Source organism: Trichodesmium erythraeum IMS101, assembly GCF_000014265.1.
GTDB lineage: Bacteria > Cyanobacteriota > Cyanobacteriia > Cyanobacteriales > Microcoleaceae > Trichodesmium > Trichodesmium erythraeum.
In genome coordinates, this window is sequence record NC_008312.1 from 6,906,862 (window position 1) to 7,137,547 (window position 230,686).

At 34.6% G+C, this 230,686-nt stretch carries 168 protein-coding genes, 1 tRNA gene and 16 pseudogenes (1 of these 185 cut by a window edge); 71 read left to right on the forward strand and 114 right to left on the reverse strand.

Going from position 1 to position 230,686, the window contains the following annotated elements; all coding sequences use genetic code 11:
- A protein-coding gene (nagA, locus tag TERY_RS21615; RefSeq protein WP_011613784.1) for an N-acetylglucosamine-6-phosphate deacetylase crosses the window boundary here: on the reverse strand, positions 1-1,020 show its 5' portion. It extends 171 nt beyond the left edge of the window; 1,020 of the gene's 1,191 nt are visible here — the first part of the coding sequence; it begins with the start codon at positions 1,018-1,020; its stop codon lies off the left edge, out of view.
- A 729-nt stretch (positions 1,021-1,749) separates the two neighbouring features.
- Between nagA and TERY_RS21620 the strand changes: the two genes are divergently transcribed.
- The 5 genes from TERY_RS21620 to TERY_RS21640 all read left to right on the forward strand — a co-directional run bounded on the left by TERY_RS21620 (position 1,750) and on the right by TERY_RS21640 (position 8,006).
- On the forward strand, positions 1,750-2,787 hold the full coding sequence (locus tag TERY_RS21620; RefSeq protein ID WP_011610086.1) for an IS630 family transposase: 1,038 nt from the start codon (positions 1,750-1,752) through the stop codon (positions 2,785-2,787).
- Between the two features lie 182 nt (positions 2,788-2,969).
- Complete coding sequence (gene purE / locus TERY_RS21625; protein WP_011613785.1) at positions 2,970-3,479, forward strand: 5-(carboxyamino)imidazole ribonucleotide mutase; 510 nt, start codon at positions 2,970-2,972, stop codon at positions 3,477-3,479.
- A gap of 192 nt (positions 3,480-3,671) precedes the next feature.
- Positions 3,672-5,138 carry an ammonium transporter gene (locus TERY_RS21630; RefSeq protein WP_011613786.1) on the forward strand — a complete coding sequence of 489 codons (1,467 nt, stop codon included), beginning with the start codon at positions 3,672-3,674 and terminating at the stop codon, positions 5,136-5,138.
- Positions 5,139-5,789: 651 nt separating this feature from the next.
- The gene (locus TERY_RS21635) at positions 5,790-6,587 is read left to right on the forward strand and encodes a GDSL-type esterase/lipase family protein (RefSeq protein ID WP_011613787.1); all 798 of its coding nucleotides are present in this window, start codon (positions 5,790-5,792) and stop codon (positions 6,585-6,587) included.
- Positions 6,588-6,800: 213 nt separating this feature from the next.
- A complete protein-coding gene (locus tag TERY_RS21640) occupies positions 6,801-8,006 on the forward strand; it encodes a 4-hydroxy-3-methylbut-2-enyl diphosphate reductase (RefSeq protein WP_011613788.1) in 1,206 nt (401 codons plus the stop codon).
- A gap of 643 nt (positions 8,007-8,649) precedes the next feature.
- Here the strand turns inward: TERY_RS21640 and TERY_RS21645 are convergent.
- Positions 8,650-8,880 (reverse strand): hypothetical protein, encoded by a 231-nt coding sequence (locus TERY_RS21645; RefSeq protein WP_044136994.1) that lies wholly within the window; start codon positions 8,878-8,880, stop codon positions 8,650-8,652.
- 474 nt (positions 8,881-9,354) lie between these two features.
- Positions 9,355-10,164, reverse strand: coding sequence for an ABC transporter ATP-binding protein (locus TERY_RS21650; protein ID WP_370496059.1), 810 nt, complete (start codon positions 10,162-10,164; stop codon positions 9,355-9,357).
- Between the two features lie 1,018 nt (positions 10,165-11,182).
- Between TERY_RS21650 and glyS the strand changes: the two genes are divergently transcribed.
- The 3 genes and pseudogenes from glyS to TERY_RS28885 all read left to right on the forward strand — a co-directional run.
- Entirely contained in the window at positions 11,183-13,342 is a 2,160-nt protein-coding gene (glyS, locus tag TERY_RS21655) for a glycine--tRNA ligase subunit beta (protein ID WP_011613790.1), read from the forward strand.
- 838 nt (positions 13,343-14,180) lie between these two features.
- Positions 14,181-15,569, forward strand: coding sequence for a UDP-N-acetylmuramoyl-L-alanine--D-glutamate ligase (murD, locus tag TERY_RS21660; protein ID WP_011613791.1), 1,389 nt, complete (start codon positions 14,181-14,183; stop codon positions 15,567-15,569).
- A 228-nt stretch (positions 15,570-15,797) separates the two neighbouring features.
- Positions 15,798-16,007 (forward strand): annotated as a pseudogene (locus tag TERY_RS28885) (DNA cytosine methyltransferase); the annotation flags it as partial.
- An 840-nt stretch (positions 16,008-16,847) separates the two neighbouring features.
- Here TERY_RS28885 and TERY_RS21665 read toward each other — a convergent pair.
- The 3 genes from TERY_RS21665 to TERY_RS21675 all read right to left on the reverse strand — a co-directional run bounded on the left by TERY_RS21665 (position 16,848) and on the right by TERY_RS21675 (position 19,691).
- Positions 16,848-17,588: a HEAT repeat domain-containing protein gene (locus tag TERY_RS21665; protein WP_011613792.1), complete on the reverse strand. Its 741-nt coding sequence runs from the start codon at positions 17,586-17,588 to the stop codon at positions 16,848-16,850.
- A 1,183-nt stretch (positions 17,589-18,771) separates the two neighbouring features.
- Positions 18,772-18,891: a photosystem II protein Y gene (locus TERY_RS21670; RefSeq protein WP_011613793.1), complete on the reverse strand. Its 120-nt coding sequence runs from the start codon at positions 18,889-18,891 to the stop codon at positions 18,772-18,774.
- Between the two features lie 275 nt (positions 18,892-19,166).
- Complete coding sequence (locus TERY_RS21675) at positions 19,167-19,691, reverse strand: gamma carbonic anhydrase family protein (protein WP_011613794.1); 525 nt, start codon at positions 19,689-19,691, stop codon at positions 19,167-19,169.
- A 243-nt stretch (positions 19,692-19,934) separates the two neighbouring features.
- Here TERY_RS21675 and TERY_RS21680 point away from each other — a divergent pair, with 243 nt between their 5' ends.
- The 6 genes from TERY_RS21680 to TERY_RS21705 all read left to right on the forward strand — a co-directional run bounded on the left by TERY_RS21680 (position 19,935) and on the right by TERY_RS21705 (position 25,614).
- Positions 19,935-20,456, forward strand: coding sequence for a TIGR02652 family protein (locus TERY_RS21680; protein ID WP_011613795.1), 522 nt, complete (start codon positions 19,935-19,937; stop codon positions 20,454-20,456).
- Between the two features lie 64 nt (positions 20,457-20,520).
- Positions 20,521-20,958 carry a VOC family protein gene (locus TERY_RS21685; RefSeq protein WP_011613796.1) on the forward strand — a complete coding sequence of 146 codons (438 nt, stop codon included), beginning with the start codon at positions 20,521-20,523 and terminating at the stop codon, positions 20,956-20,958.
- Positions 20,959-21,164: 206 nt separating this feature from the next.
- Entirely contained in the window at positions 21,165-21,482 is a 318-nt protein-coding gene (locus TERY_RS21690) for a hypothetical protein (protein ID WP_011613797.1), read from the forward strand.
- Positions 21,483-21,607: 125 nt separating this feature from the next.
- The gene (map, locus tag TERY_RS21695; protein ID WP_011613798.1) at positions 21,608-22,453 is read left to right on the forward strand and encodes a type I methionyl aminopeptidase; all 846 of its coding nucleotides are present in this window, start codon (positions 21,608-21,610) and stop codon (positions 22,451-22,453) included.
- Between the two features lie 558 nt (positions 22,454-23,011).
- On the forward strand, positions 23,012-23,713 hold the full coding sequence (locus TERY_RS21700; protein ID WP_011613799.1) for a response regulator: 702 nt from the start codon (positions 23,012-23,014) through the stop codon (positions 23,711-23,713).
- An 827-nt stretch (positions 23,714-24,540) separates the two neighbouring features.
- Positions 24,541-25,614, forward strand: coding sequence for a DUF3474 domain-containing protein (locus TERY_RS21705; RefSeq protein ID WP_011613800.1), 1,074 nt, complete (start codon positions 24,541-24,543; stop codon positions 25,612-25,614).
- Positions 25,615-25,985: 371 nt separating this feature from the next.
- Here the strand turns inward: TERY_RS21705 and trpA are convergent, their stop codons facing one another.
- The 3 genes from trpA to ndhL all read right to left on the reverse strand — a co-directional run bounded on the left by trpA (position 25,986) and on the right by ndhL (position 27,967).
- Complete coding sequence (trpA, locus tag TERY_RS21710) at positions 25,986-26,783, reverse strand: tryptophan synthase subunit alpha (protein WP_011613801.1); 798 nt, start codon at positions 26,781-26,783, stop codon at positions 25,986-25,988.
- 624 nt (positions 26,784-27,407) lie between these two features.
- Positions 27,408-27,731 (reverse strand): DUF3007 family protein, encoded by a 324-nt coding sequence (locus tag TERY_RS21715; RefSeq protein ID WP_011613802.1) that lies wholly within the window; start codon positions 27,729-27,731, stop codon positions 27,408-27,410.
- Complete coding sequence (gene ndhL / locus TERY_RS28900) at positions 27,731-27,967, reverse strand: NAD(P)H-quinone oxidoreductase subunit L (protein ID WP_011613803.1); 237 nt, start codon at positions 27,965-27,967, stop codon at positions 27,731-27,733. The genes TERY_RS21715 and ndhL overlap by 1 nt, the downstream gene beginning before the upstream one ends.
- 213 nt (positions 27,968-28,180) lie before the next feature.
- On the opposite strand from ndhL, the gene TERY_RS21720 reads away from it, so the two are divergent.
- Positions 28,181-28,264: transfer RNA gene (locus TERY_RS21720), tRNA-Leu, on the forward strand.
- Between the two features lie 175 nt (positions 28,265-28,439).
- Here the strand turns inward: TERY_RS21720 and TERY_RS21725 are convergent.
- Positions 28,440-29,615: a U32 family peptidase gene (locus TERY_RS21725; RefSeq protein ID WP_011613804.1), complete on the reverse strand. Its 1,176-nt coding sequence runs from the start codon at positions 29,613-29,615 to the stop codon at positions 28,440-28,442.
- 171 nt (positions 29,616-29,786) lie between these two features.
- Between TERY_RS21725 and TERY_RS25830 the strand changes: the two genes are divergently transcribed.
- Positions 29,787-33,455, forward strand: a complete 3,669-nt coding sequence (locus tag TERY_RS25830; RefSeq protein WP_011613805.1) for a Calx-beta domain-containing protein — start codon at positions 29,787-29,789, stop codon at positions 33,453-33,455.
- A 254-nt stretch (positions 33,456-33,709) separates the two neighbouring features.
- Positions 33,710-37,387 (forward strand): Calx-beta domain-containing protein, encoded by a 3,678-nt coding sequence (locus TERY_RS25835; RefSeq protein ID WP_011613806.1) that lies wholly within the window; start codon positions 33,710-33,712, stop codon positions 37,385-37,387.
- A 295-nt stretch (positions 37,388-37,682) separates the two neighbouring features.
- Here TERY_RS25835 and TERY_RS33810 read toward each other — a convergent pair whose 3' ends face one another.
- Complete coding sequence (locus TERY_RS33810) at positions 37,683-37,841, reverse strand: hypothetical protein (protein ID WP_155994567.1); 159 nt, start codon at positions 37,839-37,841, stop codon at positions 37,683-37,685.
- Positions 37,842-38,084: 243 nt separating this feature from the next.
- On the reverse strand, positions 38,085-39,287 hold the full coding sequence (locus TERY_RS21740) for a U32 family peptidase (protein ID WP_011613807.1): 1,203 nt from the start codon (positions 39,285-39,287) through the stop codon (positions 38,085-38,087).
- A gap of 131 nt (positions 39,288-39,418) precedes the next feature.
- Here TERY_RS21740 and TERY_RS21745 point away from each other — a divergent pair, with 131 nt between their 5' ends.
- Both TERY_RS21745 and TERY_RS21750 read left to right on the forward strand, forming a co-directional pair.
- Entirely contained in the window at positions 39,419-40,201 is a 783-nt protein-coding gene (locus TERY_RS21745; RefSeq protein ID WP_011613808.1) for a Uma2 family endonuclease, read from the forward strand.
- A gap of 393 nt (positions 40,202-40,594) precedes the next feature.
- Positions 40,595-40,837, forward strand: a complete 243-nt coding sequence (locus TERY_RS21750) for a hypothetical protein (protein WP_011613809.1) — start codon at positions 40,595-40,597, stop codon at positions 40,835-40,837.
- Positions 40,838-41,582: 745 nt separating this feature from the next.
- Here the strand turns inward: TERY_RS21750 and TERY_RS21755 are convergent.
- Positions 41,583-42,068, reverse strand: a complete 486-nt coding sequence (locus TERY_RS21755) for a YbgC/FadM family acyl-CoA thioesterase (RefSeq protein ID WP_011613810.1) — start codon at positions 42,066-42,068, stop codon at positions 41,583-41,585.
- Positions 42,069-42,173: 105 nt separating this feature from the next.
- Between TERY_RS21755 and TERY_RS21760 the strand changes: the two genes are divergently transcribed.
- On the forward strand, positions 42,174-43,016 hold the full coding sequence (locus tag TERY_RS21760; protein ID WP_011613811.1) for a universal stress protein: 843 nt from the start codon (positions 42,174-42,176) through the stop codon (positions 43,014-43,016).
- Between the two features lie 566 nt (positions 43,017-43,582).
- Here TERY_RS21760 and psbM read toward each other — a convergent pair.
- The 5 genes from psbM to TERY_RS21780 form a co-directional block, all read right to left on the reverse strand.
- Positions 43,583-43,690 carry a photosystem II reaction center protein PsbM gene (gene psbM, locus TERY_RS28905; RefSeq protein WP_071820714.1) on the reverse strand — a complete coding sequence of 36 codons (108 nt, stop codon included), beginning with the start codon at positions 43,688-43,690 and terminating at the stop codon, positions 43,583-43,585.
- 44 nt (positions 43,691-43,734) lie between these two features.
- Positions 43,735-44,040, reverse strand: coding sequence for a 2Fe-2S iron-sulfur cluster-binding protein (locus TERY_RS21765; RefSeq protein WP_044137926.1), 306 nt, complete (start codon positions 44,038-44,040; stop codon positions 43,735-43,737).
- Between the two features lie 877 nt (positions 44,041-44,917).
- Positions 44,918-47,836, reverse strand: a complete 2,919-nt coding sequence (locus tag TERY_RS25840; protein WP_011613813.1) for a TolC family protein — start codon at positions 47,834-47,836, stop codon at positions 44,918-44,920.
- Positions 47,837-48,533: 697 nt separating this feature from the next.
- Positions 48,534-49,097 (reverse strand): hypothetical protein, encoded by a 564-nt coding sequence (locus tag TERY_RS21775; RefSeq protein WP_011613814.1) that lies wholly within the window; start codon positions 49,095-49,097, stop codon positions 48,534-48,536.
- Positions 49,098-49,401: 304 nt separating this feature from the next.
- Entirely contained in the window at positions 49,402-50,772 is a 1,371-nt protein-coding gene (locus TERY_RS21780; RefSeq protein ID WP_011613815.1) for a TIGR03279 family radical SAM protein, read from the reverse strand.
- A gap of 199 nt (positions 50,773-50,971) precedes the next feature.
- Here TERY_RS21780 and TERY_RS37595 point away from each other — a divergent pair.
- Positions 50,972-51,202, forward strand: a pseudogene (locus tag TERY_RS37595) (ISAzo13 family transposase); the annotation flags it as partial.
- A gap of 434 nt (positions 51,203-51,636) precedes the next feature.
- Here the strand turns inward: TERY_RS37595 and fusA are convergent.
- Positions 51,637-53,730 carry an elongation factor G gene (gene fusA, locus TERY_RS21785; protein WP_011613816.1) on the reverse strand — a complete coding sequence of 698 codons (2,094 nt, stop codon included), beginning with the start codon at positions 53,728-53,730 and terminating at the stop codon, positions 51,637-51,639.
- A gap of 395 nt (positions 53,731-54,125) precedes the next feature.
- Between fusA and TERY_RS21790 the strand changes: the two genes are divergently transcribed.
- The 4 genes from TERY_RS21790 to TERY_RS21800 all read left to right on the forward strand — a co-directional run bounded on the left by TERY_RS21790 (position 54,126) and on the right by TERY_RS21800 (position 56,571).
- Positions 54,126-54,317, forward strand: a complete 192-nt coding sequence (locus TERY_RS21790; protein WP_044136995.1) for a hypothetical protein — start codon at positions 54,126-54,128, stop codon at positions 54,315-54,317.
- Between the two features lie 252 nt (positions 54,318-54,569).
- A complete protein-coding gene (locus TERY_RS37600) occupies positions 54,570-54,698 on the forward strand; it encodes a hypothetical protein (protein ID WP_370496070.1) in 129 nt (42 codons plus the stop codon).
- 713 nt (positions 54,699-55,411) lie between these two features.
- Positions 55,412-55,573 carry a hypothetical protein gene (locus tag TERY_RS33820; protein WP_011613817.1) on the forward strand — a complete coding sequence of 54 codons (162 nt, stop codon included), beginning with the start codon at positions 55,412-55,414 and terminating at the stop codon, positions 55,571-55,573.
- A 35-nt stretch (positions 55,574-55,608) separates the two neighbouring features.
- Positions 55,609-56,571: a glutathione S-transferase C-terminal domain-containing protein gene (locus TERY_RS21800; RefSeq protein WP_011613818.1), complete on the forward strand. Its 963-nt coding sequence runs from the start codon at positions 55,609-55,611 to the stop codon at positions 56,569-56,571.
- A gap of 616 nt (positions 56,572-57,187) precedes the next feature.
- On the opposite strand, the gene TERY_RS21805 is transcribed toward TERY_RS21800, so the two are convergent.
- The 4 genes from TERY_RS21805 to TERY_RS21820 all read right to left on the reverse strand — a co-directional run bounded on the left by TERY_RS21805 (position 57,188) and on the right by TERY_RS21820 (position 60,747).
- A complete protein-coding gene (locus tag TERY_RS21805) occupies positions 57,188-57,496 on the reverse strand; it encodes a hypothetical protein (RefSeq protein ID WP_196797137.1) in 309 nt (102 codons plus the stop codon).
- Positions 57,465-57,719: an Npun_F0296 family exosortase-dependent surface protein gene (locus TERY_RS21810; protein WP_011613820.1), complete on the reverse strand. Its 255-nt coding sequence runs from the start codon at positions 57,717-57,719 to the stop codon at positions 57,465-57,467. The genes TERY_RS21805 and TERY_RS21810 overlap by 32 nt, the downstream gene beginning before the upstream one ends.
- A gap of 428 nt (positions 57,720-58,147) precedes the next feature.
- A complete protein-coding gene (locus TERY_RS21815) occupies positions 58,148-59,008 on the reverse strand; it encodes a transporter substrate-binding domain-containing protein (RefSeq protein ID WP_011613821.1) in 861 nt (286 codons plus the stop codon).
- A 17-nt stretch (positions 59,009-59,025) separates the two neighbouring features.
- Positions 59,026-60,747 carry an iron uptake porin gene (locus TERY_RS21820; RefSeq protein WP_052845855.1) on the reverse strand — a complete coding sequence of 574 codons (1,722 nt, stop codon included), beginning with the start codon at positions 60,745-60,747 and terminating at the stop codon, positions 59,026-59,028.
- Between the two features lie 959 nt (positions 60,748-61,706).
- On the opposite strand from TERY_RS21820, the gene TERY_RS21825 reads away from it, so the two are divergent.
- Positions 61,707-63,167, forward strand: coding sequence for a DUF2252 family protein (locus TERY_RS21825; protein ID WP_011613823.1), 1,461 nt, complete (start codon positions 61,707-61,709; stop codon positions 63,165-63,167).
- Positions 63,168-65,007: 1,840 nt separating this feature from the next.
- Here the strand turns inward: TERY_RS21825 and TERY_RS37605 are convergent.
- The 12 genes from TERY_RS37605 to TERY_RS21850 all read right to left on the reverse strand — a co-directional run bounded on the left by TERY_RS37605 (position 65,008) and on the right by TERY_RS21850 (position 74,715).
- Positions 65,008-65,133, reverse strand: coding sequence for a hypothetical protein (locus tag TERY_RS37605; RefSeq protein WP_370496074.1), 126 nt, complete (start codon positions 65,131-65,133; stop codon positions 65,008-65,010).
- Between the two features lie 394 nt (positions 65,134-65,527).
- A complete protein-coding gene (gene ctpC, locus TERY_RS21830) occupies positions 65,528-66,820 on the reverse strand; it encodes a carboxyl-terminal processing protease CtpC (RefSeq protein ID WP_011613824.1) in 1,293 nt (430 codons plus the stop codon).
- Positions 66,821-67,810: 990 nt separating this feature from the next.
- Entirely contained in the window at positions 67,811-68,023 is a 213-nt protein-coding gene (locus TERY_RS31360) for a hypothetical protein (RefSeq protein WP_063823354.1), read from the reverse strand.
- Between the two features lie 146 nt (positions 68,024-68,169).
- Positions 68,170-68,418 carry a hypothetical protein gene (locus TERY_RS37610; protein WP_370497304.1) on the reverse strand — a complete coding sequence of 83 codons (249 nt, stop codon included), beginning with the start codon at positions 68,416-68,418 and terminating at the stop codon, positions 68,170-68,172.
- A 211-nt stretch (positions 68,419-68,629) separates the two neighbouring features.
- Positions 68,630-68,905, reverse strand: a complete 276-nt coding sequence (locus tag TERY_RS37615; protein ID WP_011613825.1) for a reverse transcriptase domain-containing protein — start codon at positions 68,903-68,905, stop codon at positions 68,630-68,632.
- A gap of 326 nt (positions 68,906-69,231) precedes the next feature.
- Positions 69,232-69,447, reverse strand: a complete 216-nt coding sequence (locus TERY_RS37620; protein ID WP_370496077.1) for a hypothetical protein — start codon at positions 69,445-69,447, stop codon at positions 69,232-69,234.
- Positions 69,448-70,651: 1,204 nt separating this feature from the next.
- Entirely contained in the window at positions 70,652-71,872 is a 1,221-nt protein-coding gene (ispG, locus tag TERY_RS21840; protein ID WP_011613826.1) for a (E)-4-hydroxy-3-methylbut-2-enyl-diphosphate synthase, read from the reverse strand.
- 976 nt (positions 71,873-72,848) lie between these two features.
- Positions 72,849-73,064, reverse strand: a complete 216-nt coding sequence (locus TERY_RS37625; RefSeq protein WP_370496079.1) for an alpha/beta fold hydrolase — start codon at positions 73,062-73,064, stop codon at positions 72,849-72,851.
- Positions 73,065-73,081: 17 nt separating this feature from the next.
- Positions 73,082-73,381, reverse strand: coding sequence for a hypothetical protein (locus TERY_RS37630; RefSeq protein WP_370496081.1), 300 nt, complete (start codon positions 73,379-73,381; stop codon positions 73,082-73,084).
- A gap of 29 nt (positions 73,382-73,410) precedes the next feature.
- The gene (locus TERY_RS37635) at positions 73,411-73,506 is read right to left on the reverse strand and encodes an alpha/beta fold hydrolase (RefSeq protein ID WP_370496083.1); all 96 of its coding nucleotides are present in this window, start codon (positions 73,504-73,506) and stop codon (positions 73,411-73,413) included.
- Between the two features lie 15 nt (positions 73,507-73,521).
- A complete protein-coding gene (locus TERY_RS37640) occupies positions 73,522-73,740 on the reverse strand; it encodes an alpha/beta fold hydrolase (protein WP_370496085.1) in 219 nt (72 codons plus the stop codon).
- A 189-nt stretch (positions 73,741-73,929) separates the two neighbouring features.
- Entirely contained in the window at positions 73,930-74,715 is a 786-nt protein-coding gene (locus TERY_RS21850; RefSeq protein ID WP_011613827.1) for a hypothetical protein, read from the reverse strand.
- An 821-nt stretch (positions 74,716-75,536) separates the two neighbouring features.
- On the opposite strand from TERY_RS21850, the gene TERY_RS21860 reads away from it, so the two are divergent.
- The 3 genes from TERY_RS21860 to TERY_RS21870 are packed head-to-tail and all read left to right on the forward strand — an operon-like array spanning position 75,537 to position 77,783.
- Positions 75,537-76,550, forward strand: a complete 1,014-nt coding sequence (locus TERY_RS21860; protein ID WP_011613828.1) for a DNA cytosine methyltransferase — start codon at positions 75,537-75,539, stop codon at positions 76,548-76,550.
- Positions 76,551-76,559: 9 nt separating this feature from the next.
- Positions 76,560-77,576 (forward strand): BsuBI/PstI family type II restriction endonuclease, encoded by a 1,017-nt coding sequence (locus TERY_RS21865; RefSeq protein WP_011613829.1) that lies wholly within the window; start codon positions 76,560-76,562, stop codon positions 77,574-77,576.
- A 9-nt stretch (positions 77,577-77,585) separates the two neighbouring features.
- Complete coding sequence (locus TERY_RS21870; RefSeq protein WP_044136999.1) at positions 77,586-77,783, forward strand: hypothetical protein; 198 nt, start codon at positions 77,586-77,588, stop codon at positions 77,781-77,783.
- Positions 77,784-79,093: 1,310 nt separating this feature from the next.
- Here the strand turns inward: TERY_RS21870 and TERY_RS33825 are convergent.
- Together TERY_RS33825 and uvrA are read right to left on the reverse strand one after the other, a co-directional pair.
- Positions 79,094-79,378: a hypothetical protein gene (locus TERY_RS33825; RefSeq protein ID WP_155994569.1), complete on the reverse strand. Its 285-nt coding sequence runs from the start codon at positions 79,376-79,378 to the stop codon at positions 79,094-79,096.
- 172 nt (positions 79,379-79,550) lie between these two features.
- Entirely contained in the window at positions 79,551-82,565 is a 3,015-nt protein-coding gene (gene uvrA / locus TERY_RS21875) for an excinuclease ABC subunit UvrA (RefSeq protein WP_011613831.1), read from the reverse strand.
- 1,133 nt (positions 82,566-83,698) lie between these two features.
- Here uvrA and TERY_RS21880 point away from each other — a divergent pair.
- Positions 83,699-84,187, forward strand: coding sequence for a Uma2 family endonuclease (locus TERY_RS21880; protein ID WP_011613832.1), 489 nt, complete (start codon positions 83,699-83,701; stop codon positions 84,185-84,187).
- A 95-nt stretch (positions 84,188-84,282) separates the two neighbouring features.
- Here the strand turns inward: TERY_RS21880 and TERY_RS33830 are convergent, their stop codons facing one another.
- From TERY_RS33830 to TERY_RS21925, 8 genes are all read right to left on the reverse strand, one after another.
- The gene (locus tag TERY_RS33830) at positions 84,283-84,504 is read right to left on the reverse strand and encodes a hypothetical protein (protein ID WP_011613833.1); all 222 of its coding nucleotides are present in this window, start codon (positions 84,502-84,504) and stop codon (positions 84,283-84,285) included.
- A 411-nt stretch (positions 84,505-84,915) separates the two neighbouring features.
- A complete protein-coding gene (locus tag TERY_RS21890; protein WP_011613834.1) occupies positions 84,916-85,812 on the reverse strand; it encodes a rhodanese-like domain-containing protein in 897 nt (298 codons plus the stop codon).
- 1,829 nt (positions 85,813-87,641) lie between these two features.
- Complete coding sequence (locus tag TERY_RS21900; protein ID WP_011613835.1) at positions 87,642-88,406, reverse strand: Fe-Mn family superoxide dismutase; 765 nt, start codon at positions 88,404-88,406, stop codon at positions 87,642-87,644.
- A gap of 95 nt (positions 88,407-88,501) precedes the next feature.
- On the reverse strand, positions 88,502-89,149 hold the full coding sequence (locus TERY_RS21905) for a TerB family tellurite resistance protein (protein ID WP_011613836.1): 648 nt from the start codon (positions 89,147-89,149) through the stop codon (positions 88,502-88,504).
- Between the two features lie 996 nt (positions 89,150-90,145).
- The gene (locus TERY_RS21910) at positions 90,146-91,327 is read right to left on the reverse strand and encodes an aldo/keto reductase (RefSeq protein ID WP_044137001.1); all 1,182 of its coding nucleotides are present in this window, start codon (positions 91,325-91,327) and stop codon (positions 90,146-90,148) included.
- 45 nt (positions 91,328-91,372) lie between these two features.
- A complete protein-coding gene (locus TERY_RS21915; RefSeq protein ID WP_196797138.1) occupies positions 91,373-91,819 on the reverse strand; it encodes an AP2 domain-containing protein in 447 nt (148 codons plus the stop codon).
- Positions 91,820-93,727: 1,908 nt separating this feature from the next.
- A complete protein-coding gene (gene aroF / locus TERY_RS21920) occupies positions 93,728-94,576 on the reverse strand; it encodes a 3-deoxy-7-phosphoheptulonate synthase (RefSeq protein WP_011613839.1) in 849 nt (282 codons plus the stop codon).
- A gap of 822 nt (positions 94,577-95,398) precedes the next feature.
- Positions 95,399-96,895, reverse strand: a complete 1,497-nt coding sequence (locus tag TERY_RS21925; protein WP_011613840.1) for a DASH family cryptochrome — start codon at positions 96,893-96,895, stop codon at positions 95,399-95,401.
- A gap of 1,257 nt (positions 96,896-98,152) precedes the next feature.
- Here TERY_RS21925 and TERY_RS21930 point away from each other — a divergent pair.
- The 4 genes and pseudogenes from TERY_RS21930 to TERY_RS21945 all read left to right on the forward strand — a co-directional run bounded on the left by TERY_RS21930 (position 98,153) and on the right by TERY_RS21945 (position 101,435).
- A complete protein-coding gene (locus TERY_RS21930; protein ID WP_011613841.1) occupies positions 98,153-98,488 on the forward strand; it encodes a 2Fe-2S iron-sulfur cluster-binding protein in 336 nt (111 codons plus the stop codon).
- A 228-nt stretch (positions 98,489-98,716) separates the two neighbouring features.
- The gene (locus tag TERY_RS21935; protein WP_011613842.1) at positions 98,717-98,914 is read left to right on the forward strand and encodes a hypothetical protein; all 198 of its coding nucleotides are present in this window, start codon (positions 98,717-98,719) and stop codon (positions 98,912-98,914) included.
- 768 nt (positions 98,915-99,682) lie between these two features.
- A pseudogene (locus tag TERY_RS31370) lies at positions 99,683-100,409 on the forward strand (IS1 family transposase).
- 267 nt (positions 100,410-100,676) lie between these two features.
- On the forward strand, positions 100,677-101,435 hold the full coding sequence (locus TERY_RS21945; protein WP_011613843.1) for an SDR family oxidoreductase: 759 nt from the start codon (positions 100,677-100,679) through the stop codon (positions 101,433-101,435).
- A gap of 1,072 nt (positions 101,436-102,507) precedes the next feature.
- Here the strand turns inward: TERY_RS21945 and TERY_RS25850 are convergent.
- A complete protein-coding gene (locus TERY_RS25850; protein WP_011613845.1) occupies positions 102,508-102,867 on the reverse strand; it encodes a hypothetical protein in 360 nt (119 codons plus the stop codon).
- 316 nt (positions 102,868-103,183) lie between these two features.
- On the reverse strand, positions 103,184-103,417 hold the full coding sequence (locus tag TERY_RS33840; protein ID WP_011613846.1) for a hypothetical protein: 234 nt from the start codon (positions 103,415-103,417) through the stop codon (positions 103,184-103,186).
- 158 nt (positions 103,418-103,575) lie between these two features.
- Between TERY_RS33840 and TERY_RS21960 the strand changes: the two are divergent.
- A pseudogene (locus tag TERY_RS21960) lies at positions 103,576-104,845 on the forward strand (IS701 family transposase).
- 492 nt (positions 104,846-105,337) lie between these two features.
- On the opposite strand, the gene TERY_RS21965 reads toward TERY_RS21960, so the two are convergent.
- Positions 105,338-106,201 (reverse strand): SUMF1/EgtB/PvdO family nonheme iron enzyme, encoded by an 864-nt coding sequence (locus tag TERY_RS21965; RefSeq protein ID WP_011613848.1) that lies wholly within the window; start codon positions 106,199-106,201, stop codon positions 105,338-105,340.
- A 222-nt stretch (positions 106,202-106,423) separates the two neighbouring features.
- On the opposite strand from TERY_RS21965, the pseudogene TERY_RS31380 reads away from it, so the two are divergent.
- Positions 106,424-107,445, forward strand: a pseudogene (locus TERY_RS31380) (transposase).
- A 328-nt stretch (positions 107,446-107,773) separates the two neighbouring features.
- On the opposite strand, the gene TERY_RS37645 reads toward TERY_RS31380, so the two are convergent.
- The 8 genes and pseudogenes from TERY_RS37645 to TERY_RS37665 all read right to left on the reverse strand — a co-directional run bounded on the left by TERY_RS37645 (position 107,774) and on the right by TERY_RS37665 (position 112,478).
- Positions 107,774-108,034 (reverse strand): hypothetical protein, encoded by a 261-nt coding sequence (locus TERY_RS37645; RefSeq protein ID WP_196797162.1) that lies wholly within the window; start codon positions 108,032-108,034, stop codon positions 107,774-107,776.
- 53 nt (positions 108,035-108,087) lie between these two features.
- Entirely contained in the window at positions 108,088-108,330 is a 243-nt protein-coding gene (locus TERY_RS37650) for a transposase family protein (protein WP_052845808.1), read from the reverse strand.
- Positions 108,317-108,565, reverse strand: a complete 249-nt coding sequence (locus tag TERY_RS37655; protein ID WP_011610837.1) for a transposase family protein — start codon at positions 108,563-108,565, stop codon at positions 108,317-108,319. The genes TERY_RS37650 and TERY_RS37655 overlap by 14 nt, the downstream gene beginning before the upstream one ends.
- A 302-nt stretch (positions 108,566-108,867) precedes the next feature.
- Positions 108,868-109,920 (reverse strand): annotated as a pseudogene (locus TERY_RS21985) (IS701 family transposase); the annotation flags it as partial.
- 174 nt (positions 109,921-110,094) lie between these two features.
- Positions 110,095-110,496 (reverse strand): annotated as a pseudogene (locus tag TERY_RS33855) (transposase family protein); the annotation flags it as partial.
- Between the two features lie 27 nt (positions 110,497-110,523).
- The gene (locus TERY_RS33860; protein WP_155994574.1) at positions 110,524-110,991 is read right to left on the reverse strand and encodes a helix-turn-helix domain-containing protein; all 468 of its coding nucleotides are present in this window, start codon (positions 110,989-110,991) and stop codon (positions 110,524-110,526) included.
- A gap of 68 nt (positions 110,992-111,059) precedes the next feature.
- Positions 111,060-111,273, reverse strand: a pseudogene (locus TERY_RS37660) (IS701 family transposase); the annotation flags it as partial.
- Between the two features lie 342 nt (positions 111,274-111,615).
- A pseudogene (locus TERY_RS37665) lies at positions 111,616-112,478 on the reverse strand (IS630 family transposase).
- Positions 112,479-112,801: 323 nt separating this feature from the next.
- On the opposite strand from TERY_RS37665, the gene TERY_RS22010 reads away from it, so the two are divergent.
- Both TERY_RS22010 and TERY_RS22015 read left to right on the forward strand, forming a co-directional pair.
- The gene (locus TERY_RS22010) at positions 112,802-113,173 is read left to right on the forward strand and encodes a transposase family protein (protein ID WP_011612568.1); all 372 of its coding nucleotides are present in this window, start codon (positions 112,802-112,804) and stop codon (positions 113,171-113,173) included.
- A gap of 124 nt (positions 113,174-113,297) precedes the next feature.
- Positions 113,298-113,699: pseudogene (locus tag TERY_RS22015) on the forward strand (transposase family protein); the annotation flags it as partial.
- Positions 113,700-114,340: 641 nt separating this feature from the next.
- On the opposite strand, the pseudogene TERY_RS25860 reads toward TERY_RS22015, so the two are convergent.
- The 3 genes and pseudogenes from TERY_RS25860 to TERY_RS22030 all read right to left on the reverse strand — a co-directional run bounded on the left by TERY_RS25860 (position 114,341) and on the right by TERY_RS22030 (position 116,120).
- Positions 114,341-115,219: pseudogene (locus TERY_RS25860) on the reverse strand (IS5 family transposase).
- A 117-nt stretch (positions 115,220-115,336) separates the two neighbouring features.
- Positions 115,337-115,813: a transposase gene (locus TERY_RS22025; protein WP_011613856.1), complete on the reverse strand. Its 477-nt coding sequence runs from the start codon at positions 115,811-115,813 to the stop codon at positions 115,337-115,339.
- The gene (locus TERY_RS22030; protein WP_011613857.1) at positions 115,800-116,120 is read right to left on the reverse strand and encodes a transposase; all 321 of its coding nucleotides are present in this window, start codon (positions 116,118-116,120) and stop codon (positions 115,800-115,802) included. Before TERY_RS22030 ends, TERY_RS22025 begins: the two co-directional genes overlap by 14 nt.
- Positions 116,121-116,199: 79 nt before the next feature.
- Here TERY_RS22030 and TERY_RS31405 point away from each other — a divergent pair.
- A pseudogene (locus tag TERY_RS31405) lies at positions 116,200-117,289 on the forward strand (IS630 family transposase).
- 172 nt (positions 117,290-117,461) lie between these two features.
- Here the strand turns inward: TERY_RS31405 and TERY_RS22045 are convergent.
- The 4 genes from TERY_RS22045 to TERY_RS22065 all read right to left on the reverse strand — a co-directional run bounded on the left by TERY_RS22045 (position 117,462) and on the right by TERY_RS22065 (position 124,897).
- Positions 117,462-118,469, reverse strand: coding sequence for a family 10 glycosylhydrolase (locus TERY_RS22045; protein WP_011613859.1), 1,008 nt, complete (start codon positions 118,467-118,469; stop codon positions 117,462-117,464).
- A 354-nt stretch (positions 118,470-118,823) separates the two neighbouring features.
- Positions 118,824-120,128 carry a homoserine dehydrogenase gene (locus TERY_RS22050; protein ID WP_011613860.1) on the reverse strand — a complete coding sequence of 435 codons (1,305 nt, stop codon included), beginning with the start codon at positions 120,126-120,128 and terminating at the stop codon, positions 118,824-118,826.
- A gap of 1,536 nt (positions 120,129-121,664) precedes the next feature.
- On the reverse strand, positions 121,665-122,876 hold the full coding sequence (locus tag TERY_RS22060; RefSeq protein WP_011613862.1) for a GNAT family N-acetyltransferase: 1,212 nt from the start codon (positions 122,874-122,876) through the stop codon (positions 121,665-121,667).
- 683 nt (positions 122,877-123,559) lie between these two features.
- Entirely contained in the window at positions 123,560-124,897 is a 1,338-nt protein-coding gene (locus TERY_RS22065; protein ID WP_044137936.1) for a cytosine deaminase, read from the reverse strand.
- A gap of 118 nt (positions 124,898-125,015) precedes the next feature.
- On the opposite strand from TERY_RS22065, the gene TERY_RS22070 reads away from it, so the two are divergent.
- From TERY_RS22070 to TERY_RS37670, 3 genes are all read left to right on the forward strand, one after another.
- Positions 125,016-125,774 (forward strand): DUF561 domain-containing protein, encoded by a 759-nt coding sequence (locus TERY_RS22070; RefSeq protein ID WP_011613864.1) that lies wholly within the window; start codon positions 125,016-125,018, stop codon positions 125,772-125,774.
- A 477-nt stretch (positions 125,775-126,251) separates the two neighbouring features.
- A complete protein-coding gene (locus tag TERY_RS25865) occupies positions 126,252-129,239 on the forward strand; it encodes a Ser-Thr-rich GPI-anchored membrane family protein (protein ID WP_011613865.1) in 2,988 nt (995 codons plus the stop codon).
- Positions 129,229-129,330, forward strand: a complete 102-nt coding sequence (locus TERY_RS37670) for a hypothetical protein (protein WP_370496097.1) — start codon at positions 129,229-129,231, stop codon at positions 129,328-129,330. Before TERY_RS25865 ends, TERY_RS37670 begins: the two co-directional genes overlap by 11 nt.
- Positions 129,331-129,754: 424 nt before the next feature.
- Here TERY_RS37670 and TERY_RS22080 read toward each other — a convergent pair whose 3' ends face one another.
- The gene (locus tag TERY_RS22080; protein ID WP_052845856.1) at positions 129,755-129,964 is read right to left on the reverse strand and encodes a hypothetical protein; all 210 of its coding nucleotides are present in this window, start codon (positions 129,962-129,964) and stop codon (positions 129,755-129,757) included.
- A 213-nt stretch (positions 129,965-130,177) separates the two neighbouring features.
- Complete coding sequence (locus TERY_RS22085; protein ID WP_044137940.1) at positions 130,178-130,999, reverse strand: YaaW family protein; 822 nt, start codon at positions 130,997-130,999, stop codon at positions 130,178-130,180.
- 132 nt (positions 131,000-131,131) lie between these two features.
- Here TERY_RS22085 and TERY_RS22090 point away from each other — a divergent pair, with 132 nt between their 5' ends.
- Positions 131,132-132,211: an FAD-dependent oxidoreductase gene (locus TERY_RS22090; protein ID WP_011613867.1), complete on the forward strand. Its 1,080-nt coding sequence runs from the start codon at positions 131,132-131,134 to the stop codon at positions 132,209-132,211.
- Positions 132,212-133,000: 789 nt separating this feature from the next.
- Here TERY_RS22090 and TERY_RS22095 read toward each other — a convergent pair.
- Together TERY_RS22095 and TERY_RS22100 are read right to left on the reverse strand one after the other, a co-directional pair.
- Entirely contained in the window at positions 133,001-133,435 is a 435-nt protein-coding gene (locus TERY_RS22095; protein ID WP_011613868.1) for a class I SAM-dependent methyltransferase, read from the reverse strand.
- A gap of 654 nt (positions 133,436-134,089) precedes the next feature.
- Positions 134,090-134,893 carry an MOSC domain-containing protein gene (locus TERY_RS22100; RefSeq protein WP_011613869.1) on the reverse strand — a complete coding sequence of 268 codons (804 nt, stop codon included), beginning with the start codon at positions 134,891-134,893 and terminating at the stop codon, positions 134,090-134,092.
- Positions 134,894-135,238: 345 nt separating this feature from the next.
- Here TERY_RS22100 and TERY_RS22105 point away from each other — a divergent pair, with 345 nt between their 5' ends.
- From TERY_RS22105 to TERY_RS37675, 3 genes are all read left to right on the forward strand, one after another.
- Positions 135,239-136,681 (forward strand): O-antigen ligase family protein, encoded by a 1,443-nt coding sequence (locus tag TERY_RS22105; protein ID WP_011613870.1) that lies wholly within the window; start codon positions 135,239-135,241, stop codon positions 136,679-136,681.
- A 320-nt stretch (positions 136,682-137,001) separates the two neighbouring features.
- Positions 137,002-137,442: a transposase gene (locus TERY_RS25870; protein WP_011613871.1), complete on the forward strand. Its 441-nt coding sequence runs from the start codon at positions 137,002-137,004 to the stop codon at positions 137,440-137,442.
- A 17-nt stretch (positions 137,443-137,459) separates the two neighbouring features.
- Entirely contained in the window at positions 137,460-137,549 is a 90-nt protein-coding gene (locus TERY_RS37675; protein WP_370497306.1) for a hypothetical protein, read from the forward strand.
- A gap of 326 nt (positions 137,550-137,875) precedes the next feature.
- Here the strand turns inward: TERY_RS37675 and gatC are convergent, their stop codons facing one another.
- The 3 genes from gatC to TERY_RS22130 form a co-directional block, all read right to left on the reverse strand.
- Positions 137,876-138,166 (reverse strand): Asp-tRNA(Asn)/Glu-tRNA(Gln) amidotransferase subunit GatC, encoded by a 291-nt coding sequence (gatC, locus tag TERY_RS22115; RefSeq protein WP_044137942.1) that lies wholly within the window; start codon positions 138,164-138,166, stop codon positions 137,876-137,878.
- A gap of 45 nt (positions 138,167-138,211) precedes the next feature.
- The gene (locus tag TERY_RS22120) at positions 138,212-138,733 is read right to left on the reverse strand and encodes a photosystem I assembly protein Ycf3 (protein ID WP_044137005.1); all 522 of its coding nucleotides are present in this window, start codon (positions 138,731-138,733) and stop codon (positions 138,212-138,214) included.
- Between the two features lie 2,307 nt (positions 138,734-141,040).
- The gene (locus TERY_RS22130; RefSeq protein ID WP_011613875.1) at positions 141,041-141,391 is read right to left on the reverse strand and encodes an SH3 domain-containing protein; all 351 of its coding nucleotides are present in this window, start codon (positions 141,389-141,391) and stop codon (positions 141,041-141,043) included.
- Between the two features lie 678 nt (positions 141,392-142,069).
- Here TERY_RS22130 and TERY_RS22135 point away from each other — a divergent pair.
- On the forward strand, positions 142,070-142,885 hold the full coding sequence (locus TERY_RS22135; protein ID WP_044137007.1) for an SDR family oxidoreductase: 816 nt from the start codon (positions 142,070-142,072) through the stop codon (positions 142,883-142,885).
- A gap of 727 nt (positions 142,886-143,612) precedes the next feature.
- Here TERY_RS22135 and TERY_RS22140 read toward each other — a convergent pair.
- The 3 genes from TERY_RS22140 to TERY_RS22150 form a co-directional block, all read right to left on the reverse strand.
- Positions 143,613-144,386: a Rossmann-like domain-containing protein gene (locus TERY_RS22140; RefSeq protein WP_011613877.1), complete on the reverse strand. Its 774-nt coding sequence runs from the start codon at positions 144,384-144,386 to the stop codon at positions 143,613-143,615.
- A gap of 749 nt (positions 144,387-145,135) precedes the next feature.
- A complete protein-coding gene (locus tag TERY_RS22145; RefSeq protein WP_011613878.1) occupies positions 145,136-147,370 on the reverse strand; it encodes a CHASE2 domain-containing protein in 2,235 nt (744 codons plus the stop codon).
- 115 nt (positions 147,371-147,485) lie between these two features.
- Complete coding sequence (locus TERY_RS22150) at positions 147,486-148,235, reverse strand: DUF928 domain-containing protein (protein ID WP_011613879.1); 750 nt, start codon at positions 148,233-148,235, stop codon at positions 147,486-147,488.
- Positions 148,236-149,433: 1,198 nt separating this feature from the next.
- Between TERY_RS22150 and TERY_RS22155 the strand changes: the two genes are divergently transcribed.
- The gene (locus TERY_RS22155; RefSeq protein WP_011613880.1) at positions 149,434-149,931 is read left to right on the forward strand and encodes a 2TM domain-containing protein; all 498 of its coding nucleotides are present in this window, start codon (positions 149,434-149,436) and stop codon (positions 149,929-149,931) included.
- A gap of 1,131 nt (positions 149,932-151,062) precedes the next feature.
- Here the strand turns inward: TERY_RS22155 and TERY_RS22160 are convergent.
- From TERY_RS22160 to TERY_RS22175, 4 genes are all read right to left on the reverse strand, one after another.
- Positions 151,063-151,986: a glycosyltransferase gene (locus tag TERY_RS22160; RefSeq protein WP_011613881.1), complete on the reverse strand. Its 924-nt coding sequence runs from the start codon at positions 151,984-151,986 to the stop codon at positions 151,063-151,065.
- 17 nt (positions 151,987-152,003) lie between these two features.
- Positions 152,004-153,092, reverse strand: coding sequence for a phospho-N-acetylmuramoyl-pentapeptide-transferase (gene mraY, locus TERY_RS22165; RefSeq protein ID WP_011613882.1), 1,089 nt, complete (start codon positions 153,090-153,092; stop codon positions 152,004-152,006).
- A 99-nt stretch (positions 153,093-153,191) separates the two neighbouring features.
- Positions 153,192-154,232 carry a DUF3134 family protein gene (locus tag TERY_RS37680; RefSeq protein WP_011613883.1) on the reverse strand — a complete coding sequence of 347 codons (1,041 nt, stop codon included), beginning with the start codon at positions 154,230-154,232 and terminating at the stop codon, positions 153,192-153,194.
- Positions 154,233-154,672: 440 nt separating this feature from the next.
- Positions 154,673-154,810: a hypothetical protein gene (locus TERY_RS22175; protein WP_155994578.1), complete on the reverse strand. Its 138-nt coding sequence runs from the start codon at positions 154,808-154,810 to the stop codon at positions 154,673-154,675.
- A gap of 908 nt (positions 154,811-155,718) precedes the next feature.
- On the opposite strand from TERY_RS22175, the gene TERY_RS22180 reads away from it, so the two are divergent.
- On the forward strand, positions 155,719-156,303 hold the full coding sequence (locus tag TERY_RS22180) for a PAP/fibrillin family protein (protein ID WP_011613884.1): 585 nt from the start codon (positions 155,719-155,721) through the stop codon (positions 156,301-156,303).
- A gap of 459 nt (positions 156,304-156,762) precedes the next feature.
- On the opposite strand, the gene TERY_RS22185 is transcribed toward TERY_RS22180, so the two are convergent.
- Both TERY_RS22185 and TERY_RS22190 read right to left on the reverse strand, forming a co-directional pair.
- The gene (locus TERY_RS22185; protein WP_011613885.1) at positions 156,763-157,320 is read right to left on the reverse strand and encodes a hypothetical protein; all 558 of its coding nucleotides are present in this window, start codon (positions 157,318-157,320) and stop codon (positions 156,763-156,765) included.
- 389 nt (positions 157,321-157,709) lie between these two features.
- A complete protein-coding gene (locus TERY_RS22190) occupies positions 157,710-158,804 on the reverse strand; it encodes a ParM/StbA family protein (protein ID WP_011613886.1) in 1,095 nt (364 codons plus the stop codon).
- Between the two features lie 1,252 nt (positions 158,805-160,056).
- Here TERY_RS22190 and ftsH2 point away from each other — a divergent pair.
- Positions 160,057-161,943, forward strand: a complete 1,887-nt coding sequence (ftsH2, locus tag TERY_RS22195) for an ATP-dependent zinc metalloprotease FtsH2 (protein ID WP_011613887.1) — start codon at positions 160,057-160,059, stop codon at positions 161,941-161,943.
- Positions 161,944-162,239: 296 nt separating this feature from the next.
- Here ftsH2 and TERY_RS22200 read toward each other — a convergent pair whose 3' ends face one another.
- From TERY_RS22200 to TERY_RS22215, 4 genes are all read right to left on the reverse strand, one after another.
- Positions 162,240-162,614, reverse strand: coding sequence for a hypothetical protein (locus TERY_RS22200; RefSeq protein WP_011613888.1), 375 nt, complete (start codon positions 162,612-162,614; stop codon positions 162,240-162,242).
- Positions 162,602-162,856 (reverse strand): hypothetical protein, encoded by a 255-nt coding sequence (locus tag TERY_RS22205; RefSeq protein WP_011613889.1) that lies wholly within the window; start codon positions 162,854-162,856, stop codon positions 162,602-162,604. The genes TERY_RS22200 and TERY_RS22205 overlap by 13 nt, the downstream gene beginning before the upstream one ends.
- An 11-nt stretch (positions 162,857-162,867) precedes the next feature.
- Positions 162,868-163,449 carry a TaqI-like C-terminal specificity domain-containing protein gene (locus tag TERY_RS31415; RefSeq protein ID WP_081432503.1) on the reverse strand — a complete coding sequence of 194 codons (582 nt, stop codon included), beginning with the start codon at positions 163,447-163,449 and terminating at the stop codon, positions 162,868-162,870.
- A gap of 75 nt (positions 163,450-163,524) precedes the next feature.
- Positions 163,525-164,775: an Eco57I restriction-modification methylase domain-containing protein gene (locus TERY_RS22215; RefSeq protein WP_011613891.1), complete on the reverse strand. Its 1,251-nt coding sequence runs from the start codon at positions 164,773-164,775 to the stop codon at positions 163,525-163,527.
- A gap of 365 nt (positions 164,776-165,140) precedes the next feature.
- Between TERY_RS22215 and TERY_RS22220 the strand changes: the two genes are divergently transcribed.
- Positions 165,141-166,451: an aminopeptidase P N-terminal domain-containing protein gene (locus TERY_RS22220; RefSeq protein ID WP_011613892.1), complete on the forward strand. Its 1,311-nt coding sequence runs from the start codon at positions 165,141-165,143 to the stop codon at positions 166,449-166,451.
- Position 166,452: 1 nt separating this feature from the next.
- On the opposite strand, the gene TERY_RS33895 is transcribed toward TERY_RS22220, so the two are convergent.
- Together TERY_RS33895 and TERY_RS22225 are read right to left on the reverse strand one after the other, a co-directional pair.
- On the reverse strand, positions 166,453-166,599 hold the full coding sequence (locus tag TERY_RS33895) for a hypothetical protein (RefSeq protein ID WP_155994579.1): 147 nt from the start codon (positions 166,597-166,599) through the stop codon (positions 166,453-166,455).
- A 1,094-nt stretch (positions 166,600-167,693) separates the two neighbouring features.
- A pseudogene (locus TERY_RS22225) lies at positions 167,694-169,850 on the reverse strand (Tex family protein).
- 734 nt (positions 169,851-170,584) lie between these two features.
- Here TERY_RS22225 and TERY_RS35485 point away from each other — a divergent pair.
- The 6 genes from TERY_RS35485 to TERY_RS22255 all read left to right on the forward strand — a co-directional run bounded on the left by TERY_RS35485 (position 170,585) and on the right by TERY_RS22255 (position 177,389).
- A complete protein-coding gene (locus tag TERY_RS35485; protein ID WP_370496107.1) occupies positions 170,585-170,740 on the forward strand; it encodes a hypothetical protein in 156 nt (51 codons plus the stop codon).
- A 1,159-nt stretch (positions 170,741-171,899) separates the two neighbouring features.
- On the forward strand, positions 171,900-172,769 hold the full coding sequence (locus TERY_RS22235; protein WP_011613893.1) for a 4Fe-4S domain-containing protein: 870 nt from the start codon (positions 171,900-171,902) through the stop codon (positions 172,767-172,769).
- Positions 172,770-173,129: 360 nt separating this feature from the next.
- Entirely contained in the window at positions 173,130-173,318 is a 189-nt protein-coding gene (rpsU, locus tag TERY_RS22240; protein ID WP_011613894.1) for a 30S ribosomal protein S21, read from the forward strand.
- Between the two features lie 586 nt (positions 173,319-173,904).
- Entirely contained in the window at positions 173,905-174,585 is a 681-nt protein-coding gene (gene deoC / locus TERY_RS22245; RefSeq protein WP_011613895.1) for a deoxyribose-phosphate aldolase, read from the forward strand.
- 562 nt (positions 174,586-175,147) lie between these two features.
- Complete coding sequence (gene recO, locus TERY_RS22250; RefSeq protein ID WP_011613896.1) at positions 175,148-176,014, forward strand: DNA repair protein RecO; 867 nt, start codon at positions 175,148-175,150, stop codon at positions 176,012-176,014.
- Positions 176,001-177,389 carry an MFS transporter gene (locus TERY_RS22255; RefSeq protein WP_011613897.1) on the forward strand — a complete coding sequence of 463 codons (1,389 nt, stop codon included), beginning with the start codon at positions 176,001-176,003 and terminating at the stop codon, positions 177,387-177,389. The genes recO and TERY_RS22255 overlap by 14 nt, the downstream gene beginning before the upstream one ends.
- 296 nt (positions 177,390-177,685) lie before the next feature.
- On the opposite strand, the gene TERY_RS37685 is transcribed toward TERY_RS22255, so the two are convergent.
- From TERY_RS37685 to TERY_RS37695, 10 genes and pseudogenes are all read right to left on the reverse strand, one after another.
- Entirely contained in the window at positions 177,686-177,808 is a 123-nt protein-coding gene (locus tag TERY_RS37685) for a hypothetical protein (protein WP_011613898.1), read from the reverse strand.
- Positions 177,809-177,975: 167 nt separating this feature from the next.
- Positions 177,976-178,092, reverse strand: a complete 117-nt coding sequence (locus tag TERY_RS37690) for a hypothetical protein (protein ID WP_370496110.1) — start codon at positions 178,090-178,092, stop codon at positions 177,976-177,978.
- 360 nt (positions 178,093-178,452) lie between these two features.
- The gene (hemB, locus tag TERY_RS22265) at positions 178,453-179,454 is read right to left on the reverse strand and encodes a porphobilinogen synthase (protein ID WP_011613899.1); all 1,002 of its coding nucleotides are present in this window, start codon (positions 179,452-179,454) and stop codon (positions 178,453-178,455) included.
- 325 nt (positions 179,455-179,779) lie between these two features.
- Positions 179,780-180,511, reverse strand: coding sequence for a hypothetical protein (locus tag TERY_RS22270; protein ID WP_011613900.1), 732 nt, complete (start codon positions 180,509-180,511; stop codon positions 179,780-179,782).
- Between the two features lie 217 nt (positions 180,512-180,728).
- The gene (locus TERY_RS22275; RefSeq protein WP_011613901.1) at positions 180,729-181,028 is read right to left on the reverse strand and encodes an L-histidine N(alpha)-methyltransferase; all 300 of its coding nucleotides are present in this window, start codon (positions 181,026-181,028) and stop codon (positions 180,729-180,731) included.
- Positions 181,029-181,510: 482 nt separating this feature from the next.
- Positions 181,511-182,326, reverse strand: a complete 816-nt coding sequence (locus tag TERY_RS22280) for a metallophosphoesterase family protein (protein ID WP_011613902.1) — start codon at positions 182,324-182,326, stop codon at positions 181,511-181,513.
- Positions 182,323-183,096, reverse strand: coding sequence for a GTP-binding protein (locus TERY_RS22285; RefSeq protein WP_011613903.1), 774 nt, complete (start codon positions 183,094-183,096; stop codon positions 182,323-182,325). Before TERY_RS22285 ends, TERY_RS22280 begins: the two co-directional genes overlap by 4 nt.
- A gap of 14 nt (positions 183,097-183,110) precedes the next feature.
- Positions 183,111-184,304, reverse strand: a complete 1,194-nt coding sequence (locus TERY_RS22290) for an FAD/NAD(P)-binding protein (protein ID WP_011613904.1) — start codon at positions 184,302-184,304, stop codon at positions 183,111-183,113.
- Positions 184,305-184,612: 308 nt separating this feature from the next.
- A pseudogene (locus TERY_RS31425) lies at positions 184,613-184,849 on the reverse strand (zinc ribbon domain-containing protein); the annotation flags it as partial.
- Positions 184,850-184,861: 12 nt separating this feature from the next.
- The gene (locus TERY_RS37695; protein WP_155994580.1) at positions 184,862-185,155 is read right to left on the reverse strand and encodes a transposase; all 294 of its coding nucleotides are present in this window, start codon (positions 185,153-185,155) and stop codon (positions 184,862-184,864) included.
- Between the two features lie 1,339 nt (positions 185,156-186,494).
- Here TERY_RS37695 and TERY_RS22300 point away from each other — a divergent pair.
- The gene (locus TERY_RS22300; RefSeq protein ID WP_011613905.1) at positions 186,495-187,643 is read left to right on the forward strand and encodes a glycosyltransferase; all 1,149 of its coding nucleotides are present in this window, start codon (positions 186,495-186,497) and stop codon (positions 187,641-187,643) included.
- A gap of 884 nt (positions 187,644-188,527) precedes the next feature.
- Here the strand turns inward: TERY_RS22300 and folE are convergent.
- The 6 genes from folE to hemC form a co-directional block, all read right to left on the reverse strand.
- Positions 188,528-189,166 (reverse strand): GTP cyclohydrolase I FolE, encoded by a 639-nt coding sequence (gene folE, locus TERY_RS22305; protein WP_011613906.1) that lies wholly within the window; start codon positions 189,164-189,166, stop codon positions 188,528-188,530.
- 119 nt (positions 189,167-189,285) lie between these two features.
- On the reverse strand, positions 189,286-190,269 hold the full coding sequence (locus TERY_RS22310) for a GTP-binding protein (RefSeq protein ID WP_011613907.1): 984 nt from the start codon (positions 190,267-190,269) through the stop codon (positions 189,286-189,288).
- Positions 190,270-191,031: 762 nt separating this feature from the next.
- The gene (locus TERY_RS22315) at positions 191,032-191,367 is read right to left on the reverse strand and encodes a c-type cytochrome (RefSeq protein WP_011613908.1); all 336 of its coding nucleotides are present in this window, start codon (positions 191,365-191,367) and stop codon (positions 191,032-191,034) included.
- A gap of 184 nt (positions 191,368-191,551) precedes the next feature.
- Positions 191,552-192,052, reverse strand: a complete 501-nt coding sequence (locus TERY_RS22320) for a DUF3122 domain-containing protein (RefSeq protein ID WP_011613909.1) — start codon at positions 192,050-192,052, stop codon at positions 191,552-191,554.
- Between the two features lie 503 nt (positions 192,053-192,555).
- The gene (locus TERY_RS22325) at positions 192,556-193,335 is read right to left on the reverse strand and encodes an MBL fold metallo-hydrolase (protein ID WP_011613910.1); all 780 of its coding nucleotides are present in this window, start codon (positions 193,333-193,335) and stop codon (positions 192,556-192,558) included.
- Positions 193,336-193,947: 612 nt separating this feature from the next.
- Positions 193,948-194,910: a hydroxymethylbilane synthase gene (gene hemC / locus TERY_RS22330; RefSeq protein ID WP_011613911.1), complete on the reverse strand. Its 963-nt coding sequence runs from the start codon at positions 194,908-194,910 to the stop codon at positions 193,948-193,950.
- Between the two features lie 290 nt (positions 194,911-195,200).
- Here hemC and TERY_RS37700 point away from each other — a divergent pair, with 290 nt between their 5' ends.
- From TERY_RS37700 to TERY_RS22350, 4 genes are all read left to right on the forward strand, one after another.
- Positions 195,201-195,389 carry a hypothetical protein gene (locus TERY_RS37700; RefSeq protein ID WP_370496117.1) on the forward strand — a complete coding sequence of 63 codons (189 nt, stop codon included), beginning with the start codon at positions 195,201-195,203 and terminating at the stop codon, positions 195,387-195,389.
- A gap of 887 nt (positions 195,390-196,276) precedes the next feature.
- Complete coding sequence (locus tag TERY_RS22340; RefSeq protein WP_011613912.1) at positions 196,277-197,047, forward strand: hypothetical protein; 771 nt, start codon at positions 196,277-196,279, stop codon at positions 197,045-197,047.
- A gap of 138 nt (positions 197,048-197,185) precedes the next feature.
- Entirely contained in the window at positions 197,186-200,263 is a 3,078-nt protein-coding gene (locus TERY_RS22345) for a TIM-barrel domain-containing protein (RefSeq protein ID WP_011613913.1), read from the forward strand.
- Positions 200,264-200,882: 619 nt separating this feature from the next.
- Positions 200,883-205,415: an eIF2A-related protein gene (locus tag TERY_RS22350; protein WP_011613914.1), complete on the forward strand. Its 4,533-nt coding sequence runs from the start codon at positions 200,883-200,885 to the stop codon at positions 205,413-205,415.
- Between the two features lie 220 nt (positions 205,416-205,635).
- Here the strand turns inward: TERY_RS22350 and TERY_RS22355 are convergent, their stop codons facing one another.
- On the reverse strand, positions 205,636-206,994 hold the full coding sequence (locus TERY_RS22355; RefSeq protein ID WP_011613915.1) for a tetratricopeptide repeat protein: 1,359 nt from the start codon (positions 206,992-206,994) through the stop codon (positions 205,636-205,638).
- Positions 206,995-207,876: 882 nt separating this feature from the next.
- On the opposite strand from TERY_RS22355, the gene rimM reads away from it, so the two are divergent.
- Positions 207,877-208,503, forward strand: a complete 627-nt coding sequence (gene rimM / locus TERY_RS22360; protein WP_011613916.1) for a ribosome maturation factor RimM — start codon at positions 207,877-207,879, stop codon at positions 208,501-208,503.
- A 421-nt stretch (positions 208,504-208,924) separates the two neighbouring features.
- On the opposite strand, the gene TERY_RS22365 is transcribed toward rimM, so the two are convergent.
- Both TERY_RS22365 and TERY_RS33905 read right to left on the reverse strand, forming a co-directional pair.
- Positions 208,925-209,380, reverse strand: coding sequence for a nitrate reductase associated protein (locus TERY_RS22365; protein WP_011613917.1), 456 nt, complete (start codon positions 209,378-209,380; stop codon positions 208,925-208,927).
- Positions 209,381-210,112: 732 nt separating this feature from the next.
- Positions 210,113-210,928, reverse strand: a complete 816-nt coding sequence (locus TERY_RS33905) for a hypothetical protein (protein WP_011613918.1) — start codon at positions 210,926-210,928, stop codon at positions 210,113-210,115.
- Positions 210,929-211,327: 399 nt separating this feature from the next.
- Between TERY_RS33905 and TERY_RS22370 the strand changes: the two genes are divergently transcribed.
- The gene (locus tag TERY_RS22370; protein WP_011613919.1) at positions 211,328-212,260 is read left to right on the forward strand and encodes an NAD-dependent epimerase/dehydratase family protein; all 933 of its coding nucleotides are present in this window, start codon (positions 211,328-211,330) and stop codon (positions 212,258-212,260) included.
- Between the two features lie 62 nt (positions 212,261-212,322).
- On the opposite strand, the gene TERY_RS22375 is transcribed toward TERY_RS22370, so the two are convergent.
- Positions 212,323-212,568 carry a hypothetical protein gene (locus TERY_RS22375; RefSeq protein ID WP_196797141.1) on the reverse strand — a complete coding sequence of 82 codons (246 nt, stop codon included), beginning with the start codon at positions 212,566-212,568 and terminating at the stop codon, positions 212,323-212,325.
- Positions 212,569-212,807: 239 nt separating this feature from the next.
- Positions 212,808-212,876: a hypothetical protein gene (locus TERY_RS37705; protein ID WP_370497310.1), complete on the reverse strand. Its 69-nt coding sequence runs from the start codon at positions 212,874-212,876 to the stop codon at positions 212,808-212,810.
- Here TERY_RS37705 and TERY_RS33910 point away from each other — a divergent pair.
- Positions 212,845-213,057 (forward strand): hypothetical protein, encoded by a 213-nt coding sequence (locus TERY_RS33910; RefSeq protein WP_155994581.1) that lies wholly within the window; start codon positions 212,845-212,847, stop codon positions 213,055-213,057. The two genes, TERY_RS37705 and TERY_RS33910, sit on opposite strands and share 32 nt — an antisense overlap.
- Here TERY_RS33910 and TERY_RS37710 read toward each other — a convergent pair.
- Entirely contained in the window at positions 213,010-213,105 is a 96-nt protein-coding gene (locus tag TERY_RS37710) for a hypothetical protein (protein ID WP_370497312.1), read from the reverse strand. The two genes, TERY_RS33910 and TERY_RS37710, sit on opposite strands and share 48 nt — an antisense overlap.
- Between TERY_RS37710 and TERY_RS33915 the strand changes: the two genes are divergently transcribed.
- Complete coding sequence (locus tag TERY_RS33915; protein WP_155994581.1) at positions 213,074-213,286, forward strand: hypothetical protein; 213 nt, start codon at positions 213,074-213,076, stop codon at positions 213,284-213,286. The two genes, TERY_RS37710 and TERY_RS33915, sit on opposite strands and share 32 nt — an antisense overlap.
- Before the next feature lie 192 nt (positions 213,287-213,478).
- Here the strand turns inward: TERY_RS33915 and TERY_RS25880 are convergent, their stop codons facing one another.
- The 6 genes from TERY_RS25880 to TERY_RS22405 all read right to left on the reverse strand — a co-directional run bounded on the left by TERY_RS25880 (position 213,479) and on the right by TERY_RS22405 (position 224,106).
- Positions 213,479-213,946 (reverse strand): LD-carboxypeptidase, encoded by a 468-nt coding sequence (locus tag TERY_RS25880; RefSeq protein WP_011613921.1) that lies wholly within the window; start codon positions 213,944-213,946, stop codon positions 213,479-213,481.
- Between the two features lie 2,218 nt (positions 213,947-216,164).
- Positions 216,165-216,830, reverse strand: a complete 666-nt coding sequence (purN, locus tag TERY_RS22385) for a phosphoribosylglycinamide formyltransferase (protein ID WP_044137011.1) — start codon at positions 216,828-216,830, stop codon at positions 216,165-216,167.
- 455 nt (positions 216,831-217,285) lie between these two features.
- Positions 217,286-217,906, reverse strand: coding sequence for a GNAT family N-acetyltransferase (locus tag TERY_RS22390; protein ID WP_011613923.1), 621 nt, complete (start codon positions 217,904-217,906; stop codon positions 217,286-217,288).
- Between the two features lie 986 nt (positions 217,907-218,892).
- Positions 218,893-221,703 (reverse strand): preprotein translocase subunit SecA, encoded by a 2,811-nt coding sequence (gene secA, locus TERY_RS22395; protein ID WP_011613924.1) that lies wholly within the window; start codon positions 221,701-221,703, stop codon positions 218,893-218,895.
- Positions 221,704-222,610: 907 nt separating this feature from the next.
- On the reverse strand, positions 222,611-223,063 hold the full coding sequence (locus tag TERY_RS22400) for a diheme cytochrome c (RefSeq protein WP_370496124.1): 453 nt from the start codon (positions 223,061-223,063) through the stop codon (positions 222,611-222,613).
- Positions 223,064-223,200: 137 nt separating this feature from the next.
- A complete protein-coding gene (locus TERY_RS22405; RefSeq protein WP_011613926.1) occupies positions 223,201-224,106 on the reverse strand; it encodes an MBL fold metallo-hydrolase in 906 nt (301 codons plus the stop codon).
- A 1,195-nt stretch (positions 224,107-225,301) separates the two neighbouring features.
- On the opposite strand from TERY_RS22405, the gene rsfS reads away from it, so the two are divergent.
- The 4 genes and pseudogenes from rsfS to TERY_RS22425 all read left to right on the forward strand — a co-directional run.
- Positions 225,302-225,721, forward strand: coding sequence for a ribosome silencing factor (rsfS, locus tag TERY_RS22410; protein WP_011613927.1), 420 nt, complete (start codon positions 225,302-225,304; stop codon positions 225,719-225,721).
- A 65-nt stretch (positions 225,722-225,786) separates the two neighbouring features.
- Positions 225,787-226,287, forward strand: coding sequence for a CGLD27 family protein (locus tag TERY_RS22415; RefSeq protein WP_011613928.1), 501 nt, complete (start codon positions 225,787-225,789; stop codon positions 226,285-226,287).
- Positions 226,288-226,781: 494 nt separating this feature from the next.
- On the forward strand, positions 226,782-227,732 hold the full coding sequence (locus TERY_RS22420) for an asparaginase (RefSeq protein ID WP_011613929.1): 951 nt from the start codon (positions 226,782-226,784) through the stop codon (positions 227,730-227,732).
- A gap of 1,223 nt (positions 227,733-228,955) precedes the next feature.
- Positions 228,956-229,284: pseudogene (locus tag TERY_RS22425) on the forward strand (DUF4277 domain-containing protein); the annotation flags it as partial.
- Positions 229,285-229,311: 27 nt separating this feature from the next.
- Here TERY_RS22425 and TERY_RS31430 read toward each other — a convergent pair.
- Positions 229,312-229,992, reverse strand: a pseudogene (locus TERY_RS31430) (IS1 family transposase).
- 349 nt (positions 229,993-230,341) lie between these two features.
- Here TERY_RS31430 and TERY_RS33920 point away from each other — a divergent pair.
- Positions 230,342-230,488, forward strand: a complete 147-nt coding sequence (locus TERY_RS33920; protein WP_155994582.1) for a hypothetical protein — start codon at positions 230,342-230,344, stop codon at positions 230,486-230,488.
- Positions 230,489-230,686 lie beyond the last annotated feature (198 nt).

A 230,686-nucleotide genomic window follows, 5' to 3' on the forward strand; every position in this document is an offset into this window, starting at 1 on the left:
AGTTTCAATATCACAAACCCCCCACTTTACCAAATTATTAACTCCAACCAATAAAGGTAAAGTTGTTCCCGCTAATATTCCATCTTGTAATCTAACCGTACCATTTTTAACTTCTATTTCTCTAGCATCCCAAGGGTAAATTCCATCAGGTAATCCCAAAGGCGCCAAAGCATCACTAACCAAAAATATTCCTTGCTGATATTGACTTGCTTTTAACAAAATTTCTATCATTGTTGAACAGACATGCTGACCATCAGCAATTAAACCACACATAACCTCAGAATTTGTAATTGCTGCTCCTAATAATCCTGGTTTTCGATGATGTAAACTGCCCATAGCATTGAAGGCATGAGTTACCATTGAAGCTCCTAATTTAAAAGCTGTTTCTGCTTGATTTGCTGTCGCCTGAGAATGCCCTAAACTAACTATAATTCCTAGATTTTTTAGGTAAGGAATTATTGTTTCTGTACTGTCTAATTCCGGTGCTAAAGTGATAATTTTAACTGTCTGACTATAATCGCCGATTACCTGCTTGACATTTTCGATGCTTAATGGTAGCAAATATTTCTGAGGGTGAGCGCCCCGCTTTTCTGGATGCAAAAAAGGCCCTTCCAAATGTACGCCCCAAATTTTAGCTGTTTTTGGTTCTTGGGGTTGTGAGGCCAAATAGTCGAAGATTTGGAGCGATCGCTGAATATTATCTATAGAAGTTGTGACAATAGTAGGCAAAAAAGCATCTATTCCCTGGTGCCATAAATATTGACAAATTTCATGTATTTTAGTTATTGAAGTTTCATCTACTTCCGGAAAAGGTAAACCCAAAGCACCATTAATTTGTAAATCAAACCCTCCGAGAGAAACCCAGTCTTGTTCCACATCAATAGTAGTAGATGTGCTAGGCAAAGCCTCTCCATTTTGAGGGATAATTTTCTCAATATTGCCAGTAGAATTGATGAAAATTTGCTGTAGGTTTTGATAACCAGGGACCTTAGCATTAATAATTTTAGTAGTTAAGTTCACGGGTTTAAATTCCAAGTTATATTTTATCAACTATAAAAAATTATGTTAAAATAAAAGAGAATTTTAGATTTTTTTTGGGAAATCAATATCCCAACATGGAAATACATAAACTTAAAGTCAAAACTTTAATTACTATATATTTTTTAAATTTTACATTCCCTAAAATATCTATACTGTAACATCTCAATCCTTCATTTTTTTCCATAAAACAAAAGGCAAAAAAAATATTTAAAAATACAAAAAAAAGTGCTTATTAACTAGATTTCATAAAATTAAATTCATAACTATTAACCTTAAATTTCTTAAGTATGAATTGATAAAAATACAAAATTATTAATTCAAAAAAATAGGTAGACTTTCTTTTCAGGTGTTTACATAAAAAACTGATATCTATTAACATATTTAACATGAAAAATAAAATATTGAATTGACTATATAAAAAATATAAAAATAAAAATAAACATTATAGATGAATGATATAATTTTATACTTAAAATAAAAGAGATAAAATAAATAACCAGAAACTTGGGAATAAAAATAATTTTGCAGTAAAAAAACAAAATTAAAATACAAATAATTATTCAAGTTTTCTCACAATTTCAGGTTTGAAAATAAAAAACTCAGCACTTTTTATACGTGTAGAAAGTTTAAAGCTTTAGCTATAGCAATCCCATATTGGTCGCAACAGATATAATAGTAAGAATAACAGATCTAAGAAAAAGACAAAAAATGAATATTATAGATAAACTAAATGATTTTATTAATCAAACAAAAGAGTCTAAAGAAATTAAAAGGGCCTTGGCCGTAAAAATGACCTTGTCAGGAAAATCCTACCATGAAGTCAAAGAATTATTAAATGTTTCTCACAGTTTTATTAGTGAATGGAAAAACCAAGCATTATTTCATGGTGTAGAAAGTTTAAGGCTTCAGTATCAAGGGAGACAAGGTTACTTAAAAACGGTCGAAAAAGAGAAAACAATTGAGTGGTTGAGAGCACAAGATTATCTTAGGTTATCAGATTTAAAAAACTACTTACAGGAGCAATATGATGTGGTTTTTGAGTCTAATCAAAGTTACTATAACTTGTTTAAAGAAGCGGGCATAAGTTGGAAAAAAACTCAAAAAAAGAATCCTGCTAAAAATGATGAATTAGTAGAAGTTAAAAGAAAAGAAATAGAGGAATTTTTAGCTAAATGGCAACCAGAAATAGAAACTGGAAAGCTTACAGTGTTTATGATTGATGAATGTCATCTTCTATGGGGAGACATATTAGGTTATGCTTGGGGAAAAACAGATGAAAGAATAGAAATTGCAATTAAAAATGAAAAAGAAAGACAGACTTATTATGGAGCTTTAGACTATAAAACCAAGGAATTTCTTGTGCAAGAATATGAGAGTGGAAATACTAAAAATACTATTGAATTTATTAAATATTTGCAGAAGCAAAGACCGGGCAACAAATTGGCAATATTTTGGGATGGGGCAACTTACCATAACTCTCAAGAATTTCGAGAATATTTAATGACAATTAATCAATACTTATCAGAAGAAGAATTGTTGATAAATTGTACAAGATTTGCTCCCAATGCTCCGGAGCAAAATCCTGTTGAAGATATTTGGTTACAAACCAAAAATTTCAGTATTACTTTTTATCATCTTTGCAGTTCTTTTAAAGTAGTTAAGTGGCTATTTAAGTTTTTTGCGGATGGTCAAATATTCAATTTCCCAAAACTTTTTCAGTATGAAATTTTGCCGCAACCTACTTAGGATTGCTATATCAAGGATGAACATGCCACATTAATGCTATAAACATAGATAATCTTAGCTGTGAAATTAACCAATACTTGTTTTCTAATAGCTATGGTGGAAGCAAGGCACCAATGGGTTATTTGTCCAACTTTTCACTCTATTTTAATTAAGCCTAATCTTATTAAGTCTTTAACTAATATATGAATGCCATAGTCGGAATTATAATGGGCAGTGACTCAGACTTGCCCACAATGAAAGAAGCGATCGCTATTTGCGAAGAATTTAACATACCCTCAGAAGTCGCCATCCTATCAGCTCACCGCACACCCCAAAGAATGTTTGAATATGCCCAAACTGCCCATAAAAGAGGATTAAAAGTCATCATTGCCGGAGCAGGAGGGGCAGCACATCTACCAGGAATGGTCGCATCTTTAACGCCACTCCCTGTAATAGGTGTACCAGTACAAACTCGAACCTTACAAGGAGTAGACTCATTATATTCTATAGTGCAAATGCCAGGGGGAATACCAGTCGCCACAGTAGCCATCGGCAATGCCAAAAATGCTGGCTTATTGGCCATTCAAATCTTAGCATCCCACCAACCAGAATTATTAGAACAAGTGCAAAAGTACCGTCACACCTTAGCTGAGTCAGTAATAGATAAGCAAAATAAACTAGATCAAATTGGATATCAAGAATATTTAATATAAACTTAACCATTACACCAACTTATGATGGTAAAAAACTCACAAATACTTGTTATTGTAACTGGCAGTAACTGTTGTAGAAGCACCGCAAATACTACTGATAAATAAAAAAAGTAGCATTTGATACAGAAAGTTAAGACAATTAACAGTGCGATATTTTTTTTTGTAATCTAGCTAATTAACTCAGTCTAAAAAATGACATCTAAATTAAAGTTTAGGATCAACAAAACAAAAAACAGACGGTTATTATCAGCAAAATATAGCCGTTTCTTAGAACCGACAAAACTGATAAATTATCTAAGTCGGACAAAGTGGTTTTCCCCCACCAAATTAGCTTGCATACCTCTATTATGCCTAATTATCGCTCTGTGGGCAGGAGCAGCAAATGCGCAAGACCAAGAATTAACCCCAGAATATATAAAAGGGGTTTTAGATGCCATTTGGATTTTAGTAGCTTCAGTCTTTGTAATTTTTATGAATGCTGGTTTCGGAATGCTAGAATCAGGATTCTGTCGCCAGAAAAATACAGTTAATATATTAGCAAAAAACCTAATTGTATTTGCCATAGCCACATTAGTCTATTGGTCTATAGGATTTTCCATAATGTTTGCTGGAGACCATCCCTTTATTGGTGCAGGTGGTTTTTTTCTAACTGGAGAATCTAGCACCTATGGACTAAATCCATTTCCAGCAGGTTTGCCAGTACCTGTATTTTTCCTCTTCCAAGCCGCTTTTGCTGCCACTGCCGCAACTATTGTCTCTGGAGCAGTAGCAGAAAGAGTAGAATTTTTAGCCTTTTTACTTTTTAGCATATTAATCACAGGTATTTCATATCCTATTACTGGACACTGGATTTGGGGCAGTGGTGGTTGGCTAGGAGCAATGGGCTTCAAAGACTTTGCAGGTTCAACAGCAGTTCACTCAGTAGGTGGCTGGGCAGCATTAGTAGGAGCGTATATACTTAGACCTCGGAGGGGTAAATATGATGAAAAAAACCAACCCCAAGCTATTCCTGGCCACAACATGGGTTTTGCTACCTTAGGCTGTTTAATTCTTTGGATCGGCTGGTTTGGCTTTAACCCTGGTTCTCAACTTGCAGCAGATGAAAACGTGGTTTATATTGCTGTAACCACAAATTTAGCAGCAGCAGCAGGGGGAGCTACCGCAGCCATTACATCTTGGTCTAAAGATAAGAAGCCAGACCTTTCAATGATTATTAACGGAGTTTTGGCTGGCTTAGTCGGAATTACTGCAGGTTGTGATGGGGTATCTTACTTAGAAGCAGTAATTATTGGTAGTATAGCTGGTATGATAGTAGTCTTCTCAGTTTCCTTTTTTGACAAGTTGACAATTGATGATCCAGTAGGAGCAATATCAGTTCACTTGATCTGCGGTATTTGGGGTACTTTAGCCGTTGGTATTTTTGTCGAAGATACTAGTATCATAACCCAATTTATAGGTATTATCTCCGTTGGATTATTTACAGTTATACTCTCCAGCATTTTCTGGCTAGCTTTAAGAGCTACTGTCGGTATTCGTGTTCATCCAGAGCAAGAGTATAAAGGGTTAGATATTTCTGAACATGGAATGGAAGCTTATCATGGCTTTGTGAAAGAACCTGATTCCCTTGCAACTGGTGTTTCTCATGATCATATTCAGTAAAATAGTCAAAGCCTAGGTTTTTTAGATAGATATAGAAGCCATTTGGTATCTTTTTAAGCTAAATACCCTTACTAAAGTAACTAGCAGCTCAAGTAAATAATAGTATTTGTAATGGCTAACTGAGAATTACTTATGTTAACAATCATTAAACCCAAAAACTGTAAGGCTGATAATTAGAAAAAGATCTATCAAATGGATTCTATATACCTGGGAAAAACTTTAACAGAGTAAGGTAAGACAAAAAAACTCCCATCTCTATGAAGTGAAATCTTGCACACTACTCAAGCATAAAGTACTTGTCGCCGATTTTTGAGGTTAGTTAAACATTACTGATTTGATAATATTTATTCATATAAGTTGAGATATGCTAATCCGGCTTACTTATCAAATTTTATAGATTGTGGTAAAATTATACTATAGGCTTCAAAGCTTCAAGCTCAAACTACGGTTCTTGTGGCTATCAGAAAGACAATGACTGCAACAGCCATCACTTTAACTGGTGATGCCACAGAGATTCAAAGTTGATGACTTGTGCATTAGCTTTGTATCAGTTAAATGTTGCACTAATTGAATTCAGCTAAGGTGTTTACTTTCTCTAGAGATTTTCCAGCATGGGTTTGGTTTTCTTTGGCTGCTAATGGGCTACTGTCAATGACAGTAGCTATACTAATTGTAACTGATTACAACTTGCCAGAAGACCCTCAAGTAAGTGCTATAATCACATCAACTACTACTAATAGTATTAAATCGAACAAACCCAGCCCATTATTTGGGGAAGCTCGAACAAAACTTCTAGCTATTGGGAGAAACCATAAATGGACTTATAAACAATGGGTGGAACAGTTGCAGCGAGAAGCGATCGCCGCAGCTAATAACCGTCCCGAACGTCTAACTATTTTAGTAGGAGATTCTTTGAGCCTTTGGTTTCCCTCAAAACTTCTTCCCTGGGATAGAAATTGGTTAAATCAAGGAATTTCTGGAGAAACAACAGCTGGTCTATTGAAAAGATTATACTTATTTGATAGTACCAGGCCAGAAACAATTTTTGTGATGATTGGGATTAATGATTTGTTAAATGGGGTGGATAATCAGAAAATTCTGGCCAATCAAAGAAAAATTATCAGTCAACTACGAACTGTTCATCCCGGAAGTCAAATAGTTGTCCAATCTATTTTGCCCCATAGTGGGGAGTTAGCTACTTGGGAAGGTCGCGATCGCCTCCTGCAACTATCCAATAGTCGTATCAGAAAAATTAATCGTAGTCTGAAAGCTTTAGCTGATGATGAAGGAGCATTCTATTTAAACCTTTACCCACTATTTACAAATGCTCAAGGTCTTCTGCGATCTGAACTAAGTACCGATGGCCTGCACCTGAATGATAAAGGTTATCAAGTCTGGAGTACAGCCATCAAAATGTATATCAAAATTAGACTGGAACAACCATGGTAAATAGTTGTAAGTATTATTTGTCAGTTTTTAGTGCTCCCTTATGCTCATTATAGAGCCTCATTGAATTGAGGATTTGTCAATCAAATTAATGAGATTTTCTTATTTATTTTGTCCAAAATTTTCAAATTCTACTCCACAAACTTTATGATCGTACTTAGTTAAAAAGTACTGTAAGATTAGAGAAATTTAAGTCAACTCTAATAAGAAAAAATAATGGATACAAAAGCCTTTACCAGAGCACTAAAAAAATCTGAAAATTATAACCGTCAAGGATTTGGTCATGCTCAAGAAGTAGCCACTCTAATGCAGTCTGCTTACAAAAGTAACCTAATCCAACAAATTCGAGAAAATAATTATACCCTACAAAGAGGGGAAGTTACCATTAAACTCGCAAAAACTTTTGGCTTTTGTTGGGGTGTAGAAAGGTCTGTAGCAATGGCTTATGAAACCCGTCAACATTTCCCTAACCAACAAATTTGGATTAGTTACGAATTAATTCATAATCCTTCTGTGAATCAGGATATGAAGGACATGGAAATTAAGTTTATTCCTGTAATTGATGGTCAAAAAGATTTCTCTGTAGCCGGGAATAACGATGTAGTAATTTTACCTGCTTTTGGTGCAAGTGTTCAGGAAATGCAAATCCTAAAGGATAAAAATTGCCAAATAGTTGATACTACTTGCCCTTGGGTTTCTAAAGTGTGGAATAGTATAGAAAAACATAAAAAGAAAAAATTTACCTCTATTATTCATGGTAAATATAGTCACGCAGAAACTATTGCTACTAGCTCTTTTGCTGATAAATATTTGATAGTTCTAAATATGACACAGGCCCAATATGTCTGTAATTATATTCTCAATGGTGGCAACCGTGATGAATTTTTAGCTAAGTTTAAGCAGGCTTATTCTGAAGGTTTTGACCCTGATTTGGATTTAGAACAAGTTGGTATTGCGAATCAAACAACTATGTTGAAAACTGAAACAGAAGAAATAGGAAAGTTGTTTGAACGAACAATGATGAAAAAGTATAGACCAGATCAATTAAACGCACATTATCAAAACTTTAATACTATTTGTGATGCTACTCAAGAGCGACAAGATGCAATAGCAGGCTTATTTAATGAAAAGTTAGATTTAATGGTAGTCATAGGAGGTTTTAATTCTTCTAATACGACTCATTTACAAGAAATGGCTATAGAAAATGGCATTCCTTCCTATCATATTGATGGTGCTCAAAGGATTTTATCTAGGAATAAAATTGAACATAAACCTTTAGGAAGAGAAGTGAAAATATCGGAGGGTTGGTTGCCTGAAGGTCCGGTAGTTGTAGGTCTCACTTCTGGTGCTTCAACGCCGGATCAAGCTGTTGAAGATACTATTAATAAAATTGTGGCAATGAAATTGGTTGTTATGAATTAAAAGCGTTTCCGAATTGAGCTATGAATTTCTCAACAAATGAGGATTTATTAACTTCCATATTTCTAGCATAGAAGCATTTTAGTGCCATACTTAAGGCAAATATTTGTGGTTTATAATTTGATCCTCATTCCTAAATTTGCCTTTGATGAATAAGGGATGAAACTAGAGCAAACAGGGAAATGCCAAAATTTAAAGTAGTACATTATTCACTTGTTTAGGTATAAAAGTCTACCTAATAGTTGAGGTTAGTGACAGGCATGAATTGTTGCGACAGTCGTAGCGATAGCCACTTCTCTCCCTACAGCTAATAGACCTCTCTTAAAATGCCCATTTAGGAACTGCGGAGTCAGGGTTTAAAAACATTTTATGTTGATATCTAATGATTAGATAGGTCAACAACAACTGCAAGAGTAAGAACTTCGTCATTATTAAGCAGAATTTGACATCCTCCTCGGCTATTAGGCACAGGAAAACAACCGAGTCACAGCCAGGAAGTTTCAGAAGCTACAGCTACTTTGGCTGTATTCTTACCCTTGGCGACCCGTCCATTTTTCATATTGTAAAAGCCTCAAAATAACATACTTTTTAAAAAAAATCAAATAAAAAGTTGCCCACTTATGGGGGAGGCTTTAAATCCAAATTTTCAGTAATTATAACGATGATAATTTTCTGCTACTTCTAAAAGACCATCTATAAGCCACCAGTTAATACCACCAGATACAACCCCTCCTAATATTAGAACCCATGAAGTTTCAGCCTTTGCAAATAATTTAGCAACTAGCTTTGTTATTGCGAATGAAGTCACGAGAATAAATAACTTGGCCTCTATGGGTAACTCCTGTAAATCTAGAACATTTGATACTCTAATTCTCATTCCTCATGTAGCGACAACTATCACATTGGCAAGGTAACAGTGATTCTTTCAAATAAGGATGCCATATGATTTCTCAAGTATCGGTACAGCTCCGTCGTGAACACCGGGAAAGTTATAGAAATTTCAAATCTAAATATTTTACAAAAACAGGACTTACTAAAAGGTAATATGTATATACTTATATAGTATATATAACTGGAGAGTACTACTACTTATATAGTATACATAACTGGAGAGTACAAAGTTCTCCTAAAAAACTACTCGGTTTAAAGGCTGAGAGGATTATAGAAATTTGCTTACAGAATTTATAATTATTTTGTTTTGAGGAAGTTTCTAAGCTTGAGATAGCTGTAAGCAAAAGCTCGTAATAGTTATTCCCAGAACTTCCCACTATCTAGTATATAACTATAGTTCAAAAACTATGTAACTTATGGTCTCTGCGTAAGTCCTCAAAAAAATCATGGGAAATTATGATCATAAGAGTTTATTTTCTTGTATGACTCCATCTTCAAGATAAGCCACTCTATCAGCATAACTAACTATCCTAGAATCATGAGTTACCATTAGCACAGTACAACCACCTTCTTTGGCTAGCCGGCGTAGTAACTCTATAACTTTATGGCCACTATGAGAATCTAAAGCTGCTGTTGGTTCATCGGCCATAATAATTCTAGGGTTTCCAGATAGGGCACGAGCGATAGCTACCCTTTGTTTTTGGCCACCGGATAAATCCCGTGGATGTAGTTGAGCTTGAGGAGCCAAACCTACCTGTTCCAAAAGCACTTGAGCTTCATGTTTTGCTGCCTTACCTTTGATACCCTTCATATTCAGAGCTACTTCTATATTTTCTGCTGCTGTTAATGCTGGAAATAAGTTAAATCCCTGAAAGATAAAGCCGATGTTTTGGAGTCTAAACTTGGCCAATTGATGCCTAGACATTTTGGTAATTTCTTGTCCCAAGAGACACACTCTGCCAGATGTTGGTGTTAATAATCCTGCTAAGATTGATAGTAAAGTAGTTTTACCAGAACCAGATGGCCCCATCAATAATTGCACATCACCCTTTTGTACTGTCAAGTCAATATTCTTGAGTACCTGGTAGGACTGCTGTCCTGTTTGGTAGGTCATTGTTACCACACAAGAGGAAATTGCAGCTATTCTTAAGCCAACAATATCTCTAGGGTTACAAAGATATAGGTTTTTAGTTTTAGTGGCAGCAGCCATGTACATATTGAAAGTAGTCATAGGTGCGACTTTTGGTAAGGTAGAGTGTTTGGGGAACATGAGGAATATACCTCTAATAGATAGTTCGCGCGCGTAGGATATTTCTATTATTTTTCTTTGAGTTGCCTATAGCCTTTAGTTTAATCTTCCTAAATTGAATCTCTCTGTTAAAAATGAATTTAATATGAGGGGTTAATTTAAGTTGAATGGCCTTTAATATCAAGAGAAACTGAGGCAATTTATTTATATTGTATTTTAGCTTACTAAGTTTTAAGGTAATTAAGAACACTTAAAACTTAGATTAAAATTACTAGAATTTGTCTAAGAATCTACTCAGAAATGATTTAGGATAAATTCTAAGTTGTGTTTGACTTACTTAACACATTTTTTTTGAGTTATTTATGTTTGATTTTTAGAATTTTACTGGTTTCACCTCCATCAACATAATAGACATTAAGAAAAGATAAATTTTTCCTGTTTTGGAGTTACAACCAAGTACTTTTATTAATTTTGAAATTAAAATATTTATATTTTTTAACCGTTAATTAATAGAATGAACTTGGCAAATTTAAAATTTTAGTTATTAACACTATTAATAAGTCTACTCTATTATTTAAATTATTTCAATTAGTTGAGTCATAATACTTAGGCTAAGTCTAGTCCCTAGAAAAATCGTTTGTAGGTATTGTCCTCGTAAATTAATAAAGAGTTTCTTGATTGGGTATAAAAACAACTAATTATTAGTGTATCTATATAACTAAGATAGCATAGTACAATGTTCTGGTTAACAATAAATTATCGTATAAAAAATAGCAGATATTAATCTCTGATAGTGCTTAAATTGTATATACATTTTTGGGAAAAATAAAGAATGTATGGTGATCCTATTTCAGTGATAATATTTCGGTGGTAGTTAGGTAGGGAAGTTGTCGGAGATACGGCAAATAAAAAATTATAACTTAAAAGGTTTCCCGTTTAAATTAACTATTATAAAAATTTTTATAACTTTTTTTTGTCAATTTACTTTCTGCTAAACTGTTGTAATTAGTCGATAATATCCAGATATCTCAATATTTTTATGATAGTAACGTTTTTATTAGAAATTGGTACAGAAGAATTACCGGCAAATTTTGTCTATGAAGCCATACAACAGTGGCAAGAACTTATCCCGATGACCCTCAAAGAAGCATTCCTGACAAATGATTCAGTTAATGTGTACGCTACACCTAGGCGTTTAGCAGTGGTAATTGACGCTTTGCCAACTAAACAACCAGACCGAGAAGAAGAAATTAAAGGACCTCCGGCTAAGGCGGCTTTTAAAGATGGTAAACCTACTAAAGCGGCAGAAGGATTTAGTAAAAAACAAGGAGTACAACTTAATGATCTACAAATATGTACTACAGAAAAAGGTGATTTTGTTTTCGTAAATAAAAAAATTCAGGGTAAACCAACAGCAGCAATTCTGACAGAATTAATACCAAAATGGATCGATAAACTAGAAGGTAAAAGATTTATGCGTTGGGCAGATGGAGAACTTAAATTTCCCCGCCCTATTAGATGGTTAGTAGCATTGTTAGATGATGAAATCTTGCCGATAAATTTAGATAATGGTTCGCAGAAAATTACAAGCGATCGCTTCTCTTATGGTCATAGAGTTTTGCATCCTAAATTAATAGAAATTTCTCAAGCAAAAAATTATGTGGAAGTATTGAAAAAAGCCTACATTGAAGTAGACTATAAACAAAGAAAAAGCAAAATTGAACAACAAATAAAAACTGCAGCTGAAGAAATTAAAGGAAAAGCAGAAATTTCGGAAGAATTATTAGCAGAAGTCACAAATTTAGTAGAATGGCCAACAGTAGTAATTGGAAAGTTTGATGAAGAATTTTTAATTTTACCTGGGGAAGTAACAACAACAGTAATGGAGACACATCAACGTTACTTTCCTGTTTTCAAATCTACAAAAACTTTTAAAGACATGGAGTTGTTGCCATATTTTATTACCATTTCTAATGGCGACCCAGAAAAATCAGAAATTATTGCTATAGGGAACGAAAGAGTAATTAAAGCGAGATTAGCAGACGGACAATTTTTCTATAAAACAGATTTAGCTAAACCATTAGAAAGCTATTTGCCTGAATTAGAAACAGTTACATTCCAAGCCAAATTAGGCTCAATGAGAGAAAAAGTTAAACGTATTGTTAGTATAGCTAAGTTAATTGCTGGACAGTTACAAATAACTCAAGAAGAATCCAAAAATATAGAAAGAGCAGCTCTTCTTTGCAAAGCTGACTTAGTAACTCAAATGGTTTATGAATTTCCTGAATTACAAGGAGTAATGGGAGAAAAATATGCTCGCGCTGCTGGAGAAACTGAAGCAGTGGCAACTGCAATTTTTGAACATTATTTACCTAGAGGTGCCGGGGATATTTTACCCAAAACTATTAGTGGTCAAGTTATAAGTTTGGCAGATAGACTTGATACTTTGGTAAGTATTTTTGGATTAGGAATGTTACCTACAGGTTCCGCGGATCCTTTTGCTTTACGTCGGGCTGCAAATGGGGTGGTTAATATTAGTTGGTCAGCTAATTTGCCATTAAATTTACATCAGTTATTAGAAGAAATTGCTACAAATTTTTTCAAAACTTATTCCCAAACAAACTCAGATTTATTAGCACAGTTATCTAACTTTTTATTGCAGCGAATTAAAACTATTTTACTGGAGGAAAAAAATATTGATTATGATTTAGTAAATGCGGTTTTAGGCGATAACGATGCTGAATATAAAGAAAGAGGATTAAAAGATTTATTAGATGTGCGTAATCGGGCAATTTTCTTACAAAATATTCGGCAAAATGGTATGCTTGGTAAAATATATGAAACTATTAACCGTTCAACTCGCTTAGCTGCTCAAGGTGAGTTGGATAAAATACAACTTAAGCCTTTAAAAGTTATAGATTCAAAACTGTTTAAAAGTGAATCAGAATTAGCTTTTTATAATGCTTTGGTTGAGTTAGTTCCTCAAACAGAAATATCTCAAAAAACCAGAAATTATCAACAATTAGTCGATGCCTTATTGAAAATAGCTCCTACAGTTAGTAATTTCTTTGATGGGCCTGACAGTGTATTGGTAATAGACCCTGACCCGAAAATTAAAAAAAATCGCTTGAATTTATTAGGTTTACTCCGCAACAATGCTAGAGTGTTGGCAGACTTTGGCCAAATAGTGAAAAATTAAGGTAGAAGCTATAGCTGAAGTCAGAGGTTAAATTCTTGCTGTAAATGTATTTTAAGAATTTGAAAATATCCGCGCTAATAATGGCGAGTCTTATAATATTGAAATTTGTTCCTAAGAAGCTTTCCTAGTAATTTGTCTAGTTGATTTTGAAAGAGCTTCCCCAGTTTCCAGAATAAATTGTTATTTTTAATAATAGATATCTAGAGTTAGTACATCTATTGTCCAATAGAATAAGGTTTGTTGCAGGTCAACACAGAAGTACAGGAAGTAAAGAAGTAGGTCAGCGCAGATAAATGGCTTGGTCACTAAGTCCAGTATAGTAAGAATAGTCCCCTAATTCTTTGGTCTAGGTATGCGCCCACTTATCCGATCCATACAGGAGCTTGAGCCACCGAACTTCTGGTACTTCTCGTACTGGGCAAAATTTGGCTAAAGTATAATTTGTATGAATGCTTTAAGAATTAATCAGCAAGCCCTATCTCGGAAAGAACCGAATTGAAAGGTTGGCCTGAGTAAATTCTGGAAGTATTAACTCAGTAAGGTGCTCTAAATAGCTAATATAGTAGTTAAAGTATAGGGTAGAACATTCCTAAATGTTGAAACTCACCTAAAAGGTTGCTTCTAGTTTAATAGGGTTAAGATAAGACGAAAATTTATAAGGTATCGAAGCATTAGAGTAACTCTTAAAATAGACAGAACTGCAAAAAAAAATACTTAAGTGAACCGTATTGACTTCGTGCTTTCTGACTTCTGAGTCCTGTTATAAATACTGCTCCGGCTATCCTTAAAAATTCAAAATAATAAGGCCTGGAAATTTGTTCTTCTTAGAAAATTCACTATGTCAAAAGCTCATATTATTGGTTTCGGAAAATCAGGTGTAGCTGCTGCGCGACTACTGAAAAAAAATGGTTGGGAAGTTGAATTGAGCGATCGCAATACTTCCGACTCCTTGCAGCAAAAAGAAAAGCAGTTAACTCAAGAGGGTATTACTGTTAAGTTAAATTATTCATTTGAACCAGAAACCTCTCTAGATTTAGTCATTGTTAGTCCTGGTGTTCCCTGGGACCTACCTGCATTGCAACGGTCTAGAGAAACTGGAATTGAAACAATAGGGGAAATGGAGTTAGCGTGGCGATATCTCAAGTCTTCCTCCTGGGTGGGTATTACCGGTACTAATGGCAAAACTACTACTACTGCTTTAACTGCTGCGATTTTTCAGACGGCCGGATTGTATGCCCCTGCTTGTGGTAATATAGGATATGCTGCTTGTGAATTGGCCTTACAGGACACTCTACCGGATTGGGTAATTGCAGAAATAAGTAGTTATCAAATTGAGTCTTCCAATACTCTAAGTCCACAAATTGCTGTATGGACTACTTTTACTGCGGACCATCTTAGTCGCCACTACAATTTGGAAAATTATTTTAATATTAAAGCTGATTTATTAAATCGCTCTCAAATACAAATTCTCAATGGTGATGACTACTACCTTCATGAAAATGCAGCACATCTTTATCATAATTCTTACTGGACAAGTATTCAGGGAAAAGCTAATTTAGTGGCAGATGTGACTAGAGGAATTTATCTTGAAGATGGATGGGTAGTAGCTTTGCAGGAAAAAATAATTCCTGTGGAGTTGTTGCAAATGTTGGGAAGTCATAATCAGCAGAATTTATTGATGGCAGTGGCAGTGGCGAAGTTTGCAGGGATAGAAAATGAGGCGATCGCCGAGGCGGTGAAAAATTTTCCTGGTGTCCCCCACCGTCTAGAATATATTTGCAGATGGAATGGAGTAGATTTTATTAATGATAGTAAAGCTACAAATTATGATGCTGCAGCAATGGGTTTAAAAGCTTTAGTAGCACCTATATTATTGATTGCTGGTGGTGAAGCTAAAGAGGGTAATGATAATGATTGGTTGCGACAAATTAAGGAAAAAGTTGTTTTTGTTTTGTTAATTGGTAGTGCTGCTGAGTTTTTAGCTAAGAGATTACAAAAGATTAATTTTCTGAATTATGAAATAGTAGAAAATATGGAACGTGCAGTAATTAGAGGTGCAGCATTGTCAAAAAAATATGATGCTAAGACTGTGTTATTATCTCCCGCTTGTGCTAGTTTTGACCAGTATCAAAATTTTGAAGAAAGAGGAGAAGTTTTTCGCCAGTTATCTTTAGGATTAAACCATAAGAAAAAAAATGACATAAGGTTTGGTTCAAGCAGAATTTAAACAAATAGTAAGTATTGAGGAAAAATCTATAGCATCTGCAACCCATAAAAAATTTTTTTCCAATGTTATCATTTTTGTGGGGATATTAAACAATTTGACAACCACGAATGGTTAAAATAAATTGGTTTACAAGAAATAAATTTGGTAGTAGGATGTTCTCCGTGTTAGGGTTTTTCAGTAGCAGGAAAAAAAAATCTATATGACCTAAGAAATAATTTATTTGGAGAGTTTTTGAGAGTAGTTTCTGAAGTTTGTCTTTGGTATGTTGTTATGGAAAATGTGCCAGGAATTATTACTATGAGAAAAGGTGCTGTGAAAAATGATATTTATCAAGAATTTTTCGATATTGGTTATTCTGATTTATCTGTAGAAATTTTAGAATCTGCTGCCTATGGAGTAACACAAATTCGTCCTATAAATTTTTTTATTGCCAATTAATTTGGTAAGGTTAATTCTTACCCAAAACCTCAACTATTACCTCACCAATATAAACCAATAGAATCAGCAATTTCTGAACTTCTAGAATTAACTCCTATTCCAAAAATTAATCATCAGTGGAGTCGACATTCACAGGAATATATGGAAAGACTTGCTTAAGTAACTCCTGGTGGTTATTTATATAAAACTTATGCTGATGGTTTACTTAGCTTCACCCGAAGCGGAATTAATGGAAACAGTGTAACTTTCGATAGTCCGAATTTCTTCTTTCAACTACCCAACTTCATCTGAAGTAGAATTAATGAAAACCTTAATATCCATCAGAAAAGGAAGCTCCAACAAAGAATGCTACTCAGCTTCGTCTGAAGCGGAATTAATGGAAATACTGGAAAAGTCAAATATATTATTAGTGGTGATATAGCAAATCCAACAACTAGAGCGAACTAATGGTATAATCCTATAACAGAAGTGTCTCGGAGATTAACGACAGAATAAATTTTTCAAGGTTTGGAGGCAAACTGAAGCCACAGTTAGGTTGGTGGTTAGTTATGTCAATGGGATTTTCGTTCATAGCTGCAAGAGTAACACAACAACACAAAAATCTAGTTTAGCGATCGCTCCCATCGTTGGTATTACTTGATCACTTTCCCCACACTTTCTTGATGTATTAACCCAAATCTGATGTTTTCATGATATTTTTCTAACAAGTAGAGATCATATTTTTAGCATTAGAGTTCTTCAAAAAATATACTCGTCAAATCAATTTTTATTCATAAATTATCAATTACTTCTCACTATTACAGCGATACCTCCAAACCTTCTAACCTTCTGATGTTTTTTTTATAATCCTTCTATTTCTGAATCTTCAATAACTTGCAAACCTCTAGGGTCTCCCACTCTTAACAAAGATGATTTAGCATCTTCGCGTACACCCATATCCTCATCTTCCTCTAATGCTTCTATCAAAGCATCAATTGCACCAGCATAAACAATATTAGAAGGTAATTCGCGACATAACTGACCAATAGCCCATGCACAATTACTCCGCACTACAATCATTGAGTCTCGTCGTAAACCTTCAATTAACGGTGGTATTGCTCCTACTACCACCTCATAACTTACTTTAGCCATTTGCCCTAAAGAACTAGCAGCCCATAAACGTACTGCCGGAATATCTGTTCTCAAGGCATCGACCAAAGGTTCCAGGGATCGTTGATCGCGACAATTCCCCAAGGCCCAGACAATACCTTTACGAACATAGCCATTAAAGTCCAAATTTAATTGTGCAATTAGGGGTTCCACAGCATCTGGACTAGGGTTTCGGCCCAAAGCATAAGCAGCACTTACCCGTATTAATGGACAATCATCCTTTAATAACTGAATTAACGGGGAAATAGCTCGTTGATCCTGAAGTTCACAGAAAACCCGAGTAGCCATCATCCGTTGGGAAGATTCTGAGGATGTCAGCAATGGTAAAACTTCCTCTGGATCTGGCTTCAGGACTTCTTCTTCTCCAATATAGTCCAGAGGACTTTCTGCTATTGACTCAATATTTGTTAAGTTAAGGTCTTTATTATGCATAAAAGTAATTTTAGCAAAAAATTCGGTTTAAAGCCTTATCCATAAGTGATAAACTTTTTAGTTTTTTTTATACATATGTTATGATATTATTGACTGCTCTTTGGTGAGTAGTTCAAGACAAAAAACAGACAATGAAGATAAGTATAGCCTACTCCTCCAACCCTCTTGTGGAAGTTTTTTGAAAGTGAGTGAACAGTCTATAGAGCCTAGAGCCAGGAACTTTCACCCGTAAAACTTTAAATCGTCCTTGAGCTTCACCTCGGTAAGTATTTCTCTCTATTTTCCTGCCTCACAGCTGGGGAGAATGTTAAAGCAGTTCTTATTAGTAGTAAGTGGGGACATTCTTCCTACTCTCTCTTTTAGTCCGTGCTGCGAATTGAATATCTGTGAGTCCTCTATCTGACCTCTCGAATTCTGGCTGCTGAGTTCATCTATACCCCGTTAGTTCCACCACATTAATTACCAAATATGCTGTATGACTTTTTGAGTCTTAAGTTTCTGTCGCCAATTCTTGAACTTAGGTGGAATTCTTGAAATACAAATATATCCAACTACTAGATCCTAACTAATTCCCATCTCTGTTGAATTCACAGTTCTGAGTTCTTAGTTCTCAGTTTTATCCTTACTCAGAAGGTTTACTCAACAAACTCTACAGCGCATTTAAGATAAATAAACCACAATAATACAATCTACTATTGACATTATCTTCGGTAAAGTGAAGCGATCGCTTCACTAATAATTAGACTTTGAGCTGCTGAAGTTCGGGCGTTGCCAAAATTTTGTGGTGCACCGTGTACTAAAAATCTAGTAATTAATGTTTGGGGTAACTCTTGAGTTGCTCAAATGGGTATGACAAGTCTGTATTAACTTTGGACATATTGTTTATGATCATTAGTGATAGCTGTATCTACAACAATACCCAAATAAGTATTTAACGTTCTATGGAAACTAGTATACTGGTAACAAAATGCCTACTGTTTTTCCTGGTTAAGATAACAGTCGGCACCGAGACAGAATATATATAGTAATTTCTATTTGAGTTGGGTAAAAAAACTAGCTACTTTTAGGAAAAAGGCAAGAGGTAATAGATAAGAAAGTTTCCCAGACCTTTTTACTTTTAGTAAATAACCAACTCTTATTTTACATCTCAGAGTGAAAATGTCATATTATGCTTACTTTAGAACTATTTATTCAAGAACTTTTGAAATTGTTGCATAGCCACAACACCAATATTAAATACAGCCCAACCAGCAGCAGCAAGTATAGGTAATAGAACAATTAACAAGCGAAAGTCAAAATCCATTTATTTTTCTCCTCAAGACTTAAAAGTATCTTTCTTTATTGTTTAATCTATCGCAATTTGAATTTTATGTTAAGCTTTCTCATCAAAAAATTTTCATATTCTTAACTGGTGAGTAAGAGTATTCCCTAGAAAAGGAAGACCCAAGAAGAAAAAAAGAAAAAGGTTAATTATTAATACAGCAGATGTCATCAAGGATAAAACACAACCATAGTATTACAAAATTTTCACCTTACCCTAATGTATTTCCTTCAATTAACTTTTTAATTTTGACAATACTAACTAAACCCAATATCAGTTCCTTTACCAGAATGAACCAAAGCTAACTTTTCATAATGTTCAGCGTGTTTCAGTAAATTAGTAACCTCTTGCTCCGAAAGATCTCTCACCTTTTTTGCAGGTACCCCGACTACTAAACATGAAGGAGGTACATCCTTAGTTACAATAGACCCAGCTCCAATTATACTACCTGCTCCGACTCGTAAACCATTCAAAATTACAGCTCCAATACCAATTAAACAACCTTTTTCTATATGGGCCGAGTGAATCACAGCTCGATGTCCAACTGTCACATAATCTTCTAAAACAGTTACTAACCCGGGGTCTCCATGCAAAACTGCCCCATCTTGAACATTAGCATGGTTTCCAATAATAATCTTTTCCACATCCCCCCGGACTACAGTTCCGTACCAAATACTGGCTCCTTTACCTACTTCTACTTTTCCTATAACTGTAGCGTTATCTGCAACAAAAGCGGCTTTCGATAAATCTGGAGAAGGCCAAAAAAAGGGCTGGTTTGACATTACTTTATTAATATTTATCAATATTATTATAATTGTAATTTAATCATCATTAATTACCTACTTTATAATTTAAATCATTATAGGTATCCATTACATCAACTATGACATAGCTGATGTCAGGTAGGGTGATTCTTAGATTAATCACCTAAAGAAGTTAAATTCCCAGCACAGACTAAATTTAAGAGGCGCGAAAATATCTACCATGGCCCTAGTGGCTACTATAACTGATAATTAATAACTGAAATGACCCAATTTTCTATTGACCCCCTTCTCAATTATCCAATATTTGGCCCTGAAATCCAGTGCCCCCACTGTTGCCAGACCATTCCAGCCCTCACCTTAACAGATACTTATTTATGTCCTCGTCATGGAGCATTTGAGGCTGACTCAAATACTGGTAAATTAGTTCATCTTCACTCTGGCCGTAGCTGGCGTCTCTGGAATGACCAGTGGTATCGGCAACATGCCCATGCTGATGGGATTAGATTTGAAATACATGAGGCTTTAGACCAATTATATACTCAAGGATATCGGGCTACTCGTGTAATTATTGCTCAAAGATATCGAAACTTAGTTAATGCTTATTTGGAACGGAGTACCTCCTGGCGTCATGATTCCGACTCTTGTCAACCAAAACTTTATGGTTTACCTGTAGAATTTAGTCCAGACCCACAAGATGAAGCTTGTTGGGAAGTAATTAATTTTAAATTGGAGAAAGAACAAGGGGAATTAGCTAGGTATCCTTATTTTCGGTTGTTTGAATAACTTTACTTTGAGTAGCTTTAAGGTGGAGAATTAATCTGGAAATCAAGTTAAAATATTAAAATCAATGCACCATGCCTCAATTAAGACTGCTGATATTCATAAAGCGATCGCTTTCTATGAAAAATTAGGTTTTACAGTCTGTGAACGCTTTACCACAGGCTACACTTTAGCATGTTGGATGGAAGGATTAAATAGTATAATTGAACTAATTCAAGTTCCTGAACCATTAACTGTATTTGATGCTTTTGGGGATGAACATTATGTTGGATATTATCATTTATCATTTGATTTAACTGAAAATATTCCAGATTTACCTAGTTGGTTAAATGCATTAAAAGAAAAGTTTGATTCAGCAATAATAGAACAACCAAAAATGTTTCAACCATTAAAAATTCTCTTAGAACCTACTCAACAAATGATTGGAAATAATGTTTATGAGGTAACTTTTATTGCGGATAGTGATGGTTTACCTCTAGAATTTCTTAGGAAATTAAATTCCTAGGTATTTATCTATCAAAATAAAACTTGTATTCAAGTACAAAAAAGTGATTTAATATGAACAAGTTTAATTCTTCTAAATTATAGATTCAACTTAATTATCATTAGGGTTTATTTATGAAAAAGATTAAACTTTATCTATTTAATTAGACTTTAAAACTTGATAATTACTATATATTTTTGAGCTTTAAAACAAGATTTAATATAGAGATGATTAAACAAAAAATTCGTCAATGGCACAAAGTATTTGCTCCCATAGTTTTCCTACCATTATTTGTAACTGTAATTACAGGAGTAGCTTACAGACTAGGTAGAAATTGGTTTGGATTATCCAAAGACCAAGCACATATTTTAATGGTAATTCACGAAGCTGGATATCTTGGTGAAAAAATTAAACCTTTTTATGTACTATTAATTGGTATCGGCTTAATTTGGATGTTAGTAACAGGTATTATGATTAGCGGTTTATTTAGTAAAAAGAAACCAAAAAAGAAGACAAGTTTAGAAGTTAATTTAACAGATTCATAACTAATAAAAGTAAATAAAATTAACTTAAAATTATACTGTTGTATGATCTAATATAGATACCAATAATCAAGATTAACTATCTCAAAGATCCTGACTTATAATAAGTTAATAACTAGTGTCAAAAAATGAAAATTTTTAGAAATAAACTTACAAATGCTTTCATACCTAAGCCACGCCCTGTTAACAAAAAACAACAACGTCGTGGTATAGAAATTAAATCTGAAAAAGAAATAGAAATCATGCGACAATCATGTAAAATTGTCGCAACGGTACTCAAAGAAATTTCTCAAATTGTTAAACCAGGAATGACTACTGCAGACCTAGATGCTTATGCTGAAAAACGTATTCTGGAAATGGGAGCAATACCAAGTTTTAAAGGTTATCTAGGTTTTCCTAGTTCTATTTGTGCCAGTATAAATAATGAAGTTGTACATGGTATTCCTAACAAAAAAAAGGTTATTCGGACTGGTGATGTTTTAAAGGTAGATACAGGTGCTTATTATCAAGAATTTCATGGGGACTCTTGTATTACTATTGCTGTAGTTGAAGTTGCTCCAGAAGCAGCTAAATTAATTCGCGTTGCAGAGGAAGCAATGTATAAAGGTATTGAACAAGTAAAGGCAGGTGCTTATCTACTAGACATTGCAGGGGCTATTCAAGACCATGTGGAAACAAATGGTTTTTGTGTGGTTGAGGAGTTTACTGGTCATGGTGTGGGCAGAAACTTGCATGAAGAACCTGCAGTATTTAATTTTCGGACCTTAAATTTACCTAATGTTAGGCTCAGAGCAGGTATGACTTTAGCTATTGAACCTATTGTTAATGCTGGTTCAAGGTTTACAAAGATTTTATCTGATAGATGGACTGCTGTTACTCTTGATAATTCTCTTTCTGCTCAGTTTGAGCATACAGTATTAGTGACAAATACTGGTTATGAAATTTTAACTGCTCGCTCTACTCCGGATAGGTAATACAAAAACAGAAAACAGAAAACAGAAAACAGAAAACAGAAAACAGAAAACAGAAAACAGAAAACAGAAAACAGAAAACAGAAAACAGAAACCAGAAAACAGAAACCAGAAAACAAAAGCTCAGTTTTTATTATAATAGATGTCAGTATGATTTAGATATCTTTGCAGAAAGTATTAAGCTAGCTACAAGTTTTATACTACTTAGATGTTAGTAATTTTAAGTCTAAATGAACTATACCTCTTTCAGTTTAAGTATAAAAAGATAAGAGTCTATTAATGTTTATTTTATAAATCAGCTTGAATACATCTGGTTTCTTAGCAACAGAAGAATACAAAACAAGTCAATATTCTGGAATATCTTAAGCTAAACCTGGTTTTGCTTTGAAATATACAACTCATAAAAAAAAACTTTAGTCAAGTGTAGTAAACAATATATTTTGTTCATTCCATTAATGATAAAAATTAGCTAAATTAGAACTAAAAATAATGAGTAAGGATAATCTATATTGATCATATTATTTTACTTAAGATAAAAATGAACTAGAGGAAAAATTAAAAATGTCACAAGTGTCAGGAAAAATATTATTAGTAGATGATGAACCAGGGTTACGCGAAGCCGTACAAGCTTATTTAGAAGATAGTCATTTTAATGTAGATGTTGCTAGTAATGCTAATGAAGGATGGGATATACTGGAGAAAAATTTACCTGATTTAGTAATTACAGATGTTATGATGCCTCAAGTAGATGGTTATCAATTTCTGCAAAAATTACGAGAAGAACCAAGATTTAAAGCTTTACCTGTAGTGTTTTTGACTGCCAAGGGGATGACTACAGACCGCATTCAGGGTTATCAGGCGGGTTGTGATGCTTATCTTTCTAAACCTTTTGACCCAGAGGAGTTAGTAGCTATTGTCAATAATTTGTTAGAGCGTCGAGCATCAGCACAAACAGCTAATGGAGACGAAAAAACTTCGGATATTGCTGCTCTAGCAGGTCAAATTGCAGAAATAAAGGCAATGTTGATGGGAAAAAATGCAATCGCTAAAACTACTTCAGTGATCAAAATAGATTTGACTCCAAGAGAACAGAGTGTTTTAGATCTGGTGGCTAGAGGGCTAATGAATAAGGAAATTGCTAGGGATCTAAGTACCAGTGTTCGGAATGTGGAAAAGTATGTGAGTAGACTATTTACTAAAACTGGGACGAATAGTCGAACGGAGTTAGTTCGCTATGCTTTAGAGCATGGGTTGACTAATTGATATAGCACTACAGGTAAGTCAAAAGTTAAAACTAACTGCATAACTAAAATTCTTGACCTATTCTAATTATGACAGGCTTTCTGGAAGTTTGATGGGTGAGGGTAGGAGGGTTGGTCGCTATGATCGGAGCGAAGAAATAGAGGCAGAAATAAATAAGGAATTCCAGAGGATGCGTCGAAAGTGTTTTCTTTGAATACTTCTGCTTGACATAGCTCAAAATTGAGGATTTTGCTCCGTTTGTTCTACAAACTTATACCTTTTTTGCACGAAAAAAAGCTCAAGCATTTATCTGTAAATTTTTTTAGTCTTGGAAGATTAGCTGATTTTATTATCGCAACAATGAGGCTAATTATGGACATATTGTAGTAGGAATTTAAGTACCACCATTAACAGTAACTGAATGGTACGTTTTTTCTCCAAAGCTTAGGTTATCCATCTTGGTAAGAACGCCAAAATACAGTTGATAAAAGGTTCTTAGTCTATTTCAAGAAAGTTTTTGTGCTTAACTGCTCCCTAATATGATAGTGTATATACTGTTTCGTCTTCTACTAGTTACTTGTTAGTCTTGTAAAAATAGTGTCGCTATTTGTTGTAACTCTCTTTGTCTTAAAAGGGACATATCAAAAACCGTGATTGGTTTACTACTGACGGCTATTTTTCTGAGGCTAATAAAATTTGCTTTAATTTAGTCAAAATGGCATAAATTTCTATCCATTTTCTCTCTATTAATTCAGCAGAGCTAGAAGTAATTTATGGAAACTTAATCTGCTCCATACCACTTGTGAAAGATGAAATATCGGTCATACTAGATAAACTGAAAAAATTTAGTGCAATCAAATACTGTTCTTGATCAAACAAATGATACAAAGTCCATAGAGTTGCCCTTTACTCTTCAAGAGGTGAAAGCAGCTATTCCTGCCCACTGTTTTAAATCTTCCCTCTGGAGGTCTCTTAGCTACTTCTTTCTGGATATTGGCATTATCGCAGGTCTATATGGTATTGCTTACAGTTTAGATTCATGGTTCTTTTTTCCCTTCTTCTGGTTAATGCAAGGAACTATGTTTTGGGCTTTATTTGTAGTCGGGCATGACTGCGGTCATGGTTCTTTCTCAAAATACAAATGGGTTAATAATTTAGTTGGACACTTGTGTCATACTCCTATTCTCGTGCCATTCCATGGTTGGCGTATTAGTCATAGGACTCATCATGCTAATACAGGAAATATTGAAACTGATGAAAGTTGGTACCCAGTTTCTGAGAGCAAGTACAATATGATGCTCTGGTATGAAAAGCTATTTCGCTTCTATTTATTGTTATTAGCTTATCCTCTCTACTTATTTAAGCGATCGCCTAACCGCGAAGGTTCCCACTTTGTCCCCAACAGTCCTTTATTCCGTCCCCATGAAAAATCGGATGTTTTAACTAGTTCAGCACTGTGGATGTTAATGGTAGGTTTTCTCGGTTGTCTAACTTATCAATTTGGTTGGGTCTTTCTAGTAAAATATTATCTAGTTCCTTATATTATATTTGTTATCTGGCTAGATTTAGTAACTTTCCTACATCATACTGACTCAGATATTCCTTGGTATCGTGGAAAGGACTGGTATTTTCTCAAGGGCGCGTTATCAAGTATTGACCGCGACTATGGTTTCATTAACTCTATTCATCATGACATTGGTACTCATGTTGCTCATCACATATTCCTAAATATGCCTCATTATCATTTGAAGACAGCAACGGAGGCAATTAAACCTATCCTGGGTGAATATTATCACAAGTCAAGCGAACCAATATGGAAGAGTTTTATTAATTCTTACATGAATTGTCATTTTGTCTCAGATACAGGTTCTCAAATATATTATCGATCAGCTTGGAAAAAGCCTTCAGAGGAATTGAGCTGAAGATATCTTTGATATTCAACTCTGATAATTCTGATTTACTGATTAAGTCTTAAAGTATTGATACATAAGACTTTTGACTTTTTTCAAGTTAAAAAAAGTGTCTTTTTTTCAGTCTTTAAGGTTTAAAAAGTTAGTATTTTGGTCTCACTATGGTTGAGGGTGACAACGGATAAATATATCTAGCTCCCCTCTCCCAGGTATTACAGGAATGGTTAGGGATAAGTAAATTCTCTGTTCTTTTCTATGAACTTTGGATATAATTTCCCTATCCATTTCCTGGTCTATTCTTTCTCTTGAGGGTGCTTTAGAAGCAAAAGATTTATTAGTTTTTGTCTAAGCTGTTTCTATTCTTTCCCTTCAGTTTTTGGCTATCAGTTAATAGCTGCTTTCAAATTTTGACAAAACTCGCCGATCGCTTTTAAACCTTCATCGGGACTTCCCTCTGCTAACCGCTTTACTACTGCACTACCAACAATGACTGCATCGCTTCCCCACTTTTTGACCTGTAAGGCTTGTTCCGGTTGAGAAATACCAAAGCCGACGCCTATGGGTTTATCTGTAACTTCCCGCATTTGTGCTAGCAAGTCTTCTACTCTGGTCTGCATTTGAGCACGCATTCCTGTTACTCCGGTTACACTTACTAAATATATAAATCCTTGGGACTGATGAGCGATCGCCTTTATTCTCTCTTTTGGACTTGTGGGTGCTACTAATAAGGTTAGCTCTATGCCAATATCTTTTGCTGGTTCTAATAAAATATCGGCTTCTTCTAATGGCAGGTCTGGTACTACTAAACCTCTAGCTCCTACATCATAAATTTTTTTTAGGAAGTTCTCGACTCCTCTGTACAAAATTGGGTTGTAATAAGTAAATAGGATAATTGGCGATCGCAATTTCGGACTAACGGTCTGGACTACCTCTAATACTGACTCTAAAGTAGTCCCTCGGTTTAAGGAACGGGTGGCAGCGGCTTGAATTACTGGACCATCAGCTAAAGGGTCAGAATAAGGGACTCCCAACTCAATCATGTTGGCCCCACTTCTATCCAATACCTCTAGAGCTTTGGCTGTCGTTTCTAAGTCTGGGTCCCCTGCGGTAATGAAGGGAATTAGAGCACACTGACTACTATTATTGCGTAGAGATTCAAAACAATCGGAGACTGAAATCATTTTTTAATTTTCAATATTAGATAGTAAATAATTCAGAATTAGGATAGGGGAGTATTTAGGTTTGTAATATACAAAGGTTGTTTTGGTGGAATTGAACAAGGTCTGAATTTAGAGGGTCTGAAGTCAGAGTTTGTTTTTATTAGGAGGATGAGTGAGCAATATTTGGGAAAGTTTATTATTTTTGCTCTGCATTCTCATGGTTTTATATTACTGCTATTTTATGGCAGAAATAACTGAAGGTTTTTTATGTGTTCAGTTTTTTTTTGCCTCAGTAATAAATTTTTTTATAGCTTAGAATTATTTAGTTTTTTTCTCTTTTTGAGAGTACTTTTTTGGGCGGGAAGCTGGGCTATTTTTTTCCGAAAAATATGGATATAGTCATACTTAAGATAGCTAAATAGTATTTTTTTCTGGTTTTGGATATGTACGGCGCTTAAATTTAGCTTTCAGAATTTGACTTTCAAAACTTTCAAAATAATGACTGATGTTTTGAAAAAAATTAATTAAAAAGTCGCCCTTGAAGGGCGAGACTTTCAACCCAATTTTTTGGTAATTTTTCTCAGATTAAATACTGAAGTTGATTTTTATTCAGTGACTATCTAAGACTATTATTATTTTGATAGGTTATTTCTGTTTGTGAGTCTTTGTGGCCTTTTCCTGCTCAACTTCAGCTTGCAACTGGGCTAATTCTTCTGGTGTCATTTCTTCGAGACGTTTTTGCATTACCGCCTCTTCATAGTCTTTTAACTGTTGATTATAAGTCATGTCACTATTGCTGACCCGAAATAAATAGCTCAGTAGCCAACCTACTAAACCGATGACTAAAAATGCTTGTGTCCAAACACCAGCGTCCATACTATCTATGCCTACTACTTGTAGTATTAAGTAGGTCAGACCACCAACAACAAAAATACCGATACTTATTCCAATAGCATCAATTCGTCGCATTAACTTTCAATTTGTTGTTTTCTAGGGCGAAAATTTAAAAATGGGGACAAAACTAACATTCCTGGGAAGAATAGGAACATCAGGAAGTACATGAATACTCTTTCTATGGAACTAACTACATACCAACGGGTCTTTAGGTAGGCATAAACTATGGCTGGCATTACTAGAAAGTAGGCTCCGGCTAGGGCTGCATATATGATCAGGATGATTAGGTTTGTGTCTAGGTCTAAGTTCATAAATAAGATGAGGACATTACAATAGTTAATAATAATTAATTATATTAATTGTGTTAATTGTATTCTGTTTAATATATTATTATAACGAGATTGTTTTTCTGGCTAATCTCAAGATTATTTCAATTTTTTGGGAAATATACTTGCCAAAATTTTGATGTTGTGATTAAATAAAATAATGATTGCTGACAACCTCGGGCAATCCTCCCAGTATTTGGGGGTGTGGCGGAATGGTAGACGCTACGGACTTAAAATCCGTTGACCTTAACAGTCGTGTGGGTTCAAGTCCCACCACCCCCATTTGAATTTAGGCCTTTCTTTTCTTTTTTTGAGTTTTGCTTTTAGGGCTGGGCCTCGGATTTGGTTTTATTGAAAATACTCTATTTTATCACAAAAGTTTGACAAGTGTGATAAAAATATTTTATGGCTTTCCTATTTAAAGGTGGTTTTGGTTATGGCTTTTTGTTGTTAGGTTTTATTCTGGGTTTTTACCTAACAATAATGAGCCTGGCATGGCTTTTCTGATCCAGTCTGTAATTAAAATTTGTTCGCGATCGCAGGACTGGACTATTTGACCATTTAGGTTGCGCAATACTATTTCTGCAGGAATTTCAATTTCTTCCCCGGTAGGTATTATTATTTTCTCTATTTGACTGGCGGCAAAAGGTCGCAAGCTTTGAAAGACAATATAATTTCCGCTTTCTCCGGCTACAACTTCGGCTAAACCAAGATTTTGTCGATATTTAACTAGTTTGTGCTTAGACTTCATTCGGGAAAACATTGAGTTAGTGCGGTTGCCTTTAAAAAAGGTTGACTGGGTTGGTTTCCCCCAGTTTTTCCGCAAAGAAACGGGGTCGGTTAAAATATGAGTACAAATTTTGTCAATGTCTACTGCTATATCTCCATTTTGCCCTAAATGTCGCAGGTCTAAACAGACTGTATGCAAACCACTTTTTTCTAAATTTTCAAGTTTGTCTAAAATAAATTGATCTTTATCCAAAAACATAAATGTGCCGTGGGCTGTTTCTAAGGTGGAAAAATTTCGGTTATTGCTATCCTCCGATGAGACTGTGGTTTCCAGGGGAATTTTTTTTTCTGAGTCTGGGTCTAACAAATGTGGAGACAGTAGGGAACGTGGGGAATAAAATAACAATATTTGCCCGACTCCCAGAATTTCACAAGCAACCGGGAGTTTTTGACAATATTCAATTAATTTTTTTTCTGGGAGCTCGATAGATAGTATTAAACGTGCCAAAGACTGAGAAAAAATTTCACACCAACCCCTCAGTGCTTCTAAGTTGTGGTTTCCTGTTTCGACAATGAACTGTAGTGCTATGTTTGGATGATGAGTTTTTAACCACCAAGCTGCTCCTGGGTCGCAAACCCGCACTGTTGGAAATTTGCTCAGTTCCCACAGACTCAGTTGTTGACAAATATTTTTCATGGTTTGTTCTGGCATCAAAATATCCCACACTAATACCGGGTGTAAACCATATTTTGTTGCGGTTGATGCTAGTGAATGTGTTTGTTGTTGTGAAAGTTGCCCTTGTCTGGCTAGGAGAGTGGGTTGCAGTAAAACTTCTTTTAAGTTGGCGGCCTTGACACACCTTTCTAGGTCGTTGATGGATGAGACAAAAGTATTAAATTGCATTTTGTTTCCCAAAAGAAAAATTTGAGCTTAAGTTTATTTATTCTAAAACCAAAAACCAAAAATCAAAAACCAAAAGTTTAAAACTTCAAACTTAAAACCAAAAACTTGACGCCTTTTCAAATTTCAAGTCAGCTATTATAATATTTAGTCAAACTATACTCTAAATTTCCCATGGACGAATTTTCTCCAGATGACCATTCTTTATTTCCCGAGGAACCAGATGAGACATCCCTAAATGTCCACTATCTCCCTGGGGCTGACTCGAACCCTGAGGTTACAGACCCGATGATACAAGGTGCCTGGGGTGAGGTTCGTGACGAATTGGCTGATTTTATCTTGGCCCCGGAGTTCGATGACTATATTAAAACGGCTTTTGGTGAAACTGTGGACCCGGAGCTGGCAAAGGAGCAGATAAAGGATGTTTTGACTGGGGAAAATTTGCCGGAGGTTATTATGTTGCCGGCGGCGGATATGGAGCCGGCGGTGGGTGCCTATGATCCTTTGACTGGTTCAATTTATTTGGCTGATTCTTTATTGCCTGATACTGATGGGGTTTTGGTGGATGTGCTGTTGGAGGAGTTGGGGCATTTTTTGGACTCTCAGTTGTCTGAGTCGGACTCCCCTGGAGATGAGGGTGAGTTATTGGCTGCTTTGGTGAGGGGTGAGGAGTTGACTCAGTTTCAGGTGATGATGCTTCGGGGTCAGGATGATCGGGTAGATATTTGGGTCGGGGGTGTTGAGGTTGAGGTTGAGGCTAGTGAAAAGGTTGATTTTGAGAAGGCTCGTAATTTTAGGGCGGGAGACCGACCAAGGTCAGTAGCAGCAGGAGATTTTAATGGAGATGGCATTCCTGATCTGGCTGTGGCGAACTACAGTTCAGACAACGTATCAGTGTTATTAGGAAAAGGTGACGGTAGTTTTGGTTCAGCTACTAATTTTCCGGTGGGAGACGGACCTGTGTCAGTAGCAGTAGAAGATTTCAATGGAGATGGCATTCCTGATCTGGCTGTGGCGAACTGGTGGGATGACAACGTATCAGTGTTATCAGGAAAAGGTGACGGTAGTTTTGGTTCAGCTACTAATTTTCCGGTGGGAGACCATCCTCTCTCAGTAGCGGCAGAAGATTTAAATGGAGATGGCATTCCTGATCTGGCTGTGGCGAACTGGTGGGATGACAACGTATCAGTGTTATCAGGAAAAGGTGACGGTAGTTTTGGTTCAGCTACTAATTTTCCGGTGGGAGACTCACCTAGATCAGTAGCAGTAGGAGATTTTAATGGAGATGGCATTCCTGATTTGGCTGTGGCGAACTTTTCGTCAGCCAACGTATCAGTGTTATCAGGAAAAGGTGACGGTAGTTTTGGTTCAGCTACTAATTTTCCGGTGGGAAACGGACCTTTCTCAGTAGCAGTAGGAGATTTTAATGGAGATGGCATTCCTGATCTGGCTACGGCGAACTTTTCGTCAGACAACGTATCAGTGTTATCAGGAAAAGGTGACGGTAGTTTTGGTTCAGCTACTAATTTTCCGGTGGGAGAATCACCTAGATCAGTAGCAGTAGGAGATTTTAATGGAGATGGCATTCCTGATCTGGCTACGGCGAACGGTGGCGATGACAACGTATCAGTGTTATCAGGAAAAGGTGACGGTAGTTTTGGTTCAGCTACTAATTTTCCGGTGGGAGACTCACCTAGATCAGTAGCAGTAGAAGATTTAAATGGAGACGGCATTCCTGATCTGGCTACGGCGAACTTCTTTTCAGACAACGTATCCATCCTCATCAACAAAACCCCCATAACCATCATCCCCAACATCACCATCTCCGACACCAAGGTCACCGAAGGCAACACAAATAAAACCGCCAAATTCACCGTCACCCTAGACAACCCCACAACCACCACAGTCAAAGTCAACTACACCACAGCCAACCAAACCGCCAAAGTCAACCAAGACTACAAACTCACCAAAGGCACCCTCACCTTCCGACCAGGAGAAACCAACAAAAACATCACAGTTCCCATCTTGGGAGATAACCGAGACGAACCCGAGGAAAAATTCCGAGTCGCTCTGAGCCGCCCCCAAAATGCCAACATCAAAGATGGGAGAGCTACAGGCACCATCGTTGATAACGACCCAGTTCCCCAAATATCCATCGGCGATGCCAAAATTACGGAAGGAAACAGAGGTCAGAAAAACATGGAATTTGAAGTCAAATTAAACAACCCCAGCGGGAAAACAGTCAAAGTAAATTATGGAACCCAAGAGGGCAGCGCCAAGTCAGGAAAAGATTTTCGAAATCAAAGGGGAGTCCTGACATTCCAACCAGGGCAGACGAAAAAAATAGTGAACATTCCCATTTTGGGAGATACCCTGGATGAAAATAACGAACAGTTTCAAGTCAAACTCAGCCGTGCCCAAAATGGAAAATTTTCAGACAACACAGCAGTCGGCAGAATTATTGATAACGACGAAACATTACCCCAGAAAACCCCCCAAATATCCATCGGGGATGGGGAAATAGTAGAAGGAGACCGGGGTCAGAAAAAAATGACATTTCAAGTCAAACTGAGCAACCCCAGCAACAAAACAGTCACAGTAAATTATACGACAGTAGATGGGAGCGCTAAGTCAGGAAAAGATTTTCAACGGAAAAGCGGCGTAGTGACATTCAGACCAGGGGAGACGAAAAAGACAGTTAACATTTCAGTGTTTGGAGACGTCTTCTTAGAAAATCTTGAGTTGTTTCAGGTCAAACTCACCAGTGCCCAAAACGGAGAATTTTCAGGTCAGAGAGATCAGTTTGCCACGGGTATTATTCAGGATAATGACAAACCACCGCAAATATCCATCAGTGACAGCAAAGTGACAGAAGGAAATAGGGGTAAGAAAAACATGGAATTTGAAGTCAAGTTGAACAACCCCAGCGACCGAACAGTGAGAGTAAATTATGAGACCGTTGAAGGCAGCGCTAAGTCAGGAAAAGATTTTCAAAACCAAAAGGGAGTGGTGACATTCAAGCCCGGGCAGACGAAAAAGACAGTGAATGTTCCCACTTTAGGAGATACTTTTGTTGAAAAGACAGAGCAGTTTCAGGTTAAACTCAGCGGTGCCCAAAATGCGGAACTATCAGACAGCAAAGGAGTAGGCAGAATTCAGGATAATGACATAGTGCCTAAAATATCCATCCGTGATGCCAGAACTACGGAAGGAGACCGAGGTCAGAAAAACATGAAGTTTGAAGTCAAGTTAGATAATAGTAGTAGTCAAACAGTGAAAGTTAATTATGAGACGGTTGAGGGCAGCGCTAAGTCAGGAGAAGATTTTCAAAAGAAAAAGGGAGTCCTGACATTCAAGCCCGGGGAGAGGAAAAAGACAGTGAATGTTCCTATTTTGGGAGATACTGATGATGAAGCGAATGAGAAATTTGAGGTCAGACTCAGCGGCGCGAAAAACGGTAAGTTATCGGATGGGAAAGCAGTCGGCATTATTCGGGATAACGACAGAGAAGCTATTGACTTAGGAGTTCTTTCGGAAAAGGCAATTTTTAAGGCTGATAATATTGGGTTTACCACTGGAGTCAACCGAAATATAGAAGACTATTTTCGTTTTGAGGTGAAAAAAGAAGGTTTAGTTAATATTTTTATGGATGTTTTTGTGCAAGATATAGGAATGGAATTATATGATCAAGATGATAGTTTACTTTTCCAGTCAAATGTAGAGGGTCTTGGTTTTGAGGCTATTGAGAATGTCTTGGAACCAGGTGTTTATTATTTGAGAGTTTTTCCAGTGGGACCCAGTAGAACTAAATATAATTTGAGTATTAATATTATTGAGAGTTGATAAGGTGTCTATAAATAATAAGTTGGAATTTCTCAATTTTTAACTGATGAAAATATCAGCTTTCTGAGGTTTGAGCTGATGTCTAAATAAACATAATTTCCTAATAATTTCCTAATATTATGTTAGATAGTATCATTCGTGTAAAACCAGGCATTGCAACCAAAAATCAAAAATCAAAAATCAAAAATTTAACGCCTTTTCAAATTTCAAGTCAGCTATTATAATATTTAGTCAAACTATACTCTAAATTTCCCATGGACGAATTTTCTCCAGATGACCATTCTTTATTTCCCGAGGAACCAGATGAGACATCCCTAAATGTCCACTATCTCCCTGGGGCTGACTCGAACCCTGAGGTTACAGACCCGATGATACAAGGTGCCTGGGGTGAGGTTCGTGACGAATTAGCTGATTTTATCTTGGCTCCCGAGTTCGATGACTATATTAAAACGGCTTTTGGTGAAACTGTGGACCCGGAGCTGGCAAAGGAGCAGATAAAGGATGTTTTGACTGGGGAAAATTTGCCGGAGGTTATTATGTTGCCGGCGGCGGATATGGAGCCGGCGGTGGGTGCCTATGATCCTTTGACTGGTTCAATTTATTTGGCTGATTCTTTATTGCCTGATACTGATGGGGTTTTGGTGGATGTGCTGTTGGAGGAGTTGGGGCATTTTTTGGACTCTCAGTTGTCTGAGTCGGACTCCCCTGGAGATGAGGGTGAGTTATTGGCTGCTTTGGTGAGGGGTGAGGAGTTGACTCAGTTTCAGGTGATGATGCTTCGGGGTCAGGATGATCGGGTAGATATTTGGGTCGGGGGTGTTGAGGTTGAGGTTGAGGCTAGTGAAAAGGTTGATTTTGAGAAGGCTCGTAATTTTAAGGTGGGAGTTCTACCTGTGTCAGTAGCAGTAGGAGATTTTGATGGAGATGGCATTCCTGATCTGGCTGTGGCGAACTTTTCTTCAGAAAACGTATCAGTTTTATTAGGAAAAGGTGACGGTAGTTTTGGTTCAGCCACTAATTTTCCGGTGGGAGACGGAGCTAATAGAATGGTAGCAGGAGACTTTAATGGAGATGGCATTCCTGATCTGGCTGTGCCGAGCTCTAGGGACGACAACGTATCAGTGTTATCAGGAAAAGGTGACGGTAGTTTTGGTTCACCGACTAATTTTCCGGTGGGAGACTGGCCTTTTTTCTTGGCAGCGGAAGATTTCAATGGAGATGGCATTCCTGATCTGGCTGTGGCGAACCTTAGTTCAGACAACGTATCAGTGTTATTAGGAAAAGGTGACGGTAGTTTTGGTTCAGCTACTAATTTTCCGGTGGGAGACGAACCAATATCAGTAGCAGTAGAAGATTTTAATGGAGATGGCATTCCTGATCTGGCTGTGGCGAACGGTGGCGATAACAACGTATCAGTGTTATCAGGAAAAGGTGACGGTAGTTTTGGTTCAGCTACTAATTTTCCGGTGGGAGACCGACCATTCTCAGTAGCAGCAGAAGATTTAAATGGAGATGGCATTCCTGATCTGGCTGTGGCGAACGGTGGCGATGACAACGTATCAGTGTTATCAGGAAAAGGTGACGGTAGTTTTGGTTCAGCTACTAATTTTCCGGTGGGAGACCGACCTGCGTCAGTAGCAGTAGGAGATTTTAATGGAGATGGCATTCCTGATCTGGCTGTGGCGAACAATGGTTCAGACAACGTATCAGTGTTATCAGGAAAAGATGACGGTAGTTTTGGTTCAGCTACTAATTTTCCGGTGGGAGACGGACCTATATCAGTAGCAGCAGAAGATTTAAATGGAGACGGCATTCCTGATCTGGCTACGGCGAACGAATTTTCAGACAACGTATCCATCCTCATCAACAAAACCCCCATAACCATCATCCCCAACATCACCATCTCCGACACCAAGCTCACCGAAGGCAACACAAATAAAACCGCCAAATTCACGGTCACCCTAGACAACCCCACAACCACCACAGTCAAAGTCAACTACACCACAGCCAACCAAACCGCCAAAGTCAACCAAGACTACAAACTCACCAAAGGCACCCTCACCTTCCGACCAGGAGAAACCAACAAAAACATCACAGTTCCCATCTTGGGAGATAACCGAGACGAACCCCAGGAAAAATTCCGAGTCGCTCTGAGCCGCCCCCAAAATGCCAACATCAAAGATGGGAGAGCTACAGGCACCATCGTTGATAACGACCCAGTTCCCCAAATATCCATCGGCGATGCCAAAATTACGGAAGGAAACCGAGGTCAGAAAAACATGGAATTTGAAGTCAAATTAAACAACCCCAGCGGGAAAACAGTGAGAGTAAATTATGGAACCCAAGAGGGCAGCGCCAAGTCAGGAAAAGATTTTCGAAATCAAAGGGGAGTCCTGACATTCCAACCAGGGCAGACGAAAAAAATAGTGAACATTCCCATTTTGGGAGATACCCTGGATGAAAATAACGAACAGTTTCAAGTCAAACTCAGCCGTGCCCAAAATGGAAATTTTTCAGACAACACAGCAGTCGGCAGAATTATTGATAACGACGAAACATTACCCCAGAAAACCCCCCAAATATCCATCGGGGATGGGGAAATAGTAGAAGGAGACCGGGGTCAGAAAAAAATGACATTTCAAGTCAAACTGAGCAACCCCAGCAACAAAACAGTCACAGTAAATTATACCACAGTAGATGGGAGCGCTAAGTCAGGAAAAGATTTTCAACAGAAAAGCGGCGTAGTGACATTCAGACCAGGGGAGACGAAAAAGACAGTTAACGTTTCAGTATTGGGAGACGCTTTATCGGAAAATCTTGAGTTGTTTCAGGTCAAACTCACCAGTGCCCAAAATGGGAAATTTTCAGCTCAGACAGATCAATATGCCACAGGTATTATTCAGGATAATGACCAACCGCAAATATCCATCAGTGATGCCAAAATTACAGAAGGCAACAGGGATAAGAAAAACATGAAATTTGAAGTCAAATTGAATAGCGCCAGCAACCAAACAGTGAAAGTAAATTATGAGACTATTGACGGCAGCGCCAAGTCAGGAAAAGACTATGAAAAGAAAAGCGGAGTCGTGATATTCAAACCAGGGCAGACGAGAAAAACCATCAACATTTCCACTTTGGGAGACACATTATCAGAAAATCTTGAGTTGTTTCAGGTCAAACTCAGCGGTGCCCAAAATGGAGAATTTTCAGCTCAGACAGATCAATATGCCACGGCTATTATTCAGGATAATGACAAGCTCCCGGAAATATCCATCAGTGATGCTAAAATTACGGAAGGAAATACAGAAAAGAAAGAGATGGAGTTTGAAGTCAAGTTAGATAAGAGTAGCACTCAAACAGTGAAAGTTAATTATGAGACCGTTGAGGGCAGCGCTAAGTCAGGAAAAGACTTTCAAAAGAAAAGGGGAGTGGTGATATTCAAACCAGGGGAGACGAAAAAGACGGTGAATGTTCCTATTTTGGGAGATACCGATAATGAAGCGAATGAGAAATTTGAGGTCATACTCAGCAGCCCTAAAAATGCTAACTTATCGGATGGGAAAGGAGTCGGGACTATTCAGGATAACGACAGAGAAGCTATTGACTTAGGAGTTCTTTCCGAAAAGCCAATTTTGAAGTCTGATAAAATTGGGTTTACCACTGGAGGAGCCAACCGAGATACAGAAGACTATTTTCGTTTTGAGGTGGAAAAAGAAGGTTTAGTAAATATTTTTATGGATAGTTTTGTGCAAAATATAGGAATGGAATTATATGATCAAGATGATAGTTTACTTTTCCGGTCAAATGTAGATGGTCTTGGTTTAGAAGCTATTAATAAGACTTTGGACCCTGGTATTTATTATTTGAGAGTTTTTCCAGTGGGCTCGAATAGGACTACATATAATTTAAGTATTAATATTGTTGAGAGATGATAAAATGTCTATAAATAATCAGTTTGAACTTCTCAATTTTTAACTGATGAAAGTATCAGCTTTCTGAGATTTTATCTGAGGTCTAAATAAAGATAATTTCCTAATAATTTCCTAATATTATGTTAGATAGTATCATTCGTGTAAAACCAGGCTGGGAGCTGCGGCCTGCTAACTAAAACTTGCCGCCTTAATCTCATCCTGGTGGGAGCTAGGGGTGGGTTCCCAACTTCTTAAAAAGGCTTTTTCAGCTAGTGGGGGCAAATAATAGCTTGATATTTAATTTGCTCCCTATTTATTATGTTAATTCATCATTATTAGATATAATACTTATCCAACGAAATTGTTTAGTATTATCTGCTATAGGTTTACTATCACTGTCCGGGTAAATAATAGTTAATTTTTTGTCAGATTTTAGCTGAGATTTTAGTTGATAAATTATCTTAACTCCCATCATACCTTGTACTTTAAATCATAGCATTTTTTAGGTTAGCGATCGCTAATTATTCAAACAATATAAATCTAGTTTAATACCCATTTCCCGTAATTTTTTTCAGCCAAAATTCAGAAATATTTTTGCCATTACTATAAAGCTATTTTTTTCTGTTTTAAACCTTAGTAAATCCGAGAGTAAAAAGCCACTTAATTCATTTTTATCTAGGTCATAAACATAATATTATTCACATCTAAAACCCAAAACCTAACACCTAACACCTGCCACCCTGACCACATTTAATTTTTCAACATTATTTAAAACCCCAGGCGCCACAGCCTTAGGAATACAAACCACATTCCCCGCTCGCATTTTCTCCAAGCGATCGCCAACCACAGAAACAAGCTGACTCAACCGCCAGCGCATAACCTCCCCATGCACCGGAATAATCTCAATTTCATCTCCCAGCGCCACAGACTCAACCAACTGTAAAACAATACTTTCTGACGTCGTCTCCATTACAATTCCTAAATACTCATGAGTACCCCTACTACTTTCCAACTGCTTATATACAGAATCACTCCCTGCAGGACTTTCCAACGAAGCAGAATCATAGTCACGGTGAGGAATAGACTCTAACTCAGCCACAATTTGACTCAACATTTCTGGAGTTAACCTCCCCTCCCCATAAGCATCGATCGCTTGCCGATAAGCCCGACAAGTCACCGCCACATAAAACGACGACTTCATCCGCCCCTCTATTTTCAGAGAACAAATTTGATGCTCAAAAAACCCTCCTACCTGGTGAATACCCCATAAATCTTTAGAAGACATAAAAGTCACCGGGCGATCATCAGTTTTTTCCCCCAACTGATAGGGAAAACGACAAGACTGAATACAACCACCACGGTTAGAGTCTCTACCAGCAGTAAAATTAGAGATTGTACAATTACCCGAAAAAGCCATACACATAGCACCATGCACAAACATTTCCACATCAACGCCAGTCTGCGCTCTAATTGCCCCACCCTCTACCACACTAACTTCTCGCCCCACTATCAGACGCTTCACACCAAACTGTTTCCACATTTGACCAGCATAAGAATTCAGACAAGATGCTTGAGTCGAGAGATGAATATCGATATCAGAACTACGTTTCACCACTCGCAAAACCCCCAAGTCAGAAACAATAACCCCATCAATACCAATATATTCTAGAAACCGACAATATTCTGCCAAACCCTCAAAATCATCATCATGGAGAAAAGCATTCAGAGTCAGGTAGACCTTAGCATCATTTTCGTGAGCAAAATTTACCCCATATTCCAAGTCATAGTCAGAAAAATTATCCGCTCGCGTCCGCAGACCGTATTTTTGCCCCCCCACATAAACAGCATCAGCACCATAAGTAACCGCAACCTTTAGACGTTCAAGATTTTTAGCAGGAGCTAACAATTCTGGTTTCCACATATTATTTATATATATTCATAGTCATGAACTTATATATTTTAGCTCCCTCCCTAAATCATGCTTTAAAGAATCAGAATTAACGCTATAATTCAAAAATACAGGTTTTGCAGAAATTTGCAGCAAGAAAAACCATGGTGAAACAACTCAAAACCGAAACCCATCAAGAAATTGTTTATCCCGATAGTGATGGCCAACCAATAGCAGATAATACAGTTCAATTTCGCTGGATAGCGGTCCTCTACCATAATTTAGCTTGGCTATTTGCCGAAAATCCTCAAGTCTTTGTAGCTGGAGATTTACTTTGGTATCCTGTAGTTGGGGATAATAAGTTGCGTCAAGCCCCAGATGTTATGGTAGCGTTTGGAGTACCTAAAGGAGATCGAGGTTCTTATCAGCAATGGAAAGAAAATAATATTGCTCCCCAAGTAGTGTTTGAAATTCTTTCTCCAGGAAATACTTTGAAGGAGATGAGTAAGAAACGCCTATTCTATGATAATTATGGAGTGGAAGAGTATTATTTGTATGACCCACAAAAAAATGATTTGACAGGATGGTTGCGTTCTGAGTCCTTACTGGATGTAATTGATGAAATGAATGGTTGGGTCTCTCCAAGATTAGGAATTCGCTTTGAGGTCTTGCCCGAAACTTTACAATTATATCATCCAGATGGTCAATTATTTGCAGATTATCTGGAGGTTCAAAAACGGTTAAATGAAGTTCAAGAACAATTGGACAATGTCCAAGAACAATTGGACGACGTCCAAGGACAATTGAATGAGGAACGTCAGGCTAAAGAACTTGCTAAGTCAGAGCTCCAACAGGAACGTCAGGCTAAAGAACTTGCTGAAGAACGTGCCAAACGTTTAGAAAAATTACTTCGAGAAGCAGGAATAGATACTGATAGTGGGACTTAAAAAAAATAGGGGGCTCAAACAGACTTAAATATAGACGGGGGAAGGCTTCTATCTCAAAAAGGTATAAATCCTGAATAAGCGAGGGTTCTAGCCATTTTTAGGGCATAGACATAATTTCCTTTTCTAGAACGACCTTTCCCCATCTTTTTCACCAGAAAATGTTTACAGCAACTTTAATTTTAGTAGACCACAGTAGGGACGTTCCATGGAAAGTCTTTACAAAGTTTTGTTTTGGTTGTGACCATATTTATCAGTCTGAAAAGCGCTGTAAGTACCAATAGCTGAATGTTTATAATTCAAATATAGAGGTTTTGCAGAAATTTTCAGGGAAAAAAACAATGGTGAAACAACTCGAAACCGAAACCCATCAAGAAATTGTTTATCTGGATAGTAATGGCCAACAAACCTCCAGATGGTCAATTATTTAGAGATTATCTGGAGGTTCAAAAACGGTTAAATGAAGTTCAGGAACAATTGGATGATGTCCAAGAACAATTGAATGAAGAACGTCAGGCTAAAGAAGTTACTCACTCAGAACTCCAACAGGAACGCCTCCCTAAGGAAGTTGCTAAAGAACTTGCTAAACGTTTAGAAAATTTACTTCAAGAAACAGGAATAGATTTTGATATTAAATAATGGGAGTTCAAAAATAGAGGTGGGGTGAGCAAATAAGTGGGGGTTAAGCATCAAGACTGTAGCTTCTCACTTTATTCATTCCATCCAGCATTAGGTACCTTTTGCTCCCTGTCTTCCTTTTGTAAATATAATTTGTAAATATAATAAGTATTTAACTGGATTTTATATTACTAGTTATTAAAAAAAAAATTGATGTTTTCAAAAGTGAATTATGGCAATCATACTAGATTTGATATAGTACTAATATTATCATGTATTTATTCTAGTTTTGCAGTATTTAATTTGAGGTTAAATTCTGTTTCTATATGTCTACGACCTAATGTCGAAAAAAACTATCTTAATTCCATATTTTTACTTCAATTTTCTCTAATAGATATTCTTTTTCTATTAGTTGAGACCAGATAAATTAAAAAATAGCTATGAAATAGTCCACTTCTTGAAATAGGCGATCGCAATTCCTCAAATATAATTCTGGAAAAAATTCTTTTAACTAACTGAAATTATTCAATAATTTCAGCAGTATTGTTTGTAATATTATTATCAAAAATTACTATTTACCAGGAAATATTTTTGGTGATAAAAATTGCGATCGCAGCTTTTTCAAGAGTAATAGTAGACATTTTCTCTATTCTCGGCAGGCATTGCCACAGTAAAGCTCAAAATAAAACCTAAAAATTAATATGTATATGACTCAAGTAAAATTTCAAAATACTTGAATTTGATTAATAACTCAAGGAACCCTAAATTATTTTGAAAGCCTTGTAAAAATTGCTTCTATTGATGGAGGTAAACGACGCATAATTTTACCTTTTTCCCGGTCAACAGTTACTAAAGTCACTTTGGCAGTCGTATATAATTCTTGATTATCCAAAGATTGAATTTTGTAATCCCATTCTAACCTAACCCCTTGAGTATTTCTCATGCAGGTCTTGACCACAACTACCATACCCAGCTTTATAGGTTGATGATATTTTATCGAAAGATCGACTACTGGCAAATCACAACCGAGGTTAACTAACTCAGCAAATTCAATACCAATAGAACGTAAACTTTCGACTCTCGCCTCCTCCATCCAAGAAAGATAAACTCCATGCCAAACAATACCACCATAGTCAGTATGGTGTGGATAAACCCGAACTACATATTCAAACCAGACTTCCGGCTTTTCAGTAGGTTGATTTTCAATTGCACTTGTAGGTAATTGAGGTTGAAATTGTTCTGATGAGGCCACTTTACAAAAATTTCTAAAACTCTACATTTCTCAAATTTACCATTGCAATTAGGAATATATGCTAGTTTAAATGACTATTATTATTTGGTTCACTTAACTTAAGATATGATTAATAAAATTTTGTTAGCAGTAGGTGGTCGGGGATTATGTGAAGAGATGCTCAATATGTTGATGGATATCCCCTCTTTCCAAAAAGCATCTGTAACTGTCCTACACGTTATACAGCCTCAAGTTACTTCAGAAGGTATGTCAAGAAAATTAGAAGAAGGCGGTAAAATTTTAGCTGAAGCTGTTAAATCATTAAAAGTAGCTCCCGAAAAAATTAATTCTCGACTCAAACAAGGAGACCCAAAAGATATTGTTTGTCAAATAGCTGACGAAGAAAAATCTGACCTAATTATTATGGGTTCCCGGGGTTTAGGCAAGCTCCGAGCCATTCTAGAAAATTCAGTTAGTCAATATGTTTTCCAGTTAACTACTCATCCCATGTTATTGGTAAAAGACGATGTCTATATCCAAAAAATTAAAAATGTGATGGTTGTCTTAGACCCATCAGAAGAAGGAAAAAATTCTCTCAAGTTGGGTATGGACTTAGTCAGTCAAGTTTCTGGAGGAAAATTAATTTTGAGCTATGTCAAGAAAGACATGAGTGGTAAGTCTAGTCAAGACTACACATCAGATGCAGAAAAAGAGCCTATAATAGCCGAAGCTATAGCAGAAGCAAAAAAAAGGGGTATTAAATATAGTTGTGTTACTGCAAGTGGTAAACCTGGGCCAGAAATTTGTAAAATCTCTCAGGAATTGAATGTAGGTCTATTAATCTTGGGTTCACCAGATCGTCGTCCATCCGTAGCCAAGAACCTTGTAGACCTCGATAAACTATTAGGAAACTCTTTATCAGACTATGTAAGAGTTTATAGTAGTTCTCCTGTACTTTTAATCCGCTAAAGAGCGCCACAGAAAACTCAAAATTTAGCCCCCTTTAACCCTCCTCTATTTTTGCTACCATAAACCTACTAACTATCTTTATCCTCTAGCGCCAAACCACCAAAACTACTATAACTTAACAGATGAATGAGTGCTAATGGTTAGTTATATAAGTCTTCAAAAGTAGGAGCATAATATAAAATACTCCCACACTAAGCTAATGCTATGGTGTGGGCTCTCCTTTAAGAGTCCCAGTACTCCGTCAGACTTCAACGACCTTAAAGACGAAATGCTTTACCGCCCTGTTTTTTATACTGATCCTTGGGTCTACATTACCCTCTATTAACATACCGCAGTACTCACAATTTGGGAGTTATTTTGGATAATTATATAGGGACTTTTTCGCCACAATTTGACCATCAAAAAAACCCAGAATAATATTGTAAATTAATGGGACATTAAGTCCCATTAACTAACCATTGATTCATCTCACGCCATAATCTTTAACAAGAGCGTAAAGCTTCTCGACGATAAAGCTAAAAACTTTACTCCTACTTGATTTTTTTCTGTGATCAACTCCTAGCTTTTTAGCTTTGTTGACTATTATTGGTTTGAATGTACAAAATGATCAAGAAAACCGCTGGCACAAATATAAACAAAATGGTTGCCACAAAACCCAAATCATTAACTTCCATAATTACCCACCGAAGAATTTAAATACCATAAATCCAGAATACCATTATTTACGTTTTGGTTTTGTTTTGACAACCACAGGACCGTTCACTAGGACCTGACAAGCTAATCTCCAGTTTTCAGGCCTCTTTTTTAACTTTTTTTCTTCCACCTCAGTACGGGGTGAAAGATTTTCCAGACCTTCAATAATTTCTACAACACAAGTGCCACACTGTCCATAGCCACCACAATTCATCAATTTGGCCGTAAAGGTGTAAATGTCAACGCGATTTTCTAGAGCTTTGAGCCTTAAATTGGCTCCATCAGCAGCAATTACTTCCTGATTTTCGTTTTCAAACTTAATGTTGGCCATCATGAATTATTAATTTATTGTTATAAAAAAATATTAACTAATATTAAGAACTTTAACTTAATTTTTAAGTTTAAAGTCTCCCACCCGCATCAGGCAACTTTTTATTAGTTTTTCCTTATCTGTGAGCAATTAATTCTGAGATAAACTAACCAGTTCCTAGGCCGACCCATAGAGGCCAAAACTTATCCAGATTCTGAATATTTAAATCATCCAAATCTTATAATATCCTTGTATCAAAATACTTTTGAGATTCATGACCTCAGGTCATAACCAAAACCCTATAAAGTTGCTTTCGGCATTCTACGCAAATATGTTGCGGAGCATTTTATGGTCACTGGTCACTCACCCTGTGGTCTAATGAAATAAAAAGCGCCTTCAATTTATTTATCTGAAACTATTTTTGTTTGATTTGGACTATTGACCCAAACAAAAAAAACCGTATATTTAAAGTAAAAAGATTACACTATAAGTTTTAGAGCTTATTTTTAACCTATTTTTCTTAAAGTCCCCCAACCTCTCCATCTCCCCTCTCCCCAGATATCTTTTCAGAGAAAAGTTAGTAATAACTCTTAAAGGAGTTAAAAAGCCTTGACTTATAAATGGGTGACTTTTGACTTTCTTAGTTCAGGCCTACATTTTACACCTTAACCTGTCATCTTAAAAGTAGTAGAAAAATCCCTAAAACTCTTACCTATTTATATTCAGTAAATTAGGTTCACTAGACAAAGCGATCGCCAAACCATCACCAATAAATTAAACATTGATACTAAATTTATCTAGATAAACCTTGGCCTATTATCTGATCCAGAACTTCACAAACAATCCTAAATTCTAACCCCTGACTTTCCATACTACTTTTGAAAGTGCAGAACATAGCTTAAGGATTATTTGACAAACTCCCATCAGGAAGATTACTCACAGCTCGTTGCAGTTCCGACAAAGAACGATTATAGTCAATTATCGCCCTTAACAAATTATCCTCAGCCCTAGTCAAATCCGTCTCCTGTTGAATAACTTCTAACTGAGTTCCCACACCTGCTTGAAATCGTAATCTCGCCAAACGTAAAGCTTCCTTCGCCTGCTCCACACCCAACTCAGCAGTATCAATATTCTCAAAGCTAGCTTCCAAACCAAAGAAAGCTTCCTCAACTTCCCGACGAATCTGATTTCTAACCTGCTCAAACCTAGTCTCTGCAATCTCCCCATTCAGTATACTTTGTCTAGCAGAAGCCCTTGCTGCACCACCATCAAAGAAATTCCATCTAAACCTCAATCCTATTGTACTACCATCAGCCCAACCCCTAGCTGCTCGCCAACTTTGGTTCTCAGTAGTTAATGCTAAAACATTGTAGGTAGCAAAAAAATTCAAGCTTGGTCTAACTGATGAAAGAGCTAGTTTCCGCTGCTCATCACTTAAATCTCTTTGCACTAACTGCTGTTCTAACTCAGCTCGGTTCCGAAAAGCTGCCACAATTGTTTCATCTAAAGATAAAGGCCAAGACCCCACTGGCTCAATTGGATCGGCAGCCGTCAAATTTATCAACTCATTGGCACTTAGTCTTTCTGCCAAACGACGTTGGGTAGTACGTTGATCTCGAAGAGCATTTGTCAGACTTTGTTGTTCATTAGATAATGTTACCTGAGCTTGCAATACATCAAATCTAGTTCCTACTCCTGCTCTTTCTAAAGCTTCCGCATCTTCCAAACTTTTGCGAGAATTTCTAACAGCAGCTTCTCCAATTTTAACCCGTCCATCTGCTTGTTGTAAATTATAATAATCGTCCGATACATTCAGACGTAATTCTTCTGAAAACCTCTCTAATTCTAACTCCCGTAGACGTATTTGTTCCCTAGCAACTCCAATTCTTGAAGAACGAGCTTTACCAAGACCAAGGTCATAATCAAATCGAAATGTATTGTTAAAAGTTGTAGTCGGGAAATTTTGAATATCAGTATCTATGAGCTCGTCTCTTCCTGTTACCTTATTGACTCGTTTTTGAGCCTGTGCTTGCAAGTCACCAAAAGCACTTTCTGTACGTTCTATAACTGATTCAAAAGTCAGACTAGGCCACAAAGCAGCTTGAGCTTCTCGCAGAGCAGCTTTACTCCTGTCAACTTCTAGTTGAACAATTTGGATATCTGGGTTATTGCGTCGCGCTAAATCAATAGCTTCCTCTAAAGTAATTGGTATTGTTTCTTTTATCTGTACTTGATCAGGAGTAACGGGAAAGTATAGTGGATTGGAATTTGGTTCTATTTGAGGAGGAGGATTTGTTTGTAAGGTTCCATTGGGTACTGGTGGAGGAAAACTTTCATTATTTTGTTGAGCAATAATCAAGCTACTATTATTTGATAAATGTTTTTGATTCTCAACCCTAGCTAAATTAGGAACAGTATTCATAGTTGAAGTTTGATTGAGACCAGTCTTTATCTGAACAGAATTTTGCTGTTTTGAAGTATTTCCAAAAGTAGGTGGACGCTGAATAATTGAGACTAGACTATTATTGGTTCTTCCTACTAATCTAATTGGATTATTTTTATTTTTTTGCGGATTATTTAATACAGATGCCTGGGTTTCAACCTCTGATAAATCATTTATTGTTGCCATTGTAGGAGCACGATTTATACTAGTCATCACTTGGTAAGAATTTCCTAGAATTGGATTTCTTTCGGATATTTTTTCACTATTATTAGTCTCATTTTTTTGATTCTTAATTTCTGGTGTTGATGCCTTTAAGTCTGTCTGATTTTTTCCATTTTCAACTTGATATTTTTCTAAATCCAAGTTAAATATTTCTGCATGATTTAATAAATTAGTTGATTCTTGAAAGCTAATTTCTTCAGAAAAATTTATTTGATTTGCTACCTCTAAATTTCCAGATTTTGACTCCAGCAATTCTAAAAATATAGAATTTGATTTACCCAGATTCTCCACATTATTTTCTGAATCTATGCTTAATCTTTCTGGATTATTTGAAAAAGTAATTGATTCTTGAAAGCTAATTTCTTCAGAAAAATTTATTTGATTTGCTACCTCTAATTTTCCAGATTTTGACTCCAGCAATTCTAATAAACTGGAATTAGACTTACCCAAAATCTCCACATTCTTTTCTGAATCTATCCTAATTTTTTGATTCTTGTTAGCTGCAAGATTATGATTAATATTTTGTTTAAATTGTAATGCTGAAGGAGAGATATTTTCTTCAGAATTTTCTGATTTTGACTCCAACAATTCTAAAATACTAGAATTAGATTTCCCCAGACTCTCCACATTCTTTTCTGAATCTATCCTAATTTTTTGATTCTTGTTAGCTGCAAAATTATGATTAATATTTTGTTTAAATTGTAATGCTGAAGGAGAGATATTTTCTTCTTTTATAGGGAATTTTAATTTTGCCAATAAACTATCTTTATTTTTGTATAGATTTTCGAGTTCTTTTAATGCAGAAATTCTCTCTTTATTAGGTTTTAACTTAGGTAGTTGTTTATTTATATTGACTTCTGAGTATCTGTTTGATGGTACCTTTATACCTGAATAATTTGACTTTAACTTTTTTAGTAAACTACCTTCAGGTTTCAATTGAGTAACTTTTTCCAAAGAGCTAACATCTGACTCTTCTCCTTGAGTTTCTTTAACCTCAACAGATTTTCCTTTGACCTCTTCTGGGTCCAACATCGAATTTTCAGGAGCATTACTTTGCAGATGAATAGGTAATGGGGCTGAAAAACTCTCCCCTCCATCTGAAAGAACTACTCCAATAACTCCTACTACCAAAATATTACGAAAAACACTCATGGATTTTTTATTAGTTTCCAAGTCCAACTGATATTTTAAACTAATGGGTTAACAGTTTTGCCAATATTTTTTCAGTTATTAGTTATCAGTTAGTCTCCCCCAGCAGGAACTACCTTAACATTACCCCTGGTCAAAACCAGAGGCTTGAAATACTGAAGTTTATTTTTTTTCATCCCCTTAAAAAAAGAGGCTATTGACCTGATTTTTTTGGTCAAATTTTAATAGTTTAACTCTCAAGTTCTCTCCAAGACCTTACTTGAACAACCACAGCAGTTAATACTAGTTCTTCTACTCCGGCTACTGGCCAAATATTTGTCTGGAGTTATACTGATAAATATTCAAGGCTTATATCGTCTCAAAACAAATTATCCTTGAGTTTTCAGCGTCAGAGCAAACCCATCTTATTTGCTAATTCCTATATATAGTGTTTTTAAGATTCAAGAAACACCATAAGTAGAAAGTTAATTGTGAACAAGTACAATAAACCATGAGTTATGAGAATTACCCATGGTTTATTGACAATATTTATTTACTCTAGTTTCAGCATTATTAAAAGTAACAAAAACAATTCAGTTGATGGAACTTACTGAAAATATAGTCTTATTTTATTTTATCAGAATATTATGAATATTACTGATTGAAATATGAGTTTTCTGTCAGTCCAAGTCTAATGTGTCGCCAAGGTCCCAAAAAGCTGTTATCTTTTTTTGAGAAAAATAGGACTTAATCCAATTACAGAAATCAGTGCTAATATATTAGAAGATTCAGGAATAGAATTTTGTTCTGTATTCTCAGCGGCAATGCCAGCAGTAATTCCAGAAACAAAAATTCTTTGATAGCCAGTACTTCCCCAGTCTTTAAATACAATTGTAGAAAGCTCTTCATCGTTAAAAGTTACTGGTAAATTAATTAATTGTTTATCAAGGCGATCTTCAGTCCCAATTAACCCGTAGGGATCACTAAATACTTTAACTGTTGTCGTGTTATTAACATTATTTGTCCAATAGTATTGATTATAATCTCGAATATCAGAGTTGCCATATAAGGTTTTTTTATAATAAGCATCATCTGAACCATGAAATTCAATAGAAGCTAAACCTGCTGTTTTCCCCCAATAAGTATTAATTAAAGTATGAACTTCTGTGACTCCGAATAGCCCCACATCAACTGTTAACATCCTCAGATTAGGGCCACCAGCATGATGGCTGTGCCAAATATTATTAGTGGTATTAGGAATATTAAATGGAACATTACCTAACACTAAATTACCACTAGGAAAATCAGAATTAATATTCTGTAGACTGCTATTAAACCCATCAGAAAAATCAATTGTTTAATATAATTGTACTGCGGTTGCTTTCAAAGATGATGCCAAAGTATTGCCAAGTACTAAACAACAACTAATAAAAAAAGTTGTAAAATTTATTTTTGTTTTTAAAGTACTCATCATTACTCCCTAAAGATAAAATATTTTTAATTTTAACTTAAAAACTACAACCCAAATATTTCGCACAAATACTGAGAGTTATCTCCTGATGGGAATTTTTTGGTCAAGTTTTAATAGTTTAATTAGCAATTTCTTTCTGGAACCCTGCGCGATCGCCCACAGCAGTTAATACTAGTTCTTCTACTCCGGCTACTGGCCAAATATTTGTCTCAAGTTGTACTGATAAGTCTTCAAGGGTCATATCATCTAAAAAAAGATTATCTCCCTGTTTCAGCATTACTGAAGGTAACAAAATTCCTTCTCCTAAGTCTCGCCCCTGCAAACCTTCTAACAAATCTTGACCTGTTAATAGCCCAGTTACAGTAATATCTTGTCCCCAATAACTGCTAGATAATGGTATCATATTTACTTCTAAACCTTCAATTTGATTTAATTGATTAGCGATCGCTACAAATGCTTTCTCTACTGCATTCCCTACCACCCAAGTTAATTTTCTTTGGGTGCTTAAGCAAATGTTTAATTCTAAAAACTCTTTGACATAAGCCTCAAATTGTGATATAAAATGACGAATTGAACCAACACCATTGCCAATTTGAGGATAATCTTCATATTCTGAAGCAGGGGGCAACTCTCGACGGCCAATTAAAAACCATTCGTCAGCTAACCAGATACAATTAGTTCCAGATGTGTATCTAACCTTAGCCTGAATTTCCTGTACTTGGTCAATAACCTCCTCTGCCTTTGCAGTAGTGACAGGTATTAACTCATCTTCCACAGGGCGAAAGCGAGTCAACCCCACCGGAACAACCGCAACAGATGCAACTGCCGGAATTTCTCCAGAATGAAACTTTGCCAAATCTAATAATGTACGTTCCAGAGAAATACCATCATTAATTCCTGGGCAAACTACAACTTGAGCATGTATTTGTAGTCGTCGTTCTTGAAACCACCGAATTTGTTCGAGTATTTTACCAGCCCGGGAATTTTTTAAAAGACGCGATCGCAACTCTGGTTCTGTAGCATGAACAGAAACATACAAAGGAGAAAGCCGCATTTGTTCAATTCTTTTCCATTCCCTTTGTGTGATATTAGTCAGAGTTAAGTAGGAACCATAGAGGAAACTGAGACGATAGTCATCATCTTTGAAATATAGAGTATCTCGTTTACCTGGTGGTTGTTGGTCAATGAAGCAAAACGGACAACGGTTGTTACATTGAATGAGACCATCAAATAGAGCAGTAGAAAACTCTAACCCCAAGTCTTGGTCGTAGTCTTTTTCTATTTCAATGTAGTGAGTTTTACCTTTAGCGTCGATGACTTCTATTTCTAAATATTCATCAGCACAAATGTATTGATAGTCAATGAGGTCTCGTGGTTGTTGTCCGTTAATAGCAGCGATCGCATCACCAGACTCAAAACCAATTTCAGCAGCAATAGACTCAGGTATTACCTTAGTTATTAGAGCAGGTTTGATAGAAGTTTGACTCATGTAATATATTTAATAGTAGATAAATTTTAAACTTTTTATTATATCATTTATCAAGTATACCTTAACCTAATTAAGTAAAGGAATAGCTATTCTAAATAGGTTGTATAACCTTATCCTAAAAGTTAGTTATATTAAGATTAGAACGAGCCATGACACCAGTGAATTAACTTTTGATTCTATTTAGTATTGGTGGGAAAACTATGGGTTAATTAATTATAGAAGAGCGAAATGCATATTAATTCTGTGTGATGGTGGTGGTAGTAATAGTTCCCGTGAATAGTATTTCAAGCAAGACTTACCAAATTTGGTTAATGAACTAGAAATTGAGATTCCCATCGCTCATGATCCCACTTATCCTTCCAAATATAATTCCATTGAAAACCCTTTATTTTCAGATGTCAGCCCTCTGCGCCAAGGTGTAAAATTTTAATCCTTAGAGAAAAAAAATAATACTGGTCTAAAAGTATTTACCATTTTCTTAGATCGAGCTTATCAAATAAGAAGCAAAGTGAAAGAGGAGTTCAAACAAACTATGAAAATTATTTTTAATAGTTATTTACCCTAATGGAATTATACTGCTCAACCACAAGCGTTATCAATTATCAATATTATTTAACCCTTGTTCCATAGCATTTTTTCTAGTAAGCATCCCTAGGCTATCCCCACCTTAAAAATTTTCAAAATTATTTTTTTTCAAAATTATTTAGTAATGTAGCCCCAGTTAAAAATACAAAAATACAGGACTTGAATAGTTAAATTCTCCGCCCTGTATACGTTAAAATGGACTAAGCATTCAGCCAGTTCTCAAACAGCTTTTCCTACAAAAATGGGTGATAGCCGACACTAACCGCTGAGTGCTTTTACCTATTTAGATTTAGCTTCCTGACGCTCTTTAGCTTCCTTAATTACCACTTCCGCCACATTAGCAGGACAAGGCGCATAATGGGAAAACTCCATAGAGAACTGACCCCTACCAGAAGTCATAGTCCGCAAGTCGCCAATATAACCAAACATCTCACTCAATGGCACATCTGCTTTGATGCGACTACCAGTTGCAGCCGAGTCTTGAGATTTGATCATTCCCCGACGGCGGTTAAGATCCCCGATCACATCACCAACATGATCATCAGGAGTAAACACATCAACCTTCATTATTGGTTCAAGTAGTTGAGGAGCAGCTTTAGAAAAAGACTGACGATAAGCAGCCTTCGCAGCAATTTCAAAAGCGATCGCCGAGGAGTCAACCGGGTGAAAAGCACCATCCATTAACGTGAACTTCATATCCACACAAGGATAACCAGCTAACATACCCTTTTCAAAGCTAGTCTCAAAACCTTTTTGCACTGCAGGCCAAAATTCTCTGGGTACATTTCCACCAGTCACCTTTGACTGGAAATCAAAACCAGTACCAACTTCACCAGGTTCTATCATATAGTCAATCTTAGCAAATTGACCAGAACCACCAGACTGCTTCTTATGAGTGTAGCTATCTTCAAGGCGCTTAGTAATAGACTCCCGATAAGCCACCTGTGGCTTACCAACTTCTACATCTACCCCATAAGTCCGCTTCAGAATATCAACCTTAATATCCAAATGTAATTCACCCATACCTTTAATAATGGTTTCATTACTTTCAGCATCCGTCTCAACTCTAAAAGATGGGTCCTCCTGAACCATTTTACTCAATGCCATACCCAGTTTTTCCACAGAACCTTTATCTTTTGCCGCCACAGCAATAGAAATTACTGGATCAGGGAACACCATCGGTTCCAAAGTAGCAGGTTCTTTAGGGTCGCAAAGAGTATGGCCAGTTTGCACATTCTTCATCCCCACAATAGCAACAATGTCCCCCGCTTGAGCCGATTCAATTTCTTCACGGGAGTCAGCGTGCATTTCCACCAAACGTCCAATTCTCTCAGTCTTGCCGGTAAAAGTATTTAATACTGTGTCACCTTTAGACAAAGTACCAGAGTATATACGAGTAAAGGTCAAAGCACCGTATTTATCGTCCATAATCTTGAAAGCTAAAGCACGCAAAGGTTTCTCTGGGTCAACGTAGGCAAATTTACCAGTCTCGTTACCTTCAAGATCAATCTCTGGTTGTGGTTTAATTTCAGTGGGGTTAGGCAAGAAATCTACAACTGCATCAAGTACCAACTGCACGCCCTTATTTTTGAAAGATGAGCCACAATAGGTGGGGAAGAAAACCAGATCCTTAGTTCCCTTACGGATACAACGTTTGAGGGTATCAAGATCTGGTTCTTCTCCTTCAAGATATTTTTCCATTACCTCGTCATCTTGCTCAATAGCAGTTTCAACCAACATTTCCCGATATTTTTCTACATCATCAGTCATGTTCTCTGGAACATCTTTAATCTCGTATTTGGTTGGGTCTCCAGAGTCATCCCAAACCCATGCCTTGCGGGTAAGTAGATCCACAACTCCCACAAAATCATTTTCAATACCAATGGGTAATACCATTACTAATGGCTCGGCCGCGAGTACATCTTTCACCTGCTTTACAACTTTGTAGAAATCAGCTCCTGTGCGGTCCAGCTTATTTACATAAATAATCCGAGCAACTTTAGAATCATTAGCATAACGCCAGTTAGTTTCAGATTGGGGTTCTACACCACCAGAGCCACAGAATACACCTACACCACCATCGAGAACCTTGAGAGAACGATATACCTCGATAGTAAAGTCAACGTGGCCAGGGGTATCAATAATATTTAATTGATGGTCTTTCCAGAAACAGCTTGTAGCAGCGGACTGAATTGTAATGCCCCGCTCTTGCTCCTGTTCCATAAAGTCTGTTGTTGCGGCACCTTCATGGACCTCACCGATTTTATGGATTTTTCCGGTTAGTTTCAGAATTCTTTCTGTTGTAGTGGTTTTGCCCGCGTCAACGTGGGCAAAGATGCCAAAATTGCGATAATTAGTGAGGTCTTTTGCCATATTTAACTCTCTTGTTGGATATTACAAACTGTACTCTCTTAGTATTATACATAGAGTATTTATTTGACCAAAAAATAAGGTCTTACCCCTTGGATAAGGGATCAAAAAATATTCGATTCAGTATTTCAAGCCTCTAGTTTCAGGGGGAGGTACTGATAACTAATAACTGAAATGGCCTTGGTAGCTAGGACAGAAATCACTAAATAGGTTTCGGCTAGCAGGTTGGCCCCTAACTGAGGCTGAATTTCCAATATTTGGTTTCAAATCCTGCTTTTATTTCCTTAGCTATATTGCTGATTTTAAAGTATCTTGACTAAAAATCAGCGTTGGGTGGGCAAAGATTTGTCTATTATAGCTAGAATTATTGGCCACTAAAACTTTTGTAGGTAGGTATTATGGGAGAAGGTAGTAGTCGCCATGGTGTCCAGAAAGTTAAGGTAAAGTTATCCTCTGTTTTGCCCATTGAACAGCTTTTGAAAATCTATAAAAATAACTATCCGGAACGTTGGCCAAAATTTTGGGACAGCTTGAGTTATTCTATTAGTAAAGACTCGAATAAACCCCATTATGTTAAGCTTAAATATTAACTTTAATTATATAAAGAAATCCACAATAGAGAAAGCGTCCTAAGCTTTTGTTCGGTATATATTACCAACTTCTATAGCAAACCCTAAGGCAATTTTAATTTCTTATCTCTTTAGTCATGGGTTCCTAAACCAGCCATTGTTCTGGAGTGTCTCCTGCTCTGGTGACTTTTGAGGATCAATTACACGGTAGTGCGAATAATATGCGATCGCTAGTTTGCCCATCATAACTATAGGGTATCAAACTAGAAACTGTTGATATTGATCCATTCTACCTTCTCTACAGAGCAAAAAGTTGAATTTAATTCTTGTAGCATCAGCGATCGCGGTCAGCCGTTTGCTAGAAAACAAGAACGAGCGCCCAAGCACATCATAAAAAAATGATTTTCATAAATCAAGCAATGAAGGCAAAAGGGAAGAAGTGGACTTGATTTATTCTTGCTTCTATATTTTTTGGTGGCAATAGATCACTACCATTGCTTCACACTTCCAGTATTTCCTCAATAGAAATTACCCAAGCACTGTTATATAAATTAGTAATCAATAAACTCAACATAGTACCAAATAAAATTTATCTAGTGACTTCTAAATTATAACTTAGTCTTTTTGGAGATTCTCAAACCTTCAAATTTAGTCAAAGCAAAAATTTAAATTCCAAGTCTCAAGTGCCAAATTCTGAGTTCTAAATTCTAAATCCGTGCCTTCTTGCCTTCATACCTTCTGCTTAGAAATTATCGATCCTCAGAATTATTAATAGGTTTGATAAGCTACCAAAAGTAACAGATGATGGCTGAATGCTTACGTTCAAACCATTATTATATTTATGAAAACTGCAAATTTTCTGACTTGGTTAATCTGTATTAGATCAATAACTAGCATTAATATTGGTGCAATGATATATGCTTATCGTGGACAAGAAAGTATTTCTGTCCTATTTACAAAATCAAGATCATCACAAGCAGAAGCAAAAGTAAAATTTTAAATTTTAAACAAGATGTGAAGCTTTTTGCCAAGGAAATTATCCACAAGCTATAAATAAGTTTACTGAAGTCATAAAAAATAATTATAATATTGCTGAAGCTTATCATAACCCAGATTTGGCTTTTGCTAATCTACGTCAAGATCATGAAAGTGTAGCAAATTTATTACAAGCAGGAGAATTATATCTCCAAGAGGGAAATCAAAAAGCGATCGCTATTGTCAAAAAAAATCTAGAGTTACTAAAAGCCAGAAAAGACTCTAGGAAAATTGTAATTTAATTGCTATGATCTGAATCAGATTTTAGGAGGCAACTATGGGTTTAGGTATTTTAATTGATGGTAAGTGGATTTCTGAAAGGGAACAAGAAGATGCTCAAGGTAGATTTATTCGTCCTCAGACCACTTTTCGTCATCAAATTACAGCAGATGGGTCTAGTGGCTTTAAGGCAGAAGCAGGACGTTATCATCTATATATTTCTTGGGCTTGCCCTTGGGCACATCGAACTGCTATTATGCGAAAACTTAAGGGATTAGAAGATGCTATTGGTTTGTCAGTTGTAGGTGCTGTTATTGATCAAAATAGTTGGGAATTTACAGATGAACCAGGCTCTATTGGAGATACTCTTAACCATCATAGCTATCTTTGGCAGCTTTATCTTCAGGCAGATTCTACTTATAGTGGTAGGGTTACTGTACCAGTACTTTGGGATAAAACTGAAGGTAAAATTGTTAATAATGAATCCCGTGAAATTATTCGGATGTTTGATACTCAATTTAGTGGTATCGCTAAAAATGATGTAAATTTATGTCCTGACGATTTATATAATCAGATAGAAGAAACTATTGATAAGATTTACCAACCTATTAATAATGGTGTTTATCGAGCTGGTTTTGCTGGTTCTCAGTTAGCTTATGATGAGGGAGTCAAAGACTTATTTGCAGCTTTAGATCATTGGGAAAATGTCTTGTCAAAACAACGTTATTTATGTGGTGATCGCCTAACTGAAGCTGATATTTGTATGTTTACTACTTTGGTTCGTTTCGACCCAGTTTATTATGTTCATTTCAAATGTAATTTACGCCATATTTGGGAATATCCCAATTTGGGGAATTATCTGAAAGATATTTATCAATATCCAGGGGTAAAAGAAACTTGTAATTTTGACCATATTAAACGGCATTATTACATGAGTCATCCTAAAGTTAATCCTACTAAAATTGTACCAACTGGTCCAGAGATTGATTTAGATTCTCCTCATAACCGCGCATCAATTTAAGGTATAGCAATAAACCTAAGACAAAAGTAAAAAATAATCTCTGGCTCGTTTTGAGAAGTTAGAAATTTTCTCACCTTTTATTCTCTTATTATTAGACGGAAGAAGGAAAAAGACAAACTTTAAGCTCTTTTCCTTTTCCCTATTTCCTTCACTATTTATCTTCATTTTTTCCAAATATTTTCAATCTAATCACTGAATATACTCCCTAAATATATTTTTCATAATGCTGTCCAACTAAAATAAAAAAAAGAATAACTCATAATAATTATAAAATAAGTTGCCCAAAGATACTATATATAGTACATAATAAATAAGAGGAATCTTTACGCTCTTTTTTTGTGTTATCAAACTCTATTTTGCCTTACAAATGCTTGACTCTTTATTAAAAAGGCTTTGATTATTAGAATTAAATAAGTTCGATTTTAACTCAAGGTTTTTTCAATTAGAATGTCAGATAATCAGATAATAATTAATACTTAAAAATATTTTAGCCTTTTTTTTGCTTAATTCTCAACAACCCTAGTGGTTAGAGGATGAAAATAGGAACCAAAATCAAAGTTACCCAACACCCCAATATACCAGCCTTTAGTAGTTTACCTGGGTAAGTCCTGATGATTTATTTGGCTTTCCTCAAACGATAAGCAACAGCACCAAATATCAATAAACCTATTGCAGAAGTTGCTTCGGGAACTGAGGTATTAGGCTCAGAAACAAGTCTGTAAGCATGATTCTCTGTTTCCAAAGCAGGATTAGAAGAAGATAGAATTATTCGGTCAAAAGACTCATTTTCCTCAGCAAAGAAATTAACGTATCGACTTTCACCATAACCAGCAAAATCTGTAGCTTTCCAATATGCAAGTAGCTGATTTCCTTTGTAGAAAGCCATCCTATTATCATAGTCTGCTAGACCCCCAGTACATACCAAAATAATCTAGTTGTTCCTGAGAGCTAATTGTAACTGGATTATTTCCTAAAGCATTACCAAAGGGGGCAACTGTTAGATACTTTGTCAAATCATCATCAGGTTGAGCATAATGACCAGGTACACTAACTAAAACAACTGTTGGGCCAACACCAGAAGCAGAATAAATAACAGGACCATCTGTCGATGCACCTGATTCAAAATCTATAGTTGTTACTCCTGGCAAACTGGAGAATTGACCTTACCCTACAATAGTTGTACCCCCAATAGTAAAGGTAACTGCATTTAACTGTTGGACAATAGTAGTTAAAGCTACTGCCCCCGCAAAACCCATCACTATTTGTTTGATTTAATTCATAATTATTCTGTCAAAATACAAAGTTTACATTAGCAATTCTCATTTTGAAGAAAAAAGGTCTAAAGTTCTCTAATTTAACAACATAACTAAAAGGAAATTTTACTTTTCCCTGTCATTTTTTTGAGTAGAGAACTTACATTGCATTAGTTTTTTTTAACAATAGATTTTCTTGAGTTGACAAATTTTATTACTTAATGACTTGAACTAGCCCATTGATAACTCTTAGACTTCTAAATTTTGAGCTAGCTCAAGCCTCCCCCACTAGCTTAGGGACTTTCATACAAGGTATCTACTCCCTATTTCTGAGTACAAGCATCATAAATTCTTTGACTATTCTCGCTTAAATTACCCAACCATTTTTTTCTAATTCTTTGGGCTTTTTTATTATGAGCAAGAAAGTCATTAATATACCTTTGCCAACTAGAATTATCTTCCCCTCCTGGAAGTATGAAGCCATAACCAGCACAAAAAGGACGGCCATTTTCTTGATTAATAGTAATAAAAGTATAATCATTTTCTATATCCAAGTTCATCATCTCCGCTGAACCTAACAAAAGAGTTCCATCACTAGCAAAACCACTAACTTCACCATCCATCACAGCTTGAACACCTTCTTCTCTACTTAAATATTTATTATCAATTTTTTCTAATGGATAAGCACTCTTTAGATCGCTTTCATTAGTAGTATTCCTAACTACACCAACTGTGGCATTACCCACTTTCACATCTTCTTCTTGTCTACCTTTTTTAGCTAAAATTTGTGTTGCTGTGATAAAAAAAGGTGAAGAAAAATTAATACCATGCTTGGCTTCACGCTCAGCACTAATAGAATTAGGACCGCATTCTAAATCTACCCTACCACTTGTTACCAAATCCCAACGACTTTGGGTCGTTGATGTAACTAATCTTACCCTGATAGGATCGAGCTGGTTGGCACTAAGGCGGTCCGCTAAAGCATAGGCAATATCTATACAATATCCCGTCCATTTTCCATCATTTCTGAAGCCAAACCAAGGGGAATCTCCCCTAACTCCTACTACTATTAACTCTCTTCTAATGATTGTTTCTTGTGTTTGTGCATGACTAATTTTTTGAGGAAAAATAGCCGCCAAGAATGCTAGGGATGAAGCAATAATAATTTTTAGTTTCTTGTTCATAATTGTTAGTTTGAAGATTAAAATCTCAAAGTGCTTCGAGTCACAAATACCCAAATAGGGTCATTTCGATCATCATGTTCCGGCTGGGTCTCAACAAAAAAACCAGACGTTATATCTATATTATTTGAAATGCGATAATTGTAGAAAAGTTGAAATTGTATAGAAGTATCTGGGTCATCCTCACCATTGTCAATATCAGTCAATTTTGGCTGTTGACCAACTGAAAGACCTAAACTTCCATTTTCAAACACTAAGTCATTTATCGCTACCGTCACTGCCCAATGCCAAATATCTGCTTCATCTCCTTCGCGATCGCCTGCTTCAGCTTCAGCATTGCTATAGCCAACCCAACCAGAAATCGTAAATGGTGCCCAGCGATAGCTACTTTGAAACCCAAAATGGTCGGCTGAAGTTGGCACTTTGCCAAAAGGTTTTTGAGCATTTCTACTACCTGTAAAACCTGCTACATTAACTAAATCTGCCGTATAATATGCTCTTACATAAGCAAAAGAAAAATCCAAATCTAAATTTGGTGAAACTGTTAACTGAGCATAAGCACTATTTGTACCGTTAAAAATTCCACCTCCTTCTCTTGGATCGTTAACTTTTCCCGTACCACCCCCAGGAGCACCCCCCAGATAAGCAACATCTAACCTCAAATTATCGTTAATTTGATAACTATAACCCAAACCAGCACCCCCTACTTGAATATAGATAGTGGGACTATAAGCAGGGAACAAGGCCAGACTTCCTGTATTACCACTAATTAGTTTAGGATTAAGTGCAGGAGCAATCAAATCGAAGTCAAGTCCAGCAGCTCCTATATAAATACTCATTTCCTTGTTGAGGGGAAAAATATAGTATATTTCTGTTAATCGCGTTATATCATTAGGTGGAGAGCCATTGTTTAAATTGGTCATGGCAGTATCTGTATTTACTCCAGGTAGGTCTCCTGCTCTTAACCTAGTTCTGAGGAAGTCTCTACCTGTAAAACTAGTATCAAAGTTCAACGTTAAGTTATGACCAAAGCCTATTTGGCTATCATCGGCGCTTGCTGTAGCATCCTCTTCACCATCATTACCAAAAGCATCATATAGAGCCAGCACTACTTCCCCTTTTAGCAAAGTTGTGGTAGAAAACTGATTAGCTTCCAGAATGTCTGTTCGAGTTTCCAAGCCATTGAGGCGAGATTTAATATCGGCGATTTCAATAGCAAAATCTTCCTGTAATCTTTGGCTTTTGGCTAAGTCTTCTTGAGTAATATAAGTTTCATCGAATTCTTCAATCAGATTTTGAATAACTTGTAAACATTCGTTAAGATTTACTGCAAATTCGTAACGACTGATAGCTCTATTACCACTAAATGTAGCATTTGGAGAGGTTAATAAACAATCATAACGTTCTGCTAATCCTTGGAGAGCACTATAAGCCCAATCTACAGGTAAAATATCACTAAGTTGATTGACAGAGTTAACTTTTTCTAAAGGGGCAGATATTTCTGTATGTTGGTCGAGTTGATTATATTGTTCTATTTGTCCTAAAATACCCTCATTTGTCTCTTTAACTATGGTTGTGCTTTCTTCCTTCCAGTTGGCAAGCGGTTGAGATTTTGGCGGAGGTTGGTTGAGAGGGTTGTACTCCTGCATTTTTTCTAAAATATGGGCAGCTTGCTCAATGTCCTGACTTGATACTTGTTTTTCGGCTTTACTGCTGTGGGCAATAGATAAAACCCATCCCATTCCTAGAACTAGGGGAAAAATTACAATGTTGCAAAACTTCAGTCTCATATTTTAAGTTTGATAATTTTATTGGCACTACAATTAAGTATTATGATTTTAAAACACAAATGACACTACTAAATACTTTTCTTCTCATGTTTACATCTCATATTTGAAATTTGACTATATAAAAAGCGACTTCCTTTGACAAATAGGAAGTATTGTATTAATTTTTTGAGGAAAACAATAGTAGGAAACTACCTATTTTAAAACTCTAGTGAGTTTTTCTCTGACTTTATGGAGTTTCCCTTATTTGATTACGGCAAGGTCGGGACTATTTCAAAGAGCTAGTATATATTTTTCTTTCGGTTCTCTTTTTTACCTCAATTTATCTTTGAACTTGATGATTATCACCCTATTGCTTCTCCATTTAAATATGAAGCTGTTGATAAATCTATCTTGACTGAAGCTGCTACACAAGTAGATAAAAATACTACAGTTAAGTTAAGAGCTTTAAAAGTAATGATTAACTATTATCGTACATTATATTTTTCCTAGCTTTTTAAATCATTAAAAGTGGAGAGATATACAAATTTCAAATTATCTTTGAACTTGATGATTATCACCCTATTGCTTCTCCATTTAAATATGAAGCTGTTGATAAATCTATCTTGACTGAAGCTGCTACACAAGTAGATAAAAATACTACAGTTAAGTTAAGAGCTTTAAAAGTAATGATTAACTATTATCGTACATTATATTTTTCCTAGCTTTTTAAATTATTAAAAGTGGAGAGATATACAAATTTCAAATTTAATTATTTTGGGAAAAAATAATACGCTTTAAAAACAGTTATTACTTATGAGACTCAAGAATATCTAGAAATTTTTCAAATTTGTTATATTCCTGACTGTAGCCATTGAGTGCAATAAAACCTGAATTAGTCAATCAATATAATGTGAGACAATTTTGAAGTAATAATGATGAATCAGTTGCATAAAATTTCCCGAAGTAAGTTTATAGTAATAATTTTAGTTCTGATTATAAACTGTTTTTTACTATCTAATAATACTTTAGCTCAACCTATTAACAATAGTCAGCGAATTCAAAAAGTTTGGGAGTCTATAGAATTAGATACAAACTTAATTTTATCAGGTGCTGAACCCCAGAAACGACAAGAGTTAAAAACTGAAAAATATGCCCGAATGTCTGAATCAGTATTTGATTTTTTTAGAGCAACAAACTCTTTATTTTGGCAAGACTTTATCAATGATAGTAGACTTGGTAAATTTGGTAATACTAAAACAAAAACTTGGATTTTAGGTGATTGTCACATTGGTAATTTTGGCGCTTATAATAACGACAAAGAAGAAATTATTTTTGACCTGAATGACTTTGATGAATCAATAGTTGCTGATTATCAATATGATTTGTGGCGTTTAGCAACCAGTATTATTTTAGTCGCTGAGGATAATTCTCTTAAGAATAAATCTGACCAGAAAGAAATAATTGATAATTTTAGTGACAGCTATCTACATAGTCTAAAAGATTATGTAGGCAATGATCATGAAACTGAGATATATTTTACTCAAAAAAATACTTATGGAGAGGTGGAAAATACCATAAAAAAAGCAGCCAAAGACACAAGAGAAAAAATGCTAAATAAATGGAGTAAAGTTGTAGAAAATAAAAGATTATTTGATATTGATAATAATGAAGATTTAGGAATAGCTAATGATGCCGAAAAAGCTATAAAATCACAAATAATATCTTATAGTGATACCCTTTCTAGCAATGTAAGATATAGCCAAAAATATTTTACAGTTAAAGATGTTGCTCAAAGATTAAATGCTGGATTAGGGTCATTAGGAACACCACGTTATTATCTGTTAATAGAAGGAAAAACTGATGATTTAGATGATGACCATATTCTTGATATTAAACGTCAGTATAAACCTACTGCTTATGGATTATTTAGCTTATATGACCGCTTAAATTATGACAGTATTTTTGTCAATACTGCCCAACGTCATGCTATAGCTTATAAAGCTTTAATTAAACATACTGATGACTTTTTAGGATGGATGAAACTTGTGGATAAGAATCTAACTGACGGAGATTTTTCTGGTTATTATTCTGTCCGAGAAATATCTCCCAATAAAGAGTCTCTTAAAACTTACAAATTAGAAGATAAAAATAGCTTCATAGAAGTTGCCAAACAATTGGGAGAAATTTTGGCTACTGATCATGCTAGAGCAGATCAAGATTTTGATGAAAAATTAATTCCTAATTCTTTAGAAAAACAGGTGAAAAAAATTACCGATGGTAGGGGTAAAGAATTTAGAGAATTAGTCAGTGACGTAGCCCTTCACTATGCAGAGCAAGTAAATATTGATTATTCTAGTTTTGTAAATAGGTATAATAGGTATAAGGAAAACTGAAGTTTAAATAAACTTTGAAAAAAAAGGAAAAATACTCAAGGTAGCTGTTTTAAGTAAACTGAAGCAGCTATTTTTTTTTAATTAAATTTACTGCTCTAGTTGGCAAACTCAGCTAGTGGTGGCACATTACAATTGTAATTATTTTGATTTAAAGTATAATAGTAGTACCTTGCTCTCTGGAAGTAATATTATCATTCAAGATATTAAAAATACTGGATAATTATAACTTATATTCTACACTTCAAAATCTAGTAGAAAAATATTGCAAGAAAGCGATCGCGATAAATTAAATATTAACACTGAAAGTCAAGAAAAATTGGCACTACTAGGGTACATTAGAAAAAACAGTAGGCAAGTGGCTAATAAAAATCCCTCAAAGCAAAAATTTCATGGAAAAATTGAGTCTTGGAAGAAAAAACCTATCTATTAAAAATTTTCAAGTGCGAGAAAAACTCCGTAGGTACCCCCTTAATAAGAAGATAATAATCCTGAGAATATAGGGGAAAAAACTTAAGTAAATGTAATCGTTTATTAGTTAACAGAACTTACCCACGCGAAACTATATATAGTGGATAAAAAAATCGTCTATCTTCACTATAACTTCATGGGATACAGTACTCCGAGTGACAAAGCGATCGCTTCACTATCTTTATTCAAAAACACTTTAGTTATTCCCCATTAAAAATTACTTCATTTTAATTGAAGGATGTTTCAATTCTGAGGCTAAACTCATCTTGATAAATACTTTTTCCTATTTTTACAGCAAATCTTTTTAATTAGTTAAAGTTAGTAGCAAAATTTCTACCACAAAACTCAGAAAGTATCTATTAGCTAAATTTTTAATTACTGTTAATGATCATGGAACTAATGCTAGTTCCCTTGAGCAAAAAATTTTCAGCTTTCCTATCTTGGCCCTCATATACTTTATGTTAACCAACTTTAAACTCACATATTCGTAAACCTTGCAGTTTGCGCGCGACTTTCTCGTTTGAAATTACCCACTCCTCTTACTACCCTCCCTCCGAGGGAATGGGGGTAGCTTACCCTTTCTCTTACCTAGGGAGGTTGCATAAAAGCGTCCGTACAAAGTATAGCAGTCGAAGTATAGGACTATAGGTAAGAAAGAAGTAAAAGTAATCTCTGACTGAATTTTCAGATTTCGCAATATCCTAATCTTTGTTTCGACTGCTATAAAGAAATTTTCATAAGCAATGCAAGCAACGACTCTCTAGTGAGAGACTCACAACATTCTAACTGTTGAAAAGATGTGTTTAAAATTTTCTTTTATTGACAACTACTTCAATTCAAGAAGATCAACTCAAATTCAAATTCCAGACTATATTGTGCCATTATCAATTGATATAGAGCATTAAGAATTATATTCTCTTCAGAAGAAAAGTGGTTTTTCCAATCTCCGACTATTCCGTTCTGAAAAAACTATGATTATTTACATAAATCTATTATTTTCTTGGTTATATCAGTTCTATTCAGTGCTTCACCCAGCCAACGTCAGCGTTATCCAGCTCCCCTGGCACACCCTTAGTAACTGAACTCCATTAGCTAAATTTAACCCTGCATTCAAGTCTAGCTCACGACCTTTAATTACAGTGTTCGCAATTTTAAAACTTTATGTAAGATTTAGCACCTGGAAATACTTTACCAGTAGATAACGTAGCCAATTATTTTACACCTAAATTAACACTAACTACATCCACTGACTTCTCAGTATTTTGAGTTATAGTTTCTACTTTAAAGCTGACAAACTATTTATTAGCTTTTCTGCTAATAGTTACAGAATTGGGATTAATATTATCAGGTAAGATTTCATAAGCTTTCACTTTCACCCATCCAATTTGAGGTAATTTTTATGACCCACTCCCATCTCCTCCTGAGAAGGACTGGGGGTAGGCATGGAACCATCAAGGGTGAAACTATCATCTCTACCTTTTTTCTGAAATTTAGGCACTTCCGACACTTTAGTGAATCTTCGTTTCCAAGCAACTGAAACAATACCTCAAACGATATTACAAAGATGTTCAGTGAAACCTCGTAGTACCAAAAGTTTTTTCGGTTTAACCATTGCTACTAAAAGTTTATGCAGGTCAATTGTAATCAGAAATTTGATTTTGCTCTCAGGTATACCCTAGTTATGATTCAATATCGGGTTAAATATAATCCCCATCCCCAGCTTCCTTACATGACCTGCTACACCCGCGTACGCGGGCTAAGTTTCGTTTTTCGCTGGTTATTTGGGTGCAGTTCAGTTTTCAATTCAAGCAGCACAAATAAAGATAATTACATCTGATTATAGATTATACCAGATTATAGCCAACAGCTTATGTACCCTAATGCCAGTATGGCTACCACTGAGCTGTCTGATTTTGGAATTCAGCAATTTCTTTATTTAAGATGTCTAATGCTTTTGCGTATTGAGGATCTGCTTCTATAGTACCTATTTTGTCACGATTTTTTTGCAAAGTTTCTTTTTGTTTTTCACTCAGGGGTATTTTTACATCTGGTTGAATTCCCAATTTGTTAATATCGCGACCATTAGGGGTAAAGTATTTAGCGATCGTCACCGCTATCCCTGCACCCTTACCAACACTACGCACTGACTGCACTAACCCTTTACCAAAAGTCTTTGTCCCGACTAATGTCGCTCGCTTGTTATCTTGCAGTGCACCAGAAAGAATCTCACTGGCACTTGCAGACCCCCCATCTACCATAACCACCAAAGGCTTATCTGTCAAAGACCTATTATTAGCCTTTTGGCGATCAGTGACACCATTGCGGTCTACCGTGGAAACAATATCTCCCCGCTTTAGCCACATCCTAGCAATTTCTATGCTAGCATATAGCAATCCACCAGGATTAGAACGTAAATCCAGAATATAACCTGATACCTTCTGAGTTTCCAAATTACCTATTGCCTCTCGCATCTCACCAGCAGCATTCGCACTAAATTGGCTTAAGCGAATATAACCAACTTTGCCTAAAGAATTGTAACTCTCTTTCTGAGAATACTTAACAGGATGAATTTCAATTTTTGCCCGAACAATAGGAAACTCTATTTCCAGATTTTCTCGTTTAATAGTTAAAATTACTTGACTACCAATTGGACCGCGAATCAGACTTACCGCCTCATTAATATTCATTCCCTTAGTGCTTTGACCGTCAATTTTGCTAATAATATCCTTAGCTTGAATACCTGCATCAAAAGCTGGAGTATCTTCTATTGGTGAAATAACTACCAATTTTTTTGAATCTGGGTCTTGGGTTAGCTGAATACCTACACCTGTTAGTTCCCCAGAAGTATCTATTTGCATATTTTTAAACTCTTCGGGATCCATAAAGCGGGTGTAAGGATCGTCTAACTTTTTTAGCATTTCCTTAATCGCATCATAAGCTTGTTCTTCACTGGTATATGTTTTATCAAGATACTCGTTGCGAGTTGCTTTCCAGTCTACTTGATTGAAAGTACCATCTACATAAGTTTTATCAATAATTTGCCAAACTTCGTCGATTAATTCTTTCGGAGCATTATTACTTAATGATGCTTGAGAGGAAAGATGAATACCAGCGCCAATTACAGTGACGCCTGTTAACATTAATGCTGTTACACCAAGGATAAGTCCACGTTTTGCTATAACCATTTTGTTTGTTGAATGTTGAATGAATTTAAACAATAATTACTACATCTAGGCTAAACCTAATTTAGCATATGTAACTATTGCCTAGAAGCACTTCTCTTTGCTAGGTTTATAGTCAAACTTCTTGACTAATAATTTATACTTTTAAAAAATATATTGAGTTTTAGTTAACTCCAGAGTAACATTGAATATCTAAACAGGTATTAAATCTACTTAATTGCTGCTAATTCATATTACACAAGCATCACAAATTATGGAGTGAGGCTCAAGAGTAATTTCAGCTAACTTTTATTCCTCTATCCGATTTTTACCTAAGTCCTAAGATTTATTTTTTTTACTATCCTGATTACCTAAATTTAGTTGTTCTCAACTTTTTTTAAGACCTCTAAAACTACTATTTATTTGCAAAATTTATAGAATATTCCTCACTATGAATATTAATTACAAGCTTTTATCGTACTCAATCACACTAATAAATTGTCATTTTATATATATCCAAACCAACTAATTTAGATTCCGGATAAGTGATATAATGAAATTTTGAGTTTACAGGAGTTTTCAGCTAAATAAGCTACATAAAAAAAACGATAAGTCACTGTGGTAAATTGTATGCAACCTCAAGCTATTTGTGTTTTTTTTATCACTAATAACCATAATTTATTATATTCCATATTTTATAGGATAAAAATACTACAAGAGTTATTTTATGTTTAGAAGCTATATAACATCCTATTTTATTAAAAATAAAAGCATCATATTATAACAGAATAATCTATTTTTACCTATATATTTTCATAATTATTAAATATTATCAGGCCAGACTTTGAATGGTTACTCTGAGATACTAAATTTTAACCTGTGTAATTTCGGTTAGATAATTACTGGCCATTAGTACTTCCAAATATGTTACGTTTTAGTAGGTTTAGTGGTAAACAGCAAAGATAATTAGTAAGTTTGGTGGTTTTAGGTTTGGTTAAACATTCGCCAGATAAGTTACCCTAACCGACTCCTCTTCAAAACCGTTCGTGAGACTTTAACCTCAAACAGCTCCTCTCTTAGACCTCCTTTGTCATAGGTACATCCTTTCTCTTCTAGTACTAAAATATCGTTTACCCATATATATCCCTCAGGTAAATCCTGTAATTTTGCTTTTTGATATGTTTTACTATCTAAGGCTGTCTTAGTATCGTAGCAATGTCGGTCCAACAGTTATTTGTCTTTGTATGTATTGTCAACACCTTTAGATTTAGGTGTTATATGCTCTATTTCCATCAAGTCTGTTGGTTTGAATATAGCTACACATAATGCGCATCTGTTCTTTTATCGTTTTAATCTTACCGTTACCTATTTCCTTATGCCTTGATATTTCCGATTCTATTGCTCCAATAAGTCCATTCGCCGTCATCAGGGGATTTGTTATCCTTTACCTTAACATACCTTGCAATAGTTACATCTGAGTGTAGGCTTAGTATATATCCTTTGTCATTTAATACCCAAACTCGGGTGTTAGAGATAGAGGGTAAGTACTTTTCTGTCACCCATTTGGCTAACTTATTTGGATGCCTTCTATTTGTCCATCGACCTAATCTTTTCCAAAGAATATTATCTAATTTATGGAATACTTCTTTGCTGACTTGGGCACAGAAGTAGTTATCATATTATTACCGAATTTAGTTTGACTATTAGAGCTTTTACTAGAACAGTTTTATGTGTATTACATATTTCTGCCAATTTCCGATAATGAATTTTTATACTCTAATTAGATGGTTTTATCAGTATCTTAAATCCTTGTTTGATTTACTTAACTTTCTATTACCTCATAATGAATACTAGGAAGTAAAATCCGAATCCGGGTTTATTTCCTTCATATTCCTCCAAAGTATGGGTAATTCTAGTTTTTTCTGGTTTTAGTTCTAATTCTATCTGGGTTAACCATTCCTGCATTACGGCTTTTGCTTGTAAAACTACTTTGAGGTCTTTGTTTAGGATAACAAAGTCATCAGCATAGCGAATGAAGGATAGTGCTTTTTTATTCTCTAGCTTTCTTCCTGAAAAGGATTCGGCAAACTTATTTAAGCATTCTTCCATCCCGTGTAGGGCGATGTTTGCACTTTAGAAAAATTACATCTCCCTGTGGTTTACCTTCCACAGTGTTTGAGAACTTTGTACTATCGAATACCTCAGATTTTAACCATTATTTGATTAATTTCCTGTAGGGTTTTTGACCTATTTTTCTCAACAGTGCATCATCGTTAATTTGGTCAAAAAATTTAGATATATCAGCATCAAGCACATATTTAGTTTTTTATTAATGCTTAGGTATATTGCTGAAGTAGCATCATGTGTTGATCTCCAGAAAAGACTATAGCTATTAGGTTCAAAAATTACCTCCGACTAGCTGTGACCTAACTAATTTAACCAGTGTTTGAAGTACCAGACCATACATTGTTGGGATGCCTAATGGGCGTTTTTCTTCTCATCCTGGTTTTGCTGTCGGTGACTCTGCGGGTAGGGCTTGCTTTCAGAAAATCCGTTTTTAGGATATCTACCAAGTTAAATCTTTCCATGGGTGGCAAATTCTTGATTCCATTAATTCCAGCAGTTTTCTTACATTGGTTGTCTTGGGTCACACCTCTAACAGTTAGCAACCTTGTGTACTAACTTTTGCTCAGAAGTTTTTGGTAATTACCCACTCTGGGAATATTGCCACAGCTGGATCCTCTGTAAATTAACTTTTACAACTTAAAAACATATTTTTCTACCCTCTTCAAGTTAATGTCTCTCCATTTAATATTTGGGTTAACACTAGCTTGACTGGATATATCATAAGTATCAAATACTACACTTAGAAAGAGTTTTGTGTTATTCAATTTTATTTTAAATTTTTAGCTTTATTCATTCCTAATAGTTACCATTAATTACTTCTAACAGTGGGTACCTTAGCATTACTGCTTTTTACCCAATTCTATTCCTTCTAAAACCTACAACCATTGTGTAGTTTTACCAAGAGTGCACCTTTGTTCTCCACCAATATTCTTAGCTATCAAGATAGGGGTTTTCTCATTCTCTTATTCCTTTTTTATGACTGACGAATATGGGGTAAAATCCCCTGGAGGTTTCGTATTTGTTGTTGATAATCTCTATCACATAAGATTATCCATTGCCCCTCTGATTTTCGTCCTACATCCCATAGCTACCTTTGAGATGGTTGTGCAGAATAAGTGTTTAATTACCTTCCTGTTCGTCCACTTGTCAGTCTCTCCTAGAAGTCTCACTCATTTAGTAGTTAGAGCTTTGACCCCATTTAGACCAGCTTCGGGGATTGATATTTAGCTTCTACCCCGTGGCCTACCCTGTCAACCTAACAACAAGGTGATAGGAATTCCACCCATAAGGTAATAAGAGTTATTTTCAACTCGAGGTTGTCCTCATGTATTGACTTCGAACGGTCATTTATATCTTAATTAAAGGCTTAGTGGCCAACGATTCTCACATACTATAGAGCAAAGGTAGAAAATGATTGAAGTAAAAAGTTATCCAAATTTAACGAGCCAAAATCAATGAATTTGGTAGTTAAGATGTTCAGGACTTACCCAAAAGGCGCTACATGAGAGTGAGAGCGAATCCTAGAAATACCTAGAAATAGCATTTTCCAGGTTAATTTGTGGTGAGTCTCGCCCATGTTGCTCAATTTGTAAAATTTTCACCCCTTAACCTGACACCTCAGAGCTGAAACATTCATCAACAATTAATTTTATTTTGGCAAGAGCATCAGATAATTAGTTTAGGAGTGTAGTAAAAATACACTCCTAGCACAAACAGATTGATTAGAAACTACGGTTCAACCCAACGCCCATCAGCTTTAATTAAATTAATCAATTCTTCAACTCCTTGAGATTCGTGGACTTTCTTAATTTCTTCCCGCCCACGATATAACGAGATATAGCCAGATTGCTTGCCTACATAACCATAATCTGCATCAGCCATTTCTCCTGGACCATTAACAATACAACCCATGACAGCAATATCCAATCCTGTTAGATGTTTTGTTGCTTCCCGCACTTCATGAAGAACATTTTCCAGATTAAATAAGGTTCGGCCACAGGAGGGACAAGCTACATATTCTACCATTGTTTTTCGCAGACCCAAGGCTTGCAAAATACTGTAACAAACTGGAATCTCTTTTTCGGGTGCTTCAGTTAAAGATACGCGAATTGTATCCCCTATTCCTTCTGCTAACAGTGTGCCAATACCAGCAGTAGACTTAACTCGACCATAATCTCCATCCCCCGCTTCTGTCACACCCAAATGTAGGGGGTAGGGCATACCTAGTTCATCCATCCGCTTCACCATTAATCGATAAGCAGCTAGCATTACCGGCACCCGTGAAGCTTTCAGAGAAATTACCAAATTGTAGTATTTTAAAGATTCACAAATTTTGATAAATTCTAAGGCAGACTCTACCATACCTTCTGGGGTGTCCCCATAAGTAAACAGCATCCTTTCAGAAAGGGAGCCATGATTAACTCCAATGCGCATAGCTTTGTTTTGGTCTCTGAGAGAGACTACTAAGGGCTTTAGAGTTTGGCGAATTTTATCACCTATTTCTTCAAATTCTGCCTGAGTATATTCGTTTCTCTCAGCTTGTGGCTTTTCAAATACATATAAACCAGGATTAATTCGCACTTTATCAACCTGTTTGGCCACTTCTAAAGCAATTTTCATGCCGTTATGATGAACGTCGGCAACCAGTGGGACAGGTTTGTAGGTTTCTGCTAATTTTTGCTTGATTTCTCCTAGAGATTTAGCATGGGCTATACTAGGGACAGTGACACGAACAATTTCGCAACCTATTTCATGTAAACGCCGAATAGCAGCTACGGATCTCTCAATGTCAAGAGTATCTTCGTTGATCATTGACTGAACTACAACTGGATGGCCACCACCGATGGTTATATCACCCACTTTGACAGAACGAGTTTTTCGCCGATGGATAGTAGTGTCAAATACAGCTTGGTTTATTGGGGTTTTGCTTGGGTTTGCTAGGGTTTGCATAATATAATATCTTTGTTTTTCTCTAGCGAACGGTTTAGTAGTTTATTATTTTCCTATATTTCAGGTTGACATATAACTGCTGAATTTGATCTTTATAATTTGGATAACTGTAGCGATCGCTTACATATTATCTACATAGTTGTTAAAAATGTAATTGATGTCATGCTATAATTATAAGCTATTTGATTTGAGTTTTGGGTTTTCTATTTCTACTTTCTAAGCTTCTGATCTCCATATTTCCTTAGGTTTAAGTTGAAATTTCTCCCTATCGTAGATGAGGAATACCATGACGATTATAACCCATTAGCTGATCGTAAAAACATTTGTAGCCCTACGCGCAAGTCATGCAATAGTCGGTTACGTCATTTAGATTGCCTTAAAATACCAAGTCTGTCATACCAATTTAAAAATGTAAAAAAAATAATGTTACAAATAGTTTCTAACTTTAACTATTAATTCATCACATTCATTGCATTGAGGTCAAAAATAATTTCTTCTTTGTCGTTATTAGACACGCCAAAATTATCAAAGAAAAAATAAGTTTAAATACAAGTTTTTTTAGTATAACTAAATTTATAAATATTGTCAAAATCTAGACTTTTTTGCTCTTCAAAATAGAAATAGTGATTAAAGCATTAGAGCATATTTTTAGACTTTAAAACATTAATTATCAAAGAAAAAATAAGTTTAAATTCAATTTTTTTTAGTATAACTAAATTTATAAATATTGTAAAAATTCAGACTTTGTTGCTCTTCAAAATAGAAATAGTAATTAAAATATTAGAGCATATTTTTCAGCTTTAAAACATTTTCAATTATGGGGATTAGAACCTAATAATATTTTGTATCTATCTAAATCTAATTCTATAAATGCCTAATTTCATTTGAAGTAAGCTGACTATTGTTAATAGATAGATATCAAATATTTTTAGATAGCAAAAACAACAGTTTATTGCCAGCAATAAAATTATTACTATTAACTAACTTCGGAATTTTTTTTATCATTATTACTCAAAAATTCTCCCATATATTGATTTACTAATTCAGGTTGTTCTTGTTGTACCCAATGGCTACAGTTAGGAAGATAACGAATTTGCCAACTTTCCACATATTTTTCCGTACCATAAGTTAATTCTATCCCTAAAGCCGTATCATTTTTACCCCAAATAATTAAAGTTTCAATTTGTAGCACTCCCCACTCTTGCTGATTTAAAAAGCAAAAAAAATATTACGATAATAATTAATCATTGAAGTTAAAGCACCTCGTTTAGCTGCAGCACCTTTATCTGCTTCTAAATCTGCCTCAGTAAAGGCAGATTTAGAAGCAGCCATCTTTTTAAATGTAAAAGCAATAGCGTGATAATCATTAAATCTCCAGATAAATTCAGGTAAAAAAGGCAACTGGAAGAAAAATATATACCAACTTCTTAAAAGTTGTTTTGGAGTACCTAATCCTTCCATAAATTTTGCCGGATGAGGAATATTCATTACGATTAATTTTTCTACCATTTATGGATGTGCATAAGCAAAATACCAAGCTATTGCTCCCCCCCCCCATCATGTCCTACTAAAATACAGTTTTTATAACCTAATTCTTTGATTACTTCTTCTATATCTTTGATCAACTTTGCCATAACATAACCAGACTTTTATTGAGGTTTATCGCTTTCATTATAGCCCCTCAAATCTAGAGCAACTACTTTATCATCTTGAGCAAATTCAGGTATTCGGTATCTCCAAGAATACCAAAATTCAGGGAATCCATATAACATTAACATTAATGGGCCTGAGCCTTGAGAAACATAATGGAGATTAATACCATTTACTTGAATAAAATTGCTTGGAAAAAGATTCCCTTTGATTGACATGAATATTTTCCAACAATTACTGTAATTTTAAATGCCTATGCTCACAGGAATAATCAATAAAAAATGGGAATATATTTTTTGATTTGTTGAACACCTTTATATCTAGAGTAATTTATTAATCATTTTATTGTCTGTAATATAGGACTTTTTATCATTTTTTACCAATCAAATAATTATTACTTTATTTAATTATTTAATCCTTTTATTTCTATCAATATAAGGAGGTAAAAACTTAGTTGGTTTCTGGTCATGAATTGTGTATTCCCAAGGAACATTAATATTTTGAGTCGTAGTCTTATTATTGTAAGAAGTTCGGCGTTGAGGTTGGGCAAATAAAATAATCATCCCAATTAAAATAATCCCACCACCTAAAAGTAAAACAGCTAAGATTATTCCCGCAATAAACCATAGTAAACCTTTTTCTAAATAACTTGGAGAACTATTTGAAGATCTTCTATTATAACTATCTATACCTTGCTGTAGACTTAAGCCAGAAATTAAACGTTCTTGCTGTTGGACTTGAACCAATAGTCGGTCATTTTCGAGCCTGAGTTGATCTTGTTGCAGTCTGAGTTGTTGTATTTCTCCCCACTGTTGTTCTAATTGAGTTTTTAACTGTCGTGTATCAAGTAATTGTTGTTGTATTTGAGTTTTCAGTTGATCGTAAGCTGAACGTTGTTGTTCAGATTGATTTCTAATTTCTTGTTCCAATCTATAATCCTTAAAATTAGGAGTAGAAGGAATTGAAATAGGTGGTGGTGGTAGTGGTAATGGTTGAGGTAAAGTACTTACTAGAGGAGAAGGAGAAACTTTTGGAGGAGAAGAAAATGTTACTGACGGTAAAGGGGATGGTATTTGCAAGTTCATCTGCTCATCAGGGGATGACTTGCCAAACACCATCCAACCCATAAGCAAAAGGACAATTAAAACCCCTGTGAGAACACATCCTATTATAAACGCTACAGTCTGATTCATTATTTAATTTCACTGTATGATCAAATCAGCACTATTTACTATTTAACAAAAGACAGTATATGATATCATCTTTATCCAGAAACAAGAAAGCTACAAATTAAAGGGTCAATCATACTAGGAAATATCAGAGCTATAGTAATCTTCGGTTTTCATCCTCCCAACTACATCTATATCTTGATTTATAGAACCTTTTACCCCATTTATGGACATATATATGGGCAGATAAACTCCTATAGCTTGTATCAAGTATGAGGTAGTCCAGAAAAAGTAATCCTTGAGCTCCACCCACTATTTTGGCTTGACACATTGGGCAGATTTCTTGTTGACTTTCTAACATAGTTATTATAATTTCAGCTCCTATTGACTTAATTTAGAATTAGTAAAGTAAACACTCAACAGTTAGCTATTAATTTCATTACCTTGAGTTGAAAATTAAAGCTGGTCGTTCTTGTTGAAAATTCTAAAATAAAAATTTAGCATTAGTTAAGCAAATGGTTGCTTCATTCGTGGTTAAGCTCAGAACTAACGATGAGTTAGTCCAATGCTTATTTAGTAAGTATATAACGGTTTCCCTGAAATTTTACAAATATTAAAAATAGGGAATAGGGAATAGCAGAAATATTTTTTATAATTAATGTTAACCTTTAAACAAAGATAAAACAGTTATTCAAATCATAATTTTTCCTTTTATTTATTAGTGAAGGCAAACATAAGTATTTAGTCATTAGCTATGAGCTATTAATTCATTATCATACTGAAGGGGGATTAGTCTCTAGGAATAATTAAAAGTTATTAATAAAAAGGTTATCAGCTAATCTTATATGAACTACATATATAAAATAAATCATTTCCTTAAACCATCTATTAATCAGGCTAATTTAGTTATCGATATATTTGCTGGGTGTGGTGGTTTATCTCTAGGTTTTGAAGCACAAGGTTTTACAACTCATGGTTTTGAAATGAATGCTGATTGTTGTGCAACTTATAATAAAAATTTAAAAGGTAATTGCACTCAAATTGCTCTGACTTCAGAAACAAAATTACCTCCTGGAAAGGTAATAATTGGTGGTCCTCCTTGTCAACCTTTTAGTGTTGGTGGAAAGCAAAAAGGTTTACAAGATTCCCGAGATGGTTTTCCTATTTTTATTAATGCCGTGGCAAAATTAAAGCCCGAAATTTGGTTATTTGAAAATGTACGAGGGTTGCTTTATCGGAATAAATGGTATTTGGATGAAATTACTCAAGCACTTCAATCTTTGGGTTATATTATTGAGGTTAAATTGTTAAATACTGTTGATTTTGGTGTACCTCAAAATCGTCAAAGAGTCATAGTTATTGGGCATAAAGGTGAGTTTACATTTCCTCAAGTTTTAGATAAAAAAGTAACTGTTGGAGAAGCATTAGAAGAAATGGCATTTCACGCCCCTCCAGAGTCAAAATTTCTAACTCCAAGTATGGATAAATATATAGAAAAATATGAAAAAGCTTCTAGTTGTAAACAACCTCGTGACTTATATTTAGATAAACCTGCTAGAACTTTAACTTGTCGAAATATTTCAGCTCCTACTGGCGATATGCACCGAATAAAATTGCCGGATGGGAGAAGAAGACGTTTATTCTTAAGAGAAGCTGCAAGATTACAAAGTTTTCCTGACTGGTTTGAATTTGTAGGAAAAGAAGCTAGTTGTTTTAAGCAGATTGGAAATGCAGTTCCTCCTTTATTTGCTTTTCATTTGGCGGGCAGTATTAGGAGTTATTTAGAGTCTGGGAAAAAATTATCACCAGAGGAAATTTCACAAAAAATTATTCCTGTACAATTATCTTTACCTTTTTAATAATTTAAAATGTCTGAAATTCCCCAGTATTTTATTAGGTCAGATAAATCTCAACAACTCCAAAAGTTAATCAATGAAGCTTTGTACATTATTTCTAAATTTGGTATACCTATTGAGGGAATGACTCAAAGACAATTGGAAAGAATGGCCATGGCTTTTTTGGCTGTGGCTAACGTTAAGAAAATTAATGAATGGGGAAAAATTAATAATTTTCATGCTTTAAGAACTAGAGAAATTATTAGGTACTGGAATAATTATTTTGATGAACAAATATCTGAAAGTTCTTATGACGATATTCGCCGAAAAGATTTAAAATTAATCGTTCTTGCCGGAATTATTATTCCTAGTTCTGCTAATCCAAATTCTGCTAGAAATGATGGTACAAGGTCTTTTGCTTTAAATCCTAATTTTGCAAATCTAATTAAAAATTTTGGTTCAGATAATTGGGAAGAAGAAGCAAAGGTTTTTTTGTCTAATCAAGTAACTCTAAAACAACAGCTTTCTAGTCAACGAAAAATAAGTTTAATTCCTGTAAAATTTCCTTCTGGTAAAATATTTAATTTTAGCCCTGGGAAACATAATGAATTACAGAAAGCAATTATTGAAAAATTTTTACCTAGATATGGTTATGGTGCAGAAATTTTATATGTCGGGGATACAGCTAAAAAGTTTTTACATTTAGAAAAAACTAGACTTAGAGAACTAAATTTTTTTGAATTATCTGATGGTGAATTACCGGACATAGTAGCTTATTCAGAAAATAAAAATTGGCTTTATTTGGTAGAAGCTGTTCATAGTTCAGGCGTAATTTCTAATGTACGTTTGTTAGAATTTAAAAAGTTGACAGAAAAATGTAAGGCGGACATAATTTTTGTCACTGCTTTTTTAGACCATCATACTTTTCGCAAGTTTGCTGTTGATATTGCTTGGGAAACGGAAGTTTGGATAGCTGATGTACCAGACCATATAATTCATTTTAATGGTGAAAAATTTTTAGGTCCTTATCCTCAAATAACTAATACTTGAAAAAAAATAATGACTGAAATTAACTGGCAATTATTTTGGATATTAATGATTTTGCATCTCTTTATTGGTACTGCTGCTGCTTTTGTGGCAAAACGCAGAGGTAATAATTTTAATTCTTGGTTAGGTTTTGGTTTATTAGGAGGTACTATTGCTTTAATAGCTGCATTTTTGCTACCTGCTAAAAGTCTAGATTCAAAAGGAGATTAATTAACTCAGAACTACAGAAATTTATCTAGTTGCTCAGATAACTATATATTTAGTTGAATAAAAAGTCATGTATTAGGGCGAGTATTTACCTACAGTTATTACTATATCAAAATTTTTCTACAGATGCAACTGAAAATCCTTTGACTTGCGATTTTTTTTGCTTAAGAAAATGAAAATGTTTGCGGTACATGGAAGTCAAATTTTCCATATTTTTGCTACCTGCTAAAAGTCTAGATTAAAAAGGAAATTAATTAGCTCAGAATTACAGCAATTTATCTAGTTGCTCAGATAACTATATATTTAATATTTAGTCAGAAAAATTAGTTGAATAAAAAGTCATATATAAGGTCGAGTAACCCCCACAGTTATTACTATATCAAAATTTGTCTGTAGATGCAACCGAAAATCCTTTAACCCGTGATTTTTTTTTGCTTAAGAAAATGAAAATGTTTTTGGTGTATGGAAGTAAAATTACTTCTAGATAGAACAAATATTCTCAAAAAGTATCTGGCAAATTTTCGGCTATTTATATAGATGGTAAAAATGGCAAAAAGTTGAGGGTAGGTAAGAGGCGATCGCTCCACTTCAGAAAATATTTACTATAACCAAAATTCTCAAAAAGTATCTGGCAAATTTTTGACTATAGAAAATATTACTAGAACCAAAATTATCGAAAAGTATCTGGGAAATTTTCGACTATTTATATAGATGGTAAAAATGGCAAAAAGTTGAGGGTAGGTAAGAGGCGATCGCTCCACTTCAGAAAATATTTACTATAACCAAAATTCTCAAAAAGTATCTGGCAAATTTTTGACTATAGAAAATATTACTAGAACCAAAATTATCGAAAAGTATCTGGGAAATTTTCGACTATTTATATAGATGGTAAAAATGGCAAAAAGTTGAGGGTAGGTAAGAGGCGATCGCTCCACTTCAGAAAATATTTACTATAACCAAAATTCTCAAAAAGTATCTGGCAAATTTTTGACTATAGAAAATATTACTAGAACCAAAATTATCGAAAAGTATCTGGGAAATTTTCGACTATTTATATAGATGGTAAAAATGGCAAAAAGTTGAGGGTAGGTAAGAGGCGATCGCTCCACTTCAGAAAATATTTACTATAACCAAAATTCTCAAAAAGTATCTGGCAAATTTTTGACTATAGAAAATATTACTAGAACCAAAATTATCGAAAAGTATCTGGGAAATTTTCGACTATTTATATAGATGGTAAAAATGGCAAAAAGTTGAGGGTAGGTAAGAGGCGATCGCTCCACTTCAGAAAATATTTACTATAACCAAAATTCTCAAAAAGTATCTGGCAAATTTTTGACTATAGAAAATATTACTAGAACCAAAATTATCGAAAAGTATCTGGGAAATTTTCGACTATTTATATAGATGGTAAAAATGGCAAAAAGTTGAGGGTAAGTAAGAGGCGATCGCTCCACTTCAGAAAATATTACTAGAACCAAAATTATCGAAAAGTATCTGGGAAATTTTCGACTATTTATATAGATGGTAAAAATGGCAAAAAGTTGAGGGTAAGTAAGAGGCGATCGCTCCACTTCAGAAAATATTACTAGAACCAAAATTATCGAAAAGTATCTGGGAAATTTTCGACTATTTATATAGATGGTAAAAATGACAAAAAGTTGAGGGTAAGTAAGAGGCGATCGCTCCACTTCAGAAAATATTTACTATAACCAAAATTCTCAAAAAGTATCTGGCAAATTTTCGACTATGTATAAAATAGAGACTTTATTAAATATCAATTTTTTCAGCTTCAGGTGGATACTTTTCCAATACCTCCCGCAAATATTTTCCAGTATAAGACTCAAAATTATCTGCCACCTCTTCAGGGGTTCCACAAACAATAATTTCTCCTCCTTTATCTCCTCCTTCCGGGCCTAGATCTAGTACCCAGTCGGCACAACGAATCACATCTAAATTATGCTCAATTACTACAATTGAATTTCCTTTATCTACCAATCTTTGCAAAACATTTAATAACTGATGAACATCATAAAATGATAAACCAGTTGTTGGTTCATCTATCAAATAAATAGTTTTTCCCGTTGCTCTCTTAGACAATTCAGAAGCTAATTTTACTCTTTGTGCTTCTCCTCCAGAAAGAGTCGGTGCAGGCTGACCTAATTTGATATAACCTAATCCCACATCCACTAAAGTTTGTAATCTACTTGCTGCCCTGGGAATATTTTTAAATATTTCCAAACCTTCCTCTACAGTCATATCTAAAACATCAGCAATTGACTTATCTTTATATCTCACCTGCAAAGTTTCTCTACTATATCTTGCACCCTTACAAACCTCACATTGTACATAAACATCTGGCAAAAAATTCATTTCAATTACATTTACACCTTGTCCGCTACAAGCTTCACATCTGCCACCTTTAACATTAAAAGAAAATTGCCCTGGCTTATAACCTCTAGCTTTTGCTTCTATAGTTTCTGCAAATATTCCTCGAATTACATCAAATACTCCTGTATAAGTTGCAGGATTTGAACGGGGAGTTCTGCCGATAGGTGATTGGTCAATTACTATTACTTTATCTATTGCTTTTAATCCTTTAATTTTTTCTAAATGTTTAGGAAAAGGAACATTACGACTGAGATAATGTTGCAAAGCTGGATAAATTAATTCGTTCATTAAGGTCGATTTTCCTGAACCAGAAACCCCAGTAATACAGACAAGTTTTCCCAAAGGAATCTCTATATCTATATTTTTGAGATTGTTTCGATGACAATTATTCAAAAGTAAAGATTTTCCATTTCCTCCTCTTCTTTCAGATGGAGTAGTAATATTTTTTTTGCCAGATAAATAAGCACCAGTTAATGACTCTTCCGTTTCTAATAATGTCTGAAAATTTCCCTGAGAAATTATCCGCCCGCCATGAACTCCCGCACCCGGACCAATATCAATAATATGGTCGGCTGCTTTAATAGTTTCCTCATCATGTTCCACAACTATTAATGTATTTTTTAAATCGCGAAGTTTGCTTAAAGTTTGCAACAGACGATTATTATCTCTTTGATGCAAACCAATACTTGGTTCGTCTAAAACATAGAGAACTCCTGTTAAGCCAGAACCAATTTGTGTTGCTAATCTAATTCTTTGAGCTTCTCCTCCAGAAAGTGTCATTGTTGCTCGGTCTAATGTTAAATAATCTAAGCCAACATCTAGAAGAAAATTTAGTCTGGCTCGAATTTCTTTCAATACTAATTCTGCTATTTTTGCCTGGCGATCACTCAGTTGTAAGCTATTAATTTTTTCCAAACATTCTCGAATTGAAACTTCTGTAAAATCAGTAATTCTATATTGCCCTATTTCTACGGAAAGTGCTTCTGGTTTTAATCTTTTTCCTTGGCAGGTTTCACAGGTTTGATTAATTAAATATTGCTCTAATTTTTGTTTCATTAAATCTGAACCTGTTTCTTTATATTGCTTTTCTAAAGTAGGGATAACTCCAGGATAGTAACGATAATCTCCTTCTCCATTTTTCATTTCTATCCAAATAGGTTCGTCGCTACCTTCAAGCACTAACTTCTGCTCTTTTTTACTTAATTTATTCCAGGGAGTTTCTATATCAAAATCATAAGCTTCAGCTAAACTATAAAGCAGAGAAAAATAATAAGGATTTTCTTTGTTCGACCAGGGAGCGATCGCTGAATATAAAGGTGCATTAGGGTCTGGTACTATCAACTCCGGGGAAAATTGCTTTAGACTACCCAAGCCGTGACAAGTCGGACAAGCGCCATAAGGAGAATTGAAAGAAAACAGCCGGGGCGACAACTCCTCCATCACGGCTCCATGCTCCGGACAAGCAAAATTTTCCGAAAAGACTATTTGAGTCTCAAACTTTTCCATTTCTACTTCTAGTTCCTGACTAGAATTAGCTGAATTATTCCCAGATCTAGAATTAGCTGAAGTTGCTATTTTTTCCGGATTTAGGTTATACTTATTTTTTGTAGGTACTGCCCCTGTGTATGCTGATGTATTATTTAATACTTTAATCAAAGCAATTCCAGTAGATTGACGTAGACAAGTATTTAAAGAATCTGCTAAACGTTCTTCTATACCTGGTTTTTTGATTAGCCTGTCAATAACAATTTCTATAGTATGTGTATGATTTTTATCTAATTTGATGTTTTCAGCAATTTCTACAACCTCTCCATCAACTCTCAAACGAACAAATCCTTGAGCAGCTAAACTGGACAAAAGTTTCTTATGAGTCCCTTTTTTGCCTCGAACCACTGGGGCTAAAATATAAAATTTAGTGCGGTCTGGCAAAGCCATGACTCGGTCGCACATTTCATCAATAGTTTGGGGGGCAATATTATGGTGGCAGATAGGGCAATGGGGTTCTCCGGCTCTACCAAATAGTAGTCTTAGATAGTCGTAAATTTCGGTGACGGTTCCAACTGTGGAGCGAGGGTTATGGGATGTGGATTTTTGGTCGATGGAAATGGCAGGGCTTAATCCTTCGATGAAGTCCACATCTGGTTTGTCGAGCTGTCCGAGAAATTGTCGGGCATAGGCACTGAGGGATTCGACGTAGCGACGTTGCCCTTCGGCAAAAATTGTGTCGAAGGCGAGGGATGATTTGCCGGAACCGGATACTCCTGTGAAGACTATGAGGCGATCGCGTGGTAGGTCTAGGTTGATGTTTTTGAGGTTATGTTGTCTGGCTCCTCGGATGCGGATGGTATTTTCATTGCTGGGGTAAGAATGATGTCCGTTTTGGATATTGGTCATTTTTGTTATTAGTTATTAGTTATTAGTTATTAATTATCAGTTATTAGTTATTCAACCAAGTTGTCTGGTTCAGAGATAATCGAATATTTAGAAGTTTTTCCCCAGAAACAATAGCTTAAATATTTTCATTTTTTTAAGCACTAACAAATATATGTCTGCTTTTTTTCAAGGTTTTCCATCCATCCTCAGTGGAAAATTACCTCTTTTTTTCATTCTCTGGAGCTCCGGAAAAAATGCCGCGACTTTGGAAAATCTGATTCCATCCTCATGATTTTTGTGATATTATACATGTATTGTGGGTTAAGCTTGCCTATATACATGACTTTTTATTCAACCCATTTATGGCCGCAAATCACAGACCATGGAATATTGGGAAAATTTTTACAGGAGAAAAGAGCAGATATATTTTCACTTTCTGAAGCACCCATAAATATATGTTTGTTTTTTTTCAAAGTCTTTCCATCCATCCTCAGTGGAAAATTACTCTGCTTTTTCATTCTCTGGAGCTCCAGAAAAAATGCCGCGACTTTGGAAAATCTGATTCCATCCTCATGATTTTTGTGATATTATACATGTATTGTGGGTTAAGCTTGCCTATATACATGACTTTTTATTCAACCCATTTATGGCCGCAAATCACAGACCATGGAATATTGGGAAAATTTTTACAGGAGAAAAGAGCAGATATATTTTCACTTTCTGAAGCACCCATAAATATATGTTTGTTTTTTCCCAAAGTCTTTCCATCCATCCTTAGTGGAAAATTACTCTGCTTTTTCATTCTCTGGAGCCCCAGAAAAAATGCCGCGACTTTGAAAAATCTGATTCCATCCTCATGATTTTTGTGATATTATAAATGTATTGTGGGGGTAGTTCGCCTATATACATGACTTTTTATTCAACCCATTTATTTTGGCAAATCACAGACCATGGAATATTGAGGAAATTTTCCCAGAAGCAATAGTAGGAATATTCTCATCCTGTGAAGCTCCAAAAAAATCCTGAACAAATCTTTCCATCTATCCCTGAATGTGGAAAACCACAAATATTAGGAACTTTGTGCTATGTCAGTCAGGCAGCTAAGACGACTATTTAAGCTCAAAGAATATAACAAAATGCCTTAAGTAGGTATTTTGAAAGAGGACGAGAGAGTAGAACTAATTCGAGGAGAAATTCTGAAAAGGTCCCCAGTAGGTCGTCAACATGCAGCGTGGGTGAACCGCTTAAATAAACTATTTCAAAAATTAGGCGATCGCGCTTTAGTGAGCATTCAAAACCCAGTTGAATTAGATAACTATTCCGAACCAGAACCAGATGTAGTTTTATTAGAACCAAAAGCAGATTTTTATGCATCAGGACATCCCCAGTCTCAGGATGTATTTCTCATAGTTGAAGTAGCAGATAGTAGGATTAAATTCGACGGTGAAATTAAAGTTGTTCTCTATGGAGAAAATAATGTAGTTGAGGTTTGGTTGGTAGATATTAATGAGCAATGTCTGGAGGTGTATCGACAACCTATTGGTAGTATTTATCAAGAAGTACAAAAGTTAAAGCGAGGGGAATTTTTATCTGTTCAAAGGTTTTCAGATATTAATATTCAAGTCGATGAAATACTGGGGTAAGATACATGATTTGATGTTGATAAATATGGTGGAAATATTGAAAAAGATCATAATTTTTAGGGATGAATTTTTGTCTGACTGAGAAAATAAAAAAGTTATCTGTTATGGCTAACAAAATGTTTACGCAGAGAATCATGGATAAAGCGAAAACGACCTCCAACTTGTTGAATTAATTTTCTTTGAGTAGCATATTTCAAAAATCTGGCATAGTTCCAAGGAATTAAACCATTTTGGCAGAGAATAAGTCTTAAGCTAAAGTATTCAATACATGGTGTGCCGCCAGTAATAAACCTACTATTATTCCTAGGGCATATCATCAATTACAGAGATTGACATGCAGGGGTATTATATGCTGTAGGTAGATAGGGATCCCTATGCTAATAAAATTACTGAGGCTACCAAATAAACCCCTCCCAGGAAGTTAACCGAACTTTTATCGTATCTTGTTGCGATCCCTCGATACTGTTTGAGTTTGGCAAAGAAAGAAATTTTCGCTCAGATGACGTGCTTTGTACAAGCCTTTGATCATAATTACGCTGTTCTTTTTGGTTTTTTTTCGGAGGAATCACTACTTCTATGCCTCTTTGGGTTAAGGCCCAATTGCCCGCTCTTGAGCATCATAAGCTTTATCCCCTAATAGCGCTTCTGCTTCCACCATCGGTAATAAAACATCTGCCCCCTCCAAGTCAGAGGCTTGAGCTATTGTCATCTACTTTTTCAGCAATCTGTTAGTATGGCAGGCCTTCTTCAATTGGGAGGGCAGGATCACGGGACCATTCATTCCAGGATCCAAAATATATTTTCACGTCCTTCACACCTGCCTCTTTAAGAGCAAGATAGGTGTTGGAGGCCCGCGCACCCTTGAAGCAATAAAGTGCAACCGGCGTTTCTGGTGTGATGCCTACTGTGGCGCATTCTGCAAGGACTTCTTCCTTGTTCTTGAGCATTAACCCTGTTGGGGTTGGCTTCATCATCCGATACCACTCGATCCACTTAGCTTCTGGAATACGGCCTTTGCGTGGGCAGAAATCCTTACCATAGGGTGAAGAGCTTTCTCCAATCCATTCGTCGATGTCACGAACGTCAAGCTTGACTACGCTCTTATCTTTGACTGCAGCCAGCATATCAGCAGTGTCCATCATCAGGCTTGCGCCAGCCTCTGAGGATGGAAATATCTTCGGTTCCGGAGTGACAGCTTGCGATGACGTTGGCATTCCAGCTAAAGTCCAAGCTTCATAGCCGCCGTGTAGCACCTTGATTTGTGGATAGCCGAGATATTGCAGTAGAAAATAGCCACGGCAAGACTGGCCGAAACCAGTGTTCATGGATTGTTCATAGATGATTGCAGTTTCTTTGCCCGACAGGCCAGCTGCACCGAATTCAGTTTCAAACTTACCCTTCAATTCTGCTATGCCTTCAGGGGTAGAAGTCGCCAGATAGGTGAAAATATTATGCAAATTTACCGCATCCGGAATATGACTTTCTTCATAGGCTTCGGATCTCCGGGTATCGATAATGACACAGGGGACTGTCTTTATAAGATCAGCAAGTTCTGCAGGGTTAATTAAAATACTATTACTCATTGTGGTTTTCGTGGTCTTGTAGGTTACTTTTTTGTTCAACATTTTCCTCTTGTTACAGAGGTCTGGTTAATTCAATGTAATCCATCAGATAAAAAGTATTACATTAGCGCAATAAAATTCAGTAGACCTCATATACCAATAAATCTTTTGGTTAGGACTGGGTGAGTAATTTTAGGTTGCAAGGGAATAGGGAATAGGTAATAAGCATTGGAACATATAGAAAAATGTCCTAACGCATTTTCGTAAAACTATATCACTAAACCAAATCTTGACAATACACTATTACTTGTTTAGCATACAACTTTAAATGCTGCAATTAAAGAATAGTATAAAGTATACAAAGTTTGTTGATAAAATATTGTTCCAGGAAAATCTAGCTTAATTAGAACTGCAATGTTTCCATTCCCAATTATCCTCATCTTTGTTATAAGTATAGTAATAATTATCGTAAGATTTTAAAGGTTGTTTGGGGTCTGTACCTAAGTATTTATAGACGTAATCTGAAATGTCTATTGTTGACTCATTTATTTACCTATAAATATCAGGATTCATTCGTATTGCTATGTTCTCTATCCAGGTTGTGTTAAACTAAGCCAGGTAAGTTACCCTGCCCGACTCGTCTTCAGAACCGGACGTGAGACTTTCACCTCATCCGGCTCCCCTCCTGAGCGTCCCTTGTCATGGGTACATCCTGCACTAGGGTTAACATATCGTTGATCCATTGGTAATTATCAGGTAGGTCCTGTGCCTTAAATTTTGGATATGCTTTAACGTCCAGTGCCGTTTTGCTGTCGTGACAATGTCGATGTAATAACTAATTATCCTAACAACTTTAGCATTGTCTTTTACCGTACCAATACTTTGATGGATACTTTGATGACCCACTCCAACTAAGCCTTTTTGGTCGTAGGTATTTCCGTTTGGTTCCATAAGTTTTAAATTAATTGATATACTCCCATCAAATCCAAATTTATGATGGGTAATTCTGATCATAAATGATTCTATATTTACCCAAATAATTTAAGTTGACAATATTTTTATCGTCTACTCAACTGATTTTTTCTATCATTAAATCTTACTGTTTATCCCCTTTAATAAAAAGCTCGTAACATTTTCATTTTCTGAAGCTCAAAAAAATCAAAAAAGGGATGGGGTGGCATACGCACAAAATTTATGATATAGTAAAGGCTATAAGGGTAAGCTCGATCGTATGTATGACTTTTTATTCAACTAGTTTTAGAAAACCTCAAGTTAGAGGCCGTCACTAAACATATTTAATTTCATTCTCTGAAGCTCCAGAAAAAACAACAGCTTATGCACTCATTTTTTTTTAGATCATCAAGTCTTACTATTTTATCCCCCTTAATAAAAAGCTCGTAACATTTTCATTTTCTGTAGCTCAAAAAAAATAAAAAAGGGATGGGGTGGCATACTCACAAAATTTATGATATAGTAAAAGCTATAATTCTAAGCTCGCCCGTATGTATGACTTTTTATTCAACTAGTCTGAGAAAATCTCAAATTAGAGGCCGTCACTAAACATATTTAATTTCATTCTCTGAAGCTCCAGAAAAAACAACAGCTTATGCACTCATTTTTTTTAGATCATCAAGTCTTACTATTTTATCCCCTTTTATAAAAAGCCAGTAACATTTTCATTTTCTGGAGCTCAAAAAATTAAAAAAGGGATGGGGTGACATACTCACAAAATTTATGATATAGTAAAGGATATAAGGGTAAGTTCGCCCATATACATGACTTTTTATTCAACTTAAATAGCCAGAAAGCTGAAACCAAAAAGAAACTTGGGGTTTGTTGCAGTTATCCTAGTAATTTTTTTTGCAAGTCCCTTAAAAGTTAACAATTAAAAGTTAACGAAGAGCCAACTCATACCTACGATTAACCTCCGGCCAATTAACAATATTCCACCAAGCATTCAAATAATCACGGCGACGATTTTGATACCTCAAATAATAAGCATGTTCCCAAACATCATTACCCATAATGGGATAGTTCCCAGTCAAAAAAGGGCTATCTTGGTTAAGAGTGCTAATAACCTTCAACTTTCCATCATTACCCAAAACCAACCATACCCAACCACTACCAAAACGAGCAGCACCAGCAGCATTAAACCTTTCCTTAAAACCATCAAAATTACCAAAACTCTCATCAATAGCAACAGCTATTTTTCCTTCAGGTTTACCCCCACCATTAGGAGCCATAATTTCCCAAAACATTTTATGATTAACATAACCACCACCATTATTTCTGACAGCAGTACGAATATCCTGAGGCAAACTATTCAAACCAAGCAATAGCTCCTCAGCAGTAAACTCCTTAAGTTTAGGGTATTGAGCGATCGCCCCATTTAACTTTTTAATATAACCAGCATAATGTTTACCATAGTGAAACCCCATAGTTTCCTTATCAATATAAGGTTCCAATGCATCATATCCATAAGGTAAAGGTGTTAGTTGAAATACCCCTAAATTTTCTGAAAACTTAGTATCATTCGGTAAAGTAGATTCTATTACAGATCCAGAAGAATTATCTAGTGATATCTTACAACTACTTACAGTCATAAACCCTAAAGTTGTACTTAGTAAAAGCAAGAAATGACGACGATTAATATTCATTATTAATTACCCAAAAACAACAATTTACCTTAATTAATTCCGGATAAATTTTTAGAGAATTTAGATATAAAAAATGTTATAATACTATCAACCACTTACAACATCCATGGTGGAGCCAACTCCAATTCCATTTCTATTTGATCGTGATTACCAGTTTCATCAATATTAAGAATTACCAACTCATCATTTGGAGTGCGAATTTTAAGATTTAAAGACTTTAAATCTGTAGTAGCATTAATATATCCTTCATATTTAGAACCTATAGGTAATTTTAATAAAATTTCCTCAATTTTTTCAATTAATCTACTAGAATTATAGCAATACTTGGTAGCATTTGCAAATTTTTGCTCAACCTTTTCTCGACTAATTTTTAAACTCTTAGCCAAACCAAAAACAAAACTATCCTCTTCCTCAGTTAACTTATTATCTGCCATAGCAACTTCAACAGCCAAATCAAAAGCAGTTTCTATTTCTTTTTCATTTTGAAGTACCTGTTTAGCTGCATAAAATAATGCTTCATTTTTCTCTTGAGCAATAATTCTTAAAACCTTTTCTCTAGCTACATTTACTTCTCTAGCAGTAAATCCTTTTCTAACTAAGAAACCCTCAATAATTTCTACCTCATTCATATCAATATCACCATCAACCGCCATAACCATTAAACCAATAGCAAAAATTGCTTCATTAGGGGTTAGTTCTTCAGAAGATTTTACTTTACTATTGAAAATATGTTCATAAGACATAGATTTTTTTTAAAGCTCTGAAATGTGAATAAAAAGATAAATCAAAACGAATAAAGAACAAAAAATTAACCATATAAATTATCTACATTTTTTGGAAAATCAAACATTATAAACAAATTTTTATATAAAACTAAATTATTTTGAATAATAAACTTATTATTAAATAATTAAATAATTAAATATTATCAGGTTGCACTTTTTAAGTTTAAATTAATCTGAAAAAAATCCTAATTTTCACTACTAACTCATCACTACCATTACTTAATAATACCAAAGCTAAAAAAAGAATCTTGCAAATAGTTTCAAACTATATATGTAAAACAATTTATTGAAATTACTAAGTATCTCAAAGTTTTAAGCCTATAAAATCTCAATAAAATCTCAATGTATTACTTCCGTCCTTGGGGTGTTAATGTGATTCAGGAGATAAGATAAAAAAGTATAACTTGTACCTTGTGCAAAAAAAGAATAGTTAACTTGAGTAAAGCTTCAACTCTTAAATAATTAAAACTTACTGAATAACTTTTTTGATAATTATTAACATTTCAGTATTAATTATTATTATGTTTGCTTTTCCCTTGCTCCCCTACTCCCTTATCGAAGAATCTACCCATCGCTCTTATTCTTAAGCATAAAATAACCAAAATCTTAATCTTACCTAGAACATTTTCTAGAGTATGCACATTAATTTACCAAGTGTTATATCAAATCTCACTAATTAGCCATCATCAAAATACTCTTCTCACATATATTATTCTCAATTCCCAGTTCCTAATTCCTAATTCCCCAAAATTTTCCCATAGTGAGTATCTAAATAGAGTTAAAATTATACCAGCTTGATATTATCTATCAGTATTTTTATTGACAAGGGAAAAAAATTAAAGTATTTACATTTATTAACTCATATATTACTTAATCAATTTGAGAATTTTCCCTTATTTGTAAATAAGCTAGAAGTAGTCAACTAATCTAATAAAAAAAATGCTATTATATAGATTAAGTGCTAGACAAAAGTTCTACTGGAGTCCCTACCAGTAATTGATGAGCATCTTGAAGAATATCTGGAATTTTATCAGCATGAGGACTATTCACAAGAAATTTACTCAAGTTATATTTTTCTACTTGTTCAGCATTTGCACCAGGAAACCAATGACTACCATTGCCCAATAAGTTATAGCGTACTTTAGCATATTCCCACATATCGTAGGCGATCGCTAAATTTCTTAACCATAAAATCACAGGAATATTAATATTTCCTGGAGTATTTTCTGGAGTAGGCAAACCAATATGCCAAGTTTGGTACCAATTTTCTCCTAGTTTAGCGATCGCTTCTTTTTCTAGACTATTTAATATTGGTTGTAATATCTCATCTGGTTTCTCTAAAAATTCCAATGTTTTTAAGTGCTCATCAAAATCTGTTGGTTTTGAAGCTCCCAAACTCAATGTATGAACTTGGGGATGACTCAAACAAAATAGATTATTAAACACCATTGGGCTTAATGGATAGCACAAATCTATTAATTTTTGTGGCGGTTGATACAATTTACCACCCTTATCAGAAGGACTAATAATAAATACTCCCAGATCAAACTTATTAGCAACCTCTATTGCGGACCAATTCTCCTGATTAATGTAGTACCAGTGTAGGTTAACATAGTCAAATTGATTGGTTTCTATAGTTTTAATTATTACATCAGTTGGCCCATGAGTAGAGAAACCAACAAACCTGACTTTTCCCTGCTCTTGTAATTTTCTAACTATATCTAAACAACCTCCTGGTCTAATAGAATAGTCAAGACGTTCTAACGTGTTAATCCCATGTATGGCCAGCAAGTCAACATATTCTAGTTGTAAAAAATGGAGAGACTGATCAAACTTGGATTTGAATTCTTGGGAGTCAACGCTTGGGCTAATTTTTGTTTGGATAATCAATTTTTCCCGTGGTAGTTGAGGTAAAATTTCTCCCAGTTGCATTTCAGATGTGCCATAATTACGGGCCGTTTCTATGTGGTTAATCCCACATTCTAGAGAGCGACGGATTGTATTTTCTAAGTTTTGTTGATTATTAAGTGGGATTTCATTTTTAGGAACATCTTGCCATTTATATTTATACCTCATTCCGCCACAGGAAAACACTGGTATTGATAATTCTGTGCGCCCAAAGCGTCGATATTGCATCATCTGAATACTCTCTATTAATTTCTATTAATTTCGGTGAGAAGGTTATTCTTTTACCTCTATATTATTTATTGTAAAATTTGTTCTAGCTAGAGAACCATAATATTTTCTTGCTGCTTCATCGTAAGCAATAGCTGCATCTTTTTCTACCTCAAAACGACCTAAACGTATTTGCTTTTTGTAAACTTTAATTTCTGCTATCCATTTACGTTTATCCTTACACCAATACACTCCTCGGTATTTAGATGAATGTTTAACGCTAGGTCTTCTGTGCATTCGCGCACTTCCTTTAACTAAGCGTAAATTTTCTCGCTGATTATCTAGTTTATTGTGATTAATATGATAAACAGATACACCCATAGGAGCATCCATAATCACTCTGTGCATATATATAGTAGTTCTCTTTTCCTCTTTTTTTATTGTTCTAGCAGCAAACCCATCTATTAAGTACCATTTATGCTTTGATAATTCTTCATAGTCTTGTTCATCCACTATTACTATCTGCCCTCTAGTAATCAAAATTTCTTTAGACATTTTTGCAGCTTTCTTGTTTTATTAATCTATAGAAAATCCTTAATTTATTTAAACATTTGAGGTCAGTACAAAGTTTTTGAGAATATAATTATGTAACTTTTTCTCTTTCAGCGCTATCGCCAGTTTAATTATTCTTAGCTGCACCCCAACTGTAATTTATCAATTAAGTTTTCAAAAAATCATTGACTTTATGGTTTTTTTACTCAGAAGTCTTAGTAATTTTATTCATGTTTTTACTTAACGACTCAAGAGCATTTAACCATTCGTGTATATAGTGGTTTTACTTTTTTTTTGTGTTAATCACCTCCTCATGGTTATATCTACCGATAAGTCTCTTAAAATAATTATTATAACCTCTCTTTAATTTTTTGACTACTAATTATCCAACAAATAGGTATATGTTAAATTTTATTCCTATGTAAAAAGATGTAAACTTTCTTTCCAGTCTACTGTCAGATATTTAGCTGAGAGTAACTTGACAAAATTTAATACAGTTAAACTTTTTTGTGCTTACTAGTAGTAAGCCAGAAGATTAACAGACTTATCAAGCTTGACTTTAAAATAGTTAAAAAATACTCTCATTCCTAATGATAAACAAAAAAACAAGTTTTTCTAGATTGATTTTTCATCAACAAAAGCTCATACTTGTTTATCGTCCATGAGATTATTCAAATATTCTTAATCATTAAGATAGCACATACTAACAGAGTTAAGCCAAGTTAAATCTCTAATTTTATAGCTAGTTAAGCTATAGATACCCCTTTTTTTCAAAAATATTGACCCTAAAATTGATACAAAAGTTGTTCAAAAAAACCAAAATCTACTTGATTTTGTATTTTGAATTTTCAATATCAAGTATAATAATACCACTGATCAAAAACTTTTATACCCAGGTTTTTAAACTGGGAAGAAGTTGATATTAGGAAAAGTCAATATTTATAAAATCAAAACTCTAATATCTAATAATGATAAAAAGGTTATCCTGCCGATGTTACTTAAAATAATTGAAGTATCATCTAAGAATAACCAGACTTTTTTCTAGTTAAGACTTAGGCAGTACCACTAAATATAGTATATTTTTAGTAATTATTTCAGATATTTTCACTACAATTAACCCCTTTATATAGGTCCTACTAGTATCAGTATAAATAAGTAAGAGGAATGTTTTTAACAATTCATTCTTAATCCTAAATCCTACTCCTTACCACTAAATTTTTAATTCTTAAGTGAAGGCCACCAATACTGACAAAAAAAATTGCTTAACCAGCCTGGCCACAATAGCTACTGTTATCAGTAGAATCATTGCGAATCACTTGAAAATCCTCAATAGTTTGAAATACATTTTTTGTGAAAGTAAAATTATCGAGAAGTTTCTCCACAAAGAATTAATATCAAAATTTCACCATGAGTTTAACCACCTCTAACTTGTACTATAAACCCCTGGATCAACCAATAATTATCATTCTTATTTGCAGAGCGATCGCCTGCGCCTAATTCATAAACTTATGAGTTATCGAAACAATAGGAGGATCAATAAATTTAAAGTAGCATTTCCTGATCAAACCACATAAATGATCAATACTAGGATCATCGACTCTATTCAACTTTTCCAGAGCTATCGGTTAACCGAATTTTAGTAACTCTTCTATCAGGGAGTTTTCATAAATAGAGTCTAGTTCATAGAGATAAGCAAAAACTTAGTTAACAAACACATCACTGCAAATCAGAATCTAAAATTATGTTATGTTTTGAGATGCTCAAAGCTTTAGCCTGTTTCGGTAAATTATAACTCCACCGAAACAGGATAAGTATTTGTAGCCAAGATTTTAGTATTTGATATAATGGAGAACACCAATAAAGTTAAATTTAAGCCACAGCTAACTCCTCAAGTTCACAAATATATCGCCCTACTGCAGTAGCAATAGGGCGTAAACTTTGAACTAACTTCACCATATCTTCCAACGACAATGCTTGCTGGGCATCCGAAACCGACTTCTCCGGTATAGGATGACACTCTATCATCAAACCATCCGCTCCGCAGGCAACCGCAGCTTTTGCCAAGGATGCCACCAACTCCCTTCTACCAGCAGCATGAGAAGGATCGACAATAACTGGCAAATGAGTCAACTGTTTCAATGCAGCTACCGCACCCAAATCTAAAACATTACGAGTATAACTATCAAAACTACGAATACCTCTTTCACATAAGACCACATTAGGGTTGCCATAACTGAGAATATATTCAGCTGCCATTAAAAATTCCTCAATAGTTGCAGCTAGCCCCCGTTTCAAAATCACAGATTTGCCAGCTTTCCCAACTGCTTTGAGTAACTCAAAGTTTTGCATATTGCGACTACCTATTTGCAGCATATCTGCATAAGCAACTACTGACTCTATTTGCGGAATAGACATAACTTCTGTTACTACTGGGATATTGTAGCGTTGGCGAACGGATGCCAAAATTTTTAATCCTTCTATTCCCAACCCCTGAAATGAGTAGGGAGAAGTGCGGGGTTTGTAGACACCTCCCCGGAACATTTGCACAGGTGCCATTATTAACTTATTTGCTACTGCTGTCATTTGTTCCATACTTTCAACAGTGCACGGACCTCCAATAATTAAAAAATTTGTACCTCCTACCGTTGTCTGTTCAGAAATATTGACAACTGTTTGATCTTCCGAGTGAGACTTGGATACAAGTTTAGTTTTAGACATGAGATTTTCTCCTTGATAAATTAAGTAGGGTAAAAAATAAAAAACCCGGAACCATTATCAGTTCCGGGTGAAAAGTAAAAGTCAGCATAACAAGTTACCCGGAACTATATCGGGGCCAAAAATAAAAACTGTAATACCATTTGTTAACTTGAGTCATGGCTGTTCGTGTCTTTTTTTGATACGTCGAGTTTGTGAACAAAAAACCGCAGTGTTTATGCTGCGGTTCACTCAGAGATTTATAGAAAAAAACTATATTCACTCCAAGTGAACCTATTTATACCAAAAATAAAGGTAGAAATTATGGATAAACATCGGCTTTTTATTAGTGTAAAGAAATGTACTAGTTATGGAATCTTTTATGCTTAGAGCAAGAATACTTCTTTTTATTTATTAATAAACAATCATAGCAGACACTTTAGATAGTGTCAAGCCCCTATAGGATTTTTTTTTCGGGGCTAGATGTAAAGCCACCTTTAGACATAGGGGTGAAAAAGAATGCAAAGCTTCTCTAAAAGGTTTACTCGGAAAAGCTTATGTAATTTCTGTATTAGTGGTAAACAAAGAAAGAATTTTTGCACCTTAAATGAATGGATGACAGGGATATATAGTAATCCTATTTTGGTTATAATATTGTGTAGTAATTAGGATTCATAATTAAAAATATTTTCAGTTCAAGTCAACTATTTTAATATGATTATAGCCAATTTATGGATTGCTATAACATTATTAATATCATTAAACATGAACTAACTACCAAAAAATTGAGGTGATTTTGCTGTTAATTATAATTATGAATTATCCTAATTTACAATTTATTCCTGTTCAAAATCTGCCTCTTTTATTTATTTTACCTAGTGTCATTTGTAACGCTCTATTATATTTTTTTTCATTCTCCTTAACTGACTGCCATAAATCAATAATTGGTTCTGGATAATCTACCCCTATTTTGACACCAAATCTATCTTGTTCAACAGGTAATAATTTCCAAGGTTCATGTACTTTAGCAGGAGGAACTTTTCCTAATTCTGGTAACCAATGTTTAACATATTTTCCTTCTGGGTCGTAATCTTTTGCTTGTTTAGGAATATTAAAATAGCGAAAACCTCGCCCATCATTTCCTACTCCAGCAGTGTAATTCCAATTTCCCCAATTACTACAAACATCATAATCTATTAGTAAAGACTCAAACCATTCAGCTCCCATTTGCCAATTAATTCCTAAATTTTTAGTAAGAAAACTAGCAACATTTTGTCGACCACGATTTGACATAAAACCTGTAGCTAAAAGTTCACGCATATTAGCATCTACTAGAGGAAATCCTGTTTGACCTGCTTGCCACTTTCTAAATTTTTCCCAATCCTCTTGCCAAGGAATAGCTATACCTTGTAAACCAGATTTATGAAATATTTTATTCCCATGTTTTTGACAAATAAATCGGAAGTAATCTCGCCATATTAACTCAAATATTAACCAATAAGTTGATTGATTCTTGACTCTTTGATATTCATATTCTTTAACTTCTTCATAAATATAACGAGGTGACAAACATCCTAAAGCTAACCAAGGGGAAAATTTAGAAGAATAATTGGCACCTAGCATTCCATTTCTGGTTTCCTTATAAACTTTTAAATAGTCTTGCTGCCAAAAGTAGTTTTTTACTCTTTCCTTAGCGGCAGTTTCTCCACCTTTAAATTCTAAAACTCCCTGTGAATTTAGTGGCGGTTTTTCTAGATTTAAATCAGATAATGTAGGTAATTCTCCCACATCAATTTTTGGTAAGGATGATAATTTTTTAGGGATTGAGAATGTAGGGTTTACACTAGAATTTTTCTCTACATCTTTACGAAAAGTAGTAAATAATTCTGGTAATTGTTTTATTTCAAAAGGTAAATCATCTGGATGGTAAAGTGTATGACCCCAAAATGATTTTAACCTAACTCCAATTTGTTTTAGTGCTTGATGAACTAATCTTTCTACTTTAACTTCGAGCTCAGTAACTTCTTGATGAAAAAATACTGATTTAGCAGATAATTGTTGAGCTAGTCTAGGAATTACTATTTCTGGTTTATCTTGAAAAATAACTAAATTACTACCTAATTTTTGTAGGTTGTTACGCAAATCAGCAATACTTTCTAGTAAAAACTTTGCTCTAAATACACCTGTTTTAGGAAAACCAAAATCTGTTTGACTAAATTGCCTTGGATCTAAACAATAAATCGGTATAATTTGAGCATTAACTTTGAGTGCTTTATATAGTGGTTCATGGTCATGGATGCGTAGGTCATTACGATACCATAATATAATTACGTTTTGACTCATATTAATTTTTGAGGGAATAAGGAATGGAAAATAGGAAAAACTAGGATAATTGAATAATGTTGCTGATATCCTTTATCTTTAGTATTTTGGATGATACCAAAAGTAGCTTTTAAGACAATATGGTTCAGATCAGGATTTTTTTTCCATTTCTACAGTTTTGAAAATTTCATAATTTTACCTTTATATTATAACAGTTTTGGTATTATAGTAATTATTAGATATTGATACTATATTTAGTTTATATTACCTGATTAAGTAATTAATATCTGCTCAATAACTTTTTTTGATAATTACTAGCTAGTAGGGCGTTAATTATTCTTCATACAGTAGGGAGGTTGTATGCAATTACCTACCTATTCTCCTACTATTAGGAAATGTAGAATTTTTTTTGATAAATTATAGTATCTCAACCATAAGGGCTTAAGGAAAATTTAAATATTTTATGTGATTATCTATAATTGAACTAAAAGAGATATTTACCATAAAAATGATATTTTAGCTATTTATTATCACTTTTGAATCTATATTTATATCCTCCTATAAACTGTTTAACTATTTGTGGTCAATACTTATTAAATTTTGCTATTTTGCTTTTTTTATATTTACAATAAAAAAAGCAAAAAAAATATGATTTATAGCCTATATTCTTAATAGATATTAATAGTTTATGTAGTATTTTTTTGGAGATATGATTTTGCTAATTATTTTTAATAAATACTTTTTGTTCTTAGGCATAATTCAGGTAATAACATATAGTTATGAACTCAATTTTGACAAAAAAAATTAGGAGTAAATTAATCTGTTTGATTAATATTGGCTGAATTTGATTAAATCTTTGACATTTTAACAAAATGCAATATTTAATTTTGGAGTTGCGATCGCTTCCAATATAAGTCGTTTTTTCTGCTTAGTATTGTGTCTAAAATACCTAAATAAATTTGTGGAAAAAGTGTTGACAATTACCGGTAATTTATAACTCAAAAAAATAGAACAACTTATAGGTATATATAGGAGTTATAAATATTGTAAAATATACGGAATTTACGAATTTTATATTTCCTATTATCTCTTCCATATAACCTTAAATTTTGTATTTGAATAAAATGATAATTTCTATGGAAATTTATAGATTGTAAATTTTTGTTTCATTTAGGAAAATCAGGGTTGCTCTAAATCTCTAAAAGAGTTAGCTTATATAATACTTTATCAACCATAAAACTCGGAATTAAAATTAGGATTGAATATACCAATTACAATATGTCTAATACTAGTACCGTTGAAATTCACACTGTTGAAATTAACCACCAAGGAAAAACTTACACTATAAAGGTGTCAGAGAATAAGACAATTTTAAAGGCTGCTGAGGAGGCGAAACTAGATTTGCCTAACTCATGCAATGCAGGGGTTTGTACTACCTGTGCAGCTCAGATTCTGGGAGAGGGTACTGTAGATCAAAATGATGTTATGGGAGTTAGTCCAGAACTTCAAGGGGAAGGTTATGTGTTATTGTGTATGGCATATCCTCGGTCTAATTTAACGATAGAAACTGAAAAGGAAGATGAGGTTTATAAGCGTCAATTTGGTTCTCCATAAATTATTGAACAAGTAAATCACGAAAAGGACTTTTAAGACATATTTACGAGTGAAAAAAAGTGGGGAAAGTTAACAAATAATTAGTATTGATACTTGATTCTTCTCTACTTAGTATCTTTGTTATTCTAAAATTTGTCTTTTTTTGATTAACTAGTTTAAGTATAATATATATTTTATAGCTGCAAGCTTAATGCAACTAAGTATGAACTAACTAATTGTATAATTACCATGACTACTCATTTTATTAATGCTGAAATTGATTTGCAAGAATCACCAGGTAAACTCAATCAAGAAATTGAAAAGGAGTTGGAAAAATTTGGTATTCCTCTACGTTGGGCAGTGACAAAGGTAGATACAGAAAAACAAAAAGCTAATGTAGAAGCTGTAGTGCTTGAAAAAATAAATCTCAAAACTAATTCCCAATAATTAGTTATGCAGAATTAATTACAAATACTTTCAAGCCAAAAGGCATATATTCTCTGTGATTTGATCATAATATTAGGTAATTAATTTGGTCTTTGCACTTAAGTAGTTATACAAAATTAATTACATATACTCAAGGTACTGAAAAGCCTATAAGTGTAAAAATCACAGGGAATAAATAATGGTAATTAATTGGGCTTAAAGACTTAGAACAGATAATAATTTTATAGGTTATTGTAGTGGACTGATGCTATTAATCAAAAAATTTTCGACTTGGCACTTTGAGTCGGGGTCTCACCCTAAGCCCCTAAACTGGAGTAGGAGGGGGAGTAGATCGGAATTTTCTATAGAACGTCCCTACTGTCAGAAGAATAATTAATTGGTTACTGACTCTTTATTATTAATATACTTCGGACGTTGCACTGACGTGACAAGGGGAGATTTTTTAGTTAGGGAAGCCCTAAGGGCAGTTTTCAGTTGAGGTGATGTCCTCGCCTTGTATCAACTTTGATTTATACATCTATATATTATAATGAATGTATATATAATTTTGGTGGTCCTGTATATGTAGTGATAAGCCAATATAAATGATTAGTTATTGACATCAATCTTGAAAACATTAAGTTTTTTATGCTTAATAATTCAAAATTTTTATCTAGGCGATCGCTACATAATAATCAGTCATTAAACTATCAAGAATTAAACTCAACTATCATGAAAAAAGTATGCTATTATCTATGACAGTAATAAGAAAAAATCTATATAATTCAGATGTCCATTCATAAATTAATCTGTCCTAGTTGTGGCAGTAATCATATTGTCAAAAATGGGACTATTCACAACAAAAAACAAAAATATCAATGTCAAAATTGTCAGAGACAATTTGTCGAAAATAGTCAAAGAGATTATATTAGTAATGAAACCAAAGAACTTATTGATAAATTAAAATAGAGAAAAAATTAGTTTAGCTGGTATAACCCGTGTAACAGGCGTGTCAGAAAAATGGCTCCAGAATTACGTCAATAATAAGTATGCTGAGGTTTCACGCTCTATTAAATGTACTAAAAAAAAACAGGTAAACTCACCATTCAATGTGATGAAATGTGGTCATTTGTAGGCAATAAAAATAATAAACAATGGCTGTGGTTAGCGATTGATATAGAAACTAAAGAAATTGTGGGTTTTTACTTAGGGGAAAGAGGAGAAAAAGGGGCAGCATAGATTATGGAATTCTAACCCACGGTGTCTTAAGGCCGTGTGCAGTTTGTTATACAGATTTTTGGTCAGCTTACGAGCTTGTCTTTCCTGAAGAGAGACATAAATCAGTGGGGAATATTCAGGTTTAACAGCTTATATAGAAAGATTGAATAATACTTTGCGTCAAAGAATTTCTCGGTTGGTCAGAAAGACTTTATCCTTTTCTAAAAAGCTTCGGTCCCATCTAGGAGCTATTTGGTATTTCATTAATCATTATAATGAAGCGATCGCTTCACTGTAATTTTATCACTACATATACAGGACTACCCATTAATCATTATAATGAAGCGATCGCTTCACTGTAATTTTATCACTACATATACAGGACTACCTATAATTTTTAATAGCTACAATAGAAAGTCAGGACAAACCCCACGGATAACCCCCGGTTTTTATCCCGAACCTCTGCTCCGGAAGAGTGCGGGACTAGAGTTCGGGGGAGTTCAAAATAAATCAAGATTATTAAATAGTTGTGTAGGGAGTAAGGAGTAGGAAGAAAAAGGAAAAAATGATAAATTTAAGTGAAAAAGTTATTTTAATTACAGGTGCATCTAGTGGTATTAGTGCCGCAACAGTGCAAACTTTAGCTAGTGCTGGAGCTAAAGTTATTTTACATTACTATCATAAACAACTTGTAGCAGAAACTATAGGTGATAAAATTGGTAAAGATAAATGTTATTTATTAAAAGCAAATTTAGCTGAGAAAAATGCTGCTGTGAAATTATGGCAGGAGGCGATCGCCTGGAGAAATCATATTGATATTTTGGTGAATAATGCTGGTATTTTTGTTGGTGCTAGTGTAGAGGATGAAATGGATATTTGGGCTAATGCTTGGCAAGAAACTTTGCAAGTAAATTTAATTGCAGTTGCGGATCTATGTCGAGAAGCAATTCGTCATTTTCAGACTCGTAATGGCGGTACTATTATTAATATTGCTAGTCGTGCTGCTTTTCGGGGAGATGACCCTCAACATATTCACTATGCTGCTAGCAAAGGTGGTGTTATTTCTATGACTCGTACTATTGCTCGTGGTTTTGCTAAGGATAATATTTTGGCTTATGCGGTGGCACCAGGGTTTGTTCGTACTGAGAGAGTAGAAAGTTATCTGCAAGAAGTAGGCGAAGAGTTTGCTACCCGGGATATTCCCTTGGGTAAGTTGGCAACACCAGAAGATGTTGCTAATGTAGTAGCTTTTTTGGCATCTGGTTTAGCACCTCATACGACAGGAGCAACTATTGATATTAATGGTGCTTCTTATGTACGCTAATTTTTGTGGTTATTAGTTATTAGTATCTAGCAGCGCTTAACCTGAGAATTAAAATACTGAAGTTTATTTTTTTCTCAAACCTTTAAAGGGGAGTTTTAATACCTTGTTTTTTGGTCAGAACTGATAACAGTTTTCATTATTCAAAAATACAGAGATTGTGCTTTAAAGGCATTTATGCTGATGGTAGAGGGCATAATTTTTGTAGCTATAAGGTGAAAATTGCTATATATGGTGTCCCTATCTCGGAGCTATCAAAAAGTAGGTATTTCTGTATATGTAGTCATAAAATTCTGTTCAGTTGATATGGCTGCGGCTAAAAATAGAAGGTGCTGAAGTTAAAACTATTGCTTATTGAGAATGTGAAGTTAATGTATTGCTTCATACTAGTTATGTTGGTTTGAAACTGCTTTGTTAAAATATTGTACTGAAAGCCAAAGTGAAGAGTTATTGTGGCAACTGAACCAGGTATTATTCATCAAGTGCAGAGCAGAGCTGGGAACAAAAATTTTATTCGGGCACCAGCTATGAATAATTAATTGTACTTGTAACGAATTTTCGCAGATGAGGTTGAATACTTTGGAAAAGCTCTATCTGGCGGCGATAAGCAAGACTCCAGAAATTGTGGTTTCTCAAGAAATACGGGTGGTAGCATTGAAACCTATTCAAAAAATGTTAGAGCTGTCATTTAGCTAAGAAGTCTACCCCTAACTCCTCCGAAGGGGAAGCAGAGGTAGAGATGTTGGATGCAAGGTCTGTACAATATAAAAATAATTAACAACAATAAATAACACACTTTTGGCTTTTTATGATCAAAAAAGCTATTTGCTATATGCTAATTATCACGGGGTGACAAGCCAGTTGAAAGCTATATATAAAGGGATTTGCCTTCAGGAGCTGAGGAATAATTCAATAAAAAAAAATCCTTATTGGACTGGGAAGGGGGTGTAGTGCGAGCGCTCTGCGCTCGCACTACACCCCCTAACTGGGTTGAATAATAATTCAAGTTGTGCAGTAGAATAATATCATGAAAAAACTTAACTTTATTAATTAATTTTTAATCAAAAATTACAGTCTAATTAACCACTTTATTCATCGCTTTTATTCCCCTGCGATAATATAGTAATTTATGAGGATTAAGGCTCATTAAATTTTCTACTAATTTCCACATTAAATCATCATTTATTGCCCAATAAATACTAGATAACCCTAAGCAAAAACTACTGTTTCTTCTTTCTTTTCTACCTCTTTCATTAGTTCTTGATATATATTCTTGAACTCCTTTATTTTTAATTTCTTGTCCTTTAAATGAACTAATTGTGTATGAAATAGCTATTAATAAAATTAGATTATTAAGTCTAGTTTCGTTGGCTTTTGCTGATTCTAGATTATAACCACCAGTTTTATAATCCTTAAACATGGCTTCTATGCCCATTCTCTGGCTATATATTTTTTTAACTTTTCCACATTACTATGATAAATTGGAGAGAGTATACCATTTCTCTGAAACAGAATTGTGACGATATTTCTGTCTTTTATATACAAGTAAATTATATGTTCCTACCTTCAAAATTTTGGTAATTTTTTGATTCAATAATAGTTGGGATTCACCGATATTTACTTTTAACTCTGAGAGTTGACAATATTTTCTCCCTCGTTTTATCATAGTTGATTTTTTTTGTCTCAAGACAAAATATACGTCTTTTTTTTATATTCTTTCAACCAATGGCACAGGAAAATACTGTGGAATTCTAGGGTGCTGTGAGAATTATTTTGTGTGCTTTCAATAATTTTAATACAGGGCGAATTACTGATTTTTGTTCGGTTAAATTACTAGCTCCTTTATGAGATAAAATCTTCCAATATATAGGTAAAGCTCTCTTTTTCCAAGCTACAGTTATCATTAAAATATTAATATTTTGCCACTGAGTGCGGTCTAAAATCAACACTAACTCTGAGGTAAAGTTGAAGAGATTTTTTACCATTATTTTGACTAAAGGGAACCAAAATATAGGTAAACTTAATTCCTTTAGGGTTAAAAATCTTTCGCATAACGGGACTTTAGTGAAAAAATAGTAAAAAAAAGGGTATAATGTATACCTGATATGTATTTTACGTTAATTACTGGCCTGGGAAAAGTTTGATGAAAGAAACAACTTCAGTGGCCATGCCCTCTTGTTTCCATCGATGGTGCGATCGCTTTAACAATGTCTTTAAAACAAAAGCCCAAAAAACAGGGTTTAGGGAATATATAGGAGGATTACTCTTGAGAAAGCGATCGAAAAAACTTGTCTCAAATTGCCAACAACACTGTAGGTCACACGTACCACAAATTACGGCATTTTCTAGTTCGAGCAAATTGGTCTGTAGATGCTGTGAATGAGCGTCGTCTTCAAGTAATGTGGGAACGTCGCCAAACAAAACCTTCTCGATCCTATTGCTTTAATTATAGACGATTCAGGCCACAGAAAAAGTGGTAATTTTACTGCAGGAGTAGGGCGGCAATATATAGGAGAAATAGGAAAAACAGATAATGGTGTAGTCGTGGTGACAACTCATCTTTATGATGGAGTTAAAAGTCTACCTTTAGACATAGCTTTGTATCAGAAAGCTGATTCTTTTCCAAAAGGAAAAAAAGACCCAGAATTTGTCAAGAAACCAGACGAGTGCAATGTCTCTAGTAGATCAATGTTTGTCCAGAGGACACCAACCAGAAATTGTGTTAATTGAAATTTGGCTATGGTAACAATACATCATTCTTAAATCAACTAGAGAAAAGAAGTTTAACTTATATAGGAGGATTAGCTAAAAATCGAAAAGTCATCATTAAAAAACAAGATGACATTAAAGAGGAAATTAGATTAGACAAGCTGGCAGAAAGTATACCTCAGAAAGCTTTCAACTTAGTTCAACTAAGTACAAAAAATGCTAGAGAAGTTTGGGTAGCTACATTAGAAGTAGAAATATCTAGGATGTCAGGTCAAAAAACTATAGCTATCGTTATGAATGCTAAAAGTTTTTCTGAGGCCACTGATATTAACTATTATATCACTAATAGAGAAGACAAATATGTAACTCCTGAGTGGATATATTCTACTTATTCTCAAAGAAATTGGGTGGAAGTTTTCTACAGGGAAGCCAAAGGATGGTTAGGATTAAGAGAATATCAAGTCAGAGATAAAATCAGCCTTAAAAGGCATTTTATTTTAGTATTTTGTGCTTATACATTTATTATCTGGCATCAGTTAACAGGAGGTATAAGAAGGCGTTGGGCTAACAAACCATTAAATACGTTTACTGATACTTTAGAAGCATTTCGTACCGCAATATCTTATCGTTTTGTTGAGTGGTTAGATGAAAACATCGACGTATTTACCGCTCATAAAGAGAGTTTAGGGTTTGTTTGGGCTTGAAATTTGCTAAAGTCCCGATAAGTTTTCGCTTACTTTCTGATTTAATTGGTAGCTGAAAATAATTGGTTAGCTTTGATATTTGTACAGTTTTATGTACTGAAATTAAGTATAATAATATTTGTAATGTTACTACTTGAGATGGACTCAACTTTTGCTTAATATGGTCTTGATAAAAGCCTAATATATTCACTTTTTCTTCTTTTTTTTTTGTAATTATTAACCCTTTTTTATCATATTTTTAACAGTTTTTTTTAATGTTTTAATGAATAAATAATCAACCATGGGTAGGGGGTGTAGTGCGAGCGCTCTGCGCTCGCACTACACCCCTTCCCAGTCCAATAAGCGTTTTCTTTTTGTTGAAATATTCTTCAGTTCCCGAACACAAATTCCTTTCTATATATAGCTTTCAACTAGCTTGTCACCCCGTGAGATGCTAATTATATCATGTTTGGATAATTAGTGTTCAAAAACTTTCCCCCGTCAGTGTCAGTTCTATCCTTTCCCATACTTTTCCATCCCGGCGTTCCATACTACACGAAATCCAATAAAGTGTTTGTAGAAGCTGCGCTTATAGTCGTTGATGCGAGACGCAGAACGACAATGATGAGGATAGAAGTTCCAAGATCCTCCTCGCAGTGGAGAAAAGTTGTCATTTCCAGTTTCCCGAGCACTTCCATCTGTAGGAGCTCCTTCATAGTTGTTATGCAAAACATCTTGACACCACTCCCACACATTGCCGTGCATATCATATAAACCAAAGGTATTGGGAGGATAAATTCCTACATTTGTTGTTTCTTCAGGATGTTTTCCTTTCGGTGCGTTACTATAAGTGTAGTTACTGTTGTAGTTAACTAACTCAGAGGTTATAGTTTCGCCAAAGTAAAAAGGTGTTGTTGTTCCTGCACGGCAAGCATATTCCCACTGACTTTCGCTGGGTAGTCTGTAGTTCTTCCCGGTTTTCTCGGATAGCTTTTGACAAAATTCTGTTGCGTGGTACCAGTTTACTTTTTCTACAGGGCGGTTTGCACCTTTGAACTTAGAAGGGTTATTTCCCATAATTGCCTGGTATTGGTTTTGAGTAATGGGATATTTGCTCATATAAAAGGGTTGAAGAGTTACTTGATGTTGGGGGCCTTCACTACGGTTTCTTTTGGCTTCATCTTCTGGGGATCCCATGATAAAGCTTCCACCAGGAGTATAAACTATTTCCAATTTAATGTCGTTACCTAAGTTTTCTATTTTTTGTCTGGCGTTTCCCTGGCTACGATGAATAATACCGCCAGAGTTGTTGACGCTTATAATTTCAAAAGTGAATAGGTCTCCTTTTTCTGATTCTGATATTGATGGTTGAGTCATTTCAATTACAAGAATTAATTATTTCTATATGATCAGGACTTACGCAAGTACGCTATATATAGCGTACTGTCGATATGAAATTCTCCATACTATAATTAGTTTTTTTTCAGATAGATATTACTTTTAATGTATCTTTAAACAAAGTTACAATTAGGTTAAATTAACTTGCTAAAAAGCTTTAATTATTAGATGATAATGACAGGATTATATTATTTCAAAAATATGAATTTTAATTTTGTTGACTACTGTCAATATTTACTTAAATCTCACACAAATTTTACTATAACGCTCCTTGGCAAATCCAGAGTAAAAATATTAGCCATGATATAATAAATCGCTATTTAAGAGCAGAGTCTTTAAATTCAGAAGATTTATGGCGAAATGTTCAAGAAGAATTTGTTTGGTGATACCGAAGCTTATTTAATTTTTGATGACACAGTAATTAATAAAAAGTATGGATATAATATTGAACTTACACGACGACAATATAGTGGTAATGAACATCAAGTTGGTCGTGGATCTTGGAATAGTTAATTGTGTATATTTTAATCCCCAAAATGAACAATTATGGATTATAGATTATAGAATTTATGACCCAGATACTGACAAGAAAACAAAAATAGAAGAGTGTTGAAGAAATGATACTTAATGCCATAAATAATAAGAAAATACCATTTAAAACAGTATTAATGGATTTGGGTATGCAACACAAAGATTAATGGGACTAATAGATAACTTAGGAAAAATTTACTACTGTCCTTTAAAAAGTAATCGCGCGCGTTGATGATACACGAGGTGCAGAAAAATACAAAAAAGTTCAAGATTTAAATTGGAATGAAGCTGAAAAAAAGTCAGGAAAAATAATTAAAATTAAAGGGTTTCTACTCTGCCAAAAGGTGAAAATATTTTGGATTAGGTGTATCTGCCAACTTCAGCAGAATATATTGTCACTAATGACTTGACTCAATCATCACTCTTATGATGTAGAGTTTGAATCTCAAACTCGATGGAAAATCGAAGAATTTAATAGAGAAATTAAGCAATTAACAGGTTGAGGATTTTGTCAGTGTCGTCTGCGAATAATTCAGAAAAATCATATTGTTTGTGCAATGTTAGTGTGGAACTTCTTCAAAATATTTGCTACTAAAATAGGCAAAAGTATTTATCAAGTTAAGCATGAATTATTATCAAAATATCTAAGGGATCAATTGAAAAATCCTTCAATTAAAATGAAAGTTATTTGACTTGAAAAACTCAAGGTTTTTTGAGTCAAAATAGTTAGGCGATTGCTAACGCAAAGCTCCGCTAACGCACATGACTATAGTGAAGTTCGTCGAAGTTGTCATGCGCTATATATAGTGTCTTTGCGTAAGTCCTGATGATAATTGATTTGATTGTTGATTTTTTGAGATGTCTATTAGTTTTCTGCTGAAGTTTGTCTTGGTCAGAGGTTTATCGGGAGGGGAGCACTAAATAAATAAAGCGCAATAGTTAATAGAGTTGTTGGGAAATAACTTAGGAGAGAAAAAACTCAAACGAAAACTTGACATATTTCCCTAGTAATTTGACTACTTATGCTGTCATCAGATATAAGTTCCACTCACCAGTTGCTGTTAGCATTAATTTGTCATCAAAATCATACTTGTGATTACGAGAAATCTGACTGACAGCTCCATAACGCTTGACGCCCGCCAAGGCGTTTTCACAGACTACCCTTGATTGACTCAATTTCCGAAAATCTGGTTTTTGTTGCTCACTTAACTCTCCCCCTTTTGGTTTTTTATGGGGGATTCGGATATTTTCATACTGATGCGTGGAGACCTTGGAAACCACTGTCTACTTCTATCGGAATCTCTAGAGGTATATTTCCTATCAATTTTTCCTGGTCATGGAACTTCGACTTCATGCAGCTTTCCTTCTCGTGCCTGACTCAATACCAGCACTTTCTTGTTTTGATTAACTGCTACTAGATGTTTGCGAGTGTGACGCTTTTTTTTTCCTGAATAATTCAGTTTTGGTTTTTCAGAGTGAGTTGGTCTTTGTACTGGCCGTTCTGTGCCATCCATTATCACTCGTTCTACTCGAGGGAAACGCTCTATGAATCCTTGGACGCTGTTAATTTGACGCAATGCATCGCGCCTTTTTTTCTCCCAAGGCTGCTTCTAACATAGTTTGTAAGCGATGAACCCAATAATGTGCTTGACTACGGTCGATATCAAACAAGATACCAGCTAAGTCAAAAGTCGGGTAACATTTAAAGTAGAAGAGAATGTCAAACAATTTGTCTTGTAGAGTGCGTAAACGAGCCAAAAGACCTCCTCCAACAGAGCGTTGACGAGGTGAGCGAGTGCAATGTTTGCTCATACATTTGCCCAAAGGACTCCAAGAAAGATTCAAATGCTTTACGGTTTAATGGGTGTTAATGCTCTGAGTAATCTGTCTTGTTTTAAGGCTCGTTCAATATTTAGCATTTTTATGGCAAATTTTTTCTGAAATTATTTTACCTTATTTCCCAACAACTCTTATATAGCAATGAGCGCTGGCATCTTTACATACTACCAATGTCAGTCATGTAGTATACATCCTGCTACATGACTGACATTTTTTCTATGCGATCGTGACAACGGAACGGAGGCGCAATCGCACTACCGGGACTTTAGCAAATTTCAAGCCCAAACAAACCCTAAACTCTCTTTATGAGCGGTAAATACGTCGATGTTTTCATCTAACCACTCAACAAAACGATAAGATATTGCGGTACGAAATGCTTCTAAAGTATCAGTAAACGTATTTAATGGTTTGTTAGCCCAACGCCTTCTTATACCTCCTGTTAACTGATGCCAGATAATAAATGTATAAGCACAAAATACTAAAATAAAATGCCTTTTAAGGCTGATTTTATCTCTGACTTGATATTCTCTTAATCCTAACCATCCTTTGGCTTCCCTGTAGAAAACTTCCACCCAATTTCTTTGAGAATAAGTAGAATATATCCACTCAGGAGTTACATATTTGTCTTCTCTATTAGTGATATAATAGTTAATATCAGTGGCCTCAGAAAAACTTTTAGCATTCATAACGATAGCTATAGTTTTTTGACCTGACATCCTAGATATTTCTACTTCTAATGTAGCTACCCAAACTTCTCTAGCATTTTTTGTACTTAGTTGAACTAAGTTGAAAGCTTTCTGAGGTATACTTTCTGCCAGCTTGTCTAATCTAATTTCCTCTTTAATGTCATCTTGTTTTTTAATGATGACTTTTCGATTTTTAGCTAATCCTCCTATATAAGTTAAACTTCTTTTCTCTAGTTGATTTAAGAATGATGTATTGTTACCATAGCCAAATTTCAATTAACACAATTTCTGGTTGGTGTCCTCTGGACAAACATTGATCTACTAGAGACATTGCACTCGTCTGGTTTCTTGACAAATTCTGGGTCTTTTTTTCCTTTTGGAAAAGAATCAGCTTTCTGATACAAAGCTATGTCTAAAGGTAGACTTTTAACTCCATCATAAAGATGAGTTGTCACCACGACTACACCATTATCTGTTTTTCCTATTTCTCCTATATATTGCCGCCCTACTCCTGCAGTAAAATTACCACTTTTTCTGTGGCCTGAATCGTCTATAATTAAAGCAATAGGATCGAGAAGGTTTTGTTTGGCGACGTTCCCACATTACTTGAAGACGACGCTCATTCACAGCATCTACAGACCAATAGACATCTCCAAAAATACTCAAACGCTTATCCTAACTATCTTTAGTGGTGCGATCGCTACTTATGAAGATAGTTAATTTGTACAGTTTTATGGGCATCAGAGATACTTTGTGTTACTAATTCAAATATTTATTGTACTTTAATTTATTCTTTTTATCTCAGCTTTTGATGGTTTATGCTAATATAAAAGATCCAATTCTTAGTCGCACTAAACCACATATTGTTAAGATTACTTTTTGATAATTATTATCTTTTAATCTGAATCTTTCTCTAGCAATTCCAAATATTTTAATTAATCTTATTACATGTTCTACAAATATTCTCTTTCTGGCTTTTTCTTGATTTTCTTCTTTGATTTCTAGCGGCATTTCTTTTTTTCTTGGTTTCTTTTTTGGTGTAGTAGTTCTTTCTACTCCTTCATAAGCTTTATCTCCTTGAAATTTTTGTTTTTTATCAAATTTATCCTGTTGTTTTCTTAATATTTTTACATCACTTACTGGACCTTTTTCTCCTACTATTACATCTACTATTTCTGTTCCTTTTGGTGTCGTTATTATTTGATTTTTAAAAGTATGATTTTTATTTTTTCATATTTTATATTTTTATTGGTCTTTATATTCACTTGGTCTTTCTCTACTTTGTTCTGTACTATCTACAATTAATTCTAATTCTGTTAATATCTCCTTTACCCATTCCAATTCATTTTCTTTTTTTTTTACTTGTTCTAATAAACTTGCTGGCAGTAATTCTCTGAGAATATCTATCCAGTAATGAAAAATATTATTAGCACTTGATTCACTTATACCAAAGTTAATTCCTAATGTTTGAAAAGTCGGTATTTGATGTAAATAAAATAACGTTAAAATTATTTCTTCCTCCTTTGTTAAATTCTTTTTTCTGACTCCACCTGCTTTAATTAATCTTTTTTCTGTTTTAGCGATCGCCTTCTTTTTCTCTGATTCTATTATTTGGGCCTTTGCTATTAATTTTATTAGCTGTTCATAAGTAATGCCAATAATTCTTTTTGTTTCTTTTGGATGGTTATAAATATATTCTAAAGTTGGATTCATTTGGGAGACTTTATAAATAAATGGTTTTGATAATTTTACCTTATTTTTTATTTTGGAGATGTCTAATTTGCTCGAACTAGAAAATGCCGTAATTTGTGGTACGTGTGACCTACAGTGTTGTTGGCAATTTGAGACAAGTTTTTTCGATCGCTTTCTCAAGAGTAATCCTCCTATATATTCCCTAAACCCTGTTTTTTGGGCTTTTGTTTTAAAGACATTGTTAAAGCGATCGCACCATCGATGGAAACAAGAGGGCATGGCCACTGAAGTTGTTTCTTTCATCAAACTTTTCCCAGGCCAGTAATTAACGTAAAATACATATCAGGTATACATTATACCCTTTTTTTTACTATTTTTTCACTAAAGTCCCGCTACCTTAAAGTTTTATGCCATGCCTGAAAAAATAATGTGACATAAGGATGTGAGAAAATCCTTGCCAGGCAATAATTATAGCATGGCAGCTCGGATTAAAATTTGGTATTATAGACTCCCGCGTTGCACTTTGATTTAACTGACAACAAAAGAATCACAGTGTTATGGGAGTGTATTCGCGAAGCCTCTCGAGTGAGAGAATCGCCTCAAAGAGCAACTATATTCTATATTAATAATTGATATCTTTCACCACTACGGAAAAACTTGAGGATTTTCTATAAAAGCTGCATCCACACAGTCTCTAAAATGATCAAATTTCTTCAGTCTTTGTTTGCAGATCGTTTTTTAACACAAACCACCAACGTTCTATCTTATTAAAATCTGGTGAGTATGGTGGTAAATACCAGATTTCACACCTTTGCTTGGCCACTAATTCTTCAATATAAACTGATTTATGAAACGTTGTGTTATCCAATATAATCACTTGCCCTGGTTGTAATTTTGGTATGGGAACAATTTTCCAACCAGTTCTCAAACAAGTCACGATTACAACTTCCTGTAAATGTTAAAGGAGCAAACATTTTTGATTGATTTATAGCTGCAATCCAACTAACTCTCTCAGTTCTTTTTCCGGACTTCATGCCTGGTACTATGAATGCCTTTAAATCCATAACCATAAGGATAATCTTCTCTATTATCTATTCCGGCTTCATCTACATAAACAATATCTTTTTTGTCTATTTGATTCAGTTTTAAGGCCAACTTTTCTCTTTCTATTTCGTCTCTTTCTTGATAACCATATGTTTTTTTTTACGAGTAAACCCAAGTTTTTTTAAACTTCTACTAATAGTAAAACGACTACAATTTCCCCATTTTGCAGCCATTTGTTTTTGAGTTTGCTCACTTAGTGTCCTCAACAAACTTTTCACATTCTTCCCAGTTTTTAATTTTAGATGTCTGAGGGGGAGGTATATTGGCTGATTGAGTTGTTGAACCTGTGGTTAAATATATCTCTCGCCATTGATGAAGAGTAGGCCGACTTATATTTAATAAACCACTCATAAGACTGATAGACATACCATTTAAGGTGGAGGTCAAGAGCTCGCATGTCGCAAATCTTGACTGTAAGGATATACCTAAGCACTCAAACAATAGATTGAAGATAGAAATATCTTAAAGCTATCAACTCACTCATTGTCAATACCATTACACGCATCCTTAAAACTTTAACGTTTAGCGATCGCCTAATTTATGAAAAATGCAGGTCATACTGCAAGTCATACTGCAAGTCATATATTACATTGTAGCTATTTATGTAGTATGTAAAGATGCCAGCGCTCATTGCTATATCTTCTGTTTGAGACTGAAAGTATTAGACATCTCCAAAATAAAAAATAAGGTAAAATTATCAAAACCATTTATTTATAAAGTCTCCCAAATGAATCCAACTTTAGAATATATTTATAACCATCCAAAAGAAACAAAAAGAATTATTGGCATTACTTATGAACAGCTAATAAAATTAATAGCAAAGGCCCAAATAATAGAATCAGAGAAAAAGAAGGCGATCGCTAAAACAGAAAAAAGATTAATTAAAGCAGGTGGAGTCAGAAAAAAGAATTTAACAAAGGAGGAAGAAATAATTTTAACGTTATTTTATTTACATCAAATACCGACTTTTCAAACATTAGGAATTAACTTTGGTATAAGTGAATCAAGTGCTAATAATATTTTTCATTACTGGATAGATATTCTCAGAGAATTACTGCCAGCAAGTTTATTAGAACAAGTAAAAAAAAAAAGAAAATGAATTGGAATGGGTAAAGGAGATATTAACAGAATTAGAATTAATTGTAGATAGTACAGAACAAAGTAGAGAAAGACCAAGTGAATATAAAGACCAATAAAAATATAAAATATGAAAAAATAAAAATCATACTTTTAAAAATCAAATAATAACGACACCAAAAGGAACAGAAATAGTAGATGTAATAGTAGGAGAAAAAGGTCCAGTAAGTGATGTAAAAATATTAAGAAAACAACAGGATAAATTTGATAAAAAACAAAAATTTCAAGGAGATAAAGCTTATGAAGGAGTAGAAAGAACTACTACACCAAAAAAGAAACCAAGAAAAAAAGAAATGCCGCTAGAAATCAAAGAAGAAAATCAAGAAAAAGCCAGAAAGAGAATATTTGTAGAACATGTAATAAGATTAATTAAAATATTTGGAATTGCTAGAGAAAGATTCAGATTAAAAGATAATAATTATCAAAAAGTAATCTTAACAATATGTGGTTTAGTGCGACTAAGAATTGGATCTTTTATATTAGCATAAACCATCAAAAGCTGAGATAAAAAGAATAAATTAAAGTACAATAAATATTTGAATTAGTAACACAAAGTATCTCTGATGCCCATAAAACTGTACAAATTAACTATCTTCATAAGTAGCGATCGCACCACTAAAGATAGTTAGGATAAGCGTTTGAGTATTTTTGGAGATGTCTATTGGTGCGTTTTCTGCTGAAGTTTGTCTTGCTCAGAGGTTTATCGGGAGGGGAGCACTAAATAAATAAAGCGCAATAGTTAATATCTTCTGTTTGAGACTGAAAGTATTGGTGCGTTTTCTGCTGAAGTTTGTCTTGGTCAGAGGTTTATCGGGAGGCGAACGCTAAATAAATAGAGCGCAATAGTTAATATCTTTTGTTGGAGACTGAATGTATTGGTGTATTATATCATGTCCGGATGATTAGGTATAATAAAAATGAACTGACTATCGCCAGTCTATAGAACCCATTTGAGATCTCTAGCCAGAGGCTACAAGTCTCTTAATCATTAGTATGACAAAGCAAAGATTCAGTTTTGTCGTCGCATTCGATAGAGTTCTCTCAAAGTTCTTCACCAGAATCTTACATCTTTCCATGGCTTTGTTGCATGAATGTTGCGCTCGCAACTTCTCCCCAGAAGAGAAGTTAATTAGTGAAGAGCGAATTCTACTTTGTAGCTTTCTGGCTGACAATTCTGTATCATACGATTAAGTATGGCACATTGTACGAACAATTCCACTGCCTGATTGTCGAATTTCCGTCGTCGCAACTTACCTCCAAATATTACTTTCAGTCTAAACATAGTTGTTTTTCACTTTCGACGTCGGTGATATCCACTCTCACGTTTCCACTTTTTGCGTCCTACCTTACGAATCTCTCTGAGGTTCTCGTCCCTAGGATGAGGTGGACTATTACAATTACCATGATGCCAGATGACTGCATTTTTACGGGGTGGTATGGTTGGTTTGGCTCCTCTGTGACTTGCTGCGGAGTAGCACTTGCGTTTGTGATATGCTCCATCACCTGACACTTGACCTATCTCGCTTTCTACGACCTCTAGTAGTTGGCAAAATACTTGGTCGTCACTGACATCGTTGGTACTAACCACTGCAGTTACTATTTCCCCTGTGGCCTCATTCACACCTAGATGCAACAAAGCCCCATGTACGACGTTTACCTACTCCATGAATTCTTGTTTTCCACTCTCCTTCTCCATAAACTTTGACTCCCGTCAATCTACCACCAGGTGAATTGCTTCTGTTGCTGGAATTACTGGTATTTCTATGTTCAATTTACCCAAGCGACGAGAAAAAGTACTGTGGTCTGGGACTGGTAACTCTAGTCCCATTAGAGAAAATATAGATTCTAAAAAGCCCTCAGTTTGACGTCCTGCCAAGCTAAATAAAGTCGAAAGTGTTGCCATCAATTCGATCGCCACATTACTGTAAGTATTTGATGCTCCCTTGCGTCCTGTTTTCTTTTGGTTAAGCCATTGGTCTATTACCTCTTGATATAGCCAAAATGTCAGACTGCCTCGTTGCTAACTGGATGCATCATACTCAGGCCAATTCTTGACCTTGTACTGAGACTTAGACTTGGACTTGGACTTACTCATATCTACTGATTCGTATTATCCTGATGCTATTTATAGCCTAAACGTCACCTTTTGTGCAACAAAGCCTCTTTCCATCCAACTATTTGAACGTTCAATTACCCATCTGGCGATTGCTGGAACAAATCCTGATTTGCCTTGTGCTGCTTTCTCTTGTTTTGAAGGTTTTGTTGAAAGTTCAAACTTAATTTTTCTCATAATTTGTGGATAGATCTTTTCTAATTCCTCTCTCAAGTGGTCTGGGTGATAACCATGATCTAAGAGAATCGTAATCTTCGGAATATTCACTGGCTTGGATTTGAAATAGTCAATGTTCAAGCTCAACATTTCAATCAATCCTGCATCATCAGTGACATTTGCCCGGGTACAATGAGTAAAAAAGGGAAATCCTAATGTATCTACAGCTAGATGCCTTTTAATACCATTGGTCGACTTGTAGAAACAGAAACCCTTTGAGTCTACACTAGCATTACAGGTATTTTTCACGGCTTGGGAATCAATGATGATCAAGGTTGTCCCGGAGCGCTTTTTTTTTCACTTGCTGACGCACTCTTGGATGTAAAGCATCCATAAGTTTCTCAATCACTCCGGCATCTCGCCATTGTTTGTAATACCAATAGACCGTGGAATAGGGAGGCAGCTCCTTGGGCAAATCTCCCCAATTGCAGCCATTCTTAAGTTGATAGAAGATACCATCGAGGATTTCTCGTTTTGTCCAATCAGGGGGACGTGTTTGCTTTTTTGGAGGCAATAGCTCAAGCAACAGAGGTTCAACGATTTCCCATTCTGGGTCAGTAAGACAGCTCGAATATGTCATTGTGATTAGATTAAACTGCTGTCATTAGCTTAACTTTATACCGGTAAAAGATCTCAAATAGGCTCTATAGGAGGGAGTTATGCCGAAGCTAGTCACAATTGAAAAACACTTAAGAGTAGAAGATTTAGAGGAAAGATATCGTAATGCCCAGGAAGTAACTGAGAAAATTCACTTGTCTTACAATTTGGTTATTAGCCACTGGTAGGACTTGCTTAGAGGTCTCTGAAGTAACAGGTTACAGTCGAAATTGGATATACCGATTGGTACGTCGTTATAATACTGAAGGAACAAAAGGATTGGGAGACCAAAGAAAAAGAAATATCGGCCGTGAATCATTACTGGATGATGTAAATCAAACTCAATTGTGGCAGCTACTACAGCAACCAGCTCCAGATGGAAGACTCTGGAATAGTAGAAAACTAGCAGATTGGTTGAGTGACAAGATTGGCCGTCAAGTCTCTCGCCAGAGAGGGTGGGAATATCTACAACACGCTGGACTTTCGGCTCAAGGTACCACGTCCAAGTCATCGTGACAGTTGCCTTTCAGAAACATTTGTTGTGAAAAAAAAACTCTCTCAACAGTTAGCTAAACTTCAAAGTAAATACCCACAAGCAGATATAGAAGTGTGGTGCTCAGATGAGCAAAGATTAGGACTACAACCAAAAGGTCGTCGAGTGTGGACAAAACTTGGAGAACAACCAGTTGCTGATGTGAAGACTCAATACCAATGGCTATGGCTTTATGGTTTTCTCCACCCTGAGTCTGGAGAAACATATTTCTGGATTTTACCTCAAGTCAATACAGAGTTGTTTAATCGTGTTTTAACAGATTTAGCACGAGAATTTGACCTCAATCAAAATAAACGTATACTGCTGGTGTTAGAACAAGCAGGATGGCATACCACTAACAAGCTGGTATTACCTGAAGGTATTGACCTGTTTTTTCTGCCTAGCCATTCACCAGAACTACAACCGGCAGAACGTTTACGGCCTTTAACTAATGAGGCGATAAAACTCCGTTTCGCTCCGCGATCGCTAACCACTCACCAGAAAACTTAGATGAATTAGAACATCTGCTGATCTATCGCTGCCAGAAAATTATGGAGCAGCAGGAATTTGTCCGGGGGTTAACCTATTTTCACTCTTTGCCTCACACTAGAAATACTTAATCATCACTAATCATCCGGACATGATATAACGCTTATCATACGTATTATCATTTTACTATTAGTGTGATAGACTCATGGATCTTATTTAATTCTTATTCCTAAAGTCCTTATAAGGATAGTCAAGATTAGCGATCGCCAGTTCCCAAATATCTGGCTCTTCTGACTTCCCCTGTTAAAAAAACTGTGCTAAACGACGTAACACTAAATATTCCCAACTAAAGATCGAATATCCATAACCTTGTTGTTTGACTGCTGCAACCTGTTTTTGCACTGTATTAAGTGAGAAAGGAACAACATTCCAGGTTGCTGAGATACCAACTCCAACTGGCATATAATAAGAAGCAGTGTAAATACCAGAATTTGATAAACTTGCTACTACTGCTTCTGGTGTTGGGCGATAAATCTGTAATACCACTTCATCTACTATCTTTTGTTTTACCCACCATAACCAATCTTGATTATATCTAGAAACAGCAAAGTGGTAAGGATTAGGGGAAATACTGACTACCAGTTGGGGATTTTTGGCTTTAATGTGATTATAAACCTTCTGGGTTAAGCTGGTTAACGCCTGACGTTGATTAATATTACCAAAAGCCTTGGGAACAGCCCAATGATCGTCTAATTGAATGCCAGCTAACCCTTTGATTTTAAGAATATCATCTATATGGCCTAAAATATATTCTTGAACTTCTCGATGAGTTGGATCTAGCCAGACATTTCCATCTTCTACAATTTCCCCTTCTCCGGTTTTTAGCAACCAATCTGGATGTTTCTTAACAATAGCATTTTTAGGGTAAAGCATTAAACCATATTCAAACCAGGCATAAGGCTTTAATCCTTGACGGCGAGATTCTTGAACTGCCGCTTTAAGAGGGTTAGTCAAAGGAGGACGCAACAGAAAGTAAGTGGAACTATGAGAAGTCGGGTAAAGAGTTCCTTTAAAACCATAAACACTGAAATAAACACGGTCATATCCTGAGATGGAAAGCTGATGTAGGATTTCATCTAAGTATGTGGTGTGATGTAGAAATGCTGTGGCAATATTGGTTAACCAAATTCCTTGCATCTTGTCTTTAACTACAGGAGAACGAGGAGAGGCATGATGAGTTACCACTAATAATAAACAAACTCCTATTAGGATGCTTAACCATCTGAGGAATTTTTTGATGATTCTTTTCATTAGAGTTATTGGGAAACAACTTAGGTTAGGGAAAAATGAAAACTCAAATTAATTTTGGCTAGTGATTTTATTATTTATGCTGGCATCAGGTGAAAGTTCCATAGTCTAGCTTTTGTTTCCATTCATTTGTCATCAAAATCATCCTGATGATTACGGTAAAATGATTAACAGCCGCATCGTGCTTGACGCCAGCGAAGGCATTTTCATATATCACCCACTTATTGACTCAATGTCCGATTCTCCTACTTTTGTTGTTGCTGTTAATTCTCCCCCTTTGGTTTTTTGTAAAGTTGGAGATTAGTTTTCGCAGAAGTCTATTTTGAAGTTAAGTTTTTCTCTCTGATTTTTTTGTTTCTACAAAACCCTTAATATACTGGGAATGCTATTAATAACATCTAATGATTGAATTTCCTCTAATGCTTGCCGGAAGTTGCCTTCTCGTACATCACGGGTAACAACAACTATTTCTGCAAGTTGATTATGTATTCCTGTTTGTACCACAGATTCTAAACTAACACTATATTTACCAAAACAACTACCAAGTTTACCTATTACTCCTGGTTTATCTTGAGTTAAGAAACGAGCATAAAATCTAGTGATCAGTTCTTTTATGGGTACTATTTCACAATATTTTTGATGAGTACAACTTAATAATGGATGGGGAATGGGTTCGGTTTCTGTTTGCAGAATAGCCGCAATATTCATAATATCAGAAACTACTGCACTGGCAGTTGGACCAGCACCGGCACCAGGACCAAAAAACATAACTTGTCCGATGGGTTCTCCTTCAATGAAGATAGCGTTGTCAACATCGTTGATACTGGCAAGGGGATGAGTTTTGGGAATGAGGGTAGGATGTACTCTGAGTTGAAGTTTATCAGAGGTGAAGTTAGTATTTTTAGGAGCTTGCTTGGCGATCGCTAATAATTTAATTACGAAATTTAGTTGAGCAGCGTAGGTAATATCTGCTGCTGTTATTTGACGAATACCTTCGCAGTAAATGTCTTCTAATTTTATGAAACCACTAAAAGCAAGGGAACCAAGAATGGCGATTTTATCTTTGGCATCTAACCCTTCCACATCAGCAGTGGGATTTGCCTCTGCGTAACCCAGCTTTTGAGCATCAGCAAGAACATCTGCAAAGTCTGCTCCCTCTTTTTGCATTTTAGTAAGGATGTAGTTAGTTGTCCCGTTGATGATACCAGTAATAGAATGAATGCGATTTACTGTTAGAGATTCTTTGAGGGGTTGAATAACTGGAATTCCACCTCCTACTGATGCTTCTAACATAACATAGACACTTTTTTTATTAGCTGCATCAAAAATTTCTGGACCGTAACGAGAGATGACAGCTTTGTTGGCAGTGACTATATGTTTACCATGTTCGATAGCTTTGAGAATTAGACTTCTTGCTGGTTCTAACCCACCGATGAGTTCTATTATTATGTCTACATCTGGGTCAGTAGCTATCGCCTCTAAATCTGTTGTTAAAATATTTGGAGATATATTAATATCCCTAGTTTTGGATATATCACGCACTCCAACTCGGTATATTTCCAATTCATTAATTAAAGGATGACGACCTTGTGGGGATAGCAAAATTTTTGCTGTCCCTATACCGACTGTTCCTAATCCCAACAAACCGATTTTGAATACCACAATTATTAACCTTTCCTAAATAATTTTTTTTGAGCAAAGTTCAGCTATTATAGCTGAATACTTTTTAAGTTTAACAGATAAGTATAAAAAAAAATAGTCTATTCAAAAAAAATAGTCTACCCTGGAATAATATTATCTCTATTTAAATAGTTATTATTGAAATAGTCATTGATTTCAGTTATTAGTTATTAATTATTAGTACAGAGGTTAAAAATGCTAAAGTTTATTCTTTTAATATCCTGAAAATAGAAAACTTGATGGCTGATTTGTTTGTCAGTAGTACTAGTAAGGAGTAGAGGATAAATTTGAATATATTTTATTTATCTGGGAATAGAGAATAGGTAATAAAGATTAATTATAAAGTATATAGTAATCTAAGTAAAGGGCTAGTAAATTTCTAAATTCTCAAACTCATTCAAATAGCATTTTTATTTGAGATATGAAAACTGAGTACTATTAAAAAGGCAATAAGTTTGGAGGTAATGAGAAATAATTAAGAAGGATAAAAGTATTAAATAGTAGTTAATAAAAGGATACATAATATTCAATACAGCTCTTTTTTATGAGAAAAAAACCTGAATATAGATTTACATCTTATTTGAAAATACTATAGATTATTTTTGATTTTTACATAAGTGATTTTTGCCTTGGGTGTAGCCCTAACTTCGCCATCTGCCAAAAGTACTGTATGTCTGATGACTTACTCATTAATTTTATCTTTTAATCCTGATTCAATTTTTTTATTCTTGTTTCTCTGGTCTTCCTTATTACTTGCTTAATAAATACTCTCAGCTAAATATTTAAACAGCTATCATAAATTGAGAAAGTTTATCAACTTTTTCCAAGTAACAAAGACTATTTAGGTATTTATGAAAACTTGGGTTTAGTAACTGATAAATGAATTTTTGTTTATTGTATTTATCTGAGTAATTCAGAATTTTAGATACTTTCACAAGCTGTTTCAAATATTGCATTTTTACAATATACAATCTATTTTTAGACAGTGTTTTACTTTTACTAAAAAGAGCAATATATAAAAATAATTCATAATTCAGTGCAAATAAATTTGGTAATATTTCAGATGTGGGAGGCAGTAATATATTTTCAATATTTAAAACCATGAATGATGCTTATAATATTTCTCAAATACAGGGAAAAATTTCTCATATTTTCAAGTTTTTTTTCTAGCTAATCTGGCTATTTTAGGAGTAGCAATATCTTTATCTCTGGAGGATAAAGTTGGGAATTTTTAGGTGGGAAAATAAGCATATTTATTATAAATACAAGAGTTTCTCCATTATTAAAATTGCCAATATTAAAGTTGCGAAAGACTAGAAATAATCCTGATTTATTAACCGATATTGTTGATGAATTATTTAGTCTAATAATATTAGAGAATGAACAGGCGTTTCAGTCAATTTAGTTTATGAAATTTAAGTTGTGTTGTAAACTGACATACCTTAAATATTGTATTATAAAAAATCTGAAAGAAAACATAAGATAATGATTATTCAATATCTCAAGAGGTAAGTTTTCCTAAGAAGCTCCCCCACTCTTTTCCTCAAGATTTCCTACTCCCTGAATAAAAGGTAAATCTTCATTAATTCTCTCCATTTCTAGCTGCTCCATTTCATTGACTTGCCCAATATAAGATAAAAATATTTTGGACAAACGGTTATGATAAAATCTGTGCATACTATGGTTAGGTGTGGCGGGAAAACCACGGCGTTTTTTATGTCGCCCTCCAGCACCAGGGTCAAAACTCTTAATACCATTTTGGATCGCCCATTCTATCGGTGTATAATAACAAGCATCAAAATGTAAACAGTCTATTTCATAATTACTACCCCAGTAACGTCCATAAAGGCGATCGCCCTTGGTAATACAAAATGACATTCCTACTGGAAACCGATCATTTTCTTCACTATAACCAGCAACAAATAATACTCGATGGCGAAAGTTGTGATGTAATTGTTCAAAAAACCGCCTCGTCAGATATTTACTCCCCCACCAACCAAATTTATCGCAGGTACTCTCGTAAAAATTATACATCTTAGAACAGAGGGCTTTCGATATCTCATCTCCTGTGAGAGTCTGCATTTGTAAACCGGCTTTTCCTACCGCTTTTCGTTCTCGCTTAATATTACGACGTTGGTTAGCATTAAATACCTTAAGGTAGTCGTCAAAAGTTTGATAACCTTGGTTTTGCCAAATATAGCTATGATGAAGCCAATTGGTAAAACCATTGCGTTTAATTATGGGGTGCCATTCCGGATCGACATAGAGAAAATGACATCCAGAAATATTATGGCGATCGCAAAAGTAGTCAATTTCACTGACCATCATGGCTGTTATTTCATCCTCATCTTCCCCAGATGCTATCAAAAACCTATATCCCTCAGCTGGAGTAAAGGGAGACATTCCTAATAACTTCGGATAATATTCAATACCTAAGCGATAGGAAATTTCGGCCCATTGATGGTCAAAGACAAATTCACCTTGACTGTGGCCTTTAAGATATAATGGTGCTGCTGCTATGAGTTGTCTGTCCCGCCATACTGTTAAATGTTGGGGTAGCCATCCACTTCTACCACCCACACTACCAGATTTTTCCATATTGTGGAGCCAGTCCCATTCTAGAAAAGGAGTTTTGAGGGGTTGGGCCAGAGCATCCCACTCGGGTTTGGGGACTTCTGCAATTTTACTTATCCAGGCTATAGAATATTGAGGTTTAGGCTGTTGGATCATTTTTCACTCTTATTGGCATATCTGATATCTAAGTTAATCTATTATTTGCTGAGTTGAGGTTTTCAGTCAAAAGTCAAATATTTAAAGTCAAAAGTTAATGAAAGGTTTCTCAGTTGGTTTCTGTTTATTGGTATTGTGGTTCTATGGTTTAGGTAATTTTGAATAGGGAAGAATAATTTGAGGAAATTATTTTACATTTAAAGTTGGTAATTATTTGTGATATTTTTAAGGTAAATTGGTACAACTAAAGTTAATTGATTAACCAAAGCGATCGCTGGAATTTATAAATAAATTGTAGAGCTTGACGGAAGTTCCTAAAGCTATTAACTCAGCACAAAGTTATCGACATAAAAGAGTAGTTTGTTCGCTTTATGTAAAATAGTAAACTGATTTAAAACATAAAAATTAGTATAAAATCTGTACCTTAGTTAAAAATTTATAATATAAAAATTATCTTCAATTATTTTCATTAACCTGGATAAAAAGTCAAATTTTTAGTAAAATATTAAGTATCAATACTTACTAAATTCCTAACTGCTATTGACTACTATAATTTTCTCCTTAGTTTAGTTCTTAGTTTTTACTTTTTGCTTTTTAGTTCTTAGTTTTTACTTTTTACTTTTTAGCCCTTAGTTCTTACTTTTTAATTTTGACTTATTACCTAAAAAATAGTTAATAAATTACTATCCGTAAAACAAGCTATCTAATTCAGAATAATCAGGTAAAGTTGTATCAATAACTAGACCATTTCTTAATACTACTCTATCATGCTGAGACCGTGATAAAAGTTCACTAAAATTCCGACCTTTAAATAGAATTAAATCTGCGGGTAATCCAACTTTAATTATTCCCACATTTGGCAAACCAATTAAATCTCCAGGAGTCTTAGTAACAGCACAAGGCCAATCCCCATAAGGCATATCTAAATGAGCAATTCTCACTGACATATTAAAGACTTCTAAAACATCATGGTCACCAAATCCAAAAAACGGGTCGCGACAATTATCACTGGCAATAGCAACTGAAATTCCCTGTTTTTTTAATTCATGTAATAAAGTCACACCCCGCCATCTAGGAGTATAATTTTCTTGGCGATTTTGGAGATAAAGATTACACATTGGCAGACTAACAATACTAATACCAGCTTCCTTAACTAACTTAATAGTTTCTGTTACTTTTTCAGGGGTTTGTACAGCTAAACTACAACAATGTCCGCAGATAATTTTGCCATAAAATTGATGACTAATTGCTTTCTCAGCAACTTTGTGTAAAACCCGGGAATTAGGGTCTCCATTTTCATCAGTATGTAAGTCTAAATCTAATTGACGTTCTTTGGCTATACTAAATAATCTATCTAATTGGTTATCTAAGTCTGAATTTATAAATGGAACCCCTCCTAATATCCCACCAATATCAGCAATTTGATCGGCTAATTTTTCTCCAGCTTCAGTAAGATAATAATCTCCAGTAACCAAAGAAACAGGTTGTAATATTAATCTACTTTCCCACTTTTTTTGTAATGTTTGAAATACTTCCAAACTAATATTTGCCTGTTGTGCAAAACAGTCAAGATGAGTCCGAATAGCTTTTGTGCCATGAGCATAACTGCATTTCAGGCCAAATTCCATTCGACGGTAAATGTCTTCAGCATTCCAATATTTTTCCCCATCCCTAGCACCTGCATCTAAAGCGCCATTAAAACTACCATCTGGGTTAGGCGATCGCTCCCAAATATGGCCTTTATCTAAATGGGTATGCATATCTACAAAACATGGCCACACCATACCACCTTTGAGGTCAACTCTAGGAATGTCCCCATTGTTCAGAGAAGGCAAGTCGGCTAACGAGTGGACAATTTGTGTTATGACTCCCTCTTTAATTTCTATATCTACTAAAGACAAACCAACTCTTGTTTGATCTGATATCTCTAATTCTCTTTCTATGAGACATGCAGGTACATGAGCATTTTTTAGCCAATAGTTAGAAGTCTCAGGCATGACTGAAAATTGTTGATGGTTCATAAAATATATAGAGAATTTTGACTTTTGACCTTTTAATATTAACTTTTGACGGCCCATAGGGCTATATCTACGTGGCACAATAATGTAGAGAAAATTATCGGTTAAAGGATTAAGTTCAATGATAACTGAATCTAGATTACAATCTGCATTAAAAAATGGCCAAGCTCTCAAAGTGATTAGTGGTTTGACTAATTTTGACAGAGATAGAGTCGCCGCAACGGTTAAAGCGGCAACTTTAGGTGGAGCAACCTTCCTTGATATTGCAGCGGATCCTAATTTAGTAGAGATGGCGCGGAGTTTAACTAACTTGCCTATCTGTGTCTCTGCTATTGAAGCTGCTAAATTTGTGCCAGCAGTAAAAGCAGGTGCTGACTTAATTGAAATTGGTAACTATGAGGCATTCTACGCTCAAGGAATGCGCTTTGAGGCAGAAGAAGTTTTGCGGTTAACTCAAGAAACTCGCGATCTGTTACCTAATATTACTCTTTCTGTAACTGTTCCCCATATTTTAGAGCTAGATCGGCAAGTACAACTGGCTACTGAGTTAGTAAAAGCGGGTGCTGATATTATTCAAACTGAAGGTGCTGTCAGTGCTCAACCTATTCACCCTGGAACATTAGGTTTAATTGAAAAAGCTGCCCCTACTTTGGCAGCAGCTTATGAAATTTCTCGGGCTGTAGATATACCTGTATTGTGTGCTTCTGGTATTTCTAATGTGACTGCACCATTAGCTATTGCTGCTGGTGCTGCTGGCGTTGGTGTGGGTTCTGCTATTAACCGCCTGAATGATGAAGTAGCGATGATAGCGGCAGTTCGTAGTTTGGTGGAAGCTTTGGCAAATGTTAGTCATATAAAAGTGGGTTCAATGTCTATTTAATTAGCTTTACTTGGAGAGTTTTTAAGTTAATGAACCACGTTAAAAAGTGATAACTCAGTAGGGATGTTCTATGGAACTTCCCTACTTAAATGAAAACCCTTCATGGTACAGATTTAGGAACTACTTTTAACTTTTAACTTTATATTATGGTTAGGACGATTATAAATGCTCAAACTGATTCAGGGACTACGTTTGATTTTTTTAACTGTACATATTTTTTTAGTTTGAAATAAAAATAGTTAACTTTTATTTAACTGTCAAGTCTTCTACACTAATAGACATTTCTGATTAGCCATAATACTTCTTCAGCAAACCCTAAGTGTTAATTTATAGAGGGTTTTTATCTCACGCTCGTTGCTTATTGTCAATCATCGACAAAATATAAAAATATTTATTAATAAATAAACATTTCCCTAGATTACAATATACGATTTGAGTAGTTTATTAGCCATAAAAATTTTTTTTAGGGAGACTATTGTGAGTGATATTTTAGGAGACTTTAGCAACTTTGAACAAGACTTGAGCAACCTAATATTAATTGGTGATAAGCAAGAAAATTTCGATGATGGGCAGAGATGGACTAGTGGCATTGAGCCAACTGGGAATAATTCTAAACTAAAAGTCGAAGAATTCAATACAGGTGGCGATGAACCATCACAGCCCCTTCAGGGACAAAAATTCTTTGATTTAGGTGAACTTAACCATTTATCTGCCTCAAATTCTCCACCGGGGAAGAAAGACCCACTAGTAGGTGAGGACAATGAAGCAGTTGTCAAAAAAAGTGACAATTTAATAAATCCAAATCCAATTAACCGTCGAAGCGGTAACAGTAGGAATAGGGCTGATAATATTGGAACTCTCAGCAGCAGTAGTAGTTTCACTGGTTTTGTTGGAACAACAGATACCAACGACTATTATCGCTTTTATCTGAGTGGGGAAAGGGAGTTTAACCTCACTCTCAACGGCTTAAGCGGTGATGCGGACGTACGATTACTCAATAGTAGTGGTGGTACTATTAGTAGTTCTACCAAGGGTGGTAGTAGTTCCGAGAGCATCAGTGAAACTCTCAATTCGGGTACATATTATATTAGGGTTTATCCAATGAGTGGGGTGAATACTAATTACAATCTCAATATAGAAGCAACTTCATCTTCATCTGATGAAGAGGTAAATATTACTTCCCCAAGCAGCAGGACCAGTATTGAACCGGGAGAAAGGTATAATATTCGCTGGACCGACAACTTTAGGGATAATGTCAAACTGGAATTGTACAAAGGAAGTTCCCGGCAACAAACAATTGCTCGTTCCACCTCCAGCGATGGCAGTTACTCTTGGAGGGCGCCCACATCTTTAAGCAGCGGTACTAATTACAGAATCAAGATTCGCAATGTGAACGATAGTAGTGTTTACGACTACAGTAGTTATTTCACTATTGAACCAGATGAACCAGATGGAGTGGTAAATATTACTTCCCCAAGCAGCAGTACCAGTATTGAACCGGGAGAAAGGTATAATATTCGCTGGACCGACAACTTTAGGGATAATGTCAAACTGGAATTGTACAAAGGAAGTTCCCGGCAACAAACAATTGCTCGTTCCACCTCCAGCGATGGCAGTTACTCTTGGAGGGCGCCCACATCTTTAAGCAGCGGTACTAATTACAGAATCAAGATTCGCAATGTGAACGATAGTAGTGTTTACGACTACAGTAGTTATTTCACTATTGAACCAGATGAACCAGATGAAAAGGTAAATATCACTTCCCCAAGCAGCAGTACCAGTATTGAACCGGGAGAAAGGTATAATATTCGCTGGACCGACAACTTTAGGGATAATGTCAAACTGGAATTGTACAAAGGAAGTTCCCGGCAACGAACAATTGCTCGTTCCACCTCCAGCGATGGCAGTTACTCTTGGAGGGCGCCCACATCTTTAAGCAGCGGTACTAATTACAGAATCAAGATTCGCAATGTGAACGATAGTAGTGTTTACGACTATAGTAGTTATTTCACTATTAAACCAGATGAAGAGGTAAATATTACTTCCCCAAGCAGCAGTACCAGTATTGAACCGGGAGAAAGCTATACTATTCGCTGGACCGACAACTTCAGCGATAATGTCAAACTGGACTTGTACAAAGGCAGTTCCTGGCAACAAACAATTGCTAGTTCCACCTCCAGCGATGGCAGTTACTCTTGGAGGGTGCCTACATCTTTAAGCAGCGGTACTAATTACAATATCAAAATTCGCAATGTGAACGATAGTAGTGTTGACGACTACAGTAATAGTTTCACTATCCAAAGCACAACATGGCCTCCAAGCGTTACCAAGGATTTGAAAACCTATACTGGTCGAGAAGAGTACAGTGGCTATGTAGGCAACGATGACTACTACAAATTTTCTGTTGACTCCCCTGGATACCTACAATTTGCACTGCGGGGAATGAGTGCAGATGCTAACTTGCAATTGTTGAATTCTAGCGGTAAAGTCTTAGAAAGTTCCAGCAAATCAGGCAATAGTGATGAATATGCAAATGAAAACCTCGGCATTGGCACTTATTATATGCGGGTATACGGCCATAATGGTGCCGATACCAACTATCGCTTAGTACTGAACCTCGACAAAGCAAAAAATGACAGGAGTAATGCTCGTTGGCTCGGTGAGCTAGCAGGACAGCGTAAAGAATACAAGGACTTTATAGGAACCAGCTCAGGGGATCAGTATGATTACTATAAATTTACTGTACAAGAACCTCGTTTCTTGGAATATGCGCTTCGAGACTTGACAGCTCCTGCTGACATCGATATACTCAATTCCAGTGGCGCTCGAATTACTCCTAAAGAAAATGATAAAGATAATCATCGATATAACCTGCACGAAACTATGGGGTTACAAGCTGGTACGTATTACGCGAGAGTTACGGCACCAACTGACTCTAGTCAGCAAACTAACTATAAATTAGTGCTGAATCTTAAAGGTGAGTATAAGCCCTTACACTCTAACCCAACAGAATCTAACCCCCTGAAGGGATTCCAATCTCCTGTCAGAGGTGAGAGATGGTATGTTTCACAGTCACCTGGTGGCAGTTATAGTCATACTGGCAATTTGCGTTACGCTATAGATATCAGTATTCCAGGCTGGGATGATTTTGGTGAACCAATATATGCCATGCGTTCAGGAACTGTTAAAAAAGTGGTCGATGATCATCCAGATATCGCCGATTCTAAGCGAAATAACTTAGTGGAAATCCAACACGAAAATGGCTATGTTGCTAGGTATTGGCATCTTCAGCAATATTCTAATTCAGATGCAGGGTTACAAGTCGGTCAAAAGGTGGATGCAGGTCAAATGATAGGTCGAGTAGGAAACTCTGGTTTCAGTACTGGTCCTCATTTGCATGTCGATGTTGTAGATTCTAGCTTGATAACAAGGCCATTTGAGATAGAAGGAATTTTTGATTACTAAACTCGAAGATGACACTTTTGTCGGTCGAATTCCATGCTGCAAAGGTGTTGTCGCATTTGTCTCCACACTGCGCCATTGCGAGAACAGGTGATGACGATTCGATAAATTGAGGAAATTATTGCTCGTCCTATATCCCTTGATGAATGGTTGACTTTATAGTTCCCCCAAAGCGATCGCTCTTCCCAAGCCAATCATGTTTAAGGAGCGATCGCCTTTTTCCCTCTTGGAGATTTATAGTTATTTTAATTTAGATTGAGACAAGTTTTTTATTGCTATAACTAAGTTTCAGCAGAAAAATTTTTCCCTTCTTATTTGAAATGACTATAGCATTCATATCATATCCGGATGAACGAGGGTGATTATTCTTTCCCAAACCAAAAGTGATTTCCCCACTAACAAACCATTCAGAGCCAAACCCTCATAACTCATTACTCACTTAATACAACTAAAGTTTTGACTACAAACAAGCGATCGCTATTTTATCTCCCAGAAAGCGATCGCCTAATTTTTATAAATTAACTCCAAAGCTTTAAGTCTGCTTCGTACTCATTTTCCAGCCACAAAAATTGAGCCTCATCATAATTATCTTTCTTAAGGATGAGACCATAGCCTTCAGCAGGCTCAAACCTTCCGTCTGAAGTTCCGAGCCACAAAAACAGATACAGAAGAGAACAAGCAGGATCTATCCATACCTCCCTAAATTGCAAAGTTTGATCAGCGATCACCTTTCTCAAATATAGAAAAGCCCATCACTCTTTATTGTCAATCTTTATGATTGATTTTTCGTAATTATTTCAGATATTTCCACTATAATTAGTCCTTTTGCATAAGTCCTAATTAAAAAAAAAAATTTAATACCATAATTTAATAATCTTACCACAAAACTTTAACTTTTTTTTATAAATCATTTATAAATCACTATTTATACACCACTATCCCTAATTCAACAACCGAATTTGAGCCAAAACAAATACAGCAGGAACCACACGACCATAATTTGTAGCGATCGCTCTCCAACCCAAATCAGCCAAAAACCAAGTCCACAACATCGGACCTAAAATCCCTAAAGCCGTCCGTAGCGCCCCATAACGAGCCGTACTAATAGCCATCCCTCGATTAGCCATTTGCATAGCGACATGACCTTGAAACTGAGTTACTCCTGCTGCTCCCCCCCTAACTAACGCTGCTTTTGCCATTTGATATTTAGCAAAATGAATCGCGAATTGACGAGCTAACTGCTTCAGTAATATTGGCTTCAACACCGAAGTTACAGCACAAGCAATGCCACCTTTAAATAATAAACTTAGTGGATTATTTTGTATTAATTTTGGTAGAGGCTGAGGAAAGTTACACTGAGCCAGAGAACTTTGTATATTTTTCCTTAACACATTCCGTTCCGATCTCGGCAAACGCTTCCAGGTTCTGCCTAAAACATTGAGAAATACCTCTGCTTCTAAATCTGTAGTCGAAAGTTTTTGAGAATAGGGAATCTTTAGATAATCACATACCTTGATTAAAACCTGCCGATAAGTTACCTTCTGGGTCTTTCCCCGTAATACCGTCATACCATCCGCTGCCAGATAACGAAACCTCTGGTCTAATGCATCTAACCAAACATGGCGATCGCGACTTTGTACATCTATTGGTAGAGGAGTCTGGAAATAATCCAAAGGATTGATCCCGCGCCCAAACAAAAGCTCTGTTAACTGCTGTAACTCCTCTTCTGTTGCCAATTCCAGTACTGCTCTTAGTTCATTCAATTTATTATGTCCTCCAGGCCTATAAAGCACTATGATCATAAGATTTTAAATAGGCCAATTACAAAATTAAGCTTATAAGCTTAAATGATTTATTATTATAACATAAAATATCTATTCTAATCTTAAAAATATATGAACAAATCACAAAAATTTGATATTGCTGTTATTGGTGCAGGTATAGCCGGTTTAGTCTGCGCCCAAGAACTACAGCAGGCTGGTTATTCAGTGCTAGTCCTAGAAAAATCTAGGGGAGTCGGGGGTCGCATGGCAACTCGCCGAGTTTTAGGAAGTCGCGCTGATCATGGAGTACGTTACCTCGAGCCTACAAATAAATTTTTGCAACAATTAATTAATAATCTCGAAATTCAAAAAAATAGCCCTGATGCCGAACCTATTCTCCGACTTTGGACAGATAAAATTTATCAGTTAACTCAACCCCAGAAACCACTATTTCCCATTGCCAAAAATTGCTATGTTGCACCCCAGGGAATGAACTCTGTCGGCAAATTTCTCGCCCAAAATTTAGATATTTGGTTTAGTCGGCGAGTACAAACTATACAACCAATAGCAGAAAAAAATTGGTGCCTGAAGTTAGAAATTACTAATGATGCTGCTACAGAAAAACCTACAGAAGTAATCGCAAAAGCCATAGTTTTAGCTATTCCTGCACCTCAAGCTTTAATGATTTTAGAAAAACCTGTTGCTGAAATACAACCCGAATTTATTCAGCGTCTGGGTTTTGTAGAATATGATCCTTGCATTACCGTGATGGCAGGATATTCTCCAGCATTACAAAAAAAATTACCAGAATGGCAAGCGATCGTTCTCCCAAATGATGAATATCTCGACTGGATAGGTCTTGATAGTAGCAAAAGACCTTATCCTACTCAGCCTATATTTGTGATTCAAAGTAGCGCCAAGTTTGCTACGACCCACCTTGACTCCCCAGACTTACAACCATTAGGGAAAGAATTATTAGAATATACAGCACAACAATTATTACCATGGTTAAGTAGCCCAGAATGGTTGCAAGTTCACCGATGGCGTTATGCTTTCTGTCGTCAACCTTTAGATGTTGCTTGTTTGACTACAAAATTACCGTTGCCATTACTGGGTGCTGGTGACTGGTGTGGTGGGAATAATATTGAGAGTGCTTTTGCCTCTGGGTTGGCTGCAGCAAATTCCTTGAGTCAGCTAATTGCGAATAGCTGAATGTTTAACCAATAATTAACTCAGATCGCGCTTTTTCTGTACCAATAGCTACAGCTAACGGTAAATAATATTGCAATGGTTCTGATCAAAATTGAATTGTTAGAATTGCTGGCAAATAATTAAAAATTTCCAGGCTCTCAACTATAGTTAAATTAAAGTTTTTTTTCAAACTCTTCTATAGTGAGTTAACCTTAAAGTATTGGTTAAAAATTTTGAGATATTTCCTATTAGTTATTATTTCAAAGTACCTCCTACTTCAATAGGAGGATTTAAATACTTAATTTGCTTTTTTTATCATCTTTAAAGGGAAAGCTTAAGACCTTATTTTATAGTCAGTACTCGCCAGACAATAAAACCTGCAAATAAAACATAACCTACTACCCCTACCCAGTCTTGCCAACTTCCTGATAATTGAGTTTCCATTGTTTAACTTAATTGTTGATTTTTTCTGAGATTATCATACAGCAGTTTGCAACTTGATTAAGTATAAAACTCTAAGTTTTAGGCAATAGTTAACTAGAATAGGCAATAGTGATGGCTAATAATTAGTATTAGGGAAAAGGTGATACCAAAGTTACAGAATACTTCTGGTACCTTTTACCCTTACTATGTTAGGGATACCAACTGGGGAGTAAGGAGAAATAAAACCTTTAGCTTTGCTATAGGTGAAGTAACTAAATAATAACTAATTAGCCAAAACCATTACTTACTATCTCCTTCCTTTTCACTTAAAAATTATACAATTTATCCCACAATTCCCTAAACTTTGTATCTAAATATTAGGAAATTTTATTCCTTTTTTAAGATAAACTGATTTTGATGAACTCCTTCAACAGTAACCAATCCTGTAGCGATAAATTCATTCACCGCTTTTCTAATTGGAAAATTTTCTTTTTCACGCCAATTATAATCGTCCCCTGCAATCAACCCACCTCGTTTTACCTTATCAAAACATAACTCTAAATCTTGCTTGACAAATTCATAACTATGATTCCCATCAATATAAATCCAGTCTAAATAATTATTTTCCAAATTAGGCAGAACATTACTGGAAAAATCGCGATGAATAATTACGTTTTTCCCCTCTGTTTTTTGTACAACTAATTGATAAATATTGTCTATATCTTCCTGGCTTTTAACTACTTTTCCACCATAAAGTCTATTCGGGTATTCTTCTTGAAATAGCCAAGGATCGATTAAGTGTAATTTTTCTGGTTGGACCATATTTAAAATTTTTGACTAAAAAGACCTTTCCCAACACCAATTTCTGCACAAATAGAGTTTTTCGGCATTTTTTTTAATAAAAAATTTCTCCTCTGGAGACTAGGTTTAACTTTTTTCATTTTGTGACCTCTTGCTTAATTTTTTTTATTATATCAATTAGATAAATATTTGCCACAAATTATTTTCCACAAACCTTATATTTTCTATTCTCTATAGCCAGAGTTTTGTAAATTATTTTACCTAAATCACTATTAATAGTTATGACTTTTTAGATAAAAAAAAGTAATCTAATAACTATCTTTTTTGTCTACCTCATGACCCATAAATAATTAAGATAAAATATTCTATAATACTTATTCTATAGTTGGGAGAGATAGGCAAATATGAAATTGAATATTTAGATATAGATAAAGTTATAAAAATATATTATATAAAACATATTATATAGCCGTATTTACCTGTAAGTAAATATATGAGTTTTAATAATTACAGAAGCTTTCCGTCACGGTAGATCGCAGCAAATAATTTATGGCTATTTACCCCTAAATAGTTTTGGTTTTGACTACATAATTTATCAATCTCAAAACCGCTATCATGATAGGTAACTAAAAAAAATTGAACCATAATAATTGAATAATTGAATGTTTTAATTATTCAATCATTCAAAACCTGTAAAATATTTCCCACTGCTACCACTCCATCACTCTCAACAGTTGCTAATACTCCTGTGTAAGAGTGACCATATTTTTCTTTCAACACCGACAATAATGGAACATCTCGATCGCCTGTTTCTGGGTCAACCTCAATATTCATACACCGCCCAATTTTAGCAGTAACAGTAATTTGAGCATCACCCAAAGATAACTGTTTCCCCACCAAATCAAATTCTGACCAAGCATCTATTCCTGTCACAACTATATTAGGGCGAAACCTCCGCACGTCTAATATTTGACCAGTCTTTTCTCCCAAATCATCCATTGTTGCTTGACTAATAATAGAAATATGTACGGGTTCCCGGTCAGGATAACGACTGGTTTTCCCATTTCCCACTAACTGCAGAGGTGCTTTTTGAGGATGACGCCCTCCTTTATTGGGTTCTAGAGTAGTCAAATAATTTGTAAAAAAACCACTAAGGCGATCGCGCCCTTCAGATAAACTTGTATTTTCCCTGACCAACTCAACCCCTTGCCGTCCCACAGTTAAAAATTCTGTTTCCTCATCAAAATTACAATCTAAAGCCGCTAAACCAGGCCAGTCATTCTGCACAGCAAAATGCTTTTTACTCATCCAAGGTACAACTTTAGGTTGCTTGGGTTTCTCAGAGTCCAGAAACATCAGAGCAAATGCGCGATCGCCTTGAATGCCATGACCTGCAGTTAGGGAAAGATGCTGACAAACTTGAGGAGTTAACCCCTTAACTGGATGAATAAATAACTGTTTGACTGTTGCTATTTTCATGTTATTATATAGTATTGGTTTAATAACTCATAAAAAAGTTTTTATTTTTAGTATTGTTCCAGTAACAAAAAAGATAGATTTTTAACTTACTAGAGCAATACTACCAGCTTTAATTATAACTACTTAACCAGACATTTATATTAGCAAGACTTACGCAGAACTAACATATCTAGTAGAGTCTTTCTGACACTTGCCCTCTAAAGATAGAATATTATCAAAGTTAAAGGTAAGATTTTAAAATTCAAAGCTTCGACGTCCTCAGTAGTTGTCAGAAATTATTTTACATTTTAGTTAATAGTCAGTAGTATAGCCTAAGTTGATGCAATTAGTATAACTTTAAAAAAATTGAACTATCATTCTGACTATTATTTACACAAAGAGTGGAAATTAACTAAGCTAGGAATATTAATTTTCCCTTTATTACCAACTTTTGGTATATTAACTCTAATTTTTGCAATTATTAGCACTTTCATACAAAAATGGCGCAGCATTATTAGCAGTTTCCACAATATAGCTTTAGCTTGTCTAGGCCTTTGGTTAGCGATCGCTTCTTTTTTGGCTTGGAGTCCCCAGGAAGCCTGGCTGGGGTTAGCTAATTTATTACCTTTTTTCCTGGCGTTTGCTGCTTTTAGTACCTTAATTCAAACTCCATCCCAACTACGACAGCTTTCTTGGATAATTGTAATTTCTTCAGTACCTGTTACAATTCTAGGTTTCGGGCAATTATTTTTCGGTTGGTCTGGTCTGCTAAATTTACAGGTTATTTTGGGTTGGATGCTGGCACCGCAAGGTAACCCTCCCGGAAGAATGGCTTCAGTATTTATGTACGCTAATATCTTGGCAATTTATCTGACTGTTGTACTTATTTTAGGGTTGGGGTTGTGGATTGAAAAATGGAAAAATTTATTTGCCAATAGGGAACAGTCCTACCAGCCGCAGTCCTTGATAGAAGACAAGCGATCGCTACAGGAACTTCCCGTCAAGGAAACTTCCCCAACTCCAGACAGGCAGACCCCATCAACAGATTACAATTTACCATCAACAGCAAGTTTTTTCAGAAGTAATGGTCTGATCAATCTTTTTCAGATCAACTCTGGTCAAAAGTTTGTTTTTTTAACAGCTGTTATCATTGCTAATACCCTGGCTTTAATCTTAACGCATTCACGCAATGCTTGGGGATTAATTGTATTTGCTGGCCTGGCTTATGCTATTTATCTGGGTTGGCACTGGTTGGTAGCATTGGTTATGGCGGCGGTGGCAACTGTTTTCGGAGCCGCTTTTGCTCCTACACCTTTGAATAAATGGTTACAAGTAATAGTTCCTGAATATTTTTGGGCGCGACTCACAGATCGGAATTTTGACCGACCTGTAGCCATTTTACGAAGCACTCAATGGCAATTTGCGTGGAATTTGACCAAGAAAAAGCCTTGGAGTGGTTGGGGGTTGCGGAATTTCACCCCTTTATATGAAGCACAGATGCAAACATGGGTTGGTCATCCTCATAATTTGTTCTTGATGCTGACAGCAGAAACTGGAATTCCTGCTACTTTATTTTTCTTTGTTTGGGTAGGTTCGATATTGGGAAAGACAGTATGGTTATTAATTAATTGGTATTCTGTTAATTCTAGAAAAAACCGTTTAATTGTTTTTAGTTATTTGGTAGCTTTTAGTGCCTGCACTATATTTAATATGTTTGATGTGAGTTTGTTTGATTTACGAGTTAATACTATTGGATGGTTACTTTTAGCTGCAATTTCTGGAAGTCAAAAGTTAAAAGTCATGGATTAAGATTTTTAAAGCCTCAAACTTTCTTACCTTCAGCATAGGGATAAATATCTCCTGTCTCTTGTGTTGCCCTCTCCATTCTATTTTTATCAGGACTTACGCAGAAACAACATATATCCTAGAGTTTAATCTATATTAACCTCTACAGATAGGGTATTATCTACGAGGTGTGGTAAGTCCTATCTATATTTGGCGTAAGTCCTCTTACCAAGAAATATTTTCAATCAATTTTCAATACCCAATACAAAAAGCCAAGCCTGGGGATGAATAAGAAATTTCTTAGAGACTGTTTGTAAAAAAAAGCTAAAGATTATTATAAAAAAGTGTTGAAGGTAGGAAAATATAAAAACGATTCTCAATCTCAAATAAATTTTGTAAAAAGTCGTGAAAATCTTTCCCTAGCGGTCAGGCGCGATCGCGAGTGGAACTACTCGAATCTCTGTTACCGAAACCTCTCTCAACGAGGACCCAAACCAAATGCTAATCTCACAGAAGTAGTAAATGGTATATTCTATATAATTTATTCTGGTTGTCATTGGCGTTCTTTGCCTCAGGGACTAACACCTTGGCAAACTGTGTTAACAAAATTTTGTAAATCGCAACGACATAGTGTTTGGCAAGAAATTAATCATACTCTACGGCGAGAGACAAGAGTCCAAGAAGTAGGACACCCAGAACCGACTGCAGCAGTTGTTGATTCTCATAGGGTAAAAATAACAGCAAAAAGGGGGAGGTATATGGCTATGATGGTGGTAAAAAAGTAAAAGGTTGTAAGCGTCATATCTTGGTTGATACTCAAGGAATACTAATAGGAGTAGTGGTAAGTAAGGCAGATATGGGAGAAAGCTTAGGGGCTAGAGCGCAAGTTTAGGAACAGAGTGAAAATATTCCAGAAGGACGAATTATTTTGGATCGAATTCAGTTGAAAACTTAAATTTTGTACACCAAGAAAATAGCCTAAATTATCAGACAAATTGAATTAATTTTCCCAGTAGCTAAATTTTACTATTGCCGGATAATTCGTGTTTTTTATTAAGTTTAAAAGATTCTAATTTTGTAGCAATAGCAAAATAACTTAAGAACATTATTTCATGTGGAATGAGCATAAAAATATTTTTCTCTTTCCCATAATAAATAAACTGATGAATGATATCTGATAACAGGGCAAACACAAATGTGTTGCCCTAATATTTGATTTTATTCTTCACTCATAATCTTAGGAACTTTAAAAAAGTCACCATTTTGTTCTGGAGCACAAGAGAGAATATCTTCTCGGTAAGGAAAAGGTTCCAAACTATCCTTACGAGTAACATTATTAACATCAATTGCCCGAGTAGTAGGAGGTACAATTTCCGTATCTAACTCACTCAACTGTTCAAAATATTCCAGAATGCTACTTAATTGAGTAGTAAACATTTCTTCCTCTTCCGAGTCAAGCTCTAACCTAGCTAAATGTGCAACTTTGCGCACTTGTTCATTATCTATAATCATCACTAATTTTTCCTGTTTTCTTAACTTAAAAATTAACTAAAATTAGAAAAATACCTCTTTATTTGAACGCCCAGTAGTTTTCAACCAATTTTGAGCTTCAATATAATTATTAGGAGCTAAACTAATTGCCTGTTTCCAATATTCTGCAGCTTGATCAAAATAACTATTTGCATCTCTTGAATTACCTGTTTCTTTTGCCTTTTCTCCTCTATAGTGAAAAATCACAGCAATATTATTTAAAGCTTGAGGCATTCTGGGATTATTTTCTAAAGCTTGGTGATAATATTCTAATGCCTGATCGTGTTCCCCATTACTAGCATGAATTAAGCCTATATTATAAAGAATATAACTCCGGTCATTAGGGTCATCTTCTAAGTTTAAAGCTTCATAGTAATTTTCCAAAGCTTCAGCATATTCTCCATCAGCTTGTGCAGACATTCCATCACGATAATAGGCAAAAGCCTCTTTCGCCTGATTATTTGTTGGTAGTAGCTTCAAAATTAAATCTGCCATAACCGTAAATGACTTATCAATGAAGTTATCATTACGTTGAGTTCTGGGCATATTACAAATATATATTTTCAGGTACATAGACTAGAGTAGAACAATTTTGAGCAGTATGTGTAACTTCTCATAAATATCAGCCTAAAATTTATCTAATCTTTAGATCACAAATTATTTTTTACATTCTATTCTATATGAGAATTATTAAAACTTATGCAAAACTTAATATCATTCAAATTATTTATAATCTAGAATATAGGAAATAATAAAATAGAACTTACCCAAAAGATAAGATAATCATAGTTATAAATAACTCCTGTATAATTAATTTTAGGCAGGCATCAAAGGCAAAAAAAATCAAAAAATAATTATTATGGAAATTAGAAAAACTCGAATATTTTCAATTTTACTATGTAGCGATATGCTTTGGAGTGCTACTTAGGAATAAAAATTAAATAAGAGCCAAAAATGAATATAGTAATGATAGGTTGATTGTTATACGATTTTAACTTCTAATTATATTAATTCTATGAATCCCTATCCTAAAAAAGTATAGCTAAAAATGAAAAAAACTCTATAAATCATTATCGGAAAAAAAGTGTCGTCGCTATGCTCGGATAGAAGCCCTCAAACTGTTATAGAGAGGCATAAATTATATTAGCCTACTATTTGGATGTAATTACTATATAATTCGATTGGGAAAAGATGAACTTGATAATTCTTCAGCAATGAGCATTAGGTTCGTTTCCAGTGGAGGAGGACGAAAATAAACGATATTAAGCATAGAAGGATTTAATGAAGCATTTTTAAAATTCATTGCCGAATATACTGCTGGTTCACCAACAAATGAACAACTCAAATAGACAAATCTAACTCGACTCTACAGTAATCATTAAAATATTAATATCTTGCCACTGACTACGGTCTAAAATTAATACTAATTCTGAAGTAAAGCAGAATAAATTTTTGATCATAGTTTTAACTAAAGGAAACCAGAATAAAGGTCTGCTAAACTCATTTAAAATCAAAAATATTTGTATGTTTTTTCCTGAGTTTATAATTTTATTAGCAGGAGAAAATAAATACTTAATTTTTATATTTGTACAGTTTTATATACTGATACTCACATATAATAATATTTGTAATGTTACTATTTAAGATGGACTCAATATTGGCTTTATATGGTTTTGATAAAAGCCTAATATATTCACTTTTATTAATTTTTATTTGTAATTTCCACCATTTTTTATTATGTTTTCAAAAAACTTTTGAAATGAATAAATAATAAATTCAAAATATCGCATCAGCAACTTTTTTCACATTTAAATTAATGAAAAAAAATGAATCAATTTTCTCTATATTATTAACCATTATACTATCTAATAAAAACGGTTTTATCAAAGATTTTTTCATAGAATTTGATTACATATAATATTGTCATTATTTAATAAGTAGTCAGAAAATTATACTATTACAAATCTGGCGACTCATCTTCAACAAGTCAGTCACGATCAGATTAATCCTGGTTGAAAAAATCTTGAATTAAGGACTGAGTTTTTATGGAAAAATGTCAAAGAAGAAATTCAAACTACTAGGGATGAATATTTAATTTTTGACGATACAGTGATGAATAAAAAACATTATATTTAGTGACTAATGACTTGAAGTAATTCTCTACAAATGATGTATAATATGAGTTACAAACTAGATAGAAAATATAATATTTTTACAGGTAAATCAAGCAATTAAAAGACTTGAGGAGTGACAATGTCGTAGAGCTAGAATTCAAAAAAACCATATTGCTTGTGCCATGATAGTTGGGAATTATTTAAAAACTAAAGCTAGGAAAATGGGGAAAACTATTGACCAAATCAAAAATGAATTATTATCAAATTATTTAATAAATGAAATTAAATATCCAGCAATAAAATTCCAAATAATTTAAATTTTATAGTGGATAAATGAAGTATAAAATCAACTGTTTTTAGGGATATTTTATTAAGATAAAAATTGGAAGCGATCGCTACAATATCTAGTCTGATCCCATGTCATAAATTATGGATATTATTTAATTCTTGTTCCTTACTACCTTCGGCCATAGTTGGGTGGCAGCTACTAGTATAAAACTAATAATTTTTACTAATCTATTTACCGTGTAAATATCATTGAGTTTACCACCAAGCTCTTTTATATCCTCTAGGGAGACTATTTCAACTCTCATCTTTTTCTCGGCACACCTTTCCCTAGCTTTTGAAGAAGTATCAGAACCAGACAAGCCCTTAATTGAATCGAATAATTGCCAGCTTGGCAGTAGTGCAAACCATTGTGTTTTTCATATTATATTTTGGTATTTTATTACTATTCTAACTAATACTTATATTCACAATCTCTTAAATATTTTGCCCATACATAACCCTCTATTGGCCGAATAATTCTTGTCCAATTTTCACCCTCACTACCATCAGTAACTCCAAGAGCAACTACTCCACCATTTTCCAGGGTGCCAATTACTTTGCCATTTGGTCTTTCTCGTACATTCAGAGGTGAGTCAGTTGGGTCTGATATTGTACAATAACCAACAGGAGTTTGAGCTATTTGATATTTTGGAATTGGCACAATTTTTGTTTTGGAAGTAACAGCTAGGACAACTGTATTAAACCCTAATAAGCATAGAAAAGCGCAAATAGTATTTATTAGATATTTTTTCGATTTATTCATATTTCGTTTCCTCGTTCAGATTGATTATAAAATATAATTATACCCTCAGTATTTCCATTATTTATTCTGCTCAAATAGCCCTCAGTAGAGAGCGAGCAACAAAAAGAATTATATGATTCTCTAAAAATTACCTTGACTTTACAAAATCAATTTCAGTTTAGCTTTTATTGTCAATTAATTATATACTGGAATCTAGACTAAATTTTAGGGTATTCAAATAATCTGTTCAGAAAGCTTTGAATACTTGGAACTTAGAACCCTTAGCTAATATTAAGCGGGGCAGATATTTTCGTAATTAATTGATGATTTTTCTTTTTTGGCGAGTTTGGGTATTGTAAGTTTATTCAAACTATTTAAAACGTTTTTCAAAGGCACAATTATCCTATAGGAAAAGCTGTAGATAATTGATTTAAAATTCCTGAAAATGCTGCAAAATAAATATTTGCCAATAAAGTCATGCTTCTATCACTTTAGTCTTCCATGTGCAAGTTTATAACAACCAATAATAAAGTCTAAATCCCAGTTATATAAGCAGTTACACAACATTAATTATACATCTATAAAAGCTGAATTCTTTACATTATAAAGATATCAGATAATTTGAATAGGTAAATAATTTTGTAATGGTATTTAGTCAACAATGGAATGCCAGAGTTAATCATATCAAAACTGATATTTATGAATAACAACATAACAGAAAAAACAACTCCAGAGTCAAATCAAATTACAAACATTTTAGTTTTAGGTGCAACAGGGGGAGTAGGTCAAATCGTAGTTGCCAAATTAATCACCCAAAATTATCAAGTTATTGCCATAGTTAGAAATATGGAAAAAGCTCAAAAATTATTTGGTAATTCAGCAAATATTAAAATTTTGCCAGGAGATGTTCGTGAAAAAAAACCTCTAGAAAAATCTCTAGCAAATCAACAAATAGATGCCGCTATTTCTTGTGTCGGAACTACAGCTTTTCCTTCAACTAGATGGTGGGGGGGTAACACACCGGAAAATATTGATTATTTAGGTAATCAAAATTTAATTAATGTAATGCCTAATAATTTAAAAAGATTTATTTTAGTTTCTTCCGTAGGTGTTGAACATCCTGAAGAATTTCCTTATAAAATTCTCAATTTATTTAGAGTTTTAGATTATAAATTCAAAGCAGAAAATATCTTAAAGAGTTCTAGTTTACCTTACACAATTATTAGACCAGGTAGACTAACAGATGGTCCTTATACTTCTTACGATTTAAATACATTAATCAAAGCAACAAGTGGAAATCGCAAAAAAATTGTTGTTGGTCAAGGAGATAAATTACTCGGTGAAACCAGTAGAATTATTGTTGCTGAAGCTTGTGTAGAAGCTCTCAAATTAGACTGTACAATTAACCAAACTTTTGAAATAATTAATCAGGTTGGAAAAAACGAAATTTCTGATGATGATAAATCATTATTTTGGCAAACATTATTGACAAAAGCACAAGAAAATAATTCTTGATCATAGTAGGTGGGGTTAAGCAGTAGCGCCACTAAACAAATACAACGTTATTGTTAATGGTGCTTAAAAAATTTTCAATTGAGTTTCCTGAGTTAACCCTACCTAAAAAATGCTACAGAATAAGGAGAGAAGTAGGGAAGGTTAATGATTTTTTCATCACAATTAGGAAATATTTTAGTTTAGTCATTTTTCTTTTTTTTGTTGAGTATTTGTTTTGAGTTTACTCCAATTTAGTTTAGATAAAAGCTTTGTGGAACCATGAAGAATCCTAACTTGTAACTATTGATTTGTGTAAGTTTGAGCTACAAGGTGAAATAAAACAATACATTTTTTATCCCAGTTTTAGTAAGAGCATTAAGCTATTAGCAGTCAGCTCTCAGCTTTTGAATTTATGAACTACTAAGATTACCTGATAACCAATTACATATCCTTTCCTTTCCTTTCATAACATACGAAATGGGTAGCAAACGGAATCCTGTGCAAACATAATTTTTAACTCTTCTTGAAGGGTAATTCCTCCTTCTAGCTGATAGCTGATAAATGGCAGCCAAATGCTTATATACGAGATTTCAAAGGAAACAATTTTTTTATAGGGAGAATAAATTCACCATGCTTGAAAAAGGGAGGCTTGAGACTCTATTTTTTGTCATTAATAATAATCTAATTTTCTTTGATTTAAGCATTTTTTACATGATCATGGAAAATATCTTGAGGAGCTATAAGCTTACTACAACTTTAACACTTGATATTGCACACCTGTTTCAAAAATTCTTACCCCTCCACCTTCAGCAACAGTTTGTTTTAAAACTTCAACATTACTAACAGTAACTCCTGCCAAATAATTAATCCCAAATGCCTTTAACTCTAATAACCAAGGCATACTTGGACCCATCAAAACTAACTGAGAATTTTTTGCCAACTCTACCAACCGCGGAAAAGTTTTATTAGCAATAGAAGTCGCTGTTAAAAAGACCCATTCGGCCTCCGGTAATAAATATTCTGATGCAGTGTCCGGAAAGTCCTCTGCTCCCGGTTGCCGTTCAATGACAGTCATCTCCATTTCATTCTGATAACGAGACAACTTAGGATACCTACCAATAATAGCAACTTTTTTTCCACGGATCATTGGTAAAAAATATTCAAATACTGCCAAATTCCCAGGTCCATAAGGAGATAAGGGTTCTGCTTGAGTCGGAGGTAGCTTTTCCTTTCGCACAGCAGATCTTCGATTTATCTCTGCATTAATAGTTGCCATTCCCACAGTTGCCTCAAAGCTATTCCAAGACCGCAACCATGATGCCAACTCTTTCGCAGGTTTATTTACTAGAGTTCCTGACCAAGGCAATGTGCGCGTAGTTGTACCCGGGCTCATACATAAACCAATACCTTCAGTTTCACATAAAGTCCAGGTTAAACCTATTAATATTTTTTTGATAGGAGTCGTAGTGTTGCCATATTCTAACAATAAATCATATATTTCTTTTGGATGTATGATAGTCATTGCAGTTATTAGTTATAAGTTATTAGTTAGTCTTCTGTAGAGGAACTGGATGAACTCCTCCATAAATTACGTAGAATTACTATATTTAATAGGGTTTAATGGCAGTTAAACTCTACATCTAGTGTATATTTATCTGTGTAGTTAAGTCTTGACCTGATCAGTCTAGTAGACTGACACATATTTAATGGTTTAATAAGTGTAGGTTTGGCAGCATCGAACGTAGCAAGAGCCCGTCAGGGTAACCCAACCACAATAACACTTATATTTATATAAGGCTTACATTTTTATATCTGTTAGTCCGTGAAAGGGAGTTGGATGGCTAAAATTTATAACAGTTTTCACTTTATAACTACAAAACTTTTGCCTGACTCCAAAAGTGCATAAGTGTCTTGAAGCAAAAATATCTGTATTTTGGAATAATGAAAACTGCTATAAGCTGTGAAAGGCATTTAAAAATCTCTCCTAACGCACCATTTTACTTATGTCAGTTTAGTATTATTATATAGGATATTATATAATATATGTCTATAATTCTATATTTAATTTTAAGGATTATTCTTTAAGTGTTTAAGATTATACTTAATTTCAAATCAAAACTCCACTCTTCAATTTGAGATGGGGTATAAGCATTCAATCAGCAGATTTGATATTAGCGTGCCTAATTCTCTAACTTTGAGTAAGTTTACTTGTTATAAATTTTGATATTCAAAACTCATCAATTCAGACTGAGTCATAGTAATAATTAACCATTAAGTTTGCAGGGATTTATACAAAGATTCTAACTTAGCCGAAACATCAGGTGGTTTAGCCGTAAAATGAATATAAAAATTACCATTTTCTGCTTTTTTATCTAAAACTTTGCCATAAACATCCTCACTTTCTTTTCCATCCCAGAAAAAATTAATCTTAATATTAATCAAAGCATGGGGAATATTTTCCCCTGAATTTACTACCTGAATTTCTGCTTCTTTTTTCGACAACTTTACCAAACTTCCACTCTGACCACAAGCACTAACATTTTTGCCATCTAAAACTACATAATGTAAAGAAATTGCTTCTTTTAGAGGCAAATAAATTTCTTCTTCTTTCGGTAAAAATAAATTATATTTACCACCAATACCACCAAGGTCATAAATAGTAATTGGCTTTTTTACTCCTTTTGGCATAACCTCTTTTTTACCATTAATTTTAATTATTGATCCTACTTCATTTAAAGTAGTTTCAGAAATTAAAATTTGCCCCCCAGTAGTATAAGATTCAATTCGATAAGTTAAATTTACTTGATTGCCAACAATACCATATTTTGTCCGTTTCCAGGAACCAATATTACCAACAACAACTTCTCCTGTATTAATCCCAATTCCCATTTCTAAAGGTGTCAAACCCCACTCTTTCATTTGTTTATTTACAGGTTCCATTGCCAACTGCATAGCAATTGCACAAGCAACAGCTCTTGTCGGATCGTCTCCTCTATAAGTAGGAGCACCAAATAAAACTAAAATTCCATCTCCCATAAACTCATCAATAGTTCCCTGATACTCAGTAATTACATCTGCCATATATCCCAAATAAAAGTTAAGAATTTTCACAACTTCTTCTGGTGGCAAACGTTCTGATGTAGCAGTAAAACCTCTGAGATCGGAAGTTAAAATTGTAATTTTACGGCGCTCGCCTCCTAACTTTAACCCTTGCGGACTTTCTAATAAAGTAGCCACTACTTCATCGGTTAAATAACGACCGAAAGTTTTGCGAATATTCTGAGCAGTACGAGCAATATAAGCTGTAATCACAATTGCTGATGTAATCATACCTAAAAACGCAGGAACAACAGGCAACCACCAGTTCCACAAAAAAGCAATATAAGTGCTAGCAAATAAAACTCCACCAGCCACAAAAATCGTAATTACTTTCCAAATAGAAAAATAACTAACACTAACACCAGTTCGCCATTTCCAAGTTGTTGCAGATCCTACTCCAGACCAAAATAAAATCCATATCCATTCGTAGGTATCCCCCCAAATTTTAATCATGGAACGACCATCAATAGCAGAACTAATCAGTTGACTAATTAGATTAGCATGAACTTCAACCCCACTCATAGGTTCTAAACTTCTAATTAAGCTACTACTGTAGGGAGTAGAATGTAAATCATTAAAACTTTGACCCACCGCTCCAATCAAAATAATTCGATCGCGACCCCAGTCAAGAGGTACTCGATCTTTTAAAATATCCATCATGGAAACAGTCTCGAAGGAGCGACTAGGACCACGGTAGTTCAAAATAATTAGAAAACCACCTGCATCTGCCCGTACATAGCCACCATCATCAGCTTCAAATGGTTCTAATACAGCCTTGCCTAACTGATATTTGTCACCCTCAATTTGCTCTGGGCTAATATCAAAACTCTTTAAATACCGCAAAGCAATATGAGAAGCAAAACTTAAGATATTTTGTCTATTTTGAAGGGTCACAAATAAATAAGCCCGTCGAATTTTTTGATCTGAATCTACTTTTAAATCATTAGCACCTGCCCGCTTATTCTCCTCCAAAACAGGTGCTGCTTCTGTAACGTCCGCTTGTCTTTCTCCCACTACCTTTTTAATTCCAACTATATTGGGGGTAGACTTGAATACTTCCACTAATTTCTGATGACCAGGTTCCACAGGTAAATCCCGATAAATATCTAAGCCAATAACTTTTGGCTTCATTGCTTTCAATTTATTCAGCAAGTCCGCATAAACAGCATCAGGAAAAATTGGTTGCCCAATAGCTCTAAGGTCGTCTTCATTAATGCCCACAATAGCAATTCTATTGTCTCGACTTTCCAAAGGCCGCATACGCATATATCCATCATAAGCGCTCCACTCCCAAAACTGTAGTAAGCCCAAAAAACGCAGTAGGATTATTAATCCTGTTATACTGGGTCCAGTTATCCAGACACCATACCATTGATTAAAAAAACAAAGAAACTTACTCCATAACATTCTTGATTAGCACCTTTTAGAAAAAAACAGGTTAATCTTACTAACTTTACTACACAATCAAACTGAGGCTGCCCTGAAAAAATTTAGGGGCAGTCCTGTTCCATCGTAACTAAATTTATTCTTCTACTTGACAGCAAGGTGCAAAAGGCTCAGAAGCAATTTCTTCTAATTCTACTGATCTTAATAGCTCTTCCCACTCTTTAGGGTTAGAAGTACGTAAATCTGCTACAGTTGCGATTGTATCATGCCAAATTTTGGCTTTTGCGTATATTTTTGCTTGTTCAAGGAGAGTGGCATTTTTTAAGCTATTTTCTAACTCTGAACTTATTTCTACTTTTTTGATAGTTCCCTGAACCAAATTGTCAGTACCGCGATCCAAAGGGTCGCAAACTATAGCAAATGTCCAAGTGTATTCTTTGTTTGTTTTCAAAGAAACATTTTCTGGTAGAGTCAGTTTCACAATACCAGAAGTTGTAGAAATATTTAATTCCGTAGAATAGAGACTTTTACCAGATTTGTCTTTAATTTCAAATTCTGCTAACTTGGCTTTGTGTTCAGGAACATACAGAAAAAATTTGGGATTAGTAGATATTGTAGTTCCAGTATTATCTGTTGGCATTAGAGCTATCAATTCCTTCTTTTTCTTCTTTTCTCCTGTAATAGCACGACAATATCCACGAGAACCTCCGCCAGTTGTGCCTGATGATGGGGGTCTTGAAGTATTACCAGTAGGAAACTCTACACTAATTAGCTCTGGGGTTAACTGTGCTTTTGCCAATTGCCAAGCTGAAAAGGTTACAATTATTGGAGATATTACTAAAGCTAAAAGTCCCCAATCCCAATATTTAATATTTGGCTTACCCATAATCACTCATATTTCCTTTAATCAAATAATTTAAGTTTATTAGTCATTCTAACATATCCCTTAATCAGTTAATTATCTATATATATTAAGAGCTCCCATCCATGGTATTTCTCAAGGAAATTTAACTCTCGATAGTGAATAGATGGTCGTATTAAATTAATTACACATTTATATAAGATAAACTATTTGCTTTCCCAAAAGCACAGATAATCAAAATAGGTCAATAATTTTGCTGAGGTACTTATCTTCTCATTTTAGATAAATATTAATTTTTCACAGTTAATAACAGACAACATTTCATCTAAATATCTCCTCTTAATAAGTAGGGATACTCCATTTTTATTCCCTAGTATTGATTGTAAACCAGGGTACACTAAGAATCACTTAGCTTTTATCTTCCCTATTGTCTGTTGGATTCGAAAAAAATTGGATATATGATTGAAATACTAAATAGCTTGTAGGAATTATTATATTAATGAGGTCAAGTATCTTTTTCTCTTTCCTATTCCCTAAAATCCAAAATTTGCATCTCGCCAATTTTTAAATTGCTAATTATTATATAAATAATCAGGCTTTGCTTTCTAGGTTTTTTTTAGGTCTAGGGAGTAGTTAGGTGAAATGAGAAATGCAAAGGAAATAGCCGGATATCTTTGTCCCTTACTGCCCTCTTTTTAGTAAGCCCAAAATACATTCTATGAATGAGCTTTTTGGTACTTTTTTCGACAAAAAAGCCTAAAGCATTGACAAATAAATGCTTTGAGTTAATCAGTAAGTCCTAAGCCCGAGTTTGCTCTTCTTTGTCTTTTTAAGCAGCTAACCTGAATCCTGAAAAGTTAAGCTATAGAAACATTATATGCAATCTCCCCATAGAGGAGAGGGGAATCTATAGAGGAGGTAGTCGGATATATTTGTCCCTTGTGACCCTCTGGGATAAGAAGGCCAAAAATGCTAATTTTTTTAGCTCTGTGGACTAAACACTAGCGACTTTTGTTCGACTCCAAAAAGGTATTAACCAATATCAGTCAATACTTTGATACTTAATCAACAAGCCCTAAGCTTAAAATTTATGTATTAGATTTATGGTCAATAAACTAAGGTAAATAGCTTCCTCTTTCAAGAGGATAAAAAAAAAGAAAATTCTAGATTTTATTGCCTTCCTATTACTGATATTACTGATAACTGATAACTAATAACTGAAATGACAAATCCACAAAATGAAATTACTCAAACTTATGCTCAAGATGATGTTCAACAAATTCTCCAGCTTGCCTTAGTCAATCGTTCTGAAGGAGGAGAATTTACAAAAGTACAACTATTAGAAATTGCTCAAGAGATGGGTGTTTCTCCTGAAGAATTAGCAGTAGCAGAGCAGGAATGGCTTTCCCAACGGGGAGAGTTTCAGGAAAAACAAATTTTTAATCAAGTTCGCCGAGAAAAATTAAAGCAAGGTGCTATTAAATACGGTATTGTTAATTCATTTTTATTATTGCTTAATTTAGTAACTTCTCATACTTTTTCTTGGTCTTTACCAATTTTATTATTGTGGGGATTATGGTTGGCTTTGGATGTTTGGAAAACTTTTCAAATTGAAGGAGAAAACTATGAAAATGCTTTTCAAAGATGGCGTTTAAAGAAACAGTTAGGGCAATCTATTGGTTCTTTAGTTGATAAATTTTTCAAGATTGTAAAATCTTGAATAATAATTAGGATACTTCTATTAAATCCAGTTACTTCATATTTGAAATATTCTACTATTAGCTTTGCTAAAACTATAAGTTTTGTAGGGATTTGGTAACTAAAAAATAAAGTCTCAACCCTTCCCTTTCAAGGTTAGGGAAGAAAGTATTTAAATCCCAATGCTGAGGGATGCTCGGTACTGATAACTAATAACTAATAATTAAAATAACCAAATTCCTACAATATTTAATTCTACTAATAATACTATTAAAGAATTGAGATAAAATCAATAATATTTTGACTATTTTTAGTCAAATTAATGTTAATTATTATTATGTTTACTTATTCCTATAATGATGTACTTTTCTAATTTACTGCTCAGGAAAATGTATATTTTTTTTGACCAATCAATGGTATTAAATGATTTAGTTCAGGCTATTTTATATTTTCATAATCTGGATAAGGTATTATAAATAGTTTATGAATTTTTTTGAAAAAGAAGATATTTTTTTATTATTAATTTAGCTAAATTAATATTATAGTAACGGTGATAAATATTTGCCACAAATACTTATTTTACTACAAATACTTGTATCATTTATATTAGTTAGTAGTTAGTATTTAGTAGAAAGATATGTTATTATCATTTTCTAGCCTGAAACAATTCTATGATAACAAATATACCAATAAAAAAGTACTTTTAGGGAATTTCATTATTGCCCCGATGTCTGCAAAACTATCCCTTTACAATCCAAATTAATTGCCTTAGCTAAAATACATAGTGCTATATATATCTAACTTTAACTATTTTTGCCAACTAAATTATTCAAACATATTCTTTTTTTATCCATGGTTTTATATGAATAAAAAAATCTACATATCAGCAATAAAATAAGCGATTGCTCACCTAAATTATGAAAAAAGCGACCGTGCTAAATTTATCAATAATTTTTTGAAAAATTGAATTGCAAGTATTCAGATATCATCTTTTAAAAAAAATAACTCTCAGATTAACTAATGACATTTTTATTTATAACTTTTAATTTTCTTTAGAGACTAATTCCTCCTGAATTATGTGATCATGAATTAATAACTAATAGCTAACAGCTCTTTATGCAGCACAATCCAATAAATGCTGATATATACCTAACTAAAACCTATCAATTCGTCGCGCTTTATCTGGTAATCTTGCTTCTTTTTGACCGATAATTCTTGCCCTACCATTTAGCAAACCAATAGGAGTATTAAATAACTCCACTAATTCGGCTTTACCTGATATAATTTTCACCGTTGTTAACGGTAATTCTTTTAATAACCATCTGCTCAAACGATACAAATATTCTTTAGTTTTCAACTCTCTCATTAAATCAACACCGTACAGTTCATGCAAATATTTATTTGACTTTCCATACCTGCGCCATTGACTTTGTAAATCCTTCCATGTTGAACGATGTCGATGTCTAACTATCGCATTTTCTACAAATTTAAACTGATAAGATGTTTCTCGTAAAATCCGCCAACAAATATCAGCATCTCCACCTGTTGTTAAGTAAGAACGAAATAATCCTACTTCTAAAAATACTTGCTTTCTAATAGCTAAATTAGCAGTTTGACCATAAGGGCAAAATGGATGAGCTAAAGTATATTTTTGGGAGAGAATCTCTTGTTTATCTGCATATTTTTCTAATAAACTTTTACCAGGCAAAGAAATTACTTCTCCTACTACAATACCAACATTAGGGTCAGAAAATGGCTGAATTAAATTTTCTAACCATTGAGGTTGAGGACGACAGTCAGCATCAGTAAAAGCAATTATTTCGCTATTAGCTGCCCGAATACCAGCATTACGAGCAGCATAAGAACTTTGAATCTGATTTTCTTGCAGTGGGCGAATTGTATTTGCCTTTGACTCTGCTGCTGCTTGAATAATGGAACTACTATGATCGCTACTATTGTTATCTACTAATAAATATTCTACTTGCTCAAGAGTGTAGGTTTGCGATCGTAGACATTCTATCAAGTCTGGTAAATCTTTCTCACCATTATAAATTGGTATAACTACAGAAACCAACATTTTCAGTCTTTCAATTACTAATATAATAAGCAGAAGCTAACTAAAATTAAACTAACTAAGTAAAAAGTTCCTACCACTTGAGTTTCCAACCAACCTGATAGCTCCAAATGATGATGAAAAGGAGCCATTTTAAATAATCGTTTGCCTGCTCCATCATGTTTTTTTGTTGCTTTATAATAACTCACTTGAACAATAACAGAAAGAGTTTCAATTAAGAAAATTCCACTAACAATAAAAAGTACCCACAGAGTATTAGTCAGCAAAGCAACTGCTGCTAAACCACCACCCAAAGCTAAGGAACCCGTATCACCCATAAACACTTTAGCAGGATTACGATTATGAGCAACAAAACCCAGACAACTACCACTCATACAAGCACAGAAAATCATTAATTCTAAAGAGGTAGGGGCTAAATAAGCTCCTAATCCAAAAAAAGTGATTGCCCCTAAACCCCCCATTAATCCATCTACGCCATCAGTAAGATTTGTAGCATTACTTTCAGCAACTAAAACAAAACCTGCCAGAGGCCAAAATAGCAATCCCAAAGATAATTGTAGACCAAAAGGTAAAACAATATTAGTAATCGTACTAGGCTGACTCCATGCTAGCCACCCACAGAATAGAATAGCAAAACCAATCTGCAAAGCCAGTTTTATTTTCGGGGATATTCCTTTATTTGTCCTGCGTTGCAAAATTTGCCAATCATCTAGCCAACCAATAAACCCATAAGCCAAAGTAAGGAAAGATACCCCTATTACATCTGGCTGAAATCTAGATAATACCAGAGCGATCGCTACTGCCACTGGTACAAAAAATATACCTCCCATTGTTGGAGTCCCAGCTTTTTGTAAGTGGGCTTTCGGGCCATCTTCCCTGATTATTTGTCCAGCTTTTAGCTTTTTTAGTATAGGTATAACCCAGTAGCCTAAACTTATAGTTACTAGGCCACAAAGAATGAGTGGAAAAGTAAGAGATCCGATACTAAAAATCCTATTAGCCATACCATCTAGAATCAAGGCAAAGCAGCTTAACCCTAAACTCAGAACCAATAATAAATTTTTTCCCGTAATGGTGAAAGACTTACCAAAAGTTAGTTTATTTTGCATAAAAACACTCCTCAACACACACTTTTTCAAACTTAAAATTTAATGCATAACTGTTAAGTTTAGCTAATAGGTGAATAGCTTTTTAGTAATTAAAAATCTTTAGTCACCTGAGTCATCTGCATTTTCATCCAAAATTTCATCATCATGAAAATTATCATCTACAGCTATCAATTCTGATATTTCTTCTTCCTCTTCTGTATATTTTTCTAATTCAGAAGGGTCTCTAGGCAACATCTTGCCCGATGCTTCCAACCAATCAATAAGAGATGAATCCCGTTGAGTAGAAATTACATCTGCTGGTTCATGCCGAGGTATGAGGCGCAAAGATGGATTATACAATAATATTGGTTCTGACTGGGGTTGATTATTTCTACGGCTAATAGTTACTGCTTCTTTTCCTACTGTTTTTCCTGCTATTTCTTCTGCAATACTTGTTGAAGCTAAAGGTTTTGGTACTAGTATTTCCTCTTCTACAGTAGTTTGTGGCAGTCCTATTTCTTTTGCTGTGGTAGTTGGAAGTACTACAGGTTGCACCACTGTGTCCTGAACTGTAACTGCTTTTCCTGCTATTTCTTCTGCAATACTTGTTGAAGCTAAAGGTTTTGGTACTAGTATTTCCTCTTCTGCAGTAGTTTGTGGCAGTCCTATTTCTTTTGCTGTAGTAGTTGGAAGTACTACAGGCTGCACCACTGTGTCCTGAACTCTAGTAGTTTCTGACACTTCTGTTTTCTCAACTGTAGTAGTTTCTGACACTTCTGTATCCTGAACTGTAACTGCTTTTCCTGCTATTTCTTCTGCAATACTTGTTGAAGCTAAAGGTTTTGGTACTAGTATTTCCTCTTCTGCAGTAGTTTGTGGCAGTCCTATTTCTTTTGCTGTAGTAGTTGGAAGTACTACAGGTTGCACCACTGTGTCCTGAACTCTAGTAGTTTCTGACACTTCTGTGTTCTCAACTGTAGTAGTTTCTGACACTTCTGTGTTCTCAACTGTAGTACTAGTTTCTGGCACTCGAAATTGTGTTACTGTTTCCTGTGGTGTAGTAGTTGATGGTCCTACAGGTGGTGCCACTGTTTCTTCTACTGAGTTAGTTTGTGACTCTGCAGTTTGTGGTATAATGTTTGTTTGTTGTTTTTCTTCCATATATCCTCAGTTAAGGAATTTTAGTAAACGTATCCCAATATTTTAAATTTAGCTGCTCTGTTTGACCCGGTATCTTGGATTTTAAGAGATTTGGCAATAAATTCTCTAGAGAATAATATATATAAATATTTTTCCTGTATTTATTTAATATGCCTAAACAGAAGTACTGCGCCTTATTTATTAGTTCAGTTTTGGGATAAAGTTTTGGCATAATATAGCATAATGTACTGAGCTACATACTGTCACTATGGGTAAGTCAAAAGTTATGCCTCACTAAGACCCTAACAGATGCTTAAATAAAGCAGATTTAATTCATTTAATACAAACAGAGCATATTTCAGATAAATGATTTACAAAGCGTGAATAGTAAAACTCTTGTGGTGCAGTCATCCTGCTCGCTAATTGTGTTCCTCATAGCAGTAAGAAGTGCTGTATTTATATCATTTCCCCCCTCCTCCAAAATTTACTGCAACTTCGGTTTGACCTAAATCTTCTGGATATAACCTCCCTACCTTATGTGAGCTAAAAGTCTGAGGGGCTTGGGACAACTCCTGACTTTTAATAAATAGCTTAGTCATTTGTAGCAAATATTTATCACCCTTAGCATTAGACCAATTCCTAAAAATAATGGGATACTTTTTCAATACTCCAGTTATTAAGTAATTCAGTTAAGCTTCAGTAATGTTTTTAACTATTAGTTTCCAATAAAAGATATTTTATTAAGTCCAACCCTAAGACTTAAGTCTGTTCAATACAATGTCTCTATCTATTTTCCAGAATATGTGGCAATACTTTTGAGATTTAGTATTAGTTTTATTTAGATTCAAATTAATCGGTGGTAGTGAGCTAATGCAATTTTTTTACCACAGTTAAGAATATCTTTAAAAATGCCTAATACCCGGATAATCAAAAAATATTTGATAAATTTTTTTCACTTATAAATAGTAAATAGATATAGACTTTATTGATAGATATAGCAACCCAATTTGAGTTATCATCCAAATTGTAGTAGTTATGGCCCTAGAGTCAGGAGTCATAAATTCAAAGGTTTCCAGTGACAATTAACTGTTGTAAACATTATCATAACTAATGCGCAAATTGCGAAGTGCCGTTGCACTATTATTTACCTATTCTAATTAGGACTTACTGAATAAATTTTATGTGTGAGAATAGGGGACAGATCGGCACGTTCAAGTTGAAGCATAGAGGCACTGATAAATGGGAATTAATCAATGTTTCTCCCCTTAATAGATTAAAATCATCAACTTTAAGCCAACTTGTGCCAAAAGATTGTACATTTTTCACACAAAAAAAAGTGAAAGTTCCGTGGTGAAAATGCTTTCAGTTTTTTCACCTGACCCTAACGATTTAAACTCACAAGAAGGCCAATAATTTAACTTGTATAGATGTATAATTAAATATTGCACGACTACTTACAAGTATTGTCATCTTAGAATTCAAGCAATATTGACAATAAACAGGAATTATGATAGAAAAATCTCAATTAATTGAAATACTTACAGGGAAAAATCGTGGTTTACTAGCAAGTAAAAATGATCACGAAGAAATTTTGGGGGCGATCGCTCAGTTAGAAGAAAAGAATCCTCATCCCCACCCATTGGAAAAAAAAGAATTATTGAATGGTAACTGGAGGTTACTTTATACTACTAGCCAAGAATTACTACGAATTGACAACTTTCCTCTCCTGAAACTAGGTGAAATTTATCAATGTATTCGACTTCAAGATCAAGCAATATATAATATTGCTGAAGTATATGGTAAACCATTTTTAGAAGGAATTGTAAGTGTTGTTGCTCAGTTCAAACCTGTTTGTGAAAAACGAGTAAATGTTAAATTTAATCGTTCAATTTTAGGTTTGCAAAGCTTGATTGGTTATCAATCACCTAACAAATTAATTTCGGAAATAGAATCAGGAAAAAAATTTACTGCTATTGATTTTAATATACAAAATCGCGAACAAAAGGGATGGTTAGATATTACATATTTAGATGAAAACTTACGCATTGGCAGAGGCAACCAAGGAAATGTATTTGTACTAATTAAAGTATAAGTAGATAGGCATTCAAATTTGTCGCCATATAACAAAATATAAATTTCCTCTCAAGTCAACTGTCTAGAGGAGCTTAGGGTTAATTGACAAAATTTAATATAATTAAGCAATTGCTGTGCCTACCTACTTAATATTATCCCCTCAATAACTTCTCTCAATAAGTAAGTATGGCCCGACAGGCTACTCAAAAGTTCAAAGTAATCATTCATGTAAGCTTCCTTAGGGAAATGTACACATTCATTTAGCAGAGCTTTTCATATCGGCGACAGGCAAAAACGGAAACGGGATTTACTAATATCTAAATCCTAAATGTATAGTGCTTAAATAGCTATGAAAAATATCTAAATTATTTCTACTTTATTGTTAATTCTTGATGTTCGAGTCAATTTTTCCTACTAAAAAAAGCCTTTTAGTTAATCCCACTATTTTTTCTAAAGTAATCACTAATTATTTTTTTTGTTAGAAATCTTCTATTAGAGAAGATAAGCGCTTTAACAAGGGGTCAGATTCTGTTATTGGTTGTTCAACAGGTATATCTTCTTCTACTTGGTTTGTTGTAGTAGTGGTTAATTCTGACTCTTGATTAGGTTTAACAATAGATACCTCTACTTTATTAATAGCAGCTTCAATTTTTGGTAATTCTTTCTTGAAAACCTCCAAAGTTTCAAGATGTTTAGAGTCAAAAGATGATTGCATTTGAGTCAATTGTTCATTCATTTGACTCAAGTATTTTTTAAAATCATTTAATTGATTTATCTGATTGTATTCATTTTGTTCACTAGCAGTCAATTTTTTTTCCAACTCAGAAATTTTCTGTTCTAGACTTTGCAAACTTGATACAGGTTGAGCTAACTCCGTAGACGAAGATCCATACAAAAACTGCCATAGAGCTTGCTTACAGAGATTACTAAAAGTTTGGTATTTGTGAACATTGAACTCTTTTTCAATAGCTGCCCATAACTTCTTATCTGCTGCCTCTTCGGTAAAAAAGACTTCTTTTTTCTGATTTTTTCCCACAGCATCAGGTCACACTTTAATTAACTTAAAACTTATCACAATATCAAGTATTTTCGTAAATATTGTTTAAAAAACTTCTTAGCTACTAACAATAAGAATTCAGTTTGTAATCCCAGATTAAACTTTACTTTATCCTTCTATAGGGGAAAAATAAAATTTATTTTCTACTTTTCCCCCATTATTTCTGACTTTCAGATAAAGAAATAACTACATATTAATTTGAGACATTTACCGTCAATCTTTTAGATAAAACGAGTAATTCAATGTATATCTATTAAGTTTAACAACCTGGATTTTTATAAGGGTTGATTACCTTTTAGATTTATCTAATTATAGGTAAAAAGTTCCCTAAAAAGGGGAAACTTTAAACCCAATTTTTTAGTAACAACTTACTTAGATATAGCTAGTTGAGCTTCTCCATAAATATATTGCCCCAGAGCATTGGCTTCTCTTGGTGGTTGAGCCAGGTGAGACTTGAGACCTGCTTCTTGAAGTAGCTTTTCCAAATCTTCCCGGAAAAAATCTGCCCCACCACCAGTGAGAATAACATCGCTTACCCTTTCTGGTATCCACTTAATTAAACGGTCACAAAGTTTAGCAGCAAAAACTTTACGCAGCTCAGGTATAATACCATCAAGATTAATAGGTTTTGTAGCTCCTTTGGGACGATAGGAACGCTGACCTTCAGGTTTGTGGACTGCTTCTAATAAATACAAAGATTGAGAGTCTGCCCCTTCAATCTTACTAGCTACATCTTCATAAAATTGGCTCATAGCAAAAGGTTCACTCTTAGAGGCTGCTCTGGCAAACCGGAATCGATCTACCATCAAGAAATCAGTGGTTTGATGGCCAATATCAACAATAGCAAGAGATAGTTTAGGTAATTGTGGTTGAAATTCTTTGCCATGATTAGCCTCAGTCCATAGTAAACTACCATATCCTTCTGGCATGACCCAAACCTTGTTAATTCTAATTTCTACTTCTTCACCACCTCGATAAAACATTTGATGAGGAGATTCTAATTGGCTAATAATTTGTGCTTTTTCCTTTTCAAATTGTTCTTGGTTATAGAATGGTAAACCTATAACAACCGAAAATTCTCCTTTGAGCTGAAAATAGCCAGCACAGGCCAAAACTTTAACTAAAGCATCTTCAATTTTAGACTTGGCAAAAGATCGTTCATCACCAAATAGATTAGCTCCAAAGTCAGCAGCTAGTTGACCTACAGCATATCCATAACCTTGATATTCCAACCACATATCTAATAATGGATCTGTAGGTTTAGACTCAAAATTGCCTGCTCTGACCTGATCTACACTCAATTGTTTGACATTGGACGGAATAAAAACTACGCCATTTTGGGTTCGACTGACACAAGCTTTGGTAGCTGTTCGTCCTAGGTCTGCACTAAGAATAGCTTTTTTATTAATATTAGATGGTTTTTGGGTCAGCATTGCTGCTGCTGCTGGCTGTTTAATTACCATAATGGTAGTATTACCTCATTAAAGTTCTTAAATAAAAATATTACCGTTATTAAGAGTTCTATTTGCTGATTTCCATATATAGTATTTTGAAAATCCAATAAACACTATAAGTAGAAAGTATATTATCAACAAGCTGAATAAACTAGGATTTATTAATAATTTACCTAGGTTTATTAACAATATACATTTGACCTTTTCAAGGGTGGGTCACGTTTGTTTCTTGTTTCAACCAGGGAGGTTATCCTCTTCCTTTTCACAAGCTTAATTTCCAGTCTTCCGACTAAAGTTATAGGGATTAATTGTAGGGGTTTGGTGACCAAAAAGTAAGGTCAATAGCTTCCCCTTTTCAGGTGGTTCGGGAAAAAACTTCACTATGGGTTTTTCTTGGTTCTGATTTTCAGCATAAGGTACTAACAAGGTGATAACTGGAAGGGGCAAACTACTACTACCCGAAAAGAGTAATTATCTTTTTGGCTTTTCTTCCCTTGTTGGCCACAGAAATATGCTTTGGAAACTCTTTAAAATATTCCTACACATTTAATTTGGGTCTAAACCTATTTTCTCTATTAAACTAATAGTATTTACTGTTATTGGACTACAGGTGGAGAGATTTAGGAGGTGGATATTGGTACATCCAAAAACTCAATTTCTGAGATTACTTTTAACTTTTGACTTTTAACTTTTGAGTTGTCCATAGCTCTATACCTTCTCACCAAAGAGTATAAGTCAGGGTCTAATTTATAGAATAGAGTAGATAAGCTATTTTAAGATAGTCCCTCCGTTTTTTCTAAAAGGCTTAGGCTTGTGGGTTGAATTCCAACAGTGACTTAGGATGTTTAGCATTGATTAGGGTTTGAATCTAAGGGCCAATATTGATACGGGACTTTTTTACTGTCTATTGATTCTAAATTCCATGCTTTAACAAACTCTACAGGGCAAACCCATATAATTAGCTAATTTCTATATATACATATTACTTTTTCAAATTAAATAAACACCATAGTTGGAAATTCTATTTTCAACAAATGTCATCAACCAGAGTTTGTTGACAAGATACGTAGGCCCTACTTACCTCTACCAAATATTAAATTCGTTTTACTAATGATGCTTTGAATCAACACTATTTGCAACTAGAGGCCAAAAAGTTGCCCTAATGTCTATTGTTAAGTTAAATTTAGTTAAGATTATTAAATCTTAAAAATTACAAGGCCTACTTAAGATACGTAATTTTACTAAAAAAGGACATTTTTTGATGAAAATTTCTTGGAGAACAATTGTACTTTGGACTATACCAGCTTTGGTCATTGGTTTTTTTCTTTGGCAAGGGACATTTGGTCAGACACAAGTCAATATGGGTAGTAACACTGCAAGTACCCGCATGAGCTATGGTCGATTTTTAGATTATTTACAAGCGGATAGAGTCACCAGTGTAGACCTTTATGATAATGGTCGTACAGCTATTGTAGAAGCAGTAGATCCAGAATTAGATAATCGAGTACAAAGATTACGAGTAGATTTACCTGTTAATTCCCCAAGCCTAATTTCTCGTCTGCGAGAAGCAAATATTAACTTTGACAGCCACCCTCCACGGAATGAAGGGGCAGTGTGGGGTTTATTAGGAAATTTGATTTTCCCAATTTTATTAATTGTTGGTCTGTTCTTCCTATTCCGTCGTTCTAGTAATGTACCTGGTGGCCCTGGACAAGCAATGAACTTTGGTAAGTCAAAAGCTCGTTTCTCAATGGAGGCCAAAACAGGTGTTTTGTTTGATGATGTGGCTGGGGTTGATGAGGCCAAAGAAGAGTTACAAGAGGTTGTGACTTTCTTGAAAAAACCAGAAAGATTTACGGCTGTAGGAGCGCGTATTCCCAAAGGTGTGCTTTTAGTTGGTCCTCCTGGAACTGGTAAAACTTTGTTGGCTAAGGCCATCGCTGGTGAAGCTGGTGTACCATTCTTCAGTATTTCTGGTTCGGAATTTGTGGAAATGTTTGTTGGTGTCGGTGCTTCCCGTGTACGGGATCTTTTCAAAAAGGCTAAGGAAAATGCTCCTTGTATTATCTTTATTGATGAAATTGATGCGGTTGGTAGACAACGGGGTGCTGGTATTGGTGGGGGCAATGACGAACGAGAGCAAACTCTTAACCAACTACTAACTGAAATGGATGGTTTTGAGGGTAATAGTGGAATTATTATTATTGCTGCTACTAACCGACCTGATGTTTTAGACTCTGCATTGTTACGCCCTGGTAGATTTGACCGTCAAGTTACTGTTGATGCTCCTGATATTAAGGGTCGTTTATCAATTCTAGATGTTCATGCTCGTGATAAGAAGTTAAGTAGCGAAATATCTCTAGAGGCGATCGCTCGTCGGACTCCTGGTTTTACAGGTGCAGATTTAGCTAACCTATTGAATGAAGCTGCTATTCTGACTGCTCGTCGTCGTAAAGAAGCAATTACTATGCTAGAAATTAATGATGCTGTAGACAGAGTGGTTGCAGGTATGGAAGGTACCCCGCTCATGGATGGTAAGAGCAAGCGACTTATTGCTTATCATGAAGTTGGTCATGCTATTGTTGGTACTTTACTTAAAGAACATGATCCTGTGCAAAAAGTGACTTTGGTGCCTCGTGGTCAAGCTCGTGGTCTTACCTGGTTTATGCCTAATGAAGATCAAGGTTTAATCTCTAGATCACAAATCTTGGCTCGCATTACTGGTGCTCTTGGTGGTCGCGCTGCTGAGAAAGTCATTTTTGGGGATGCTGAGGTGACAACTGGTGCTAGTAATGACCTTCAACAAGTTACAGGGATGGCACGTCAAATGGTAACTCGTTACGGTATGTCTGATTTAGGCCTGATGTCTCTGGAAACTCAACAAAGTGAGGTGTTCTTGGGTCGAGATTTAATGACTCGTTCAGAATATTCTGATGAAATTGCTTCTCGTATTGATTCTCAAGTCCGCACTATTGTAGAACATTGCTATGAAAATGCTTGTGATATGATGCAGGATAACCGGATTGTTATAGATCGTTTGGTTGATTTGTTAATTGAAAAAGAGACTATTGATGGTGACGAATTCCGGCAAATTGTGGCTGAATATACTAATGTTCCAGAAAAAGACCGTTATGTTCCTGTTCTCTAATATACTTTTATTTGGTAAATCAGAGATGATTGAGATTAGTTCTAGGAAGAATTGATTATACCTTCTCTGAAATAACTAATTAGTATCTCAAAGGTCGAACTCTCCAGTTGTGTTCGGCCTTTGATATCTAGTTTCCGTTTGAAACATTGGATATCCGATATAGCAATGAGCGCTGGTATATTTACAAATTTCTGGAAAGGCCAAATAGCTAAAAGTCTTATATTATCGTCAATTGATTCCCCCTGTTGCCAGATGAGCTTTTGCCTGCGCACAGCGCTATAAATGTAAGCCAACGACTATAACCAAATTGACTGTCCTACCAACATTTTCCCTTGATGCTCTTCACACCATTTTTTTGATATTCCCATTTGATATTTGATAGTTGCTTTTGGAGAAACTCCGAAAACATCCATGATTTCAGACTCAGTTAGAAGAATAAGTGTGCTTACTTTATAAGTTGGTGGTGGTGCTAAAGCAATAAGATAACGTACCTGATTAACTTTAATCTGTAATTTTTGATTCCAAGTTTCATTAATAATCTCCTCAGAACCGGGATGATGACGACCAAAATCAACAGTAATACTTTTACCAGTATGATGCTTGATTTCCAAAGCTTGATGACGAATATCAGGAAATAAACCAGATGAAGGTGGATAATTTATCCCAAGCATTTAGCTACCTCAAATTCAAACCAATTCCCTTTTGGTCGAACTTCTAAAAGTCTACCATTACTATCTCTTGGTGAGTCTATTTCCATTAGTCTTTCTATCAAAATCGCTATTTCTTCTATTGTGTAGAAAAGAGAAGTGTCTAAGGCAGGTTGAATTGCTAATACATTACCATCCTCCAAATCCTTTTGGTAAATTAATTTCTTTTTTCTCAAAGCTGATTGTAAGAGTTTTTCTCTTTCCATATTGTGATACCTTATGGCTTGTTTAAAAGTAAAATTTGTTCTATTTGCTGAATATCATCATCGACTAAATCAAACCAGTTATAAATGAGTTGATCGTTATTTTTTTCAAGAATTTGTTGTTCTTTTTGATCGGTAGATTGTAAAATTAGGCGGGTATTTTCTATCAATTGATTGACAGTAGCTAGCGACTTTGCTTGTCTAAAGTTAGGTATGGGATAAGATCTTAAATAAGATGCCCAATAGCGAAACCTTTTAGAATAAAGTTTATTACCACTGGTTACTTTATGAAAAAATTCCAAAACCTTAGAATTTAATAAAGATAATATCAGCAAGTAATGTTCAAGTGACTCTTCTTTTAGCAAAATATAAAAACAAGTGCCATTAACAAATAATCCCTTGTTATCTATAGCAAAACAATTGTGAGTTGAAATGTCTGGTGTAACAATCTTAAGATGTTGAAAATCGGTGGGTGATTGATGTACCCAAATCTCGTACCATTGTCGTCCAGTTTTTTTGATATAAATACGCGCTTCTAGTTGTTTTTGATGAGACAGTAAATATTGTTGAGTATTTGGATATAAATTTAAGTTAATGGGTAAAAGTTTATTGTTTTGATATTTGTAAGGATATAAAACATAGAGATCGCTTTTTTCCTGCCAGTCACAATACTATTTACAAACATTATGGCTTTCCAAAAGTGGAAAAATTACTGTTGACTCTAAATGGAGATTATTAATAAAATCAAAGGTCATAGGTTTGATAAAAACATTATCAGCCGTTGTTTTAATTCCTACACTGATTTTGTGACTAATATCAGCTAAGGTGCAAAATGTATTTTGTTTCAGTTTTTCAATAAGTTTTTGTTCTCTAGTAGTATGAAATGTCCATATAGATTGATTTATTTTTGGTAAAGCGGTTTTGAATTGTTTAACCTGAAAGTAGCGTTGTTGCCACTGGATAAATTCACAATGAGGTTGTTGGTTTAATAACTCGAATAAATTCTCAACTTTTAGATAGTTAGTGGCTGGTTTTCTCATTTGTTGAATGGAGGTGTAAAGAAAATAATCTGAAGCAGGAATTTGTTTTTCCAAAATTAATATCGTAGGTAAAATTGCAGCTTCAAATAATTTAGTATCCCCAAGATCGATAATTTCAATCAGACTATAATGTTTGAAAATATAAGTTCTTAATGCTTTTGCTCCTTGAGTTGTTAACAGCTTATTAGAGATAATATAACTTAATTGACCTTGTGGCTTGAGTAAATAATGCCCCAATTCAATAAATAATCCGGCTATATCAAAGTGTCCACGAGCCGTTTGATATCTTTCAATGTAGTGATTTCGACGTTCTTTTGGTTGTAAATTTTGAATCCGAATATAAGGAGGATTGCCAATTATACAATCAAATCCACCTTCTGCAAAGACTTTAGGAAAGTTTTCTTGCCAATTAAATATCTTAGGATTTGAGAATAGCAAATTAATTTGATAATCGGTAAAGGAATGAAGTAAAGCATCACCTTGAAAAATTGGGATATTTACCTCTTTAACCCCCAGTAAGTTTGCTTTATTTTTGAGTTGTTTTTTAGCTTCATGTACAGCATTATTTTCAATATCAACACCATACAAATTATTTTCTAAAATATGGCGAATATCTTGAGGTTTTAGTTGTCCAAACTGCTTTTGCCACAATGAACAAAGTAAATCAAAGGCTTTGAGCAGAAATAACCCAGAACCACAAGCTGGATCGAGTATTTTGATTTTGTCCAACGGCGTGAATTTGTTTTTGTCCAAATAAGAGAATAGGGTGTGACTAACAATATAATCAATCAGGTTATCAGGGGTATAATGAACACCTAATAATTTACGCTGTTGTGCTGAATATTGAGTTTGATGATTCCAGGCTGAAGATTCTATTTTCATCGGTAAAAATTATGTTATACACAAATATTTATTATGAACTAGGCCATTAATATTTTTTGATTTAATATTTCAATTGGTAGTGGTTTTAATTGCTTTTTAGTTCTAGTTTAAATAACTAACAAAGTGTGATTATTTTTTGAACTAAATATAATCAGATAACTAAGTTTAGCTAGTAGAAATCTAAAGTATTAATTGTGGTAATCGTCTATAATAATAGTACATAAAATTGTCTGGGGTTGGAATCCATAAGCAATTTTTCCTTCTGCCTTCAGCATGGCTGCCTTCTACCTTATTAAAATATGTTTTACATGATAAAATACTACAGATATTCTATAATTAATGAGACAAGCTTAAATTAATCAAACATGGCAATTTCAACAGAATATAAACAACGACGCAAACAATTAATAACAAAAATTGGCAATGGTACGGCTATATTTAGAAGTGCGCCAATGGCTGTAATGCACAATGATGTAGAATATGCTTATCGTCAAGATAGCGATTTTTTTTATTTAACAGGTTTTAATGAACCGGAAGCTGTGGCAGTTATTGCACCACACCATGAAAAGCATAAATTTGTTCTGTTTGTACAACCAAAAGACCAATTAAAAGAAACTTGGACTGGTTATCGTGCTGGAGTGGAAGTTGCTAAGGAAAAGTATGGTGCTGATGCAGCTTTTTCTATTAATGAACTGAATAAAAAGTTGCCTGAATATTTGAAAAAGGCTGATAAAATTTATTATCGTTTGGGACGCGATCGCAACTTTAATGAAACAGTATTTAAACATTGGCAAAATTTAATGCGAGTCTATCCGAAATCTGGCACTGGTCCAATAGCAATTCAAGATGCAGGGACAATTTTACACCCAATGCGTCTTGTTAAAAGTGCTAAGGAATTAGAACAAATGCAAAAAGCTGCTGATATTGCTGTTAATGCTCATAATTATGCGCTCAAGTTTGCTCAAGCAGGTCAGTTTGAATATCAAATTCAAGCGGAAATGGAGTATATATTTTCTCGTCATGGAGCTACTCCTGCTTATCCTTCTATTGTTGCTTCTGGTGCTAATTCTTGCATTCTTCATTATATAGAAAATAATCGACAAATGCAAGAAAATGATTTGTTATTAATTGATGCTGGAGCTGCTTACAATTATTATAATTCTGATATTACTCGAACTTTTCCCATAAGTGGGAAATTTACCCCAGAACAAAAGATTATTTATGAGTTAGTTTTAAGGGCACAGTTAGCGGCAATTGAACAAGTAAAACCAGGAAATCCTTATAAGCAAATTCACGAGACAGCAGTGCGAGTTTTAGTGGAAGGATTGATAGATTTAGGAATGTTAAAAGGTAATATTGATGAAATAATTGAAAAGGAAAAATATAGGCCTTTTTATATGCATAAAACCGGACATTGGTTGGGTTTAGATGTTCATGATGTAGGTGTTTATCAGTGGGGAGAAGAACCTCAAATTTTACAACCAGGACAAGTTTTGACTGTGGAACCTGGTATTTATATTGGTCTTAATATTAAACCTGCTGAAGGTCAACCGGAAATATATGATCGTTGGCGTGGAATTGGAGTAAGAATTGAGGATGATGTTTTGGTTACTGCAGAAGGATGTGAAGTATTAACTGCGGGAGTGCCTAAGTTAGTTGAGGATTTAGAAAGTTAAATTATGATAGAAATTTTATAGCAACATTAGGAGTATATATCTTAACTTCTTGACTTATCCAATTATCAAATTGTTGGTGAACAATTTCACTACGAGGATCGTTATTCACAAGAGCTATTAGTAAATTAGAATTAATAACAATATTCATTAATTATTAGCTAAAAAATAGACCTTTGTTCTAACTATTCTCGAATTTCTTCGACAGTCAGTAACTTGGATTCAGTGATACATTACTTTCTTTTTGTATTTTTTCCTTACGCTTAAATAATTCTACCACTACTTGCTCACAGATAAAAATGTCATAATTGAACTTAGTCGTAACTCACTAAAATATAGGCGATAACATTAATATAAAGATAATTTGAGTAAATTGGAAATAGGAAATTCAAGTTTAAATAAGGATTGATTTTTCACTTTGGCAATTAAGTATAATAGAGAATTATAGAGCAACTAAAAAAGCAGGGAATATGAACAGTATCATAATCGAAAGCTTTGATGACGACCTCATAATTAGGTTATAAAAGCGAGGGGAATATAGTGGATGTTCTCTTGAAGCGGAAGCTAAAGAAATTATCGGTGTAGTCTTAATAGAAAGCGAAGAAAATTCTTTACGTCTTGCTGACAAAATCAAGGAAGGTTTTTACCATTTTGGAGATATTGAAATGCCAATTACATCTAAACACTGCCTCTAAATTAGTTAAATTTGGTTTAACTACACAGCAAATCTCTGAAGCAGTAGATTTACCATTAAATGAAATACAACAGCTAATGGAATAAAAATATTACTATAAGTTAATAGAATAAATATGATTGTTATATCAAGTTATTTGGTGTCTAGCAAACACTTTACATTTATAAATTAACCTCTCTCCATAGTGATTTGTTTCTAATTTATTAAACGTATTATTATCAAAATTAATTCCTTCTTATTCTATTTTTTTACTAAGTTTTTAAGACGCTAACTAAAAATGATTAACCTCTTTAATTGATATTAAAATTTCTTGGTTATCTGATAAATTTACTTCCTCTAAGAACTCGATAATTTTTTCATTTTTTAATTAATTTTACCGAAATCAATTTAACTTATTAAATATACAGATTAAATATACAGAAAATTTTAGCTTAATTCTAACACTTATTTATTATAAATAAACATAGATTTAGACACAAGGTTTTGGCATAAATTATTTGTGTTGGGTTTCGTTGCCTCAACCCAAACTATAATAACTGATTAATTATTAATTACTTCCTATTTCTCATAGATAAACCAATACGTTTCAACTTTTCATTTACTTCCAAAACTCGCACTTTTACTACTTGCCCAACTTTCACAACTTGCTTGGTATCTTTAACAAAATAATCTGCTAATTGAGAAATATGCACTAATCCATCTTGATGAACCCCCACATCAACAAATGCACCAAAATTTGCCACATTAGTTACTATTCCCTCTAACTCCATTCCTACTTCTAAATCCCTAATTTATTTAATGCCTTCTCGAAAATTTGCATACTTAAATTCTGCTCTAGGATCTCGCCCTGGTTTTTCTAATTCACTAATAATATCTTTTAGAGTTGGTTCCCCAATTTTATCAGTAACATACTTTTTTAAATCCACATATTTTATTTTATTATAAATTTGGTTAATTTGATTTATTGGCACTCCTAAATCTTGAGCGATCGCCTCAACCACAAAATAACTTTCTGGATGTACTGCCGTATTATCTAAAGGATTTTCACCACCACGAATCCGCAAAAATCCAGCACAAAGTTCAAAAGTTTTTGCTCCTAATTTTGAAACTTGTAAAATTTCCTGACGACTTTTAAAAGCTCCATTTTCATTCCGATATTTAACTAAATTTTTTGCCACTGTAGAACTCATACCAGAAACAAAAATTAGTAGTTCTTTAGAAGCAGTATTCAAATCTACTCCCACATAATTAACACTACTTTCTACCGTCTCATCTAACTTTTTTTTCAACAATTTTTGGTCTACATCATGTTGATATTGACCGACTCCAATAGACTTCGGTTCAATTTTCACAAGTTCTGCTAAAGGGTCTTGTAAACGTCTACCAATACTAATAGCTCCCCGGACCGTAATATCTAAATCAGGAAATTCTTCTATGGCTACTTTAGAAGCAGAATAAATCGAAGCTCCAGATTCATTAACCATAACTTTTATTGGCTTTTCTTCCAAAGTAGAAATTACCTCAGTAATAAACTCATCTGTTTCTCTTCCTGCCGTACCATTACCAATAGCAATTAGTTCAATTTTATACTTTTGAATTAACTCTTTAATTGTAATACTAGCTTGTTGCTTTTTTGCCACAGATTGATGGGGAAATATAGCTTGATATTCTAAAAATTTACCTGTTTCATCTAACACTGCAACTTTACACCCGGTTCTAAATCCTGGGTCAATTCCTAAAGTTGGTTTCATCCCTGCAGGAGGAGATAATAATAACTCCCTAAGATTAGTTTCAAAAGTTTTAATTGACTCAATATCTGCCTCTGCTTTTTTTTGGGTTCTTACTTCATTAATTAGGGAATTTTTCATCAAACGATTAAAAGCATCTTTAAGCATTTCCTGATAAAAAATTCTGATTTCTTTGACTCTAGTACGAATTTCTGAATCTGCTAAATAAGATAGTATAAATTCTCGGTCAAAATCAATATCTAAACTTAATACTTCTTCCGTTTCTCCTCGTAACAAAGCCAAAATATTATGAGGAGCAATATCTTTAACATTTACCCGAAAATTTCGGTACATTTCAAATTTAGTCGTACCTTCTGGATAATCATTTTTTATTTTGGAAGTAAAACAACCAGAGTTGAGAAAATATTCTCGAATATAACTCCTTAACTCTGCCTTTTCTGCCACTGCTTCTGCCAGAATATCAGACGCTCCTTGGATAGCATCTTCTATATTTTTTACTCCTTTTTCTTCAGCAATATATTTAACTGCTTCTTGTTCAAGAGATATAATTTTTGCTTGAGGATGATTTTGAGATTGGATAAATTCTGCCAAAGGTTCTAAACCTTTTTCTCTAGCAATAGTTGCTCTAGTTCGGCGCTTTGGCTTGTAGGGAAGATAGAGGTCTTCTAATTCTGTTTTCTGCAAACAAGACTCTATTTTTTCCTTTAATTCTTCTGTAAGTTTACCAGTTTCACTAATTGCTTTTAATATAACTTTTTTTCTTTCTTCAAGTTCTTGAAGATAAGTATATCTATCCCAAATATTCCGCAATTGAGTTTCATCCAGGGAACCAGTATATTCTTTTCGATAACGAGCTACAAAGGGAATAGTTGCTCCTTCGCTTAAAAGTTTTAGAGCATTTTTAGTATTTTTAGGATTAATATTTAATTCTTGAGAAATATATCTATTTATTTCCATCATGAGCTATCTATATAAACATAATTTTTGATAATTTTATACCAATTTATAAAAAAAATACAAATAATCAAGGTAATAAAAAAACTTTAGAGAGTAGTGGCTTGATCACGAATTAATCACGAAAAAGATAAGTTATGACCTAAAGATTATATCGTATTCATTTATAATAACTTCATAAGTAGGTTGTATATGACTTCCCTACTCCTGAATTCAAATATATATAATCAGAACTAAGTATTTTTAACCAACATTTATCATACTTGACGTGAGAGTTATTGGGAAATAAAGTAAAAGTAAAATAAGTTAAGAAAAAATTGGCTAGCTTGAGTACTAAATATTAAGGGGACTTTAAAGTAGCATATATTACTCAGATCATTAACACCGATTAAATTGTAAAGCATTTCAATGCTTACTCTTAACCTTCACTCAGATATATTAGTAAACATTGAGGGATAAACCTCCTCAGCGCTCTGTTGGAGGAGGCCGTAAGCTTCGTTTACTGACTTCTAAAAACAAATGATTTTATATTCTCTTCTACTTGAAATGTTACCTCGCCTTTGATAGTATCTTGTTTGATATAGACTGCAGCTAGGTATATAATTAGCCTCATGGTTTACAGCCTATTTTAGAAGCATCCTTAGGAGAAAAAAGCAGTATCAGAATGCCATATACCCACCCCATAAAAAACCAAAGGGGGAAAAATTAAGCGCAACAGCAAAAGTATAGAAAAGGGAAAGTTGAGTCTATTTAGGGTGATATTTGAAAACGCTTTCGCGGGAGTCAAAGGTTATGGAGCTGTAAATGAGATTTACTGTCGTCATAAGGATGATTTTGATGACAAGTTAATGTTAATAGTAACTGGTGAATTGAATTTGTACCTGATGGCAGCATAAATAATAAAATCACTAACTAAATTTAATTAGTTTGATTTTTCATTTTTGCTAGCCTAAGTTATTTCCTCACAACTCTATTTTATGCCAAATTAATTATATATTAGATTTGTTTTAAATTCAGCAAAAAAAATTGCTAAAACTATTATTAGTCAAAGTTAATAGTGTTTTTTAGAAAGAAAATACTGAAAATTTTATAGAGTAATTTTTTGAGCATTTTCAATTTTTCTACACCAAACAAATTTATCCTTTTTCGTAAAATAATTCATTTTTTTTATTCATTAATGCCAAAATATTTACTGTTTAACTTTGACAAAATTTACAAGTTATTATTATGCCTTTATCCTGCTCTCCATCAAGAATATATGGTTTCAAATAAAACCTAGTTTTATCTAAATAAATTAAATCAATTTATCCTTTTTTATGTTTAAATTTGAGTGCTATTAATTTTATAAATTAGATTTATAGCCTTGAGGAATTTGAATCATGATTTTTCCTCATTGCTTTATTTATCATTTTCCATTTTATAGCTAAATTTTTGATAATTCTTTTTATAATATATTTTCTGAAATTAATTTTTTTTCGATATTTTTAAAGTCTGTTTTTATTTTTTTTATTACTTTTAAAAAATTATTGTTTTACATCACTGATGTTTTTTTGATTATCAGTTTATTTTTGTCGATATATTTTTCTGTAATTATACTTAATTATATAATCTTAATGCCCCTATAAATTGCTATTAAATCAACCAATCAAAGATAGATTGTTACTCATTTTTAAATTTTCATTACTGCCTTTATAGGAAATATTTAACTTATCAATATTATGCATTTAACTTAGTTCCTAATTTGATAAAAATTCTTATGGCTACTTATTCTTTATAAAATATTTTACAATCTGGTATAAAGTTGATGATAAACCTCATATTTCATAGATATGTTTTAAGCTTTCACACTAGATATTACTTATTAAATATCTGTAATTAATTTAGCACAATTACTTATAATAATGTTAATATTAATTATATGGTGATTCTCCTTTATGTTGTAATAATTGATAATTACGGGGTGAAAAAAATGAGATTGAGAGACTAAAAAAAACAGATTTTTTTCTCACAAATCATTTATGAATGCTATAGTTGATATTTTTTTAATAGGTAAAAATGGCTCATTTAAAATTACGGCGTGCAGAAAATATTAGTGGTGATATATTTGTTGATAATACTTGTATAGACTGTGATACTTGTCGTTGGATGTCGCCCAAAATTTTTCATCGCAATGGAGCAAAATCAGCAGTTTACTATCAACCTAAAAATCAAATAGAAAGATTAGAAGCAATGCAAGCTTTATTATCTTGCCCGACGAATTCTATTGGTACTGTTGAAACTCCAAAAGATATTAAAAAAGTTCAAGAAACTTTGCCAATTTTAGTTACAGATAATGTTTATCATTGTGGTTATCATTCAGAAAAATCTTTCGGCGCTGCTAGTTACTTTATTCTGAGACCAGAGGGAAATATTTTGGTAGACTCGCCTCAATTTTCAGCTCCGTTAGTAAAGCGTTTGGAAGTAATGGGAGGAATTAAATATATGTATTTAACTCATAAAGATGATGCAGCAGATCATCAAAAATTTCGAGAGCATTTTAGTTGCGATCGCATGCTCCATGTTGATGATATCTCCCCAGATACTAAGAATATAGAAATAAAGTTAACTGGTACAGACCCAATTTCCTTAACTCCAGATTTATTAATTATTCCTGTGACTGGTCACACTAAAGGTCATACAGTGTTACTCTATCAGAAATTTTTATTTACAGGAGATCATTTAGCATGGTCTAGTCACTTAAATCAACTTTATGCTTTTCGTCGCCACTGTTGGTATTCTTGGTCAGAACAAATTATCTCTATGGGTAAGTTAATAAGTTATAATTTTGAGTGGGTATTACCTGGTCATGGTCACCGTTATCATACTGATAAAAAAACTATGCAACAAGAGTTAAAAAAGTGTATTGTTTGGATGGAAAAATATTGAGCTATATTAGTTTTAATTTAGTAAATTTGTCGAATATATGTTATTATAAATATGTAGATAAAGTTGAATTTCTACTTAATATTTATTGCTCAAAATTATAAAGATTTGAGAATTACTGCATATACTTTAGTATTACATATCATAATGATAAGGGGTTGAGTAATTTTAGAATTTATGATGATGGGTAAATAATCTATGCTAATATACAAAAGCAAATAAAATTAAGTGTCTAAGAACCTAAGAACCTTAGAAGCAATAGTCATAGGAGAGTAGTCTTGGTTTATAAAAATGGCACCAGACTAATTACTTTTGCACCAGAAAAAAGAAGAAAAATCTCAATAATTGGAGGATGATACATTAATGACGCAAGTGATACTAGGAGAAAACGAGGGCATTGAATCTGCATTACGTCGATTTAAAAGACAGGTTTCTCAAGCGGGAATATTCCCAGATATGAAAAAGCATCGTCACTTTGAAACGCCGATTGAAAAACGGAAGCGTAAAGCAATGGCATTACAGAAGCAAAGGAAGAGACGTTCTCGCTATTAAGAAAAAAGTTTATTTTCAGCGATCCCCACCCTAAATTGGTGACTTTATAAGTCGATAGGCGATACTTGAAGGTATTAAAAAAGCTTGTTTGGAGACGCAGATAGGCGTCTCCTATGGCGCTAAAAATATCAAGCTACATATTGAAATATTGTACTTAATACAAGTGCTTTTGTATTATTATTTAACTATCCTAATTAGGGCTTGTATACTGAAGTTTTATCAGTGAGGATAGCTGATAAGATATTGAGGCATAGAGGTATAGAAAATATAAATTACAGAGGACATGCTCGAAAGTATTTTATTTCAATTTTTATCCCCTTAATAGCTAAAAATCCTCTATTATTATCGAACTTAGTAATAACTTATTATATATTTTTCTCACAAAAAAAGTACTTAGTAATATTTAAGTAAATGCGTTTAGTTTTTTTCAGCTAGTCCTAATTACTTGAGTCCATAAGAAGGTTAATAATTTAGCTTATATGGATGTGTTATTAATTTGTAATAACTACTTATAACTAATTTTCTGTTAAATTTAAGATTAATTTAATTACTGAATCTAACCCTATATTTTGATAGAGAAAAAACTATGGTTGTAGATCAGCAAGCAATTGATATTGCTCCTTTTATTGACCACTCCTTATTAACTATTACTGCTACCCCAGAGGAAGTGTCAAAATTTTGTATTGAAGCTGACAAATTTCGATTTCCATCAGTTTGTGTATACCCTTGTCATGTAAGAAAAGTAGTAGATTTACTTAGTACTAAAAGTCCTAAAGTTTCTACAGTAATTAATTTTCCAAATGGTACTGCTACTAGTAAAACAAAACTATATGAAGCTTTAGAAGCGGTAGAAAATGGAGCTTCAGAATTAGATGTAATGGTTAATTTGACTTATATTAAAACAGGTGAAATGTCCCAATTACATCGGGAAATAGCTGAAATACGTGAAGAAACTGGTAAAACAGTTAAAGCTATTTTAGAAATGGCTTTGCTTACCAAAGATGAAAAGTATTTAGTGATAGAGGTTTTGATGGATGCGGGTGTAGCTTTTATTGCCACAAATACTGGGTGGTATGGTGGGGCAACAGTGGCAGATGTAAAACTACTCAAAGAAATAACTAAGGCTAATGTTGGAATTAAAGCGGCAGGAGGAATTAAAACCTACGAGCAAGCAGTAAGCCTAGTTTTGGCTGGTGCGACTAGGTTGGGTACATCCCGTGGTCTAGAATTGCTCAACCAACAAAATAACCAGTCGGAATTGGAATAAGTCAAAACTCAGAATTAAAAAGAGGTGAAGGTAGGAAAGCTCATAAAAGTTTCCCTATTTTTTCAACTTGGGACATTTAATCATATCGAATTGTTCTCTCCCCAAGGGTTGGGTCTTTTCCTTGAGCCATCTCTAGTATGTCCTGCGCTATAGTTTAAACCTGAAAAAAACTTTGATTCTCTGTTACTTGTTGCTTAGAGCAATTATTACTACAAGTATTATAAATCGAACCCCATAGCTCTAGTTTAATAGGTGCAAACACTAAAGTTATGTACCCGCTTGTTTTTAAAGCTGTTTAGGATGATATTTTGATTCAGTCCAACCCTACTTAGGCTAATGTTGATATTTATAATACTCGCCTTAGTTTCCTGAGCCCAAACCATACACCTGGGAAGTATTAGCACTAAGTATTTAGGGTGTACACACTGATTTTAATCATTTTTGGGGAAAATTTCCGCACCTGTGCACCTGAGTCATAAATTAATTTTGACTTTCGAGTTGTGAGTAGTACTATAGTTACTCTCTCATCTCTAATGCCCTACTCCTAACTTCTACTAATTATATGGCCAAACTCTATAAAGCAACAGGAATAAACCTCAAAGCTATGGCTTTAGGAGAATCAGACCGTTTATTAACTATCTTAACTCCAGAATATGGCTTGATTCGAGTAGTAGCTCCCGGAGTGAGGAAACAAAAATCTAAACTGGGGGGTAGAGGTGAACTATTTGTAGTAAATCAATTATTAATATCTAAAGGGCGATCGCTTGACAGAATTAACCAAGCAGAAACCATAACCTCTTACACTGGCCTTAGTCAAAACCTGGGAAAACTAGCGGCAGGTCAATATTTAGCAGAATTAGTTCAACAAATAGCTCTGAAGGAAAATCCTCAAACTGAACTTTTCCATCTACTAAACGAACACTTGGAACGTATAGAACAACTACAACATAAAACTGACAGACTCTGGTCAACCCAACTCATAGCATTTTTAGCTCATGGTATCTATCATTTACTCGCCATAGAGGGAATAGCACCCCAAGTCCATCAGTGTTGTGCTACAGGAAATGAATTACAGCCAGATTTTAATAATTCTAAATGGCAAGTCGGATTCAGTATAGATGCAGGAGGAATTATTAAAGTTGATGAGACTTCTGTTGTACAATCTTTCTGTAAAGATTTGTCAGACTATTACTTAAGTACCAAAATTAACACTCTCATTAATGCTAATCAACTTTCACTACTTCAGCAGCTACCACAACCTCAACTTCAGACTATAGTTAAACTTACTTCTTATCAAGATTGGGTAAAAGTGGAACAACTTTTAAGAAAATATACCCAGTATCATTTAGGTTATTCTATTCGCTCTGCAGAATTGATTGATACTTATTTAAAATCCATATCTCCTTTAATAAACAATGCAACTATCTGATTCAGATTTAACAAATAAACCAAAACAACTTAAAAAAGAAAACTCATCTAATACAGAACCTATTTCTCCAGCATTATTATCAGTTAAAGAACCCGAACGTGGGTTTTTACCAGTTCTGAAAAATAGTAAATTCTTAATCCTCTGGGGCGGTCAAGTATTTTCTCAACTGGCAGACAAAGTTTACCTGGTATTAATGATTACTATTATTGCTAATCAATTCCAAGCAACAGACCAAACTATAAGTGGGTGGGTCTCAGCAATTATGATTGCTTTTACTATTCCCGCAGTATTATTTGGAGCTGCAGCTGGTATCTATGTGGATAGGTGGCCAAAAAAAGCTGTTTTAGTTGTGACAAATATTGTCAGAGGTGGTTTGGTTCTGATCTTACCAATGATATTGTGGCTATCTAATGATTTTAATCTAGGTAATTTACCTTTGGGATTTTGCCTAATGTTACTATTAACTTTTTTGGTTTCTACTCTGACTCAATTTTTTGCCCCTGCGGAACAAGCAGTTATTCCTCTAATTGTGGAAAAGCCATATCTACTTTCGGCAAATTCCCTTTACACTACTACAATGATGGCTTCTGTAATTATTGGCTTTGCAATGGGAGACCCTTTGTTAGAATTTGCAGATAAAATATTTGCCCAAATTAGTTTTGGGAAAGCTTTCGGTAAAGAATTTGTGGTAGGGGGAAGTTACGCGATCGCTGGTTTACTATTAATTTTACTCAAAACTGGGGAAAAGAAAGACAGGACAGAAAAGGAAAAAACCCATATTCTGGAAGACTTGCGAGATGGCTTGCGTTACCTGAAAAATCATCATCGAGTTCGTAATGCCATTATTCAGCAAATTATTTTATTTTCGATTTTTGCAGCTTTGGCGGTCTTGGCAGTACGTTTGGCAGAAATTATTCCTGGTATGGAAGCTGAAGAATTTGGGTTATTATTAGCTGCTGCTGGAGTGGGTTTGGGTATTGGTGCTGGAATAGTAGGTCAACTTGGACATTGGTTATCTCATTTCCAACTTAGTTTGATAGGGTCTATGGGAATGGCAGTTTCTTTAGTTGGTTTATCTATATTTAACCAAGAGTTTTGGGCAGCTATGGTGTTAATTGGTATTTTAGGAATGTTTGGTGCAGTAGTAGGAGTGCCAATGCAAACTACTGTTCAGGCTGAAACTCCTGAAGAAATGCGGGGAAAAGTATTTGGTCTCCAGAATAATGTAGTTAATATTGCTCTGAGTTTACCTTTGGCTTTAGTGGGAGTGGCAGAAACTTTTCTAGGTTTATCTACTGTTTTGCTTGGGTTAGCAGGAGCTGCAATAACAGCTGGTATTTTCTTCAGTCTCTTTTCTATACCGACTTTAGAATAGTTGTTATAGCAATCCTATTTTATTTGTGTATAAAACAACTCGACGCTGACCTATCAGTAGAGCGCGCGACTACTCGACGGAATAGCTAAATACCTATAAACATTCATTTAATCCATCCCAAATTTGATTATTATCTAAATAAAAACTAATAAATACTAACTGATTTTTGTTAGGTTTTAAACAAGTTTCATCTGCTTCTAATGTCTAGTTTTGTCACTAATTTGAAAGATATGTCTAAACTCAATATCATCTAACCAAAGAATACCTTTTGCTCGGAATAAATCACCCCAAATATGTTAGAGAAACTTTTCAAACTTAAATACATTTATGGGGCGATCGCTCTCAAAAGATACAGCAATAAATCCATCATTTTCTAAATGCTCAGACTGATATTTTTGAGACTGAATATATTCCGACACAGGTATCAAACCTACATCTAAAATTTAGGGTAATAGCAGTTGACTATACTCAGTCTGCAATATCTTTGCTTTCTCTTTTATCAATTTAATATTTGACTCTAACTCCCCTAGTCTTTTTGCAGAAAATAAGTCAGTTTTATTCAGGAAAACAAGTCGGCAAAAGCAATCTATTTTAAAGCCGCTTCACTGTCAAAATAATTGGGAAAAAAAGTTTCAGCATCCACCACAGTCAAAATCGAATTTATTCTATTTAATTCTCTCAAATCTGTCTCCAAAAATGTCAAAATAATTGGAAAGAGGTCAGCTATTCCCGTAGTTTCTATTACTAAATAATCAATCTTTTTATCTATACCTAAAGCTAATACTCAATAAACCGCTTCTACTAAACCATGATTTAGACTAAAGCAAATACAACCATTATTGAGCTAAACCATATCCTCTTCAATAGATATCAGAAGTTGACTGTCTATATCAATATCTCCAAACTTATTGACGAAAACAGCAACCCTTAAATCTTATTTATTTTGAACAATATGATTGAGTCATATTGTTTTCCCACTACCAAGAAAACCAATAATAATACTAACAGGTATTCCCTCTTGAAGGAATTCTCCTATTTCTTTTTTGGTCATTAGAATTTCTTCCTATTTCAAAATTAATGCAACTTCCTTAGCAAAATAAGTCAAAATCAAATCCGCACCAGCCCGTTTCATACTGGTTAAAGTTTCCAACATCACCTTTTTTTCATCTATCCAACCCTTCTCACCAGCAGCCTTAATCATGGCATATTCCCCACTAACGTTATAAGCAGCTACAGGTAGATTTGTTGTCTTTTTTACCTCACAAATAATATCTAAATAAGCGAGGGCAGGCTTGACCATTACCATATCTGCACCTTCGGCAATATCCAAAGCCACCTCTTTGAGGGCTTCCCTAGCATTAGCAGAGTCCATTTGATAAGTCTTTTTGTCCCCAAATTTCGGTGCAGAGTCCAAAGCATCCCGAAACGGGCCATAATAAGCTGAGGCATATTTAGCAGAGTAGGCAAGTATTCCCACATCAAAGTATTCAGCAGCATCCAGAGCTTTGCGAATTGCTCCAATACGCCCATCCATCATATCTGAGGGAGCGACGATATCGGCACCTGCTTCGGCCTGAGATAGTGCTTGTTTAACCAAAACTTCTACAGTAGGGTCGTTGAGAATGACTCCATTTTTCCCTACAATACCGTCATGACCTTTGCTGGAATAGGGGTCAAGGGCTACATCAGTAATGACAACAATATCTGGTATTGTTTGTTTGATCGCCCTTACAGTTCTTTGTATTAAACCCTCTGAGTTGTAGCTTTCGGTGCCAAAATTGTCTTTTTTAGCTTCCGCAACTAGGGGGAATAAAGCGATCGCATTAATTCCTAAATTATAAGCATCCTCTATTTCTTTGAGCAGTAGGTCTAGAGTATAGCGATAACTGCCTGGCATGGAAACAACCTCGACTTTTTGCCCTTCTCCTTCCATTACAAACAATGGATAAATTAGATCGTTGACTGTCAACTGGGTTTCTTCAACCATGCGTCGCAAAGCAGGAGTGCGACGAAGACGACGGGGACGTACGACGGGAGATTCTGTGGACAAATTTACTTCTGTCATGGGTAGATTACTTGCCTAATAATTTTGATAGTGATTAATCATAATCAAAAATTCACATCTAGTCAATAGAGATAAGGGATAATCTCCATCCGATCTCAAATTAAGTAGGATCATATAATTATTGCTCTGCTGATTAACTATGAAATCATTTATAGATAAAAGCTTTAGTGTTTATGAGTAGAAAAAAGTACATGTTTTGCGATTGCTCATAGCTACAAAAAATCAGCATTTTTATCAGACAATGGCGATAAAATTAATGAAAAAATATATAAGGCTAATTCCTCATTTTTTGGGAAAAAATTAACTTTTTTTTCAACTAAATAAGCTATGTATTTTTATAAGTTACGCTTCTAAAGGAAACCTCATTAGTATTAGGGTTATAAAGAGTATAAGTAGCATTTCCCGGCAAACTTCCCACATTACCTACCCCTATAACCTGATAGGGTGTCGTCAAAGTTTGAGTAGATGATGTTGTCTCAATAGCACCAACTTCAGCTCCCAACTTTGTCACTCCACTACTCACCGAACCATTTTCCAACTGATATTTAAAAGCTAAACCGGAGCGACCACAAAATAAATTATTAACGCCAAAACGCATTAATCTATCTAACATTTGTATCGGTGGAGTATCGGGAGTCAATTTATCGCTGACCCCCAGAGTGCTACCATGAATTAATAAACAGTCAAGTTCAGAAAAACCAAAGGGCAAACTTCTTAACCATTCTACTGTTTCTCTATCCACATTGTCCCATAATATTTTCACAGTATTCATACCATATTCTGCTATTAATTCTGTTGGTTCGGCTGTGGTAGTTAATCCATGTAAAATTAAACATTGTTCTTCCCACCATCCCATACATACTTTGGGTTTAAGTTCGTTTTGTTTTGGATAACGTACTCGCTCTACTAATTTTTTGCAATCTATATTTAGCCCGACAATATCCCCCAAAATATATAAGTCTTCTACCAAATACTTCTGCTTTTTTATATCAGCTATTACAGCATCATAAGCTGTTATATTTCCTTCTATCTTAGTTAAAATTGCCCAGTAACTCATATAATTTTTTGCTTTTTTTTTAGATTAGATAAAGTGACATTAATTAGTTTTTATCAGCCATAAAACAATAATACTTGTTTCAAAAAATATTGCTTTGCTTGGTTATAAGTCAATACGGTTCAGATAAGATTCAAACTCTTATGATTTCATACCATAAGAGTAAATATTCAGATTACCGAAATGTCAAAAAAATTCTTAACTTAACCTTATCGTTATTCTAACTAACTCCTAAAACATGAATAACCATGGGTTGATTTTCATCAATAAAATAATCTATGGGTTTTAATCCTCCTTTTATAGCCTGATTTTTAAAATAACCTACGGGATATTTATAATAACTTAATAGATGAAATTTTGTGCCTTTCTTAATATTTATCGGAATGCCATCTAGAACAAAGTTGTGTTCTTCAGTTGCTCTGACATTATGTTCTAAACAATGAGTTTCAGCTACCCAATTAAAATCATAATTAAATGTAGTTGGATCGAACCCATAAACTGGTAGATCGCCATTGATCAAATATCAAATACTAAGTATCAACTTTGCCATTTTTCTATCATTATAAGCTTTTCTTAATGACGACTAATTTTGATTAGTATCCTGTTTCCTAAAAATAGAAATTTTGCATCAGAAAGGCATCAGGCATTAAAATCTATCATAATATTTGCTCTTGAGATACACTAAAGCTCAATACAGTTTAGTTAAAACGAAAACTCATAAGAGATGGAATGATTATATAGAATTTTCCAACTACAAAAATGCCAAAAAAATCCTTAAGTGAACCGTATTGAAATATAAGTTTTAGTTAGTAAGTGGACTGTAACTATCTTTGCCTGAATTTCCTAGAATTTTATCTTCAGATAATTTATAAATTGTTTTTGGGGCTTTGCTTTCCAAACTCTCAAGTTAAATTAGCATCTTTTTTTTCATAATCTAAAATAGATAGCACTTTCAACTCAAAACTTGTAATAATTACAAGTCAACAACCAACTCCTAATTAATTATCTCTCACAAATATGAGTAGGATCATCAGCTTTTTCAGCATATTCTAAACCCTTTGCCAAACGCCAAGCAAAAATTTCTGGCAACCCCTTATTAACTATAGCTTCACAAGTAAGTTGATAATCATAGGGAATCTCTCGAATATTTACTTCCCCTGTTTCATTATCATAAATAACATAAGTAGCATTCGGTCTGCCATGGCGAGGTTCTCCTACAGAGCCAACATTAACAATTTTTTTCATAGGAGCAATACAAGTATTTGACTCTAAATTTTCCCTCCCAAAACTACTAACTTTAACTGATAGTTGACTAGCATCAAGAGTACGAACATAAGGCACATGAGTATGACCGCAAAACAACACATCAGCACCACTACTAACTACCCTTTCAACTGCTAAAAATCCATATAAATCTGGTAATAAATATTCATGGTTACTATGAGGACTACCATGAACAAAACACATATTTTCCTCTTTCAAACTATGAGGTAAAGACCCTAAATATTCTCGAGTTTCTGGGTGAATTTCTTGATTAGTCCATTCGTGGGCTAACTTGCCACGTTTCTCTGCTAATAAAGAAGGATAACTACATTCACAAGAATTTAATCCCTCCACAATATCCTCATCCCAACAACCTAAAACTGTGGGAATATCTAAACTGCGAATTTGCTCGACAACCGCATTAGGATGGGGACCATAACCGACCAAATCTCCCAGACAGAAAATTTTCTCTGCTTTCTGTTTTTCTATATCTATTAATACAGAATTTAAAGCTTCATAGTTACCATGAATGCAAGACATAACTGCAATTTTCATACTAATTCTTCCTCTGTAATTCCTAATGTTTCTTTCACTTGTTGTTGATAAGCTAAAATTGTTGCATCAGGCAAACAACAATCTTGTAAACTTTCCGCCAAAGCTTTTTGATTTAAGTTATGACCAAAAACTTCAATTCCACTAAAACGTTCTGGTCTACCTTTTAGCCACCTTGGTAAATTTAATTCTTGATATTCTGTCTCTTTTCCTAGTACAAAATCAAAGTAAAAAGCACGTCCATCAGCAATATCAAAAATTGCTTTAGCACGAATTATTTTACCATAAGCACCTGCGGTTAATTCTTCATACCAAAAAATATCTACACTGGCCGGATCAATTACTTGACCCTGGGTAGGCGATCGCCAGATCTGACAGTTATTAGTATTGCTCTCAATAGCCAACCCTTCTACAGTTTCGTTTGCCCACTGATGCCATTCACTATTTTTTGTTCCTGGTGGGATAATGGCAATACGACTGCTAGGAATAGTATCAAGCAGTGATGACATTGCATCTAATTCTAAATAAAATCCTAATTCGACAAAAGCAACTGCACCATTAGCAAGATATTCTATGAGCTGTGACTCTTGAGCATCAGAAATAATTTTTAGATGGGGAAATTCTGTAGCCAGACAGGTTTGGTCAATGGGAACATTGCCGGTACCAGGGCTAAAATAGACAGCGGAATTAGCTTTAGGGATTTGTTTTCGAATAAAACTTGTTTTGCCGACACCCGGTGGGCCAGCTACTACAGTAATTATAGGTTTTGACATTTTTCTTCCATAGCTCAACTTTTCAATGCTGATACAATGCGGCCACTTGCCATTCTTGCCCCCGATAGGTTTCTGGCGACAGGCCCTACTTGCAAAGCAGCTAGCCCACCCATAATAAATAGTTCGCAACCAGACCAGCGCAAATATTCATCTAATACTGGTAAACCATTCACTATTTCTAGTGGGTGGGTATGCAAAATTTCTTTTAAGATAGGTTGTTTTCTAACATCAAGTTTTGTACCTGTTGCTAACCAGATACGATGGTATTCTCTCATCATTCCATCATCACATTTTAATTGCCAGCGATCGCTGACAAACTCAGCACTTATTACTTGACATTCCTCAAAAATAGATAACTCATCTTGATGTTGGTAACGGCGTAACTTAGTCATTACTGCTGGTGTCATAGAACCGCCATCTCGTGCTTCTTGAATTAACTGCCATCGTTTTTGCCAGTCAGTTTCGGCGCTAAAACCTTTTAAATATTTTGGACCTAACCAACCGGGTTCCGCATCAAATAATTTCTCTTTGAGGTGACGTCTGACCATCAAGGTTACATTTGCGCCTCGTTTTAAGGCTCCTAATGCTAAGTGACCGCTAGTTAAGCCCCCACCGATAATTAGCACTTTTTCACCTCTGAGTCGCAAGCCTCGCAGGTCTACTTGGTGGGAGTGACAAAGGCATTGGTTTGGATAGGGAGTAGGAGTTTTTTTCGCCCATTCTGGAAGTTGAGGTTTTCCCCCACCATTGGCCATAATTACTTGACCAGCTATGGTTGAGTTGCCATCATCTAATTCAACTCGAAACTGAGGGTTCCCTCGGTAGGTTATGGGAACAATGTTTGTCACTGATGCTTTGTATACTTTGTCTTCTAACTGCCAGCGACTAACTACATCTTGGGAAAATTCTTGAAATAGTTTTGTTCCAGGTAAGTCGTAGGGGGGGAATAGTTCGTTTGGGCGATTTTCTGCAAACCGACGCAGGGAATAGGGATCTGGGTCTGGATGGTGAACGGCGGGGGATCGCAAGTGGGGTATTTCTTGGGCTGCAAACTGCTGTCGCCACTGACTCATCCAAGTGGCACTGGGGTCAAATACTATTATTTTATGGTGATACTTTTTCCGTTTTTGCAACAGATGAGTTACCAAAGTTAGGGCATGGGGTCCCGCACCTACAATGGCCATCTTGGTTTGTATTGGTAAGGACATACAATTAAAAAACAATAATTTTAAGAATGATTATCATTCTTTTTTTTATTAATTATATATATACCTGTAAGGACTCGCAAAGTAGATTTTTTCCCTGGTTATACTGCGTCAACAGCTCACATTAGTTACAAATAAGTTGTAAGCTTTTTGATGCCTAGACTAAAAACTGTGATACACTCCCGACTTTGATACAAGCTACAAAGCCAGCTTTTCAGCGCCTCTACTATGTAGACATAAACTGAACTAACAAGGAATGCCTTACCTCTCCAATTGATGCGTAAATAGGCTCAATTGAAACCTTTGTAGAATTAAAATTTGATTGGTGGTAGCAAATCTTTAATTAATAGTTTTGCTCTATTTTTGATGTTAATTGCAGCATTTAAGTCTCTACCAATTGATAAATTACAGTTAGGATATTGGTACTGTTTTTGAGCCAAAGTTTTATTGAATTTATCCCCACAGTTACTGCATTTAGTTGACGTTCTATGAGGTTTAATTTCTACAACTAACTGACCAGCTTTTTCGTCTTTGTTAGTTAAAATAGTCTGGAAATTTCTCTATCCTGCATCATCATATATAGACTTAGCTAATCTAGATTTAGCCATATCTTTTATATTTAGCTTTTCTACTGCAATAATGTCATATTTATATGACAAATTATTAGCAGTTTTCAAGGGTAAATATTTTCCGGTATGAGCTAGTTTTCTATGTTTGTTAGCTAAATGTTTAATTGACTTTTGTCTACGTTTATAACCTTTCTTTCTTCTAGATACTTTCTTTTGTGCTAGCTTGAGTTTTCCTTCAGACTTTATCAAGTATTTAGGAGCTGCAACTGATTCATTATTATAAATAACAAAAAAAAATTATAAGACCAACATCTACAGCTTATTTCTCAAATATTTTGCTAGTTTTTTTTGACGCTATAAGACTATAAACATTTTTATTAATTAAATTACTAATTACGTTAATATCTATTATATTTACTATTTATACCTAGAGCTAAATAATGTTGTAATTATTGATATTTAAAACCTTTTCATCTAAAATTTTAGTCAATTGATTCTGGGTTTTTTTATCAACTTTATAAGGAAAAATATTTCTGTAAATTGCATTGTTAATACATATTTAAAAAAATAACAATATAAGTAAATAATAAAGTCATTAATGTTTCATATATAGAGGGTATATATATTCAATATATATATACTGATTAATGAAGAAAAAAAATTTTTATATATATATTATTAACTAGAGAAAGCAAATCAATTAGGAATAACACTAGCTTTTACTATCAAAAAGGCAATGAATTGGACATTATATGGCCAACAATTAGCCAAAAACACTGTAATACTTTCTCTGTCAAGGTCATAGACTATTTGCTGTTAATGTGAGCCGTCTGGGCAGTATGATCCAGGAAAAATTCTGTTTGCGAGCTGGCGCAAATAATCTGAGTTTGTTTGTATATTGTTTTAAGTAAGTAATTTTTTTTATCATATAGTTATAAATAAGTCAAACAATTATAAGGATAACTTAGAAAAATTAGTTCACCATCGTTAAATCAACATGAGGAGATCCCCTGCCTAAACAACGAAATAGTTATTGTTGAGGCTTGAAAATCTTTTTAGGTACTAAACTCCATTACTTGAGAGTACAAAGTTCTCGTAAAAAACTATTGGCTTTAAAGGCTAAAAGTATTATTGGAATTTGCTTACAGCATTTATCGTTTTTTGAGAAAGTTTCTAACCTTGAGATAGCTATAAGTCTTAGCTAGCAATAGCTCTTTCTCGAAATTCCCACTTTCTAGTCCATTATTTCCTTCATTTATATAGCCATAGAAAAGTCGAAACTGTTGAAATTCTGTGACCTATTTTAGGAATTTTTTGCCTTTTTTTGTCAGAGATTGATGACAAAGTAAAAAAAGAATTAAACTAGAAGTAAAAATTAATAGTTAAAACCTTTAATTTTGGCGATCGCTGAAATAATGAATGAAGATTAAATTAAATACAGAAAAAATATGAGATTCTATCTGTCCTAACCCATGACTCCTGACTCATTAATAATGACTCCTGACTAATAGCTAGACTTATCTAACTTTTTAGATAACAGATGGTATTATTTACACACCCGAGATGTTTTTTTGTCTGTCCACGATAAAAATCACTCAATAATAATATCTGCCTGTTCATCTGAATGCATATTGCTTGGCTTGGAAAAAAATATCCTTTTTGTGGCAACGTTACCTACTCTAGAGAAATAACTAATGCTCTCTTAGATAGAGGTTATCAGGTAAGCTTCCTTCACTTTGCCACTGATGATGCTGACCTGGAAAAATGGCCTGTATGTGAAGAAGTACATCTACCTTGTATCTACAAGTCTCAAGGTTATACGATACCAAGTTTTAAATCTAGCAAAGTCTTAAGTCAGGCTCTACAAAAACTTAAGCCCGATATTGTTCATGCATCTCTGACCCTCTCTCCTTTGGATTTTTTGTTACCCGAAATTTGTGAGGAATTGAATATTCCTTTAGTAGCTACTTTTCATGCCCAATTTGATAGTAAACCACGGAATATTAAATCTGGAACCCAATTTTTGGCCTATCAACTCTATGCTCCTTTTCTGGCAAATTATGACCGAGTAATTATTTTTTCAGAAATACAGAAAGATTTACTAATAAAATTGGGGGTTCCGCGCAAAAAGGTTGCAGTTATTCCTAATGGGGTAAATATAGATAAGTATTCTCCTGGTGTCTCTAGTCTAAAAACTAAGTTAAATGCTAGCCTGATATTTCTATATTTGGGCCGTATATCTACAGCTAAAAATATTGAATCTCTGCTCAAAGCTTGGAAACATTCCGATATGGCTAATGATAGTTGTCTAGCGATCGTTGGAGATGGGCCATTAGCTCCTTCTCTACAAATGTTTTATGGAGATGTTAAAGGAGTTAGTTGGTTTGGGTATGTGAGTGATGAGCAACGACGAATAGAAATTTTGCGTGGTGCTGATGTATTTATTTTACCTTCTCTAGTGGAGGGTTTATCTTTGGCTTTACTGGAGGCAATGTCTTGTGGTTTAGCTTGTATAGCTACAGACGCAGGTGCTGATGGTGAGGTTTTGGAAAAAGGGGCTGGTATAATTTTGAATACTCATAATGTTACTAGCCAATTACAAACTTTATTTCCTTTATTTAGGGATCATCCTGAGTTAAATATTCTTTTGGGGCAAAAAGCTCGCCAAAGGGTTTTGGAGCGTTATACTCTGAGTCGAAATATTACTCAATTGGAAATGCTTTATAATGAAGTTTTGCAAGAAAGAAATTTGGAATTGAAAAGTTTAATTTAATGATGTGTAATAGTAAAATTTTTTGGGAAAACAAACAAACAAAAGTGTTATCTAACAAGCAACAGTGGAATATTTGATTAGTAGTAAATAAGTAGGTCTAATTCAATGTTTTAAGTGTTGAAAAAACTACAGGTGAGAGTTTAATTAAAGACTTAACATAAGTAAAATGTAGTCTGTTAAACTCGCAATAACCTCGTAACATTGACTTATGGGCAACTACTGAGCAAGTAAGTCGGTGTTGAAATTTTTCCCTCTTGGCAACTATGGCTTGCTAAAGATCGATTTGAAGAGCATCGTCTTCCTAGGTATTTGCCTCAAAAAAACTTAACCCCTGAAAAGATGGCATTATCAATGTTGAGACTTTTACTTGATATTATAACTCCTGCTAAAACTACCAAACCTCTTGAAAAATCGACTGATTAGAAAAAAGTTAAAAAAACTAAGAAGTACAAAAAAACCGTGATTTTGTAGTCAAAAAAAACGAAAAAATATCACCAAAAAAAGCCGAAAATCAGATAACATAGACTCAATTTTTGGTTAATTACCTTCTTTTTTCACAAAAAAATATTCAGAAATTTTGTCTTAACTCCAGTGAGTAAGTCGCTCAAACCAATTCTTAAAGTATGGAACAAAAAAATCTCGTCTTTTCTCATCTAATTTGAGTATTAGCGTCTTTTATTCTGTCCTCATGAGAAATTTTAATATTAACAGGACTTATGGAGACAGATCGAAATATACACCGTCTGTAGGGGTTAAACGTTCTTACACCCTATAAAGGCATTTTACCTTTAACCCCCCTAGATATAGTATTTCTGTATAAGTCCTGAATAAGCAACTTTTACTTATTGTCGCTTAACTTGGGTTCATCACTTAACTTAAAAAAACTAATGGAAATTATGACTATGTTTAATTAAACTCATAAATTCTTGACGAGTTTTCACGTCATCAGCAAAAACACCACGCATAGCGCTAGTAGTTGTCCAAGAACCAGTTTTTTGTACTCCACGCATGACCATACACATATGAGTTGCTTCAACAACTACAGCAACACCTAAAGGTCTAAGTAACCCTTGAAGTGCATCAGCTATTTGTGCTGTTAGACGCTCTTGAACTTGTAAACGTCGGGCATACATTTCACAAATTCGAGCAATTTTTGATAGCCCAATAACTTTTCCATTGGGAATATATGCTACATGAGCGCGACCAATAATAGGGAGAATATGATGCTCGCAAGAGCTAAAAAGATCGATATCTCGAACTAAAACCATCTCTGAGGTATCTTCACTAAAAACAGCTCCATTGAGCAGTTCATCTAGAGATTGATTATAACCTGAAGTGAGAAATTTTAGTGCTTTTACCACTCGTTTAGGAGTATCTAATAACCCTTCTCGATCTGGGTTTTCTCCTAGTCCTATTAATAAAGTTCTTACCGCTTGCACCATTTCAGCTTCTGTAACCGAAGTCTGATATTTCGTTTTCAAGTCATTGGGAGAAACAAAATCTGGAACTGTTGGTAAATTCATAGTTGAAAGGCTTTAAGCTTAATGTTTTGTTGAACGGTTTGACAGATATTTTCCCTCATAAAGTTTAGATGAACTATAAGGACTATTATCTGTGTTTATGAATAGCCAATATTAATTTATCACATAGTTAGACAATTTGTTAAGTTTTGTTGAATTATTAATGGATCCAAATTTCGCCCAATTAATACTAGCTGATTTGTCGGAGTGGTTGACCATTCATCTATTTCCATCTCATAGCGCTTACCACTCAATTGAAATATATGTTTTGATTCACTTTCTTGGAACCAAAGAATTCCTTTGGCTCTAAATACATTATCTGGCAATTCCTCTATAAAATTATGTTGGAATTTCAGGGCAGAAAAAGGTCTTGTACTTTGGAATGAAACAGACATAAAACCATCATTTATCAGATGATCTTTAGGATTTTTTTGTAGTTTTGAGTGATCGTTATTGTCCTCTAGAGAATAAGGCTGAAGCCTTGATATATTTACATCTAAAATTAAGTATGATGGTATATTACTGTGCTCACTTCTTAAAATCCTAGCTCCACTTCTTATAGTTTTAATATAAGAGTCTAAATAATCTACTTTATCTTGGGAGGCTAAATCTATTTTATTGAGTATAATAATATCCCCATAAGCAATCTGTTTAAAAGCTGCTTCACTATCGAAATGGTCTGGTGTAAAATTTTCACAATCCACTAAAGTCAGTACAGAATCTAAGTGAGTTAAATCTTTTAAATCTGTACTCAAAAAAGTTAAAATAATTGGCAAAGGATCTGCTACACCAGTAGTTTCTATAATTAAATAATCTATTTTTTTATCGCTTTCTAAAACTTGATATACTGCATCTACTAATCCTTCATTGATAGTACAACAAATACAACCATTACTAAGTTCTATCATATTATCGTTCATATCTGTTAATAACTGGGTATCTATATTAAGATCCCCAAATTCATTAACTAATACTGCGACTTTTAAATCCTGCTTATTCTGCAAAATTTGATTTATCAGGGTTGTTTTACCACTACCTAAAAATCCGGTAATAATAGTAACTGGCATCCCTCTTTTAGGAATATTTAATTCTAGTGAATTATTCATTACTGCTAAATTTATTTACGAGGGTAGCTACTCAAACAAAAACCTTGTTTATCATGAATAATACGATTGAGTAAGGTGGTTTTGTCACTAACAAGAAAACCTGTCATAATAATTGTCAATTATCCTTATAGATGAGTTACTAACTAGCTAGGTAGAAAATTTATATTTATAGTTTATTCAAGAGATTCTATTGGCTGATTTTCCTTAATTATGGCCATTAAGCCTATAAATTATTGCAATAATTATTATCATAATCAAAATATTACATCTAGTCAATAGAGATTCTGGAAAATCTTCATTGAATAGTAATAAATCACTCAATCTAATTTTTGAATAACTGTTTGTTAAGCTATATACATATTAACCCTAAGAGATGATATTTGATTTTCAGAAAGATGGAACGCACTCCTAAGCACAAAAACTATTGTAGGGGCGTTCTATAGAACATCCCTACTAATGCCTACCTCAGTTAAGACTAAATATAAAGTTCGTTGTTTTATCAACTAAAAAATCGTGAAAAATTTTGCTATCTTAAGGATTATAGTTATTGGACTTGGAAGGATGAAATTATTGCTCTGTCTTAGATTGAGTGATTATTTTATCTATTTAAGGATTACTGTATAGTATTTTCAAATTTTGACAAATACTCTTAAATATGCATCTCCGAGATTTAGTAAAACTAGAGTATATATTTAAGTTATAGAGACTATATGTTTAAATATTAGGTATGTTCAAATATTACATTTTTCATACATAAGTCTATTAATTCCAACGGTTTTCTGCCTGTTTCAATACATAGGCTGATACTGTTTGTATCTCTATTTCTGTTAAACGGTCTTTGTAAGCTGACATATTATTTTTCCCATTCTTAACTAAGTAAGCTATCGCCTCAACAGAATCTAATTTATTTCTTTTCAAAGTTCTTATTTTTAAGTTCTTCCACCATTTAACAATATTGCCTCCTTTGGCATGACAACCTGCACAATGAATCTGAAAAACTTCTGCGCCTTGTGTTATTTCTGTTGCTAATACAGTGGGTATTTTAATAATGTTTATTAATATAAATATTAACAAGCAAACTGTAATTATTTTTTTCATTTTTACCTTAATAAATTTAGACTAATTTCAGTAAGTAAGAGAAATAGTTTTAAGAATTTTATACAAACATAGGAATTATTACTATATATCTTGGTAGCAAACCTTACTCTCTACTTCCTACTCACATTAGCTAAAAACTGTTAAATTTATGACTATTAATAACCGAGGTTAATCTAAATTTTGGTCACCAAAAATCAATTTTTTCAAATAATTGACGCCATTCTTTCACAGCAAATATAGGTACTACTATTTCAGCTATACTAGAATCTTGTAAAGATAAATGTAGTCGCAGTGGAGTATCATAATCTAAATTTTTCATGACCTCAAGAAAATTATATTCTGCAACATTAGGAGGAAAAGATGAGTCTAACAAAACATTATCTGCTTTCCATACCTTACCAGTGCCAGTCGTAATTTGCAATTTTTGGGAATTAGCTAATTTTATCATTCCAGGAAAACCTACTAGTCGTAAATTTAAATTTTTTAATTGACCAGATTTGATTCTTTTGTATAATACTGCTTGCCATGCCCGGTCTGAAATATCTCGCAAACTTTGTTGAGAACGATACATTATTTGTATAGAAGATTCAGGGTATTTATGAATAGAAGCTAGGGCATTCTGAGGATTAAATATTATTAAATATAGGGATAATATTAGGGTGAAAATTAAAGTAATTTTTCTCATTTTTTGATTAATTACTTGATAATAATTAAGGTTACAAGTTAACTAGCCCAAGGGGTTAAGTAAAAATTACAATTCAAAGTTAACCTATTCAAAGGTTAAAATTTAAATTTGATATTTTCAGGGCTAAAAATTTTAATTAAAAGTGAAAATTTACCTATTTAAAATTTAAAAAATCTCCCCCTTTGTCTCCCATCAAAAGGTGGAAATTTAAAAGTTAAATCTTTAGGGTTCAAAGCTTTGGTGCTACAGTAATTTAAGTCTTTCATAGCAAATTTTTAAAGTCTAAAAAATGCTAAAATATCTATGCTTTAATACTTTTATATTTAATCAACAAGCCCTAAATAAAGTTTTTATTACAAACAAAAAGTAATAGATGTTTGGCTACGGAACATGAAAAATATATTTCCGACCAAGGAGGCTAGCTGAGGACTAAATGCTGATCATAGCCAATAACTTTCAATATTAAGAAACTTTTGAAAGATATTGGCTAAAACAAATTAATACTAATGAGTTAATACTCGTTCTTCTAACTCCAATTCAAAACGTTCTCCTGGTTTGGGTTCGATAATTTTTGTTGCTAAATTACTTTTAACCAACTGAGACTGTATTTCTTTAATATTTCCTTTTTCTTTGAGGAAAAATATTAATAGTCCTTGAAAGTCTATATCGCCCCCTGCTGCTGTAGGTAGCATAATTTGAGGTTCTAACCATTGAGCTACTTGTAATGCACTTTCATTTCCTTTAATTATTGGCCCGACTAATGGTAAGTTCAAACTGATAACTGGGGAAATGACAACATCTACAGGTGCAAATTCTTTGATTTTTTCAGAATGGCTGCCATGGGGCTCATAATATATTGTGTTCCCAGTGCTCAGGTCTTTGAGAATATAACCATTTTCTACTAAAGTTGGGCCCACTAGTGAGCCGGGAACTGCTCTAATTTCAATGCTATTTTCAAAAGCATAGGTATGGCCATGCTCAAGTGTAATTACTTGAGAGTAACCTAACTCTTGCACTACTTTTGCTGCGGCCGGAGAGGCAACAACAGGAATGTTTTTGTCTAGCTGCTTAAGAGTTTCTGGGTGAGCGTGGTCTTCTAGTCCTTGAGATAATACAATAAGGTCTACTTTTTCTGGAATATTACGGGGTGTGAGTCTTTCTCCTTTAAACAACCAAGATAGATTTCCGAAAACTAGGGGGCCAACGAGCCAAGGATCTATGAGTATTTGTTTACTTCTAATTTCAATTAGCCAGGAATTACTGTCTAACCAAGTTAAGTGCATAGTGTTTATATGAGTTACGCTTTATCATTATTATTGTAACGATTTATTACAAAGGCAGTAAGTAGGGGGGTTATGACAGGGGAAAATATTGGGTAATGATAATGAACAGAATAGTGGTTGATTTTTAATGCCTTTTAGGAAGTGATGGTTTTGTTATGAGTGCAAATAGATTTCCTAAATTAAAATCAAAGACTGTGGAGGTGTGAATAATTTACTAAGATGTATATTTTGTTCTCCATATTTAAGGCGGGTATTTAACTAATGTTGAGTTCAAAATTATTAATTTTAACTTGGCTAAAGGGAAGAAAAAGGTGATTTTATTTGTACTAATTATTGAATAGCTAATGTTTAATAGCTAATATTTAATAACTAATATTTAATAACTAATATTGAATCACTAAAGTTTGATAAAAAGTTAACATTAATGTATTCAAGTTTGTATAAGTCACCTTTGAGAGGGTAGCTAATAATAACAGGTATAACCCAACACAGTTCAGTTGAGATCAGAGCAAAACTCTTGTAGTGTGGAAGCATGAGATCAGCTTTTCAAATTACAAAACTACAAAAAAAAATCTTTAACTGAACCATATTGTTTTATGGATAACTTCAAAATTAACTACGGTTAATTTCTGCTAAAATTTGATCTAAGATTTCTTGGGCGCCTTGTTTTCTTAGTTTTTGAGCTAATTCGATGCCTATTTGTTCTGCATCAGCAGTGGCTCCAGTTACAATATCCTTAACTAATTTCTTACCATCTAAACTAGCGACTAAACCAGTTAAAGTTAGTTGTTCTCCTTCTATTTGGGTGTTAACACCAATGGGAACTTGACAGCCTCCTTCTAATTCTCTCAGAAAAGCACGTTCGGCATAACATCTCTGAGCAGTGGCAGTATGTTCCAGACTTTTCAATAAATTGAGAATATTATTATCTCCGGCACGACATTCTATTCCTAAAGCACCTTGTCCAACGGCATGAAGAGAAATTTCTGGAGGTATAATTTGATGAATGCGATCGCTCATCCCCAACCTATGCAAACCAGCAAAAGCCAATATTAGAGCATCATACTCACCAGCATCTAATTTTGCTAGTCTAGTATTCAGGTTACCACGAACATCTTTAAATTCTAAGTGAGGGAAGTGGTAGCGCAGTTGTGCTAAACGTCTTAGGGAAGAGGTACCAATGACAGCACCTTCTGGTAAAGTCTCAAGTTGTTTATCTTTTAATTTTTCATGGAGGACTAAAGCATCTGCAGGGTTTTCCCGTTCGGTGACGCAACCGAGAATTAGACCTTCTGGTAAGTTTGTGGGTAAGTCTTTTAAGGAATGAACTGCTAGGTCAGTTTCATTTTGCAGCATTCCTAATTCTAGTTCTTTAGTAAAAAGCCCTTTATCTCCTATTTTTGCTAAAGCTACATCTAGAATTTTATCTCCTTGGGTAGACATTTTGTGGACTTCAAATGTAATATTTGGGAAATTTTTTTCAAGTTTTTCTTGGACCCAGTAGGTTTGAATTAAGGCGAGTTGACTTTTGCGTGAACCGATCCGAATGGTAGGAGTAGAGGCAGATATTGTCATATCTTAATGTTGAAATAAATAAGTTTGATTGTTCTTTCTAGACTACCTTAAATTGAGGCTTAAATATTTGAAATCAAAAGTCAAAAGTTAAAAGCTAATGTTGGAAGGAAGACTAAAAAAACGAATGTCATAAACCCAGGAATTCTGATTTACCTAAAGATTTACCTTCTGAGTCTACAGCCTTTTGCCATTACAAACAGTGGGGTTATCAAGGAATTATAGAGAAGATTCCAGACCTTTTGCATGGCCAAGTATCCCAATAGGTAAAAAAAACCAAATGGGCAACTCTTATGATCGTCGCTCCAGAGGCAGTGAAAAATACTTGTAATGCTAGTGTAGACTCTAAAGGTTTTTGTTTTTACGAGGCCACTAACAGAATTAAGAGACATAAGGCGATGGATGGTCTCGGTTTTCCCTTTTTTGCCCATTGTACAAAAGGATCCGTTTCTGATGAAGGACGGGCTATTGAAATGTTATAAGACAACATTGATTACTTTAAATCTAAATCAGTTAACATTGCTAAAGTTACTATGGCGAGTTGACAATGGATACCACCCCGAAAAGGTAATAGAAAAGAAAATTTATCCGGCATATATTTGACCAAAATTCGGTTTTAACTATTCCTATTACCATCAAAGTTGGAGAAAGAAAATTTGGGAAAAACAGGTTAAGTTTGCGTTAAAGTTAGATGGGCCAATAAATGAAGCAACTCCTGGATGGAAAGATGTTGAAATAACCAAAAACTTTGAAAGGACTCTTAATAAAGCTACAACCAAGATTAATCTGTGTTTGATCCGACTGATGCTTAAGAGGTTGGGGACCCCATAGATACCTGTAGGGGTTCTATATATAGTAGTCCTAAATAGGTTGCGACCAATCAAAAGTAAATAAAACTGTTAAAACTCTTACCTACTCTCTGTTCCCTTTTCCCTGTTCCTTAAAAAGCAGTATGATTTTTGCTACGAACACTAATCTAGAAAATTTCAAAAAAATAATCGGGACAGGGCAAAAAAATTACTCTTAAGAAAAAACAAAGAAGAAATAACTTGTATACAATGCCTGGTAAATTAGGAAGTGATTTTTAAAACGTATGTAGGGTATGTAAAAGTCCTAGATAAGTTGCGAAAAATCAAAAAGTAAACGTATGTAGGGTATGTAAAAGTCCTAGATAAGTTGCGAAAAATCAAAAAGTAAATAAAACTGTTAAAACTCTTACCTATTTTCTATCCCCTGTTCCCTGTTCCCTAAAAAGCAGTCGTCCAAAATTGGATTATTACATACCAAACTATTGCTTCTCTACTCTATGAAAAATACCAAGTAGTTGAATAAGGAACTAACTAACAGATCTTTTTATTCTTTCTGACAAATGACAATTAACACAGTCAAAGAACTTAACTTTTCGACAACTTATATACAGGCGAAGTACGTGAAAAATGTGGAAAACTATCACATTCATAACCGAACTATCGTCATCAACCCCGAAGAGACAGATGCTTACCTTGAAGAAACTGATGCTTTCTTCAAGAGAAAAGTTAAAGGCATTGAAAAACATAAAAGCATTATTCCAGCTTTCTCGTCGACTATTCTCAATGATATAGTCGTTGAAAGAGCAAAATCTCTACTTTTGCTTGAAGTAATAAAGACGAGAAACATTGCTAAGATTATTTTTGAAGAAGGGTGGGCTTTATTGGGCAATTCCCCTGATTCTGACTTTCCTAAAGATGTACCCCTTTGGAAATCTCCCCAATATACAGCAGGTAGGATATCAGTAGATCCATTCTTTTTGACAAGGCAATCACCACATCCAACTACTCAAGAAGATTTTACTCTTAAAGTAAACCTATGGTATGCTCCTTCCCATACTGATTGTCTTATTCATGATGAACATGACTTTTTGGAAATTCATACACAAATCTTTGGACAGGGACGGATGCAAAAGTTCAAAGATCACAGTTTTGATAGTCTCTATGAAGATCTGCTGATGACTGAGGGATACACTCAAATTGTTGCCTTTTGTCAAATCAATGCGCAAGGAGAATATATTTATCCCTGGCATCAGTATTATTCAGAGACTGATTGCATCTGGATGGCGATCGAATATCATCCTGTGGCTAGAGAATTGTCCAGTCCAAACTAACCTTAAGAAGAATATAACTTACGCAGTAACACTAAAATTATATAGTGTACTTTGAGTTATGACTTTTGTTAACGCAAAACTCTATCAAGTTAAGTCAGATTTGCAATTTCAGTTGTCAAAAATTCAAGGAGTAAAACAATGCCGAGTGAAATTTTTAAAAGTGATCGCCTCTATAAATTTATCAAAGTCGAAGAATACTTCGATCACTACCAAGAATGGGATAAACTGGGACCTGCAAAAAATCCTGTGTTCGACGGGAAGTACACTTTAAGCCTTACCTTTGATAAGGCCGGCGGAGGTGAGTGCTCAATGTTGCTTGAGATCACTCAGAACGATGTCTTACGGATGCGCTTTAACCCCAACAAAAAATTAGCAGGGGATTATGCAAGGGGCACTCGCGTGGATAATGATGAAACAGATGAAGAGATCAAAAGGAATAATCAACGTACTGTAACTTACAGACAAGTTAAGGATATTAAGTTAGGAGATCAGGTTATATTGACGGCAAAAAGCAATTATAACCAGGTTGGTCGTAATACACCCTTCAATATGGAAGTAGTGATCACTTTAAATCCATTTGGTATCAAAGTATTCAACAAGTCCGAATCGAATTCAGAGTATGCCAATATTCCTGTCTGGGAAACCGCAAACACTTCAATTTACTATACCGCTAATGGCACAGATGATTATGCCATCATTCAGTCGGTCAAGAAGTCGGCCGATGCCAAATATATTGGTTTTGGGGAACAGGGGGGAACTAAACTCAGCAAAAATATGGATCAGTTGAATTATTTCAACTTTGATAATATGCGCTATCGACAGGTCTATAATCGTGGACCTTTAGATAACCGCGAACCTCTTTACCACTCTGAGCCTTTCTTTTATGAGTTCAATGGCGTTCCTGGTAGCGACAATGTTAATGCAGTTCTAGTGGATAACCCAAGTCAAGTATTCATGGACATAGGCTATAGTAATTCTGGTCGCTATATGTTTGGGACTCGCTTTGGTGATCTTGACTATTATGTGTTTTTTGGAGAAGACCCGAAGAATATTTTAGATAGCTATACGGCCGTGATCGGTCGCCCAGAGTTGAAACCGCGCTATGCTTTGGGATATCACCAAGGTTGCTATGGATACGAAAAGCGGAGTGACTTAGAATGGGTTGTGGCGCGATATCGGGATTGGGGTATACCCATTGATGGTCTCGCTGTTGATGTTGACTTACAAGCAAATTATCGGACTTTTACTATCAACATCAATAATTTCTGGGAACCAGATAAAATGTTTGATAACTTGCGAAAGCAGGGGATAAAATGCTGTACGAACATTACTCCCGTGATCAGCAGTCAAGATAAGCTTGGCAAGACAGATTATGACTACTCAACCTACGTTGAGGGAAAGAATAACAACTACTTTGTTGTTGATAAGCGCTACGATCCATATAATCCAATTAGTAAAGAGTATCAGATCTATAATGGGGGTATTGAAGATCGTTCCAACAAAGATGATAATTCCGATCCCGAAGGGTTTGATAGTAGTGAGCCTTACATTGGCGAAGTATATTACGGCAAGGATGCCAATGGTAAAGAGCTGGGAAGCCCTGGTCATTATCCTGATTTAGGCCGTCAAGAAGTACGCGAATGGTGGGGCAAGCAATATCAATATCTGTATGAAATGGGACTAGAATTTGTCTGGCAGGATATGACTACCCCAGCTATCCGTGACTTCCGTGGGGATATGAAAGGTTTCCCCTTCCGTCTGTATGTGACTGACGACTTCTATCCCTCGGATGTCAAACTAACCCCAGCTCTGAAAGTTTGGAATTTGTATTCATACAATTTGCACAAAGCCACCTACGAAGGACTCAATAACCTGTACAAACTATCCAAAGGACTAGAGTGGCGCGAAAACAAGCGCAACTATATCATCGGACGAGGGAGTTTTTCTGGTTCTCACAGATATTCTGGTTTATGGACTGGGGATAACTCTTCCGAATGGGCTTTTCTTCAGATGAATATCTCTCAGGTTCTGTCTCTAGGCATGAACGCTTTGGCAGTTACCGGGCAAGATATCGGAGGTTTCGAGCAAGAATATGGTAACGACAAACAGCAGTGGGCGAGTCCGGAACTGGTAATTCGCTGGACTGCTGCAGGTGCCTTCTTACCATGGTTCCGTAACCACTATGTCCGTAAGGGTCGTAAAGAATTCCAAGAACCATTCCAATATATAGAGTGGTTTGAGACATGGAACAAGCCAATTCCCGAGCCCCAGGACTTGTACAGGATGGTGCCAGAGATTTGTAAGCATTATATTGAATTGCGCTACCGTCTGATGCAGTTATTCTACGACACATTGTTTGAGAACACTCTGGATGGTCTGCCTATCTGTCGTCCTTTGTTCCTCAACGATCCCCAGGACAAGTCTCTTTACAATGATAAAGACGAATTTTTAAACAACGAATTTTTCGTAGGCAAGGATTTTCTCGTTGCTCCGGTATTGCTTCCTCAGAGTGAAACCAATGGTGGCAAGCGGGATATCTATTTACCTAAGCCTAGCTACTGGTACAACTTTGTCAACAACGTTATGCCTCTTAATAATGCTTTGGAAGGGGGAACAACGATACGAGATTTTGATGCTAATATCAATACTCGTGACCAGCACATTAACTTTATTGTACCCATCTACGTTCGCTCGGCAGCAATTATTCCCACAATTGAGTTGGAACAATATGTGGGAGAAAAGAACGCCAAAGGAGAAAAAAATCCTATTACCCTGAATATCTATCCAGACTATCAGAAGGAGAATGGAGGAGAATACCACATGTACTTGGATGATGGGGAGAGCCGTTCTTCTGCCCCGAAATCACAAGTGGACGATCCCAAGGCAAACGACGAATATCGCGAGATTTTGATTACTAATAAATACACTGGGGAAAAGACCAGAGAGATTAAAGTTAATCGTGTTCACGATGGATATACGCCTATGGAAGACTTTTTCTTTGTGGCAATATTGCACGATCCTACTGAACAAAAGGGAGAACACGGCCCTTTGCAGGAGGTGACTATGGAAGGTAAACCGCAACAGATGGTTAGTGACAATGGTGCCCTCTGGGGTAGCCCTAACAACGCATGGTACTATAATGCAGACATCAATATCAGTTTTATCAAGGTGTTTGATAATATGCCTAAGACAACTATCATGTTAGGTTATGTCTAAGTTACCGATAAGTTTGACGGAAAATCTTTGAATACCAAGCACTATAGTCTGATTTTGATGGTTAAGTTGTGTAAGTTCCAATAGGGATTTTTTGACTTTGTGTACTTAAAGTTGTCTATGATCATTACGTTTTGAGCTGGTTAATTTAAATATATAAGTAGTCAACATAGGTTGGGGGTGAGTGTAAACTATCTGCGTTTGCACTCACCCCCTTCTATTATCAATAAGTTTTATCTACTGCTTGAATTTTTATTCAATTCTATTTACTGCTTCATAAAACTGATATAATATTAGGTTTGGTAGAATTAGCTTTGGTATAATTAGATTGCTAATTACGACTCAGGAGCCGGGAGTTATAGGAGTTAACAATTCAGTCAATATTTATACTTAAGGTTTCCCTGAGAAAAGAAAGGCAGAGGGCAGAATGTTTTTTCTTATTTGGCTTCATTTTGGGGCAGAAAGGGGGGCTTTTGGGATAAAGGAGGAGCTTAAATTGTTAATGGATGACTTCTGTGAAAGGGTATAAGTCTTATCTATATAATTTGCTTATGACTAAAAAAATTAGGTTGATGGCCCTCTGCTGTTACTAACAACTAATTACTAATAATTATTGATAATTATGGAGAGAAAATATTTAAGGGAAGCTTTAGTAGTTGGAGTTAACCGTTATCCTATGTTGAAAAATAAAAAAGTAGGAGATTCGAACCTTAAGGCTGCTGCTAAGGATGCTGAAGCTATTGCTAATATGTTGGAAAAATATGGTAAATTTCGAGTTCAACGTTTGCCAAAAAAATATGATGAGGAAGGTAAAGAAACTTGTGACCATGAGGGAATAGTTAAGGTTGATGATCTTAAAAAAGCAATTATTAATCTATTTACACCTCCTGGAAAAAATGAAACTCCTGATGTGGCTTTACTGTTTTTTGCCGGGCATGGTTATGTTAATATAGAAGAAGATATTCGAGAGGGTTTTTTGGCTACTAGTGATGCTAAGTTTGCGAAAAAGCTCTCGAATAATGAAGATATTTTTGGTGTTCCTTTAAGTTGGTTAAAGGATTTATTGCAAAAGAGTCAGGTTCAAAAACAAATTGTTTGGTTAGATTGTTGTTTTAGTGGTGAATTATTGAATTTTGACGGGGTAGCTAACCTCAATACTCAAGAAAAAAAGGTCAGTCGCTGTTTTATTACTGCTTCTCGTTCTTTTCAAACTGCTACAGAAAAAATTGATGGAGAACATGGTTTATTTACTGATAATTTGCTGGAATGTTTAAACCCAGAAAATTATGTTGATGGTTGGGTAGATAATCATGTTTTGACGGAATCTATTCAAGAAAAGATGTCTCAGACATCTCAAGCACCTATGTGTGATAATTCCGGGGATACAATTATTCTGACTACTAATAGTCTGAATGAACCTCTGGATGAACGTTGGAAAAATGATCCTCCTTATCGGGGTTTATCTTATTTTCGGCAGCAGGAGAATGATGGGGTATTTTTTCATGGTAGAACTTCGTTAACTGATAAGTTAATTGAGCTAGTAAAAGATAATAATTTTGTGGCGGTTTTGGGGGCTTCCGGGAGTGGGAAATCTTCTTTGTTACGGGCGGGTTTGTTATATCAATTGAAGCGGGGGCAGAAAATATCGGGAAGTGATAGATGGTTTTATATTGCTCCTTTTACTCCGGAGGAGTCTCCTCTGAAAAGTCTGCTGAAAAGTCTGGGGAAAAGTCTGGGGGAAATTAAGATTAAGGGGGAAAAAGTTGAAGGTTTAATTCAGTTTGTTGATCAAACAGAGGCGGAACAAACAGAGGGGAAAAAGGTCGATTTTTTAACTAAGGAATTAATTGAAGAGAAATTAATTGAGTTTATTGATGTGGTTGAGGCGGAAAGAGTAATTATGGTGATGGACCAATTTGAAGAGTCTTTTACTCTCTGTAAAACTCACGAAGAACGACTGGATTTTTTTGATTGTTTTTTGGCTGTTTTGGAAAGGCGAGGTGAGAAGTTTTGTGTGGTGTTGGGAATACGGGCTGATTTTCTGGGCCGCTGTTCTGAATATGGAGGGTTGGCCAATAAAATTCAGGGACATCAATTATTAGTTACTCCTCTGGACGAGGGTGAAATAGAGGAGGTGATCAAAAAACCGGCGAAATTAGTGGGTATGGATGTTGAGCCCAACTTGGTTGCCAAAATGAGGGAAGATTTTTTGCGTAACCCTGGTAGTTTACCTCTGCTGGAATATACTTTGGATGCTCTGTGGAGTTTTGCGACTCAAGGGGAGAATAAAAGTCCATATTTAACTCTGGAAAATTATACAAGTTTGGGTGAAATAGAGGGTGCTTTGACGAAGCGAGCTGATGCGGTTTTTGAGAGTTTGAATGATGAGGAAAAGTCGGTGGCAAAGAGGATATTTTTAGAGTTGGTTCAGCCTGGGGAAGGGAAAATAAGTCCGGGGAAAATAACGGATACTCGGCGGCGGGTAATTTTGGAAAAGTTGCCTAATGAACGACATAGTTTAGAGCTTTTGTCTGCAGTTAGTGATAGGTTGGCTGACAAAAATAACAGGTTAATGACTAAGGATAGGTCGGAGGCGGGAATATTATTGGATATTGTTCATGAGGACTTAATTAGAAGTTGGAAAACTTTGAGGAAATGGGTGGAGGAATATCAAGAGGCTTTGCCGGTGGAAAGAAAAATTGAGGCTGATGCGGCTGACTGGGAAAAAGAGGGGAAAAGTGAGAATTTGTTGTTACGAGCTGGTCGGTTAACTAAGGCGGAAGAATATCTGGAAAATTATGGTGAAATGGCTTTATTGGATGGGTTGGCTTATGAGTTTATTGAGGCGAGTCGGGAGTTGAAAATTCGTGAGGAAGAAAAAGAGAAGGAGCGGCAAAGAAAAGAGAAGGAGCGGCAAAGAAAAGTAGAGGAACAAGCAGCAAGAATATTAGGAATGCTTTCTGACTCAATGATCAGACAAAAGCTATCTTTACTTGATAAAGGTGTATTACTGAGCGTGGAGTCAATGAAGCAATACTTTGATATCAAAAAACGTTATGGAAAAGCTGACTCGGGCCTACTTGTTGAACTGGATCAAACTCTACGGAATGGAGTAAGTCAACTACCCAAGCATCTCTATACTCTCAAACACCAGTCCGATGTATATGCAGTAGCCTTTAGCCCCGACGGCAAAACCATTGCAACTGCAAGTTTAGACAAAACCGCCCGCCTCTGGGATACTGAGAATGGCAATGTATTAGCTACTCTCAACCACCAGTCCTCGGTAAATGCAGTAGCCTTTAGCCCCGACGGCAAAACCATTGCAACTGCAAGTTATGACAAAACCGCCCGCCTCTGGGATACTGAGAATGGCAAAGAATTAGCTACTCTCAACCACCAGGACTGGGTAAATGCAGTAGCCTTTAGCCCCGACGGCAAAACCATTGCTACTGCAAGTTATGACAAAACCGCCCGCCTCTGGGATACTGAGAATGGCAAAGAATTAGCTACTCTCAACCACCAGTCCTCGGTAATAGCAGTAGCCTTTAGCCCCGACGGCAAAACCATTGCTACTGCAAGTTCTGACAAAACCGCCCGCCTCTGGGATACTGAGAATGGCAATGTATTAGCTACTCTCAACCACCAGGACTGGGTAATAGCAGTAGCCTTTAGCCCCGACGGCAAAACCATTGCAACTGCAAGTTCTGACAAAACCGCCCGCCTCTGGGATACTGAGAATGGCAAAGTATTAGCTACTCTCAACCACCAGTCCTCGGTAAATGCAGTAGCCTTTAGCCCCGACGGCAAAACCATTGCAACTGCAAGTTCTGACAAAACCGCCCGCCTCTGGGATACTGAGAATGGCAAAGTATTAGCTACTCTCAACCACCAGTCCTCGGTAAGAGCAGTAGCCTTTAGCCCGGACGGCAAAACCATTGCAACTGCAAGTTATGACAAAACCGCCCGCCTCTGGGATACTGAGAATGGCAATGTATTAGCTACTCTACTCCACCAGGACTTGGTAATAGCAGTAGCCTTTAGCCCCGACGGCAAAACCATTGCTACTGCTAGCTGGGACAAAACCGCCCGCCTCTGGGATACTGAGAATGGCAAAGTATTAGCTACTCTCAACCACCAGTCCTCGGTAAGAGCAGTAGCCTTTAGCCCGGACGGCAAAACCATTGCAACTGCAAGTTCTGACAAAACCGCCCGCCTCTGGGATACTGAGAATGGCAAAGTATTAGCTACTCTCAACCACCAGTCCTCGGTAAATGCAGTAGCCTTTAGCCCCGACGGCAAAACCATTGCAACTGCAAGTTCTGACAAAACCGCCCGCCTCTGGGATACTGAGAATGGCAAAGTATTAGCTACTCTCAACCACCAGTCCTCGGTAAGAGCAGTAGCCTTTAGCCCGGACGGCAAAACCATTGCAACTGCAAGTTCTGACAAAACCGCCCGCCTCTGGGATACTGAGAATGGCAAAGTATTAGCTACTCTCAACCACCAGTCCAGGGTATTTGCAGTAGCCTTTAGCCCCGACGGCAAAACCATTGCTACTGCAAGTTCTGACAAAACCGCCCGCCTCTGGGATACTGAGAATGGCAATGTATTAGCTACTCTCAACCACCAGTTCTGGGTAAATGCAGTAGCCTTTAGCCCCGACGGCAAAACCATTGCAACTGCAAGTTCTGACAAAACCGCCCGCCTCTGGGATACTGAGAATGGCAAAGTATTAGCTACTCTCAACCACCAGTCCAGGGTATTTGCAGTAGCCTTTAGCCCCGACGGCAAAACCATTGCTACTGCAAGTTCTGACAAAACCGCCCGCCTCTGGGATACTGAGAATGGCAAAGAATTAGCTACTCTCAACCACCAGTCCTTGGTAAATGCAGTAGCCTTTAGCCCGGACGGCAAAACCATTGCTACTGCAAATTATGACAATACCGCCCGCCTCCATTGGGCAACGTCAGAAGGCTTAATTCAAGAAGCTTGTAGTCGTCTCAGTCGGAATTTAACCGCAAAGGAATGGCAGCAGTATATCAACAGCGACTTGGAGACATATCAGAAAACTTGCGAAAACCTTCCCGTTCATCCGAGTGTAACTGCAGAAGCTGCGCTAACCTCCTCAGACCAAACCCTTTGGTTTGACCTTTGAGTTCGCCCTAGCACTATTATGCTCCTCAAAAAAACCAAGCGATCGCTCTGACCAGAAGTAGTTGTCTCAACAATGAACCAACCCCTAAATTATTAATTCCTCTGCTGATGCTAACAGCTAATTTGTTAAGTTTATCTTGCAGAAAAGCTGGGCTAACATTCTGAGACCCAACCTACAGGGCTTCCAACTTTTGACCTTTAAACCTTAACTAAAAAGACAATCAAACTATCAACTTCTGAAACAATTCATGGTCCCGAATATTATCAAAATCAGGTTCATTTTTTGCCATCTTTTGAGACTTTTTACCATTCAAACTAACAGCCTTTTCAAAACTTTTTAAAGCCATATCAACATCACCCTTTAAACTATAACAACGAGCCTGATTATACCAAGCACTAAAAAAGTCAGGTTGAATCTTTACAGCATTATCAAAACAAGCGATCGCCTCTCCATAAATTCCCAACTTCATCAAACAAGCACCGCGATTATTCCAAGCATCACCATAATCATTTTTAATAGCAATTGCCTGATTATAAGACTTAACTGCCTCCTGATATTTTTGAATTTTTGCCAAACAAACACCCCTATTATTCCAAGCATCTGCATAATCAGGTTTAACCTTAATTCCTTGCTCAAAAGAATTAATTGCCTCTTGATAATGCTGCAATTCTATCAAACAAACACCCCTATTATTCCAAGCATCCGCATAATCAGCCCGAATTTGTAAAGCTCGATCATAAGAAGAAATTGCCTCATCAAATATCTTTAATCTTGTCAAAGCCACACCCCGATTATTCCAAACATCCGCCATTTTTGGATGAATTTTTAAAGCTTGATTATAAGCATTAATAGCCTCCTTAAACTGACCCGAAAAGAAAAAAGTATCAGCTTTTTTTGCATAGTCTTTCGCCATCATTAAAGGCTCAGAATTATCACCTTGTTCAGAAGAAAATTGAATCAAAGTATCCTGTTGAAGTTGTTCAATTTTTTCCTCAGCCTTGCCACTTTCTACCCTCAATTCATCTAAAATAACCTGAGTATCAACAATAATTTGTTTAAGTTGAGATACTGTATCATATTTAAAACTATCAATCTCTTGTTTTGTAACATCAACTTTGTGAGCTAACTTTGCCTGAAGAAACCAAATCCAAACTGCCGCTGAAGCCGGGAAAAAAGTCAAAACAATTAGAAAAACACTAAGTAATGACATAGCATGACGAAAAGTATAATCTACCTCCTCTCGGACACCATCGCGAATTTCTTCTCTTAGTTTAAAATCTTCAACTTGTTCTTGGTTTTGACTCAAAAAAATCAAAGATTTTCTTTTTTGATAATTATCAAAACTTTGATTTTGACCATAAGCAATACTGTCACTCATAGAAACTATAACAGTTAAAATTAGAGTAGAAACTAACCTAAGCAAACTCAGAGTAAAACCCTTATAACCCTTCTCAAAATAATTATCATTAGGTCTAAAACCCCAAATTTTCCAGCCAATTTTTTTTCGAGAAATTATCAAACTCTGATTACAAAAAAAATTTCTGAGTTCCTTAACCCTGTTCCCTTTAATTATTTTCATTACCTTTTAAAAGCCCAGATTAACTAATAATATTTTCATCCATAGAATTAATTCTAATTAGGAATTGCCCATTAAACCCAAAGGCACTTAAATATAATAACTTTAGCCTTCGTATCAGGAAAAAAAGTAGAATTTTTTTAGATTATCAAACCAAAAATATCAGTATTTTAAGCAGACAAAGCTAGAAAAATTAAGAGATAAATTTCCAACTACATCCTCTGTAATTCCTTTAACTCTATACAGACATTCTATAGAAAGCCCCTATCTACTTTTGACTACCACCTTCAACCATAAGACAAACTTCAGCAAACCCTAATTACAGCATCAGATCGGATATGAGATATACAAAAAATCAATAGTCAAACTATTGTATTATAGGCATCTTATACCAATACCAACTTACTTTAAAGACGTCACAAATAGTTGCCAACTTTAAATGTAAAATAATTTCCTAAAATCACTGAGAGCATCAAAGACTTAAGCATATAAACCTTAAACTTTTAAATTTAAATGCATCACCTCCGTGAAACAGTCTTAGCCCCTAAAATTGTGCCTTACCAGCAAGAGAAATGCTGTATCAAACCCCTAATAAACTGATAGTAAAATAAATAACAGTAGATTCAACATTAACGTGATATAATCCGAAATAAATATATTTTTTATTTATTCTCTATTTTCTGATCCATCTTCCCTAATACCTAGGAAATTTATATGTAAAGTCCCTAAGTATTCCCTATCCCCTAAAACCATCAATATTATGTATTATATCAAGTATAAAATTGCAAATTAGCAATAGACAAAACTTAGGCAAAATTCTTATAGAAATAATGAATTTATGCAACTTTTGTTTAACTTTTGACTTTTAAGTTTTGAGTGAAAATAATGTCTGAATGGATTGAAATTGGTAAAATTGTTGCACCTCAAGGTTTGAAAGGAGACTTACGAGTATATCCTAGCTCAGACTTTCCAGAAAGATTCACCGAACCCGGAAAAAGGTGGTTATTATCACCGGGTCAAGTAGAACCGATATCTATCGAATTACTGAGTGGTCGTTATGTTCCTGGTAAAGGGTTATATGTAATAGAATTAGCAGGAATTAAAAGCCGCCAACAAGCTGAAGCATTAAGAAATAGCCAGTTATTGATTGAAAAAGGCGATCGGCCTCAACTTGAAGCTGATGAATTTTATGTACCAGACTTAATTGGTTTAACAGTTATTAATCAATTAAACGGGAAAACTATTGGCAAAGTTATTAATATTATTTTTGCAGGAAATGACTTATTAGAAGTCGAAAAAATCTCTACAGATACCCCTGTTATTTCTGAAGTTGTTGAAAATAATTTACCTTCAAAAAGTAAGAGAAGTAGAGACACAAAGAATCAGAAAAAAAATCAATCCCCCCCATCAAAAAAAATTCTAATTCCCTTTGTCAAAGAAATTGTACCGATAGTTAATTTTGAACAAAGTATCATTGAAATTACTCCTCCTGATGGCTTAATTGACCTGTAATATTATTTGACAGATATTTGACAGAAGTTAACACCATCCTTACCCCGTAAGAGGAGAAATTATGCATTAATAAATTAAGATATTATCAGCTCAAAACTTTGACAACCTCAGTAATTTTAGGAAATCATTTCACACATTATATTTTGAAACTATAACCTAAGCATTTAGCAGGCAGCTATCAGCTATCAGCTATCAGCTAAAAGGAGGAATTAACCTCCAAAAAGAATTAAAAATCTGACACCGAAAAGAAGATCAGCTCAACTGCATCTTGTTGCATAGTATGACCTAAGAAAAGCCCTTGAGCTGACTGCTAATAACTAAATGCTTATAGGAAATTTAATCAACTTAGTTTTTGAGCAAGTCTAGTATATTAGATTTATTCGTATATTCGTGCTAAAAATAAGCATCGTGCTTGACTCCTTCAAATTAGCTGAAATTCCTGAACAGCAGGTAAAAAATTTTTATTTTCATGGTTAGAACGACTAAGTTTAATCAGAACAAACCTTTGTAGTGGCGTCAGATTTTTCCATTGATCTAACTTAATTTTAATACCTACTTCTTGTGCTTTTTTCTGAACTATTTCTGGAATTTTAGTCTCATCCATCCAAGCCGGATTTTTTTCAACAGATAAATCTTTAGCAGGAGTATCTGTATGGTCAATTACTAACTGATGTAGCCATACTCGATAACTTTGAATTTCTTCTAATTTACTGCAAGGTTTATTCACTAACTCTTGACGAATTAAATGATTAAATTGATGCCAGTGGGATAATTTTAATTTTACTCCACAGGTATCTAATTTATAGCGTACTATCATAGGAATACACCGTAAAGATTCTACAAAGTCTTGCTCAAAATCAAAATAATTTTCACTCATATATATCATGTTCCTATTCTATAATTATTTGTAAAAGTTGAGAAATATCTACAAAGTCTTGCTCAAAATCAAAATAATTTTCACTCATATATATCATGTTCCTATTCTATAATTATTTGTAAAAGTTGAGAAATATCTACAAAGTCTTGCTCAAACTCAAAATAATTTTCACTCATATATATCATGTTCCTATTCTATAATTATTTGTAAAAGTTGAGAAATATCTACCTTATATTTAAGATTTTTCTCAAACTCAAAGCTTCTTCCTATTTCATGACTACCCAATAACTAAAGTGTTCTTCTTTACCTCCATTATAAAATACTGATGTCACCAAATTTTATATTATACCAAAGGTGAAAAAAGAATACAGATCTAAGCCAAATATCAATTTTAATAATGATATTAAATTTGTTATTTTTTTTTGCGACTAACAGTAAAAATATCTGCTCATATAAATCTCATCATAATCAACCCAATAGAAGCAGAAATTCCCAACATAAAATTATAGTTTTTGACTGAATATAGTCCAGATGAAAACCTTCCAAAGAGTATATTCCGGATAAAATTTTCATAGCTTACTATTACTATAATTTTTTATTTCATATAGTATTTTTTTTTGATAGTTGATAGATAAAAAATTTCATCAAAAACTATCCCTGATTTATAAATAAATTTCTGTAGATAAATTTCTGTAGATAAATTTCTATAGATAAATTTCTGTAGATAAATTTCTATAGATAAATTTCTGTAGATAAATTTCTGTAGATAAATTTCTGTAGATAAATTTCTGTAGATAAATGTCTGTAGATAAATTTCTGTAGATAAATTTCTGTAGATAAATTTCTGTAGATAAATTTCTGTAGATAAATTTCTGTAGATAAATTTCTGTAGATAAATGTCTGTAGATAAATTTCTATAGATAAATGTCTGTAGATAAATGTCTGTAGATAAATTTCTGTAGATAAATTTCTGTAGATAAATGTCTGTAGATAAATTTCTATAGATAAATGTCTGTAGATAAATTTCTGTAGATAAATTTCTGTAGATAAATGTCTGTAGATAAATGTCTGTAGATAAATGTCTGTAGATAAATGTCTGTAGATAAATTTCTGTAGATAAATGTCTGTAGATAAATGTCTGTAGATAAATTTCTGTAGATAAATTTCTATAGATAAATGTCTGTAGATAAATGTCTGTAGATAAATTTCTGTAGATAAATTTCTGTAGATAAATGTCTGTAGATAAATTTCTGTAGATAAATTTCTGTAGATAAATTTCTGTAGATAAATGTCTGTAGATAAATTTCTGTAGATAAATGTCTGTAGATAAATGTCTGTAGATAAATGTCTGTAGATAAATTTCTGTAGATAAATGTCTGTAGATAAATGTCTGTAGATAAATTTCTGTAGATAAATGTCTGTAGATAAATTTCTGTAGATAAATTTCTGTAGATAAATTTCTGTAGCCTTATCCTCTAAATGTACTGTTAATAATTTTGGAAAATATTTATTACATAGAGATTTTTTTTGCTGTTTATCATATAACACTTGTTGTGTAAAAGCAGCTAAGTGACTGTTCTTAAACCAGGAAAAATTCTGTTAATAAACCCATCAATTTATAAGTTTTAAAAGGATATTTTTTTACTCTTACTTAGATTCAATCTAAAAATCTAACTTGATATTAATTTAAATCTAATAACTAAATTACTAAAGATTGCTGTACTAATTATTTATCATAAAAACCCCATACAATTTTATTAACCATTCTCCAGAAAAAACTAAATTTATTCTTCAAAATTTAAAAATAACTTATTCATAAAATAATGCTCTTGACTTTAAGTATAGTATATGATAAAAATACAATAAAAAAAATATCTAAACCTTTGACTTTTGATTTAGTAAATAGGTATGATAAGAGAATAATCTGAAAATAAACAAAAGGAAAAAATGCGAATATTGATTATGGGTGGTACCCGATTCATTGGGGTATATTTAACTAAAATTTTGGTAGAAAAAGGGCATGAAGTTGTATTATTTAATCGCGGAAATAAACCAGCTCCAGTCTCAGGAATTAAAGAAATTTATGGGGATAGGACTGATATTAATCAACTCAAAGAAAAGTTAGCATCAGAAAAATTTGATGCTATTTTTGATAATAACGGACGAAAATTAAGTGACACAAAACCTCTAGCAGAAATCTTTAAAGGTCAAGTCAAACATTTCGTCTATATGAGTTCTGCCGGAGTTTATTTAAAGTCTGACCAAATGCCTCATATTGAAGGAGATACTATAGATCCAAAAAGTCGTCATTTAGGAAAATATGAAACAGAAACAGAATTAGCAAATCAAGGTTTACCCTGGACTTCTATTCGCCCTACTTATATTTATGGACCACAAAATTATAATGATTTAGAAGCATGGTTTTTTGACAGAATTGTACGCGATCGCCCAATTCCTATTCCTGGTAATGGACTTCATATTACTCAATTAGGTCATGTCAAAGATTTAGCAATGGCAATGGTAAATATTTTAGGAAATGACAAAGCAATTGGGCAAATTTATAATATTTCTGGAGAACGTTTTATCACCTTTGATGGTTTAGCCCGCTCCTGTGCTGAAGCCACTGGAAAATCTCCTGATTCTATTAAGTTAGTACATTACGACCCGAAGAAATTTGACTTTGGAAAAAAGAAAGCTTTTCCATTACGAATGCAACATTTTTTTGCCAGTATAAATAAAGCAATAACTGAATTAAATTGGCAACCAAAATATGACTTAATTTCTGGATTAAAAGATTCATTTGAAAATGACTTTATAGCATCTGGTCGTGCTCAAGCAGAAGTAGATTTTTCCATTGATGATGAAATTTTGAAAGTGTAAGTTTGAGGTAATTAATAGTAGGTGGTGCAGTGGGAATTTAAGAGTTAAACTAAAAAATGTACTCAACAATGTAATTTTGGTAGTCCTACTCCTGTAGGTTTAGCAATGCCTAGTAAAGGCTGCCCAACCCCAAAACCAAAATAATGACAATAGACCACCCAATGCACCACAAATATATTTCCCTTACCCCAAAATAGTAGTTGCTTGGCATTTTCGCCCTGGAAAAATATGAAAGTGCCGTTACATAAGATTTTATCTATCTGAAACACGACTATGGCAGACAAGATGGTCGTGCTACAGAGAGTCAAAAAGCTTCTCACCCCCTAAACAACCTCAGTTGATAACATTTTCATTGTACCGCTCGCCGTCTATATCCACCTCTACTCTCAAGGTTACTGTAAACTGATCCCGAATATAACCCATCATTGTACCATACCAAGCAGAAATACCCAGAGGTCAAATGTGATCGAGCAAAGCCTGCAATAAAGTTAAGGTCAGAAAATTATTTTCGCGATCAAAACATTTAATACACTGCGCAACCGTTCAACTACTGCAAAATGACAATTAAATTTAACTGAGTCAACATGCTATCCACCCGATCAACATCTTCTCCCACCTCTTCTACAAACAAAATTTTCCCTCACCAGTCTGGCAAAAAATTCGAGCCCATCATCCCTGCTAACACAGACAAGTTTCCCCCCAGTAGTCGACCCCTTCCTTTTCCATCTGTGATAGTTTCCGCAATATTTCTAGGAGCTTGTCAGCTCATCGCTTTTTCTTGGCAAAATGACAACTAAATTTAACTGAGTCAACATGCTATCCACCCGATCAACATCTTCTCCCACCTCTTCTACAAACAAAATTTTCCCTCACCAGTCTGGCAAAAAATTCGAGCCCATCATCCCTGCTAACACAGACAAGTTTCCCCCCAGTAGTCGACCCCTTCCTTTTCCATCTGTGATAGTTTCCGCAATATTTCTAGGAGCTTGTCAGCTCATCGCTTTTTCTTGGCAAAATGACAACTAAATTTAACTGAGTCAACATGCTATCCACCCGATCAACATCTTCTCCCACCTCTTCTACAAACAAAATTTTCCCTCACCAGTCTGGCAAAAAATTCGAGCCCATCATCCCTGCTAACACAGACAAGTTTCCCCCCAGTAGTCGACCCCTTCCTTTTCCATCTGTGATAGTTTCCGCAATATTTCTAGGAGGTTGTCAGCTCATCGCTTTTTCTTCAAACAGTATATCTTTGAGATAAGCAACAGAAAATTTATTCCAGATAGATGTAGCAGAGGAACCGTGAAATGTCACCAGACCACTGCCAGGATATATTGCCAATAATAGAGCAGTAATATCGCTGTAGTCGATGATAATTTTAGGATTTTTCCGAATTAAGTTATAGTTTAATAATGATAAGATACGACTGCTACCCCAACCACTTCTGCTTGTTATCAATGCTTTGACCTCCTCATCCGCAAACATAGTATTAATATCTGCTGCACAGTCTATATCCTTACCTGCTAAATATCCATATTTATCGAGAGTATGGGTAGCAACTTTGACTTTTAATTTTTGTTTACTTAAAATCAAGTTTATATATTTAAGTTCGTGTTTAAAAGCTATGCTGGTAAAACTAACTAATGCTACGGTATCACCAACTTTAAAGCGGGTTGCTTTCAGCATGGGTAAAGGCGATACTGCTGATATAATGATTTGGAAATGGTTATTTATAGCAGTAACTTTGGTCGTCAATAAACTTAGACCTAGAAATTTTAAAAAGTAACGGCGATGGTTAATTTTCTGGGAAAAGTTAGATGAGAATTAACTGAGTTCAGCAAGCAGCAGGAAGAATAGAAAACAATCATAATATTACTACATATTATGCCAGAAAAATAAATTGTTTACAAAATTTGCTCTTTGATGAATAGCTACTAATATTTATTCAGGATGAAGTACTCAGGAGTCATAATAAATAGTTTAAATATTATTTTATTGGTATAAATTTCTTTTTTTAATCAAAGGTAAATCAGATAGAATATAATTTTTATATCCCGATAATTGGCAACATTTTTTTCAGGAAAAAATCGTATTAATTTTGAGATGAAATAAGCAGTAAATTTACTAAGAAATAATCAGCATCTTAATTTTGAATATTCAGAATTTATTATGATGATTTTTTCATAATAGCGAAACTAAAATTAATAATAATTACTATGAGATATTTCCTCTAAATAATGAGTATATTAATTTTGAGTTGCCAGAATTTATTGTGATTATTTTTTCACAATAGCAAAACTGAAATTAACAATAATTACTATGAGATATTTTCTCTAAATAATGAATATATTAATTTTGAGTTGCCAGAATTTATTGTGATTATTTTTTCACAATAGCAAAACTGAAATTAACAATAATTACTATGAGATATTTTCTCTAAATAATAAATATATTAATTTTGAGTTGCCAGAATTTATTGTGATTATTTTTTCATAATAGCGAAACTAAAATTAATAATAATTACTATGAGATATTTTCTCTAAATAATGAATATATTAATTTTGAGTTGCCAGAATTTATTGTGATGATTTTTTCATAATAGCAAAACTAAAATTAATAATAATTACTATGAGATATTTTCTCTAAATAATGAATATATTAATTTTGAGTTGCCAGAATTTATTGTGATGATTTTTTCATAATAGCGAAACTAAAATTAATAATAATTACTATGAGATACTTCCTCTAAATAATGAATATATTAATTTTGAGTTGCCAGAATTTATTGTGATTATTTTTTCACAATAGCAAAACTGAAATTAACAATAATTATTATGAGATACTTCCTCTAAATAATAAATATATTAATTTTGAGTTGCCAGAATTTATTGTGATTATTTTTTCATAATAGCAAAACTAAAATTAATAATAATTACTATCAGATATTTTCTCTAAATAATGAATATATTAATTTTGAGTTGCCAGAATTTATTGTGATGATTTTTTCACAATAGCAAAACTAAAATTAACAATAATTATTATGAGATATTTCCTCTAAATAATGAGTATATTAATTTTGAGTTGCCAGAATTTATTGTGATTATTTTTTCACAATAGCAAAACTGAAATTAACAATAATTACTATGAGATACTTCCTCTAAATAATGAGTATATTAATTTTGAGTTGCCAGAATTTATTGTGATTATTTTTTCACAATAGCAAAACTGAAATTAACAATAATTACTATGAGATATTTCCTCTAAATAATGAGTATATTAATTTTGAGTTGCCAGAATTTATTGTGATTATTTTTTCACAATAGCAAAACTGAAATTAACAATAATTACTATGAGATAATTCCTCTAAATAATGAGTATATTAATTTTGAGTTGCCAGAATTTATTGTGATTATTTTTTCACAATAGCAAAACTGAAATTAACAATAATTACTATGAGATATTTTCTCTAAATAATGAATATATTAATTTTGAGTTGCCAGAATTTATTGTGATTATTTTTTCACAATAGCAAAACTGAAATTAACAATAATTACTATCACTTAATTCTCATTTTTATATAGAGCGATCGCTAACAGAGTAATACGGTTTATATCAAACTAAAACTTTTATGATGTGGAACCATAATTAGTAGCTATTCAGATTACATAAATGCAAAAAAACATCCTTACTTGAACTATATTAAATTATATCAGAGATATTTTAGCGATCGCCATGTCAAGGTTGATAAATGTTTATTACAAATAGTAAGGACGTTGTATACAACGTCCAGACAGAATACCGAAGTTTAATTAAATCTTGAAAAAAAGGGTAAGTGGGTTTTAATATTTATTCTATATTCAAATTAATTCTTCTCTTATTAAGTTAAATACTGAAATTTTAACTACTACTTAAAACCAATTTTTTTTGATGCAGCAAGAGTAATAGCACCCACAATAATTTTATGTTCTTGCACTTGAATTTTCTGGTGGAGAGTTTCTGGTGTATCATCAAGCAAAATTGGTACAGCAGCCTGCATTAAAATCGGACCATTATCGACTTCTACATCCACTAAATGTACTGTACAACCAGTTATTTTTACTCCTGCATTTAAAGCTTGTTCAACTGCTTCTATACCCTTAAAACTAGGCAACAAACTAGGATGAATATTGATGATTTGATTAGGAAAAGCATCTATTAAAATTTTAGTAACTATTCGCATCCAACCAGCCATAATCACCCACTCTACATTGTATTCTTGTAAAGTTTTGACAATTTGACTATCAAATTCTTCTCGGTTTTTGTATTTTCGATGATTTAACAATACTGATGGAACATTCCACTTTTCTGCTCGTGATGTAACCTTAGCTCCAGGATTGTTATAAATCATTACCTGAATTTTGGCATTTAATTTTTGATTACTTATCGCTTCTGCAATAGCCTCAAAATTACTCCCATTACCAGAAGCTAGAATCCCCAATTTTATAGGAGAAAATTTTGGCAAAGCATTTTCAGGAATAGCTGGAGAAACTAAACAAGAATTAGAATTAATTAGTTGAGTTTCAGTTTTCATTTTGTGTAAAATACAATAGTGTAAATTATTTAAATTATACAGTATTATAGTCATATTTACAACTAATAATCTAGGTTTTTTTATACATTAATAAAAATATGTATTTTTTAAATATTAAAAGTCAAATATTATGTAAGAATTAAGGCATTAAATTATTACAATTATTACTAGAATATTTTTGTCAAAATAGTTTTTCAAAATCTTTTTTTTGAGACAAAAATAGGCAATAAAATTGAAGTGCATAGTAAACATTCAGCATACTAGAAAGATAATTTCATCTTAGTCTGCTATAGTGATCATAGGCAAGATACCTGTGCTACTGAGATCAAATTCCCGATGCATACTAACTATATATAGTTTTAATATATAATATGTAAAGTTTTGGAGTAAGTATTAATATGCACTATTATATAGGTAAATAATTAGTATTAAGTATTAACCGAATCAGAGATTGTTTACAATGGATGAAAGCCACATACTGTAGTAGATATTTTAATAGGATAATCGTATTTTTTAGCACTAAATTCTTCCTTGAGAATCGAATAAATTTTTAAATCTTGATATTTTCCCTTCATAAATATACATTCTCGTAGAACACCCTCATATTTCATTCCTACTTTTTCCATGACTCTGGCAGAAGCTATATTTTCAATCAAACATCTAGCTTCAATTCTATTTAACATCATCGTTCTAAAGCCAAAATAAATAATAGCATTAACCACCTCAGTCATATAACCTTTTCCCCAATATTTCCGAGACAATGTATAACCAATTTCTGCCCTAGAGTGTTCTATCTTCCAGTCAATAAATCCAGCAGTACCAATAAATTTTTGCCCTGCTTTGTGAACAATACCCCAGTTAGAAAGCTGATTATTTTTATAGTTGTTAATTGTATATTGTAAAAACAACTTAGTATCTTTAATTGAGTTATGAGTATACCAACCTGTATATTTTGAAACTTGTGAATCCTGAGTATATTCAAACATATCTTTTGCATCTTTAAAAGACATTTTTCTCAACAAAATTCGTTCAGTTTCAATAGTTGGTAAATTCCTAAAAAGATCCAAAGTCTTCAATTTTTTTAATCTCCTAATTTTATAGACAAACTAAATTATTTAACCATAACAATATATTCTTAGTCAAGTATGATACTAATGGTCATTTTTTTTCATAATAAAAACATCAAATCTTCTAAAAATATCAATATTTTTTATTGGACAATATAAATTTATAAATATCTCAAAACCTCTGTTTTAAGCCATATTATTTTAGTATCAAGTTGTTGAAAAGTTGGGCGCAAAAGTTCAGATTGCAAATAGAAAAATGCGTCTGGCAAATCAGGTTTTGTATTATCTTTGCTTGGTAAGTATTACATAGTAGGCAAAGTCTTCTTTGCAGTCAGCCTTAGTGCTTCATATGGAACGGATATATTAGTCATATTATTTTTCTCAACCTAGTTTCTATAATCAGGACTTACCCAAGCACATTATATATAGTATGCTGTCATATTAAATTGTCAATACTATAACGAGTTGTTTTTCGGAATTAAAATATCCTTCAATTAAGTAGAACTATTAAAGATATACTTTATTACAGATTGAGGTGAGTGCATCTTATCTGTTTCTAACAACGCAAAAATTTGAGCGACAAGCTCAGTTGAATGAACCTTTAAACCTTCAGCAAGTTTTAAAACCACTTTCCAATGTAGAAATTTTCAACCCCCCTTCTAACTCATTAATGTATGTACGATGAGCAGCAGCATCAAAATCTTCTTGTAACAACTCTTCTAGTTATCTCTATGCAGCAAACACCTTACCAAAAACTTGATTAATAGATTTTTTCATCTCTGCATACTATTGCATTCGCAACCTATATTCTACAGGCAATAGTATGCAATTTATAACACAAAAAGTAAAAAAAAAACGATTTCAACCCTATATATAGTTATATTTAGCTATAATTAACCCTATATATACTTAATTATGTAAATAATTGTACCTCTATCAAAAAGTGGAGATAAACCTCAGCATACCCCCACTCAAAAACTAAAATTTTACCCCAACTAAACCGTCTCTGCAGCAGTAGTCTGTACAGCAGGTTGCGGTTGGAATTGGAACAAAGAATAAACCACATTTCGGCGAATATCCGTCATCATATCCAAGAACAACTCATAACCCTCACTCTTATACTCTATCAACGGATCTTTCTGTCCATAACCCCGTAAACCAACAGACTCCCGTAACGCATCCATCTGCTGTAAATGCTCCCGCCACAAAGTATCAATTTGCTGCAAAATAAAGAAACGTTCCGCATCTCGCATCAAACCACCACGAATCTGATTTACCTGTGCTTCCTTAATATCATAAGCATTCCTTACCTGTTCATGCATAAAAGTCCTAATATCTTCCATCGACAAATCAAACAATTGCTCAGGGGTTAAATCTGCCAACAAGTAAACAAACTGCTTCACCTTCTCTACCAACTTATCCAACTCCCACTCTTCCGAAGGTAACTCAGGATTAATATACGCCTCCACAATATCATCCATCGTTTGCTCCGCATACTTAATCACCTGCTCCTTCAAATCTCTACCTTCCAATACCCGCCGACGTTCCGCATAAATTGCTCGACGTTGATTATTCATCACTTCATCATACTCAAACACCTGCTTACGCATATCGTAATAATAAGTTTCCACCTTCTTTTGGGCACCTTCGAGAGAACGAGTTAACAACCCAGACTCAATTGGCATATCTTCCTCAACCCCAAACGCCTGCATCATTCCAGCAACGCGATCGCCACCAAAAATCCTTAATAAGTTATCTTCCAAACTCAAGAAAAATCTAGTCGAACCTGGGTCCCCTTGTCGCCCCGCTCTTCCCCGTAACTGATTATCAATGCGGCGTGACTCGTGGCGCTCAGTACCAATAACGTGCAATCCACCACATCCCACTACTTGGTTATGTTCTCTCTCTATGTAGTTTTCATATTCTTGCCGAATTAAGTTATAAACTTCCCGCAACTTTTCAATAACTGGTTCAGTAGTCGGAGCTTTTTCCGCAGCGATCGCCACCTTATCTTCCACCACCAACTCAGGCAGCGCTCTCTCTCCCCACTCTTTAACTGCCAAATTTACTGCTAGCTTCAACATTCCCTCCGTTTCTTGTGATAGCTTAACTGGAAATATCTGAGGTGAAACTTTCCAGGTCTTCACCTTTTGCTGGGGATCAAAACCTTTTGCTACATGAGACTTTTTCAGTCCTGATACTCTTACCATACCCAAACCATCATCATCTTCTGGTTTCACAACTTTAGGCATTAGATACTCCCGTAATTTCAACTTTGCCATGTACTCAGCATTTCCACCCAAAATAATATCTGTACCTCGACCTGCCATATTCGTGGCAATAGTGACTGCACCGCCACGACCTGCTTGTGCGACAATTTCTGATTCACGCTCCACATTTTCTGGTTTAGCATTCAAAAGTTGGTGGGGAATTTTCCCCTCACCTAGTAACCTAGATAGTAACTCTGATTTTTCTACACTCGTTGTACCTACTAACACTGGACGACCTTCTTTATGCATTTCTGCACATTCTTGAGCGATAGACTTCCATTTTCCTACTTCTGTTTTATAAACTACATCTGATAAATCTTTTCTACCAGTTGGTTTATTCGTGGGTATAATTGTTACTTGTAAATTATAAATCTTTTCAAATTCTGCTTCTTCTGTTTTTGCCGTTCCTGTCATTCCCGATAACTTCGGATAAAGTAGAAAGAAATTCTGATAAGTAATAGTTGCCAGGGTTTGGGTTTCTGGCTGAATATCCACCCTTTCTTTCGCCTCGATCGCCTGATGTAGACCATCACTCCATCGTCGCCCAGGCATTACCCTACCAGTAAATTCATCAACAATAACTACTTCATCATCTCGGACAATATAGTTAACATCTTTGATAAATAATTCCTTTGCCTTCAAAGCATTAAATACAAAATGGGCCCAAGGGTCTTCAGGGTTATATAAATCTTGTACTGCCAATAATTGTTCTGCTTCAGCAAAACCCTCATCACTCAATAGAACATTTCTGGCTTTTTCATCTACTTCATAATGTTCTTTTTCTTTACTTAAAGCTGCTGCAATTTCTGCTGCTTTGATATACTTTTCACTTGGCCTTTCTACCTGCCCAGAAATAATTAAAGGAGTCCTTGCCTCATCTACTAATACTGAGTCAACTTCGTCAATAATGCAAAAATTAAATGGACGTTGTACTACTTCCTCCATATTAGTTGCCATATTATCACGCAAGTAGTCAAATCCAACTTCGCTGTTAGTAGCATAAGTAATATCACAGGTATAATTTTTTTTCCGTTCTTCTGGATTCATACCCTGTTGAATTAACCCTACACTTAAACCTAGAAAACGATGTACTTGTCCCATCCATTCCGCATCCCGTCTTGCTAGGTAGTCATTAACAGTAATTACATGGACACCTTTACCTGTTAGACCATTTAAGTATGCTGGTAAAGTAGCAACAAGAGTTTTACCCTCCCCAGTTTTCATTTCTGCTATTTGGCCTTGATGTAAAATAATGCCCCCCAATAGTTGGACATCAAAGTGTCGCATACTTAGGACTCGTTTTCCTGCTTCTCGAACCACTGCAAAAGCTTCCGGTAGAATTTCTTCTAATATTGCTTTTTCTTCATCCTTAGTTTTTGCTTTTTCTAGAGCTTGTCTAAATTCTCCTGTTTTAGCCTTGAGTTCTTCATCTGAAAGTTTTTGAATATCTTCTTCAAGAATATTAATATCTGTTACCCAAGGTTGAAATTTCTTGAGTTTGCGTGCGTTGGGGTCTCCCAGAAGTTTTTTGAACATGGTTGGTATCTAAAAGTTAAATTTCAATTATTAATAGTCAAAAAAATGATTCTTTATACCATTTAATTTTTATTTTGTCAATATAATTCTTGTCTGAGTTTAATCAGTATTAGAACTATTTGGTTGTCAAAAAATTGGTATGAGTTATTTTATCAAAAATTTACGGGTCTAAAAGCTCGGCTGATTGGGTATAGGTGTTAGGATTACAAAAGTTAGGATCATGCGTTGCGTAATCAAAACTTTTTCTACTTATTCTGCCTGGGGACAGTTAGTAGACCTTCAAAAAAGTCTGTGGAGATTTCCGTAGTGCTTGAGAGCAATGAATGTTAGTCTGACTAATAATACCAATTAAAAAAATATTATAAATAGATATAGATAAGAGTAATTGAATAAAGAAAAGCAATACTCGATTTACCCAGGAACAAGGAGGGATTGATCCTGAGGCCGAAAATCTGAAATTATGGCCTTCTTAGGGAGCCGTAAAGTAATCCCAGTTAAGTGGCTCTCATTCAGGAAGTCCTGAAGATCAACTTCTGCATAAGCCCCTCCTAGCTTCTGCCAACTTATAAAAATTTTTTAGTCCTACTTAAACATTTTCTGGCCGCCAAAATGTATCAAAGTCAGTTAATACCAGGAAATTAGGTCAAGACCCTAAAAATGACTAAAATCCCTACTTATTAAGGATTTAGACTTTATTGACCTCACAGCCAATTTCCCTCTATATTTAAGTCTATTTTCTTCCTCCCTGGCCTTAATCCTCGGTATTCCTGGGGTAACCCTAAGTATTGATAGCAAAAAGTTATTAAAATAATTTGGTCCCCTAACCTCACCTTTGAAGATGAAATATTTTTCAAGGGTTGCTCAAAATTACTGTAACAAAAACAACCTCTAACTTCTGACTTGAATATTATTCTGGCCTTACAGGGTTAAGAGTCCGAAAGTCAAAATCTTTGACTTTGGGATGACAATAAATACAACCTTTGATACTTAATTGTTGAGGAAGCTGGAGTTGAGGATGAAGTGCTTTGAAGTAACGGGAACTAGCAATTCTGTAAGGAATTCTTTCATCTTCCTGAGATTTGCGACGAGAAGAAACCTGTAAATAATTCCAAATAAGTTGACGGGGTGGATCTATAAGACTAGGAAACTGTACACCGTAGTGTTGAGAATCTCGAAGAATTATTTGCCAACTTTCTGTAGGGAGGACTTGAGGTGGTACTGCAACATGACAAGTAGCACAATTCTCTAAGTATAATGATAGTCCTAACCTATGGCGTTGGGGAACTACATCAACATTGCTAATTAACTCAGAATTAATTTGTGAAATGGTCGTGGCAGTAGAGATTTTTCCTACAACCAAAACGCACCTCGTACTGCAGAAAAATATCAGTAGTAACAGAAAAAAAAGAGTTGGCCTTTGTCTACACCTATTCCTGAGATTAGATCTTGACATAAATATAATCTCTGTGCTATTTTAAAACGATTTTTTGAACCTGACTAAAGAATTGGAATTGTCATACCCTCTTTTGCTACTAACCCATTAGAGAATATTGACTGGAGAGCCACTTGAACTTCATCCAATAAATCATCATTATGACCAGGATCGTGCTGAAACATAGCTATTTGTTTCACTCCTGCCTTTCTTGCTATTTCTACCCCTACTTCCCAAGTAGAATGTCCCAAGCCAATTTTTGGAGATTTAACATCATAATACTCTTCATTTGTGTAGGTAGCATCATAAATTAGTAAATCAGCATTACGAGATAAATGAAGTATATTTTCATCAAAGTAACCTTCATAATGTTCTGTATCTGGACAATAAACTACAGTTTTACCCTGCCAACACACTCTATATCCAATAGCAAAATTTGGGTGATTTAAAGAAATTGTTTCAATTTCAATATCATCAACCTGAATTACATCTCCATTATTAAAATCATAAAACTTCATCTGCGAACCCATTATTTGTAAAGGAATAGGAAAGTTAGGATGTACCATTTGATCCGATAAAGATTCCTTAATTGTTGTACCATCAGGTGCTATGGCCCCATATATGTGAAATTTATTAATAGGTAAAAAGGCCGGAACAAAAAATGGGAAACCTTGAATATGGTCCCAGTGGGTATGACTAAAAAATATATGAGCTTCGACTGGCATTTCCTTAAGTAGTTCTAAACCCAGCACTCTTAGGCCAGTACCTCCATCAAAAATTAAACGTTTTTCCCCTACACGCATTTCTACACAGGAGGTATTACCACCATAGCGAACTGTGCTGCTACCGGGGGTAGGTATACTACCTCGCACACCCCAGAATTCAACAACAAAGTCAGTTGACAAGCTGTCTGAGGGAGTAGCTGTTTCCTCAGACTGTGATATTGGGGATGAGGACTCTGAAGATAGCATATTTCTATGTTTTAGAATTTCGCTTAGTACGAAATCTGTGGAAAATTTCTTAATTTTAAATTTAGCTTATTCTAGCAAAATGGGTTATTACTTATTAGCTAGTATATCTTGACATAATCTAATATAATTTAGTACATAAAGCTCTACATTAATCACAAAATTTTTATTACCGATGTAAAGATACCTGAGATTTGTGTATCTATAACTACTAAAATTCAATAATATTAATGCATAGCAAAGCTGCTAAATTATCAGGAATAGTGACTAATTTTAGAGTTTAGATCCCAACAATGAAATTATTTTAACGTTCACACTTAAGAATTAGTATGAAAAAAAATTAAGTCAAAAGTCCCTTACTAAAAAAATATTCCTACTGTAATTGATGTAAATCTGTAGGTAAAAGTTTTTATTGACAATAAACTTTGATCAAAATTATTACTTTGGAGTAAAAATAATTTCTATGAAAGCTGAGGAACTGTTAATCAAAATACAAAAATTAGACTGAGTTCAACTTCAAGAAAAAGTATTAAAATGGCTTTCGGTTCATGTCCTTCCCTCTAAGATTAGACATATTCTCATGTTAGAAAAAATGGCAGAGGAACTAGCTGGCTATTATGGTCTAAACCAAGAAAGGGATAAACCTGCAAGGCATGAAATTTGACCAAGCTAAATACTTAAGGAGGACCATAAGTCTATTACAAATCTCAAAGGGAATAAGGTTGAAAAATAGACTCAATACTTGCTTCATATATATGTTTATTATAATTTTGCCTAAAAAAGAATTTGGTATGGCAAAAATATCGACATTTTAGCTGTAATTTTTAACCATACATTAGGAACTCCGGCTATAAATCAGTAGCCTTGGCTAATTTTCCTAACAGATACGAATCGAACCTGGTAGAGTTAAGATCCCTCAGCTAGGTTATCTGAGACAACTAGCTCAAAAAAACCTTTGCCAAGCAGTTTGGTTAACCAGGGATTATACTATAAAAAACCTGCTTGACTTACATAGCTTGATTCACCCACGAATTCTATTAATGAGAAATTAGTTGATGGAAAAGGCCAAAAACAACTGGATCAGCAGAGGATGAAGCAGTCAAAAAATTAACAATATATGATCAATATAGAAATATAGAGGCCAAAGATTAGCCAATATAAATTAGTAATTCAATTAATTAAGGAAATAGATAATTTGATGTCAAATTACCCTTATATTCAATCCTTATCAACCGAAACAAGTGGGATAAATTTGGAAGCGGATAAAACTTTAGAATTGACATCCACAATTGTTAATGCAGCATTGGACCGCAAAGGAGATAACATTGTTGTTATTAGAGTATCAGAAGTATCTTATTTGGCAGACTACTTTGTAATTATTACAGGTTATTCTAATGTCCAAGTAAGAGCTATATCTCAGGCGATCGCCGAAAAGGTAGAACTTGAAAGGCAAGTAAATCCATTAGGAGTAGAAGGCCACAGCGAAAGTTCTTGGATATTAATGGATTATGCTGATGTTATAGTTCATATATTGAAGCCCGAAGAAAGAGACTTCTATAACTTGGAAGCATTCTGGGGTCATGCAGAAAGAATAGATATTTCATCTTTGATCAATTAGATTTAAACTGTCCATAACAATAACTTTTTTGCGGGTATAAAAATAGGTGAGGAAAAAATTTATCTATGATTAGACAAATAACATCTAGTTCTCCCGTTCCACCAGAACAACAACCAGTAAATGAATATGAAGAACTCAAAAATTCTTGGTTATTTTGCTGGGTGACATTAGAAAGATTTGATTATTTAAGGAAGCTAGTCTGGGTTTGGGTTTGGAGTTGGTTAGTATCAGGACCTGTAGCCGCGGCCAGTTTTCCACCAGAAAAATCTCTAGTGCAATTTTTACTGAGTGGTTCTGCTGGAGCAAGTTTGATTCTAATTTTGGTATTGTTGCGACTTTATTTGGGTTGGAATTATGTGCGAGCGCGTCTGGCGAATAAGACTGTTTTTTATGAGGAGTCTGGTTGGTATGATGGGCAAACATGGCTAAAAACACCAGAGGAAATTATAAAGGATAGACTAATACTTCAATATCAAGTTCAACCACTTATGCAAAGATTACGCAAAACTTTTTATAGTTTTACCTTAGTAATTTTTATAGGTGGAATTATTTGGTTATGTCTATGAAATCTGCTAAAGCAATTATTAAAAAGTCTGACTAAATTATCGTAGATAATCAAATTAGTAATTTTATTTTTTTACAACCTCAATTTTTGCTGAATAAACTCATACTAATAAGCAGATTAATTGAGAGCTTATTATAGTTAATACTATTGATAATTATATAAATAATAGCTATAGTTTCATAGGTATAAATCTTAACTTGATAAATACTCTCCCAAAATATAATTAAAGCATTGGAACGGATATGATATTGACAACACGTGAATAGTAAAACTATTGTATTGCCCGAATCTTACCTAACCTAATATGTACCTCACCAGTAGGGGTAAGTTCTGTAAATAATTGACTCGTTCAAATACTCCACTTACCCAAAAAAATAAATAAAAATGACCAATAAATAAGGTCTCAAACTTTCTTTTTAATAAGGGAGAAAAAAGAAAAATTTTAATTTTCTGGCTGAGGGTGAAGAAACTGATAACTGATAACTGATAACTGAAATGACCAGGGGAAAAAGAACACAAACTAAACAACTGGAAGTCAGACTACTTAGAGAAGGTATTGTTGAATCAACTCACCAAGTTCAGGCAACAATATGTGACCATAGAGGCAGAATTTTATCTGTGGCGGGAGATGCTGATACAGCTACATTCGTCCGTTCAGCTCTCAAACCATTTCAAGCTTTAACAGTAACTACCACAGGTATTCTAGAACAGTATAATTTAACTGATATAGACTTAGCTGTTATATGTAGCTCTCATCAAGGTACAATCGAGCAAGCAAGACAGGTATTTCATGTGTTATGGCGCTGTGATATTGATTCATCAAGATTACAATGTCCAACTCCACTAGAAAAAAATAGTCCTTTACAACATAATTGTTCTGGTAAGCACGCAGGTATGCTAGCTATTTGTCAACAAAGAAATTGGCCTATGGAATCTTACCTGGAAATGAAGCATCCAGTACAACAATTAATTATTAGCAAAGTTGCTGAATTGCTGGCCATGCCCGCACCAGAATTTATCGGCGCTCGTGATGACTGTGGTGCTCCAACTTATCTCCTACAATTAAGCCAAATGGCAACACTTTACGCCAAACTAGCTTCAGGTAATAGTTTGGATCTAGAAAGAATTGTCCGGGCCATGACCTATCATCCAGAAATGGTGGCGGGAAATGGGCATTTTGATACAGAGTTAATCCGCTTAACTTCAGGAGAACTTGTTAGTAAGTCTGGAGCTGAAGGAGTCCAATGTATTGGCCGGGTAGGTGAGGGTATGGGTTTAGCTATAAAAGTTAATGATGGTGCAAAAAGGGCAAAATATGCAGTAGCTATTCACTTATTAACTCAAATGGGTTGGATATCTCCTAATATTGCTGAAACTCTGGCAGAAAACTATATGTTACTCAGTAATGTTAAGCGTTTAGAAGTAGTGGGAGAAATGTCGATTTAAAATTTCCTTAAGAAGATTCCCAATAGCCAGAAAGTTAGAACTCAGAAAAAAAAGAAGGATTTAAAACGCGGAAATTATTTAAGAGTTTACCAATTGACATCCTATAGTGCTTTTAGGTACAGGGTATTCTTGTAATCCCAAGCTCCCATTTCGTTTTACGTTTCATTGACTGCTACACGCACCCCAACCTACTCCTCAACTCACAAGAGTTGCGAGTTGAGGTGATAGAGGTGAGTTAGATTTGGCCTGGTGGGTCTGTTTTTTTTCTGGGACTGCCCTTGGGGTACTAATTAATTAATATATATCTCTAGAAAAGGTTCTCAAATCCTGACTCTACCATTCTAAAACTAGTCTTTTGGGAGAGGTCTAATATACAAAACAGATATCTTTAAAAAAACAACTAAAAAGTCGTCTGATGGACAGGCAAAGCTTTAAGATCAAGTCAGGTTGAAGTGTCTTGTCCTTAAACAGCAAAACAATACTAGCAATAGTATTTCCTGGGGATAGGATGATGCTATATAGACCCAAGATGCAAGCTGGAAAAAAAAATTTGAAAATATTTGAGAATGGGGTTGCAATTTTTATTGAGTTATGATTATAATAGATGAAGTTGACGCGGGATAGAGCAGTCTGGTAGCTCGTCGGGCTCAAGTTATAGGGAAAGATAAATTAAACCAAGTGTAAATCGAAACCGCTATTGGTTTAGCTTGAATCTTTACCTTGTAAGGGGCGGCATATAAGGAAACTTATATGTGATTACTTGTCAAATTCGGGGAAGCCGTTAGCGGGGTAATCCCGAGCCAAGCTCCAAAGTTAAAAGGAGAAGGTGTAGAGACTGGTTGGCAGGTACTCTAACAGTTCTATTTTAGTTTTATAGAAGCTGAGGGTAAAGGGACAGTCCAGACCACAAACTAATTCTAATATTTTTAGAGTTAAGGCAGTTAAAGCTGTAGTGGTAAGCATAACCCGAAGGTCGGTGGTTCAAATCCGCCTCCCGCCATTAAAATTAAAAGTAAAAAAAAGCTAAGTAGTTAAATATTACTTAGCTTTTTACTATATGGCTGTTTGTCCTTCTATTAAAACCCACATTCCGCACAACAGAATTGTATTATGAGAGGTTACAAGATAATATCTATTTAATTTACGTATAATTACTTATGGTCTTTAGTCACTTCAAGTGAGATCATAAAACTTATGATTGCATCCTTATTGAGCATCAAAAAATGTCTTTAATAGAAGAAATAACAGTTGAAAATCTTGACCCGACAAAGGAATAGTTGCAGGGTTAATTGATGAGATAGAAATAGTGGAACTAATTAATCAAAAATTAGGAGTAGATAATGGAGAAAAAATTGCTACTGGACAAGTAATAAAAGCTTTAATTTTGAATGGGTTAGGGATGGTCTCACGTCCATTATATTTATTTAGTCAATTTTTTGAAGACAAAGCTATAGAAAAATTATTAGGCACAGGTATAAATAGTGAATACTTAAACGATGATAAAATAGGTAGAGTAATGGATGATATCTATCAATTAGGACTAACAAATTTAGGTAGTCCTGTATATGTAGTGATAAAATTATGGTGAAGCGATCGCTTGATTATAATGATGAATGAAATACCAAATAGCACCCAAATTGTTTTCTAATTTTTTAGAAAAAGATCAAGTTTTTCACAACTCAGGGATACATCCTTTGACCCAAAGTATTATTTAACCTTTCCATAATAAGCAGTTAAGCCAGTTTCTAATAATCCGATAATTGCCTACAATGAGGAAAAATCACATCATAAGCTGACCAAAAATCTGTATAACAAATTGCACATTGCCTATATATTCCTGGCCATGAATTCCACAATTGGTTAGCGCCTTTTTCTCCTCTTTCTCCTAAAGAGAAAGCCACAATTTCTTTGGTTTCTATATCAATGGCTAGCCAGAACCATTGCTGATTATTTTTACTCCCAACAAATGACCACATTTAATCACACTCAATAGTCAGTTTTCCCGGTTTTTTTTAGTACATTTAATAAACTGTGAAACTTCTGCAAAGTTCCGATTAAACTAGTTTTGTAGCCATTTTTCAGATACACCTATTACACGAATCATCCCAGCTCAACTAATTTTTTCTAATAATAATTTATCAATCAATTCTTGGGGGGAATTGTTGATGTATACTTTAGAGTTATTGGGGACAAATTGTCTTTGACAGGTTTGACATTGATATTTCTGTTTTTTCTGATGAATTGTCTCATTTTTAACAATATGGCTACTACCACAACTTGGACATTACTTAATCATCATTTGCCTCCCGAACTATATGTTAATGTGCATATTTAGTAAGTGTATGTTAGCACAATTTGTGGTATGATATTTAGAAGAAATTTATTGATAACTTAGTACTTGGTTATATTAAGGGCTCGCCTAGCAAATAAACTTTTAATTTTTAGTAGGCAAAAGCGCAATATTTCTGATATTAATATCTATTACTGACTGCTTATATGAACATATCACTACATATATAGGACTACCTATCGCAGAATTAATCGCCAACACAGAAGGGAAAACTAACTGTAAACATTGGTATACTGATGATTAGGGTGGGTACGAGGGAGTGCTCCATCCTGAAGTCAAGCACATCATTGGGGTAGACCAGACGCAGCATAAGGAGGGAACTAACGGGATTCTCAGACAGCAGATAGGTAGATGGCATCGCCGACAGAATAAATTTGGTAAGGTCTGGGCACACCCGGTGAGATAACAGTGAAGTTAGCGATCGCCTATTTCAATTAGATTTGAGTTCATAGTCGCAAAGAAAATACTGCTGCACAAAGAGCTGAGTTGGCGATCGCTCCTTGGAGTTGGCACGACCATTATACTTATCCCACACTTTACTGATGCACTACCGATATTACTTACACCCTCTAATCATCTTTTGTGTAACAACGCTGATCAAATC

Bases quoted from the DNA above. Each gene is read 5' to 3' on its own strand.
- TERY_RS25835 (WP_011613806.1), top strand. From the start codon at position 33,710: ATGGACGAATTTTCTCCAGATGACCATTCTTTATTTCCCGAGGAACCA.
- TERY_RS22320 (WP_011613909.1), bottom strand. From the start codon at position 192,052: ATGAGAAAAATTACTTTAATTTTCACCCTAATATTATCCCTATATTTA.
- hemB (WP_011613899.1), bottom strand. From the start codon at position 179,454: ATGACAGAAGTAAATTTGTCCACAGAATCTCCCGTCGTACGTCCCCGT.
- murD (WP_011613791.1), top strand. From the start codon at position 14,181: ATGTCAAAAGCTCATATTATTGGTTTCGGAAAATCAGGTGTAGCTGCT.
- TERY_RS37640 (WP_370496085.1), bottom strand. From the start codon at position 73,740: ATGTCAATCAAAGGGAATCTTTTTCCAAGCAATTTTATTCAAGTAAAT.
- TERY_RS22345 (WP_011613913.1), top strand. From the start codon at position 197,186: ATGCCGAGTGAAATTTTTAAAAGTGATCGCCTCTATAAATTTATCAAA.
- uvrA (WP_011613831.1), bottom strand. From the start codon at position 82,565: ATGACCAATATCCAAAACGGACATCATTCTTACCCCAGCAATGAAAAT.
- TERY_RS21760 (WP_011613811.1), top strand. From the start codon at position 42,174: ATGATTAATAAAATTTTGTTAGCAGTAGGTGGTCGGGGATTATGTGAA.
- rpsU (WP_011613894.1), top strand. From the start codon at position 173,130: ATGACGCAAGTGATACTAGGAGAAAACGAGGGCATTGAATCTGCATTA.
- TERY_RS21670 (WP_011613793.1), bottom strand. From the start codon at position 18,891: ATGGATTTTGACTTTCGCTTGTTAATTGTTCTATTACCTATACTTGCT.
- TERY_RS22255 (WP_011613897.1), top strand. From the start codon at position 176,001: ATGCAACTATCTGATTCAGATTTAACAAATAAACCAAAACAACTTAAA.
- TERY_RS22290 (WP_011613904.1), bottom strand. From the start codon at position 184,304: ATGTCCTTACCAATACAAACCAAGATGGCCATTGTAGGTGCGGGACCC.
- TERY_RS21620 (WP_011610086.1), top strand. From the start codon at position 1,750: ATGAATATTATAGATAAACTAAATGATTTTATTAATCAAACAAAAGAG.
- TERY_RS22280 (WP_011613902.1), bottom strand. From the start codon at position 182,326: ATGAAAATTGCAGTTATGTCTTGCATTCATGGTAACTATGAAGCTTTA.
- TERY_RS21675 (WP_011613794.1), bottom strand. From the start codon at position 19,691: ATGTCAAACCAGCCCTTTTTTTGGCCTTCTCCAGATTTATCGAAAGCC.
- secA (WP_011613924.1), bottom strand. From the start codon at position 221,703: ATGTTCAAAAAACTTCTGGGAGACCCCAACGCACGCAAACTCAAGAAA.
- TERY_RS21765 (WP_044137926.1), bottom strand. From the start codon at position 44,040: ATGGCCAACATTAAGTTTGAAAACGAAAATCAGGAAGTAATTGCTGCT.
- ftsH2 (WP_011613887.1), top strand. From the start codon at position 160,057: ATGAAAATTTCTTGGAGAACAATTGTACTTTGGACTATACCAGCTTTG.
- TERY_RS22340 (WP_011613912.1), top strand. From the start codon at position 196,277: ATGACAATTAACACAGTCAAAGAACTTAACTTTTCGACAACTTATATA.
- TERY_RS22060 (WP_011613862.1), bottom strand. From the start codon at position 122,876: ATGATCCAACAGCCTAAACCTCAATATTCTATAGCCTGGATAAGTAAA.
- TERY_RS22010 (WP_011612568.1), top strand. From the start codon at position 112,802: ATGAATCCAACTTTAGAATATATTTATAACCATCCAAAAGAAACAAAA.
- TERY_RS21900 (WP_011613835.1), bottom strand. From the start codon at position 88,406: ATGAATATTAATCGTCGTCATTTCTTGCTTTTACTAAGTACAACTTTA.
- TERY_RS21750 (WP_011613809.1), top strand. From the start codon at position 40,595: ATGGCCAACAAACCTCCAGATGGTCAATTATTTAGAGATTATCTGGAG.
- TERY_RS22200 (WP_011613888.1), bottom strand. From the start codon at position 162,614: ATGCTTGGGATAAATTATCCACCTTCATCTGGTTTATTTCCTGATATT.
- TERY_RS37630 (WP_370496081.1), bottom strand. From the start codon at position 73,381: ATGGTAGAAAAATTAATCGTAATGAATATTCCTCATCCGGCAAAATTT.
- psbM (WP_071820714.1), bottom strand. From the start codon at position 43,690: ATGGAAGTTAATGATTTGGGTTTTGTGGCAACCATTTTGTTTATATTT.
- mraY (WP_011613882.1), bottom strand. From the start codon at position 153,092: ATGCAAAATAAACTAACTTTTGGTAAGTCTTTCACCATTACGGGAAAA.
- TERY_RS21820 (WP_052845855.1), bottom strand. From the start codon at position 60,747: ATGGGATGGGTTTTATCTATTGCCCACAGCAGTAAAGCCGAAAAACAA.
- TERY_RS22100 (WP_011613869.1), bottom strand. From the start codon at position 134,893: ATGAAAATAGCAACAGTCAAACAGTTATTTATTCATCCAGTTAAGGGG.
- TERY_RS21680 (WP_011613795.1), top strand. From the start codon at position 19,935: ATGACCCAATTTTCTATTGACCCCCTTCTCAATTATCCAATATTTGGC.
- TERY_RS25850 (WP_011613845.1), bottom strand. From the start codon at position 102,867: ATGGGCATAGAAGCCATGTTTAAGGATTATAAAACTGGTGGTTATAAT.
- TERY_RS22370 (WP_011613919.1), top strand. From the start codon at position 211,328: ATGCGAATATTGATTATGGGTGGTACCCGATTCATTGGGGTATATTTA.
- TERY_RS33810 (WP_155994567.1), bottom strand. From the start codon at position 37,841: ATGATGGGAGTTAAGATAATTTATCAACTAAAATCTCAGCTAAAATCT.
- TERY_RS21780 (WP_011613815.1), bottom strand. From the start codon at position 50,772: ATGAGTCAAACTTCTATCAAACCTGCTCTAATAACTAAGGTAATACCT.
- TERY_RS22090 (WP_011613867.1), top strand. From the start codon at position 131,132: ATGAACAAATCACAAAAATTTGATATTGCTGTTATTGGTGCAGGTATA.
- TERY_RS22120 (WP_044137005.1), bottom strand. From the start codon at position 138,733: ATGCCCAGAACTCAACGTAATGATAACTTCATTGATAAGTCATTTACG.
- TERY_RS21930 (WP_011613841.1), top strand. From the start codon at position 98,153: ATGTCTAATACTAGTACCGTTGAAATTCACACTGTTGAAATTAACCAC.
- aroF (WP_011613839.1), bottom strand. From the start codon at position 94,576: ATGTCTAAAACTAAACTTGTATCCAAGTCTCACTCGGAAGATCAAACA.
- TERY_RS22190 (WP_011613886.1), bottom strand. From the start codon at position 158,804: ATGGTAATTAAACAGCCAGCAGCAGCAGCAATGCTGACCCAAAAACCA.
- TERY_RS22145 (WP_011613878.1), bottom strand. From the start codon at position 147,370: ATGTTATGGAGTAAGTTTCTTTGTTTTTTTAATCAATGGTATGGTGTC.
- TERY_RS21690 (WP_011613797.1), top strand. From the start codon at position 21,165: ATGATTAAACAAAAAATTCGTCAATGGCACAAAGTATTTGCTCCCATA.
- folE (WP_011613906.1), bottom strand. From the start codon at position 189,166: ATGAATTTACCAACAGTTCCAGATTTTGTTTCTCCCAATGACTTGAAA.
- TERY_RS21740 (WP_011613807.1), bottom strand. From the start codon at position 39,287: ATGTGGAAACCAGAATTGTTAGCTCCTGCTAAAAATCTTGAACGTCTA.
- TERY_RS22270 (WP_011613900.1), bottom strand. From the start codon at position 180,511: ATGAGTTACTGGGCAATTTTAACTAAGATAGAAGGAAATATAACAGCT.
- ispG (WP_011613826.1), bottom strand. From the start codon at position 71,872: ATGCAAACCCTAGCAAACCCAAGCAAAACCCCAATAAACCAAGCTGTA.
- recO (WP_011613896.1), top strand. From the start codon at position 175,148: ATGGCCAAACTCTATAAAGCAACAGGAATAAACCTCAAAGCTATGGCT.
- rimM (WP_011613916.1), top strand. From the start codon at position 207,877: ATGTCTGAATGGATTGAAATTGGTAAAATTGTTGCACCTCAAGGTTTG.
- TERY_RS22070 (WP_011613864.1), top strand. From the start codon at position 125,016: ATGATAACTGAATCTAGATTACAATCTGCATTAAAAAATGGCCAAGCT.
- TERY_RS22175 (WP_155994578.1), bottom strand. From the start codon at position 154,810: ATGACTAAGCTATTTATTAAAAGTCAGGAGTTGTCCCAAGCCCCTCAG.
- TERY_RS22325 (WP_011613910.1), bottom strand. From the start codon at position 193,335: ATGCACTTAACTTGGTTAGACAGTAATTCCTGGCTAATTGAAATTAGA.
- TERY_RS21965 (WP_011613848.1), bottom strand. From the start codon at position 106,201: ATGACTCAACCATCAATATCAGAATCAGAAAAAGGAGACCTATTCACT.
- TERY_RS22155 (WP_011613880.1), top strand. From the start codon at position 149,434: ATGACAAATCCACAAAATGAAATTACTCAAACTTATGCTCAAGATGAT.
- TERY_RS21745 (WP_011613808.1), top strand. From the start codon at position 39,419: ATGGTGAAACAACTCAAAACCGAAACCCATCAAGAAATTGTTTATCCC.
- TERY_RS22315 (WP_011613908.1), bottom strand. From the start codon at position 191,367: ATGAAAAAAATAATTACAGTTTGCTTGTTAATATTTATATTAATAAAC.
- TERY_RS21825 (WP_011613823.1), top strand. From the start codon at position 61,707: ATGATGAATCAGTTGCATAAAATTTCCCGAAGTAAGTTTATAGTAATA.
- TERY_RS21865 (WP_011613829.1), top strand. From the start codon at position 76,560: ATGTCTGAAATTCCCCAGTATTTTATTAGGTCAGATAAATCTCAACAA.
- TERY_RS22350 (WP_011613914.1), top strand. From the start codon at position 200,883: ATGGAGAGAAAATATTTAAGGGAAGCTTTAGTAGTTGGAGTTAACCGT.
- TERY_RS33910 (WP_155994581.1), top strand. From the start codon at position 212,845: ATGCTATCCACCCGATCAACATCTTCTCCCACCTCTTCTACAAACAAA.
- TERY_RS22150 (WP_011613879.1), bottom strand. From the start codon at position 148,235: ATGGGTAAGCCAAATATTAAATATTGGGATTGGGGACTTTTAGCTTTA.
- TERY_RS22420 (WP_011613929.1), top strand. From the start codon at position 226,782: ATGACCAGGGGAAAAAGAACACAAACTAAACAACTGGAAGTCAGACTA.
- TERY_RS22300 (WP_011613905.1), top strand. From the start codon at position 186,495: ATGCATATTGCTTGGCTTGGAAAAAAATATCCTTTTTGTGGCAACGTT.
- TERY_RS21665 (WP_011613792.1), bottom strand. From the start codon at position 17,588: ATGCATAATAAAGACCTTAACTTAACAAATATTGAGTCAATAGCAGAA.
- TERY_RS22065 (WP_044137936.1), bottom strand. From the start codon at position 124,897: ATGAACCATCAACAATTTTCAGTCATGCCTGAGACTTCTAACTATTGG.
- TERY_RS22405 (WP_011613926.1), bottom strand. From the start codon at position 224,106: ATGCTATCTTCAGAGTCCTCATCCCCAATATCACAGTCTGAGGAAACA.
- fusA (WP_011613816.1), bottom strand. From the start codon at position 53,730: ATGGCAAAAGACCTCACTAATTATCGCAATTTTGGCATCTTTGCCCAC.
- map (WP_011613798.1), top strand. From the start codon at position 21,608: ATGAAAATTTTTAGAAATAAACTTACAAATGCTTTCATACCTAAGCCA.
- TERY_RS21850 (WP_011613827.1), bottom strand. From the start codon at position 74,715: ATGAATCAGACTGTAGCGTTTATAATAGGATGTGTTCTCACAGGGGTT.
- TERY_RS22285 (WP_011613903.1), bottom strand. From the start codon at position 183,096: ATGTCAAAACCTATAATTACTGTAGTAGCTGGCCCACCGGGTGTCGGC.
- TERY_RS21635 (WP_011613787.1), top strand. From the start codon at position 5,790: ATGACAGTAGCTATACTAATTGTAACTGATTACAACTTGCCAGAAGAC.
- trpA (WP_011613801.1), bottom strand. From the start codon at position 26,783: ATGATTTCAGTCTCCGATTGTTTTGAATCTCTACGCAATAATAGTAGT.
- TERY_RS21725 (WP_011613804.1), bottom strand. From the start codon at position 29,615: ATGCAATTTAATACTTTTGTCTCATCCATCAACGACCTAGAAAGGTGT.
- TERY_RS25840 (WP_011613813.1), bottom strand. From the start codon at position 47,836: ATGAGTGTTTTTCGTAATATTTTGGTAGTAGGAGTTATTGGAGTAGTT.
- TERY_RS22135 (WP_044137007.1), top strand. From the start codon at position 142,070: ATGAATAACAACATAACAGAAAAAACAACTCCAGAGTCAAATCAAATT.
- TERY_RS21640 (WP_011613788.1), top strand. From the start codon at position 6,801: ATGGATACAAAAGCCTTTACCAGAGCACTAAAAAAATCTGAAAATTAT.
- TERY_RS21650 (WP_370496059.1), bottom strand. From the start codon at position 10,164: ATGTTCCCCAAACACTCTACCTTACCAAAAGTCGCACCTATGACTACT.
- ctpC (WP_011613824.1), bottom strand. From the start codon at position 66,820: ATGGTTATAGCAAAACGTGGACTTATCCTTGGTGTAACAGCATTAATG.
- TERY_RS25880 (WP_011613921.1), bottom strand. From the start codon at position 213,946: ATGCTGAAAGCAACCCGCTTTAAAGTTGGTGATACCGTAGCATTAGTT.
- TERY_RS22215 (WP_011613891.1), bottom strand. From the start codon at position 164,775: ATGAAAATAGAATCTTCAGCCTGGAATCATCAAACTCAATATTCAGCA.
- TERY_RS21935 (WP_011613842.1), top strand. From the start codon at position 98,717: ATGACTACTCATTTTATTAATGCTGAAATTGATTTGCAAGAATCACCA.
- deoC (WP_011613895.1), top strand. From the start codon at position 173,905: ATGGTTGTAGATCAGCAAGCAATTGATATTGCTCCTTTTATTGACCAC.
- rsfS (WP_011613927.1), top strand. From the start codon at position 225,302: ATGTCAAATTACCCTTATATTCAATCCTTATCAACCGAAACAAGTGGG.
- TERY_RS21800 (WP_011613818.1), top strand. From the start codon at position 55,609: ATGGGTTTAGGTATTTTAATTGATGGTAAGTGGATTTCTGAAAGGGAA.
- TERY_RS22415 (WP_011613928.1), top strand. From the start codon at position 225,787: ATGATTAGACAAATAACATCTAGTTCTCCCGTTCCACCAGAACAACAA.
- TERY_RS21910 (WP_044137001.1), bottom strand. From the start codon at position 91,327: ATGCAATATCGACGCTTTGGGCGCACAGAATTATCAATACCAGTGTTT.
- TERY_RS22310 (WP_011613907.1), bottom strand. From the start codon at position 190,269: ATGAATAATTCACTAGAATTAAATATTCCTAAAAGAGGGATGCCAGTT.
- TERY_RS37700 (WP_370496117.1), top strand. From the start codon at position 195,201: ATGATCGTCGCTCCAGAGGCAGTGAAAAATACTTGTAATGCTAGTGTA.
- TERY_RS33895 (WP_155994579.1), bottom strand. From the start codon at position 166,599: ATGAATATTGTTATTAATTCTAATTTACTAATAGCTCTTGTGAATAAC.
- TERY_RS21815 (WP_011613821.1), bottom strand. From the start codon at position 59,008: ATGAACAAGAAACTAAAAATTATTATTGCTTCATCCCTAGCATTCTTG.
- TERY_RS21630 (WP_011613786.1), top strand. From the start codon at position 3,672: ATGACATCTAAATTAAAGTTTAGGATCAACAAAACAAAAAACAGACGG.
- TERY_RS22220 (WP_011613892.1), top strand. From the start codon at position 165,141: ATGGCAATTTCAACAGAATATAAACAACGACGCAAACAATTAATAACA.
- TERY_RS21870 (WP_044136999.1), top strand. From the start codon at position 77,586: ATGACTGAAATTAACTGGCAATTATTTTGGATATTAATGATTTTGCAT.
- TERY_RS21905 (WP_011613836.1), bottom strand. From the start codon at position 89,149: ATGTCTTATGAACATATTTTCAATAGTAAAGTAAAATCTTCTGAAGAA.
- TERY_RS21715 (WP_011613802.1), bottom strand. From the start codon at position 27,731: ATGCGACGAATTGATGCTATTGGAATAAGTATCGGTATTTTTGTTGTT.
- TERY_RS22095 (WP_011613868.1), bottom strand. From the start codon at position 133,435: ATGGTCCAACCAGAAAAATTACACTTAATCGATCCTTGGCTATTTCAA.
- TERY_RS22205 (WP_011613889.1), bottom strand. From the start codon at position 162,856: ATGGAAAGAGAAAAACTCTTACAATCAGCTTTGAGAAAAAAGAAATTA.
- TERY_RS22180 (WP_011613884.1), top strand. From the start codon at position 155,719: ATGATAGAAAAATCTCAATTAATTGAAATACTTACAGGGAAAAATCGT.
- TERY_RS21700 (WP_011613799.1), top strand. From the start codon at position 23,012: ATGTCACAAGTGTCAGGAAAAATATTATTAGTAGATGATGAACCAGGG.
- TERY_RS22130 (WP_011613875.1), bottom strand. From the start codon at position 141,391: ATGAATAAATCGAAAAAATATCTAATAAATACTATTTGCGCTTTTCTA.
- TERY_RS21890 (WP_011613834.1), bottom strand. From the start codon at position 85,812: ATGTTGAACAAAAAAGTAACCTACAAGACCACGAAAACCACAATGAGT.
- TERY_RS22140 (WP_011613877.1), bottom strand. From the start codon at position 144,386: ATGACTATCATACATCCAAAAGAAATATATGATTTATTGTTAGAATAT.
- TERY_RS21645 (WP_044136994.1), bottom strand. From the start codon at position 8,880: ATGAGAATTAGAGTATCAAATGTTCTAGATTTACAGGAGTTACCCATA.
- TERY_RS22160 (WP_011613881.1), bottom strand. From the start codon at position 151,986: ATGTTGGTTTCTGTAGTTATACCAATTTATAATGGTGAGAAAGATTTA.
- TERY_RS37680 (WP_011613883.1), bottom strand. From the start codon at position 154,232: ATGGAAGAAAAACAACAAACAAACATTATACCACAAACTGCAGAGTCA.
- TERY_RS22045 (WP_011613859.1), bottom strand. From the start codon at position 118,469: ATGAAAAGAATCATCAAAAAATTCCTCAGATGGTTAAGCATCCTAATA.
- TERY_RS37655 (WP_011610837.1), bottom strand. From the start codon at position 108,565: ATGAGCAAACATTGCACTCGCTCACCTCGTCAACGCTCTGTTGGAGGA.
- TERY_RS21685 (WP_011613796.1), top strand. From the start codon at position 20,521: ATGCACCATGCCTCAATTAAGACTGCTGATATTCATAAAGCGATCGCT.
- TERY_RS33915 (WP_155994581.1), top strand. From the start codon at position 213,074: ATGCTATCCACCCGATCAACATCTTCTCCCACCTCTTCTACAAACAAA.
- hemC (WP_011613911.1), bottom strand. From the start codon at position 194,910: ATGACAATATCTGCCTCTACTCCTACCATTCGGATCGGTTCACGCAAA.
- TERY_RS21945 (WP_011613843.1), top strand. From the start codon at position 100,677: ATGATAAATTTAAGTGAAAAAGTTATTTTAATTACAGGTGCATCTAGT.
- TERY_RS37615 (WP_011613825.1), bottom strand. From the start codon at position 68,905: ATGGAAGAATGCTTAAATAAGTTTGCCGAATCCTTTTCAGGAAGAAAG.
- purE (WP_011613785.1), top strand. From the start codon at position 2,970: ATGAATGCCATAGTCGGAATTATAATGGGCAGTGACTCAGACTTGCCC.
- TERY_RS37635 (WP_370496083.1), bottom strand. From the start codon at position 73,506: ATGGCAAAGTTGATCAAAGATATAGAAGAAGTAATCAAAGAATTAGGT.
- TERY_RS33860 (WP_155994574.1), bottom strand. From the start codon at position 110,991: ATGAATCCAACTTTAGAATATATTTATAACCATCCAAAAGAAACAAAA.
- TERY_RS22355 (WP_011613915.1), bottom strand. From the start codon at position 206,994: ATGAAAATAATTAAAGGGAACAGGGTTAAGGAACTCAGAAATTTTTTT.
- TERY_RS22235 (WP_011613893.1), top strand. From the start codon at position 171,900: ATGGCTCATTTAAAATTACGGCGTGCAGAAAATATTAGTGGTGATATA.
- TERY_RS21790 (WP_044136995.1), top strand. From the start codon at position 54,126: ATGGGAGAAGGTAGTAGTCGCCATGGTGTCCAGAAAGTTAAGGTAAAG.
- ndhL (WP_011613803.1), bottom strand. From the start codon at position 27,967: ATGAACTTAGACCTAGACACAAACCTAATCATCCTGATCATATATGCA.
- TERY_RS22030 (WP_011613857.1), bottom strand. From the start codon at position 116,120: ATGACATATTCGAGCTGTCTTACTGACCCAGAATGGGAAATCGTTGAA.
- TERY_RS22365 (WP_011613917.1), bottom strand. From the start codon at position 209,380: ATGAGTGAAAATTATTTTGATTTTGAGCAAGACTTTGTAGAATCTTTA.
- TERY_RS21925 (WP_011613840.1), bottom strand. From the start codon at position 96,895: ATGAGTCAAAACGTAATTATATTATGGTATCGTAATGACCTACGCATC.
- purN (WP_044137011.1), bottom strand. From the start codon at position 216,830: ATGAAAACTGAAACTCAACTAATTAATTCTAATTCTTGTTTAGTTTCT.
- TERY_RS33840 (WP_011613846.1), bottom strand. From the start codon at position 103,417: ATGGTAAAAAATCTCTTCAACTTTACCTCAGAGTTAGTGTTGATTTTA.
- TERY_RS25830 (WP_011613805.1), top strand. From the start codon at position 29,787: ATGGACGAATTTTCTCCAGATGACCATTCTTTATTTCCCGAGGAACCA.
- TERY_RS33830 (WP_011613833.1), bottom strand. From the start codon at position 84,504: ATGATATGCCCTAGGAATAATAGTAGGTTTATTACTGGCGGCACACCA.
- glyS (WP_011613790.1), top strand. From the start codon at position 11,183: ATGATAGTAACGTTTTTATTAGAAATTGGTACAGAAGAATTACCGGCA.
- TERY_RS21860 (WP_011613828.1), top strand. From the start codon at position 75,537: ATGAACTACATATATAAAATAAATCATTTCCTTAAACCATCTATTAAT.